Below are 230686 nucleotides of genomic sequence, written 5' to 3'. Positions count from 1 at the left end.
TCTTCCTCTTTGGTCATGTTGACACGGAAGATGTAACGGATAGCGATGATAGAGCCGATGATACCTACCACACCAAGCGGATAGGCACAAGCATATCCCAATGCAATCTGTGGACCAGTATAATTTAGCTGGTTCAAGGCTTCATTGGCAGCACCAAGTCCCGGAGTGTTTGTGACAGCTCCATAGAGGATACCTACCATCATCGGCAGTTCTACCCGGCCGTTCCAGAGGTAATAGAGTCCCAGTGCAACAGCAATATTTAACACTACGATGCCTACAGCCAACAGGTTCAATGTCATTCCTCCTTTTTTGAAAGAGGAAAAGAAAGATGGCCCCACCTGAAGACCGATACAGAATACGAACAAGATCAATCCGAACTCACGGATGAAATGTAGGATGTGTGTATCGGCCGTGAAGCCGAAATGTCCCATTAGGATGCCGGCAAACAAAACAAATGTGACGCCCAAAGATACTCCGAATATCTTTATTTTACCAAGATACACGCCGGCAGCCACTACAAATGCGTAGAGGAGCACGATGTGAGCTACGGAGCTGGGGTCCCACAATAAACTTTGTAACCAATCCATAATATAGCAGTTTTTATAATGTTTTTCTAAAAACGGGTGCAAAATTACTCATAACATCGGAGCAAATCAAATAAATGAAGAACTAAAAATGAAGAATTTCTATGCAGATTGTATACATTCGACGAATCGGGACGCCCTGTGCGAATTTTCCCTAAAAAAGAGATTCGTTTTAACTTATTGGTTATATTTGCAAGTCGAACGACGGATGTTTAGAAAGAGATAGATAAAAATAAAGACAATATTAATCTTGTTTTAATTTTAAATAAACTATGGCAGACAAAAAAGAAAAACTCTTCTCAGACTTTTCTCCTGTCTCTACCGAACAATGGATGGAGAAGGTTACAGCCGATTTGAAAGGTGCTGATTTTGAGAAGAAGCTCGTTTGGAAAACAAACGAAGGGTTTAAGGTGAAACCTTTTTACCGGATGGAAGATCTGGAGGATTTAAAAACTACTGATGCGCTTCCTGGGGAGTTCCCTTATTTAAGAGGAACTAAAAAAGATAACAATGCGTGGTTGGTTCGCCAGGAAATTAGAGTGGAATGTCCGAAAGACGCCAATGCGAAAGCACTGGATATCTTAAATAAGGGTGTTGACTCACTTTCTTTTCATGTGAAAGCAAAAGAACTCAATGCGGAATATATTGAAACACTGTTAAGTGATATTCAGGCAGAGTGTGTTGAACTGAATTTCTCAACCTGTCAGGGGCATGTGGTTGAGTTGGCTAATCTGCTGGTAGCTTATTTCCGGAAGAAAGATTATGATGTGAAGAAACTGAAAGGTTCTATCAACTATGATTTCTTCAACAAGATGCTGACTCGTGGCAAGGAGAAAGGTGATATGGTGCAAACAGCCAAATCCTTGATTGAAGCTATTCAGCCTCTTCCTTTCTATCGTGTGCTGAATGTAAATGCTTTATCATTGAATAATGCAGGTGCTTATATTTCTCAGGAATTGGGTTATGCTCTGGCTTGGGGAAATGAATATATGAGTCAATTGACTGATGCCGGTATTCCTGCTGCTATAGTAGCCAAGAAAATCAAGTTTAATTTTGGTATCAGTTCCAATTACTTCCTTGAAATAGCAAAATTCCGTGCGGCACGTTTACTTTGGGCAAATATTGTAGCTTCTTACAATCCCGAATGTGTGCGTGATTGCGAGAATAAAGGTCCTAACGGAGAATGTCGTTGCGCAGCAAAAATGGCGGTTCATGCCGAAACCTCTACTTTCAATCTTACTTTGTTTGATGCACATGTGAATCTGCTTCGTACACAAACAGAAGCAATGAGTGCTGCATTAGGAGGCGTAGACTCAATGACGGTAACTCCGTTTGATAAGACTTATGAGACTCCGGACGAGTTCTCGGAACGTTTGGCTCGTAACCAACAACTGTTGTTGAAAGAAGAATCTCATTTTGATAAAGTGATCGACCCTGCTGCCGGTTCTTATTATATCGAGAATCTGACTGTGTCTATTGCAAAACAGGCTTGGGAACTCTTCCTTACTGTAGAAGAAGCAGGTGGCTTCTATGCGGCATTGAAAGCAGGAACTGTTCAGGCTGCTGTGAATGAAAGCAACAAGGCTCGCCACAAGGCAGTTGCACAGCGTCGTGAAGTGTTGTTGGGTACAAATCAATTCCCGAATTTCAATGAAAAGGCTGGTGATAAGCAACCTGTTGAAGGTAAGTGCTGCTGCGGAGGTGACTCTCATACTTGTGAGAAAGATGTATCCACATTAGTGTTCGATCGTGCTGCTAGTGAGTTTGAAGCGTTGCGTCTTGAAACAGAAGCGTCGGGTAAACGTCCGAAAGCGTTTATGTTGACTATTGGTAATCTGGCAATGCGTCAGGCACGTGCTCAATATTCTTGTAACTTCTTGGCTTGTGCCGGTTATGAAGTAGTCGATAATCTGGGATTTGAAACTGTAGAAGCAGGAGTAGAGGCGGCCATGGCTGCAAAAGCTGATATTGTTGTTATCTGTTCCAGTGATGATGAATATGCTGAATATGCAATTCCAGCTTTCAAAGCACTGAATGGTCGTGCTATGTTTATCGTTGCCGGTGCTCCGGCTTGTATGGACGACTTGAAAGCCGCAGGTATCGAAAATTTCATCCATGTCCGTGTCAATGTATTGGATACCTTGAAAGAGTTTAACGCTAAACTATTGAAGTAAGATGAGAAAAGATTTTAAAAACATCGATATATATGCCGCATTTCAGCCGACGAATGGTGCTGAATGGCAAAAGGCTAACGGTATCTCCGCTGACTGGAAAACACCGGAACACATTGAAGTGAAGCCTGTTTATACAAAAGAAGACCTTGAAGGAATGGAACATCTTGGCTATGCTGCCGGACTCCCTCCTTATTTGCGCGGTCCGTATTCAGTAATGTACACTCTTCGCCCTTGGACTATCCGCCAGTATGCCGGATTCTCCACTGCCGAAGAATCAAATGCATTCTATCGCCGTAATTTGGCTTCCGGTCAGAAAGGTTTGTCAGTAGCATTCGACTTGGCTACTCACCGTGGATATGACCCCGATCACGAACGTGTAGTAGGCGACGTAGGTAAAGCCGGTGTATCTATCTGTTCATTGGAAAATATGAAAGTGCTGTTCGATGGTATCCCATTGAACAAAATGTCTGTGTCTATGACAATGAATGGAGCTGTGCTTCCGATTATGGCATTCTATATCAATGCCGGTTTGGAGCAAGGTGCTAAACTTGAAGAAATGGCCGGTACTATCCAAAATGATATTCTGAAAGAATTCATGGTGCGTAATACTTATATTTATCCGCCTGCATTCTCTATGAAGATTATTTCTGATATTTTCGAATACACTTCGCAGAAGATGCCTAAGTTCAACTCTATCTCTATCTCCGGTTATCACATGCAGGAAGCAGGTGCAACTGCGGATATCGAGTTAGCTTATACATTGGCCGATGGTTTGGAATATCTTCGTGCCGGAACGGCAGCAGGCATTGACATTGATGCATTTGCACCGCGTCTGTCTTTCTTCTGGGCGATCGGAACCAATCACTTTATGGAAATAGCCAAGATGCGTGCTGCACGTATGTTGTGGGCGAAGATTGTGAAGCAATTTAATCCGAAGAACCCGAAATCACTGGCATTGCGTACTCACTCACAGACATCCGGTTGGTCGTTGACAGAACAGGATCCGTTCAATAACGTAGGGCGTACTTGTATTGAGGCTATGGCTGCAGCTCTGGGGCATACTCAATCTCTGCATACCAATGCATTGGATGAGGCTATCGCTCTTCCGACAGATTTCTCTGCACGTATTGCCCGTAATACTCAAATTTATATCCAGGAAGAAACTTATGTTTGCAAGAACGTTGACCCATGGGGTGGATCTTATTATGTAGAGTCTCTGACTAATGAGCTGGCACACAAGGCTTGGGAACACATTCAGGAAATTGAAAAATTGGGTGGTATGGCGAAAGCTATCGAAACAGGTATTCCTAAGATGCGTATCGAAGAAGCTGCTGCACGTACACAAGCCCGTATTGACAGTGGTCAGCAGACAATTGTCGGTGTGAACAAGTATCGTTTGGAAAAAGAAGCTCCGATTGATATTCTTGAAATTGATAATACGGCTGTTCGTCTTGAACAGATTGAAAACCTGAAACGTTTGAAAGAAGGACGTAACCAAGCTGAAGTGGACAAAGCATTGGCAGCAATTACCGAATGTGTAAAGACTGGCAAGGGTAACTTGTTGGAATTGGCTGTGGAAGCAGCTCGTGTTCGCGCAACATTGGGTGAGATTTCTTATGCTTGCGAACAGATAGTAGGACGTTATAAAGCAATAATTAGAACGATATCAGGCGTGTATTCATCAGAAAGTAAAAACGATAGCGACTTCAAACGTGCTTGTGAACTGGCCGAGAAGTTTGCGAAGAAAGAGGGACGTCAACCTCGTATCATGATTGCGAAAATGGGACAGGACGGTCACGACCGTGGTGCTAAAGTCGTAGCAACCGGTTATGCTGACTGTGGTTTCGACGTGGATATGGGACCCTTGTTCCAGACTCCGGCGGAAGCTGCTCGCGAGGCTGTTGAAAACGACGTTCATGTAGTAGGTGTTTCTTCACTGGCTGCCGGACATAAGACATTGGTTCCGCAAATTATTGAAGAACTGAAGAAACTGGGTCGTGAGGACATTGTAGTGATTGCCGGTGGTGTTATTCCTGCACAAGATTACGATTTCTTGTATAAGGCAGGTGTAGCTGCTATCTTCGGTCCGGGTACTCCGGTAGCGAGAGCTGCTTGTCAGATTTTGGAAATTCTAATGGATGAAGAATAATCTCTGAAATTCTTTTGAATCATATTGTATTCCCACCTTTTAGACCGGTTTAGGTTTAAAAGGTGGGATGTTTTTTTTGTTTATATTCCTTTTCTTCTCCTAATTTTGTCATTTGTCCAGCTTTCAATAGAAGATTTCATAGTAGATGAATATATGAATAGATGCGGTTTATTTCATTCAGTGGAACTTATCCGATCTATGACTTTATGGACTTTTTTCTCTCTTCATGCGGTCAATGAGAAATAATCGTGTAACTTTGTAAACTGTTAGTGTAAAAACAAGAAGAGAAAAAAATGATAGTTTGCATAGCCGAAAAGCCATCAGTAGCACGCGATATAGCCGAAGTACTCGGCGCTCATACCAGAAAAGAAGGATATATAGAAGGAAACGGATACCAGGTGACCTGGACATTCGGGCATCTTTGTACCCTGAAAGAGCCGCATGAATACACGCCTAACTGGAAATCGTGGAATTTAGGTAGTCTGCCAATGATTCCTCCACGTTTCGGCATCAAGCTGATAGAGAATCCTACATACGAAAAACAATTCCACATTATCGAGGGACTGATGCAGAACGCAGATGAAATTATCAACTGCGGTGATGCCGGGCAAGAAGGAGAATTGATTCAGCGTTGGGTGATGCAGAAAGCAGGTGCACGCTGTCCGGTGAAACGGCTGTGGATTTCTTCATTAACAGAAGAAGCTATCCGGGAAGGGTTTGCGAAGCTGAAAGATCAGACTGATTTTCAATCACTCTATGAAGCCGGACTTTCCCGTGCGATGGGTGACTGGCTATTGGGAATGAACGCCACCCGTCTTTATACCATTAAATACGGTCAAAATAAACAGGTGCTTTCCATTGGTCGTGTGCAGACACCGACCTTGGCACTGATTGTCAACCGCCAGTTGGAAATAGCCAATTTCGAACCCAAGCAATACTGGGAACTGAAAACCAACTATCGGGATACTACTTTTTCCGCACTTATCCGCAAAAGTGATGAAGAAATAGCTGCGGAAGAAGAAAAGAACGGTGGAAAAAAGAAAATAGATAATCCGGGTATCGACCCTATTGCTAACCGGGAAGAAGGTGAGGCATTGGTAGAACGTATAAAGGATCTTCCGTTTGTAGTCACTAGTGTTGGCAAGAAAGACGGGAGAGAGTTCGCCCCACGTTTGTTCGACTTGACTTCTCTTCAGGTAGAGTGCAACAAGAAATTCGCTTATTCAGCTGATGAAACGCTGAAACTGATCCAGTCTCTTTATGAGAAGAAGGTAGCTACCTATCCGCGTGTCGATACTACTTTTTTGAGTGATGATATTTATCCGAAATGTCCCGCTATCCTGAAAGGACTTCGTGATTACGAAGTCTTGACAGCTCCGTTAGCCGGCACTACACTTCCTAAATCAAAAAAGGTATTTGACAACTCGAAAGTAACGGATCACCACGCCATTATCCCGACCGGAGTCTATGCTCAAAACCTGACGGATATGGAACGTCGTGTCTATGACTTGATAGCCCGTCGTTTTATAGCCGTATTCTATCCGGACTGTAAGATTTCTACTACTACAGTCATGGGCGAAGTGGATAAGATAGAATTCCGGGTAACCGGAAAACAAATCCTGGAACCGGGATGGCGTGTTGTATTTGCCAAAGATGTAAAAGAACCTACCGAAGAAAAAGAGGAAGAGGATGAAAATGTACTTCCTGCTTTTGTAAAAGGAGAAAGTGGTCCTCACATTCCCGACCTGAATGAAAAATGGACGCAGCCGCCCAGACCTTATACCGAAGCAACTTTGCTTCGTGCAATGGAGACAGCCGGAAAACTGGTGGACAATGATGAACTTCGTGATGCCTTGAAAGAGAATGGTATCGGTCGGCCGTCTACCCGTGCTGCCATTATTGAGACATTATTCAAACGGAACTATATTCGTAAAGAAAGAAAGAACCTGATTGCCACCCCGACAGGAGTGGAGTTGGTGCAGCTCATTCACGAAGAATTATTGAAATCGGCAGAACTGACTGGTATTTGGGAAAAGAAGTTGCGCGAAATTGAAAAGAAGACATACGATGCCCGCCAGTTTCTCGAAGAACTGAAACAGATGGTTTCGGAAATAGTGATGAGTGTACTTTCTGATAACACAAACCGACGCATTACTATTCAGGATGCAGTAGCTGCAAAAGCCGAAGAGAAAGAAAAGAAAGAAACTAAAAAGCGCGAACGTAAATCGAGTGCACCGAAAGAAAAGAAACCAAAAACAGGAAAAGCGGCAAACGAAGTGAGTTCTAATTCGGCACCTTCTCCGGCTCCGGTTACTACTCCTGCTTCAACTCCTTCTGCTGCAGGTGATGTAGATACGTTTGTAGGTCAGCCATGTCCGCTTTGTGGTAAGGGAACTATTATTAAAGGAAAAACTGCTTACGGATGTTCGGAATGGAGAAATGGATGTACTTTCCGGAAAAATTTCTAATATAAAAGGGGTAAGATAATTGGGAGTAAAAAGACCGTCATATCACGAAGAGAGTGAGAGATGGAGGTTCTGCAATTAACAGGTTGGATTTAATCTGCATTATATGAATGCGGCCTCTTTATTATGCTGCATTGAAACAAATTAAGTGTGTTTGCAGTCCAGACAAATTTCCTACCTTACTATTGCTTTTTACTGATTTATTTTGTATCTTTAGTGGTTTCATCCTTTCAGAGATAGATGGTCACCTTATAGAATGACTAATATCACCTTATAAAGTGACATTAGTCATTCTATAAAGTGACCATTGTCCCGTTGTAACGTGACAACTACTCGAGTGCATAAAAGATTCTAGTTTTCTGCATAGAAAATCTTAAATCTATGCATTGAATAATCTTAAATACAATAAAGGTTATGGAGATATTACTTTATGGAAGTAGAATATCTTACTCGATCTTTATACGAATTTTATTTCGTTCCATAGCTGTTATCTTGTGATTAATGTCTTCTTGCACTGGTGAATTTCATTTTATATGCTGCCATACGATGACAAGGTAAAGTACACTGCTGAAAATAGTTAAGTGAAAAGCTACCTGGTTTGTTGAAAAATACTATATTTGTACACAACTCTAAATGTTCTATTTATGAAACACGACTGTCAACCAAAACCCATTGATACGGATTATATGGTATTGGTGCATGATATGATACGATTATCAGGACAAATAGCTCGAAATGTACACAATATGGGTAGAACCTGTATGTTTTGCCATCAATAAGTTATAAGCATGAACCGTTTTATAAACTACTACAAGAAGATATTCTCACAAGAGTATATGGATCGCACCATTTCGGGGGGTATCAAGTCGCAGCTCACCCTGTTACTCGTTACTATTGCTACGGTGCTGGCTATCTTCTTTATCATCGTGATGTTCTTCTCTATCCAATTTTATGGACATGAGGAATGGGGCGAAAGGCTCTGGGTGGTGTACAACAACTTTGTGGATCCTGGTAACCAAATGAACGAGACAGCTTGGTCCAGCAGGCTATTGCTGGGAATTGTTAGCTTTTCGGGATCCATTTTATTGGGCGGTGTGCTCATCTCTACCATTTCCAACATTATAGAGCGGCGTGTGGATGTGGTAAACACGGGGCGAATGACTTACCGCAACATAACTCAACACTATGTATTGATAGGCTTCAATGAACTATCTATCAATATGATACGCGAACTATATAACGAATGTCCTTCGGCACGTATCTTGCTGATGAGCGGTATAGAGGCAGCAACGGTGCGCCATCGCATACAGTCTGCCTTGCCCATCGAAATAGAGCGGCAGGTGCTTGTTTACTTTGGCAACATTGAGTCGGCCGAAGAACTTCAGCGGTTGAACATAGTGAGCGCGAGTGAAGTGTATGTATTGGGTGATGAAGAACGTTGCGGACGCGATGCTAAGAATATAGCGATTGTGCATTTGGTGAGTGCTTTGCGTGGCAAATGCCCCGATGGCAAGGTGATGCCTGTGTATGTACAGTTCGACAGCATCCCTTCGTACTCTAACATACAGAAAATGAATCTGCCGCCGGAGGTGTTTTGCATTGAGGGGAAACCTAATATCTTTTTCCGTCCCTTTAACCTCCACGAGAATCTGGCCCGGCAACTATGGAGTCTCTATGCTGCCGATAGTGAAAGATATTATGATCCGCTAGACTATCGCCCCATAAGCATAACGCAACAACCTGATGGAAGCTGGAGTGCTACTAGTCAAGACTATGTGCATCTGGTTATTGTGGGATTCAACCGGATGGGACGCTCGCTGTTGCTTGAAGCACTACGTATCTGCCATTATGCCAATTACGATGACCGTCTGCCGGCAGATGAACGCATACGTACCCGCATCACTTTAGTAGATCGAGAGATGGAGTCACAGAAAGACTACTTCAAAGCTCAATTTCCTTATATAGAGAGTCAGATAGACGATATTGAGGTAGAATATTGCCATGACGACATTTGTAGTACTGCTATGCGCACCCGTCTACAACAATGGGCACAAAATAAACACTGTATGCTTACAGTGGCTATTTGTGTGCATGATCCCGATTTGAGTCTCTCATTAGGACTCAATTTACCGCATGAGGTTTATCAGCATCAATGTCGTGTACTTATCCGTCAGGATTTCAATAACGATTTGTCGTCGATAGTGGATGATGAGCAAGGGCGTTATCGTTATGTCAAGGTGTTCGGCATGGTAGATAGGGGGATGAAGAAAAACATCTTGCAGGATAAACTCGCTTTGTATGTGAATTACCTCTACGATTGTTGCTATACGGATGAAAGCCTCAAGCAGAAAGAGGTGTTGAAGAAGATGTATGAATCTTATAGCAGCCACTCTGCCGACTTCATCTTGATGAATCACCAGGCACACTATCTGTGGAATAAATTGAGCGAGCCGTTACGTTGGGCTAACCGCTATCAACTGGATGCCTATAGTGTGTTTTGTCGCACGTTAGGCTACGGTATTAAGCGGAGCGACCGTTCGCCGGCGTGTATATCCGTATCTATGTTCAATGAGAATCTACCGTCTCAAGTTTTGTATCTGTTGGTGCGCATGGAGAAATACCGATGGAATGCCGAGCGTACGGTGGCTGGCTGGAGACGTGCCGAGGTGAAAGATAAAGTTTTCTTGCAACACCCTCTCATTATGCCTTTTAACGAATTGTTGCAAAAGTACCCCGAAGAGGTGGAGAAGGATGCCGACGTTATTCTTAATCTGCCCTATGTACTGGCATTGGGAGGATATGAACTTTATAAACTGGCGTAACCCTTATACGTTGAAAACCTAAAATTTCTTCCTGCATTGAATAAATGCCTTTTTTTCATTAAAATCATCTTTCTTTTGAGGAATAATTGTGGTGCATTTGTTCTTATTATAAATAAGAAGATCAATTATTTAAATAGAATGAATATGAAGAAAAAAATTAGCAGGAGTTGCATTGGTGTTGGCTACCGTCTCTTTGATGAGTATACAGCCTGTAGAAGCATGTACGCGTGCAGTGTATATAGGCCCTGACCAGATGGTGGTAACGGGACGTACAATGGACTGGAAAGAAGATATCATGACGAATATCTATGTATTTCCGCGTGGCATCCAACGTATGGGACATAATAAGGAAAAAACAGTGAACTGGACTTCCAAATATGGAAGTGTGATTGCTACAGGATATGATATAGGTACTTGTGACGGAATGAACGAGAAAGGATTAGTAGCTAGCCTGCTTTTCTTGCCGGAATCCATTTACTCTCTCCCCGGTGATACCCGTCCGGCAATGGGCATCAGCATTTGGACACAGTATGTGCTTGATAACTTTGCCACGGTACGCGAAGCGGTGGATGAATTGAAAAAGGAGACTTTCCGCATTGATGCTCCCCGTATGCCGAATGGAGGACCGGAGTCTACCTTGCATCTGGCTATCACTGATGAAACAGGCAATACGGCCGTATTGGAATATCTGGATGGGAAATTGAGCATTCACGAAGGAAAAGAATACCGGGTAATGACAAATTCTCCTCGATATGAATATCAGTTGGCCATTAATGATTACTGGAAAGAAATCGGTGGCTTGCAGATGTTGCCGGGAACCAACCGGGCAAGCGACCGTTTTGTACGGGCTTCATTTTACATTCATGCCATTCCGCAGATTGCGGATGCAAAGATTGCAGTTCCCAGCGTATTGAGTGTGATGCGTAATGTTTCCGTGCCATTTGGTATTAATACACCGGAGAAGCCTTATATATCTTCTACCCGTTGGCGTTCCGTATCCGATCAGAAGAATAAGGTATATTATTTCGAATCTACCCTGACTCCGAATTTGTTTTGGCTGGATTTGAAGAAAATTGATTTTAGTCCGAAAGCCGGTATTAAGAAACTGTCTCTGACAAAGGGCGAAATTTATGCAGGTGATGCAGTGAAGGATTTGAAAGACAGCCAATCATTTACCTTCCTTTTCGAGACTCCGGTCATGTAATTTGTCAGTGTGATAGATATATAAAAGAGTGGTGGACAAATGCTTGTAATCAAGCTTGTCCACCACTCTTTTATATGTATCGTTTATAACTTGATTGTTATTTATCCGCTTTATCGTCTGGCATATTCCTGATGAAACTCTATGACTGCCTCTATCCCTTTCCGGAAGATATCCAATGAGCAATTCTCATTTGGAGAATGAATCGCATTCGATTCGAGTCCAAATCCCATCAATACGGTTTTGATTCCCAATACCTGTTCGAAAGTAGAGATGATGGGGATACTTCCGCCACGGCGTACCGCCAACGGCTTTTTCCCGAAAGCGATTTCGAAACCTTTCTCTGCTGCCTGATAGGCAGGAAGTGAAATCGGGCACACATATCCTTGTCCTCCGTGCATGGGAGTCACTTTCACCTGTACTGTATTAGGAGCGATACTAAGAATATAATCTGCGAACATTTGCGAAATCTTATGGTGATCCTGATGCGGCACTAACCGGCAAGAGACTTTAGCATAAGCCTTTGAAGGCAGTACGGTTTTAGAACCTTCTCCTGTATATCCGCCCCAAATGCCACATACGTCAAAAGACGGACGGCAACTGTTACGTTCCAATGTGCTATATCCTTTTTCTCCGAAAAGCTCTTTTACACCGATTGCTTCTTTGTATTTCTTTTCGTCAAAGGGAATATGGGCTATCATTTCCCGTTCGGCTTGCGGCACTTCTTCCACATCATCGTAGAATCCGGGAACAGTGATACGTCCGTCGGCATCCGTTACTTTGCTGATAATCTGGCAAAGCACGTTGATCGGATTGGCTACCGCACCCCCGAAATGTCCGGAATGCAAGTCACGATTCGGTCCCGTCACTTCTATTTCCCAATAAGCCAGCCCGCGCAGACCAGTAGTCAATGAGGGCAGTTCGGCTCCCAGCATACTCGTATCTGACACTAGAATAACGTCTGCTTTCAGCAATTCTTTATGTTCTTCGCAGAAGGCTTCCAAGCTGGGCGAACCTATTTCTTCTTCACCCTCGAAGATGAACTTCACATTATTCTTCAGTAATCCGTTTTTGACGAGATATTCGAAAGCTTTCACCTGAATGAACGATTGTCCTTTGTCATCATCCGCTCCACGTGCCCAGATATGTCCGTCACGTATTTCCGGTTCAAACGGTTCGCTTTTCCAGAGTTCCAATGGTTCGGCCGGCATCACATCGTAATGAGCGTAGATTAATACAGTCTTTGCATCCGGGTCTACGATCTTTTGAGCGAAAACAACCGGATTGCCCTGTGAGGGCATTACCAATGCTTCGTCCACACCTGCTTCCAATAACAGCTGTGCCCAGCGTTCCGCACAAGCCAGCATATCGTCGTGGTGCTCCGGCAAAGCACTGATACTGGGGATGCGGATGAGGCTGAACAAGTCATCCATCATCTTTGGTTCGTGTGCCGCTATGTATTTCTGAATCTCGTTCATTAGAGTTGCGTCGTTTTATCCAGTAAGTAATAATCGAGTATAGTCATGGCGGCCATTGCTTCTACGATAGGTACGGCACGAGGTAATACGCAAGCGTCATGACGTCCGCGTGCTTTCAGAGTGGTGTCGACGCCATCAATGTTGACAGTTTCCTGTTCCATCAGCAGCGTGGCAATCGGTTTGAACACTACACGGAAATAAATATCCTGACCATTACTCAATCCTCCCTGAATACCTCCGGAGTGATTGGTGTGCGTCTCGATCCGTCCGTTATTGTTATAGAAAACATCGTTCTGTTCGGAACCTTTCATTTTCAATCCCTTGAATCCTTCGCCGTATTCGAATGCTTTGGCAGCGTTGATGCTTAACATGGCGTTACCCAAGGCAGCATGAAGTTTACCGAAAACAGGTTGTCCCAATCCGATGGGGCATCCCTTAATGACACAGGTCAGTGTACCTCCGATGGTATCGCCTTCACCTTTTACCTTATAGATAAGGTCTGCCATTTCTTTTGCTTTTTCAGGGTCCGGACAACGTACATCGTTGGTTTCTATCAGGTCGAAATTATAGTCCGAGTAAGTACCCTCAAGCTTGATAGGACCTACCTGCGAGGTATAGGCAGTGATGTTGACTCCCAGTTGGCGGAGTGCCAGCTTAGCCAATGCACCGGCTACAACGCGCGAAATCGTTTCGCGTGCAGAGGAACGTCCGCCGCCGCGATGGTCACGGATTCCATACTTCACCGTGTATGTGTAATCAGCGTGTGAAGGACGATATACATTTTTCAGATTGTTGTAGTCATTGGGGTGTTGGTTTTCATTCCAAACTATAAAACCGATAGGACACCCGGTTGATTTCCCCTCAAAAATACCTGAAAGAAACTCTACTTTATCAGCTTCTTTGCGTGGGGTGGTAAGGATTGATTGTCCCGGACGACGGCGATTTAGTTCTTGTTGTACAAATTCTTCGTCGATGGTAATTCCTGATGGGAATCCGTCAATCACTCCTCCAATTCCTTTTCCATGAGACTCACCGAAACTTGTGAGTCGAAAGATATTGCCAAATGAATTAAACATAGTTGTGGCTTTTTTAAAATTACTATATGCAAATATAACAAAGTTTTCGGTAAGAAAGTTGCGAACTCGAAATAACTTCGAAAAAGGAAGCATATTGAACCTTTTTTCTTCTTTTTAGTTTATAAAGGACGAATTTATTGTAATAACTAAACCAAAGACGTATGAAAAAGAATCTATTGTATTTATTGGCATTGGTATGTGCTCTAACTTTCTTTGCTGCTTGTAGCAGTGACGATGACAACAGTGATAACAAGAATAACGAGAATCCTCCCGAAGAGGAAGCTGTGATAACGGCTCCGGATGTAATCGGAACGTATTGGGGAAATCTGGATATATCCATGATACCGGATGGTTCTGACCAGGAAATTGTCATCGGCGACGGAATAGAGAAGTTTATCACGCTCTCGCAGGTCAGCAATACGGAAGTGAAGATTGAACTGAAGGATTTTGAATTGTTCATCAATCAGCAGATACTAAAATTTGGAGATATTGTCATTGATAAATGTGAAGTGAAGAAGGGGGAAGGTGTGTCTACATTCACCGGACAGCAAGACCTTACGTTTGAAGGAGATGCCGCCTCTTTGGGTACTTGCCCTGTGACAGTTACGGGAACTGTAGAAGATGGAAATGCAGACATGACTATTAATGTGAAAGTGCCTGCATTGCAACAGACGGTGAAAGTAACCTACTCCGGAGTGAAGCAGGTGGCAGAGCCTAGTGGGACTTAAAAAGCATACCCGAAACCTATATTCAAGTAGATGGGGTACATGGCAAAAGTGATCGTATTAAAATCGTTTTTAAATATATCATTCAATCCCCAGGTAAGATCGGCGTACACATTGAGGTGTTTGAAGGCTCGCCATCCGGCTCCTACTTGTAGTCCCCATTGGAAATGTCTCAAATCGTCCGAGAAATCGTATGTTGCAATTTTGCCGTCGGTAAACTCTACTTTCGGACCGGTGGGATTATCTTCCCGCAAATATCCTTCGTATACATGACCTGAAAATTCTCTTGAAAGCAGATAGGAGAAATAAGGCCCGGCTTTGATGTTCCACCGGTTGGTTAGTTTGTAGGTAGCCATTAGAGGTATTGTCAGTCCGGCGGTATGTACTTTGGTTTTTACTCCGCCTGTCCATACTCCGCTGATTCTTTCACCTCCTTGCCCGAGAATCTCCATATTATAATTCTTCACAGTGGCTTCGGTAGTCATTGCTTTGTTTTCAAGCCGCAATCCGACTATAATTCCGAGCTTATTCTGAACGGCAATCCATTTGGTCACTTCACCTCCTATACTGATAGCCAATGTCGGGTTATATCCGTCAATGGAACGGATTTCCACCGGAAGAGGAAGCGGGGCTGTGCCGCCAATGCTGAAACCTGCTTTTATCTCATATTCCAGTCCGTGAAGGGCGGAACGGATCAGTGTTTCATTTCGATCAACCTGTGCATAGCCGGGGAGGGCTATTCCTATACAGGTTAGTAAGCTGAATATATACGGATAGATTTTCATCGTTCTTGTTGTTATAAAGTTATTTAGTTCTACTAATTTTCCGAGTGATAGATTAACTCGGCCTCGTCAATGAGCAACGTACTTCCGATTGCTCCGTTAAAATGATCTCCTTCCAGACTTGAGGTGAACACTATGGCTATATTATATTTTCCATCCCTTAGCTTTTCCTTATCTATGAATTTGCCGGGGAGAGTGGTGAAAGGCAGCTTAAAGTAAGTCCATTCATTTGTTTCTTTGGCATTATCAATCCGTGCTGTTGAAATTAGATTTGGGCTGGTAAACGCGTTCGTCCCATCAAGAGTTGGAACAGATTCACTGGTTTCGTACATGATGGCATATATGTCACAGATATCCCGTTTCCCATTTACAGGTTTGCCTCCTTCTGTAAACTGATCTCCTGCTTTATATTTATAATAACCTGCCAGATAAGTAGGTACATGCCGGAAAGGAAGACCGAATTTAGTTGCTTTAAGCGGATTACTCATCGCATTGTTTACATCGAAGGAACCGATAAACAGATTTCCTGCCGCAATGGGCATTCCTGCTAACTGTCCGAAGAATCCGGTACTGCGTGTCACTAAAGAAAGGCATTTGCCGGCTTTTCCGTCCGTTGTTTGGAAAGTAGGATAATCATCAGCTGTTTTAGCTACGCCGGTCATGGCATAGCCCGCATTTCCGCTGGCCCATTCCATAACGACTTTATCTCCTTCGCGTTCTACAAATATGTAGTACTTCTTTCCGCCAAGCGTATCTTCGAAATTATAGTTCGTGGCAAGTTCGGTGTCGATAACCGATACGATATACGTTTTCTTCCAAACACCATCGGCGGCTGTAACAGTATATTCTTGTGGAGTATTGAAATTTCGTTCCGTACCGCTAAGGGGATTAATTGTAGCTCCCGGAGTCAATGTAAATTCAGGTGTAAGTTCTGAAATATCAGTTCCCGGACCGACGAAGATAGTGATGGAATTATTGTTAATAATAGGACTGGTTGTCATGGCTACTCCCGGTAGTATGCAACTTAATATGTCTGCTTCTGCATTGAGAGCTTCTTCGCGGATACAAGAAGAGGAAACAATAGCCAGCAGCAAATAGAGAATCACGTGTTTTGCTTTCATTTTTCTATCAATTCTTTCTGTTAAAGTTTGGTATATGGAAGGTTTTATAACAATATGAGATTTTATTTGTTCATTATAGAATGCTGGAAAAGAAAGAATTTCCTATTTTTGTGGAACTAAAACTTATAAGTCCATGACTGAATCAGAAAGAAGGCAAATTATAGAATTGATTAAGAAAGAAGTCATTCCGGCTATTGGATGTACGGAACCTATCGCAGTAGCGCTTTGTGTAGCTAAGGCTGCTGAAACGCTGGGAGTGAAACCGGAGAAGATAGACGTCTTGTTAAGTGCTAATATATTAAAGAATGCCATGGGAGTCGGAATCCCGGGGACGGGTATGGTAGGGCTTCCCATAGCTGTAGCTTTAGGTGCGTTGATTGGCAAATCAGACTACCAGTTGGAAGTGTTGAGGGACTGTACGCCGGAAGCGGTGGAGCAGGGAAAACTGTTTATTGCAGAAAAACGGATTTGTATTTCTCTGAAAGAAGATATTACGGAAAAGCTTTATATCGAGGTGAACTGTAAAGCGGGAGATAAAACAGCTAAAGCTATCATTGCCGGTGGACATACCACCTTTATATATATAGCCAAGGGTGAACAGATATTGCTCGACAAGCAACATACTGTCAGCGAGGAAGAGGAAGATGCTTCGCTCGAATTAAACTTGCGTAAAGTCTATGACTTTGCACTGACTGCTCCGCTGGATGAGATCCGTTTTATCCTTGATACAGCCCGTTTGAATAAAGCTGCTGCCGAGCAAGCCTTTAAAGGTAACTACGGACATTCTCTAGGTAAAATGCTTCGAGGAACTTACGAACATAAAGTGATGGGTGACAGCGTATTTTCTCATATTCTCTCTTATACATCAGCTGCTTGCGACGCCCGGATGGCGGGTGCAATGATTCCTGTCATGAGTAATTCCGGCAGTGGTAATCAGGGGATATCCGCTACACTCCCTGTCGTTGTCTTTGCCGAAGAGAACGGAAAGAGCGAAGAAGAACTTATCCGTGCTTTAATGCTAAGCCATCTTACTGTTATATACATCAAACAAAGTTTAGGACGTCTGTCCGCTTTGTGTGGCTGTGTGGTAGCTGCCACCGGATCCAGTTGTGGAATCACTTGGTTGATGGGGGAAACTACAATCAGGTTGCCTTCGCCGTTCAAAACATGATTGCTAATCTGACAGGAATGATTTGTGACGGTGCAAAACCGAGTTGTGCTTTGAAAGTAACTACCGGAGTTTCGACAGCCGTATTATCTGCAATGATGGCAATGGAAGACCGTTGTGTGACTTCCGTAGAGGGAATTATCGACGAAGATGTAGATCAAAGTATCCGCAACCTGACAAGAATCGGCTCGCAAGCCATGAACGAAACGGATAAAATGGTGCTTGACATCATGACGCATAAAGGATGCTGATTTCAAGTATTAAGTATTAGCTCAAATAACGGCATAAAAAAAGTATTAAGTATTAAAGCCCGGCTGTGTCCGCACGGAATTAATACTTAATACTTTATATTTAATACTTTATTTAGTGACAGTGCCCGCCTTCGCAACCGCAGTCATCGCCACAGCCATCACCGCAGCTGTCGCATCCGCAACCGCAGCCATCACCACCACTCATCATTTTCACAAGTTCCTGAATTTCTTCGTTCGTAGCAGGACGGCTTTCCAGTATTTCACCTTCAAAGATCAGGTCGGCACCAGCCAACGGGTGGTTGAGGTCGACTACTACAATATCCGGTTTGATTTCTACTACGCTGGCATTTACGCGTTGACCGTCACCAGTCATCAAAGGCACGATGTTACCCTCTTTAATACGTTCGCTGTCAAATTTGCCATCTATTTCAAAGATATTTTTGGGGAGGTCAATAACGTGTTGTTCGTCATATTGTCCGTAAGCCTTATCTGCCGGAATGGTAAAGTCAAATTTATCACCTTTAGAAAGAGCAGTTATCTGATTTTCGAAATCTTCGAGTGTTGTTCCTAATCCTGAAATGAATTGAAAGGGATGTTCTGCTTTTGCTTCTTCGAACAACTCTTTTTCACCATCTTCCATTGTATATAGTTTGTATGCAACGGTAATGTACTTGTTTTCTACTGTTTCCATCTGATATTTTTTGTTTCTGATTAATAATTCCCGGTAATCCGGGTCGACAAAGATACGAATTATTTGCTTTTACTCCGGTATAGGGAGGGTAAATTTCAGATTATTAAGTGCTTTTGTCAGAAAAGAAAAGTAGGACACATCCTTTGATAATAGTTGTAAATTCAACCTTTAAGTGATAAAATAGAGAAATAATACCACTCTTCTCTTACAATTATTAGCTTTTAAGTGATTTTTTTCTTCGATTTGTTTGGAGTTAATAAAAAAGCCCTTACCTTTGCAGCACGAAAATAAAGAAAAGAAGATATGAATATGTTACATACATCTATTAACCTAGCAGTCCTGCATATTATTCGCGTCGTGGTGGTCCCATCAAGAGCGTGAGAAAGGTTTTTGTGTTGTATGTGTTCGTACCATAAAAGATAGAATTTAGAGCCTTTCTCACTTGTGTGAGGAAGGCTCTTTAATTAAAAGATAGATTGAAATGAAAAAGCAATTACGCAGTTCGTTTAGTACACAAGGCCGTCGGATGGCGGGAGCCCGTGCATTATGGGCAGCCAACGGCATGAAGAAGAATCAGATGGGTAAACCCATTATCGCTATCGTCAATTCGTTCACACAGTTTGTTCCGGGACATGTGCATCTGCATGAAATCGGTCAACTGGTGAAGGCAGAGATTGAGAAGCTGGGATGCTTCGCTGCGGAATTCAATACAATAGCTATCGACGACGGTATAGCAATGGGACATGACGGTATGCTTTACTCGCTTCCTTCACGTGACATCATTGCAGACAGTGTAGAGTATATGGTTAATGCGCACAAGGCAGATGCAATGGTATGTATCAGCAATTGCGATAAGATCACTCCCGGAATGTTGATGGCAGCTATGCGTCTGAATATTCCTGCCGTATTTGTATCGGGCGGTCCGATGGAAGCCGGAGAATGGAATGGTCAGCACTTGGATTTGATCGATGCAATGATTAAATCGGCCGATGAAAGTGTCAGCGATCAGGAAGTAGCGAATATCGAGCAAAATGCTTGTCCTACTTGCGGATGTTGTTCCGGTATGTTTACCGCTAACTCAATGAACTGCCTGAATGAAGCAATCGGACTGGCTCTTCCCGGAAACGGAACCATCGTGGCTACACACGAGAACCGTACGCAGCTTTTCAAAGATGCAGCAGAACTGATCGTGAAAAATGCAAAGTTATATTATGAAGAAGGAGACGAAAGCGTACTTCCCCGTAGTATTGCTACCCGTCAGGCTTTTTTGAATGCCATGACGCTGGATATAGCGATGGGGGGATCGACCAATACAGTTCTTCACCTGTTGGCTATTGCTCATGAAGCAGAGGTAGACTTCAAGATGGACGATATCGACATGCTTTCCCGCAAGGCTCCTTGTCTCTGCAAGGTGGCTCCCAATACACAGAAATATCATATTCAGGATGTAAACCGTGCCGGTGGTATCATTGCTATCATGGATGAACTGGCAAAAGGAGGTCTGATAGATACATCCGTTCGACGGGTAGACGGAATGTCATTGGCGGAAGCTATTAATGAATATTCAATCACCAGCCCGAATGTAAGTGAAAAAGCAATTAAGAAATATTCGAGCGCAGCCGGAAATAGATTCAATCTCGTACTTGGCTCACAGGGTATGTACTATAAGGATTTGGATAAAGACCGTGCAACCGGATGTATCCGCGATTTGGAGCATGCTTATAGCAAAGACGGTGGATTGGCCGTGTTGAAAGGTAACATTGCGCAAGACGGTTGTGTAGTAAAAACAGCAGGTGTAGACGAAAGTATCTGGAAGTTTACCGGACCTGCCAAAGTATTTGATTCGCAAGAAGCAGCCTGTGAAGGCATTCTCGGAGGCCGAGTCGTCAGTGGCGATGTCGTCGTCATTACGCACGAAGGTCCGAAGGGTGGTCCCGGTATGCAGGAAATGCTTTATCCTACCTCTTATATTAAATCTCGTCATCTCGGAAAAGAATGTGCTTTGATTACCGACGGACGTTTCAGTGGCGGAACTTCCGGATTGAGTATCGGACATATTTCTCCTGAAGCGGCAGCTGGAGGCAATATCGGAAAAATTGTAGACGGAGACATCATAGAAATCGATATTCCGGCCCGGAAGATTAACGTGCGACTGACGGATGAAGAATTGGCAGCCCGTCCGATGACTCCTGTCACTCGTGACCGTTATGTGCCGAAGAGTCTGAAGGCTTATGCCAGCATGGTAAGTTCTGCCGATAAGGGAGCAGTGAGATTAATCTGATATAGTTCATTTATCAACTATCAACTAATATGAAAGATTTAATAACAGGTGCAGAGGCTATGATGCGCTCTTTGGAACATCAGGGAGTGACTACCATCTTCGGTTACCCCGGTGGTTCCATAATGCCGGTGTTTGATGCCTTGTACGATCATCGAAATATATTGAACCATATTTTGGTTCGTCACGAGCAGGGAGCTGCCCATGCGGCACAAGGTTATGCCCGTGTATCAGGAGAAGTGGGCGTTTGCCTGGTGACGAGCGGTCCCGGAGCAACTAATACGGTAACAGGTATTGCAGATGCGATGATCGATAGTACACCTATCGTAGTGATTGCCGGACAGGTAGGAACAGGGTTTCTTGGAACAGATGCTTTTCAGGAAGTTGACTTGGTAGGTATTACGCAACCAATCGCCAAATGGAGCTATCAGATCCGTCGTGCGGAAGATGTGCCCTGGGCGGTCGCACGTGCGTTTTATATTGCCCGTAGTGGTCGTCCCGGTCCGGTGGTACTGGACTTTGCCAAGAATGCGCAAGTAGAAAAAACGAAATACGAACCGACGAAAGTCGATTTTATCCGCAGTTATGTTCCTGTTCCCGATACGGACGAGGAATCTGTACAGGCAGCTGCCGAACTGATTAATAACGCCGAACGTCCGCTTGTATTGGTAGGACAGGGTGTTGAATTGGGAAATGCACAGAACGAATTGCGTGAATTTATCGAAAAGGCGGATATGCCTGCAGGCTGTACGCTGCTCGGACTGTCTGCTTTGCCGACAGAACATCCGTTGAATAAAGGAATGTTGGGTATGCACGGTAATTTGGGGCCGAATATCAATACCAATAAATGCGATGTGCTGATTGCCGTTGGTATGCGCTTTGACGACCGTGTGACTGGCAATCTGGCTACTTACGCCAAACAGGCGAAGGTGATTCATTTTGATATTGATCCTGCGGAAGTGAATAAGAATGTAAAGGTAGATGTAGCTGTTTTGGGAGATTGCAAGGAGACTTTGGCTTCTGTGACTAAACTCCTGAAAAAGAGAACTCATACCGAATGGATTGATAGTTTCAAAGAATATGAGAAGGTAGAGGAAGAAAAAGTAATCCGCCCTGAACTTCACCCTGCAACAAACTCTTTGAGTATGGGAGAAGTGGTACGTGCGGTAAGCAATGCTACTCATCATGAAGCAGTTTTGGTAACAGATGTAGGTCAAAATCAAATGATGTCTGCACGTTACTTCAAATATACGAAAGAACGCAGTATCATCACTTCCGGAGGACTTGGAACTATGGGCTTCGGTCTTCCCGCAGCTATCGGGGCAACTTTTGGAGCACCGGAACGTACCGTATGCGTATTTATGGGAGATGGCGGACTGCAAATGAATATTCAGGAACTGGGTACAATTATGGAGCAGAAAGCTCCGGTGAAAATTATCTGCCTGAATAATAATTACCTCGGAAACGTACGCCAGTGGCAAGCTATGTTCTTCAATCGCCGCTATTCGTTTACTCCGATGTTGAATCCGGATTACATGAAGGTTGCTTCGGCTTATGATATTCCTTCCAAACGTGCTTTTACCCGTGAAGAACTGAAAGAAGCCATTGCAGAAATGCTGGCGACGGATGGTCCGTTCCTGCTCGAAGCGTGCGTAGTGGAAGAAGGCAATGTTCTGCCGATGACTCCTCCGGGTGGTTCGGTCAATCAGATGCTGTTGGAATGCTAGGAGAAGTTGAATATTGAGAATGGAAGATTGAAAGTTCGCAATTAAAATTTAGGATTATGAGTGACAAGACATTATATACGATAATAGTTCATTCCGAAAATATAGCCGGATTGCTGAATCAGGTAACTGCTGTATTTACTCGTCGGCAAATCAACATCGAGAGTCTGAATGTATCTGCTTCTTCTATTAAAGGTGTACACAAGTATACGATTACAGCCTTGACAGATAAGGACACCATTGAGAAGGTGGTGAAACAGATCGAGAAGAAGATCGATGTGATTCAGGCACATTATTTCACCGAGGATGAAATATACTTCCATGAGATTGCACTTTATAAGGTATCTACCCCTGCTTTTCAGGAAACTCCGGAAGCATCCAAGTTGATCCGCAGATACAATGCCCGTGTAGTGGAAGTCAATCCGGTATTTTCTATTGTTGAGAAAAATGGCATGAGCGAAGATATAACCTCACTCTACGGTGAACTGAAGGCTTTAAATTGTGTTTTGCAGTTTGTTCGTTCGGGACGCGTAGCGATTACTACCAGTTGCTTTGAACGGGTGAACGAGTTTCTCGATGGACGGGAAGCCATGTATAACCAGAGTAAAAACCAACAAGAATAATGAGTGAAGAAAATAAAATAGGAACTTATCAGTTTGTGGCAGAACCGTTTCATGTTGACTTTAACGGACGTCTGACTATGGGCGTACTGGGAAATCATCTGTTGAATTGTGCAGGTTTTCACGCAAGTGACCGTGGCTTTGGTATTGCAACACTGAACGAGGATAATTACACTTGGGTACTTTCGCGTCTAGCTGTTGAGTTGGATGAAATGCCTTATCAATATGAGAACTTTTCAGTTCAAACATGGGTGGAAAATGTCTACCGCTTGTTTACTGACCGTAACTTTGCTATTATTGATAAGGATGGGAAAAAGATTGGTTATGCGCGTTCCGTATGGGCAATGATTAATCTCAATACCCGCAAACCGGCCGATCTATTGACCTTGCACGGAGGAAGTATCGTAGATTATGTCTGTGACGAACCTTGTCCTATTGAAAAACCTTCACGTATCAAAGTGACAAGCGATCAGTCAATGGCTACCCTGACGGCAAAATACAGTGATATTGATATTAACGGTCATGTGAACAGCATCCGTTACATTGAGCATATCCTTGATTTGTTCCCGATAGAGTTGTACAAGACCAAACGTATCCGCCGTTTCGAGATGGCGTACGTGGCCGAAAGTTATTTTGGTGATGAGCTCTCTTTCTTCTGCGACGAAGTGAATGCAAACGAGTTTCACGTAGAAGTAAAGAAGAATGGCAGCGAAGTTGTTTGCCGTTCGAAAGTGATATTTGAATAAATGTGAGAATACAAAATTAATTAATAACGGATGACGTAAGTCATCAAAAACTAAAAACAAAAAGAAAATGGCACAGTTGAATTTTGGAGGTACTACTGAAACTGTAGTAATCCGTGACGAATTTCCATTGGAAAAAGCTCGTGAAGTATTGAAAAATGAAACAATTGCTGTAATCGGTTATGGCGTACAGGGACCTGGACAGGCACTGAACTTGCGTGATAACGGTTTCAATGTAATCGTTGGTCAACGTGAAGGAAAAACATACGATAAAGCAGTAGCAGACGGATGGGTTCCGGGCGAAACTTTGTTCGGCATTGAAGAAGCTTGCGAGAAAGGTACTATTGTAATGTGCCTGTTGTCTGACGCAGCAGTAATGTCTGTATGGCCTACTATCAAACCTTACTTGACTGCCGGAAAAGCTCTTTATTTCTCACACGGTTTTGCTATCACTTGGAATGACCGTACAGGTGTAGTTCCTCCTACTGATATCGACGTTATCATGGTTGCTCCTAAAGGTTCGGGTACCTCTTTGCGTACTATGTTCCTCGAAGGACGTGGCTTGAACTCTTCTTATGCTATCTATCAGGATGCTACAGGCAAAGCAATGGATAGAACCATCGCACTGGGTATTGGTATTGGCTCCGGTTATCTGTTTGAAACAACTTTCCAACGTGAAGCTACTTCTGATTTGACAGGTGAACGCGGTTCATTGATGGGTGCTATCCAAGGTTTGTTGCTGGCACAGTACGAAGTATTGCGTGAAAACGGTCATACTCCTTCTGAAGCATTCAATGAAACAGTGGAAGAACTGACACAGTCATTGATGCCGTTGTTTGCAAAGAACGGTATGGACTGGATGTACGCTAACTGTTCTACTACTGCTCAACGCGGTGCTCTTGATTGGATGGGCCCATTCCACGACGCTATCAAGCCGGTAGTTGAAAAGTTGTATAATAGCGTGAAGACTGGTAACGAAGCACAGATTTCTATCGACAGTAATTCACAACCTGATTATCGTGAAAAATTGAATGAAGAGCTCCGTCAACTGCGTGAAAGCGAAATGTGGCAGACTGCTGTTACTGTTCGTAAACTTCGTCCGGAAAACAATTAAACTGGATAAATTATACAAGTTTGTAAAAGGGAGAGGGCTGTTTGCTTTCTCCCTTTTTGGGTTAAAAAGAGATTTAGAAATGAATAAATGAAGCTTTCCGAAATTATTTTTCAAAAATATATTGATTATATGGACAAAAAATGCAAGTTTATGTTTATCTTTGCGTCATCAGATAAAATAAACGAGAAGTATGAATTAACTTAACCAGCCCTGAAGAATGATTAACATCACTAAATAAATAAACGAATGACGCTGCTTTTGATTTCTCAGAAGTGGTGATTTAGTGTGTTTTATCTTTATGGGAGTTGATATTTCTTTTTGAAATCTGCATTTGTATATTGAAAGTAAAAGTCATTTTAATGGCTTCTTAAATAAAGAATAGTACTGACGTAAAATAAAATATTGTTTGTTTTGTTTGTGTTAAAACGAAGTGTGGTTTCGTGAGAAAGTGCACTTTGTTAAAAGGAGGATTAAGTATTTAATCCTCCTTTTTAATGAATAACATCAGCCTTTTGTAAAAAGGATGTTTGGTAAGGGTAGAGGTGTCTCCTAATATAACAAGCTTCATTCGTGCCCTTGTAATCGCTACATTCATTCTTCGCAAATCATTCAGGAACCCAATCTGCCCATCCTCGTTGGCACGTACAAGACTGATGAAAATAACGTCCCGCTCCTGTCCCTGAAAACCGTCTACCGTGTTTACGGTGATGAGGCTGCGGAAGGGGCGTAAAAAGCTGCTCCCTTTGATCTTTCCCCTCAAATATTGCACTTGCGCCTTGTAGGGTGAAATCAGACCGAAATCAATTCTTTCATCCAATATCCGTTCTTTGCCGATCCGTTCGATATATGCTTCCAGTTCCTGTAGTAATAGATTGGCTTCCTGCTTGTTGATGCGTCCGAAACTCTCACCTACAAAATCTTCGTGAAAGTCCATTTCCGAAGTATCAATCCAATTCATAGGAGTGTCAAAATCAAGAATACCCCGGTAGCGCACTTCCGGGGCAGCTTCCAGTTCTCCGTGGTAGAACCAGTTGGAGGGAAACTGCATGATGGCTTCGTGCATTCTGTACTGTACCTTTAGTAAAGAGACAGCAGAAGGCTTTTGCTGAACCACTTTTTCCATTAACGTGTGATCCAGTCCTCCACGAGCGGCTTCTATACATTTGATAGTCGGCGGGAGCTGGCAATGATCTCCTGCAAGGATGACGCGGTCTGCTTTGCAGATGGCAATCCAGCAGGCAGCTTCGAGCGCTTGAGCAGCTTCGTCAATGAACAAAGTAGGGAAGCGACGCCCGTTGAGCAGACGATGGTTGCTGCTGACCAGTGTAGAAGCAATCACACGGGCACTATCAAATAGATCGGCATTGATTTGTATTTCCAACTCCGTAGCACGATCGCGGAGATGGCTCATGCGATTACGCATACCTTCCCGTTCAGAATAACTTCCCTGGCGCATCCGGCTACCCATTTCACGGATAGATTTGCGAATTCCCCAAAGTTCCGGATAGGCAGGATGGCTTTCAAACCGGCGTTCGTAGGTGGATGAAAGCATTCTGTCGTTGACCCGGGTAGGATTCCCGATGCGGAGTACGGGTACTCCCCGGTCTACCAGTTTCTCACAAATCCAGTCGACAGCAGTGTTGCTTTGTGCACAGACAAGCACTTGCGGTTCCCGGTGCAATGTTTCGTAAATTGCTTCGACAAGAGTCGTTGTTTTTCCGGTTCCCGGAGGACCGTGAACGATGGATACATCACGTGTGCAGAGTACCTTGTTGACAGCTGTTTCCTGGGTGCTGTTCAGCCAGGGGAAGCGGACAGGATATAACTCCCGGAATCCCGGTTTTTGTGTGCCAAGCAAAATATCACGCAGTTCTGCCAGACGATTATCTTTAGCGCGTATGGTGTCTTCCAGTGCCTCGAACATGGCCCGGTAGGATGTTTCGTCAAAATAAAGTTGCACCCCCAGTATGCCGTCAGTTTGCAGTTCCGCTAAAGCTCCCGCTCCGGGAAGTACAACTACCATTCGCTCCTCATCTGCAAAGCTGACAGTAGCGATGAAATTCATGTACTTCACTTTTCCTTCGAATGACTGGTGGAAAAAGCAGACGGGGCGGCCGAACTCGAAGGAATGCTCCATTTCTTTATTTTCGGTCCGTGTAATATCTATTACAAGCTGATTCAGAGAATTGTAGTAACTTCGGCCAAGAGAGACGGGATACCAGCAGAGACCGCGTTTCACTTTACGGGCAACGCCCATTGTTTCGGTCTGCCGTTTAAATTCTTCCTTTTCGTGTTCATACTCCATCCGTAGGAGGAGTTGCTGTTGCTGAAGGTCGATGATTGGACTTTTCGGATTATTACTCATAATAGGCGCAAAGGTAACAAATCTTCGTTCCGGGTAGAAAAAATATTTCATTTTGTTAAACATTACTCGAACGCCGTTCGTTATTTTTATAGATAGACTCATAAAAGATAAAACAATATGGTATATGATGTGACTATGTTAGAAGCTTTCTACGCTGCTTATAAAGGAAAGGTAGAACACGTGCGGGCTATATTGAAACGCCCCTTGACGTTGGCCGAGAAGATTTTGTATGCTCATCTGTATGATGTAGCCGATTTAAAAGATTACAAACGGGGAGAAGATTATGTGAACTTCCGTCCCGACCGTGTAGCTATGCAGGATGCGACTGCGCAGATGGCATTGCTTCAATTTATGAATGCAGGTAAGGATCAGGTGGCTGTGCCCTCAACAGTACATTGCGATCACTTGATACAGGCGTATAAAGGTGCAAAGGCGGATATTGCTACGGCAAGATTGACCAATGAAGAAGTATACGACTTCCTTCGCGATGTATCTTCCCGTTACGGCATCGGTTTCTGGAAACCGGGAGCAGGTATTATCCATCAGGTAGTACTCGAAAACTATGCTTTCCCCGGCGGTATGATGGTAGGAACGGATTCCCACACTCCTAATGCAGGCGGACTGGGCATGGTAGCTATCGGTGTTGGTGGCGCGGATGCTGTGGATGTGATGACAGGAATGGAATGGGAACTGAAAATGCCGAAGATTATCGGTGTTCGTCTGACCGGAAAACTAAGTGGCTGGACATCTCCGAAAGATGTAATCCTGAAACTGGCCGGCATCCTTACCGTAAAAGGAGGAACAAATGCTATTATCGAATATTTTGGTCCTGGAACCGAATCCCTTTCTGCTACCGGGAAAGCTACCATTTGTAATATGGGTGCCGAAGTAGGGGCTACTACCTCTCTGTTCCCGTTTGACGGGCGCATGGCTGCCTATTTGAGGGCTACCGGAAGAGATTGTGTGGTCGATTGGGCGGAGGCTGTCGATGCCGATCTTCGTGCGGATGATGTAGTGACCGACGAACCATCCAACTATTACGACCGTGTGATTGAAATAGACTTGTCGGAACTCGAACCTTATATAAACGGACCGTTTACACCGGATGCCGCTACTCCTATTTCCGAATTTGCAGAAAAAGTGTTATTGAACGGCTACCCCCGCAAAATGGAGGTGGGCTTGATCGGTTCATGTACCAATTCTTCTTATCAGGATTTGAGTCGTGCAGCTTCTTTGGCGAAACAGGTCACTGAAAAGAACTTGAGTGTCGCTGCTCCGTTAATCATCAATCCGGGTTCGGAACAAATTCGGGCTACTGCCGAAAGAGATGGGATGATTGAAGCTTTTGAACAGTTGGGTGCCACGATTATGGCAAATGCCTGTGGCCCTTGTATCGGTCAATGGAAACGCGAGACGGACGATCCGACACGGAAAAATTCAATCGTTACTTCTTTCAACCGTAACTTTGCCAAACGTGCTGACGGTAATCCGAATACCTATGCGTTTGTAGCTTCTCCGGAACTGACAATGGCATTAACGATTGCCGGCGATCTCTGCTTCAATCCGTTGAAAGACAGACTGGTGAATCATGACGGAGAAAAGGTGAAACTATCCGAACCAGTAGGAGATGAACTTCCTTTGAAAGGTTTTACATCCGGAAACGAGGGGTATATTGCCCCGCACGGAGCAAAAACGGAAATCAAGGTGAAGCCTGATTCTCAACGTCTCCAGCTCTTGACGCCTTTCCCGGCATGGGACGGACAGGATTTACTGAATATGCCTTTACTGATTAAAGCACAAGGAAAATGTACTACCGACCATATCTCTATGGCAGGTCCGTGGCTCCGCTTCCGGGGACATTTGGAGAATATTTCCGACAATATGCTGATGGGAGCTGTCAATGCTTTCAACGGTGAAACGAACAGCGTTTGGAATCGTTCAACAAATACTTATGGAACAGTTTCCGGTACGGCAAAAATGTATAAGTCTGAAGGTATTCCGTCTATAGTTGTTGCCGAAGAGAATTATGGAGAAGGTTCCAGCCGTGAACATGCAGCCATGGAACCGCGCTTTCTCAATGTGCGTGTCATTCTGGCTAAGAGTTTTGCCCGTATCCACGAAACGAATCTGAAAAAGCAGGGAATGCTTGCTCTTACTTTTGTAGACAAGGCAGACTATGACAAGGTTCAGGAACACGATCTTTTGTCAGTAGTAGGTTTAGTCCATTTCGCACCGGGTCGCAATTTGACGATTGTTCTTCATCACGAAGACGGAACGAAAGAAAGTTTTGAAGTACAGCATACCTATAATGAACAGCAGATAGCCTGGTTCCGTGCCGGCTCTGCTTTAAATGCAAGATAAAATATGAGCAAGATAACCATGCAAGCAGATGGTACGTTGCTGGTGCCCGATGTGCCTACCGTACCTTATATTACCGGCGATGGAGTAGGAGCGGAAGTGACTCCTGCCATGCAAGCCGTAGTGGACGCAGCTATCCGGAAAGCTTATGGCGGCAAACGTCGGATCGAATGGAAAGAAGTGTTGGCTGGAGAACGTGCCTTCCATGCAACAGGTTCCTGGTTGCCGGATGAAACAATGGAAACCTTTCAGGAATACCTGATAGGAATCAAAGGCCCGTTGACAACTCCTGTCGGAGGTGGAATCCGGTCGTTGAATGTAGCGCTGCGTCAGACACTTGATTTATATGTCTGTCTTCGTCCGGTTCGTTGGTATCAGGGAGTACAGTCGCCTGTCAAATCACCTGAAAAAGTGAACATGTGCGTGTTCCGTGAAAATACGGAAGATATCTACGCAGGTATCGAGTGGGAAGCCGGTACTCCGGAAGCTGAAAAGTTCTATAAATTCCTGAAAGACGAAATGGGAGTAACAAAAGTCCGTTTCCCGGAAACCTCTTCTTTCGGTGTGAAACCTGTATCACGTGAGGGTACTGAACGTCTGGTACGTGCTGCCTGCCAGTATGCGCTCGACCATCATTTACCTTCTGTAACGCTGGTGCATAAAGGAAATATCATGAAGTTCACGGAAGGTGGCTTCAAGAAATGGGGTTACGAGCTGGCACAGCGTGAATTTGCCGATGCTTTGGCAGATGGCAGACTGGTGATAAAAGATTGCATTGCCGATGCTTTCTTGCAAAATACACTCCTGATTCCCGAAGAATATTCCGTGATAGCTACCTTGAATCTGAATGGAGACTATGTTTCCGACCAACTGGCGGCCATGGTAGGCGGTATCGGTATTGCTCCGGGAGCAAATATCAACTATCAAACAGGACATGCCATTTTTGAAGCGACTCATGGAACAGCTCCCAATATTGCGGGAAAAGATGTGGTGAACCCTTGTTCTATTATACTTTCGGCCGTAATGATGCTCGAATATTTTGATTGGAAAGAAGCGGCTGCTCTGATAGAGAAAGCCTTGGAACAAAGCTTCCTGGACGCTCGCGCTACACACGATTTGGCTCGTTTTATGCCGAATGGAACCTCCCTCTCTACTTCCGCTTTCACTCGTGAGATCGTGGAAAGAATTGAAAAATAAAAGTAACGAATAAAAAACGAAGAAAGATGAAAAAAGAGTACCTGATTTACAAACTTTCCGAGGAGATGAAGGAAGCTACCCGGATTGATAATGAATTGTTCCCAAAGTTTGATGTGAAACGCGGATTGCGTAATGAAGACGGCACAGGTGTATTGGTAGGTTTAACCAAAATCGGTAATGTAGTAGGCTATGAACGTATTCCGGGTGGTGGATTGAAACCGATACCGGGAAAATTATTCTATCGTGGTTATGATGTGGAAGATATTTCGCATGCCATTATCAAAGAGAAACGTTTCGGTTTTGAAGAAGTGGCTTACCTGTTGCTTTCCGGACGTCTGCCGGATAAAGAAGAATTGCTTTCTTTCCGTGAATTGATTAACGACAATATGCCGTTGGAGCAGAAAACAAAAATGAATATCATAGAGTTGGAAGGAAACAACATCATGAATATTCTTTCACGCAGTGTGCTTGAAATGTACCGTTTTGATGCGAATGCGGATGATACTTCCCGGGATAACCTGATGCGTCAGAGTATTGAACTGATTTCGAAATTTCCCACTATCATTGCTTATGCGTACAATATGCTTCGCCATGCTACTTTCGGACGTTCTCTGCATATCCGCCATCCGCAGGAAAAACTCTCTATTGCCGAGAACTTCCTGTACATGTTGAAAAGAAATTATACCGAACTTGATGCTCGTACCCTCGATTTGTTGCTGATTCTTCAGGCAGAACATGGGGGCGGTAACAACTCCACTTTTACCGTTCGCGTTACTTCTTCCACCGGAACGGATACTTATTCGGCCATCGCCGCAGGTATCGGTTCATTGAAAGGCCCGCTTCATGGAGGTGCAAATATTCAGGTTGCCGACATGTTCCAGCATCTGAAAGAGAATATCAAAGATTGGACAAGTGTGGATGAGATAGACACTTATTTCACCCGAATGTTGAATAAGGAAGTATATAATAAGAGCGGATTGATCTACGGTATAGGACACGCCGTTTATACAATCTCCGATCCCCGTGCTCTTCTGTTGAAAGAATTGGCTCGTGACCTTGCCCGTGAAAAAGGAAGAGAAAGTGAATTTGCTTTCCTCGAACTGTTGGAAGAACGAGCCATCGCTACTTTCGGACGTGTTAAAAACAACGGAAAGACAGTATCCAGCAATATCGACTTCTATTCAGGCTTCGTGTATGAAATGATCGGCTTGCCGCAGGAAATCTTCACTCCTCTGTTTGCTATGGCACGTATCGTAGGCTGGTGTGCACACCGTAATGAAGAATTGACCTTCGAAGGTAAACGAATTATCCGCCCGGCTTATAAGAATGTACTCGATGATTTGCCTTATATTCCAATCAAGAAACGCTGATAAAAACAAATCCTTTTATTGAATATATAAGTGATCCCGGATGTATGCCTCGTAATTTCAGGTATGCGTTCGGGAATGCTGTTTTTTTATGTTCTTAAAGGAATGTATTTCAGATTCTTTCTATTTTTTGTACCGTCATTCGTTTCATTTTTGTTATTTTTGCGTGTTACAAAAAAAGATCGACATGAATATAGCTGCTTTTAATCTGTTTCTGGGCGTGATGAGCCTGATTGCCCTGGTTGTTTTTATCGCCCTTTACTTTGTGAAAGCCGGATATGGCATTTTCCGTACGGCATCGTGGGGCGTAGCTATATCCAATAAACTAGCCTGGATATGGATGGAAGCTCCCGTTTTTCTAGTGATGTGTGTAATGTGGATATATTCCGAGCGTCGGTTTGAACCGGTAATCTTCACTTTTTTCCTGTTCTTCCAGATTCATTACTTTCAACGTGCTTTCATTTTTCCCCTGCTACTGACGGGGAAAAGTAAGATGCCGCTGTCAATCATGTCGATGGGTATTCTTTTTAATTTACTGAATGGCTATATGCAAGGTAAATGGATCTTTTATCTTGCTCCCGAAACGATGTATCAATCCGGTTGGTTCGCTTCACCGTGGTTTATTATAGGCACACTGCTTTTTTTCACAGGTATGCTGACGAACTGGCATTCGGACTATATCATCCGGCACTTGCGCAAACCGGGAGATACCCGGCACTATCTGCCTCAAAAAGGTATGTACCGTTATGTCACTTCCGCCAACTATTTCGGTGAAATAGTGGAATGGGCAGGATGGGCGATACTCACCTGTTCACTTTCCGGACTTGTTTTCCTTTGGTGGACGATTGCTAACCTTGTTCCTCGTGCCAATGCCATCTGGTGCCGTTATCGCGAAGAATTCGGCGATGCAGTGGGAGAACGGAAACGAGTGTTCCCTTTCCTTTATTAGGTATTAGGGCATTTTTCATTACGACTTAAATATGACTCAATAAATATACTACTATGGAATCTAAACTTTTTAGTCCGGTCACCTTTGGCCCTTTGACGTTGCGGAATCGAACAATCCGTTCGGCAGCTTTTGAGAGCATGTGTCCGGAGAATACTCCTACGCAGATGTTGCTGGATTACCATCGTTCGGTAGCTGCGGGAGGAGTGGGTATGACAACAGTGGCCTATGCGGCTGTGACGCAAAGCGGACTTTCTTTCGACCGTCAGTTGTGGTTGCGTCCGTCTATTATTCCCCGTTTGCATGAATTGACAAAAGCTGTGCACGATGAAGGTGCAGCAGTGGGTATACAAATCGGACATTGTGGGAATATGTCCCATCGAAATATTTGTGGTGTCACTCCTATATCCGCATCTTCGGGTTTTAATCTTTACTCTCCTACGTTTGTGCGTGGAATGAAAAAGGAGGAGTTGCCGGAAATGGCACAAGCGTATGGAAATGCTGTCAATCTGGCGAGAGAAGCAGGATTTGACGCTGTTGAAGTGCATGCAGGACATGGTTATTTGATTAGCCAGTTCCTTTCTCCATATACCAATCATCGGAAAGATGAATATGGTGGTTCGCTCGAAAACCGGATGCGTTTTATGGACCTGGTGATGGAAGAAGTGATGAAAGCGGCAGGCAATGATATGGCCGTTTTGGTAAAAATGAATATGCGTGACGGTTTCAAAGGAGGCATGGAGATTGACGAATCGATACAAGTGGCTAAACGTCTATTGGAACATGGAGTTCATGGATTGGTGTTGAGTGGAGGCTTTGTGAGCCGTGCACCGATGTATGTGATGCGGGGTGCCATGCCAATCCGTTCGATGTCTTACTATATGAATTGCTGGTGGCTGAAATACGGAGTCCGTATGTTTGGTAAATGGATGATCCCCTCTGTACCTTTCAAAGAAGCATATTTCCTTGAAGATGCACTGAAATTCCGGGCAGCTCTTCCGAATGCGCCGCTGATTTATGTCGGCGGTCTTGTTTCTCGTCAGAAAATAGATGAAGTGCTCGATTCCGGTTTTGATGCCGTACAGATGGCGAGAGCTTTGCTCAACGAACCGGGATTTGTGAATCGGATGAAAAAGGAGGAACAAGCACGCTGTAGCTGTGGACACAGTAATTATTGCATCGGTCGTATGTATACGATAGAAATGGCTTGTCATCAACATTTGAAAGAACAAATCCCTTTGTCTTTACAAAAGGAGATTGATAAATTGGAGAAAAAATGAGTGAAATGAAATGGGCGATTATCACCGGTGCGGACGGAGGAATGGGGACAGAAATAACACGTGCCGTAGCCAAAGCCGGTTATCGAATCATAATGGCATGTTATAATCCGAAGAAAGCGGAGATTGTCCGCGAACATTTGAGCAAGGAAACCGGAAACCCGTATTTGGAAGTAATAGCTATTGATTTGTCTTCCATGCAATCGGTAGTTTCTTTTGCCAACCAGATTTTGGAAAGAAACCTCTCCATTGCTTTGCTGATGAATAATGCCGGAACGATGGAGACAGGTTTTCATACTACTTCTGATGGGTTTGAGCGAACGGTAAGTGTGAATTATATGGGACCTTATCTGCTTACTCGGAAATTGGTTCCGCTGATGGTGCGTGGAGCGCGTATCGTCAATATGGTTTCTTGTACATACGCAATTGGTAAACTCGATTTTCCCGATTTCTTTCACAGAGGAAAAACGGGGAGTTTTTGGAGAATTCCTGTTTACAGTAACACCAAACTGGCTTTGTTACTATTTACTTTCGAACTCTCCGGGCAACTTCGTGAGAAAGGAATTACCGTCAATGCTGCCGATCCGGGAATTGTTTCTACCAATATCATTACGATGCATAAGTGGTTTGATCCGTTGACGGATATTTTTTTCGTCCTTTTATCCGCAAACCGAAGAAAGGGGCTTCTACGGCAGTCGGTTTATTGTTGGATGAAAAGGAAGCAGGCGTGACAGGACAACTGTATGTCAATAACCACCGGAAAAACTTGTCTGATAAATACACGAATCATGTGCAGAAAGAGCAGTTGTGGGAGGTGACGGAACGGTCGTTAGCGCAGTGGCTGACATGATTCATTATGACATTTTTCGAATTCAGTTGTCATTATTTCTTTGATCTGTTGGATCTCATCGCTTAATATTGAGTTTTTCCGATGTCCGATGTAGAGTGTATTTTTCATCTCTACATATCCTTTCCACAGGCATATAATATCTCCTCGTTCTATAGAATCCCGGCAGATAGAATGAGGCATAAGTGCCAGGCCGACACCTTTTTCCAGACAGCGGAGAATGGTGTTCTTGTCAGGCATCACATAATTGGGTGCGAAATCGCTCTCTTTTTTGAAATTGAGTTTCCAAAAACGCGCCCATATATTTTTTTCGTTGCTGTACCAAAGTTGAGATTGTAACCACTTTCTTACCTGACCCTTATTCTCAATATCCAGTTGCTGGAATTGAGAGATATCGGTTTCTTTTCCTGCAGCGACGATAAATTCGGAGGTTCCGAGAACTTGATATGAAATATTGTGAATGGGCGTTTCGATTGAAGTGATGATAATGTCTACCGAACCGCTTTCCAGAAGCTCACTCAATTTGTCGTTGTCTCCGAATTGTACGATGAGATTAAAATCTAAATCGGCGATATGAGGAGCTATTAGTTGAGAAAATAGTCCCGAATATACTCCAAGGCAAAGAGTCATTCTCTCTTTTCCACTTCTCTTGCGGACACTGTTTTCTACTTCTTCCAATTTGGTGAGTGAGTAACATATTTGCCGGTATAGCTTTCTTGCTCGTTCATTGGGAATCATTTTCCGGGTGTTACGTTCAAATAACGGATGTCCGATATAATTTTCCAGTGAACTTAAATGCAGACTGACGCCAGGTTGAGAAATATTCAACTCTTTGGCGGCGTCGCTCATAGTTCCCGTATCAAATATAGCTTTAAAGGTTCTAAACCACTCCAGATCTGCTCTCATCTTGTCTTATTTATTAGAAAAGTTTGGGTGATACCAAATTTTTATGATTTTTATAATTAATGCTTGTTATATACTTTTGCACCCGCAAATGTAATTCTTATTTAGAATAAATAAAAATATGAGTCGGGTGAAAAAGATTGTTTGTTGTGAAATAAAGAGGATGACAGGTCTACTGTTGTTGATGTTAATTTTCTCTCTATCAGCTTATTCGCAGCATGGGAAGGGAGTCATGATATCGGGTCGAATAATATCTACGGAAAAAGAAATAGTTGATTTTGCTACTGTTCACCTGAAAGGGACTGGTTTCGGTTCTGCCACTAACCGTGAGGGGCTTTATCATATTAAAGCTCCCGGTGGCGAATATACATTAGTTGTTTCCGCTATGGGATATAAAACGATAGAAAAAAAAGTGGTTTTAAGAAGGGGAGAACGGATAAAGATGAACTTTACCATCACTCCTGATGTGAAAGAACTTAGTGAAGTGGTGATTTCTACTTCTGGAGTGAATCGAGTGAATAAATCAGCTTTTAATGCTGTAGCGATTGATGCAACCAAACTTCATAATAGTACGCAGGATTTAGCCAGTGCTTTAACGAAGGTGCCTGGTGTGAAGTTGCGTGAGTCAGGCGGGGTGGGTTCGGATATGAATCTTTCTTTAGATGGAATGAGTGGAAAAAACATCAAGTTATTCATTGATGGAGTGCCGCAGGATGGAGTAGGAGGCTCGTTCAGCCTGAATAATATTCCGATTAATTTTGCAGAGCGTATCGAAGTATATCGTGGTGTGGTACCCGTTGGCTTTGGTACGGATGCTTTGGGCGGTGTGATAAATATTGTCACTGGAAATAAGCGGCGTACATTTGTCGATGCTTCATATTCTTATGGATCTTTCAACACCCATAAATCGTATGTGAATGTGGGACATACGGCTGATAATGGGTTTACATTCGAAATCAATGCTTTTCAGAATTATTCGGATAATAATTATTGGATTGATACTCCGGTGGAACATTATGATGAAGTGGTCGATGAAGATGGCTGGGTATCCGGCTGGGATTCGGAAAAAATAGAACGGGTGAAACGCTTTCACGACACTTATCATAATGAGGCTGTTGTGGGTAAAGTGGGGCTTGTGAATAAACCGTTTGCCGACCGTTTGATGCTTACCTTTACCTATTCGCAAAATGATAAGGAAATCCAGAACGGTGTTGTACAGGAAATTGTATACGGACAAAAACGGCGGAAAGGCCATTCATTTATGCCTTCGGTGGAATACCGGAAAAGAAACTTATTGCTCAAAGGTCTGGATGTGAACCTGACTGCAAACTATAACCGTAATATTACTCAAAACATTGATACGGCAACTTATGAATATAACTGGCTGGGACAAATGCGGTATAAAAAAGGTAAGTTGGGCGAGCAGAGTTATCAAGACTATAAATCAAGTACCGATAACTGGAACGGTACCTTTACTGCCAATTATCATTTGGGTGAAAGCCATGCTTTCGTGCTTAATCATGTGTTGATGGGGTATGAGCGTAAACCTACTTCTTCTGCTAATATAACAGATGCTACGGGTGCCGCCCAGTATAGCAAAATTGAAAAGAAATCAAGGAAGAATATCACAGGACTTTCTTATCGTTATAGTCATAAGGATTTGTGGAATGTTTCTGTGTTTGGTAAATACTATAACCAGTACAGTAGTGGGCCGAGAAATACCAACAATGATGATAGTTCTTCCAATAATAGAGTCAGTTATGAAGAGTCTGCCGGTAGTACCGGAGCCTTTGGCTATGGGATAGCTGCTACGTATTTGTTTTTGGATGGATTTCAGGCAAAGTTTTCGTATGAAAAGGCGTTACGCCTTCCTACAGCCGATGAATTGTTTGGTGATGATGATATGGAACTGGGAGATGCAGGATTGAAACCGGAACACAGTCATAACGTAAATGCGAGCTTGTCTTACTCACACGAATTTGGAAAACATTCTATATATGTCGAAGGAGGATTGGTGTATAGAGATACGAAGGACTTTATCCGGCGTTTGACCGGAACGTTTTTGGCAGGTTCATCACAATATGCAGCATACATGAACCATGGACGTGTAAGGACAATGGGCTGGAATGCGGAAGTACGCTATAATTATTCTAAATGGTTTTCTATCGGTGGAAATTTTACCGATTTGAACACGCGTGATTACGAGAGGTACGGATTGAATGGGAGTGAATCGACTACCTATAAAGTAAGGATGCCGAATATTCCTTATTTGTTTGCTAACGTAGATGCTTCCTTTTATGCGCATCATCTTTTTGGAAAGGGCAATTTGCTGACAGTAACGTATGATAATTATTATGTGCATGAATTTCCTCTCCATTGGGAAAATCATGGGGCTTCCAATAAAAAGGGAGTACCAAGTCAGTTTTCTCATAATCTTAGTTTGGTTTATAGTCTGAAGAACTCCCGCTACAACTTTTCTCTGGAATGTAAGAACTTTACAGATGAGAAGCTTTATGACAACTTTAGTCTACAGAAAGCCGGTCGTGCTTTTTATGGGAAAATCAGATATTATTTCAACAGATAAAAAATGAACAGGCTCTTTGAGCTTAATCTTTAAATATTAGTCAATTTTTAATAGGAACAAAAAATGGTAAGAAAGAATTTTTTATGGATGCTTGCAGTGTCTATGGTTATGGGATTGACAGTTTTGTCTTGTAGTGATGATGAGCCGGGAAATCAGGGAGACGATGGTGAAGGAACAGGTAGTGACTCTCCCAAATATGGGGTCAATTTTACCCTCATTGATTCGGATCAGCAGAAGTATAAAACTTCCACTCTGGTAACCGAAGATTTGGTTGGAAACGGAGAATATTTTACCGTATCCGGCTTTGAATCCATAGGTGATAAAGTGTATACAGCCTTGTGTCCGTTGGGTTTCAGTGATTATGGAATTGAGTCGGGAGCAGCAGAGGGATATGAAGACCTGATTGCGGAAGATGAAGAAACCGGAGAGAAGTCAATAAGTGCAACTGTACACCCTAATCAAGTTTGGATTGGAATTTATGACGGAATTAATAATTTTGATAAGAAGCCGACTATCATCACTGATAATCGTATCAGCTATGCAACTTCACGTTATCGTTCTCAATTCTACCCAACTATTTGTGCGGCAGATGACGGTTATTTGTATGTCTTCTCAAACAGTGTAGCAAAGAGTCAAAGTAATGAAAAAAATAAAACGACTCTTGATGCAGGAGTGCTTCGTGTCAACACAACAACTAACGAGTTTGACAAGTCTTATTATTTTAATATAGAAGATGCGGCAAATGCTACATTTGGAAAGAAACTCTCTTTCTTCCAGGTATGGCATATCACAGGTACTAAATTTTTGTTGAGAATGTACGCTACAGAAGGAAAATATGACTCTACGAGTGATGCAAAAATGATGGCAATTTTTGATTCTCAAAGCGGAACTTTAACTAAGGTGACCGATTTCCCGGTTGCTGAAGAATTGGCGGATATGGGAAGATTTGTTTATGTTGAAAATGGTAAAGCCTATATTCCGGTCGTATTCCAGAAATCTGCTTCGGGTTCATCTACAGTTCAACAACCCGCCATTTATATTATTGATGCTGCGGCTGCTAAGGCTACTAAGGGAGCGACTGTTCAGGCTGACGGAGGTATTACCGCTATTTGTAAAATGAATAATGGGACGTTGGAGAAATATGTAATTGCTGCTGCAAGTTCGGAAGCCTCTTATTTGGTTCCGGCAACAGAAGCGGAAATAAATGATCCGGATGCTGTATTAACTATTAAAGTGGAAGGTGGTAGTACGGAAACGGATGCTGCAACTCATTGGCTCTTCCCTAATCAAAAATATGCATACGGTTTGGGATACCGTCAAGGTGATGCCGGAGTTTCATATTCTTTCGAACTGAAAAGTGACGGTACATTGGGCAAGCGTTCGGCAGAATTTACTATGCCGCGTTTTACGGCATTCGGAACTAGAGATCAATATTTGATTCTGGGTGCTGCTGCTGAAACAAGTTTATAAAACAGTATAAAAATAGATAAAGGCCGGTTCTCTCTCTTCTTTTTTAGAGGGACTGGCTTTTTACCACTCCAAATACAATGAAGAAAATTTTCAGACAAATACATTTGTGGCTTTCCGTCCCTTTCGGACTGATAATTACTCTTATCTGTTTCTCCGGTGCTATGCTGGTATTCGAGAATGAGGTAAATGAGTTGTCCCGTCCTGCACTTTACTATGTAGAAACAGTAAAAGAGGAACCTATTCCTATCGATAAGTTACTTGAAAAAGTGGCAGCGACATTGCCGGACAGTGTATCTGTGACCGGTGTTAGCATTTCTTCTGATCCCGGGCGTACTTATCAGGTCAATCTTTCCAAACCACGCCGCGCATCTTTGTATGTAGACCAGTACACGGGTGAAGTAAAAGGAAAAAGTGAGCGCAGTAGTTTTTTTACGTTTATGTTCCGGATGCACCGCTGGCTGTTGGATAGTATGAAACCGGGAAATGATGGAATATTTTGGGGTAAGATGATTGTAGGTGTCAGTACACTGTCATTGGTTTTTGTATTGATCTCGGGAATCGTTATTTGGTGGCCTCGTACACGTAAGTCTTTGAAAAACAGTCTGAAAATAACAGCAACAAAAGGTTGGAAAAGATTTTGGTATGACTTGCATGTGGCGGGAGGAATGTACGCCCTGATTTTTCTGTTAGCTATGGCATTGACGGGATTGACATGGTCCTTTCCGTGGTATCGGACAGCTTTTTATAAAGTCTTCGGGGTAGAAATGCAAGTGCATACCCTCCAAGGACATGAACAGAAGGGTAATCCCCAAAAGGGAGATGTCAGACTGGCACATCAAGAAAAGAAGAGAGAAGGCAATGATGCACAAAATGGTGAAAGAGGTGGGCGTCCGAAAGGTCGGAAGGACAATAGAGAACATGGAGAGAGGCCACATAATGGTAAAGAACAATCAGGAAATCATAAAAAAGATAGAGAGCATGCCGGAAATCAGGGGACTGGAGAATATCCACGGAGGCAGTTGGACAGTAAGGAATATCCGGAAAACGATCACAGTAATCGGTATTCTGCGGCTTTGCCATTCGCTTATTGGCAGGAAGTGTATGATAAACTAAGGTATCAAAATCCGGAATATAAGCAAATCAGTGTTTCTTCCGGTACGGCAAGTGTATCTTTCAACCGCTTTGGAAATCAGCGTGCGTCTGATCGTTATTCTTTTAATACGGATACTGGTGAATTTACAGAAACAAGTCTTTATCAACATCAAGACAAGTCAGGGAAGATTCGCGGCTGGATTTATTCGGTACATGTCGGTAATTGGGGAGGGATGTTTACCCGCATACTTGCCTTTATTGCCGCTTTGATTGGGGCTGCATTACCACTGACCGGCTATTATTTATGGATAAGGAAATTCATCAGGCAATTAATAGGTACGAAGAAATAAAGGCTGTATAATGGTAGGCCATTGTCAGTAATGGCATCTTTACTTTATTTCTATTCCGATTTGAGCAAAATCATACGATTTTGTTTAGAATACATTGTGATTTGTACTCTTTTTATTGTCAATCTGTCAGAATAACACTCAAGTGGTTGAATATCAATTCTATATATCCTGACAATAGATGCTGATAATAGGCTGACAATAAAACATATATACTTTTATTGTCAGTGCTGACTCCTTATCAGGTAGCTTGTTTGCAGGCTGATAAAGTGGGGGGAATAGGAAAAGAAACTGGTATAGTTACGTTGGGATACCGGTATTGTTCTATTAAAGTATCGGTATCATTAATTTCCCACGGCCGTGACAAGGTCTTCTCACGGCCGTGGTAGGAACTCTTCACGGCTGTGGGAAGAAGCTACCACGGCTGTGGTGAATTAGCTATATCGGCATCCTAATCGAACAATAGTTACTGTATGATGGAAGTATTGCAGTTGTATAACGGTAATTTAATGGATATTTGTCGCGAAAGGTAAGTAGCACTGGAGGATGGAATTCATATATGTGAACGCACTTGGTGTTGTAGTTGCGTTCATCTCTATCATATTAGTATAAATAAAAGAGCCATGAATAAATGGGTTACTCCATCATTCATAGCTCTTTATCGTCATATATCAGTATAAATAAACTCTTTAGAATAAAAAATTAGATCGAAAGCTCTTTCAATACAGTGACGAGGTCTCTCTTGATCGGTTTGTCATTCTTAATAGCCTTGCTGAACGGCACGTAAACGATTTCATCATGTTCGATTCCGATCATAACATTGCGTTGATCTTCCATAATGGCATCGATAGCAGCAGCACCGAGGCGGCTTGCCAGAATACGGTCGTGAGCGGTAGGACTACCACCACGTTGCAGATGACCTAAAATCGTCACACGTACATCATATTGCGGATATTCGTTTTTCACACGTTCGGCATAATGCATGGCTCCTCCTGTCAGTTCGCTTTCGGCTACTAATACAATGCTACTGTTTTTGGACTTGCGGAATCCGTTTTTGATAAACTCTTCCAGTTGGTCGACTTCCGTACTGAATTCCGGAATAATGGCAGCTTCCGCACCCGAAGCGATAGCTCCGTTCAACGCAAGGAAACCGGCATCACGTCCCATAACTTCAACGAAGAACAAGCGTTCATGTGAAGTGGCTGTGTCGCGAATCTTATCTACGGCATCCAATATGGTATTCAATGCAGTATCATATCCGATGGTCGTATCTGTACCGTAAAGGTCATTGTCAATAGTTCCCGGCAGTCCGATACATGGAACATCAAATTCCTGTGCAAAGATACGCGCACCTGTCAGTGAGCCGTCTCCACCGATGATAACCAAAGCATCAATGCCTTCTTTTTTCATGTTGTCATAAGCCAACTGACGACCTTCCGGAGTCGTGAACTCTTTACAACGGGCTGTTTTCAGGATAGTACCACCCAACTGGATGATATTACTCACATTCTGACTCTTGAATTCTTTGATTTCACCTGTAACCAGACCTTTATATCCTCTGTATATACCTTTAACTTGCAATCCATTGTAGATGGCTGCACGTGTCACTGCACGTATAGCAGCGTTCATTCCTGGAGCATCACCTCCGGAGGTCAAAATTCCGATACACTTAACTGTTCCCATATAACAATCTCTCATTAATTAGTTTGACGCGGCAAATGTACAACAAAAAGTTGAAAGCAGTGGTTATGAAGTTTTTTTTCGTAAGAAGAAAACATTAAAAATGTTCAAATGACCTTTTTTTGCTTTCCTTTTATTCATTCGTGTTACTTTGCCGTTTCCTTATGTTACTTTGCTATTATTCTTTGTCAGAATAAAGCTGTTATTCTTTGATAAGCGTCCGAATGTGATTGTAAATCTTCTCCATCAGCCATTTAGGAGTAGAAGTCGCACCACATACGCCAATTGAATTTACGTTTTGAAGGAGAGAAGGATCTATTTCTTTCTCATTATCTATCAAATGTGAATTGGTATTTACCTTCAAACATTCTTCAAACAGCATTTTTCCGTTTGAACTCTTTTTGCCACTGACGAAGAATATCAAATCGTGTGTAGCTGCAAACTCCCGGAGCTTAGGCATCCGGTTGGCAACCTGACGACAGATAGTATCATAATATTCGAAAGTCGCTTCCGGTGAAATATGTTGCTTGAAGTATTCCACGATTTCCTGAAACTCGTCCAGTGACTTGGTGGTCTGTGAGAAAAGACGGATGCTTTTGTTTAAATCCAACTGTTTGGCTTCTTCTGCCTTTTCAATGACAATTGCTTTTCCATCTGTTTGTCCCACCAATCCCAATACTTCAGCATGGCCGTTTTTGCCGTATATGACAATTTGTTTTTCTTTGTCACTGTCTGTCAGATACCCTTGTCTGATGCGTTTTTGCAAACGTAATACTACCGGACAGGTCGCATCGATAATCTCTATATTATTTTCACGGGCAATCATGTAAGTTTCCGGTGGCTCTCCATGTGCACGAAGCAATACTTTGGCATTCTTCAGCTGCTTGAATTCTTCCCGGTTGATCGTGATTAATCCCATCGTTTTAAGCCTTTCCACTTCCCGGCTATTGTGTACAATATCTCCGAGACAATAGAGAGTCTCTCCCTTTGCCAACTCTTCTTCTGCCTTATGAATGGCTGTCACCACACCAAAGCAGAAGCCGGACCCCTCGTCTATCTCCACCTTGATCATAAAGCAAACTATTTACTTACCTTATTAAATTGTCTGAAAAGCCATTCCTTTTGCTCTTCAATCGATAAGTGGGTGTTATCCAGAAGCAGGGCATCTTCAGCTTTGCGAAGCGGACTTACTTCCCGGTTCTGGTCGATATAATCCCGTTGTTTCACGTTTTCCAGAATTTCGTCGAAGCTGGCTTCCTGTCCTTTTGCTTTCAGTTCGTCATAACGGCGTTGAGCACGGATTTCGGGAGTAGCGGTTACAAATATTTTCAGTTCCGCATCAGGGAAAACGGTGGTTCCTATATCCCGGCCATCCATCACAATTCCCTTTTCCTTTCCCATAGTCTGTTGCTGCGCCACCATTTCTTCACGTACGAAGTCAAGCGTACTGATAGGACTCACTTTGGAAGAAACCTCCATCGAACGGATTTTATTCTCCACATTCACGCCGTTGAGATACGTGTCGGGACGTCCGGTTTCCTTATTCAGCTGGAAAGATATACGAATGTTCTTGATTTCATTTTTCAGTTTCTCCGTATCGATCACGTCTCCGTTGAAAATCCCGTTTTCTATACTATATAAAGTGACCGCACGATACATGGCTCCGCTGTCAATGTAAATATAACCCACTTCGCGGGCAAGATCTTTGGCCATTGTACTTTTTCCACAAGAGGAAAAGCCATCGATTGCAATTGTTATCTTTTTCATATTCAGTTTATCTGATTTGTCCGCCAAAGATACGGTAAATTTGAAAATCAACCATAGGTTTGCTGTTAAAAGGGGCAAGACAAGTACGAAAGAATTAAAAAAGTTAAAAAGCTGGATAAAAAAGAGATAAAGAGGAGAATGGATCTATGAAAATGTACTATATTTGCCCAGAGACACACGGAAGACACTTTTTTTTTAATCATTATATTAATAAATTTATGGAAGTTAAAAAATCACCCAAGGCAGACTTGGAAGGCAAGAAGTCTACATGGCTGCTCGTTGGTTACGTGGTAGTTCTAGCTTTCATGTTCGTGGCGTTCGAATGGACCCAGCGTGACGTGAAAATAGATACAAGCCAGGCAGTAGCTGATGTTGTGTTTGAAGAGGAAATCATTCCTATTACTGAAACCCCGGAACAGGCAGCACCACCACCACCTGAAGCTCCAAAAGTAGCAGAATTGCTGGAGATTGTGGATGATAAGGCTGAAATTGAAGAAACAACAACTATTATTAATGAAGATAATCAAGCTCGTGTAGAGGTTAAATACGTGCCTGTACAGGTTGTTGAAGAAGAGCCGGAAGAACAGACAATTTTCGAGGTTGTAGAAAATATGCCGGACTTCCCGGGCGGACAAGCAGCTTTGATGCAGTATCTGGCAAAAAATATTAAATATCCGACTATCGCACAGGAAAACGGAACTCAAGGACGTGTTATCGTACAGTTCGTTGTTAATAAGGACGGTAGTATCGTGGATGCGAAGGTTGTACGTAGCGTTGACCCGTATCTGGATAAAGAAGCCCTCCGTGTGATTAACACCATGCCGAAGTGGAAACCAGGTATGCAGCGCGGAAAACCGGTACGTGTAAAATTTACGGTTCCTGTGATGTTTAGATTGCAGTAATTTGTAACACTATAAATTGGGAGGCTGCTTTCGGCAGCCTCTTTTTATTCATTCATTTTTTTATTCATCATGTTTACAGCTTCTCAATTACTCGATAAGATAAATAATCATATCTCTGAAATCCAGTTTACCCGGACGCCGAAAGGGCTTTATGAACCGATTGAATATATCCTTTCTCTGGGTGGGAAGCGCATACGTCCTGTATTAATGTTGATGGGATATAACCTGTATCGGGAGGATGTTGCATCTATATACGATCCTGCCACTGCAATCGAAGTTTATCACAATCACACCTTGTTACATGATGATTTGATGGATCGTTCGGATGTGCGCAGAGGGAAACCTACCGTACACAAGGTCTGGAACGATAATACTGCTGTACTTTCGGGAGATGCTATGCTGATTCTGGCATTCCGGTATATGACGGGTTGTCCGCCGGAACACCTGAAAGAAGTGATGGATTTATTCAGTCTGACTACACTCGAAATCTGTGAAGGACAGCAACTGGATATGGAATTTGAATCTCGCTGTGACGTCACAGAAGACGAATATATTGAAATGATTCGTTTGAAAACAGCTGTGTTGCTTGCGGGTAGCCTTAAAATTGGTGCAATTCTCGCAGGAGCGACTGCTGAAGATGCAGAGAATCTATATAATTTTGGAATGCATATCGGAGTAGCATTCCAGTTGCAGGATGACTTGTTGGATGTATACGGTGATCCGGAAGTGTTCGGGAAGAAGATAGGTGGAGACATCCTCTGCAATAAAAAAACATATATGCTTATCAAAGCACTGAACCGTGCGGATGAAAAGCAGCATACTGAATTGAATCGTTGGTTGAATGCGGAAGCTTTTCAGCCTTCTGAAAAAATCGAAGCGGTAACTGAAATCTATAATCAGTTGAACATCCGCAATATCTGTGAAAGCAAAATGCGTGAATATTATACGCTCGCTATGGAAAGCCTGGCGGCGGTAGCTGTTGCAGAAGACAGAAAAAAGGAACTGAAGAATCTGGTGAAATTGTTAATGTATCGTGAAATGTAGCTATTATGCCTTATAGACGATTACCAAATACAGATCAAGCAAGAGTTCGGGCACTGAAAGCGGCTGTCGAAAAGGGAGAGATGTATAATGTGCGTGACTTGGCTATTACATTGAAGACATTATTTGAAGCACGTAACTTCTTGCATCGGTTCGAGGCGGCGCAAATTTATTATACACAGTGCTACGATAATCAGTCACGTGCCAGCCGTAAACATCAGATGAATGTGAAGACTGCCCGGCTGTATATCTCTCATTTTATTCAGGTGCTTAATTTGGCAGTGCTTCGTGATGAAATCAAGGTGATACATAAAGAGTTATATGGCTTGCCTGCTTCTAATACCGTACCGGATTTGTTGAGTGAAGCCTCATTGGTAGAATGGGGGAAGAAAATAATCGAAGGCGAACAACTAAGAACCACTCAAGGTGGCATACCTATTTATAATCCGACTATTGCACGCGTGAAAGTGCATTATGATATTTTCCTGGATAGCTATGAACGGCAGAAGAATTATCAGGCATTAACCAATCGTAGTCTTGATGAACTGGCGTCCATGCGTGACCGTGCCGATGAATTGATTTTGGACATCTGGAACCAAGTAGAAGCCAAATATCAGGATGTCACTCCCAATGATACCCGATTAGAAAAATGTCGCGACTATGGGCTGATATATTATTATCGCTCCAGCGAAAAAATAAAAGAAGAAAAAGAAATATCATGTTGATCGATACTCATTCTCATCTTTTTGTTGAAGAATTTACCGAAGACCTGCCGCAGGTGATGGAACGTGCACGGAAAGCGGGAGTTTCCTATATTTTTATGCCCAATATAGACAGTACGACCATTGATGCTATGTTGTCAGTTTGTAGGGATTATCCGGGATTTTGCTATCCGATGATCGGATTGCACCCCACTTCTGTCAATGAATCATATGAACAGGAATTAGCGATTGTCCACAAATACCTGTCGACTTCCCATGAATTTGTGGCTATCGGAGAAATAGGTCTTGATCTTTATTGGGATAAGACTTTTCTGAAAGAGCAGATCTTGGTTTTTGAAAAACAAATAGAGTGGGCGCTAGAATATGATCTTCCCATTGTAATCCATTCAAGAGAAGCGTTTGAATATATATATAAGGTAATGGAATCCTATAAAAATACCCCATTGACCGGCATTTTTCATAGTTTTACCGGGACATCGGAAGAAGCGGAGAAAATGTTGGAATTCGAAGGATTTATGTTAGGTATCAATGGAGTTGTAACTTTCAAGAAGTCGACCTTACCGGAGACACTGGCGACTGTTCCTTTGGAACGTATTGTGCTCGAAACCGATTCTCCCTATTTGGCTCCCGTGCCGAATCGGGGAAAGAGGAATGAAAGTGCCAATGTGAGAGACACCCTTATGAAGGTGGCGGATATCTATCAGATGGACCCGGAGTACGTTGCACAGGTCACTTCTGTGAATGCGCTAAAAGTGTTCGGAATCCGCAAATAAGGTTCGAAAGGTTTTAAATTATATTAATTTGCAGTATTTATTCGAGATAAAAGAGTAAGAATGCTTCTTGAAAAGAAAAAAAAGAATACATTTGTAGCTGAAAATGCTGAAAACGCAGAGGGAGAGGTGCTCGAGTGGTTGAAGAGGCACGCCTGGAAAGCGTGTATACGCCAAAAGTGTATCCGGGGTTCGAATCCCCGTCTCTCCGCAGAAATGAAAGAGAGATGAGAAGTAAATACAATAATAATCAATTAATTAATCTTAAAAATTAGACACACAATGAAAAAGTTATTTGCAATTGTTGCTGTGATTGGGGCCTTCACTTTTGGCTCAATTCAATTTGCTCAGGCTCAAGACGCTCCTGCAGCAGAACAAACTGAACAACAAGCTGCTCCTGCCGCTGAAGCTACTACAGCTGCTGCTCCTGCTGCAGAAGAGGGTGGTATTCACAAGGAAATCAAAGTTAAATTCATCGAAGGTACTGCATCTTTCATGAGTTTGGTAGCTATCGCTTTGGTGATCGGTTTGGCTTTCTGTATTGAACGTATCATTTATTTGAGCTTGGCTGAAATCAACACAAAAAAATTCATGGCATCTATCGAAGCTGCTTTGGAAAAAGGAGATGTTGAAGCTGCTAAAGACATTGCTCGTAACACCAGAGGTCCGGTTGCTTCTATCTACTATCAAGGTCTGATGAGAATTGATCAGGGTATTGATGTAGTTGAGAAGTCAGTTGTATCTTACGGTGGTGTACAGGCTGGTTACCTTGAAAAAGGATGTTCTTGGATCACACTGTTTATCGCAATGGCTCCGTCACTCGGATTCTTGGGTACTGTAATCGGTATGGTGCAGGCATTTGATAAAATCCAGCAGGTAGGTGATATCTCTCCGACGGTTGTTGCAGGTGGTATGAAAGTTGCCTTGATTACAACTATCTTCGGTTTGATCGTAGCATTGATCCTTCAAGTATTCTACAACTACGTACTTTCTAAAATTGAGGCTCTTACAAGTGAAATGGAAGATTCTTCCATCTCTTTGCTTGACATGGTAATCAAATATAACTTGAAATACAAAAAATAATCTAAAATGAGTAAGTTAACATATAAAGCATCGTATTACGCACTTTATGCGATGTTTGCCATTATTCTGATCGTAATAGGGCTTTTCTTTTTCGGAGGAAATGCTACAGGCGATGCAGTGATTGTGGGGGTAGATCCCGAAATGTGGCAGCCGGCTCAAACAGATGCCTTACTCTATTTGATGTACGTCTTGTTTGGTGTGGCTATTGCTGCTACAGTTCTTGGTGCTATATTCCAATTTGGTGCAGCTCTCAAAGATAATCCGGCAAACGCTATCAAGTCTTTGCTCGGTTTGGTTCTTTTAGTTGTTGTTTTAGTTGTAGCTTGGTCTATGGGTGATGGTACACCGATGCAGATCCCTGGCTATAGTGGTACTGACAACGTTCCTTTTTGGCTGAAACTAACAGATATGTTCCTTTATTCTATTTACATACTGTTGTTTGTGACTATTGTTGCAATCATTGCAAGTGGTATAAAGAAAAAATTATCGTAATCAATTGAGGACACTCAATCAAATAAGTGATTAAAAATGGCAAAAGGAAAAAGAAAAGTTCCTGATATTAACTCAAGTTCTACGGCGGATATCGCTTTCTTGTTGCTGATCTTCTTCTTGATTACGACATCAATGGATACGGACCGTGGTTTGGCAAGACTTTTGCCTCCACCACCTGAAGATCAAGATCAACAGAATACAGATAAGATCAAAGAACGTAACGTCTTACAGGTATACCTGAATAAGGATGATGCCTTGATGTGCGGAAATGATTATATCAGTGTTGATGAGCTAAGAGAAAGAGCTAAAGAATTTATTGCTAATGTTGCTAATGCAGAACACATGCCTGAAAAAACACAGAAGAATGTAGGAATTCTTCGGCACATATCTGGTTAATGACAAGCACGTAATTTCTTTGCAGAATGACCGTGGATCTTCTTATCAGGCATATATCAGTGTGCAGAACGAATTGGTGGCTGCATATAATGAATTGAGAGACGAGTTGGCTCAGGAAAAATGGCAAAAGACATATGCGGAATTGAATGACGATCAACAAAAGGCGATTCGTGAAATTTATCCGCAGAGAATTTCTGAGGCAGAACCTAAAAAGTACGGAGATAAAAAGAAGTAAGTAATGGGAAAATTTAATAAGACTGGTAAACGTGAAATGCCGGCATTGAATACTTCTTCGTTGCCTGACCTTATCTTTACTTTGTTGTTCTTCTTTATGATTGTAACAACAATGCGTGAGGTAACATTAAAGGTGCAGTTTACACTTCCGCAAGGTACTGAACTCGAAAAACTGGAGAAGAAATCGCTGGTAACATTCATTTATGTAGGGGAACCTACACAAGAATATCGCGCGAAAATGGGTACTGAAAGTCGTATTCAGCTGAACGACAGCTATGCTGAAGTTGGTGAGGTACAAGACTTCATTTTCCAGGAACGTGCAAGTATGAATGAAGGTGATGCAGCTAAAATGACTGTGTCTCTGAAAGTAGATCAAAAGACAAAGATGGGTATTATTACTGACGTAAAAAATGCTCTTAGAAAATCTTATGCTTTGAAGATTAACTATTCAGCCACTAAACGAGGTGAGAAGTAATTAGTTAATTTAATATATAAAAGTGAAGGGTGTCCAAATCGATTTGGACACCCTTCACTTTTATATGCAAATGTTGCACCATATTAGAATATAGTCACTTTATATGCTTTTAAATAGATAAGTCTTTAAGATAAAAAAGAATAAAATAACGGCAATTTGGTATGATAAAATTCACTTTCAATAGGAATTATATATAATTTTGTACCTGTTTTTATTATTTATAATATAATTAAATAATTTTGATTGTGAATAAGTTAGTTGCAAAGAAGGCGTTTCTTTTGCTGGTACTAGCGTGCGCAATGTTAGTGACGGTAGAACCGATTTACGCAAAGAAGAAAAAAAACACGAAAACTGCGAAAAAAGAGTCTCCCTATGAGAAGATTTTTAAAGGGAAGAAAGATGAGGTGAAAAAAGGAGTGATAACTCTTCATAAGATTGAAGGAAAAATCTTATTTGAGTTCCCTCTTACCCTTCAGAATCGCGAGATGCTTTTAGGATCGACAGTTTCAGAGATTAGTGACAATGGAAATGCATTGGTTGGGCAAAAAATTAAGAAGCCCCTGCACATTAAGTTCGCATTACGTGATAGCGTGATGGAGATGCGCGAAGTAAGTAACTTTGCACGTCGTCCAATCTTTTCTACGAGTAAGGATGAGTCCATAAAACAGGCAATGAAGAAAGGAATCGGAGAGCCTGTAATGGAGGGATTCAAAGTGATGGCGTATAATGCAGATAGTACAGCTGTAGTATTCGACATGACGGATTTTTTGGTGAGCGATAATAAGCGCATGGCTATTTTTGACCCTTATGGTAAGAAGACCATGTTTGGTGCTTGTGTGCGCCGGGCAACTTTCAAAAAAGAGCTCTCTTATGTCGATCAGATAAAATCATTTGATGATAATATATCGGTAACATCCAGTTTAAGCTATTTGCAGGATTTACTTTATATGGGTATTGTTGCGATAGCCTATCAGGAACCTGTTACGGTAAAAGTAAACCGGTCATTTGTTTTGTTGCCGGAGACTCCCGAAATGATGCCGCGTATGGCGGATCCACGAATTGGTTATTTTACTTCAAACAAGGAGGAGATTGCCGATGATTATGACGGAGTGAAAATGAATACTTATGCTAATAAGTGGAATGTATATCCTAAAGATGTAGAAGCTTACAAGCGAGGAGAACTGGTTGAACCTACGCAACCCATTCTTTTTTATGTAGACGATGCTTTTCCTGAAGAATGGAAAAAGGGGATTCATGAAGGTGTGTTGGTATGGAATAAAGCATTTGAACGTATTGGCTTTAAGAATGTGATGCAAGTGAAGGATTTCCCGAAGGATGATCCGGAATTTGATCCGGCTAATATTAAGTATAACTGCATTAATTATGCTCCGATCGGAATTGCGAATGCGATGGGACCATCGTGGATTGATCCTAGAAACAGCCAGATTATTAATGCTTCTGTATTTGTATATCACGATGTTATTCAGTTGGTGAATGATATGCGGTTTGTACAAACGGCACAAGTTGATCCAAGAGTGCGGACTCCCAAACTTCCGCAGGATGTATTGGACGAAAGTTTGCGTTATATCATTTCTCACGAGGTTGGTCACTGTCTGGGATTGATGCACAATATGGGATCTTCTTTTGCTTATGCAACAGAATCGTATCGTGATCCAGTGTTTATGAAAGAACATGGTACTACTCCATCTATAATGGACTATGCCCGTTTTAATTATATTGCACAACCCGAAGATAAAGATGTATGCCTTACTCCTCCGGTGTTAGGTACTTATGATTATTATGCCATTAAGTGGGGATATACGGTATTTCCGGAAGCAAAAACTACTGAAGAAGAGATTCCTTATTTAGAAAGTATTATTAAGAGTAAAATGGGGGACTTGGAATATAGATATGGGAAACAACAGTTAGGTTATGGTGTTTTTGACCCGACTTCTTTATCGGAAGATATAAGCAATGATGCTATGAAGGCAGGTGCTTATGGTATCAAGAACCTGAAGTATATATTAGACAATTTCAATACATGGCTGGATGATAAAGATCCCGATTTTACATATCGTGATCATCTTTATGACGCATTGGTTTCACAGTATGTACGTTATCTGAATAATGCATGGGCAAATGTAGGTGGTTTCTTTATCAATGAGCATTACGTCGGTGATCCGTATAATACATCAGAAGTGATTCCTCATGATATGCAGAAGCGTGCTGTTCGGTTTGTTTTGAATGAATTAAAGAACATTGACTGGATAGATAATCCTGATGTAGTAAAGAATCTGACTTTTGACGGTTCAATGTCTCGTTCCATCTTGAAATCGATGAGCAAAAAGATTCTGAATACAAAACGTGTTTCATTAGCTGCTTACCGTGATTCTTCCGCATATTCTCCACAAGAATATTTGGATGATATTTATACTATTTTGTGGGAGTCGACTATTAAAAATGTGGAACCGACTGAATCCGAACGTATTTTGCAGACAGAAGTATTGATGGGCATTATCCGCAATGCTGATCCGTTGACAAAGAAGGACGAGATTGATGAAGTATTGTTTGCGGATCTGAAACAAGCTGCCCAGACAGGTACATTACAATTGCCTGCTAATACGGATCTGCCTCTGTTTCAGTTGTTTGATGTATATAAGCACTTGACAGAGCAGGGAGATGCAGATTGTTGTGTGGATGCAGGGCATTATTACCAGACTGCTAACGCTATGAAAAAGATAAATGAATATGCAGGCTTTGATTATATTTATTATATTCTTAATACCTCAAATAATAATCAGAACCATCTGTATTTTGATTTATTGACGCGTATAAAGAATATAGTGGAAAAGCGTAAGAATTCAGGTTCATATGCAACCCGCTCTCACTATGAATATTTATTGTCTATCATTAATGACTTTGAAAAGGCAAAATAAAAATTGTTGAGTGATGAAGTTATTTATAGTGTTATTGACCGGAGCTTTTATGTTAGCTACCGGAACTTCTGATGTTTTTGCCAAGAAAAAGGAGAAAGTGCAAATAGAAGCAAAATCGGATACGGTTCAGACTGCTCCTAAAAAAAGGAATACTCAATACCCACGTTTGTTCAGAAACAAAAGAGTGGTGACAAAGAAAGGGCTTATAACGATCCATAAGATTGATGATAAACTTTATTTTGAGTTTCCTAAAAGCTTGCTTGGACGTGATTTTCTGATGGGGTCTTCAATTTCGGCAACTAGTGATAATACAAGTGGTCTTGTCGGACAAACTATGACTACTCCGCTGCATATTCGTTTTGCCATACAAGAAGATCAGGTGTATATGCAGAATGTGACTCCCATTTCCCGGATGGATGTATATAGTACTCAGTCTGATATCAGTAAGGCAGTAGCGAAAAGTAATATAACGCCGGACATGGAGTCATTCAAGATTGCGGCTTATAATATGGATAGCACGGCAGTGGTGTTCGAGGTTACCAAGCTCTTTCTAGCTGATAATAAACGTCTTCCCCTGTTTGACAAGAACAGTGCCTCTTTGAAGGATGAGAAATATGGTCAATTGGAGTTGAAAGCTGTATTGAAAAAGAATCTCTCTTCCATCAGAAACTTTCATGTCTTTGATGATAATCTGGAGATCAATCTGGATATGAGTTTTTACCAATCTCTTCTTGCTAATAAGAAGGAAGTCAGAGGAGGAAGTGTACGGGTGAAGGCGGTTTATTCAATGCTTTTATTGCCGGAAGAGACAATGGCCTGGCGATTGGGCGATCCCCGGTTAGGGTATACATTTACCAAAAAGCAAAAGATATCAACGGAAAAAGACGGTACGGCCTTTTCATATTTGCAACATAAATGGAATCTGTTGCCAGCCGATGAGGAAGCATATCGTCGGGGGGATTTGGTTGCTCCGCGGAAACCTGTGATATTTTATATCGACAGTGATTTTCCGGAAGCCTGGAAAAGAGCAATAAAAGAAAGCGTCAACTGGTGGAATGAAGCGTTCAAGATGGCTGGATTTAAAGATGCTGTACAAACTGCGGATTTTCCTGTAAACGATACGACATTCTATGCTGGAAATTTGAAGTATTCTTGCATCCGTTATGTGCCTGTAAATCTCTCAAAAACTCAGAGTAAAGTTTGGGTGGACCCTCGTAGTGGAGAAATTATTAATGGAACCATTTTTGTCGGGCATGATATAGCAAAGACGATAGCCAATCAACGTTTTATTCAAACAGCTCAGGCTGATAAACGTATGCGTGATCTGCACTTGTCGGAAGAGGTCTTATTAGAGAGCATTCGGCTTTATATAGCTCGTGAAGTAGGTCATTGCTTAGGTTTGGCTGATAATGCTTCCGCTTCGGCTGCATTTTCTGTAGAATCATTGCGAGCATCTGCATTTACCCGACAAAACGGTATTGCTTCTTCAGTAATGGATGAGCTTCCTTACAATTATATTGCCCAGCCACAGGATGATAAGGTCAATTTCGTTCAGAATAAATTGGGAGCTTATGATTTATATGCAATCCAGATGGGATATATGCTTATTCCTGATGCGAAGACACCGGAAGAAGTTCGTGAAAAGATAATGAGATGGGTATCCATGAAGTCGGGAGATCCGGTTTACCGCTATGGCAAAGCACAATATCAGGATGCAGAATATGATCCGAGTGCGTTGGGAGGTGATTTAGGTAACGATGCTGTTAAAGCGGGAAAATATGGAATCAGTAATCTGAAATATATCTTGGGAAATATGGATAAATGGGTGGAACAACAAGATTCGGACTATCATTTCCGCATTCATATTTATCCGGAGATAGTTAATCAATATAACCAATATTTGATGTATGCCTTTCAAAATGTAGGAGGTTTCTATCTGTCCGAGCATATTGTAGGCGATCGTAATCAGGCTCTATCTGTTGTACCTAAAGTACAACAGCGTGAAGCAGCTCGTTTTGTAATGAATGAGTTGTGCAATATGACTTGGTTGGATGATTCTTCCATACTTCGTAACATGCCAGTGCAAACTCCGGTTTATCAAAAGATGATTAAGAATTTTGCAAGTGTTCTGGTGGCTACTAAGCGAGTGTCATTAGCTTATTACAAAGATAACAGCAGTTATTCTCCTGAAGAATACCTGAATGATATTTATAACGGTGTATGGGCATCGACTTTGAAGGGAAAATCATTGAACCGTGCAGAAATATTGCTTCAATATGAAGTGGTTGCCGCTATTTTGAGAAAGTTGCAATTGCCTAATCACATGGAAACTACAGGTCGTGAGAAGAAAAAAAGAGAAGGTTGAAACGCTGTTACAGTCTACTCTGCCCAAAGTAAATACAGTTGGAGGATTCGGACCTTTGGGATATATCACCAATTTATCGAATGATAATCAGCTGCATTTGTATCATGGGTTGTTGATTCGTATTCAGAAGTTAATGGAATCGCGTTTGAATTCAGGTTCTTATGAAACAAGGATGCACTATGGGCAGTTGCTGGAGAAGATAGAAGATATACGTAATTGGTAAAATAATAAGAAAACACGATATGAGACGATTTTTGATAATTTGTCTGGCTGCGGTATTTACGTTGCCTGCTGCAGACGCAAATACGATTTTCTGGAAAAAGAAAAAAGACAAAACGGAAAAGAAAGAGAAAAAACTCAGTAAGTACGAAAAGCTGTTTAAAGACAAGAAGGTAGAAACTTCTAAAGGTCTGCTCACGTTACACTTTGTAGACAAGAAAAAGCTGCTCGTAGAGTTCCCCGTTTCACTCATGGGACGAGAATTTCTTTTAGGTTCTAAAGTAGTAGAAACCTCCGATATGGGAAATGGACCGGCGGGAACGATGTCGTATACTCCCCGTCATATTAAATTTGCGGTAATAGATAGTACTTTGTATATGAAGGAAGTCAGCAGAACAGGACAGAATATGATATTCTCCAGTTCGGCAAATCAGAATATGCAGGAAGGATTGAAGAAGAATTCATTATCAACCATTGTAGATGCTTTCACTATTGCTGCTTTTAATAAAGACTCTTCGGCTGTAGTGGTAGATATGACTTCCTATTTTGTATCTCATACAGAAGACATGAATCCTTTTTCAAGCGGTAAACGTACAATGGAATATGGATCGGGTAGACAGGCTGTGAAATTCAAAGATGATTTATCATATCTGATGGGAGTGAAAGCTTTTGGAGATAATGTGTCTATTATTTCTAAACTGACTTACTTAATGAACTTAAGCGTAGGTGGACAACTTGTGAGTGTGGATGAACCTGTAAGTATGACAGTAAATCGTACTTTATTGTTGCTCCCTGAAAAGCCGCAGATGCGTCCGCGTTTAGCTGATCCCCGGATAGGAATAGGTACTGTGGCTATGGAAAATATGGGTACGGAGGTTGATGGCTCCAGAATGGAACACCGGATGAAACGTTGGAATCTAGAGGTATCGGACGTTGATAAGTACAAACGTGGTGAACTGACAGAGCCGAAAAAGCCGATTGTTTTTTATATGGATCCCAATTTTCCGGTAAGTTGGAGAGCGGCTGTAAGAGCAGGAGTAAATGATTGGAATAAAGCTTTTGAGGCTATTGGTTTCAAAGATGCTATCCAAGTGAAGGACTTTCCGAAAGATGATCCTGATTTTGATCCTGATAATTTGAAGTACAGTACGATTCGTTATGTTCCTACCGGAGTGGTAACGACCATGAAAGATGCATCATTTGCTGATCCTCGTACTGGGGAAATTATGAATGCCTCTCTATACCTTTATCATGATTTGCTGAAGTGGAATAATATCCAGCGTTTTGTACAGACTTCTCAAGTTGATCCAGATGCACGTCATCTTCGTTTGCCGGATGATTTGATGAGTGAAACGCTTCGTTGTGCTGTTCGCCGGGAAGTAGGCTTTGCTTTAGGATTGATAGAGAATATGGTGGGCTCTTCTGCTATACCGACAGATTCATTACGGTCGGCTTCTTATACACAGAAATATGGAATAACTGCCTCTGTGATGGATGAAGTAGGTTTCAACTATGTAGCTCAACCGGGTGATAAGGGAGTGATGCTTTCTCCTAAATTGGGAGTGTATGACTACTATGCTATTAAAGTAGCCTACAAACCGATTTTAGAAGCACAAACAGTACAGGAAGAGAATAAGGTAGTACGCCAGTGGATTAGTGAAAAAAGCGGTGATCCGATGTATCGTTTCGGAACCAAACAGTATTTGCTTACTACGTTCGATCCGTCAGCTCTTTCTTTTGATTTAGGAAATGATGCGATTAAAGCCAGTACATATGGTATTAATAATTTGCGTTACATAGTATCTCATATGCATGAATGGATGGATGCGGAAGATAAGAATTATGATTATCGTAATATGGTATTTCCGTTTATCGTACAGCAATTGAGAGGATACTTGTTTAATGTATATCGCAATATCGGTTCATTCTATCTGAATGAGCACTTTGTTGGTGACGCTAACGCAACTCTTACTGCGGTACCCAAGGATTTGCAGAGAGCCTCTTTAGATTTCCTGTTTACTCAACTGAAGGATTTGGAATGGATTGATGATGAAGACGTCATAAAGAAACTTTCATTTTCCGGTTCACAAGCCCGTAAGATTCTGAAGAATTATGTAGTGAAGGAAAAGAATGTGATTACAGACTTATATCAGACTAAGCGTGTTTCGTTGACGTACTATCGTGATCCGTCTTCTTATAGCCCTAAAGAATATATCGATGATTTATATGAATTAGTATGGCGTCCGACAATGGAGGGACGTTCGTTGACGGAGCCTGAACGTATCATGCAGGCTGAGTTCTTGTCGAATGTGCGCAACAGTGTGGATATAAATGGTCAGAAGAGATGGTTCGGGCAATATTATTTGTCAGATGACAACGCGGATAAAGTAGGAGCTCTGGACGAAGAGGAAAATGAAGATGCTGAAAGCGCAATAGAGGAGCAGGGTTACGGTTCTCGTGCTGTCATGAACAATATAGCAACGGATAATCAGAACCATTTATGGTACGGCACCTATCAGAAATTGGCGGAGCTAATCAAGAAACAACAAATGACTGGGGATGAACAGACGCGTGCCCATTATAAATATCTGCTGTTCTTGATGACGCGTTCCTGGAAAGATACTCCTAAAATTTAGATAAACATACATATATTATTTTGCATAAATAGAATATACAACACGAATTATGAAAAAAGTATTTCTTTTTTCCTTGGTATATCTTTTGTCGGTAGTTACGGTGGTAGCTCAACAGAAAGATAACAAGCAGCAAGTACAAAAAACAAAAGTTGAAAACAGTGAAGTACCATCAGGGTACCGGGCAGTTTTTGGAAAAGTTGTTGATCAGGAAGGGCTCCACTTGGTTGGAGTGACTATCCGCTTGAAAGGTACGGATTTTGGTACTACTACGGATATTAACGGAGACTTTAAACTTTTTTATCCTATTCGTAAACATCCGGTGATTATTGTTTCCTATATAGGAATGGTTACAGAGGAAATCAGTTTGGGAGATGATGCATCTAAAGATAAGGCGCGTGTTATTAGGCTGAAAGAAGATGCTGTGATGACTGATGAAGTGGTAATTACCGGTTACTCTAATATTAACAAAAAGAGTTTTACGGGTAACAGTGTGCAGATTAAGAAAGAAGATCTGTTGAAGGTTTCAAAGACAAATGTGTTTTCTGCTTTGCAAGCATTCGACCCATCTTTTCGTATTCAGGAAAATAGTCAATGGGGATCGGACCCGAACGCTATTCCGGAACTGTATATTCGAGGTCGTTCTGGTATAGGTATCAAAGAGTTGGATTCAGAAACGTTGTCTAAATCCAACTTACAGAATAATCCGAATCTCCCATTGTTCATCATGGATGGTTTTGAAGTCTCGGCTACTAAATTGTATGACCTTGACCCGAACCGCATCGAAAGTATTACTATTTTGAAAGATGCGGCTGCAACAGCTATGTATGGTTCACGTGCAGCAAACGGTATCGTCGTTATCACTACTGTTCCTCCCAAACCGGGTAAGTTACAGATTGATTATAGCATGACCGGAACCTTGCAAATGCCGGACCTGTCTGATTATAACCTGATGAATGCCGCTGAAAAACTGGAAACTGAACGGTTGTCCGGTTTCTATATCGGTAAAGATGCCGGCGAACAATATACTCTCGACAGAGAATACTATGGTAAATTGCAAAATGTAAAACGGGGTGTCGATACTGATTGGATTTCTCAACCGGTACATTCTGTATTCAATCATAAGCATAGTTTGTCTTTAACTGGAGGTACGGAAAATCTGCGTTTCTCTGTGGATTTGAGTTATAATAAATCCGATGGTGTGATGAGAGGCTCTTATCGTGACCGTACTGGCGGAGGTTTGGCTTTAGATTACCGTATCGGTCGTTTGCAGGTACGCAACTATGTTTCTTATTCGTCAACACGTTCTAAAGAATCACCTTATGGAAATTTCTCGGATTATACAACTAAACTGCCGTATGATACTTTCCGTGATGACGATGGCACCTATTTGACAAAAACAACCCAATGGCACAATTTGGGTATGGATAATCTGGCCAATCCTTTATACGAGGCTACATTGAAAAGTTATGATCGTTCTAATGCGGACGAATTCATAGATAACTTATCTGCCAACTGGTATATTAATGATCACTGGCAAATTAAAGGGCAGTTTGCTTTAACAAAAAGTTATTCCGAATCTCGTCGTTTCCTTGATCCGTTGTCTGCAAAGAATACAGATGTATTGAGCGGCACGAATAAAATATCCGGTGAATTGACTACTGGCAGTGGCAATTCTTTTTCTTGGGATATGAATGCTTTCCTTGCATACAACCGGACTATTAAGGAACATAATATCAATCTGTCAGTAGGTATTAATGCGACTTCTTCCAGTGGTACAAGTTCTTCGGCTCGCTATTTGGGTTTCCCATCCGGTGACTTCGATTCTCCAAACTATGCACAAAAGATTTATGAAAAACCGGATTGGAGCGACACCAAATCGCGTCTGTTCGGTGCGTTGGCTACTTTAAACTATAGTTACCAGAACATTTATTTGCTTGATGCTTCTGTCCGTAGCGATGGTTCTTCTGAATTTGGTTCAGATAATAAGACAGCCCTGTTCTGGTCGTTTGGTTTGGGACTTGCTTTGCATAACTATGAGTTTATAAAGAAGTTGAACTTTATTGATGAATTTAAAATTCGTGGAACTTATGGTTCTTCCGGTAAAGTAAACTTTGAGCCTTTTGCAGCGAAAACCGTTTATGAGATTAATGGTGATGAATGGTATGAAACCGGAATGGGGGCCAATATGATAGCGATGGGTAACGTGAATCTGGGTTGGGAAACTACTTACCAGACAGATTTAGGATTTGAGTTAGGACTGTTGAAACGCCTGTTCTATGTTTCGTTTGCTTATTATAATAAACGTACTGTAGACTTGGTGAATGATGTAACTATTCCTAGTTCTACCGGTTTTACTTCCTATAAAGACAATGTTGGAGAGATGCAGAACCGTGGATATGAAATTAATGTACGTAGCAATATCATTCGTAAACGTGATATGCAGCTTTCATTATTTGCCAACTTAGGTCATAATGAAAATAAATTAGTGAAGATTTCTAATAGTCTGAAAGCTTATAATGACTTGGTTGATCAGAAATATGCAGAATTGGGTAACTACGATGCCAATGCGGCGAAGCCTTTCCGTAAGTACGAAGAAGGCGTTTCTACTACGGCTATCTCCGCTGTGAAGTCTCATGGCATTGATCCGGCAACAGGAAAAGAAATCTTTGAAAAACGCGACGGAACGTTGACCACTAAGTGGGATTCGGCTGATATGATTAGTTGCGGTGATACTGAACCGGATATTCAGGGAACATTCGGTTTCAACTTCTCTTGGAAGAAATTCAGTCTGTACACTACATTCATGTACGAATATGGTGGTCAACGATATAATTCAACGTTGGTATCCAAGGTTGAAAATGCTGATATCTACAACTCTAACGTAGATAAACGTGTTCTTTCCGACCGTTGGAAAGAGCCGGGAGATAATGCTTGTTTTAAAGCATTATATAATGGCAAGAACAGCATTGAAATAACTAAATCAACGACTCGTTTTATTGAAGACTACAACTTGTTGTCATTGAATTCAATAACACTAGGCTATACTTTCGGTGCAGAACAAATCAAAAAATTGGGATTGAGTATGCTTCGTTTGGAAATAGGTGCTAATGACCTTGCCCGTTTCTGTACAGTGAAACAAGAACGTGGTTTGAGTTATCCTTACTCTAGAAGCGTCAATTTTACTGTGAATGCAAGTTTCTAAGTTGATCGTGACAAATATTAAATAAAAGGAAGTATATGAAAATTAAGAATATTATATTAGTTTTATGTACGTCATTGACGTTTTGTTCCTGTTCCGATTGGTTGGATGTAAGTCCTAGTAATCAGGTTGATGGAGAAGATCTTTTTAACTCTGGAAGTGGTTACCGCATTGCTTTAAATGGTATTTACAAACAGATGTCCAGCCAGTATCTTTGGGGAGAAGAGCTGACATGGGGAATGGCTGATGTATTGGGACAGAATTATACCAAATCTAATTTGGGAAGTACGGACTCGAAGTATTGGCAGGCCTGCCAGTATAAGTATACAGATAAAACACTGGAACCGGTTATTCAAAGTATTTGGTCTACGGCATACAATGCAATAGCTAACTGTAATGAGTTGATTAAAAACATCGAAAATGCCGATCCATCCATTTTTCAGGGTAAAACACTCGAGCAGGATTTGATTTATGGGGAAACATTAGCATTAAGGGCGATGTTACACTTTGAGGTTCTTCGTTTGTTTGCTCCCAGCGTCACAGCAGATGATGGAAAGAAATATATTCCTTATTATGCGACTTTCCCTTCTATATCAGAACCCTACCTGACAGTGAAAGAAATATTGGCTAAAATAGAAAAAGATTTGGAAGAGGCACGTAATTTAGTGCAGACCTATGACAATCAGGAAGGTTATAAGTTATTAATGACCAAAAGTTATCGCTTTGAAGGCGGTGATTTAGTAACTGACATGTTCTATGCCAGCCGCGGTTTTCGTATGAGTTATATTGCTATTACTGCTTTGCAGGCCCGCGTATTCTCTTATGCAGGAGAGTCGAAGAAAGCTTATGATGCAGCATCGGAAGTGATTAACTATACGGATGATAATGGAGATAAGATGTTCACCTTTACCGCTAATGCCAGCTTTAATACAAATCCTAAAATGAAGGACGATTTAATTTTTGCTCTTTCAAATTCTAAGGAAGTAGAGCTTTTCAAAGCGTGGGATAATAGAGATGAGGATGGTGGAATGGTTTCTATTGACTATGATGATTATATGGAGATTCTGGATGAAAATGCCAACGACAGGCGCTGGAATGCGATTGGTGGTATGATGGATATTCACAGTGATTATGACTGGTATTGTGTGATCTCTAAGAAATATATGGATGACGCCTCTTACACGGATCTCGATAAACGTATTATTCCTGTCATCCGTTTGAGTGAAATGTATTATATACGTGGTGAATATTTGGCGGAAACTGATCCGGTGGCTGGAACGTCAGAACTGGAAACAGTAGCACAGGCACGCGGATGTACAGCCGGAATTTTCTCTTATATTTCTACTTTAGAGGAGTATAAGAAAGCGGTTTTGAAAGATGCCCGTAAAGAATTTCTTGGTGAGGGCCAGTTGTACTATTTTTATAAGAAATACAATATACTTCCTAACTCAAAGGTCAATTTTATATTCCCATTGCCGGATAATGAGATGGTTTACTAATTTTATAGATAAATAGAAGATGAAAAAGATATATTTATTTTTGACTGCAATGGTCTTGACACTGACTGCGTGTGAGAAAGACCAGATAGGCAGATACGATTTGGGATCATATGTCTATTTTACACAGAAAGAAACCGCATTACAGAGCTTTTCTTTTTCTTACTATCCCGGACTTACCACTCATTCATTGGAATTTGAAGTGAATCTGATGGGAGACTTGTTGAAAGAGGACAAAACTTTTGAATTATATATTGATACGGAAAAGACAACTGCTACTCCGGATATGTATGAATTGAATCTTCATCCGGTTTTTCATCAGGGAACTCCTACCGACCAGATAACAGTGACTTTAAAGAATCCGAATGATATTTTGAAGGATAAAGAAGTGACATTAGTGTTTGGCATTAAGGAAAATGAGAATTTTCAGCCGGGTTTTGTTGGACAGCGAAGCATTACGATAAACTTTAATGATATAGCTAGCCGACCGTTATGGTGGGATAGTACGGTTGAAAGTTACTTGGGTGCATATGATGCTTATAAACTTGATGAGTTTATCAAATGTACGGGAATCAATGACTTGACAGGTATGGATGAGACTTTGATTAGAAAATATGCATTAGACTTCAAGAAATATATTGAAGAAAACGGATTGGATATTAATATTCCGGTTTATTAATGAATAAAATGAATTTGAATATGAGAAAGAATATTTATGTTCTGCTGTTATTGTCTTTAGTAGTGTTTTTGGGAAGCTGTTATAGCGATAAAGGAAACTACGATTATGAGGATGTAAATGAGATAACAGTTGATTTAGGAGGGGCTAAATATACCTATGTTGTAGGAAATGTAGCCAGATTGGAACCGAACATCACTTTTGCTACACAAGAAATTGCAGAATCAGAATTAGAATATAACTGGACATTGAACGGTGAGTTTATATCTGACAAACGGGTGTTGGAGTTTACCGTAGAGAAAATAGCAAGTCAGGTAGAATGTCAGTTGCGTGTAACTAACCCGAAAACCGGTCTTACATATATCGGTCGTACAGCGATGGACTTTACGCAGAAATACAACTTATATGGTTGGCTGGTGTTATCGAAAGATGAACAAGCCTCTTATCTGAACTTTATGACTGCGACGGGTACTGACGCACAGATTTATGAGGAACATTTAAACGTTTATCAAGAACAAAATCGAGAAGTTCTTCCTAAGGAGACATTGGGACTGCTGGAGCATTTCCGTTCGGGAGGTTCAAGTAGCAATCCTTCTTCTGTATGGATTGTGAATCCGAAAGCTGACAAGTGCGTGGATTTGGAAGGTGCTGCTTTTACTAAAGATCTTGTTTTGCCGGATGCTTTCCTGGAACCGGGTTTTACAGATAATCTGAAAGTAAAACAGATTGCGGAACTAAAATGGTTGACTGTTGTGGTGGATCAGGATGGAAAAGCATACACGCGTAAAAAGTTATCGGAGAAAGCTTTTCATACAGGCAAATTTCTGTCAACACCATTGACTTTCGAAAATAAAGAGGTCAAAGTGGATAGATTTCTGATTATACCGGAAATGCGTGCTTTGAATATGGCGTTTGTGGAAGGTGAAAAGGGACAGCACCAACGTATTTTGGCTCTAATGGATTATGACAAGCAGTCTGCAGGTAAAGTGCTTCAATTTACAGTAAAGCAAGAAGACTATGATAAGAATGGTTTTTATGATGCACCGAAGTTGGACGATTTGTTAGATTATGAGGTTGTGTATCTAGGTTATGCCCGGCCGAGGACTACAGGGCTTACAGATGGTACCTATGTTATGACTTTGATTTTGAAGAGAGGAAGTGAGTATTTATATCAGGAATATTCTGTGAATAAGGCTTCAACAAGTAATCAAGTAACAGCTATCCCATCAGTGAACAAGTCAATTCATTTCGGTAATTTATTAGAGGGAGCTGTAATTTATACAGCACCTTATATTAATAATAGAACTTATTTATTGATAGCTAAAGGGAATGACCTTTATTATATCGACCGTATGACGATCGACAAGGATCCAATCAAAATGAAGACGTTTGATGCGGAAATAACAGCTTTGAATGCGGAAACCTCACAAGGTAACCAATTAGGAGTCGGATTGGCTAATGGAAAATTCTTTGTTCTCTCTTTGAAAACAGAGGGACTAGGCACGATTTTGGGAGATCCTGATAAAGAAGAGGCGGAGAGATATTACCAGGTGAGTGGTCGGATATTTGACATTCGTTATCGTTTCAAATACAGTAATGGCTGGACTTAATACAGTACTATACTATATATAGTGAGATAAAAAATAATCCCGGTAGTTCGTCCAACGACTACCGGGATTATTTTTTATCTATTTTTTACTCCGTATACTTCCGTATGAATTTTACTCTTGATTGTTTCAAAGTCCTTTTCACAATCCAATTCTCCGTGTACCATTAAATACATGGGGAGAAAATCATCTCCGGGTTTGTAAGGAGGTTGGCAATAGTCTTTTTCCCACAGCGTAAAGCCTTGACGTTGATAAAAGCTGATGCGTCGTTTTGCCATTTCCTCTATCGGACGTTCTACTTCCAATACGATCGGGCGTTTCAAATAATTGCACAAGTATTCCAGCGTGCGTTTTCCATAGCCTCCATTTCGCAGGGCAGGATTGGTTGCAAAGTGTTCTACATAGTAGAAACTGTCAAAATCCCAATAGGTAATGAAGCCGACTGGCAGGTCATCATCAAAGATAATGTTATTATAGAAGTTGCCCGTACGATCAGTGTACTCGCGTAGTTGTTCCAACTGACGGTACTCTTCTGGTGGAAACGAGTCAATTAGAAGCTCTTCCATGAATTTGTAATGTTGCAGATCCGACGTACTAATTGGCTGAAGTCTAATCATGAGGTTTGGGTTTTAAGTTTGACAATAATATAATTGTATTCCATTAAGGAACATAAAATTCAATCATTCGACGGATGGCACGTTGACAAACCGGACAAAACTCCGGATATTCGTTTGTTTTCATGCGGCAGTCGTAAGCCGGACGATAAATACCTTTGGCAGAGTAGCCTCCTCCTTCATATACTCCTACCGGATATTTCTTTTTTTCAGCAACAGGGGTAGGGATCGGAGTACCTGACGGAAGCATATCTTTCCATTTGGAAGCGAAGTTTACCCGTGTTGAAATATTCTGTTCCCACGGTTCGACATCCAGCGGATAAGTATCTGTCATCACATCATCATCATAGAAATATTCGTCGGCCAGTCCACCGAAACTGTGTCCGAATTCGTGCACTACTACCGGCTTGAACATCGGGTGATGGGCTGTGGTCAGCGTATACGAATTGTATATTCCTCCTCCACCATATACATCCGTGTTAGCCAGGATTATGATATGTTCGTAGGGGATGCCTGCCAATGCATTGTGGATAGATTTTACCCGGCTGGTAGTCAGATAGCGGTCCGAATAAAATGTATCGAAATGAGAATGAACTGCCGTTTGTTTCCATTGGTTTTCGCGGGGAACACTGACACCGCTGTCCATAGAAGGGCTGGCTACGGCAACAATATTAAATTTGCCCTTCATGGAGCGGAACGGCTCATACGAAAACAAACTTTCGCAGGTGCGTTGTGCATCCTGATAGAAAATATCCATTTCTTTTTCTGTGTATCCTTCTGCAAGGATGGCAACGTCTATGCAGTCTTTTTCATTACCGCTTTGAAGCATATACCGATGCGGAGTGACATGTGATACCCCCCGTTTATGAATCAATATATCATCCGGACGGATGATATGTTTGTAGGTAGCCAATCTTTTTTTTCGCGGAGAATATAAAGTGACTTCTACCTCCACGGGCTGTTTAGGATAAGGAAGAAGGAAAGTATTCTCAAATCCTTTGGCTGTTTCTTTGGCTTCGTCTGTAGACAGCCACTCTTGAAACAAAGAAGAGAATGACGTTTGGTAGATACACTGTTTGCTGGCAAGGTCTTTCACTATAATTTGTCCGTTGCCTTCCAAAGGAAGTTCCGAAAGATGATGTTGACGGCCTGCCCAAGTAGGAAGTTGTGATAGCTCATCCAGATAAATAGCCTGTTGTGTAGCATCCCCGGTAAAGATATAATCCACTCGCAATGTTTTGTTCTGAAAATAATCAGCAAAATTCTGTGCATAACTTCCTATAGAAGTACAGAAACACAGAATGATACAGCAAATATGTTTCATATAAACGGTATATTTATGTTTTTCGCAAAGGTACGAACTATTGTTGACTTATCCGCTTTCTGCAAATAAAAGTAATAGATTATAGTATTTGTTGTCGAAAAATCGCTAACTTTGCATAAAAGATTCATTGATAAAAACAATTTGATTCAAAAATGGGACATCATCAATTAGATGCTTTAGATGAGCAAATTCTGAAACTGATTGCAGGGAATGCGCGTATTCCTTTTTTGGAAGTAGCACGAGCTTGTAATGTTTCCGGTGCTGCAATCCATCAGCGTATTCAGAAGCTAACTAATTTAGGTATATTAAAAGGTTCGGAGTACGTCATCGACCCCGAGAAAATCGGATATGAGACTTGCGCTTATATTGGTATATATCTGAAAGATCCCGAATCCTTTGATTCGGTAACGAAAGCTTTAGAAGCTATCCCCGAAGTGGTGGAATGTCATTTCACTACCGGAAAATATGATATGTTTATCAAAATTTACGCAAAGAATAACCATCATTTATTGAGTATTATTCACGATAAGCTGCAACCATTGGGGTTGGCACGTACCGAAACATTAATCTCCTTCCATGGAAGCCATTAAGCGGCAGATGCCAATCATGGTCGACATAGAAGATGAAGATTAATCGTTATTTTCTCACGTAATCAACAAAAGCATAGGAGCAGAGATGTTTCTCATCCGCAGGATGAGCTTCTCTGCTTTTTTCTTGCCACATCTCCGGTGATACTTCAGGAAAATAAGCGTCGGCTTCGGGAGCCGTGTTGTCTATCTCTGTCAGGCAAAGTTCGTCAGCAAAGGAAAGAGCCTGTTGATAAATACTTGCTCCTCCTATAATATAAATGTGTTCCTCCTCTTTACAACTTTCCAAAGCCGCTTCGAGTGAAAGGAAAACTTCCGCACCGGGACATTCTGTAGCCGGGTTGGAAGATAAAACGATGTTTCTGCGATTGGGTAATGCGCCTTTCGGTAGTGACTCGAAAGTTTTGCGTCCCATCAGTATCGTGTTTCCGGTAGTTAATGCTTTGAAACGTTTCAAATCATTGGGTAACCAGAAAAGAAGTTTGTTCTCGAAGCCGATAGCCATACGGCGGTCTACGGCAGCAATGATAGATATTTTACTCATAAAGTTACACGGCTACTATTCCTGCAATATGCGGATGCGGATCATAGTTCACTAATTCAAAGTCCTCAAATTTGAAGTCGAAGATACTTTTCACATCCGGATTGATCTTCATTTGTGGCAATGGACGAGGTTCCCGTGATAATTGGAGCTTCACTTGTTCCAAGTGGTTCAGGTAGATATGCGCATCACCAAAGGTATGGACGAAATCTCCGGCTTTCAATCCCGTCACTTGTGCCATCATTTGCAGCAATAATGCGTATGAAGCAATATTAAAAGGAACGCCAAGGAAAATATCAGCGCTGCGTTGATATAGTTGCAGGCTTAACCGTCCGTCTGCTACATAAAACTGAAAGAAAGCATGGCAGGGAGGTAAATTCATATGATTCAGGTCCGCTACGTTCCAAGCGCTTACAATGATACGGCGCGAATCCGGATTATGTTTGATTGTTTCCACCACTTCACTGATCTGGTCGATAAATCCACCGTTATAGTCAGGCCATGAACGCCATTGATAACCATAAATATGTCCTAAGTCGCCGTTTTCATCCGCCCATTCGTTCCAGATACGCACTCCATGTTCCTGAAGATATTTCACATTAGTATCACCTTGCAGAAACCAAAGCAATTCGTATATGATTGATTTCAGATGTAGTTTCTTGGTTGTCAGGCACGGGAAACCGTCATCAAGATTAAAACGCATTTGATGACCGAAAACGCTGATGGTTCCGGTTCCGGTACGGTCACTTTTTTCTGTACCTTCGGTTAGTACACGATTGAGTAAATCCAGATATTGTTTCATAATGAATAAGTTGTGGTGAAAATGATTCTCCGCACAAAATTACAAAAATGGAGTGAATAAATTAGCAAACCAGCCGACGAACTTCTTCCACGGGGAGCGCTTTTTCCAGAATTCAGGCGTCAATTGAGTGCAATGCTCAATATCATCCCGGAACATTGTATTTAATTCACCCGTTATTTGGGTATCAAAGATAAAGGCATTAGTTTCGTAATCATAGCGCAAGCTGCGGCTGTTCAGGTTGGCAGTGCCGACTGTACAGAACAAATCATCCACCATCATTATTTTAGAGTGATGAAATCCACCGTTGTACATATAGACAGTAGCTCCTCTTTTCATCAGTTTGTGTAACTTATAAAGTGCGGCATCCGGAGTAAACGGGATATCGGAGGCGGAAGAAACCATGATTGTAACATTTACGCCTCGGTCGATTGTCCGGTTCAACGCCTTTTTAATTGAAGAAGTCGGTACAAAATAAGGATTGACAATATGAACATTCTTTTGGGCCGAATAGATGCTCATAGCATAAGCGTGGCTCAACATACGGCTATTCTTTTTCGGGGTACGGTCTACGATTGCTACCACAATATCCGTACTGTCCGTTTGTTCCTCATGTTGGGGGAAATAAGCGGCTCCACCTACATTCTGTTTGGTTTCCTTATTCCAGATCGTTAGGAATATCTCCTGCAAATCATTGACGGCATCTCCCTCAATACGTGTGTGCATATCACGCCAGGTTCCGATTTTGGGTAGTCCGTTAATGTAGTAGTCAGCGATATTCATACCACCGGTATAAGCCACTTTTCCATCTATGACAGCTATTTTCCGGTGATCGCGATGGGCGGCGTGATTGATATAAGGGAAAGTGAACGGATCGAACTTGACAATCTCGATTCCTTGTTCACGTATTTTTTTGAGATGTTTCTTTTTAAGTGGTTTGTTGTTCGACCAGTTTCCGAATGCATCGAACATGGCTCGTACTTCGACCCCTTCCTTCACTTTTTCGGCCAGCAGAGCAAATAAAGCATTGGCGATGGAGTCATTTCGGAAGTTGAAATATTCCAGATGGACGTGGTGTTTGGCTTCCCGGATGGCTTCGAACAAATCGATAAATTTCTCCCGTCCGCTTTTTAGCAGTTTTACTTTATTATTATCAGATATGGGAATTCCCGATTCTTGTAAATAACGTAGCAAAAGGGAATCGCTGGTTAATCCGATTGAGTCCCTGGGATGCATCAGACTGTCGATGATACCTGCCTGAACACTCAATATAGGCAGGAACAGAAATAAAATAAATATACGTAATTTCAAAACTCTTCTCACTCTTTTAGTTTACAGAAGAACAAAGATACGATATCTAAGTTTGGGCTCCTTTGCTAGTTAGGGTAGATTTATCATTCTTTAACAAAATAAATCCTTTTTCAAGAGCTAATTATGCCATTGAAGCAACCTTTCGTGTAGCCATGAATAATAGTACAACAGCTGCGATAATAATTGATTTCGGATCAAGGCTGGCAGTGCCATGATTAATCATACCGATAAATACTTCTCTTATGGTTCCCCAAGCTGCTTCCAAACCGCCTAACCATACAAAAAGTGCGACCGCCACAGTCATCACGAAAGCGCTCCAGATACGAGCCAGGCGATTGCTACGACCGGGTAAGTGATGCATGACACGGCGACTGAATCCGTTATCTGCTATTTCCTGCTTGTTTTCTGCGAAGAAATCGCGCAAGAGCTTATCATTGTCTATTTCTGTCATAACCGTTTTGTTTTAAATACGTTGCTAACTTTTCTTTCCCGCGTGACAGATGGCTTTTCACTGTCCCTGACGGTACTCCTATAATCCCTGCAATTTTGTCGATACTAATGTCCTCCATATAGAACAACGTGATGCAGGTTCTTTCCACTTCTTTAAGCATTTTGAGTGACTGGTAGACATCCATTTTCTGCCCGATATTCTCCTGTTCGGTGCTGTTGATGGCGTCTATTTCTCTTGTATCCAAGTCAGCTGTCTCTTTCCGGCTGCGAATATAATCATAAAAAACATTATAAGCAATACGGTACAGCCACGTAGAGAAACTTGACAAGTTCCGGAAAGAGGCAATGTTCGTATATGCTTTGATAAATGTATCTTGCGCAAGGTCGTCACTCAATTCGCTGTCGCCGCAAGTCAGGTTCAGGAAGAATCGCCGGATGGGCGACTGGTACTCCTTCACCAACTGGTCGAAGGCCTTGGTGTTCTTGAACACCACGACCTGTGCGACTAACGATATATCATTGAGTTGGCTCATTTATTCTCGTCGTTCTTTTCTTCGTTTACTCCTTTGTCTTTCTCTTCGGATTCGGAAGGGATGATTTCGAAACTATCGGTTCTAACGTTATTCGGGTTCTTTTTTTCATCCTTATTACCCGTATACATCCGGGTAGCATTTGCGTCTTGAGTCTGTTGTTTACTACCGATAATCCATTGTCCGATACCCATGAATGTAACGAGTAAGCCGATAGCTCCCATTCCGAATTCACCGGTGATTGCCCAGAGGAAGATGAAAAGACCGATACCTGTGAAAGTGTTCTTGATGCCTTGTGAACGCGAATCTACAGTTTTGGTTTCGCGGATAAACTCTGCCGGAAGCGGTTGGCCGGCAGCAAGTGCCTGTTCGGCAAGGTGATAACGTGCTTTCCGGTTCTTATAACGGAAGAAGAAGATTACAAATAGAATGAATACCGGAAATCCGAATACAGCAACGATTGCTATGATTGTTACCAGAATACTACCAGCACCGACATTATTGAATGGGAAATCACTGTCATCCGATTCGAATGTGAAGCTGGCTTTACCATGAGTGCTGCTTACATTACTTGAGTTTGCATCAACGTCTGTAGAGTCGGCATCCGCTGTATCTACACCAATCACCGTGACAGCAGTATTATTCGTATTTGCTTTATTGTCTTTGGTCACAGTAACTTTTACTTTCCCGATGGAATCACGAACAACGGTAGTCTGGGCAACAGCCAGTGTGCAAGTGGTCAGTACAACCATCAATGCTAATAGAAAATTTTTCATATCTATAGTTTTTTAATTTATTTCTTTGTCTGTTAGACGTAGTTAATATCATAGAAAGTTGCAAAGAGACGAAATATTTTTGATATTTGCGGAAATTAATAAACGAAAGATGGAATTACCTGCTTCTTTTATAGACTACACCCGCGCTCTATTGGGCGATGAAGAATACGACAAACTGGCTGTTGCCCTCCAACAGGAACCACCGGTTAGCATCCGGTTGAATCAATTGAAAATCAATCATTCTTTATCGGATAAGGTACCTTGGTCTTCCGAAGGATTCTATTTGAATGAACGTCTTACTTTCACGTTCGATCCCTTATTTCATGCAGGCTGTTATTATGTTCAGGAAGCTTCTTCCATGTTTGTGGAGCAGGTACTCCGGCAATATATCACCGGACCGGTGAAGATGTTGGATCTTTGTGCGGCTCCCGGTGGAAAATCGACTCATGCCCGTAGTGCACTTCCCGAAGGGAGCCTGTTGGTAGCTAATGAGGTGATCCGGAATCGTTCGCAGATCCTTGCTGAAAACCTGACGAAGTGGGGACATCCGGATGTGGTAGTGACCAATAATGATCCGGCAGATTTTTCGGCTTTGCCCTCTTTTTTGATGTGATTCTTACAGATGTTCCCTGTTCCGGTGAAGGTATGTTCCGTAAAGATCCGGTAGCTGTGGACGAGTGGAGTCCCGAGAATGTGGAAATCTGTTGGCAACGCCAGCGACGGATTATTGCGGATATTTGGGATACGTTGAAGCCCGGAGGTATTCTTATATATAGTACGTGTACATTTAATACGAAAGAGGATGAGGAGAATGCACGTTGGATTCAACAAGAGTATGGAGGCGAACCATTAACTGTTCAGGTGCAGGAGGATTGGAATATAACAGGAAATCTTTTGTCGGATAAAAGGGAGCATTCCAAGTCTTCTATTCCCGTCTATCATTTTTTCCCTCATAAGACGAAAGGTGAAGGCTTTTTTCTGGTGGCTTTTCGTAAGCCGGAGACAGAAGAAGAGATTCCGGTATCTTCTTCTGCGAAAGAGAAAGCCTTCAAGAAGAAGGATAAGAAAGGGGCAGCAACATCTTCTCCTGTATCGAAAGAGCATCTGAATATGGCCAGAAGCTGGTTGAATGATGAAAATTCGGACAAGTATATTTTATTGGCGGAAGGAACAAATATCCGGGCTTTTTCACATTACTATATTAATGAGTTGACGACGATGAAACAAAGCCTGAAAATCGTGTCGGCAGGGATTGAGATAGGCGAAGTGAAAGGAAAGGATTTAATCCCTGACCATGCGTTGGCGATGTGTACCTCGCTTTTGTGCCGGGAAGCATTTGCCACGGAAGAAATAAATTATGAACAGGCTATCACTTATTTACGAAAAGAGGCCATTGCCTTACCGGCAACAGCCCCTCGTGGGTATGTTTTGCTTACTTATCGGCATATCCCTCTCGGATTTGTGAAGAATATCGGCAATCGTGCCAATAATCTTTATCCGCAAGAATGGCGCATCCGTAGCGGATACTTGCCGGAAAATATACGCATCTTATCAGAAGACGTTACTGATTAAGGCAGTATTCCTGCAGGTATTTCCTGTTGGGAAAGGGTAAAAGCGAGTTGTCTGCCTGTGCCTGCTTCGCCTCCTGTAAATTCTTCCAGCGTGTAGGAAGGAGGAGGTGCAGGTGATGTCCGCGTTTCTCCAATGGGCGGAGTGTTCCAGTTCAGATTTAGGCTTTTATCCAACCGGTGAAATAAGTACGAATTTCCCCATATAATGAATTTATGATCGGAAACAGGTGTTGCCATATCTTCCGAAAAAGTGAGGGTTAGTGTCACTTTCTCATCGTCTCCCTCTTCTTTTTCCAGTTTGTAACTTCCTTGGGTTATTAATTCAAGTCCGGATGAAAAGGCGGTCTGTTCTCCCTGTTTGAAAAAATAAGCATCCCGTGCGTGGTTGTTAATCAGAAAAATGTCGGAAATGCCAGGTAGAAGATTCGCGTCTCCGTTGGGTAAGTTAGACAAGTAGCTGCGGAGCAACTCTATATTTTCGTAATTATCGACCACCTTGATTGGTAAAGTGCAACTCTCTTGTGTGGCGTTGTCCGTTACTGTCAGATAAGTCGTTCCGGTGAGGATACCGGTTACATAAATCATACGTCCGGCAGGTACTCCGCTCCAGCCAGTTTCAGTTCCGGCACTTGCGATGCGTGTGTCTTTCATTGCAAGTGAGTAGTCACCATTTCCGCTTTCCAGGCCGAGGTAACGTCTGCCACCCATAGGCACTTCGTATTCACTGTTGTAAAAACGTAGTGGATTGTCGTCATCATCTTTACAGCCACTTAGTAGCGTAAGGATGCAGCATAACATGAATAAATTGAAATGTTTAGGTCTCATAATTTAAATTTTATGTTCGTTGCAAATGTAATGTATTCTTTTGAAATATCCAGTCGGAAATTGAAGAAAGAGAGATGGAAAGAGAGATGGAAAGAGAGGAGATCTATTTAGGCACGAATTACACGGATCAACACTGTTGCTTTATAGTAATGACAACACTAAAGACCGTGAAATCCGTGTAATCCGTGCCTAATTTATTATATAAACATACTTATATCACTTAAAAATAGAAATTAGTATGTTCAGCATAGCCCATGCTTAAAGGGTTTTATGTACTATTTATAGCTTGCTTTTGTAAATCCGTGCCATTGCCTTTTGGTACTGATTTTCCAATTGCAGATAATTTTGATGACTTTGATAGATCACCGACACTTCAACGAAGTACTCGATCATACTAATTTGTCCACCTGTCAAAGCTTGTTTCAGCAATGCCAAATCTTGTTGCGACTGGAAAGTCTTGTTATATTCTTCCATTGAAGCATGCAGCGTTTTCGCTTCCCGGTAAAGCTGTGCCAATTCAGATTCCACTTGCAGGGTAGCATTATCCTTTTGCAAGTCGATGTTGAGTGCCTGCGCTTTAGCGATTTTCACCTTATTCCGATTTTCGAAAAGAGGGAAAGAGAAGCCTACCACTACACCGTTGAAAGGCACACCTGTTTCCGTATTCCGACGGTAGCCGAGTTCTAGTTTCGGCAACCACTGGGATTTATTGACAGCGATTTGTTTACGGGCAACGAGACTCTCGTTGCCTAGTGCCATTAGAGTGCGGTCCGTTGCCATGACTTCCGATTTCAACATTTGGTAATCGCTTGGGAACGATATAGCCGGATATTGGTTCTCTTCGAAAACCACCGGAATATTACCATTCAGTGTATTCAACTCCTGCTGCTTATTGCGGAGTGCTGTCTCGTTCAGAGACGCTTCCGTTTTGACATTCAGCAGCTCCAAGTTGATTTTATTGGTTTCGAGCGCATTTGCATCTCCCGTTTGGAGACGCTTGGCATACATTTTAGCCAGCTCTTCCGCATTGCGGAGACGTTCTTCCAAAATATGCTTTTGCTGACGGAGCATAATAATATCCAGGCAGAGTTCTTTTGCCTGTAACAGCTTCTCCTGACGAAAAACATCCGCCTGACTGTCAAAAGCTCCTGCCTTCAGTCGGTTCAACTTGTTACGTGTAGCATATAAACTGGGGAAATCGAAGCTTTGTGAAACAACCAGCTCACCGATTGTTTCGTTTTTATCTTTCGCTCCCCATAGATGCGCGTAAGAAAGAGTAGGATCAGGTAAGTTATTATCCGTTTTGGCTTCCAGCTTCTGCGAAGTAATCTGTTGCTCGTTTGCCTGCAGCTCCCTATTGTTCGTTTCGATATTTTTCAATACCTGGTCAATTCCGTTTTGAGCTTGCACTCCGCCTATGGCTAAGAATAGAAGTGCAGTGCTTATGATCATGATTTGTTTCATTCTTATTTTCTTTATTTGTTACAATCTATTGTTGATAGATACTTTATGATAAGGCATCTGTTTGTTCGGCACCGGGGAACACCCCTTTTCTCACCGAGGAACACTTGTTTCCTCACCGAGGAACGATGCTTTCCTCACCGAGGAAAAAGACCACCCTCTACAGGCTTTCCTGAGCCTTTTTCCGATGCATCATCAGATAAACGATCGGGACTATGAAACCGTTCAAAAAAGTTGACGTTAATAATCCTCCTAAAATCACTTTAGCCATCGGACTCTGGATTTCGTTACCGGGCAAATCGCCGGCAAGTGCCAATGGAATCAGTGCCAGTGCAGAAGACAATGCCGTCATCAAAATCGGATTCAGACGGTCAAGAGAGCCCTGAATCACACTGTCATACACATTCAAACCCTCTACCTGTTGCAAATGGTTGTAGTGACTGATTAACAGCATACCGTTACGGGTAGCAATACCGAATAAAGAGATGAAACCGATGATAGCCGGAATGCTGACTTCCCCTGTTGTAATCACCAAGGCAAAGACACCACCGATCAGTGCCAGCGGAAGATTCAGCAAGATAACCCCGGATTCTTTCACGCTGCGGAACTCATTGTACAGCAACAGGAAAATGACTACAATACTGATAAACGAAGTCAACGCCAACGTCCGGCTGGCAGCCTGCTCACTTTCAAACTGTCCGCCATACTCGATATGATAACCTTCGGGTAATTGTACCGATGTATCGATGCGTTTCTGAATATCATTCACGACACTGCGCAAATCACGGTCAGCCACATTCGCGGAAATGACAATTTTACGTTTCACATTCTCGCGGTTGATCGTATTCGGACCCATGGCCGATACCACTTCCGCTACATAGCTCAAAGGAACCTTGCGGCCGTCGTTCGTGTCTACCATCAGGTTACGGATTTTCTCCATCTCATCCCGGGCATCCTCCTTCACTTTTACGATCAGGTCAAAACTCTTGCCCTGTTCATAAACTTGTGAGATCACTTTTCCGGCCAAAGCCACATTCACATATTCCGAAAATTCCGGCAGGGTAATACCGAACTTAGCCAGCATTTCCCGTTTAGGCTGTATTTTCAGCTGCGGACGTTCGATCTGTTGTTCCACGTTCAGGTCGGCAACACCGGGAATGTCACTGATCGCTCCTTTGATTTGATTACCGAGTGAAAACATCTTATTCAGGTCATCACCGAATAACTTGATAGCGATATTCGCTTTCGTACCCGACAGCATTGCGTCGATACGGTGGCTGATCGGTTGTCCGATTTCTATGTTTGCTCCGGTGATTGTACCTAGTTTTTCACGTACATCCGCTACCAGTTCACTGCGCGAGCGGTCTTTCAATTCGAACGGAGCCTCTATTTCAGAAACATTGACTCCTAACGCATGTTCATCCAATTCGGCACGTCCCGTTTTCCGGGCTACCGTTTGTATTTCGGGAATCGTCATCAATAACTCTTCGGCGCGATGTCCCATTTTGTTGCTTTCTTCCAGCGAAATACCCGGCAGAGAACTGATATTGATGGTGAACGATCCTTCATTGAACGAAGGTAGGAAACTGCGTCCGAGTGTGAAAAACACTCCGAGCGCAATTACAAAAAGTCCGATTGTACTTCCGAGAGTCACACGCTTATGTGCCAGTACCCAAGTCAATGCTTTTTCATAAATCCCTTTCATCCAGCGGGCAACGGGAGCTTCTTTCAGTTCCTTGTTCGTCTTGTTGCTTCCTAATAGATAAGAGCAGAGCACCGGAGTCAGTGTCAGGGCGACTATGGTAGATGCAAACAATGCCACGATAAAAGCAACACCTAGTGGAACCAACATTCTGCCTTCCATGCCGCTCAAGAAAAATAATGGAACAAAGCTGACCACGATAATCAACGTTGAATTAAGGATAGGCATGCGCACCTCTTTCGACGCATTGAATACCACTTCGAGCGTATTTAGTCTTTCTGCTTCCGCTTTCAGGCGGTTCTCCCGCAGTCGTTTATATACGTTTTCCACATCGACAATGGCGTCGTCTACTAATGAGCCGATAGCTATCGCCATACCTCCAAGACTCATGGTGTTGATTGTCAGCCCCATGTAGTGTAAGGTCAGGATTGAAACGAGCAGGGAAAGAGGCAGTGTCACCAATGAGATCAGCGTAGTACGTACATTTGCCAGGAACAGGAAAAGCACGATGACAACGAAAATACCTCCTTCAAAGAGTGATTTCTTCACATTGCCGATGGAGCTTTCAATGAAGCGGCTTTGACGGAATATGTCCGTTGAAACTTTTACGTCCGGCGGCAGATTTTTCTGGAGATCTTTCAGAGATGCTTCCAGTTTGTCTGTCAGTTCCAGTGTACTGGTAGCCGGTTGCTTGGTAACAGTCATCAGGACGGCAGATTTGCCACGTTCTGAAGCAGTACCCAGTTTCGGAGCTTTCGGTCCGATGGTAACGTCTGCAATATCTTCCAGCGTGACAGGGAAGTTGTTCACCGTTTTCACTACCGCTTTGCCAAGTTGCTCTGTTTTAGAAGTGGAGAGTACACCACGTACAATATATTCATTTCCAAATTCATAGAGCACGCCTCCGTTTGCGTTCAGGTTCATATCCTGTGTCACCGCCATCACTTCTCCCATCGAGATGCCGTAATGACGCATCCGTTCGGGATCTAGCTGAATCTGATATTCTTTGATATCTCCTCCGAGCACAGCCACTTGTGCCACTCCTCCGGTAGACAGCAGGCGTGGACGGATAGTCCAGTCCGCAATCGTGCGAAGATCGAGCATGGAAGTGGAGTCGGCAGTCAGACCGACGATGAGCATTTCGCCCAAGATAGAAGATTGCGGTCCAAGAGTCGGTTTGCCGACATTGACCGGCAGTGATTCGCTCACCACCGCTAATTTCTCACTAACAATCTGACGGGCGAGATAAATATCCGTTCCCCAATCAAATTCTACCCAGACAACGGAAAATCCGTTGGTAGAAGAAGAGCGGACACGACGCACACCCGTAGCTCCGTTAACGGCAGTTTCAACAGGAAAAGTAACGAGCTGTTCAACTTCTTCCGCAGCCATACCATTCGCCTCGGTCATGATTACTACCGTAGGTGCATTTAGGTCGGGGAATACGTCTACTTCCGTATGCATGGCGGTATACGTTCCTGCAATAAGCAGGAGGATGGCCGCACAAACTACAACCAGCCGGTTGTGTAGGGAGTAATGTATAATTTTATTAAGCATGATGTTTCATTAATTGAGAGTTATAAATAACTTGATAGATGCGCCGCACCAAAAGACGGCTGCGACGCTTGGTCTCTTTAGTGTTCGTGGCTGTGTGCCGGGATTGCATTGCTTGCGCTTGCCAGTCGAACCTGATAAGCACCCTCGGTCACTACACGGTCACCGGCCTTTACACCAGTCAGAATTTGAACACTTTTGCCGTTGTCGGCTCCTATCGTTACTTCCTGTTTTTTATAACCCTCTTCGTCTAGTTGCAGATAGATGAAGAAGATGCCTTGTTCCTCTGTCAGCGCAGTGCGCGGAAGAGAAATCACGTTTTCCATCGCTGACGAAAGCAGGAATACCTCCACGAATGAGCCGGGAATCATTTCCCCTTTGTTGTCGAACTCAAAAGTGACAGGCACATAAAAAGAATTGTCTCCGGCAGCTTTTCCGAAAGAGAGAAGTTTACCGTTCAATGCTTTCAACTCGTACACCTGATTATTATAAGGAGTCTGGAAATTGGCGGAACTGATGGTGCGGAGATATGGGTAATACTTTTCCGACACTTCGGCACGGAGGAAAAGACGACGGTTCTGCGTCACGCTTACCAGCGGTTGTCCGATTGTCACATAGTCGCCTTCTTTCACGAGAATACTTTTCACATATCCGGCAATGGGAGCCGTAATACTTTGGCCGATAGCCGAATGATTCTTGGAAAGAGCTTCGTAACTAAGACGGGCGTTTTCGTAACTTTGCTCCGCTTGTGCAAAATCCTTGTCGGATACGATCTTGTTTTTAACAAGCTCCTTCATACGTTCGTATTCCTTCTTGGATACCTCGTAGGCAATGCGGGCACGTTGCACCGGATCACCGTCAGCGATATTCTTTGAAGAAATGGTGACTAGAGGAGTGCCGCTGCCGACGCTCATTCCTTCCGTTACTTTTCCACGGAAAGATACCACGCCGGCTACTGTGGCTACGGCAACCGATTCATCCCCTTGAGCAGCCAGCACCTGTCCGCTGGTTTTAATTACTTGCTGGAAAGGTGCAGGTTCAATAACGCTCACCTTTACACCGGCTGCTTCGGCTTTCGCTTTCGGAAGAATGATTTCATCACTGTGGGCTTCGGCAGCTTCGTTGTGTTCATCGGCTGCTTCCATGATTGTGTTCTCCGCTACATTCGCCTTCATGGGAATGATCGGGTCCCTCTGCCTCGTGATTATGTCCTTCCGCGGCATGATCGTGTTCATTGTGTGTGTGTGTGACGGTACTATTATTACAGGATCCCAGAACGAATAAGCCCAGGATTCCCACGAAAATAAGTTTTTTCATAATGATATTTTCCTACTAAATTTTACTGTTTTCTTTTTACGCTACAAAGATAAGGTAGCGCAGATGCAACTGATTTGCATTCACGCTTTTACGCAAAAACAGAGTAGGGAGGGGCACGAAGAGAAGTGGTACGATGGGTATCCGTACCATGCAAAGAGTCTCGGTAGACGTAATAGTTCTTAACCCGTTTCTCTTGCGGTCGTAATAGATGTTCGATGATTACATCCGTGAATAAGGTAGCAATGAATACGTAATCCGGTCCGCTATCCGTATGGATGGATGGAGTGGGGGAGTAGAAACGAGTCAAACATTCGCTGCTGCAACATGAGTCGTTTCCCGGGTGATGATGATGCGTGGGACATTGCTGTTCTACAGGCAAGTCCTGCTTCATGCAAATCATCCCGTTGGGATGATGATGATGGGGAATAACCGCTGCCACCAACATAATAATGTTGATAAAAAACAGCAGAGTTACTATTATTCGTTTCTTCCCTTTCATCCTTTCTTTTAGAGGTTATCCGCTTTTCAGAGTTTCAAAGTGCAAATATACAAATACTTTTATTTCGCCTGTAGCCGATCCCCTCTTTTTATTATTTATTATTTCTTTTCCAGTTCTTGCAGTGAATCCATTTTCTTCTTTTCGAGGAACTCATAGATACCGCAAAGATGTTCCGTCACCTTTTGATTACCGAACTCATACACCTTGGTAACCAGCCCGTCGAGGAAGTCACGGTCGTGTGAAACGACGATCAGCGTACCGTCAAAATCCAGCAATGCCTGTTTCAGAATATCTTTCGTCTTCATGTCCAGATGATTCGTCGGTTCATCCAAAATAAGGAGGTTGACAGGTTCCAGCAACAATTTAATCATGGCCAGACGGGTACGCTCTCCGCCCGAAAGCACTTTGACCTTTTTCATCGATTCCTCGGGACCGCCAAACATAAACGCCCCCAGCAAATCACGAATCTTGTTCCGGATATCCCCTTTGGCTACATCGTCAATCGTTTGGAAAACCGTCAGGTTTTCATCCATCAGCGAAGCCTGATTTTGAGCGAAATATCCGATTTGCACATTATGTCCCAGAGTCAATGTACCGTCATGCTCAATTTCCTTCATAATACACTTCACGAGCGTAGACTTACCCTCACCGTTCTTACCGACGAAAGCCACCTTATCACCGCGCTCAATCGTCAGGTTAGCATTGCGGAATACCACTTTGTTTCCGTATGTCTTTCCAACTCCCTCCATAATGACCGGGTAACTGCCCGAACGGGGTGAAGGCGGGAATTTCAGTCGCAATGCAGAAGTATCCTCTTCATCCACCTCCAGCAATTCCAGCTTCTCCAGCATTTTGACGCGGCTCTGCACCTGCAACGTCTTTGAATAAGTCCCCTTGAACCGTTCGATAAACTCCTTCGTTTCAGCAATAAACTTCTGCTGCTCGTCATAAGCCTTCTGTTGCTGTTCGCGGCGATCCTTGCGCAATTGCAAATATTGCGAGTAATTCACCTTGTAGTCATAGATACGTCCCATCGTCACTTCGATGGTGCGTGTTGTAATATTATCCACGAATTTGCGGTCGTGACTAATTACGATGACCGCTTTCCCATTATTAATAAGGAAATCCTCCAGCCATTGAATAGATTCGATATCCAGATGATTCGTCGGCTCATCGAGCAAGAGCACGTCCGGTTTCTGCAACAGCAATTTGGCGAGTTCGATACGCATTCGCCATCCACCGCTGAAATCACTCGTCTGACGCTGAAAATCCTCTCGGGTGAACCCTAATCCGAGCAATGCCTTTTCCACATCCTCTTCATAATTAGTCGCGTCAATCGAATAAAACTTCTCGCTCAAGCTGGACACTTCCTCAATCAGCGCCATGTAACTGTCGCTCTCGTAGTCCGTCCGTGTCTCAAGCTCCTTATTCAGCTTTTCGATCTGCGCTTCCATCTCATGAAGATGTGAAAAAGCCTGTGCCGTTTCGTCAAACACTGTTCTTCCGTCTTCCGTCATCAGATGTTGAGGCAGGTATGCCACTACACAATCTTTGGGTGTGGAAACTTTTCCACGTGTCGGTTGCCGTGCGCCTGCCAGAATTTTCAGCAGCGTACTTTTTCCCGCCCCGTTTTTACCCATCAGAGCGATGCGGTCTTTTTCATTAATTACGAAAGAAATATCACTAAATAAAGCAGTGCCGCCAAACTCTACGGCCAGTCCGTCAACAGAAATCATACTATTCTTTTAAATTGAGGCACAAAGATAGCGAAATATATGAATCTTTTTTATACCTTGCGGGCTGAAAAGGAAAATTGCTTAAAAAAAACAGATAAAAAAACAATATATAAGCGATATGGAAAGCGAACAAATGAATGAATTCAGACCTTTAATTTTGGTAGCTGAAGACGATGACAGCAACTTTAAATTAATCAAAGCTATCATAGGCAAAAAGTGTGATATCGAGTGGGCTAAAAATGGACAGGAAATGGTGGAGTTGTTTCAGCAGCACCAGCAAAGAGCCAAAGCAATGCTGATGGATATTAAGATGCCGGTGATGAACGGATTGGAGGCAACGAAGATAATTCGTGAATCTAACACAGAAATTCCTATTATTATGCAGACTGCCTATGCTTTTAGCTCGGATAAGGAAAATGCAATGAATGCAGGAGCAACTGAAGTATTGGTGAAACCTATCACCTTGGGTATTCTCCGCACTACGTTGAGTAAATATTTACCCGATTTGCAGTGGTAAGATTTATTCTTACGGGATTTTTTTAATTTATCAAAAAGAGCTTAAGCGCTAAAAACGTAAAAGCATAGAAAAGAAGTATGATTGGGTAGAAAAATGGTATTACTCTAACTTCATCTCATGCATTTGGATAAAATAAAATAGGCGAACCTCACGGTTGGCCTATTTTTGTTCGTCTCTGTTAATTTGTTAGAGTACAGAAACGACTCTATGTAAAGTCTCTCCTTTGAGAGATTTTAAGTTCATTATTTGTTTCCGCCAGCCCACCATACGGCCTCGCTATATACGTACTGACCGTCACCGAAAGCAGCTTTCACTTCAGGATTTGCCAATACATCGTCTGCTCCATAGCCGAAGCGCAATGGGAATTTACTGCTGTTCTGCGGGTTTTTCAGTACAATGAAGTTTTCTCCTGCACCTTTCAGACGGCGGTAGTCATTATAGGCTTCCAGTGATTCGCCGGATGCGCCGAAGAAAGCAAGATACTTTTGTATCATTGTCTCTTGCAGAGGATTGGCATCGAACAAAGGTTCCACTTCATCCGTGAAATATGTTTCTGCCACATCTGCACCCAAATCGCTGTCACCATCATATATCCAAGTATCAGCAGCATCTATAATTGAATTTCCCAGATTCTCGAATCCGGCAGTGATAGCAGCTTTCAAAGCACTCTTAGCTTCACCCAGTCTGCCTCCTAAGCGGCATAATGCTTCTGCTTCAAGGAATTTCACTTCGTGATAGCTGATTAAAAGAGTAGGAGCCGACATAGCCCATGATATCATCGACATACCATAATTATTCTGCAACTCTTGCGGAGTTCCGTTAGGAGCCGCTTTGATGCCTGCGATGTCCGTAGCTTGCGTAGCTCCGTATCCATAAGTGATATATCCGGTAGGATCAGGCTCCAGAAACGCTTGCGGTGCTCTGGGGTCATTGCGCTCAACGAACTTTTCAATCAGACTTTCACTGGCTGCCAAACTGTTACGGCTGTAGCTGAATGCCCAAAGCGGATTTACTTGTGCATCAGCATCGTAAACTGCCAACTTACATTCTTCACTTGCGTTGGCGAATGATTTGCTCACATAAGTAAGAATATTCTGAAGATCTGTTGTCTTATTGGCACTTTTGTTGAGCAGACGCATTGTATAACGTGCTTTTAACGCATAGGCCGTTTTGAGCCACATACTTGCCTGTGTACTGGTGCTTGAACCATAGATCAAGTCTTTAGAACCGACAGCACCGGATAAACCCGTATCTTTGGCAGTACCGTTATTCAGTAGGGTGATAGCATCATCCAAGTTCTGCATCACTTCCTGATAGATACTTTCCTGTGTATCTATTTTAGGTTGCATATACATCGGTGTGCCGTCCGGATTGAGGATACCAGTCTGGCTGTACGGTGTGTTTCCGAACACATCGGCTGCCACTGCTCCGTTGTAGGCGAGCAGGATTTTAGCAATCGCTTCTGTCACTACGTTTCCTTTTTCCGAAGGATCTTCTTCGCACTTCTTGATAACGATTTTAGCGTTCTTGATATTTGCGTACACATTGATCCATGCGTTGTTGTAGGTTGTAGCCGTTGAAGGCTCTCCGCTGCGTACTTCCGCGCGGTAAAGCTGGTTGGATATACCCGTTTCATGTTCTATGTAAACAGAAGAGTAGAGCGAGAAATCCCCTCCTACAGTGCTGAATGCAGTACTTACGCCTAAGTCTGTAATCAAAAACTTAGCGGGCGCATCCAACGGATTGTTAGGGTTTTCATTGATTTTATCCATTGCGTCTTCCGTACAAGCAGAAGCAATGGCAGCAGTCAAGAAAGAAACTGCCAGCAATTTTCCTATTGATTTATATTTTTTCATTGTCTTGCAGATTAAAATTTAATGTTGAAACCAAAGCCGAAACTAGCTGTTTGCGGCATTGAATAATCTTCAAATGCTCCTGCCATGTTGTTGTTACCCTGACTGGCTTCCGGATCGAGGTCAGGCAATTGTGCCCAGATCAGAATGTTTCTGGCAAATGCGTTTACAGAAAGTTCAATCGAACGTTTTTGAAGAATTTTGTAGTTGACAGCCACTTCACGCAGTTTGATGAAAGAGTTGTCATATACAGAAGATTCGTCGATGTCGTTCAGACGGCTGTAATATACTTGTTGTGCGTTTGCACCTGTGATGGCGATATCGTTTTTAGTTCCGTCAGTTTTGTATCCGTCGAAGATGATGGTACCTTCACGGTTTTCCGTTCTCTTGCTGACACCGTAGTAATCTGCCAGTCCGGTTGTTCTACTATACATCTGACCACCCTGTTTCCAATCAAGCACTGCGCTGATAGTACACTTCCATAAGCGTAATGTGGTGTTGAAGCCCATCAGGAAGTCCGGAGAAACCTTACCGATAACCTGTGCTTCACCAGCGATAGGTAAACCGTTTTCGTCTACCAGACGATTACCGTTTGCATCTCTCTTGAAACCTACACCATAGATGACAGGGAATTTCTCACCTGCTGAAGCGCGTACCTGCGGAGTAACGTAACCACCCAGAGAGATATTCTCTACACCCGGTGCCAGTTCATCTACGTAGTTGTCGATCTTTGTCCAGTTGAATGCAAAATCCCAGTTGATATTCTTCGTCCGGATTGGGGTGAAGCCAAGAGTGAATTCGTGCGTGTTGGTATGAATCTTACCACCGTTGGTAAGCAGTTTGCTGGCACCGGTAGAAGAAGCCAAAGGCACTTCAAAAATCTGGTCTTTAACGTTCTGGCGTGAGTATGTATAACTGAATGTGATTAAGTTATCGAGGAAGTTCACGTCAGCACCCACTTCATACGAACGTGTGTTCTGTGGTTTCAGTTTCGGGTCGAAAATCGTTGAGTACGGAGTATAGGCGGTAGTGCCTTTCATCGGGTACATGATCGGAGTCAACATATAGAATCCACCTCCATAAACCGGAGTCGAGTAATAGTTTTCGAGGAAATCCCCTGCTTGTCCTACTTCCGCGTAAGATACTCTTAATTTGGCGTGATTAACCACATTGTTTTTCAATGCATCCAGTTCCGTCAGGATAAAACCGGCCGAAATAGAAGGATAGAAGAACGAGCGGTTGTTGCGTGGCATATTAGATACGTAGTCCTGACGTCCGGTGAGGGTCAGATAAAGCATATTTCTGTAAGAAGCCGATATGTTACCGAAGAATCCTACTGTACGGTTTTTCCATGTCTCTTCCTCCGTCTGTTGAGTAGTGGCGTTGTTGATGTGGTTCCATCCCGGGAAGTTGTAGTTCGTACCATATTCATAATACTTCTTTCTGTTGCTTTGGATAATTTCGTTACCCACTACCGCATTCAGTCCCCAGTCTTCATTGATGTGCCAGTCGTAGTTGATGGTCAGTAAAGAGTTGTATGTAGCGTTCGTCCAGCCGTAGTTCTCGATCTGTCCGCGACCGCCACCGGTGTTACTACCGTATCCGTAGCTATCTACGTAATGAGTGGTGTAAGCATCCACACCAACCATGTATTTAGCGTTCAACTTGTGGTTCGTTGTGCCGAAATCAGTCTGATAGCTTGCATATACATTTCCGAAGAAACGGTTGGTATCTTCCGTAAATTTGTTGTTCTCCATCGCCCAGTAGGCGTTGTCAAAACTGCCACGGAAAGAATTTTGTGCGTACAGGTTGCCGTCTACATGGCTTGGAATCCCGGCCAGATCATAACTGGGAGGGGCTGCGTAAACCGTTCTCAACAGACCATTACCGGAAGTCACCGCTTTATCGATGGAAGTGGTGATGTAGTTAGCTGTAAATCCGGAGCTCCAGTTATTAGTCAGTTTGGTGTCCGCACTTACCTTTACATTATATCTATCCATGCCAGTGCTTGAGATAATACCATCTTGATGTGTATTTCCCAATGAGATAGAGTAGGAGCTTTTATCGAGCATCTGTGCTACATTCAGTGAGTTACTCCAGGTAATTCCTGTGTCGAAGAAATCCTTGGCATTGTCGTATGCCTGTGGAGTGACCCATGGATCAAGACCAGCTGCTGCACGTTGGGGAACATAATATTTTCCTTGATGTACACCATACTCTTTGGCATAGTCACTATTTGCATTACTACCACCATACGTTGCGTCGTTGGGAAGTTCGGAAATCTTAGGTCCCCAAGATGTTCCCGAAGTGGCACTGAATACTCCCCCCGAACCTTGTGCATATGTTTTCTGGAACTCCGGCAGACGACCGACTACATCGAAGCTGACATTGGAAGAGAAGCTAACCTGCGGTTTGCCTTTTTCCAGTCCTTTACCGCTTTTGGTCGTGATGATAATCACGCCATTGGAAGCGCGGATACCATAAAGCGCAGAAGCAGCCTGACCTTTCAAAATGTTGATACTTTCAATATCATTAGGGTCGATATCCACTGCACGGTTGGCGAAGTCCGCTCCGCTCACACTACCATTGTTCTGAATGTCTGTGCTAACGTCAGGAGTACTGGTCACCGGCATTCCGTCAATAACGTAAAGCGGAGTATTGTCACCCGAGAAAGAACGTGCACCACGGATGGTGATCTGTGAAGAAGCTCCCGGCATACCACTTGAAGGTTTAACGTCCAGACCTGACACTTTACCTTGCAATGCTCCCGCCAGATTAGAGTTGGCAGCTTGCGTCAGTTGATCTGATTTTACGTCCTGAACGGCGTAACCCAGTGCTTTTTCTCGCGCGAGATACCCATGGCTGTCACTACAACCTCATCCAGTGCTTTCGCGTCGCTTTTTAATACAACATTTATCACTCCCGGTTTGATGGAAACGTCCTGCGAAATCATTCCTACATAAGAAACGCGCAAAGTTTTAGCAGAACTTGGTATGTAGAAGTTTCTGCCTTTATCATTGTTAATAGTTCTTTAACCTTTTTGAAGGTGTAAAATGATAAAAAGATACCGTTTAGGAGGTAATAATGTTCACTTTTCCTTGAAAAGCCTGATTTTGATGCTTTCTTTCTGATAGAAATCATCTTTTAAAAGATGCTAAATTGGAAACGTTTTGTTTTAACCTATCAGTTTTTAGAAAGTTCTTGCTTTCAAAACGATATTTTTTAGTTAAATACGTAACACTTTTTTCGATTTGTCATAATTCGTGTTATCTTTGCAACCTGTTAGAGACAAAAAATCTGTTTATAGGTTAAATTTAAGAGAGAATTTATGAAAAGAAAATTGATGTTCTTAATGACCTTCCTTTTTATAGGTATAGGTCTGGTGACAGCGCAAACATCCAGAGTTACCGGTTTGGTTACCTCTGAAGAAGATGGGCAACCTGTCGTAGGTGCTTCAATATTGGTGAATGGCACTACCCTTGGTACTATCACTGATATTGACGGTAAGTTTACAATCACGAATGTACCAAGTTCTGCTAAGACTTATTGATCTTTTTTTCTCCCTTTCCTCGTGCTTTTTTTCTCCTATCTTATTGTTTTTCAATGTTTTTGTTTCGGATTTTAAAAAATAACCTATTCTTCCGTTTCTTTTATTGAAACTTCCTTTATCAATTTTCATTTATTTAGTAATCTTTGCTTCTCATTGATTTTTGAGATGGGATTAATATTCTACCCAAATTTTGAATGAATTTCCCGGTGTTTTTCTTCATCTAAGCATTTTTAATGTTCGTGTTTTGAAGGCATGAGTTAAACGTTATAATCTGATAGTGATTGAAATTATAAGTGATAGTAAAGGAGAATATGAAGCACTGCAAGTATAAGTTGTCTGACACCCGGGTGTCAGACAACCTAGTTCTACTAACTAAAATAAGTGTAAAGCCATACTATTTAATTTGCATTAGAACAAACAAATTTACGTTTCTACAAAAACGGGATTTTCAATTGCTGTTATTTTATTCCGCCACAATTACTTCGATGTCATAACCTATGAAAAGTCCACTCTCTATAACACCGGTGATTGCCTTCAGTTGTTCTTCGAGCGAAGAGTCGATGTAGTTGAAACGGGTGTCGAGGATAAAGTTGCCGTTTTCGGTAAAGATAGGTCCGTCTTTGCCATGAGCAGGACGGAGAACAATTTCGGATGCACCCAGTCGCTGCAACTCATGCTCTACATAAGTCAGTGAGTCCGGAAAGACCTCTACCGGGATGGGAAATTTGCTTCCCAACTGATTCACACGCTTACTGGGGTCGATGATGATGAACGTTTTGCGGCTGCTTCTAATCAGTAGTTTCTCTTTGAACATCGCTCCACCACGTCCCTTAATCAAGTTCTGTTGCGGATCTACTTCGTCCGCTCCGTCGAATGTCCAGTTGGGGCGTTTGTTCCAGAGGGTAGTTTGGGGGATGCCTAGCTGTATGCAGCTCATCGAGATTTCTTGTGAGGCGGGAATCACTTCGATATGCAAGTGCTCTTCACGAATTCGTCGTGAGAGTTCGAACAGAGTCAGGTAGACTGTAGAGCCGGAGCCGGCTCCTATCACATCCCCGTCTTTTGCCGTGGCGGCAATTTCACGGGCTACGTGTTCTTTTGCCTCCCGGTTGATGATGGAGTCCGACCATTGCAGGTGTTTTATCAGGTGATTTTCCCAATCCATAAATTTGCGTTCTAAATCGTTTTCGTTTTAAGTTCCTCTTTTCTATATAACGAATTTGTGAATCTGTTTGTTTGTTCGTTTTAAATTCAGGTGATCTGATTGTTTAAATAGTTAATAAACGATTCGTTAATTTTTAACTTTGTTGCGTTAAACGTTAACGAACCTCTGCTTTTTATTAAACCGTGTTATAAGTTGGGCTGCTTTGGCCTGAAAATTTGGAGATGACCGAAAAGTCCGTATCTTTGTACTGTGTTTTTCATAGTATTAGATTTAAGGTTAACAAAGATTGGCTGTCTGGGATAGATAGCCTTTTTTTTGTCCCTACCATTCCTTACAGAATCAGCCAGATTGCAATGATATGTCCGATGCTGCCTCCCAGGCAAAACAAATGGAAAGTGGCATGCATATACGGTTTGCGCAATGAATAAAAGACAGCTCCCACGATGTACGAAACTCCTCCGCCGATCAGCCACCAGAAAGCGGTAGTGGCTCCCATTTCTCCCAGATGATCCAGCAAAGGCTTCATGGCCACTAATATGCACGCACCCATACCCACATAACAGGCCGTTTCGAGGTTGCTGTGTTCTTTCAGCTTTTTGAAGCTAAGAACGAAACCGGCGATAGCCGACAGCCAGACGAAAGCGAAAATTCCCCATCCCCATCCTCCGGCATGCCGCAGGACAAGTAGCGTGAAAGGAGTGTAGGTGCCCGCGATGTGCAGGTAGATAGCTCCGTGATCGAATTTGCGGAGCAACTCTTTCAGTTTGCCCGGACGGCTGCCGTGATACCACGTAGAACTGATATAAGAGGAAAGCATTCCCGCCAGATAGACGGATACACAAGCAACTGCCCACTGCGGTTCCATATTCTCGGAAGCCTTTTCCAATAGGAAATATCCGGCCACGATTCCAAGCAGGATACCTGCTCCGTGACTAAGGGTATTTGCCCATTCTTCTATATTATTGTATCGTTGGTTCTTCAATGTTCCTTTTATTGAATGGTTAAGTCGCAAAAAATATTGAGTCGCAAAGATACTTTATTTTCCGAAAAGCGTTTCCCTCCTTATTCTTTTTTTAAAATGATTTTTCCTCCATATTGTCCTGCCACTTGCTTGCGGAAATCAATGAATGCCGCATATTCATCCGGACTGTAAACCCCTTTGCACATAAACAATCGGTGAGTGATGTAGATTTCCTTATCTTTCACCTGAATATCGGAATGGAAACTGCCGAACTTGCTTTTCACGTCAAGCGGTTTCGGAAGTCCTTCGATTACATATCCTTCCGGCAGTTGGATGCGGATGCTGTCGGCATCTGTGTATCCGTAGTTGATGTAAATGGGATAGGTGCGCTTCGTCACAGGAGGAACACTGAATTCTTTTCGGAACACATTGGCGGGGATAAACAGACGGTTGCCCGTTTTATGCCCGTATTGATTGCTGGTGGCAGTGTAGTCGAAGGTGATAGACGGATTGGCCTCCTTGCACTCGCTGATTTGCAGGTTCTGAATATCGGCTTGGGATAAGTTGATGCTTGAACGGATGCGGTCTTTCTGTTTGTTGGGCTCCAGATAGACGATGCCTGCTTCATTCTCATATTGGAAAATCCGGGAGATTTCGTTCACCTCTATCCGTGCCCCGGCTGTGGGGGAGAGGGTGATGTTGGCAACGATGTGCTGCGTGTTCAGCGAGTCGGGATAGGTGGGCAGGCGATACATCTGGCCGCCGGTCGGTTCGATGAGTAAGGCGTCGTGTCCCGCAATGTCTTGGTGCACATAGCCGAAGGGAAGCGATGGGTTTGTACATTCCAGCCAAAGCGTATCTTGGGGAAGCGGAACTTGCAGGATGACGTGATTCATCTGGTTGGCACTGGAGAAGTCCGGTAGCAAACGCTGGTTGGTGGTGCTGATGACTGTATAAGTGGAAGCAATTCCCAACTCTTTCAGCATGGCGCGGGTGTAATTGGACAATCCTTTACAGTCGCCGAACCCCGTGCGACAAACATCGGCGGCGGCAATGGGTTGTAAACCTCCGATGCCTAGTTGGATGCTCACGTAACGGGTGGTTTTGGCCAGATAGTCGTAGATTGCTTTCACCTTGTCCCGGTCGGTAGTGCAGTTGGCTGTCAGTTCGTGCAGCTTGGTGCGGAAAGGTTCGGTGAGCAGGTCGCGTCCGTCGAGCAGTTGGTATTGCCATTCTCCGTACTTTTGCCAGCTGCTCATATCGCCTTCCGACTTGTCGTACTTGAAAGCGGAGGGAGCAAAGTAGACACGTGGAAATAGCTCGGCGAAATCCGGACCGAAAGGTTCTTTGATGATGGGAGAGAGCTTGGAAGCGGTGGCTTCGATCACTTGCTGCCCGTCGGCTCCGGTGGACTCCTTCACTTCGATTCCTTTTCCCTGCGTGTTCAGTTCGCGGTATCTGCATCCTTGTCCTGCGGGCAGCTCGATCCGGTAAGTCGCTTTCTCCACTCCCTGGTTAAATTCTGCCTGCGGGACAAAAGGGAGATAACCGATCAGTCCGTTGTTGCATTTCATTTCCCATTCGTATTTCACTGTGAAAGGGAAAGAAGGATAATTACATTCGTAATAATAAAAATAATCGTCCGTGGTAAGCGAAGAGCTGTATTCACTTTTTTGTAGTTCGGATTTCTTTATCTTACGTACACTTTGTCCGGTGGCATTGAGGATTTCTCCGGAGAATTTCTGCAAAGAACGGAACATGTCACATCCGCAGAAGAAATATGCTGCCTCCAATCCTTTGCGATTGAGGATGGTGATTGTCAGGCTTTCTTTTTCTATGGATTGAGTCATGGATTTGCAGAGAACCTCTGTGTGTGCTTCCACGATGATGGAATTGGCATCCTTGAGAATATCCTGTGCACATGTCGGCTGCGTGTGCAGACTTAGGTAAAGAATGGCACAGGACAGACCGAATGCCCGGCATATCCTTTGTTTCAGGATGGGGTGGCTGGAACGAATCATTTTATAAATAGGTAAAGTTTATATTTTCTTGAGTACTAAAATCTCGTTGTTTTTCTCGGCAATCATTTCCCAGAACGCTTTCACTCCTTTGTATTCGTCGATGAGATGAAGTAGTTTGTTGAAAGCGAATGAGTAAGTGACGGTGATTGTGTTATTTTTTTGCTGGATGTTGTATCGGCAGAATCCTTGCCTGTCTTCCGTTTGCAGATTCATCGACTGTGGCAGTTCGTCTACGGCATATCCTTCGGGAAGTGTCAGGTTGACCACCAGCATGAGCTGTTCGGTGTAAGGCATTTCCAGTGGCAGTCGTCGTTCTACCTGGATAAACGGACACTTGCTGACATGCATGAAAATCAATGGGTTGACGTAAATCAGATGATCGTTTACGGTTGCCTGCTTCTCAAACTCGAAACTTTCCGTCACTTTGGGTGAGAAGATGTTCACTCCTTCCGTAGTGAACTTGGTTATCTTGATGTTTTCTTCCGTTTCCAGTTTGTTGATAAACTCCGTGCTGTCTTTGGCTGCATGGTAACGGCTGCGGAAACCGGAGGCGTATTGTCCGACGTAGCCCGATTGGCGGTTGCCGGTGATCTTTCCGTCAGGATGAATTTGAGCTTTGACGGATGAACGTATCTGGTTTTTCCCGAGCTTGCTCAAGTCTATCCAGTTGTCTTGGCCTATGCCATTGATGAGGCGTGCGCGGTTTACCATCAATACCGGTGGCAGGATATTCATGAATCCGTTGGTCACGGAACCGTCGAGGAACACAAAAGTGCTGTCGGTGTCGGCTATGCCGACAATAAAGGTATTGAGCTTCTGGATAGAAGGATGGCTAAGAGGAAGGATTCCCAGGTTTTTACGACTCATGACTACCGGATAACAGGGAATTTGAGCGTCACGCAACATACTCATTAACGCAAAGTTGATATCCGCATTGCTTCCTGTGCCGTTTTTGACAGCCTTCTTCACTTCGCTGCCGTAGAGGGCGTATTGCCCGTTCCACGAAATTTTGCTTTTGAGGAACGTGTAGATGGCCGCAATCTTGTCCTGTCGGTCGGAGAGCTTGTCGAGAGCCAGTGTCGCCATTTCGTCCCGGTACGGGTTGCGCATTTTGAGTGGCGAACCGAAATCTTCGTCCTCCATCAGCATTTTGTCAATTTCCGTCCAGGTGTGCGTAAATGATTTGTAGAGTGCTCCGGGGAAGCTGATCCCCCGCAGTTCGAAGTTGACGCCGCTCCTGTAATCGTCTGCACACCATACGTAGCTGTCCGGGCGGAGAGCGGGTAATTGTTTGCCGGTGAAACTTAGATGGCGTCCCGTACAATCGATTTTTTCGATCTGCCCATTCTGATATTGCAGGTGGAAAGATATGCTTTCCGACTGATCTTTCGGATTTAAGGTATGTGATCCTCTCATGTCGAGGTTGAATTCGAAATATTCCGGAATCGTGATGTCGTATTGTGCCAGGAGTACGGGGATATCTCTTTGAGCTTCCCAATGGTTGATGCTGTAATAAAAGTCGGAATTGATCTGATATTTGTATTCGAATACGGTTCCTTCGCGGACGGCAGGTATCGAAAATTTGACCTGTTCATAAGTTTTGTTGAGTCGCTCATTGAAAATCAGGTCACGTTTCATTTTGGTACGCACTATTTTCCCATTTTCCATATTGTAGGCCGAGGCGTCAATCTGACCGACATTCTCCTTCATGATTCCACTGTTCGCGTTGGAGTAAAATGGAATGTTGATGTCGGCATAAGACGTACCTTCGGATTTGAGTATCTTGATTTTTGTTTCGTATGTGTACACAAGCCGGAATTCGTTGTTAATCAGGTCGTAGCGGGCGGTATTCTTTGAATAGAGCACTACGGCTGTGGCGGCTGTGTCCGGGGCATACGCAGTCATGTTCAGCTCTTCCTCCGATGGTTTGCCGTATTTTAGGCTGGGGGTGATGGTGTTTGTGTCTGTTTGCTGGGCAGAGCTTTGCCACCCCAGTAGTAAGAAAACGAAGGTTAACAGTGTTTTCATCATGATTTTGGAGTTTTTAAGTTGTGATGATTCTATAGTTTCTTGAGCACGATGAGTGCGTTGTTTTTCTCGATCACTTTGGTCCATAGTTCCTGCAGTTGTTTGTATTGTTCGGTGAGGAATATAGGTTCTTTCAAGTAGAAAATATAATTAAGTGAGATTGTATTTCTCTGTCTCTGAATCATATATTTGCACTGCAAGCCGTCTCCTTGTGTCCGGATGACTTGTGGCTGGGGCGTTTCTTCCACTTCGTATCCTTCGGGGAGAGTCAGTGTAGTCAGCATTGTAAACTTGTACGGATAAGGAAATTCAATGGGAAGCACTCGTTCCGTCTGGATAAAAGGATTGCTTTTTAGTTGCGGAAAGAGCATCGGGTTAATATAGAGGTGGCTGTCCGTCTGGTCGGTTTGCAGGACGAAGTCGAATTCTTCTTCTATCAGTGCCCAGTCATTTTCCTGCTTTTTCACTTTCAGGTTGGTGACGGTGAGTTTGTTTTTCTGGCTGGCATTGCTTTCGGGGGTCGAAACGATACTGTCTTGTTTGTGCTTCTCGTTTGCCTGATATTCTACGGCTTCCTGTCCGTAGAGAATGGTGCTGCGATGTCCTTTCACTTGGTTTCCTTCCATGCGGGCCTCAATCTTCATAAAACTTTTGTTGTCGGCAAGAGCCATTACGTTCACCCATTTCTTTTCTTCTTTCACTTTCGGGGAGAGGATACGCGCTTTGTTTACAGACAGTTCGAGTGGAAGTATATTGAGAGCGGGCACGTCCATGGAGCCGTCTAAAAAGACGTATTTCTGTTTGTTTATGTCGTAGATGGCGACAATGAACGTATTCAGTTTTTGCAGGGAAGGGAAGTTGTAAGGCAGCATGCCCGACGAACGTCGGCTCAAAACTACCGGATAGGCTTCCAGCCCGAAGTCTTTCAGAATGCTGATAAGGATGAAATTCAGGTCGGCGTTGCTGCCGTTTCCTTTGGGAATCACCTTTTCGAGTTCCTTGCTGTAGAGCTGATAGCGTCCGTTCCATGCCATTTTCTTTTTGAGTATCTGAAAGGCGCAGATAATTTTCTCTTCGAAACTCATTTCGCTGTTGTATGCCTGTTTCGTTTCCGGGCGGAATGGGTTGGTGAAGGAAAGGTATTTGCCGAACTGTGTATTTTCCGGTTTCAACAGTTGATTGTCTACATCTTCCCATTTCTGGCTGTATGGCTTGTATTCGTTGGGGGTAAATTGCGTGCCTTGCAGGTCGAAACTTACTTGCACCTTGTAGTCTTCCGGGCACCAGCAGTAGGGTTCGTCCTGACGGATAGCCGGAAGGTTGCGTGAGGTAAAGGTGGTTTCCTGTGCCGAAACGGTGAAGTCTTTGCTGACTCCGCCTACACTGCCTCCCTCACGTTCCGTGGCATGGATGGAGGAGTCTCTTTGTTTCACTTGTATGTAGTCCTTTCCCCGCAATTCGATGTTATAGATAAACACATGCGGGATGGTGATCTTATACTGGTTGTAGAGCATCGGGAGTTCTTCCTGCATCATCCAGTTGTCGATGTGTGAAAAATAGTCGGAGTAGAGTTTGTAGTGATATTCGATGACAGTGCCTTCTTTGACAGCAGGCAGAGAGAATTTTAGCATTTTATACAGGTTGTTGATCCGCTCGAAAGAGATGGATTCCCGCTTCATGGACGTTTTTATACATTTCCCGTTTTCCATATTGTAGGAGCAGCCTTCTATGTCGCTGGCTCTTTCCTGTCCTTCGTCCCTATCGGTGGGAGAGTAGTAGGGAACGGATACGTCGGCGTATGACACTCCTTGCGGTTTCAGGATTTTGATGCGTACCCAATGCTCGGTAGTCAGTTGAAAACCGTCGTGGTAGACGAAGTCACTTTGTCCCTGATGGAAAAGATAAATAGCCGTGGCGGTGGTGTCGGGGGCATAGGAGGTGAGAGATAGTTCTTCTTTGGAAGGTTTTCCGTACTTTAGATTGGGCTCTATGGTGGCTGTTGTGGCTTGTTGCGAGTGGACAGGCGACAGAAATTGTAAAAGAAATGCGCAGAGAATAAATAGTTTTTTCATAATTGTGTTTTTGTAGTATGCTCACAAAGATAAAAAAATAGAGAAAGGCGATACACCTTTCTCTATTTTAATTTTGTTTTATGTATAAAATATATTATACCAAATGTCCGATCCATTCTTCGCGGTCGCCGGGGAGAAGGTCGATAACGGGAACTTCTACCATCGTGTAGCATCCCGGTTGTTGCTTCATGGAAGCGCGTGCCACGCATACCAGTACTTGTGCGGTCAATGCGGGGTTGTTGATACGCATATTAAATTCGAACAACTGGTTCTGTGTTTTGCCTGATACACCTTTGCGAGTCAGATTTACACCATGACCCATGTCCAGCAGGGCGTCTACACTCGGAACGAGTTTTACGTGTGTTTCATCGTTCACGAAGTAAGGATCTGCTTTGATGGCAGCGGCTACTTCTTCGAATTTATATCCGTCTTTCAGTTCGATGTATACCATGCGGCGGTGGATTCCCGTGCCGGTCGGAATGGTCATGGAAAGGGCAGCTTTCACTCCGTCAACCGCTTTTACGGCTACTGTGTGTCCCATACTCATACCGGGACCGAAGTTGGTGTAGGTGATGCCTTTCGGAGCAATTGCTTCCAGCATGGTGCGTACGATGGAATCGCTTCCCGGATCCCATCCGGCAGAGATGATCGATACGGCTTTATGTTCTTTGGCGGTAGCATTCAGGGTACGGCGCAGGTCTACGATACCGGTGTGGATATCGAAACTGTCTACCGTGTTAATTCCCATCGCCAGATATTCTTTTGCATATTTCTCTACGCTGCGGGTCGGCGTACAAAGAATAGCTACGTCTACTTCTCCCAGCTCTTTTATGTCCTTCACTACTGCGTAGTTTGCCAACTCTTCCGGTTTGTTCTCTGCTCCTGCACGACGAACGACTCCGGCTATTTCGAAATCAGGTGCCGCCTGAAGCGCTTCAAGTACATAATGTCCAATGTTGCCATAACCAACGATGGCAGCTCTTACTTTTTTCATTCTTTTCTTGGTTTTAATGAACAAATTTCTTTCTTTTGCTTGCAAAAGTAAACAAATTACTACTAACTTTGGTTCATCTGCTTTAATATTTTATTTTTTTTCACTAGCAGGTGATATCGGTCCGCATGAAAGCAAATCAGGGTGTGATGTGCTACATTGAAAAAACTCTGTGGCCTCTGTGTCCTCTGTGGTGAAATTGTTTTATCTTTGTCCCTGTTATGATAGAATATAATTAGATATGATAGAATATATTAGGGGCGAACTTGTCGAACTAAGTCCGGCAACCGCGGTGATTGACTGTAACGGGGTGGGATATGCCGCCAATATATCTTTGAATACCTATTCGGCTATTCAAGGAAAGAAAAGCTGTAAGCTATATATTTACGAGGCGATTCGTGAAGATGCGTATGTGCTCTACGGATTTGCCGAGAAACAGGAGCGGGAGATTTTCCTATTATTGATTTCCGTCTCCGGAATCGGGGGGAACACGGCACGTATGATTCTTTCGGCTCTCTCGCCTGCTGAATTGGTGAACGTTATCAGCACCGAAAATGCGAACATGCTGAAAACGGTGAAAGGCATCGGGCTGAAGACTGCGCAACGCGTGATTGTCGACCTGAAAGATAAGATAAAAACAATGGGAGGGGGTGCTGCCGGAGGGGCTTCCGCAGGTCTGTTGTTGCAACCTGCCAATGCGGAAGTGCAGGAAGAGGCGGTGTCTGCATTGACGATGTTGGGGTTTGCTGCTGCACCTTCACAGAAGGTGGTATTGGCTATCTTGAAGGAGGAGCCGGATGCTCCGGTAGAAAAGGTTATCAAACTGGCTTTGAAACGTTTGTAGTATGGAAGCAACAGAAGATATATATGAAAGCATGGCTGGACGCTCATGGTCGTGCAAAGGTGGTAGGCACGGATGAATGGTATCTGGATTTCGCTAATCATTTATTGCCGTTGGTGGCAGAATCGTATTTATTTAAATGGGAAACAGCGGAAAGTCAGCAACAAGTAGCTTTGATGGTGGCTTTGTACCTGGAAGATTGTGTAGCGGATGGCGGAAACTGGCGTCAGTTTATTCATTGGCACCGGAAAAGCTACGGACGTTATTTGCCTTTCTACGCACTGACGGAGGAATATTTGCCGGACGAAATTAACCGTGAAGATGTTGTTTTCCTTTTGTGGGCCATCAATTCTCCGGTTGGCGATGATTTTGATGGAGTAGAGAACCCGATGGATGCGGATTTGCTGGAGTTTGCGGATACACTTTACAACCGTTTGGATGCTGCGTTCGAATTGGCTCCTATCAGCGATCACCTGGCAACGGACTGGCTGATGGAAACGGAGCTGATGCAAAAGAAGCGGATGCCTCTGCCGGTAGTTTTGCCGGGAGAAAAGATGCCTACAAACGTAGAACGTTTCCTTGAAGCGAGCAAAGGTGAACCACTTTTATACTTTGATTCTTACGAAGCGCTGAAATTTTTCTTTGTGCAGTCGTTGAAGTGGGAAGATGAAGAGGATTCTTTGTTGCCTGACTTAAAGGAGTTCGGTAACTTCGTGGTTTTTGCCAATCCGAAAGGGTTGTTGATCGGTCCTGATGTAGCCGAATATTTTGCAGACAAACGTAATCCGCTCTACAATGCCGAACTGGCTGAAGAGGAAGCATACGAATTGTTTTGTGAAGAAGGCTTGTGTCCGTTTGATCTGCTGAAATATGGAATGGAACATGATTTGTTGCCGGAAGCACAGTTCCCGTTTGAGAACGGAAAGGAGTTGTTGCGGGAAAACTGGGATTTTGTGGCTCGCTGGTTTTTGGGTGAGTATTACGAAGGAGAATAGGAGTTATAAGAAATAAGTACTGTTTATATAGTTGCTGTCTATGCCAATCAAAAAAAGTAACAATCCTTTTGCCGGAAAGACAAAGTCTGCAGTCGGTAAAAAGAAGACGACCGGAAAACGGGTCGGAAAATCGAAACAGGAAAAGGCTAATAATCAGTTGAATAGAAGGGTGAAATAAAGGTGTGTAGACCACGCCGTTTTTGGTTGTCAGGCTACGCCGTTTGATGATGGCAGACTACGCCTTTTCTCCCTACCAGGAAACGCCTTTTCTCTCACGCAGAGGATTAAGAGTCTCATTATACATTTGACGGGAATAGTTGTCGTTTATGAAAAATAACAACTATTCCCGTCTATTTTATTATTAACCAATGTTTTTTTCTGCTGGATAGCTTCTCTTTTGACGGTTATGAGTGATATTATAAGTAAGAAAGTAGGCACGGATTACGCGGATTACACGGTTTTAAAAAGATTGCGCAGCCAAGACCGTGTAATCCGCGTAATCCGTGCCTAAATATATTTCTTTCTAACCGGATAGCTTTCTTTTTGCTGAATGGCTTTCCTTTTACTAATCGGTAATTTCTTCCTGTGCTTTCCGTTCTTTCTTCTTATTGATGAATCCGATTTTCAGGTTGGCTTCCTCTTGTTCTTTTTTAATCTGCTCCATGGCAGAGAGGATTTGTGCTAATTCGTAAACACCTGCTGCGGCCTGGCGGTCGGTGGGACTCATTGTCGTTTTATAGGTGCGGTCGCCTATATATTCCACACGGATATTTTTGTCTTTATTGAGATTCAGGAATTCGATCACATTTCCGTCTTCCCCTAGTTTGTAGTCAGCTTTTTCTATTTTCTCGTTCATATCCGTTGACTCGTAGCTGTCTTTGGAGCTTGGAGTTTCTGCAAAACTGCCGTCAGGGGCAATCACTTTCACTTTTGTATGGTGGATATTGCCGGCACCACAGTAGATGGAAGTCATACTCATTATACCTTGCTCGTTCACTTGGAAGCGGAGGTATGAACGGTGCATATTCTTTTCAATGGTCTGTGTAGGCCAGAGGTAGTTGCCGACTTGTTGATATTCGGCATCTTTTTCTAGTTTGAATTTGTCCTTGATGGCATTGAATTCTTCCGTCTTTGCCTGAAAGGCGCTATCCAGGTAAGCAAGCGTTTTTTGCTGTGCCTTTGTTTCAACATCGAGCATCAGTGCCTGTCCCGCCTTACGTGCTTCGAACGCTTTGGGATAGAGAATCTTGATACTGTCAATTTGTAACTTAGCTTCTTCATAGTCGCCACGTTCGTAGGCAGCCTTGGCAACCATCAGTTTTTCATTGGCTTTTTTCTCAAGGCCATTTCCGCAGGCAGCTAATGCCAGCGTACCACAAAAGAGGATAGTCAGTTTTTTCATCACAAATTCTATTTACTGGTTTTATTAGCGGCAAAAGTACAAATATATCCCTTATTTTTGTAATTTTGTCCCCTCAAAACTTATAACTAAAAAGAATGATAGAGTTGACTCAAGAGGAATTGAAGCAGCATTTTAGCGAACCCATCTTCGGACAGATAGCCGAAACGGCTGATACACTTGGTATGGAGTGTTATGTGGTAGGTGGTTACGTTCGTGATATTTTTCTGCAGCGTCCCTCTAAAGATATAGATGTAGTAGTTGTAGGAAGTGGAATTGCAATGGCGGAAGCCCTTGGAAAACAGTTGGGACGTGGTGCTCATGTTTCTGTTTTCAAGAATTTCGGAACAGCACAAGTAAAATATAGAGGCACGGAAGTAGAGTTTGTTGGTGCACGTAAAGAGTCTTATCAACGGGATTCGCGTAAACCTATCGTTGAAGACGGCACGCTGGAAGACGATCAGAATCGTCGCGATTTCACGATCAATGCTTTGGCCGTATGTCTCAATAAAGCACGTTTTGGCGAATTGGTAGATCCGTTCGGAGGTTTGGAGGATATGAAGGAAAAGACAATCCGCACTCCCCTCGACCCGGATATCACTTTCAGCGATGATCCCTTGCGCATGATGCGTTGCATCCGTTTTGCTACGCAATTGGGTTTTTACATTGATGATGATACTTTCGAATCGCTTTGCCGGAATAAGGAACGGATTGAAATTATATCCCGTGAACGTATTGCGGACGAACTGAATAAGATTATTCTTTCTCCAATCCCCTCAAAAGGATTTATTGATTTGGAACGTAGCGGTTTGCTGCCGTTGATTTTTCCGGAATTTGCTGCCTTGCAGGGGGTGGAAACACGGAACGGGCGTTCCCATAAGGATAATTTTTATCATACGTTGGAAGTGCTGGATAATATCAGCAAGAAGACTGATAACCTTTGGCTTCGTTGGGCTGCTTTGTTGCACGACATTGCCAAACCTGTCACGAAACGTTGGGAACCTAAAGCGGGATGGACGTTCCATAATCATAACTTTATCGGTGAAAAGATGATTCCGCATATCTTCCGCAAGATGAAGTTGCCGATGAATGAGAAGATGAAGTATGTACAAAAGCTGGTCAGCCTGCACATGCGCCCGATCGTTATCGCGGATGACGTGGTGACAGACTCGGCTGTACGCCGTCTGCTCTTCGAAGCGGGTGATGACATTGACGACTTGATGATGCTTTGCGAAGCGGACATTACTTCCAAGAATATGGAACGTAAACAGCGTTTCCTGAATAACTTCCAGTTGGTTCGACAGAAACTGAAGGATTTGGAAGAGAAAGACCGTGTCCGTAATTTCCAGCCACCTGTGAGCGGTGAAGAAATTATGGAGATTTTCGGCTTGGAACCTTGTCGTGAGGTCGGAGTCTTGAAGAGTGCTATTAAAGATGCAATCTTGGATGGAGTGATTCCGAACGAATATGAGGCGGCTCATGCTTTCATGCTGGAACGGGCAAAGAAGATGGGAATGACGCCTATCCGCTGATAGAAGGATGGAACAGATATATTATAGTATTCAGATACAGATTTATACGAGTCAGTAGTTGAATTGGAGTAAAAACAGTATATAAATGAACTATTTCACCACAGAGGACACGGAGGACACAGAGGTTATAATAATCTCTGAATTAGAACTCTGAAAACTCAGTGTCCTCCGTGTCCTCTGTGGTGAAAACCGTACGGAAATGAATGATAACTTGCTTTCCAACTGCTGATTATTCATTATTTTTTTATCCGTACGTTTACCGTTTGGGCAACGTCACCGAAAAATGAGGATTCGGAGTATGTTGTTCAAAGATGATAGCCTTCATCTTTTCCACGATATCCGGATGTTGGAGTGCTATGTCATGATCCTCATGAATATCTGTTTTTAGATTATAGAGGAACGGTGTTCCTTTTTTCACTACCATTTTCCAATCATCCATGCGTACGGCAATTTGGTCTGTTTCATCAAACTCCCAATACAGAAAGTCATGTTTCTTTTGCTTATTTTTACCCAGCAGTGTGGGAGCGAAAGAAATCCCATCGAAATAATCGACTTCTTTTTCCTTATTGCGATATTTCTTTTCGTAGTCTTTGATACCAATGACTTCGCAGAATGTCGGCATTAAATCATAAAATGCACAGATGTGATCATTTACTTCGCCTGCAGGTATGTGTCCCGGCCAACGGACGATAAATGGAATACGTATTCCTCCTTCGTGACATTGACGTTTCAGTCCGCGTAGTTTTCCGTCTCTGCCGAAGAAAGTAGGATCGGCTCCGCCTTCCTCGTGAGGGCCGTTGTCACTGGAGAAAATAACCAATGTGTTTTCGTCCAGTCCTTTTTCTTTCAGTTTTTTCAAAACTTCGCCCACGTAATAGTCCAGGCGGGTAATCATTCCGGCAAATTGGGCGTGTGTATGCGTGATGGCGTTGTATCGTGAGCCTTCGCTTCCCTTAAATTCTTTATCCGGGTTGAATTTAGCTTTGTATTCATTCAGGATAGAATCTTCCGGCTGAACGAGTTCCGCATGAGGCAAGGTGTAAGTCAATACGCCGAAAAACGGCTGTTTACCGTCTTGCTGATCCAGCCACTCCAATGCTTTCTGGTGAATCATGTCGGCCGAATATTGCGGACGTTTCAGGTAATCGGGACCATACATCGGATATTGGATGTTTTCATCCATCACTACACGTACCACTCCGGTGTCACCCAATGCTTTACTATAACGGTTCAGGAAATTAGGGTAATAAAGATGGGCCTGAAACTGACAGATATAACCGTAGTATTCGTCTATCCCCCGTTTGTCGGGAGTGGAACAGGAGCCTTCGTAACCTCCGGCCCATTTGCCGAACATACCTGTGGTGTAGCCGTTATCTTTCATGATCTCCGGCAGGATTACGTGGTCGGGATCATAAGGGTGTTGCCCCACTATTGAGTATTCTTTATTCTGTCCATATTCCACGAACGGTGCATTTTTCCAGTACTCCTTGTTACCTCGTACTTCACAATGGCCTGAATGTTGTCCTGTCATGAATGAAGCTCTGGAAGGGGCGCTGACGGGACTTCCTGCGTATGCTTGCGTAAAACGCATTCCTTCACTGGCCATGGCGTCTATATGAGGGGTGCGGATAAATGGTTGACCGTAGCATCCCAAGTCTCCATATCCCATATCGTCACAAAGGATGAAGAGGATATTGGGCTGGGTATTTTTTTCTGTCCGTTGGCAGATAGAGTAGATAGAAGCAGGATGCTGCCTATCAATGGGATTGATTGATGATTCATGATGTTGTTGTCATTAAAATGAAACATTTCCTTCACGTACGCTTTGAAGGATACCCTGCAGTTCTGCCACTTTCTCCGGCATATTCTTTGCATAGTTGGTTACCTCTTTCACTTCTTTCATCTTATAAAGCTGGGGTTCTTTAGAGTTTCCGGTTTCTATCTTCGGTCCCCATTGAATCATTTTCGGTCCGTCATTCGGTTCGATGTATTTCCAGTCTTTGGTGCAGACGGACAGTGTGTGATTGGAAGCCTGCTCTATCACCCACGGGCGGTCTGTCTTTTCTTTACCCAGCCAACTTCCCAGATAGTTGTAACTATCCGGTGCGGCATTCTTAGGCATCGTAGCTCCGGTCAGGGAAGCGAGAGAGGCGAGCCAGTCCACTTGTGAAACCAATAAGTCTGAAGTCATTCCTTTTTCTACTCCTGCAGGCCAGCTGACGATGGCAGGAATACGGGTTCCTCCTTCGAAGGCACTATATTTGTTGCCCCGTAGCGGTCCCGCAGGACTATGACCGTTGAGCAGTTCCTCTGCTTTGTCATCGTATCCGTCGTCTACTACCGGGCCGTTGTCACTTGAAAGAATAATGAGTGTATTTTCTCTTAATCCCAGTTTTTCGAGTGCATTCAGGATTTCACCGACACAATAATCGAACTGTACGATAGCGTCGCCTCTTAATCCCATCGGATTTTTTCCTCTGAAACGGTCGTGAGGAAAGCGGGGCACATGTACGTCATTGGTGGCAAAGTAGAGAAAGAAAGGTTTGTTTTGGTTGTCCTCGATGAATCGAATGGCGTGTGTGGTAAGTGAATCTGCAATGTTTTCGTCTTTCCAGAGTGCTTTTCCACCGCCTTTCATAAAACCGATGCGTGAAATTCCATTAACGATCGACATATCGTGACCGTGACTTGGCTTGAGGTTATAAAGTAATTCAGGATTACTTTTTCCGGTTGGTTCACCCTCGAAGTTCTTTTGATAGCTGACTTCGATGGGAGCACTCGGATCATAGTTGGCTACTTTTCCATTTTCGATGTACACACAAGGTACACGGTCGGCTGTAGCTGCCATAATGTAATGATAGTCGAAACCTAAATCGCCCAGTGCACAAGGTAACGGAGCATTCCAGTCTTGAGTGGCGGTTTGATCTCCGAGTCCCAGATGCCATTTGCCTACTGCGGCAGTGGCGTAACCGACACTTTTGAACATATCTGCCATGGTGTATTGTTCGGGACGGATAATCATTCCGGCATTTCCTGCCGCTACATCCGTTCCTTCTTTGCGCCATGCGTATTCTCCGGTCAACATGGAGTAGCGGGAAGGGGTGCTGGTGGCGGCTGTTGCATGAGCATTGGTGAAAAGGATTCCCGATTTTGCCAGTCGGTTGACGTTGGGTGTCTGTACGTTTTTAGCTCCGTAACATTCCAGATCGCCGTAGCCGAGATCGTCGGCATAGATAAATACAACGTTGGGTGTTTTTGACTTTGTCGGTGTGGTGTTTTCCGGTGCTTTGTTGGCGGCTGTTGCAGCGCAGGCAACAGAGGAAACAAGGGTTAGAATGAAAGGTTGTTTCATTGTTTTTGGGGGTTAAGTGTGTTATTATTAGTAGAAAAAGATGTGCCTGTTCTTTGCCGGACACATCTTTTTCATTGTCTGTTTAACTTAATTCAATGATTTCTTCATTGCAGTTTGTCAGTTTTTCGATTCCTTCGTTGGTCACTACCCAGGAGTTCTCAATACCTACGGGACCTACACCCGGAATAACGATTTTCGGTTCGAGGGCAAAGACCATACCCGGTTCTAATGGTTGCTTTATGCGGGGAGCCAGTACCGGAGCTTCATTAATCTCAAGTCCGATGCCGTGACCGATAAACTTGGCTTGTTGTCCTGTTCCCATAAATTTGTCGGCAAATCCGGCTGCTTTGACTACTTCGATTGCTGTGTCGTAAAGCACTTCACAGGCAATGCCCGGTCTGGCAATGGAAGCAATCTTTTCCTGGATATCCAGACAAACTTGATGGGCGGTGTAAGCTTCTTCGGGCAGTTTGCCGATGGAGAATACACGGCTCATATCGTTCATGTAGCCGTTGAAGTTGCCACCTAAGTCCACCATAACGCTTTGTCCCTCTTTTAACGGAGTTTTATTTGCTCCTCCCGGCAAGGCAGGATCAAGTCCCTGACCGCCTAAGGCAAAATCGTAAGGAGAGGGGTAACCGGCATTGTCTCCGGTCAGTACACTACCCATGAATATTTCCATACTGCGTCCGAAAACCCGGAAAATTCCAAGACAACCTTGCAGGCGCATCAGACGTTCTATTTCGATGGAAAATTCAATGTCCGTCATACCGGGACGGTATACACTTGGAATCTGCTCATAAGCCTTTGCATGAGCAATGCTGGAGCGGCGGAACATTTCAATTTCTACAGGTGTTTTCACACTGCGCGCCTGGCGAATCAACGGGGTACCATTTACCACTTCCGCTTCCGGGAAGAGACTGGCCAGACGACAATATTCCGTATAAGGAAGTTCGTCACCTTCTAACATCAGTTTGGTTGGCATCGGCAATCCTTGTTCTTTCAGCAGATCAACGATTTGTTCCGGTTTGCGGATAGAGAATGAGTGCTCTCCTGTGATGTTATTAGGACGTTTAAAAAATAATAGTGCAGGCGAATGAAGGGGGAGGTAAAGATAGCCACTGATTACACAGCCATACGTGTAAATTAAATTTGCATTACAAGTGATAAGTGCGGCGTCGATGCCCTGTGACACCATCAGGCTGCGAATTTTGTCACGGCGAAATTTCAATTCGGGTTGTAGCATTTTTTATTTATTACTTGATTATTAATTACAAAACCAATAATAGTAAATTATTAGTTGTGAGTTATTTATCGCATATAACAAATTCACAAACTATTATTTAACCTATTATGCCACAAAGATAATTAATTCCAGCGAAAATAACGTTAATCTCAAAAAAATAGCGCTACCCGCGTCCTGTCACAGGAGGCGAGCAGCGCAAACCACAAATACAAATACAACTAAACAAAGTCCTTGAATAAATTGAGAATTAAAAATTGAGAATTGAAAAATAAATGTCTTGTTGACTAACATAGTCCACTACCAAACTCTTTTATTTTTTAATTTTTAATTCTCAATTTTCAATTATTAAATAACGCCTTGTCCCATCATTGCGTGAGCTACTTTCATAAACCCGGCAATGTTGGCACCCTTCACATAATTAATATATCCGTCGGGTTCCGTGCCGTATTTCACGCATTGTGCATGGATGCCGTGCATGATTGCATGGAGCTTTTCGTCCACCTCGGCAGCACTCCAGCTAAGGTGCATTGCGTTTTGAGACATTTCCAGACCGGAAGTGGCTACACCACCTGCGTTGACCGCTTTACCCGGAGCGTACATCGTCTTATGTTCAATGAAAAGATCGATAGCTTCAGGGGTACATCCCATGTTGGAAATTTCTCCGACGCAAAGTACGTCATTTTTTATGAGATTTTGAGCATCTTCTCCATTTAATTCGTTCTGGGTGGCGCAAGGAAGTGCGATGTCTGCTTTCACTTCCCACGGGCGTTTTCCTTCTACGAAGGTTGCGTTCGGATACTGTTCGGCATAAGGAGCCACAATATCGTTACCCGAAGAACGAAGTTCGAGCATATAGTCTATTTTTTCACCGCTGATACCATCCGGATCGTAGATATATCCGTCCGGACCGGAAATCGTGATTACTTTTGCACCTAGTTCGGTAGCTTTAGTAGCTGCTCCCCAGGCAACGTTGCCGAAACCGGAAATTGCCACTGTCTTACCTTTTATATCAATCCCTTTTGCCTGAAGCATCTGATTGACAAAATACAGTCCTCCGAAACCGGTAGCTTCCGGACGAATCAATGAACCGCCGAATTCCAATCCTTTGCCGGTGAATGTACCGGTAAATTCACGAGTTAGTTTTTTGTACATGCCGAACATATAGCCCACTTCACGTCCTCCTACGCCGATGTCACCGGCAGGCACATCCATGTCCGGCCCGAGATGGCGCCACAACTCCAGCATAAATGCCTGGCAGAAACGCATGATTTCGGCATTACTCTTACCGCGTGGAGAGAAATCGGAACCGCCTTTACCGCCACCCATAGGCAGGGTAGTCAGTGCATTCTTGAATGTTTGTTCGAAACCGAGGAACTTCAGAATGGAAAGATTAACGGATGCATGGAAACGGATACCACCTTTATAAGGACCTATCGCATTGTTGAATTGTACACGATAGCCGAGATTGGTCTGTACCTCGCCTCTATCGTCCACCCATGTCACACGGAAAGTGAAGATACGGTCAGGTTCTACCAATCTTTCTATGATTTTAGCTTTTTCAAATTCAGGATGTTGATTGTATATATCTTCGATAGAAAGAAGAACTTCCTTCACTGCCTGAAGATATTCAGATTCACCGGGATGCTTAGCCTCCAAAGAGGACATGATTTTCTGGATGTTCATGATACTATATTTTAAAAGGTTAATTCTGATAAAATGTCAACTAACTCACTGCAAATATAGGAAAAATTTTCAGATATGATTGATTTTGTGCCATTATTTTGATTAAATAATGATAAAATGATAGTAGAAACAAGTGCTAGGTATAAAGTATAAGGTATTAAGTATTAGGCTGCGCTGCAAACCGCATAGACTTATACTTAATACCTTATACCTAATATTTAATGTAAGTATTCAGCGCTAATACCTAATACTTAATATTCATCCCTAGGTTGTACATGATGAAACCGTAGATGTCTGCTTGTTCTTCAAGTACTTTTGCCATCGGTTTACCTGCACCGTGACCTGCTTTGCTGTCAATGCGGATCAGTGTCGGGTTTGTACCGTCGTTGTCTGCTTGCAGCGTAGCGGCAAATTTGAATGAATGGGCGGGAACCACGCGGTCGTCATGGTCGGCAGTGGTCACCAGTGTTGCCGGATATTTCGTGCCCGGTTTCAGGTTGTGCAATGGAGAATAGCCTTTGAGGTATTCAAACATTTCTTTGCTGTCTTCGCTTGTTCCGTAATCGCTTGCCCAGTTCCAACCGATAGTAAATTTATGATAGCGTAGCATATCCATCACGCCTACCTGCGGAATTGCTACACGGAACAGGTCCGGACGCTGTGTCATGCAGGCACCTACCAGCAGACCACCGTTGGAGCCACCTACAATGGCGATTTTATCTTTGTTCGTATATTTTTCGTTGATAAGATATTCGGCAGCAGAGATGAAGTCGTCGAATACATTCTGCTTCTGCATCTTAGTTCCGGCTACGTGCCAGTCTTCACCGTATTCGCTGCCACCACGCAGGTTGACTTGTGCGTAGATACCGCCATTTTCGAGGAATGGGATGCGCATTGCACTGAAACCAGGGTTGAGGCTGATGCCGAAACCACCGTATCCGTAAAGGAATACAGGATTTTTTCCGTCTTTCTTCAGATCTTTCTTATAGGTAAGGAACATCGGGACTTTTACACCGTCTTTGCTGGCAAAGAATACTTGTTCCGTCACAAAATCATCCGAGTTGAACTGTACTTTCGGTGCACGGTATAGTTCATAGGTGTTCTGGTCCATGTCATATTTATAAGTGGCACCCGGAATGGTGAATGAAGTGAATCCGAAGAAACATTCTTTATCGTCTTTGTTGCCGCTGAAGCCTACCGAACCGAGTGATGGCAGTTGGATTTCCTGAATCTGCTTGCCGTCGAGCCCGTAAACGTATGCATGGTTCGAAGCATCTTTGTCGTAAGTAAGGAACAGTTTGCCACCGATCACTTCTGCGTTTGAAAGAACGGCTTCCGATTCGGGAACGAGTTCTTTCCAGTCCTCCAGTTTCGGACGGTTGATGTCGGCTACCATGATCCGGTTTTTCGGTGCGCCATAGTTAGTATAAATATAAATCTGGTCGCCTATCACTTCAATCGGGTAGTATTGGTAATCGAGGTCGGTAGTCAGTTGGATGAAAGGAGAATTCGGCTTTTTCAGGTCTCGTATAAATAAGTTGTTCCCTCTTCCGGCACCGGATTCTGTGAGGAAGAGAATACGTTCGTCTTCGCTGGTGCTGGCTGTATAGAAACGTTTCGGATAAGCCGGATTCTGATAAATCAGTTTATCTTTCGATTGCGGTTCACCTATTTTGTGATAATAGATTTTGTGCTTTTCGTTTACGTTGGAGAATTCTTTTCCTTTGGCGGGAGCATCGTAGGCGCTGTAATAGAATCCGTCTCCCTGCCAGGCGGCACCGGTAAATTTGGCCCATTCGATGTGGTCTTCCAATAACTTGCCACTTTCAGTGTCCATGACAAATATTTCAGACCAATCCGATCCGCTGCGTGAGATACTGTAAGCGGTATATTTGCCGTCGTTTGAGAAATAAAGACCGGTCAGTGCCACTGTGCCATCGTCCGAGAGCTTGTTCGGGTCGAGGAAAACGCGAGGCTTACCGTCCAGTGAATCCTGTACGTAGAATACACTCTGGTTCTGCAGGCCGTCATTTTTACTGAAGTAATATTTACCATGTTTCTTGATTGGCGCACTGATCTTCTCGTAATCGGCCAGTGTGGTCAATCGTTTCAACAAGTTTTCCCGGAACGGAATCTGGCTTAGATACTCATTCGTTACTTTGTTTTGTGCTTCTACCCAGGCAGTAGTAGCTGCACTGGTGTCATTTTCCAACCATCTGTAAGGGTCGGGAACTTGTGTACCGAAGTACACGTCTACGGTGTCTACCTTCGCTGTCTCGGGGTAGACTAGCTTTTTCTGTTGGGGAGCGCATGACATCACCATGATTCCACTCATTAATAAAGTTACTTTTTTCATGTGAATAAAAAGTCTTTTTGAATAAACTTAAAGTTACAAATCTACAAAATAATAAGAGATAAACAAGTAAACTTTATAAAGAAGATGATGGAAAATGAGATTTAAAAAATTAACTTTGCAAAAGTAATCATCAAGTATAAAGGACTATGGGTAATTTTATTACGAATATCAAGGTTAATCACATTTTTCATTTGGAGAACTTTTGTATTCCAATTTCTGAAAATGAGAAAAAACATCTGATTATTACGGGAAAGAACGGAAGTGGTAAGACTATTTTGTTGAATGCAATTGTGGAGCATTTGAGCAAGGTTTGCAATGATAAGACGTTGAGCTTTTTGAATAATGCGAGACATTTGATATCCCATCGAACATGGTTGCAAACGGCTAAGGCTGCCAATGATTCACAGAATATTGTTTCCCATCAGGATAGCGTTGAATATTATAAAACTAGAATTGAAGAAATGTATGGAAAAGTGGAACTTTCATTCCATGATATATATTCCATCTCTAAGGATTTTCTAAGTCAAGACTTTATCATAGCCTATTATGCAGATGAACGTAGATCTCTTTTTGTAGAACCTAAGAATCCGATTAAACCGGATTTGGAAATGAAAACTGATCTGACACACAATAAAGTAGATCAGTTCTTGAATTTTATGGTTGACTGTAAAGTGCAAGAAGCCTTAGCCCGTAATGAAGGAAAAATGGAGGATGCTGATTATATTCGTCAATGGTTTGTCGGTTTTCGTAATATCCTCCGTCAGATATTTAATGATACAACCCTGGAACTTGATTTCAATTATAAAGATTACTCTTTCCTCATTCAAACACGTGGAAAATCGTTTAAATTCACGGAGTTGTCAGCAGGATATTCAGCTGCATTGGACATCGTAGCCGATTTAATCTTAAAAATGCAATCGCAGGATAATGTGGTACGTGCATACGAGAAAGAGGGAATTGTGTTGATTGATGAAATAGAAACACATCTTCATTTGGAACTACAGCGAATGATCTTGCCGATGTTGACTGCTATTTTCCCTAATATACAGTTTATTGTTACTACTCATTCTCCTTTTATTCTTAATTCTTTAGAGAATGCTGTTGCTTTTGATTTGGAACATCGTGAACCGATTGAAGATTTAACGGATTATTCTTATGAAGCATTAGCGGAAGGTTATTTTGGTGTTCGCACAGATTCCAGTGAAATTCAAATGCGTTTACAACGGCTGGAAGAGTTGATTCGTGCAGAGCAGCTTTCTGTTTCGGATAAAAGTGAATTGGATATGTATCTGAAAGATTTTGATAAGATTCCGGAGGCAGTAGCTCCTGCAGTTAAAGCTAAATATTATGATCTGAAAAGAGAGTGGCAAAATAAGAATTAATTAAGATGATTAGAATTTGTAAGAATGCGGATAAGCCACAAACTTTAGATAAAAGTTATAATACGGACGAAGTCTGCAAACAATTACTGATGGATCAGAATGATAAATGTTATTTGTGCGAACGGCATTTGACAACAGATTACCAAGTAGAACATTTCAAGTCGCAAGCTAATAATGGAGACTTGAAACAAACATGGGAAAACTTATTTGTAGCTTGTGGATACTGCAATAATAAAAAATCGAATAAGTATGATGATATCTTAGATCCGATCCATTATGACATAGAGACTATAATAAGGCATTCGAATGACTTTGTCAATCAGAAAGTAATATTTAATAGTGACCATGCGACTTCCGAAGTGCTTTCAACGATTCAGTTGTTGAATTTATTATTTAATGGGAAACTACCTTATAGGAACTGTCGTGAACAACGATTTTATGATGAGTTTATTCAAAAAATGAACTTTTTCTCTTATGCTGTTAATGAATATATGTCAGGTAAGAAAGAAGATTATTATCCGGTTATAAAGGAGTTGTTGGATATTCGTAGTGAATATTTGGGATTTAAATATGCCATTATTCATAGTAACGATCTGCTGAAACATGATTTTGGAGATATGACGATTTGGAATAAGAAAGGAGAATGACTTTATGCTTAGTAAATATAAATTAAACCAGCTTTACTTCAAAGATACACAATTCGCTAACTTGATGACAAGGCGGATTTTTAACGTGTTATTAATCGCTAATCCTTACGATGCTTTCATGTTGGAGGATGACGGGCGCATTGATGAGAAGATTTTCAATGAATACACTTCTTTGTCTCTGCGCTATCCACCTCGTTTCTCGCAGGTGTCTACGGAGGAGGAAGCACTGTCACAGTTGGAAAACATGTCGTTCGATCTGGTGATTTGTATGCCGAGCACGGGGGATAATGACAGTTTCGACATCGGCCGTCACATCAAAGAGAAATACGAGCATATTCCTATTGTCATCCTGACTCCTTTCAGTCATGGTATTACTAAACGGATTATCAATGAAGATTTAAGTGCGTTTGAATATGTATTTTGCTGGTTGGGTAATACTGACTTGTTGGTGTCTATCATCAAGTTGATAGAGGACAAGATGAATCTGGAACACGATGTGCAGGAGGTCGGTGTGCAGTTGATTCTTTTGGTGGAGGATGGTATTCGTTTCTATTCTTCTATTTTGCCGAATCTGTATAAATTCGTGTTGAAGCAGAGTCAGGAATTCTCTACTGAAGCCTTGAATGCTCACCAGCGTACGCTCCGTATGCGTGGACGTCCTAAAATAGTGTTGGCACGTACGTATCAGGAGGCGATGGAAATCTATCATAAGTATCAGAATAATATATTGGGGGTAATCACTGACGTCCGTTTCCCGAAAGTGGAACGGGGGGAGAAAGACGGTCTGGCAGGTATCAAGCTGTGTGCGGAGATACGTAAGAATGATCCGTTCGTTCCTTTGATTATACAGTCTTCCGAATCTGAAAATTCGTCTTATGCAGCCAAGTATGGTGCCAGCTTTATTGACAAGAACTCCAAGAAGATGGACGTTGATTTGCGCCGTATTGTCTCCGATAATTTTGGTTTTGGTGATTTTATTTTCCGGAATCCGGATACAGGGGAGGAGATTGCCCGCGTCCGGAATTTGAAGGAGCTGCAAAATATTCTTTTTGCCGTACCTGCGGAGTCCTTCTTATATCATATCAGTCGGAATCACGTGTCGCGTTGGTTTTATTCGCGTGCCATGTTCCCGGTAGCTGAATTTTTGAAACCGATAACCTGGAATAGTCTTCAGGATGTGGATGCTCACCGTAAAATCATCTTTGAGGCGATTGTGAAGTATCGTAAGATGAAGAACCAGGGAGTCGTGGCGGTCTTTAAGCGCGACCGCTTCGACCGTTATTCTAACTTTGCCCGTATCGGGGATGGATCTCTCGGAGGAAAAGGACGTGGACTGGCATTTATTGATAATATGGTGAAGCGTCATCCGGAGTTCGACGAGTTTGAAAATGCGCGTATCGCTATTCCGAAAACAGTGGTGCTTTGTACGGATGTGTTTGATGAATTTATGGATACTAATAATCTGTATCAGATTGCACTGTCAGATGCGGATGATGCTACGATTCTGAAATACTTTCTGAAGGCAAAGTTGCCTGACCGATTGGTAGAGGACTTTTTCACTTTCTTCGATGTAGTGAAGTCTCCGATTGCCATTCGTTCTTCTTCCTTGTTGGAAGACTCTCATTATCAGCCGTTTGCCGGAATTTACAACACTTACATGATTCCTTATCTGGACGACCGCTATGAAATGTTGCGGATGCTCTCTGATGCTATCAAAGGGGTGTATGCTTCGGTTTATTTCCGTGACAGCAAAGCGTATATGCAAGCCACTTCGAATGTAATCGATCAGGAGAAAATGGCTGTTATCTTACAGGAAGTAGTTGGAAACCAGTACGGCGATCGTTATTATCCGTCTATGTCCGGTGTGGCCCGTTCACTGAATTATTATCCTTTAGGAGATGAAAAAGCCGAAGAAGGAACGGTTAATCTGGCTTTGGGATTAGGAAAATATATTGTTGACGGTGGCATGACCCTTCGTTTTTCTCCCTATCATCCCAATCAGGTGTTGCAAACCAGTGAAATGGAAATAGCCCTCAAGGAGACTCAAACTCGTTTTTATGCATTGGATTTGAAAAATGCCGGACATGATTTTTCTATCGACGATGGTTTTAATTTGCTGAAACTTCATGTCAAAGAGGCGGAAAGTGACGGTGCTCTGCGTTATATTGCTTCTACCTACGATCCGTACGATCAGATTATTCGTGATGGTTTATATCCGGGAGGACGTAAGGTGATTACTTTTGCTAATATCCTGCAACATGATGTTTTCCCGTTGGCTCGTATTCTGCAGTTGGTATTGAAATATGGTGAACAGGAGATGCGTCGTCCGGTTGAAATTGAATTTGCAGCAACGTTAAGTCGCGAACATGATAAATCCGGAACTTTCTATCTGTTGCAGATCCGTCCTATCGTAGACAGTAAAGAAATGCTGGACGAGGATTTGAACGAGATTCCTGATGAAGATGTGATTCTCCGTTCGTATAATTCATTGGGACACGGCATTATGAATGAGGTATATGATGTGGTTTATGTAAAAACCGACAATTATAGTGCTTCCAATAATCAGACGATTGCCTGGGAGATAGAAAAGATCAATCAACAGTTCCTGAACGAAGGAAAGAATTATGTGCTCGTTGGTCCGGGTCGTTGGGGAAGCAGTGATACATGGCTGGGTATTCCGGTGAAGTGGCCTCATATTTCGGCTGCCCGTGTGATTGTGGAAGCCGGTCTGACTAATTACCGGGTAGATCCCAGTCAGGGGACACACTTTTTTCAGAACCTGACTTCTTTCGGGGTGGGATATTTCACGATCAACGCCTTTATGAATGATGGAGTTTATAATCAGGATTTCCTCAATGCACAACCAGCAGTGCAGGAAACGAACTATCTCCGTCACGTTCGCTTTGAAAAACCTGTGGTAGTCAAGATGGACGGCAAGAAGAAGTTGGGAGTAGTCTTGATGCTAGGCGTCGATAAATAAGCTTTATTAACGTTCAATCTATTATATAATGAAGTTCTGTTTTTCATCTGAAAGACAGAACTTTTATGTTATATCTCTTAAAAATGTTTCATTTTTCATATTCTAGGCCTTAATTGTGGTCTTCTTTTCATATTCGAAAATAAAACTTTCTTTAGATACTTTATTATAAAGAAATAAAACTGTATTTTTGCGGCTAGTTTACAAGATAGCACCTGTATATTAGGTATTTAAGCTTATCTTTGATTTCAGAGAGAGGGACTCCGTATTATTTAAAGGCGTATTTAATTCGGTATGAAGGGTATTTTGAAGTTTATTTTATTTTTAGAGATTGTATTGTTGTGCAGTTGTGTAAACGATGAAAATCGTTCGGGTGCCTTTGGTGGAATGAGCTTGCATCTATCCGCAAATTCTTCGGTGACAGATGTTACGACACGCTCGAGTGAGGAAGTACTGCCTTCCATACAAGATTTCTCTATTTCCATGTTGCAAGGTGACAAAGTGCAGGCTTCCTGGGATAAATTGAGTGACTATGATGAAGACACTACTTTCCCGGTAGGAAGTTATACCTTGAAAGCTTTCTATGGTGATATTGAGAAGGAAGGCTTTGATTCTCCTTATTATGAGGGGACTACCGATTTTAACATCCGTGGTGGCGAGACTACTCCCGTGGAAACTACTTGTAAATTGGCCAATACTAAAATAAGTATTGAATACACGGATGATTTCAAACAGTATTTTAAGACTTATTCTTCTACTGTACAGGCAGAGTTGGGAAGTGAAGTTTCTTTTTCGTCCGGAGAAACGCGTGCTGCTTATGTGAAGCCGGGTAGAATTTCAGTAAAACTGACTTTCACGAAAGTGAATGGCGGACTAAGTCCGACTACCGTTGAAGTGGCTACCATTGAGGAGGCGTTAGCTCAACATCATTATCATTTGCAAATGAATGTGGATGCTGGTAAAGCCATGTTGAGCATTGTCTTTGACCGTGTAACGGAAGTCAGACCCATTACTTTGGATATTTCGGATAAAGCATTGAATATTAAACCTCCTTATTTCACATTGACCGGATTTGAGAAAACAAGTAATGATGGTAATCAGTGGGACGGTAATCCGATTGAATCGAATCAGTTATCGGCTTTGTTGACTTCTTTGGGCGGTTTTACGAAATGTATTCTTAGAACTACTTCTCCTAATTTACCCGATTGGCCGGAGGAAGGATTTAATCTGGCGGCACTTACTCCTGAAGATCAAGCATTGCTGGACAAATCAGGTGTGAAGTTGATTGGCTTTGGTATTAATCAGGATCAGATGGGTATTATTAATTTTACTGGTTTGATTCCTAATCTGAATATTACGGATAATAATGATACTCATTTATTCTATTTGAGTGCCACCAGTACTTATGGTAAGCAAAGTGAAGATTATGTGTTGAATATAACAACGCCTAAGAACTTTATGTTGCTACCTACGGATCCTGTGAAGATGAAGAGTAAAGAAGTGACAATTCCGGTGAAACTGAAAGAAGGCAATCCGCAGAATATTAAGCTCTATTATCGTTATTATGGTGTGATGACTTTGATTAACAATACGGTTATCACTCCGATAGAAGGAAAAGAAGGATATTACAATATAAAAGCAAGTGGTATTGATATGGGAGTTGTAGCCAAAGACTTCCAAGCTGAATATAACGGTTTGAAATCGGCCATCGTTTCCGTAGCTGTTATTATACCTTCTTATAGTGTTATTCTCGAACCGTTTCATGTGTGGTCGTATACGGCCGAAATGACGATTGTACCTGAATATGCCGAAGATATGTCTAATGTGATGAGTGCTATTGAAGCATATATTTCTTTGAATGGAAGTACGTGGACGAAAGTGGATGCCAAAGATTTGAAACTTGATGCAACCACTGGAAAGGCTGTCATTTCAGGACTTACTCCGGGAACTACTTATTATTTCAGAACGACTTGTGATGATGGTACGACTTATTCAATTCCTGTAATGCAGGCAACAGAGAGTGTAGTACAGCTTCCGGATTTCACGCAAGGATGGGGTAAGACAATCTTTAGTGGAACTATTAATAAAGGAGGAAAGTATAATCATAGTTCTTTTTGGGGAGATAATAGATTTGATACAACAAATTTAACAGCACTTGATTTTGATGAAAATGAATCTTGGGCTACAGTAAATGAAAAGACAGTACCTATTAGTGGTGTTAAGAACACTTGGTATATGATTCCTTCAAGTATGAAACAAAGTAATGGCATTCTGATGCGTAATGTGGCTTGGACTGTGGCAACAAGTGACCCTCCATCAAGAAATGCGATTGGTGCAAGTACTCTTAATGATTTGACGCCTCCTACTCATGGTCATCATTCTGCCGGTAAGCTTTTCCTGGGAAGTTATAGTTATAACCATTCTACTAATGTAGAAATCTATAATGAAGGCATATCCTTCACTTCCCGTCCGATAAAGCTGAAAGGTACTTATACTTATGTAGCTAATAACGATCAGGGCGGAATTGTAACTGTAATAGTAGAAAACCGCGAAGGAGGACAAACATTAAAGTTAGCTGAAGGTAGTGAAGTCTTAACAGCGACGAGTTCTCAAAAGGATTTCACGGTGGACTTAACTTATAATACGATGTTTGAGAAAAAAGCGACTCATTTAAGAGTGATGTTTGCCTCTTCTTCCAATGCTTCAAACACTCAAAGTGTTGAAGACAGTAAGATTAAAACAACGGATAATAAGGGTGAAGCTATTTCTACTGGTAGTGAATTGTATATAGATAAAAATATAATATTAGAATATAAGTAATGAGTAATATGAAAGCAATAAAAAAACTCGTTTTTATATGTTTGGCAAGCATTTTAGGATTATGCAGTGCTTGTATGAATGATAACCCTGATTTTGGAAGGGACGACGAAGGAACCGGGAATACAAATCAAGGTGAAGGACAGGTAAGACTTGCGGGAACAAGTGTTTCTGTTTCTGTGGATGTGCTGTCACGTGCAGACGGTAAAGCAATCAATACAGATGATTATATCATTCGGATTTATTCGACTGATAATAATTTATTGGTAAAGGAATATACAAGATATAGGGACATGCCCGAAATCTTAACCTTGAATGTGGGTAACTATAAGATTGAAGCATTATCACATGACGTAAAACCTGCTGAATGGGAAAAACCTTTCTATAAAGGAACCCAAACTTTTACAATAAAAAAAGATGAGGTTACATCGGTTGATGTAATCAAATGTTTCTTGCAGAATATAATGGTGACAGTCGACCTCAATGATGATTTGAAACAGAAAGTAGGTGGTGACCAGTCCATTACAATAAAAGTCGGTACAGGTGAACTGACTTTTAATAATACCGATATTGGAAGTGGACGTGCCGGATTCTTTGAAGCTGCCGAAGTAAGCAATATCATTATTGTTCATTTCCAGGGAACGGTAGATGGGGAATGGACAGAAGAGCAAACCAGTTTCAGCAATGTGAAAGGTGGAGAGCACCGGAACATTGTGTTTAATCTGGAGATACCTTCAGTGGGTGACATGGGATTAAGCGTAAAGCTGGATGCAGTATGTAAGAAAGTGGATTTACTTGCTTGGGCTAATCCGGGAGCAGAAGATATATTGCCGGAAGATCCATCCGTAAATCCTGGAACAAGTGCACCGACAATCGTAGGACAAGGTTTCAATATAATGGATGAGATAGAAGTAGAGAAAGACGAAACCAAAACCATTATTGTTAATATCACAGCAGATAATGGTATTCAAAATTTGAAAGTGAAGATTGATTCGGAGACTTTGACACCTGAAATACTGAAGTCAGTAGGTTTGTCTTCTGAATTTGATTTGGCACACCCTGCAGATGTAGATTTGGAAAAAGCGTTGAAGAGCTTAGGTTTCCCAGTGGGCAGTGAAGTGATCGGAGTGAAATATTTGGTGTTTGATATTACACAGTTTACGCCGCTACTCGGATTGTATGGACTTGCTTCTCATAATTTTATTATTACCGTTGTCGATCAGGCAAATAATACCAGAACAGCTACTTTAGCATTGAAATCAATAGCAAAGAAAACAGAATGAAAAAACTGATACATATATTAGTTATAGCTTTCATTGTTGGACTTGTTTGTGTCTCCTGCCGTGAAAGTGACCTGACAAATAATGGAGAGGGCGCATTATCTTTGAAGATAGGTGTTCAACGTGAATTACCTACTGTTTCTGCCGGAAAGACGAGAGCTACGCTTACTGATGAAGAATTGCTCCAGAAGTGTAAAGTGTATATCCGTAACGCGGAGGGCTTGGTGCGTAAATTCGCCACTTTGGATGAAATGCCGGAACAAATACTGTTAGTTCCCGACAATTATAAAGCGGAAGTTACTGCGGGTGATTCCGTAGCTGCATCTTTTACCGATTCTTATTTCAAGGGGACGAAAGAGTTTACAATTTCAAAAGGGACGGCTATTTCGGAATCAGTAGTGTGTGGCATTCGCAATACAGTAGTCAGTCTGGCTCTGTCTGACGAATTACAGGAGGCATTTCCTACTTATAAAATTACAGTGAGTAACCGATTGGGAACTTTGGAATATACACAGGATAACATATCCCAACTAGGATATTTTATGCTGTTGGATGATGAAAACCAATTAAGATGGAACCTTGTAGGGCAACTTAACGGCAGTGGAACAGAAATAACCAAAAGTGGAGTTATTAATCTGGTACGGAAAGCAACCAGATATGATTTGACTTTTAGTAATTCTTCCTCTGAAGTGGGTGGTGGCATGATCTCCGTAAATGTGGTTGAGACAGCTTTGACGACGGATGAGAAAGTAGATATACTGGCACGTCCTGTTATTAAGATAATCGAGAATGATCAGATTTACGAGTTGGATAATGCAGTTTATCGTGCGCAATTCGACAAGGAAACACCTATTGTTGTGCGGATGGCTGCTAGTGTGCCTTTTACTGAATTGAAAGTGACGAGTGCGGATTTTGCACGGTTGGGAATTACCCATTTTTCTTCTTTCGACTTGATGGAATTGACTGAAGTTCAGATAAGAGAACTGGATAATCTTGGATTTAGTATCCAATTTAATGCGGATATGACAAAGGTTCAGTTTGCATTTAAGGAAAACTTGAGAGAGATAATGACTAATTCGATCGATGACGGTAATAACACCTATCGATTTGACATTGAAGTAAGGGACCGGAATGGAAAAGATAGAGCGAAAACGTTGACGGTTATTGCTACAGATGCTTTGGTTGCTACCGAGGATATTGCTACACAGAACGATGTTTGGTCAACAAAAGCCACTCTGTATGGTAGTCTGGTTGCTTCAGTTACAGAGATGAATTTCCGTTACCGGGCGATTGGTTCCAATGATTGGATGTATTCGAATCAGGCTGTGTTGAATAATAAAATATTTACGAGTCAAATAACCGGACTTGAACCTGGTATAACCTATGAATATCAGGCAATGGCTGGTACTGTTGCAGCGAAAGAAACAAAACAATTCACTACAGAAGCTCCTGCACAATTGCCGAATGCTGGATTTGAAGACTGGCATGGAGATTCGCCTCTTTATATCTATAAGAGTGGTGGAGAAATGTTTTGGGATAGTGGTAATACGGGGTCTGCTACATTGAATAAGAATGTGACAACGTATGATGCAGCCATTAAGCACAGTGGGAATTATTCTGCAAAATTACAGTCTCAATATGTGGCTCTTTTTGGAATTGGTGCTTTTGCTGCCGGAAATATATTTGTCGGGAAGTTCCTGAAAATAGATGGTACAGACGGTATTTTACGGTTTGGACGTCCTTTCACTTCACGTCCATCGAAATTGGTGCTTTATTATAGATATGTAGCTGGTACAGTGGACTATTCAACATTGGGTGAGTTGCCGAAAAACAGTAAAGATATGGGCTCTATTTATATAGCATTGGGCGACTGGCCACATCAGACTTTTGACGGAGAAACGGATATACCGGTACTTGTTAAGACAAAGCCTGCTGACAGGCAGCTTTTTGATTCAAATTCTTCAAATGTGATAGGCTATGGAGAGTGTATTCTTAAAGAGTCGACGGAGGGTGAAGGATTGATAAAACTGGAGATCCCGATTAACTATCGCTCTAACCGTAAACCGACTGATATTATTTTAGTGGGTAGTGCAAGTAGATATGGAGATTATTTTACCGGAAGTACGGGCAGTACTTTGTGGCTTGATGATTTGGAATTAATTTATGAATAAGCAAAGTATGAATTACTTTATCAAAACTTCATTCCTGATAATCTTGGGAATAATTGTTGGAACGACGCAAACATGCGCGCAACAGGAGTTCAAACGGAATATAGAAATGAGAACTTTCATTCCTAAGGGACAATGGATTGTGGGTAGTTCAGTTTCTTATTCTCAATACTCAAATGATAACTATCAGTTTCTGGTGATAGAGAATTTGAGTGGGGAAGGGTATGCTTTTAAAGTGAGTCCGGTATTGTGTTATGCTTTTAAGGATAATGTAGCTGCAGGTGGACGTTTTATGTATAGCCGGACGTATACCAAGCTAAATAATATCAGTGTAAATATTGATGAAGATACCAACTTTGATATTAGTAACCTGTATGAATTGAAGAACTCTTATTCGGGAATTGCTGTCTTGAGAAATTACATCAATTTAGGTACTAGCAAGCGTTTTGCATTATTCAATGAAGTGCAGTTAGAATTGGGAGGTTCTGTTTCAAAAGTGGTGAACGGTAAAGGGGATGACCTGACAGGAGTATATCAGACTTCTTTGGATGCAAGTGTTGGTTTGAGTCCGGGTTTGGTTGCCTTTATCAATAATTATACGGCAGTGGAAGTAAGCATTGGGGTGTTGGGACTGAATGTCAGCCGAACCCATCAGGTGACGGACCGGATTTACGAAAGCAACCGTTCGTCGATGAGTGCCAATTTTAAAATTAATCTTTTCAGTATAGGACTGGGAATAGCTTTTTACCTTTAAAAAACAGGACGAATGTATAAACGGTTATTGGTAACAGTACTGGTGTCTGTATTCTTTTTCTCTTTGTGGGGAAAGACAGAAACGGTTTGTCAATCGTTGGAGGTAGAAGATTCTGTCCCCGTTTTTCAGAAGGATACGCTACCAGTAAAAGGGAGCTTGGACTTCCTGCGAATCAAACGTATCGGACGTTATGATCGTGGAATCATGAACTATCGTTTCATTCCTAAAGGGAAGTGGATCTCTGGTTTCACAATGTCATACTGGGATTATAATAGTGCGGATAATAAACTGCTGTTTGCCTATTTTGATAATTTTGATTGTGATGGGCGTAATCTGAATTTTTCTGTATATGGAGGCTATGCTGTCCGTGATAATATGGTGTTGGGATTGAAGTTCGGATACCGGAATATGCGAGGAGCCTTGAATAATATCACGTTGAAAATCGATGATGATGTCGATTTCTCTTTGAAAGATTTAAAGTTGGAACAAAATTTGTATAACGTGTCGTTCTTCCATCGCTCTTATGTAGGTTTGGATGCCGGTAAACGATTTGGATTGTTCAATGAGACTGCCTTGACATTCAATTTTGGAAAGTCTAAATTCGACCGTGGTGTAGACGAAAATTTGGTTAATACTCAAACAGATATATTTGAGGTGCAATTGGGAATAAATCCGGGATTGGCTGTTTTTATTATGCAAAATGTAAGTATTGAATGTTCGCTCGGAATAGCCGGCATTCGTTACAGGCAGGAAAAACAGAAAAATAATCTGGGAGAGACGGGAAAACGGATGACGGGTGGATCTAACTTTAGGGTGAATCCTTTCAATATTAGTTTGGGATTGACGATTTGCTTATGATTTTATGAGACATAGAAAAAAATACATATTACTGTTCCTGCTTCTGGTTGTATGTGCCGGCTTGGTATTCTTTTATGGAATAAAAAGTGAGGGACAGGAAGACAAACAGGAGGTATTGTCATCAGTAGAGGATACTTATCAGGTACCTGAAGCTGCTGTGGACTCTGCCCGCCAGATAATTGGAGAAGTGGAGGAAAACGTGTCTCCAGCAGAGAATTCTGTGGAAAAGGTTGTGAAGAAGCCTGAAGAAAGACCAGTGGGGAAGTTTGTAGATAAAAAGCAGGCAGATAAAAGGCAGAAGGTTGCGTCTAAGAGAGAAGCAGTAGCTGTTCCGCCAGTTTCTTCAACGGATATAAAATTGGCTTCTGATGTTGTCAATACTCCTTTGAAGTTAGAAGGAACGATTTGTGACCTTGTATTGTCGGAGCGTAAACAGGATAGTAAAATAACAGCTGCACTTCCGGTTCACACGGTTGAAACAGTTAAAAGAGAGTTCGATTGGAAAAGTGATACGTTAGAGACCAAGCGAGGCATTGATTTATTGAGAATCAAAAGGGTAGGGCGGTTTGATCGTGGCATTGTGAATTATCGCTTTATGCCTAAAGGAAAATGGATATTTGGTACGGATTTTTCGTTTTGGGATTATAACAGTGAGGACTCCAAATTATTGTTTACTTATCTCGATGATTTTGATTTTGAAGCACGTACCATTAATGTGGCTCCTTTTATCGGTTATTTTTTCAAAGATAATCAGGTAGTGGGTGTAAAGCTCGGTTATAAGCATACGGACGGTCATTTAGGCAATGTTAGTTTTAAGATTGATGATGACGTGAATTTCACTCTCAAGGAATTGAAGTTGAAAGAAGAGTTGTATAATTGCACCTTTTTCCATAGCTCCTATATCGGGTTGGATCCGGGAAAACGTTTCGGATTGTTCAATGAAACCAATCTGCGTTTGGGATTCGGACATTCGGAGTTTACAAGAGGTTCGGGCGAGAGTTTGAAGAATACCAAAACGAATATATTTGAGGCACAGTTGGGGATTAATCCCGGAGTGGCTGTCTTTATTATGCAAAATGTGAGTGTGGAATGTAGTGTGGGAGTGATAGGCTTGAAATACCGTAAGGAAAGTCAGGTGAATAATCTTGGTGAGAAAGGTTCCCGTACGAACGGTGGAGCCAACTTTAAAATAAATTTGTTTGATATTAATTTAGGATTAACTATAAGTATGTAATCATGAAAAGTAAAGGCAGAAATAGACTTTTATCCTTAATTATATGCATTTGCATTGCATTTGCTTTTTCATCATGCGTCAAGAATGATTTGCCGTATCCTGTTGTCAGATTGTCTATTACCGGCTTTGAGGTGAATGGACAGATTGGTAGTGCAGTCATTAATAATGAAGAACGTACGGTGACAGTAGACTTGCTCGATTCTGTAGATTTGAAGAAAGTGATTGTCACCCGTTTCGATTATTCAGAAGAGGCTAATACGGATTTGAAGGTGAATACAACGATTGATTTGTCTTCTCCTAAAGAAGTGGTATTGTCTTTGTATCAGGATTATCGCTGGAAGATTATAGCCAACCAGACCGTCGAACGAGTATTTAGCGTCAAGAATCAGGTCGGAGGAGCCGTGATTGACGAAAAAGCTCGACAAGCTATCGTTTATGTCAATAAAAATACGATGCTCAACAAAATAACCGTGAAAGATTTGAAGCTGGGGCCGATCAGTTCTACCGTTTCGCCTGACTTTACCACTTTGAAGGACTTTACACAAGAGCAGAAAGTAAATGTGACATTTAAAGGAAAAACCGAAGAGTGGAGTTTGTACGCATTCATCACGGATAAGGTTGTCTTTACTAATTCGGCGGATGGCTGGACTAATGTAGCATGGCTTTATGGAGAAGGACAGGAGGATGTAGTGAACGGCTTTGAAATACGTGAAGCTTCATCAGAAGAATGGACAAGGGTAGATCAGGATATCGTTGTACAGAATGGAGTAAACTTCTATGTTTGTGTTCCGCATTTGAAAGCGGACACGGAATATGTATGTCGTGCTTTGGTGGATGGAACAGAAGATCGTGGTGAAGAGATTACTTTTAGAACGACTGCTGAGATTCCTTTAACAGGTGGTACATTTGATAATTGGAATCAGAGTGGTAAAGTCTGGAACCCGTGGGGAAGTAATGAAGCTCCTTTCTGGGATACCGGAAATCAAGGAGCTACAACCTTAGGTGACAGCAACTCTGTTCCTACCGAAGATATATGGTCGGGTAAAACAACCGGTAGGGCTGCGAAACTTGAGTCTAAGTTTGTGGGAGTGGGTTCTGCCGGGAAATTAGCTGCCGGTAACCTCTTTGTCGGTAAATATGTGGCAACCGACGGAACAAATGGTATCTTGAACTTTGGGCAATCGTTTTCTGCTTATCCTACTCATTTGAAAGGATATTATAAGTACCAGCCCGGAGTCATTGATAACTCTTCCATTGAATATAATTATTTAAAAGGAAAGACAGATACCTGCTCGATCTATATTGCCATTGGTGATTGGGATAGTCCGATTGAAATACGCACCAAACCTTCTAACCGGAAATTGTTTGATAAAAATGATAAGCATGTGATTGCTTATGCTGAATTTACATCGGGAACTCCGGTTGCTGTGTATAAGGAATTTGACTTGAAACTGGAATATAGGGCTACGAACAGAAAACCAACCTATATCGTCCTGGTATGTTCTGCAAGCAAATACGGTGATTTCTTTACCGGAGCGTCCGGTAGTGTGCTTTATGTGGATGAGTTTAGTCTGGAATACGATTATGATAACTGATTGGCTTTATAGCATATAACGAAGATAAATGGGTTCAGAGATATAAACTCTCTTTCCTTTTTCAAATCATCATTTTAATTTGTAAAATGGTATGTTATAAGTCCTTTTGGGTATATTTCTTTAAAAATAGAACAGAAACAAGAAAAATAGACCTTGCAAATATCTGAAAATAATAGTTACTTTGCACCTATGTTTTGAGAAAAAACATGGAAGATATTGTTTTATCTTCTTTAGAAGTGAGAAGTTTTTTTAAATTAAAAGAGAATGTTATGAAAAGAATTTCATTTTATTTGTTTGCAATGTTAATTGGCTCAATGAGTTTTTTAATGTCTTGTAGTGACGATGATGACGATGATACTACTGTTGCCTCTGAAAAGGTAGCTGGTACGTATAATGGTAATTTAGTTGTTAAGTTGGAAGGGCAGGAAGTAGCCAATGAGCCCAAATCTTTATCTCTGGTAAAGAATGGAGATGACGCAGTGGATGTAGTTATCAAAGATTTTGTTTTGAATGTATCTATAGGTGGGACTTCTATACCTGTAAGCTTGGGTGATTTAAAAGTGACGAAATGTGCGTTGACCCAGAAAGACGGTAAATCTACTTTCAGTGGTGCGACGGAATTGAAGGGAATAGAAGTTCCAATAGGTGCTGCGTCGATGTCTGTCGATTGTGCAATTGACATAACTGCTGCAACGGTGGATGGTAAGAATTTGAATTTGCCGATTGTTGTAGAGGTAAGTATGGCTGGAACAAAGTTAATGGATGTAAATGTTCAATATACTGGTGTGAAACAATAAAACAACAGGACTTTGAGTGTCATTAATGAACAGCCTGTAAGTAGGTTGTATTGATATATCAATGTGTGAGATTTGAACTGTAGATTCCCGCTGATTATTAAGAACAGAATATTTCTTTTTAATAATCAGCGGGAATTTATCTATTTTAGATGTATTTCTTTAAAAATGGAACAGAAACAAGAAATATAGACCTTGTGGGTATCTGAAAATAATAGTTACTTTGCGCCTGTAAAATTCAGGCATCTGTGTGATGGGAATATCACGTATTTGCTTTTATTAATTAAAAGTAGAATTTAGAAAATGAGAAAGAATTTATTTTATTACTTGTTTGCTGTATTGTGTACAGCGACATTGTTTACATCTTGTAGTGATGATGATAAAAATGGTAACAATGGAGGAGAAGGGCTCGGACTTAATAGTTTCGTGGTAGGAACTTATAATAGTCAGTTGAAAGTCTTCTTAGAAGGAGTGGATTTGACAGAAAGTGCCCCAATTTCTCAAAGAATATATGTTAAATCGGAAGACGAGAACAAAGTAATGGTGTCTTTGCGTAATTTTGCGATAGATATAGCTGGTACTCCTTTTACTGTAGGGGATATTGTAGTTGGTGGCGTTGTTTTGGAAGGTGATGCTTCTCAAGTAGTATTGCAGGAAACTAAGGCCACAATACAACATGCAGATTTGGGTACATTGGACATTACCGTATCGGGAAATGTGGTTGCAGAGAAAGTCAATATGACAATAAATGTAGTTCAACATATGCCGGAAGATCCGTCTACTACAATGAATATTGAAGTGAAAGTTACGGGTACCCGTATTAGTACGGAAGCGGATGATGCTGATTATTCAACAGTATTTGCAGGTTGGTATCCACGTACGGAGAATGGTTTTACTTGTGATTACACAGGTGAAGGATTTGAATTGACTGAACCTTCTAAAGGGATCACTATGGTGGCCAAAGGTTATAATAAAATTAGTATTTCATCATTTAATGTGTCTTTCCCTGTAAAACCTGAATTTGGGTCGGTTATTTCTTCTTATAAATATCGCTCATTGAAAACAGAAGAAGTGACCATCGAAAAACAAGCAGACGGTTCTTTCAGTATCGGAGAGTATAAAGGATCCATAGCTGCAGTTGCTAATAAAAGGGAGGCGGTAGAATATACAATTTCAGGTTCTATCAGCAGCGACAAAGAAATGACCTTGAAAATTAATATAAAGTCAGAAACATATAATGTAAATTATACATTTGTTTCTGGTGTATTAAAGACTGGGAAGGAATTATTGGACGTAACTATTAATGAAGATATACTTGCTTATAAACCTTCTATTGTTACTTCTTCAATGGGAGGCAACTGGATTATTCTTTATGCAAAACCGGATGCACAGGCAGAACAATTGAAAATTGTGCCGAAGTTAGTTGTTTCAGATGGTGCAAAGGTGTTTTATAATGGTGAACTTTATAACGGAGGTGTTATTGATTGTTCTAAGACGCAAAGAATAAATATTGTTTCAGAGAAAGATTACAGCGAAGGCAAGACAACTGGAGAAGAATATATTATATCTTGTGGTATTTTGAATTTTGCAACTGATTTGGAACAATGGGAATTGAAAAATAATACTGATGATGAAGATATGAAGTATTATGAACCGATTGGCGGATGGACAACTTCAAATCCGGGAGTTGAATATTTAAAATCAATGAGTTTTTTTACTAAATATGATAAAACAAAACCTTATGCTGTACACGAAGCAGCAGTAGGTTATTCAGGTAAAGCAGCTAAGTTGACAACACTTAATTCAAGTGGTTCAACCTTGGGTATGGTTCCATATGTTACTTCCGGTTCTTTGTTTAATGGGGTATTTATTACGGAAATTTCTAACACCTTAAAGAGTACACGTTTCGGACAGCCTTGTGATAGGGAACCGAAAACATTCTCTGGAGTTTATAAATATACAGCTGGAGAAAAATATTATGTATGTCCAGATCCGAAAAAAGCTAATGTAGCGAACTTGGATGAGTCAAAAACAGATGCGCCGGCTATGAATGCGGTATTGTATGAAGTTTCGGATTATATGACTGATTATTTAGATGGAACAAATTTGTTGGATCCTGATAATGATAAAATTGTAGCGATTGCTTCTGTAAAGGATGCTGGCGAGAAAGCAGAGTGGACTTCATTTAATGTATCGTTTGAATGGAAAAAAGGCATATCTTGGAATGCTTCAAAAAAATATAAACTAGCTATTGTGTGCTCTTCAAGTAAAGACGGAGATAAGTTCTCTGGTGCACCGGGTAGTACATTGTATATTGATGATTTGAAAGTGTCTTTTTAGAATTTCTTTCGTCAGTGATAAATAAAAATAAGCAGGAACTATTCCTGCTTATTTTTTTATCTACTATTCATTATCAATTAAATTATATGTTTAGTTGAATATATCTTTTTGATGCAGAAATGGACTAATCGCGCTAAAAATGACTAAAGACACAATAAAATTGAGTTCTTCTCTTTCACTTTCTTCACTAGGAGATAATTATCTGTCTAATAGGTGTTCTCGGTGAAGATACAAAGAGGAAATCTCTTCTTCACGCCTTCACAATCTTCACACTTTCACTGTTTGTACCTTCGCAGTTCATAATCTTCGCTTCAGCTATAATCTTATTAAATTAAATGGTTGACATATAAGAAACCGACTATTGTTGTCTATCTAGCTGACTGTAGTTGTCTAATCAGTCGACTATAGTTGACTAGGTAGACAACAGCAGTCGGCGATTAGCAAATAGAAACAAAATGTGCAGTAAATCAGTGACTTATCAGTAGTAAGGAAGGTTGGTTCTCATATTGAAAGAAAACAAATCTTTTTGCTAAACGTTTGACCAAAAAGCGGAAATTGATGAAAGAATCAAGCATCCGGTTAGTGAAGAGGGTGAAAGGGTGTGAAGAGTGAAAATAACACTGTTAATTCACAGGAAACATATGTGAATTAACAACTTTGTATTATGTGAAAGATGTGAATAACAAAATACATCATCTATTTAGGCTCTTAGTTTATTTTATATTGAGATCCATAAGATAAGAGTCTGTAGAATGAATTAGTTCATTTCGGCACCGGAATTAAATTAAAGTAGAAAGGCAGTCTTTCCTAAGACTGCCTTTGGGTATATTTATGATATATATTTTTTAATCCTACACAGACTCTTTAGTGTATTTATCTTTAGAATGCATATCCAAATCCTATATTTAAATAGATGGGATACATAGCAAATGAAATAGTTGTGAAATCCTTTTTGAAAATATCATTCAATCCCCATGTTAAATCAGCATGCAGATTTAAGTGTTTGTATGCTTTCCATTCTCCTCCTACTTGTAAACCCCATTGGAATTTGCGCAGATCATTGGAGAAGTCATAAGTTGCAATATTGTCACCTGTGAAATTAACTCTGTCACCAGTAGCGTCTGGAGATCGAAGATGTCCCTCATAAACATGGCCGGAGAAGTCCCCCTCCATCATATATGACATATAAGGTCCAGCAACGAGTTTCCATCGATCGTTGATTTTGTAGTTAGCTAGGATTGGTATTGTCAAAAGAGACATTTTAACTTTGGTTTTAACTCCTCCTGTCCAAAGTCCTTCAACTTTTCCACCAGTTTCGTTAAAAATTTCCATGCCATAGTTTTTTACTGAAGCTTCAGTAGTCATACTTTTGTTGTCGAGGCGGAGTCCTAAACTAAGTCCCCATTTTTTTTGAGCATCTAGCCATTTAGTTATATTTCCTTCCAAAGTAATCGAAAGTCCGGGTGAGTAGCTTTCAATTTTTCTGATTTCTTTGGGAAGAGGAAGTGGAGATGTTCCACCTATATTCACACCAGCTTTGAACTCATAATCTAATCCATGTAGGGAGGACCAAATAAGTCCTTTATGCTCATTAGATGATTGTGCACTAACTTGGCTAATACCGAAGAAAAGTGTAACTATACTAGCCAATATGTATTTTTTCATATGTTATTTTTTTAATTATTATTCGTTATTTTGTTCGTCTTCTTCACAGTGAATGGTTACTTCATCTATCCACAGAGTACTTCCTATTGAACCTTTGAAATTAGCTCCCTCTATACTTGAGGAGAAAACGACAGCAAGTTTATATTTACCTTCATCGAGAGCTGATTGTTCTATCTCTTTTCTATGTTCAAAAGGTATACTGAAGTGTGTCCATGTATCAGTCTCTTTCATCTCTGTATCGGAGATTCGGGCAATATATACTATTTTTTCCTCGGAATCAAAGTTGAGGTTGCCATCCAAAAAGTCATTAACATTGTCTGCTCTGTATAAAATAGCGTATATATCACCTTTGTCTTTGCCTTCCATTGAAGGATCTATCACAATCTTCGGAGGGCTCTGACTTTTATCAATGCCTGATATATATTCAGTTCCTGGCTTGAACTTATAATATCCTTCCAGTTTTGTAGGGTGCTTAAAAAATGGAAATCCAAATTTGGTCGCAGCTTTTGCATCTTTTAATGCGTTTCCAACTTCAAATGAACCAATGAAGAGGTTACCTGCTGCGATTGGCATACCAACCGTTAATCCAAGGCTTCCTGTGCCTTTAGTTTCCAGTTTCACACCTTTACCTATATATCCTTGGGTTTGAAGAGTTGGATAATCCATCGTGTTTTTCCCCATGCCGGTAAGCTGGAACCCTGGATTACCACTTGCCCATTGGAGCATTTCTGCTTTTTGTTGATTGAATTCATAAAAGATATGATAATTGTTGTTTCCGTCTTCTATGTTCTCAAAATGGTATTCAGTAGGAAGCTCTGATTTGATAACAGTGATGGTGTAGACCGCTTCTGTGGTACCACTTTCAGATGTAACTTTGAACATACGTTGATATTGTTCCAATGTTTGTTCAGATGTAATGGGAACTTTCGAAGTTGAAAAATCATATTTGGGAGCATCGTCATTCGCTAATGCATTGACAGGATTGATGCTAGCTCCATCAGGTAGTTCGAATTTGATTTCTAATGCAGACAAGTCGGTAGATTTAGATACATAAATAGATACTGTTTTGCTGTAAGTATTAATGTTAGCTAATTGGATATTGCTGCCGCTGCATCCGTCTATAGCTGCTTCAACATTTAGAGCTTCATCTTGAATACAGGAAGCAACTGCCAGACATAGTATCATTCCGGCGAATAATTTTTTTAGTTTCATCAGTCTGTTATAAATATTAAGGGGTTATACAGGGGGCAAAGATAGTTAAAAGAGTTGAATGGCTATTTCAGAAGAATGTTAAAAGAAAATTCGAGATTGACGGCAATACTATACAAAAGAGACTGTCTTAAAAATATAAGACAGTCTCTTTATCAGTAAAATATCTTTTTCTTTATTCTTTCAAAGCCTCTTGCAAATCAATACCCAGTGCTTTGGCAACACCTGTTCCGTATGCAGGATCAGCCTTATAACAGTTGCGCACATGACGTTGTTTGATAAACAATTCGGAGTCTCCCATGGCACGAGCTGTGTTTTCGAACAATAATTGTTGTTCTTCAGCCGGCATCAATCGGAATAAGTCACCCGGTTGGCTATAATAATCATCGTCATATTCCCGTTCGTTGTAGTTGTAAACTTCACCGGTAACTTTGAGTGGCGGTTCTTTCATGTCAGGAGAATCCTGCCATTCGCCGTAACTGTTCGGTTCATATCCTTTGGTAGCACCGTAATTACCATCTACGCGCATAGCACCGTCACGATGATAGGCGTGGAAAGGACAACGAGGTTTGTTGACCGGAATTTGTTCTGCATTCACTCCTAGCCGATAACGCTGTGCGTCGCCATAAGAGAATAAACGACCTTGTAACATTTTGTCGGGAGACAGACCAATACCGTTTACAATATTCATCGGGTTGAAGGCAGCTTGTTCCACTTCAGCAAAATAATTTTCAGGGTTACGGTTCAGTTCAAGGATGCCGACATCTTGTAGGGGGAAATCTTTGTGAGGCCACACTTTAGTCAGGTCAAACGGGTTGATGCGGTAGTTGTCCGCTTCTTCCTCCGTCATTAACTGAATTTGGAATAGCCATTTTGGATAATCCCCTTTCTCGATACTCTCGAAAAGGTCGCGTTGATGAGATTCACGGTCTTTGGCAACAATTGCTTCTGCTTCCTGATCTGTTAGGTTCTTGATGCCTTGCAAAGTACGAAGATGGAATTTAACCCAGATACGTTGATTTTCTGCATTGATAAAACTATAGGTGTGACTGCCGAAACCGTGCATGTGGCGATATGAATAAGGAATACCGCGAGGACTCATAGTAATGGTAACCTGATGCAGAGCTTCAGGCAAAAGTGTCCAGAAATCCCAGTTGCTGTTCGGGCTACGCATATTCGTTTTCGGATCCCGTTTGATGGCATGGTTCAGATCCGGAAACTTAAGCGGATCACGTAAGAAGAATACAGGAGTGTTGTTGCCCACCAAATCCCAGTTACCTTCTTCCGTATAAAATTTCATGGCGAAACCTCGGATGTCACGTTCTGCATCAGCAGCTCCACGCTCTCCGGCTACAGTAGAGAAGCGGACAAAACATTCTGTTTGCTTTCCGACTTTACTGAAAATTGCTGCACGGGTATATTGGGTAATGTCATGAGTAACGGTAAAAGTACCGTAAGCTCCCGAACCTTTAGCGTGCATACGTCTTTCCGGAATAACTTCACGATCAAAATGGGCAAGCTTTTCAATAAGCCAGGGGTCTTGTAACATTACAGGTCCGCGTTGACCTGCAGTTTGCGAATTCTGATTGTCGGCGATGGGACGCCCGTTCGCTGCAGTAAGTTTTTTCTTTTCCATAAAATAGATTCTTTTTAGTCGGAAGTAAAGTATAAACAAACCGTAGTTTTTCATTCTTTTATTCCGGAGTTTATAATATATAACAAAGATAGGCTTCTTTTGCTCGCTTGTCAAACAGATAATTTCTATCTAAAGATAGAGAATAACTATGAATTGTGTACGTATTGCCTGTTATTTATTTTTCTACATAAAAAAACTCCCGCACTTCCTTTCGGAAGACGGGAGTTTTTAAATAAACTATAGCTTATATCTCTTTTGCTGATTATACGATACCTTGTGCCATCATTGCTTTAGCAACCTTCATGAATCCGGCTACGTTAGCACCCTTCACATAGTTTACGTATCCGTCAGCTTCTGTACCGTACTGAACGCAAGCTTCGTGGATATTCTTCATGATACTCTTCAGTTTTTCGTCTACTTCTTCAGCACTCCAACTTAATTTGATAGAGTTTTGAGTCATCTCAAGACCTGATACTGATACACCACCGGCGTTAGCAGCTTTACCCGGAGCATAAAGGATTTTTGCATCCTGGAATACTTTGATAGCTTCCGGAGTAGAAGGCATGTTAGCACCTTCAGATACTGCGATACAGCCGTTTGCTACCAACTGACGGGCGTGGTCACCGTTCAATTCATTTTGAGTAGCAGAAGGAAGAGCAATATCACATTTCTCACCCCAAGGTTTAGCTCCTTCTACATATTTACAACCATATTTTTCTGCATATTCACGGATACGGCCACGGTACAGATTCTTCAGTTCCATGATGTAATCCAGTTTTTCACGGTCGATACCGTCCGGGTCGTAGATATAACCGTCAGAGTCAGAGCAAGTAACTACTTTGCCACCTAGTTCGATTACTTTTTCGATTGTATATTGAGCAACGTTACCAGAACCAGAAACCAGACAAACTTTACCTTTCAAGTCAGTGCCTTTTCTCTTTAGCATTTCCATCAGGAAGTAGATATTACCATAACCGGTAGCTTCCGGACGAATCAGTGAACCGCCGAATTCGCGGCCTTTACCTGTGAATGTTCCGGTAAATTCATGAGCCAGTTTCTTATACATACCGAACATGAAACCTACTTCGCGGCCACCAACACCGATATCACCGGCAGGAACGTCAGTTTCAGGACCGATGTGACGCCACAGTTCCAGCATGAATGCCTGTACGAAACGCATTACTTCGGCATTTGACTTTCCACGAGGAGAGAAGTCGGAACCACCTTTACCACCACCCATTGGCAGAGTAGTCAGCGAGTTTTTGAATGTTTGTTCAAAGGCAAGGAATTTCAAGATAGAAAGGTTCACAGATGCGTGGAAACGGATACCGCCTTTGTAAGGGCCGATTGCGTTGTTATGCTGAACACGGTAACCCATATTGGTTTGAATATTACCTTTATCGTCCATCCAAGTCACGCGGAACTGGAATACTCTATCAGGAATACACAAACGTTCGATCAAGTTTACTTTATCAAACTCCGGATGTTTGTTGTATTCTTCTTCAATCGTAGAAAGTACTTCTTCTACTGCTTGATGATATTCCGGTTCATTGGGAAATCTTCTTTTCAGATCGTCTAATACCTTTGCTGCATTCATAATCTTTTTTTTCTTTAATTGGTTGATATAAATAAAGTGCTAATTTGACAATTTGCTAATATACCGTTTGACTATGTGCTTTTGTGCTATATAGCAGATTTGCACATCTGCATATGGGTACATCGGATATTTATTTTCGGTTGCAAAAGTAAAGATAAAAATTGAACTGGCAAACATTTTATAAAGAAAAATGCGATAAAACATCAAATTTGATATTTTATCGCATTAAAAGTAGGAAAAAAGATATTTATTTGTTCTTTTTGATCGACTTATAGACAGGAATAAATACTAATGCTGCCGAAATGCCAAGCATTACTACTGTCATCCCGTCAATTCGTTCGGCTTTTGTCAGAACTAGATAGCAAAGCGCCAACCAAAGCAGGCTGATGCAAACTATTTGTGATTTGGATAACGGACGTTTCATTTACCTGCTCTTTTCTTTTTGTCAACGATGGCGTCGATCACGGCTACAGCTGTGATATTGACAATGTCGCGGACAGAGCTTTCGAAATCGGTGAAATGAATAGGTTTGTTCAATCCCATCTGGATAGGGCCGATGAATTCCGTATCCGGATCCATTGCTTGCAATAGCTTGTAACCGGCGTTTGCTGAACTCAAATTCGGGAAAATCAATGTATTTACATCTTTGCCTTTCAGGCGGGTAAACGGATATTTGGTATCACGCAATTCGCGGTTCATGGCAAAGTTAACCTGCATTTCACCGTCGATAGCCAGTTCCGGATATTCTTCCTGCATATGGGCAACAGCTTCGTGCACTTTTACAGGGCTACCTGCGGTATCAGCACCGAAGTTGGAGTATGACAACATGGAAATAACCGGCGTGTGATTGAAGAAACGAACTGTTTTATCAGACAGTTTAGCGATGTCAATCAATGTTTCCGTATCCGGGTGGCGGTTAATCAGTGTGTCTGCCAGGAAGTAAGTACCTTTCTTGGAGTTCAGGATATGCATTGTTCCGAAGTGTTTGAAGCCCGGTTGGATGCCGATTACTTCTTTGGCCACTTTGATCGTATTGCTATATCTTGTATAAAGTCCGGTGATGAAAGCATCCGCATCTCCGGTTTCCACCATCATCATACCGAAGTAGTTGCGTTCGAACATCTTATCGTTGGCTTCTTCATAGGTAAAGCCTTCGCGTGCACGTTTTTCTGCAAGAATACGTGAGTAACGTTCGCGGCGTTCCGATTCGTCCGGGTGACGGAGATTGACGATTTCAATACCTTCCAGACTAAGATCCATTTCTTCTGCCAGTTTTCCGATAGCTTCGTCGTTTCCTAATAAGATAGGATGGCAGATACCTTCGGCTTTCGCTTCAACGGCAGCTTTCAGCATATTCGGATGGATACCTTCGGCAAATACGACACGTTGCGGTGAACGGCGGGCTGTATCATATAGTTGGCGAGTCAGTTTGGACTCATAACCCATCAATTCGCGCAGATGAACACAATAAGCATCCCAGTCTTTGATTTCAGTGCGAGCCACTCCGCTTTCCATAGCAGCTTTTGCCACTGCACAGGAAACTTCAGTGATGAGGCGTGGATCTACCGGTTTCGGGATAAAGTATTCCGCACCGAAAGAGAGGTTGTTCACGTGGTATGCCGCATTGACTACATCGGGTACCGGCTGTTTTGCCAGGTTAGCGATAGCGTGTACGGCTGCAATCTTCATTTCTTCGTTGATAGCTTTAGCGTGAGTATCCAAAGCGCCGCGGAAGATATACGGGAAACCGATTACATTATTAATCTGGTTCGGATAGTCGGAACGTCCGGTAGCCATCAGTACGTCAGGACGTGCTGCCATGGCGTCTTCGTAAGAGATTTCCGGTGTCGGGTTAGCCAATGCGAACACGATCGGCATCGGAGCCATGCTGCGCACCATATCCTGGCTTAACACGTTTCCTTTCGACAGGCCGAGGAATACATCTGCACCTTTGATGGCTTCTTCCAGCGTGTGAATATCCGTGCGGTCGGTTGCAAAAAATCTTTTCTGTTCGTTCAGATCCGTGCGCGCTTTGCTGATAACACCTTTACTATCCAGCATGACGATGTTTTCGAGACGTGCTCCCAGTGACACATACAATTTAGTACAAGATACGGCAGATGCACCTGCACCGTTCACAACGATTTTTACATCTTCGATTTTCTTTCCGGCCACTTGCAGGGCATTCACCAAACCGGCACTGGAGATAATAGCAGTACCGTGCTGGTCGTCGTGCATGACAGGAATATCCAGTTCTTCTTTCAGGCGACGTTCGATTTCAAAACATTCAGGAGCTTTGATGTCTTCCAGGTTGATACCTCCGAAAGTAGGAGCAATAGCTTTTACTGCAGCAATGAATTTCTCCGGATCTTTTTCATCCACTTCGATGTCGAAAACGTCGATACCCGCGTAAATTTTGAAAAGCAGACCTTTACCTTCCATTACAGGTTTACCGCTCAATGCACCTATATCACCCAGTCCGAGTACGGCTGTACCGTTGGAAATAACAGCCACCAGATTACCTTTAGCTGTATATTTATACGCATCCTGCGGATTCTTCTCTATTTCGAGACAAGGTTCTGCTACACCGGGAGAATATGCGAGTGATAAGTCGGTTTGTGTACTGTAAGGTTTGGTAGGCACTACCTCAATCTTACCGGGTTTGCCCTGTGAATGATAGAGCAAAGCGGCTTCTTTCGTTATTTTAGCCATGGTATTTATGAAATTTGTTAATAAGTTATCATTTGACCGCAAATGTAGGAATAAAAGTTCGAAATTGTAGCTGTTGATTAATAATTTCTATTAATTTTATAGCAAAATGGCTGAATTTATGATATGATATGTCAAGGATGTGTTTTTGTATTCTATTCCCTTTTAAATGCTATGATATTGATTTATTGAAATTTTAACAAGTGCTTTGGTTGTCGGTTTTAGTTATTTCGCTATTTTTGAATCGATATATGATTTAACCTTATTTTATAATGATTACCACCCAGCAACTCCAATTGTTGAAAGAAGGAAATAAAAATGCTTTTGAAGCATTGTATCGTGGATACAGTGCTCGCATTTACAATTTTGTCCTTTCTATGGTGAGCAATGCCGGGGTGGCGAAAGATATCACACAAGATATTTTTCTCCATATCTGGGAGAAGCGGCTTAATATCAATCTGGAAGGTAACTTTGACGGCTATCTTTTTAAAATATCCCAAAATATGGTATATCATTATGTGAGACGCGAACTTCTGCTTCAAAATTATGTAGACAAGCTTTCGGATGAGTCATCTGACGAATCCGTAGAGATAGACGAAGAACTGGATTATTTGTTTTTGGAAGAATATATCCTGAAACTTTTAGAAGAATTGCCTCCAGCACGCCGGGAAGTTTTTATGCTTTACTGGAAATCAGGGTTGAACTATCGTGAGATAGCCGACCAGTTGAATATCTCGGAAAAGACTGTTGCCACACAGGTGCACCGTTCTTTGGATTTCTTGCGTGACAAATTGGGAATAATTGCTTTTTCAGTCTCTCTCTTCTTACACGATATCTAATGTGAAAGCTTTAATAAAAGTTAATATCTGAATTATTTCGATTTCTCTGTAGTCCTTTTCTGTCTCTCAAGACTAGTATAAATAGAACAGGAAAATTATGGAGCAACACGATTACATAGTACTATTGGAAAAATTCTTCAAGAAGGAGGCCTCTTCTGAAGAAAGAAGGATACTTATTGAATGGATTCGTAAACCGGGAATTCGTGATGAGTTTAATCTGCTTTGCGAGCAAATGTGGAAAGAAGCAGCCGTCGAAATCGATAGGACAGTGGAAGAAGAAATGTGGAACCATCTGCAGAGGAATTTGGATGAGTCCAAGATACTGTCTCCGAAGAAACGGCGCTGGCAACCTATTATATATAAGGTGGCAGCCACCATCTTATTACCGGTTTGTTTAGGACTGGCCGCTTACTTTGGGGTAGAACATATGAATAAGGTGTCACAGGACCCTTTCATGGTGGTAGTCGATTATGGACAGAAAGCGAATCTGACTTTGCCTGATGGAACGAAAGTCTGGTTAAATTCGGCCACTCATCTTTCTTATGATGCGGAGTACAACAAATCCGACCGGAAAATCTATTTGGATGGAGAAGCCTATTTCGAAGTGGCGAAAAACAAAGAAAAACGTTTTATCGTCTGCTGCAATGATCTGGAGATAGAAGCGTTGGGAACTACCTTTGATGTGAAAGGTTATCGTGACGATCATTCTGTCACGACACTGCTGGCAGAAGGAAGCGTCAAGGTTTCTAATAAAACGGATGCTACCTTGTTGAAACCCGGAGAAAAGGTAGAATACCATAAGAACAAGCAGACATTTACTAAATCGGCAATCTCGGATATGCGTGAAATCGACTTTTGGCGGAACAATATGTTGATTTTTAATTCATCATCTTTAGCGGAGATCGCGACTACGCTGGAGCGGATGTACGGAGTGAAAGTCGTGTTTGACTCCGAAAAACTGAAGAACGTGCTATTTTCCGGAACCATCCGGAATAGCAGCTTGCATAATGTATTTTATATTATAAGCCTTACTTATCCTTTAACCTATGAGTTAGAAGGAGATACGGTGAGAATAGGAAGTAGTATTAACTAAAAAAGACGATTTATGGAAGACACCTCATAAAAAACAAAGAGGGTAGAATTATGTAGCAGCATAATTCCACCCCGAAATCAAATACGGTTTATACATGATAGTAAAAAGAGTTTTTCCTTATACGGATAAGGGAAAGGGAATCCTTTTTGCTTCACGATTTTACAAAGATAATAAAAAGTCTAATTTTCAGACTTATATTTTAAAGAATTTAAAGCTAATTACTAATGAGAAAACAATTACATATCATATTCAGGCTTGTTATGTTTAGTTGTATCTTGCTGTTTGTGTCTCAAGAGGTAAGTGCGCAGATCACTTTCTCTGTGAAGAATCAGACGATACGTCAGACGATACGAGTGATTGAAAAGAAGGCCGATTACAGCTTCTTTTATACAGATAAGCTTCCCGGATTGGACCGAAAAATTTCATTGACAGTGAGCAATGAAAGTATTGATACGGTTTTAGAAAAAGTTTTCAAAGGATCATCTATTAGTTATAAAATAGAATCGGGTAAGCAAGTGGTGCTTACTCTGAAGAGTGAACAGAACGCCCCTCAGAAAGGCGATAAGAAAACAATCACAGGTGTTGTTGCCGACCGGAGGGGAGAACCTTTGATTGGTGTCACGGTGAGAGTGGAAGGAGAGAATATTGGAACTGCTACCGATATAGACGGTCGTTTTTCTTTGGAAGCTCCTGTGGGGGCAAAGGTCAATTTCTCCTATATCGGTTATGTTTCCCAGTCTCATACGGTCAATAAGCAGAATGTATATAATGTGTCATTGAGTGAAGATTCGCAGGTACTGGAAGAGGTAGTCGTGGTGGGATATGGTTCTATGAGACGGAAAGATATCACTACTGCGGTATCTGTCGTTTCCACGGCAGACATTGAAGAACGTCCGATCATGACAGCTGCACAGGCTATTCAGGGAAAAGCGGCCGGCATTCAAGTCGTGCAGCCGTCGGGTATGCCGGGTTCCGGAGTAACGATCCGGGTGAGAGGAGCCACTTCGGTACAGGCGTCTAATGAACCGCTGTATGTGGTGGACGGTTTGCCGTCAGATGATATATCGAATATCAGTCCGAATGATATTGAAAGTATGCAAATTCTGAAAGATGCCTCATCGGCTGCTATTTACGGAGCACGTGCGGCAAACGGAGTAGTGTTGATTACGACTAAAAGAGGAAAGATCGGTGCACCACAAGTGAAAATGAGTGCTTATGTAGGTTTCTCTAAATTAGGAAAAAAAATAGATGCGTTGAATACGGAGCAATATAAAGACTTGATGAAAGACTTGAAAGCTGTTTCGGATGTTGCCCCCAACATCCCCGAAAGTGAAACGCGCTATGTGGACTGGACTGATTTATTCTTCGGTACGGGTGTCAATCAAAACTACCAGTTGTCTGTGGCAAATGGAACCGAGAAACTGCAATATTTTGTTTCCGGAGGTTATTCCGATGAACAGGGTATCGTGGAGAAAGCACACTTCAACCGGTATAATTTCCGTGCAAACTTGGATAGCGAGCAGACCAAATGGTTAAAAATGGCACTCAATTTTGCATATTCGCATACAGGCGGACAATGGGTGAACGAAAGCCGCAGTTCTTTGCGTGCCGGTTCCATCTTGTCCGTTGTGAATACTCCTCCGTTTATGCAGAAGTGGAACCCGTATGATCCGAACGAATATGACGAACAGGCTTACGGTGCACGCATCTTGAATCCGCTGGCTGCCAATGCGGCAGACAGTAACACGAATACAGATCATATAAATGGCTCACTCGGCTTCACGGTTGACATACTCAAAGGACTGAAGTTTAAAACGACTTTCGGCATTGAACTGACCAATGAACATTGGGACTACTATCTGGACCCGATTTCAACTTCGGACGGACGGGGTACAAAAGGACGTGTGGAAGAGAGTTTCTCACGAAACTTCGAATGGCTTTTTGAAAACTTACTGACTTATGATTGTTCATTCAACAAACATAACTTTTCCATTTTGGGAGGAGCTACTCAGCAGCGTGCACAATATAACGGTTCGTGGATGGCAGGTTTCGACCTGGCAGAGTCTTATCCCGATATTCATTCCATCAGTGCCGCCAACCAGTTGGATAAGGATGCTTGCGGTTCTTCTGCTTCCGCATGGACGCTGGCCTCTTTTCTGGGTCGTGTAGCCTACAATTACGACAGCCGTTATTTGCTGACGGTTAACTTCCGTGCAGACGGTTCTTCCCGTTTTGCTCCGGGACATCGTTGGGGTACTTTCCCTTCTGTTTCCGCAGGCTGGAGAATTTCAGGTGAAAAGTTCATGCAACCTTTGCAGGACATTGTTACCGACCTGAAACTACGTGCCGGATGGGGTATGAACGGTAACCAGGGCGGTTTTGGAAACTACGCTTACATGGCTTCTATGAGCGTCAGTAAACTGCCCGTTTCGGAGGGAAACTTATATCCGGGGCTTGCCATTAAACCCGGTTCGGCAGCCAATAAAGAACTGACCTGGGAAAAAACAAGCCAATGGAATCTGGGACTTGACCTGACCATGTTTGATTCCCGCTTATCCTTCTCGGTAGATGCTTACTACAAGAAGACCACCGATTTGCTATTGACAGTCAGCCTGCCGGAGAATGTAGTGCCGAGCAGTGTGACAAGAAATGACGGTGAGATGGTGAATAAAGGTATGGAGTTCACTCTCTCTTCCCAGAATTTTAAAGGTAACTTCCAGTGGAATACCGATTTCAATATATCTTTCAACCGGAATAAGTTGACGAAGCTCGGCTTGAATAAAGTCTATTATTATGCTGAAATGTACGAATCCAAGGAGAAAGCCGTCATCCTGAAAGAAGGGCTTCCGTTGGGAACATTCTTTGGTTACATATCAGAAGGTGTTGATCCGGAAATCGGAGATATTATCTATCGTGACTTGAATGGTAACGGTTTTATCGATCCGGAAGATCGTACCACTTTGGGAAATGCCCAGCCTAAGTTTATTTACGGTATGACGAATACATTCTCGTATGCCGGTTTCGACCTGTCTATATTTTTGCAGGGAAGTCAGGGCAATAAGATTTTTAACGCGTCGCGTATTGATATGGAAGGCATGACAGACTTTAGAAACCAGTCGGTTCGTGTGTTGGATCGTTGGAAACGACCGGGTATGATTACCAATGTCCCCCGCGTTGGTAATACAGAGAATAATCATAACTCCTCCCGTTTTGTAGAAGATGGATCTTATCTGCGCCTGAAAACAGTCACTTTATCCTATAGTTTTCCTAAGAGATGGTTGAATAAGATACATCTGTCCAGATTGCAGGCTTACGTCACCGGACAGAATCTCTTCACACTGACAAAATACAAAGGATACGATCCTGAAGTAAATGCTTTTGGCGGAGACTCCGTTGCTCAAGGAGTGGACTATGGTACTTATCCTCAATCGAGGGCGGTAATTTTTGGTTTGAATGTTGAATTTTAATAGCTGCGAAAATGAAAAACATAATAAAGTTAGCGTATGTCGTACTCTGTACATTAGTCGTTTCATGCAGTAGTTTCCTGGATGAGAAACCGCAATCGGATTTTATGCAGGAAGGTACCGGAACGGAAGATCAGGAGTCTAAATATGGAAGTCTGGCAGATGCACAGGCCGAGTTGCAGGGTGCGTATGAGAGTTTTAAAGCAGATATATTCCAGTCGGAAAATTATACCATTGGAGATGTGCAGTCCGATAATTGTTATATCGGCGGAGACGGTGTGGCCGAACAGGAGTTTGATTTGTTGAAACTGACCTCTACCAATTATAAAGTAGAACTGGTCTGGTCGCAGTATTATTCGATGGCCGGTACCGCCACCAGTGTGATTGAAAATACGAAGATGATGGACCCTGCCTCTACCGTAGCAGAAGAACGTAATCGTGTCATTGCAGAAGCCAAGTTCTTGCGAGCATGGGCGTATTTTGATATTGTCCGTTTATGGGGTGATGCTCCGATGGTGCTGGATTTGATTCCAACCATTACAGCCGAAAATCTCGATAAATGGTATCCGGTGATGTATCCGGAACGTTCTGCGGCAGATAAGATATATGACCAGATTCTGGACGACCTGAATGAAGAAAATACCATTCGTTACCTGGTAAGCAAGAATAAAGGTATTTTCCAGGCAACCAAGGGAGCAGCCTATGCTTTACGTGCCAAAGTGCTCGCAACGAGAGGGGAGAAATCAACACGCGACTATACCAAAGTGGTTGAGGCTTGCGACAAAGTAATAGCAGAAGGCTATACGCTGGTCGGCAATTTTGACGAGTTGTGGCAACCCGACAAGAAATTTTCTTCAGAAAGCATCTTCGAAGTCTATTACACCTCCGATGCTCCGAATTGGGCTTACTGGGTATTGCTGAAAGAAGATGACGGATCAGTAACCTGGCGACGTTATTGTACGCCTACTCATGATCTGGTTGCTAAATTCGATAAAGAGAAAGATACCCGTTATGCATCCAGTATTCTTTGGAAATCGGTGCCTTATGATACCTATTGGCCAGCAGACAGTTACCCGTTGTCTTATAAAATTCGCGAGAAGACTTCCAATATCATTTTGATGCGGTTGGCAGATATACTGCTGTTGAAAGCCGAAGCATTGGTAGAGTTGGACCGCACCCCGGAAGCCATCCGGATTGTGAACAGCATTAGAGAACGTGCCGGTTTTGCCCCTTCTTCTTTAGATGAAAATATGGGGCAGGCCAGAGGACGCCTGGCGGTAGAGAACGAACGCCAATTAGAACTGTATATGGAAGGTCAGCGCTGGTTCGACTTGGTGCGTAATAATCGTTTGTTGGAAGTGATGCAGAAACATAAAGACAAAGACGGCAGATTGCTGTTTGCAGGTTTGCAGGCTTTCCGGCAGTTGTGGCCGATTCCTCAAGGAGAGAAAGATAAGAACACCAATCTGACTCAAAATGAAGGCTATTAATGAAAAGAGGAACGTAAAACTTTAAAAGAAAAAATGATGAAACACAATAATCTGTTTTTATGGCTGCTGGGGCTGACTGTTTGTTGGCTGGCTTCATGCAGCGAAGAAGAGGGCCGGGTGACGTATCCATATTCGTGTCCCGAAATATCGGAATTGCAATTCTCGACTACCGATCAGACACCTGCTGCCGATTCCCTTTACTTTTCTGTGAAGATTCACGACCCGCAGACTCCTTTGTCTACGCTGGAAGTGAAATTGATGACAGGTGAGATTTTGGTCAGTTCGCAGTCGATCCGTACGAAAGGCACTGATGTCTCGATTGTTGAAAAAGGGATTTATATCCCGTTTGAAGCCGGGCTTGAAGAGAATCAGGAAGCGAAGGTGATCTTGACAGCCATCAATGTGGAAGGTAGTGAAGTCACTCAAACATTTGATTTCCATATAACCCGTCCGCAGATTCCCGAAGTGCTTTATCTTCACTATAACGGCGAGGTGGTAGAAATGAACCGGAGTGAGGACAATCCTTACCTGTACCTCACGGAAGTTTCCGATTCGGAAGAGGGTTATCCGATGGAACTATCCGGAAAGATCTCTACCGCAGCGTCATTGGATGATGCAAAACTGATTTGGGGAGCTGCCGAAGCAAGCAATACGGCAGTCCTTATTGAAGCGTCGGGACCTAGCTTTGCTTTTGATTACCGGGATTGGTTTGTCGAACAGATCACTTTCAATGTGCTGACTTTTGAACTGGGAGTAGTCGGCTACCAAAAGAACCTGAAAATTAAAGAAACCGAGTTGATAGCCAGTGAGGGATTTTTCCGTGCACAGATTAGCTTTACGCAGGGTGAAGAGTTCGAAATGAGTGGATTTGAAGATGTGGAACACGCTTACAACCGCGACTTCTTTAGTTATAATCCGGATAATGGCAAGTTTACCTTCCTGCGCAAATCGGGAATTTGGGAGATCTATTATTCTTCTAAATACAATTATATCTGGGTGGCACGGATGGGTGATACGGCTCCCACTTGCTTCTGGCTGGTAGGACACGGATTTACTTGTGCACCTGTCTGGAATGAGGCATATAATAGTGGCGGCTGGAATTTGGAAGATATATCACAGTTAGGATATATTGTGCCAATCGGTGAACAGAAGTACCAGACCACCGTGTATTTGAGTAACACTCATGAATGGGAATCCTTCGAAATCGAAATTTACAGCGATTTGCAATGGAATAAAAATCAAGGTATGCTGCTGCAAGAAGGTTCATTGTCCGGCGACACGGATGGAATCGAACTGTCTGCTTCCAATGGAATAACAAGTGGAAACGGTTTCGTTCCCGGTTATTATCGCCTGACTTTCGATGCTTCGCAAGGAGTGGGCAAAGAAACTTTGCACATCGAACGATTGAGTGATTAATGCCTAAAAGAATGATATATAGAAAACAGGAAAGCCTATGAGAAATATGCTATATGCAATATGGGGAAGTCTGTACCTTCTGCTGGTCATTTCCGGTTGTAAATCGACTGACGGGGCGAAAGCCCCCGTGTCATTGACCTGGGAGATGGGAGCTGTGGAAGTACAACCCGGCTACTATGAGAATTCATTTGTCCTGAAGAACATATCGGATGCTCCTTTAGGAAAGGATTGGATCATCTATTATTCGCAGCTACCTCGTGAGATTCTGCAGGAAGAGTCTGCTTTGGTCAAAGTGGAAGTGGTGAATGCGAACTTCTTCCGGATGTATCCGGCAGAAAATTTCCAACCATTGGCTCCGGGAGATTCGCTGACCGTGACATTCTGTTGTACCAACGGATTGAAAAAGCTGTCACATGCTCCTGAAGGCACTTACTGGGTGAGCCAGTCAGGCGGCAAGCAAGGTACTCCCTTGCCTGTCGGACTGACCATCCGGCCGCTGCAAGGAATGGAGACAGAAGACTGGTATCCCGCGCCGGATAAGGTATACGCTTCGAATTTGGCGTTGGAGACTACAGCCCAGTTGCAGCAAACTGATATTTTCCCGTCAGTGAAAGAAGCGTTTCCGGCTACCGGCAAAGAGGGTTTTATTATAGAAAATAAAGTAAAACTGACTTTCCATCCCGATTTTGCCAACGAAGCAGGATTATTGAAAGAAAAGCTGGCAACCATCCACGGTCTGGAAGTCGTTTCCGAAGCACCGGTAACGGTTCATCTGGATTATTTGCCGGAACGGGGAACAGCAGTGAACGATGAATATTATCGGATTGATACGGGAAACGGGCTGATAAATATTTCAGCTTCCACTTCACATGGCATTTTCAATGGGACGCAAACCTTGCTCTCCCTGTTGAAAGGTCAGGAAAAGCCGTTTCGCTTGGAAGCCCTCTCCATCCGTGATTATCCCGACTTGCCGTATCGCGGGCAAATGCTGGATATTGCCAGGAACTTTACGACTGTTGAACATCTGAAAAAGCTGGTAGATGTAATATCTTCTTATAAACTGAACGTACTGCATTTCCATTTTTCGGATGACGAAGGCTGGCGTCTGGAGATTCCCGGCCTGGAAGAATTGACCTCGGTCGGCGCACGCCGGGGACATACCACGGATGAACTGGAATGTTTATATCCGGGCTACGATGGCAACTATGATCCGTCTGCAGCTACCTCCGGCAACGGATATTACACCCGTGAAGAATTTATCGATTTACTGCGTTATGCAGCTCAAAGGCATGTACGTGTGATTCCGGAGATTGAGTCTCCGGGTCATGCCCGTGCAGCAATCGTGTCCATGAAAGCGCGCTATCATAAATTTATGAATACTGCCCCCGAAAAGGCCGACGAATATTTATTAAGTGACGTACAAGACACTTCCCGCTATGTTTCCGCGCAGTCTTATACGGATAATGTCATGAATGTAGCATTGCCTTCTACATACCGGTTTATGGAAAAAGTGGTTCGTGAGTTGATAGCCATGTATGAGGAAGCGGAGGTACCTTTGACTACGATTCATTTAGGTGGTGATGAAGTACCCGAAGGAGCCTGGATGGGTTCTCCTGTCTGCCGGGCGTTTATGGATGAACACGGGATGACAAGTGCCCACGAACTGTCTGAATACTATATTACGAAGATGGCAGACTATCTGCAACAACATCATTTGCAATTTAGCGGCTGGCAGGAAGTAGCGTTGGGACATCCGGAAACAACCGATCGGCATTTGAATCAACTTGCAGCAGGAGTGTATTGTTGGAATACGGTTCCTGAATGGGAAGCGGATGAAATACCTTACCAGATAGCCAACAAAGGATATCCGGTGATTCTCTGCAACGTGAACAATTTCTATCTGGATTTGGCCTATGACGCTCATCCTGACGAAAGAGGTCTCTCGTGGGCGGGATATGTCGACGAGTCCAAAGGTTTTTCCATGCTTCCATATAGCATTTATCGTTCTTCACGTACCGATATGGCAGGCAATCCGGTCGATCCGGACATCGCAGGAAAGGGAAAAACGACTTTGACCGCTTTCGGAAAGGAACATATCCAGGGAGTGCAGGCACAATTATTTGCTGAAACCATCCGTGATTTTGAAGGGGTGGAATATTACACCTTCCCTAAAATCCTCGGATTGGTGGAACGCGGTTGGAACGCTTTTCCCGCCTGGAGCACTTTGGCAGGAGAGAAAGAACGTCAGGCTTACAATAAAGAACTGGGCCTGTTCTACTCCAAAGTGAGTGAGAAAGAAATGCCTCACTGGGCGTCCCGAAGTATCAATTTCCGTTTACCTCATCCCGGACTTTGCATCAAAGAAGGGCAACTCCACGCCAGTACCCCTATCCGGGGAGGCGAAATACGCTATACGACCGATGGCACGGAACCGACCCTTCATTCGGAACTTTGGAAAGCTCCCGTAGCCTGTGATGCTTCCGTTGTGAAAGCGAAACTGTTTTATTTAAATAAAGAGAGTGTGACAAGCACTCTCAAAGTAGATTAATCCACAAAAGTAGATAAGTTATGAACTATGATAAAATAAAAAGAACCGGAATATTATTCTTGTTGGGAATAGGTGCGATCACATCGTTGTCGTGCAATGATAATGATAACGGCGGCTATCCGGAGCGAGTGCCCACCCGCCTGTCAGTGATGCCTTTGCCGGAAAGAGTCGATTATAAAGAATCGGTTGTCTCTCTTCCGCAGAATGTGACTGTCAGCCAGAACATTCCGGCTTCTACGTCTCAACTGCTGAAATCCACCCTGGAAGAGAAACTTTCTCTTTCCGTCAGTGATGCCTCCAACGATCGTGCCTTTATCCGTGTGAAACAGGAATCGGATCTGGCAAAAGAGGCTTACCGGCTCACTGTTACCAAAGAGGGAGCCTGCATTTATTATTCAACGGAAACCGGACTTCTCTGGGGAATCCAGACATTGAGACAGGCGCTCGAACAAGCAAACTTCTTCACTTCCGGAAGTGCTAAATATCTTCCGATGGTCGATATAAAAGATGCTCCCAAATATGATTGGCGCGGATTTCATATCGATGTAGTCCGCCACATGTTTACGGTTGATTATCTGAAAAAGGTGATAGACTGTTTGTCGTTCTACAAGATAAACAAGCTCCACTTGCATCTGACAGACGATCAGGGCTGGCGCATTGAAGTGAAAAAATACCCGTTGCTGACGCAGGAAGGCAGCTGGCGCGACTTCGACGAATACGACAAGAGATGCGTAGAACTTTCCCAACAGGATTATAACTATGAGATAGATCCCCGTTTCGTGAGAAATGGTTCTCAATATGGTGGTCATTATACGCAGGAAGAGATGAAAGGTTTGGTAAGTTATGCGTTGGAAAGAGGTATCGATATTGTCCCTGAAATTGACATGCCAGGTCATTTCTCGGCGGCTATCAAAGTCTATCCCGAGTTGTCGTGCACGGGAGAAGCCGGATGGGGAGAAGAATTCTCTTATCCTATCTGTCCCTCTCGTCCGGAGAACTATCAGTTTGTGCAGTCCATCATTGATGAGATGGTCGAGATTTTCCCTTCGGAATATTTCCATATCGGAGCAGATGAAGTGGAGAAAGATAACTGGGAACAGTGTGAAGTCTGTCAGCGATTGATGCAGCAGGAAGGTTATCAGAAAGTGGATGAACTGCAAAACCGTTTTGTGAAGATCATGACGAGCTATGTGAAGGGTAAAGGCAAGAAAGTGATGGGATGGGACGATGCTTTTCTTGAAAAAGAACCGCAGGATTTGATTTATACGTATTGGCGTGACTGGCTGCCCGATCAGCCGGGAAAGATTACCCAGAAAGGTTATCCGATTATATTCATGGAATGGTCCCGTTTCTATTTGAGCGCAACGCCTTCGGACGAAGGATTAAGCTCTTTGTATAACTTCGAGTTCGAACCCCAGTTTCCCGGCATCGTGAAGCAAAATGTATTAGGCTTCCAAGCTTGTGTATGGACGGAGATGATTCCTAATGAGCGGAAGTTTGGTCAGCACGTGTTTCCCTCTCTTCAAGCATTTTCGGAGTTGGCGTGGGGAAGTAGCCGTAATTGGATTGACTTTACCAATCGCCTGAAATGGCATGTTAAATGGTTGAATGCAAATGGATTCTATTTCACCAAACCGGGATTTCTTTAATCCCGGTACATTAAGAACAATATGAAATCAGAACGTTTACTTTCATTAGATGTACTTCGGGGAATCACCATTGTCGGAATGATTTTGGTAAACAACCCCGGAACATGGGAATCCATTTACGTACCCTTGCGACATGCCGAATGGAACGGACTGACTCCGACAGATTTGGTTTTCCCGTTCTTCATGTTTATAATGGGCGTTTCCATGAGCTTTGCCTTATCCCGATTCGATCATCATTTCAGCCGTAGTTTCATCACCAAACTGGTACGGCGCACGGTGATCTTGTTTTTGTTGGGGCTTTTTCTGTCCTGGTTCTCGTTGGTGTGCGCAGGGGTAGAACAACCTTTTTCGCACATACGCATTCTGGGAGTGTTGCAGCGGTTGGCATTGGCTTATTTCTTTGGTTCCTTGCTGATTGTGGGTGTTCGGCGTCCGGCAAATCTGGCATGGATCTCCGGGATCATTCTGGCAGGCTATTCCATCTTGCTGGCTTTGGGACACGGATTTGAACTTTCCGAACAGAATATTATTGCCGTTACAGACCGCACCTTATTCGGAGAAGCCCATTTGTATCGGGAGTGGTTGCCGAACGGCGGGCGTATCTTTTTTGATCCGGAAGGCCTGTTGAGTACCTTGCCGTGCATTGCGCAAGTGATTATCGGTTATTTCTGCGGAAATATTTTGCGGGACAAGACTGAAATCCATCACCGGCTGTTGCAGATCTCCATACTGGGTATTGCTCTTTTGTTTGCAGGATGGTTGTTGAGTTACGGCTGCCCGTTGAATAAGAAAGTATGGAGTCCGACTTTTGTTCTGGTGACTTGTGGCTTTGCCTCTTTGTTTCTTGTGTTTCTCACTTGGCTGATTGATATTCGTAAAAAGCAGAAATGGGGATATCCTTTCCATGTTTTTGGTACGAATCCATTGTTTATTTATATAGTGGCCGGTGTGTTAGCTACTTTGTTGGAGGTAATTACGGTTGGGGAGAGTAGCTTGCAGGAGAAGATTTACACTTTCATTTGGAGCGTTCTTCCCGATGCTCATCTGGCCTCTCTGATTTACGGCCTTCTGTTTATCGGATTCAATTATCTAATTGTATGGGTGCTGTACAAAAAGCAAATTTTTATAAAGATATAAGAGGTCGGTGACAGGTTTGAAAAAGTAGAGTTTATGCCGGATAGCTACGACAGTTTGTTTTCTTAGCCGGATGGCATAAACTCTATTGATATCTTTTTGCTCATAAAGTGAAAAGAAATTTAATTAATAGTAGAAGTTAGAATTTTCTGTAGTGAAAATAGGATTATCAACTTTGCACTGCTACACTCCAACTATGGAAATCATCCATTTTGTTCTTGTAACAAATGTCCTTTTGATAATATCTTGGTTTCATCTTGATACCTGTTTTCTATTCGAATAAGGGCAATGATGTACTCGGATTGTCGGAAATATTTACAACATTCAGGTCGGAGATGTACTTGTTCTGATGAATTCAACCGAAGCTTTTAATGGATAAAATGGAAGTACATAATAGTCTCTTTTTAGCTAGGTATTTCTTTCTTTTTTAAAATTTAACTTTTTATTATTTATTTGTATTTCAGTGTTTTAACGCTTGTGTGTGCACTTGCTTATAACCAATATCCCCCTTGCCTGAATCATCGTTTTTTTGTATATTTATTGCCGGATTAATACGTAAACAATAAATGTATTGTATATGGAGAATATAAAAAAAATGGTACATGCACTGCTGGAAACAACCGGTAGTCATGCTCCCTTGTTGCAGCAGATTAATGAGGCGTTATTAAAGGATTATCAACTCAACATCAGTAGTGGGTTGCAGATTCTGCCCAAAGAAGTTGAAATCTACTATGTGAACCGGAAAGCAAAGCATCCTTATGTTGATTCGAATATGCACTGCATGCTTGATCCGAAAACAGATGCGGAAATATGGCAGATGCAATCCGGACGTTTCGGACAACTTTATTTTCATCGGAAAGGGTTGGGAGGAGTAGATGTGTGCTTGTCGGATAGCGATCATTTTGCTTTGTGTTGTACCATTAAAGCCGCTGAAATCAATGGCGAAGAGTGTTGGAGTCCGTTGAAAGTGCGTAATGTCATTCTTGAAAAAATCTGTGCGGAAGAAGGAATGTTGCCGGATGTACAGAACAAACAGAAGATAATGGACCGGATGAATGAGAAGAGGTCACTTTCCGTCCTTGCACCCCGCGAATATCCGATTACGGGGTATGTATATCATTTGCACCGCAGAGGACTGCGCCGGAGAGACCGGAATGTGTTGTTGCCTTTGCGCTCATTTGTCGATCTGTGGAATAAAAAACTGCTTATGGGTAATGTACAGAAACTAAATCTCTATATGAACGCTCATCCGCAGGCGAATATTCTGGAAGTGTTGCGTGAACACAACTTCCGTTATATTCCATTTGAAGTAAAGATACGGTATAACATGGATCGTAAGGTGAAGCTATACGACTAAATAAGAAAAATTGTTCTGAAAAGCTCCTTTTTTGTTCTGATTAAGCCTATAAGTAAATAAAAGAAAACCGATACCTTTGCAGTCGAATTTTAATCAATAGTGTATGACTGCAATAATAAATAAGGAGAACTCAAAGGTGTTTTTGCTGATTTTACTCGGTATGTTGTCAGCGTTCGGACCTTTTGTAACGGATATGTATTTGCCTAGTCTGCCAGCAATGGCAGACTATTTTTCTACCCACTCGTCGATGGTGCAACTGGGGCTTACCACCAGCATGATAGGGCTGGCATTGGGACAAATCTTTTTCGGACCATTGAGTGATAAATATGGCAGGCGTCCGTTGTTGCTCGTCTCGATGATACTGTTCATCGTGTCTACGGTATTCTGTCTTTTTGCGCCGGACATTTATTCGTTTATCACATTGAGGTTGATACAGGGAATCGGAGGGGCAGGAGGTATTGTCATATCCCGTTCGGTGGCTACGGATAAGTTTTCGGGGAAGGAACTGGCCAAGATGCTGGCCGTGATCGGTGCGATTAATGGAGTGGCTCCTGTGGCAGCTCCGGTAGTCGGAGGGTTGGTGACCGGGACGATCGGATGGAAAGGGATTTTTGTGATATTGCTGTTTATTGGCGTACTGCTGTGGATAGGCTGCATCCGTTTTAAAGAATCACTTCCCGTAGAGAAACGCTCGAAGACGGGAATCGTTTCTACTTTCCGTAACTTCGGTGCAATCGTTCATAACCCCCGTTACATGCTCTATGTTCTGCAACTGGCGTTTGCACAAGGCATCCTCTTTGCTTACATAGCTTCCTCACCTTTTATTGTGCAACAACATTACGGATTTTCCCCCTTTGCATTTAGTATCTGCTTCGCGGTGAATGCGGTAGCTATCGGGGTGGCAGCAGCTATCTCCGTGAAATTCCGCCAACCTGAAACTGGGACGCTGACCGGATGCATCGGTATGTTGTGCCTGTCCGTCTGTGTGATGATTGCCTTGTATAACGGATGCGGCTTCTGGACCTATGAACTGCTGATGTTTGCATTACTTTTCACAATGGGACTGACCTTTACTTCCTCCACTACCTTGGCGATGGATAGCGAACGCCGTTACGCCGGAGCAGCTTCCGCCCTGTTGGGAGCACTCTGTTTTGCTTCCGGAGGTATTGTTTCTCCGTTGGTCGGCTTGGGAAATATCCTTGTATCTACCGGAGTTACATTTGTGGTCTGCGCCATCTGTTCCCTGCTTTGTGCACTATGGGCGATGAGGAAAGTACCGATGAAAGTAGCAATGTACCGGATTTTCCGTTAAAGTGAGATTGTTTCAAAAATAAAAGTCATGAGGAAGTTAAAGCTTAAACTCCCTCATGACTTTTATAATTTACTACCAGTATAATTATAATTACTACCAGTATAAACAGACCGTAATAAAACTAGAGTTTTATCTCTTCTGTAAATATTTCCCCGAAACGGTTCTTAACTACCACCTTGACAGATTTTGCATCTTTGGAAGGCTGTGCACGGAAAAGATGGCGTGTGTGATAACCCGTTTTCTTTCCCTTTACCATATTGATATAATCCTGATCCTCATCGTCAAAAGCTTGCATTGCACCTTTCAACACTCCATCCTCGTACCAGTTTACCGTATACGTCCAGTCCCAATCCCAGATATTGGCTACCACGTAGTCTTTTTGGCTTTCAAACTCTCCCGGTTGGTAAAGCCGGAACTGATAGTCGGGAGAACACCCCGTTGCTTTGTAACGCCATTTCACATCATCACCTTTCACTTGTACCACCAGATAACCGTTCGGTGCTCCGCAACGATTCACGTGTCCTGCCCACCATGCGCCGCAGGCGGCTCCGATATTATGTTCGTAAATGGTAGGGGCGGGCAACTGATTTTCATAAAAGTGCGTGTGTCCGGAGAAAATATGTACTTGGTAAGGCCTCAACAGTTGGAAAAGCGCATTGGCGTTGCGCGCATTTCCCCCGCAGATACCGTGTTATTAGCTACCGGAGCGTGAACGTTCAGGAACACGATATTTCCTTTGGGCACATAACTTAAATCCTTTCTCAACCAGTCCAAATCTTCCGGCGTGAAGCGTTCCGTGTATTTCTTGTTGCCGTCGTAGTCAATATCTTTCATTGCTATCACATGAACTTTACCGATATTGAATGAATAGTTGGCCGGGCCGAATGACTGATAATAATTCTGTTCCCCATAACCATCTGCCGGATGATCCGTCTGCGTCATGGATTTGTAGAGCAGGTTGAAGTCGTGGTTTCCCATCAGTTGGAACATCGTCATTCCCAAATTGGATACCGCTTGACGGTAAGGAGTGTACAGGTTCATGGCATCCCACACCAGATCCCCCAGTCCCATGCCGATGATTTCGAAGTTCTTTAGTGAGTCGGCAGTCTGTTTCAGGTCGGGCACTGTTTCCGTGCGGAAGCGGTCCAGTTGCTTTTCGTTTCTCACTTGCGGGTCGGAAATGGCGATGTAGACAAATTCATCCACCGGCTTCTGTCGTTTAGTTAGTACGAAGTCACATTGGTTCTCGCTTTTCCCGGCATCCAGATATTGATAGAAACCATCGGCTACCCCCCTCTTTGGAAGGAAGCTCATACGCTGCCGGAGTGGAGATATAAACCATCGGATAACGTGCCGGGTCAGTGTTCAGAACATAATTTCCTTGCGCATCAGTCGTTTTGAAATGTGCTCCGTCCGTCACCACTACACCGCTGACGGGTTTACCTGTATTATCTTTCACACTACCTTTCACCACCGTCTGACCAAAGGCGGCAACAGCGTTCAGCTGGAAAAGCAAGACCGCTGCAAACAGCGTATTTCTAAAATTGATCTTTTTCATTGCTTATAACTTTCTTAAAGTAACCTGATTGAATAATGCGATAATTTCTTCCGGTTCATTTGCCGACTTGAGAGCCTCTTCAAAAGACTTGCTGTTATCATCGAAACACATCACATTGGCGCAATCCAGGATATGACCCATATTGAATGTAGCAACTTCCCGGCTCACCTCTTCTTTCTTCAATGCCTTCTTATAATATTTATTCACCTTATTGACTGCCTTGTAAATAGAAGGCTTCAAAATTTCGACTGAAGAATCTGTAAATCCGATTGTTACATCATACTCGTGCGTATAATTTTGGATGAAAGTATTCCATTTTCCGGTAATGTCACTCCCCAAATAATGTTCCGCTTCAAACACCGGTTTGGTAGCCGGGATTTCTCCATACACGTCGAATATAAACGCTGCTTTCGGCTTTTTGCCTACGGGAGTAGCTTCTTTTTCATTGCTTGAAACATTGTCTTTTCCGGAGATATTCTCGTTCATGGCGAGCTCTCCTTTCTGCGCCATTGCTGCCATCGTTATAACTAACACAACAGCCATACTGATTATTCTTTTCATATTCATTGAATTTTAAAGATTGATTGAAATGATGATTATTGCCGCAATCTTGGTGACCGACACATTCATTTATTGCTGCCACATCAGCCGAATATGGAAGTCATCGCCTCCCATGTTCGCTTTAGCCGCCTGATAATTCTTCAGGTTAGTACGCTGCAGAGCAGACGGATATTTAAAGCGTTTCGGCATTTTGTTATTAGCATTTGCGATGCCGGGTCCCACAGGTAACACAGGAAAACCGGTACGGTTATATTCAAACCACTGCTGATAATCGCAAAAGAACAGTGCGACAAACTTCTGGTTCATGATTCGTTCCAGCGTATCATCATAAGCAGCTTCCGGATTTTCAAAATAATGGTCAGGCATTTTCTGTCCCCACTGTTCGATAGCCGCCTGCACTCCCTTCTGATAAGCCTCTTTGGCAGCGTTGCTTCCTCCGTCGATCACTCCTTTTTTCAGTAATTCCGCTTTGATGAATTCCACTTCGGCATAAGGCATCATGGCAAGTTTCATAGGCGCCTTCGCCATTTCCTGATTCAGCCCCGAAGCTGTGGTTGAAGGCAACGTCTGATAACCGCTGGGCAAACCCACATAATCTTTAGTCTGGTCGGGGAGAGTGACCTGTGTTGCATACACCTGCAGACGAGGATCGTTCCAACCTTTCAGCAGATTGACAAAGAACTCGGAAATCTGAACATAAGAAGTGAAATCCTGCGGACGGGTGAGCGGAGCTTCCTCCGGATAAGTTCCGCTGATGGCAAGCAGGGCGGCATCATCGTTCGATTCGAATACCGGATAAGTGGCGGGATCGGTCAGCATGGTACGCAGTTCCTGTTTCGCGTTGAATTCCGGCACGTCGATCACCCGCAGCAGTGCACGCAGACGGAGTGAGTTGCAGAACTTCTTCCATTTCAGAATACCGGTTGCATCTCCTTTGGACGTCTTGTACAACATTTCGCCCGATTGGTTGTAGATCAACCCGTTAGCTTTGTCGAATAATTCGTTGGCAGTCTTCAGATTATCGATAATCTGTTGGTACACCTGCTGCTGGGTGTCGAACTTCGGTGCGAGTATTCCCTTGTCGGCGGAGCAGGCTTCGCTCATCGGAATATCACCGAAGGCATCCGTTAGAATCTGGTATAGCCAACATTGTAAAGTCAGCGATATAGCATCGTAGTTGGGTTGTTTGGAGGCTTCCGGCAATTTTCCGGTGAGGCGCATCATCTCTTTGGCGTTGTTGATCCATTTATAATAAGTAGTCCATGTGCCGTCTCCTTCGCTGTCCGTCATATACCACCATCCCACACCGTTGGTGCTGCTGGTAGATACGGCACATTGCATCAGGTCGTAGGTATAGCTGTTGTAGCGTTTCCAGTTGTAGACCGATGTTTCGTATAAAATCGGGTTGAGCAGAGTGCCGGGATTCACCTCATCCATGCGGGTGGGGTCTGTATTGAGTTCGTCGAAGCTGGTGCAGGAAGTCGTGCAGAGAGCTCCGCACAAAGTCATTCCCCATACTATATTTTTGAAAAGTTTACAGGTTTTCATAAGTCAGTGTTTAAAAAGATACGTTAATATTCAGTCCGAAAGTGCGTGCCGTAGGCAGTGAGCCCGTCTCCACACCGGTCACCATCGAACTTCCGTTGAGGGCGGCAGATTCGGGGTCGAACAGAGGATAGTCGGTGATACAGAATAGGTTGCGTGCGTAGAGTGCCACCGATGCTTTGCTGAACGGTGTTTTCTTCAGTGTACTGTTCGGCAACTTGTACTCCAGTCTCATTTCGCGCAGCTTGAGGAATGAAGTGTCGAACGTGTTAGTTTCCACATTTGCCATCCGGTAGTATTCCTTATAATAACTTTCCACGGTCACCACTTTGGTGTTTGGCGAGTAAGTTCCGTCATCGTTCTTCACCGTTCCCGGGGCAATCATGTACATCCCGTCTTGTGGTGAAAGTCCGGCGGCAGCGATGCGCGGGTCGTCTTTCGACATATAAAATTCCGTTCCCGGCAGACGTCCGTTCAGGGTATGTTGCAGTTTTCCCTGTTCCGTCATTTTGTGGTGCGAGTGCGAGTACATTTTACCTCCCACCTGTCCGTCGAGCAGGACGCTAAGCGTGAAGTTCTTGTAAGAAAATTCGTTGTACAGTCCGGCTTTCCATTTCGGATAGGCCGTGCCGACGTATTCGATCTCTCCCGAACGTTCGGGCAATCCGTTGTCGTTGATGACCACATTTCCTTCCGGGTCGCGTACCAGTTTATATCCCCAGAGGTCGCCCGTGGTTCCACCCACACGTCCGATGATAGATACACTACCGATACTGCTGATTAACTGGTTCTCATCCGCCTCTTCCGCCAGTGAGAGAATCCGGTTCTCGTTCTTAGACCAAGTGAAAGTAGCGTTCCAGCGGAAATCCCTGCTGACTACCGGAGTAACGTCCAACTGGATTTCGTAACCGCGGTTGCGGACGCATCCCGAATTGATGGTAGCTTTGCTGTAACCTGTGGTCGGGTCCATCGGAGCATCCAGAATCTGGTTTTTGGTGCGGTTATAGTAGAACGTGAAATCGAGTCCGATGCGGTTGTGAAACATACGGAAGTCGAATCCCGTTTCGTAATTAGTCGAAATCTCCGGTTTGAAATCCTGATTATAGAGCGTAGAAGATACGATGGCCGATCCGGGAAAATCGCTTGTGCCATAATAGGGCGATGTCTTGTAAGGGTCTGTGTCGTTGCCGACCTGTGCCAGCGAACCTCTCACTTTCAACAGACTGATCTGTTCCGGCAACGTGAACCACTCGTTCATCACTGCACTGACGCTGACCGACGGATAGAAGAAAGAACGGTTGCTTTTCGGCAGGGTAGACGACCAGTCATTGCGCCCGGTGACATCGAGAAACAGTTTATCCTTATACGAGAAATTGGCCGTGAAATAAAGACTGTTCAACGCTTTCTTTTTGATAACCGTCTGCACGTTCGGGTTGGAAACGCCGTTTGCCAGTTTGTATACTCCCGGCGTAATCAATCCTACCACCGAGGCAGCCAACATATCGTAGCTTTGTTGCATCATGTTTCCACCTGCCGAAGCGTTGACACGCAATCCGTTGGCGAATGAATCATGGTAAGTAAATAAAGCATCGCTGTTTAATTCATAATCGAACACATTCTGCTTCTTGAAAAATCCGTTTCCGAAAACCACATCACTGATAGGACGATGCTGTTCGCGTTGGTCTGCTGACAACTGGATACCGGACCGGATCATGAAATCGAATTTACTGTTGATGCGCAGATTGGCAGAAACGGATGATACATTACTGTGTTTCTCCGAAGGATTTTCAGATTCGTACAGAATGACATACGGGTTTCCGATAAATGAGCTGTACGGTTGGAGCTGTTTCACATTTTCCTGTCCGGTACGCCACATCGGACGCAACCAGTCGAGGTTGACATTCGGATTCTGGAAGATAAGGAAGTAGGAGATAGAATTACTGTTATATCCCAGTGCAGGCGTGTTGTTGAGCTTGCGGTACGTATAACTCGACTTGAAATTAATGCGCAGTGCCCTCGAAATCTGCTGTTGGGCGGAAATCATGGCGGTGATACGCTGGAAACCTGTATTGGGGAGAATCCATTCGTTCTTGGTGTGGGTGATGGACGCCCGCACGCTGCCCCGGTCGGATTTTCCGGTCAAGGCTACCGAGTTGGTCAGGGTATATCCCGTTTGGAACAAATCTTTGCGGTTGTTTTTGTACGCTACCCAGGGAGTGGCTACAGAAGCACGATCCTGTGTCACAGGGTCATATTGGTAGAACAACCTGTTGGCGTCGAAGCGTGCTCCGTAGGCGCTACTGGTTCCGCTGGTGCTTGCGTAACTGCCGTCTTCCGCTTTCCCGTAAGAGTAATAGGGCTGGCCTTCGTAGATAGAACCTGCCGGACCGATATTACTCGGCAATCCCTGTCCGAATTCATACTGGTAATCGGGCCATCTCATCACATCGTCAATACTGAAATTACCGCTGTAAGACACACCGATACCTTTGGGTGCACCCGCTCCCGATTTGGTAGTCACCATAATCACACCATTGGCTGCACGCGTACCGTACAAGGCTGTCGCACTGGCTCCTTTTAATACTTGGATGCTTTCGATATCATCCGGATTGATGTCGGAGAATCCGTTACCATAGTCCACGGAAAGTTCGCTGTTTGAACCTGCACCGTAGGCAACACCCGGATTGGTCATCGGACTACTCATCGGTACACCGTCCACTACCACCAATGCGTCGTTTCCGTTCTGGTTCAGCGAGACGTCCCCCCGCAGCGAGATACGGCTCGAATTGAGCGGGCCACCGGAAGAGATAACACTCAATCCGGCTACCTTACCGTTCAGTGCCGTCGACCAGTTGGTGGGCAGGGCGCTCGTAATCATATCCCCTTTCACGGTTTCCGTGGCATATCCCAATCCTTTTTCTTCACGTTTAATCCCCAAGGCAGTCACCACCACATCATTCAGTTGTTGCGACTCTTCTGCCAGTTTAACATTCATCGTGTTGCCTGCATAGTTCTTCTGTAGCGTTTTATATCCTACATAACTGAATACAAGCAAATCCTTTTGAGTCAATGTTTTTTTAGTCTTCAGGGAGTAGTTTCCATCGATGTCGGTCACCGTGCCGTCTGTCGAATTTTTCACAGCTACGGTAGCCCCGATTAACGGTTCTCCATCTTCACTCGTTATTTTTCCTTTCACTGTTGTCTGTGCGTATACAGAGCCACAGCACAAGAGCCCAATCGACAGAGAAAGCAGCCATTTGTTTCTTTTCATAATCTTTTACCTTGCTTCTTTTAATTTATTAAATGCAATAAAGTTATTCACACCAGTGTTTTGTTTCACGGTGCAAAGGAATACAAGGCAGATTAAGATAGTATTACAGATCTGTTAACAATCTGTGTTGTGTCGTAAACACTAATTAAAGAATCCGAGTTTGATGATATAAGAGGATGTTGCGGGAGATTATTACATGGAATACTTACTCTGATATTCCTTCGGCGACATCCCCTCGTGCCGCTTGAAGTACCTCCCCAAATACGACTGGTCGGGAAAACCAAGTTGGTCGGCTATCTCCTGAATGGTCAGTTCGGTGGATTGGAGCAATACTTTGATTTCGAGGATGGCAAAGTCGTCAATAATCTTTTTGGCGGAGTCGCGCGTCACGCTTTTGCAGATACCTGTCAGGTATTTGGTGGAGATGCACAGTTTGTTGGCATAGAAAGTCACTTCTCGTTGAGAAATGCAGTTTTCGTGTACCAGTGCGATGAAATTCTTGAAGATTTCATCCTGCCGGCTTCCTCCTTCAATTTCCTGACGGTCGAAGTGGCGGTAGCACTTATCATAGATATTCAGCATAAACGATTGGAGGTGATTTTTGGCAATCTGGTTACGGAAGCGGTTTTCACGGTCGTTGTATATGACCATTGCGGCATGTATCAAGCTGTTGATGGCTCCGGTATTTTCTTCCGGTAGTTTATAGCATGGTTTTTCTTTCATGAACCGGAAGAAAATCGGTTCGAACCGCAGGCAGGCTTCGCGAAACATTTCTTTGGGAAATCCGAAGAAAGAAGCAGTGAAATCGCTGCTGCTGCCGTTGATACGGATAATCGTTCCCGGCAAAAGCACGATTTGAGTATTTTCTACTATTTCATAGTCCTTCAAGTCGATCGTGACATGGGCCCACCCGCTTCTGCAAAAATAGATGGCACCCCCTTCCAGTTTCCACAGGCGATGCATAATTGGCGACAGGTTTTCGTCCATTCCGGCAACGAACGGTTCACGGAGGATGGCTAGGTTAGAGTTTTTTTGTTCCATTGTTCTTCCTATTTTGGGTACAAAAATAGGACTTTTTCACTAAATATCGGTTTTAATGTTCCAAAAATGAACAAAACTGAATACACTATGTCCAGTTTTCAATGAAGAAAACAGTCTACCTTTGCCGCGTTCAAAAATATTTAATAGGTAACAGAAAATGAGTAAAAAGGTATGTAAAGTGAAGCAAGGGCTATTGTTGCTCTGCTGTGTGGTAGTTGCTACGGGCTGTAAACAAGCTCCTCCGGCACAAATGGAAACAGAATACGAAGTGATGACCGTTTCTCCGGTCGACCGGATGATTTCGAGCACCTACTCGGCGACCATCCGCGGACGTCAGGATATTGATATTTATCCCCAGGTAAGTGGTACGCTGACTAAAGTCTGCGTGACGGAAGGCCAGCGCGTAAAGAACGGACAGACATTGTTCATCATCGACCAAGTGCCGTATGAAGCTGCTTTGCAGACGGCAGTGGCAAACGTTGAATCAGCCAAAGCCTCTCTGGCTACGGCGCAACTGACGTATGACAGTAAAGAGGAACTGTATAAAGAGAATGTAGTTTCCTCTTTCGATTTGAGTACGGCAAAAAACTCCCTGTTGGCTGCCAAAGCACAGTTGGCACAGGCCAAGGCGCAGGAAGTGAGCGCCCGCAATAATCTTTCTTATACGGTTGTGAAAAGTCCGGCCGACGGAGTGGTAGGCACGTTGCCTTACCGTGTAGGAGCTTTGGTAAGTTCCGCTCTTGCCCAGCCGTTGACTACCGTTTCCGACAATTCGGATATGTACGTCTGCTTCTCCATGACGGAAAACCAATTACTGGGACTGATCCGTCAATATGGTTCTAAAGAGGAAGCACTGAAAAATATGCCTGCTATCGACCTGCAACTGAATGATAAATCAGCCTATTCCGAACGGGGACAGATTGAATCTATCAGTGGAGTGATCGACCGTTCGACGGGTACGGTCAGCCTACGTGCAGTTTTCCCGAACAAGGAAGGGTTATTGCATAGCGGTGGTGCGGGGAACGTGATTGTTCCTGTTCAAAAAACAGGTGCACTGACCATTCCACAGGCTGCCACTTTCGAAATACAAGATAAGAGATATGTGTATAAAGTAGTGGACGGCAAGGCGCAATCGAGTCAGGTACAAGTGACCCGCATCAATGGCGGCCGTGAATTTATTGTAGATGAAGGGTTGGCGCCGGGAGATGTGATTGTAGCAGAAGGAGTAGGTTTACTTCGTGAAGGCACTCCTATCAAGGCAAAGACGGCATCATCAGCTTCGGCAGCACAAACTTCGGTAGCACAGGCAGATGCAGCACAAGCAGACCAGGCTTCATCATCTCCGGTAACTACTACTGAAAATTAAACCAAGGAGGAATCATTCATGAATTTAAGAACCTTTATTGAACGCCCCGTATTATCGGCAGTCATCTCTATCACGATTGTCGTAGTGGGTATCATCGGGCTGTTCACTCTGCCCGTTGAGCAGTATCCTGATATTGCTCCGCCTACCATTATGGTGAGTACCACCTATTATGGCGCCAGTGCGGAAACATTGCAGAAGAGTGTTATTGCGCCTTTGGAAGAGGCGATCAACGGAGTGGAAGACATGACCTACATGACTTCTTCCGCCACCAATGCCGGTTCGGTGAGCATCACCGTCTATTTTAAGCAGGGCACAGACCCCGATATGGCGGCTGTCAATGTGCAGAACCGTGTATCGCGCGCTACGGGGCAGCTTCCGGCGGAGGTAACCCAAGTCGGTGTGACCACTTCCAAGCGTCAGACGAGTATTTTGCAGATGTTCTCCCTGTCCAGTCCGGACGAGAGTTACGACGAGAACTTCCTGTCCAACTATATCAGCATCAACCTGAAACCTCAAATCCTTCGTATCTCCGGTGTGGGCGATATGATGATTATGGGCGGTGAATATAGTATGCGTGTTTGGATGAAGCCGGATGTGATGGCACAGTATAAACTGATTCCGTCTGATATTACCGGTGTGCTTGCCGAGCAGAATATCGAATCGGCTACCGGTTCGTTCGGTGAGAACTCCAATGAAACGTATCAGTATACGATGAAATACAAGGGACGTTTGATTACTCCTGAAGAATTCGGGGATATCGTTATCCGTTCTACCGATAATGGTGAGGTTTTGAAACTGAAGGATATTGCCGATATACAACTGGGACAGGACAGCTATGCTTACCATGGTGGTATGGATGGTCATCCGGGTATATCCTGCATGGTGTTCCAGACTGCGGGTTCCAATGCGACCGAAGTAAACCGGAACATTGACAAATTTCTCGACGAGGCGCGCAAGGAGCTTCCGAAAGGAGTGGAACTGACGCAGATGATGAGCTCCAACGACTTCCTGTTCGCTTCCATTCATGAGGTAGTGAAGACATTGATTGAGGCTATCATATTGGTTATCCTTGTGGTGTACGTCTTTTTGCAGGACTTCCGTTCTACGTTGATTCCGCTGGTTGGAATTGTAGTTTCGCTGGTGGGCACGTTTGCTTTCATGGCGATAGCCGGATTCAGTATCAACCTATTGACTTTGTTTGCGTTGGTGCTCGTTATCGGTACGGTGGTGGATGATGCCATTATTGTCGTCGAGGCGGTGCAGGCGCGGTTCGATGTGGGCTATAGGTCATCGTATATGGCAAGTATCGACGCTATGAAAGGAATCAGTAATGCCGTTGTCACCTCTTCGCTGGTGTTTATGGCGGTGTTTATTCCGGTGTCCTTCATGGGCGGCACTTCCGGTACGTTCTATACGCAGTTCGGTCTGACGATGGCGGTTGCGGTGGGTATTTCCGCAGTCAATGCGTTGACTTTGAGTCCGGCTTTGTGTGCACTGCTGCTGAAACCTTATATTAATGAAGACGGAACGCAGAAGAACAACTTTGCGGCACGTTTCCGTAAGGCTTTCAATTCGGCTTTCGATGTGATGGTGGATAAATATAAGACGATTGTATTGTTCTTTATCAAGCGCAGATGGCTGACATGGTCTTTGCTGGCTTGTTCCGTAGTGTTGCTTGTGTTCCTGATGAATACCACAAAGACCAGTCTGGTACCCGACGAGGATCAAGGGGTTGTTTTTGTTAATGTGAGTACGGCGGCAGGCAGTTCGCTGGCAACAACGAATGAAGTGATGGGGCGTATTGAAAAACGCTTGATGGAAATACCTCAACTGAAACACGTGCAGAAAGTGGCGGGTTACGGATTGCTGGCAGGACAGGGTAGTTCGTTCGGTATGTTGATTCTCAAATTGAAACCGTGGGACGAACGTCCGGAGGATGAGGACAATGTGCAGTCGGTGATCGGTCAGGTATATGCGCGTACGGCTGATATAAAGGATGCCAGTGTGTTCGCCATCTCTCCGGGTATGATTCCGGGATACGGTATGGGTAATGCACTCGAACTTCATATGCAGGATAAGATGGGCGGTGATGTGAAAGAGTTCTTCACCACTACCCAACAATATTTGGGAGCCTTGAATCAGCGGCCTGAAATCTCGATGGCTTATTCGACATTCGACGTGCGCTATCCGCAGTGGACGGTAGAGGTGGATGCAGCTAAATGTAAGCGTGCAGGCATCACGCCCGATGCTGTGTTGAGTACGCTGTCCGGTTATTACGGTGGGCAGTATGTGTCCAATTTCAACCGCTTCTCTAAAGTGTACCGTGTCATGATTCAGGCCGATCCGGTGTTCCGCTTGGACGAAACTTCGCTCGATAATGCTTTTGTGCGTATGTCGAATGGAGAGATGGCGCCGTTGAGCCAGTTCGTTACGCTGACCCGTAGCTACGGTGCGGAATCATTGAGCCGTTTCAATATGTACAACTCCATTGCGGTAAATGCGATGCCGGCCGACGGATATAGTACGGGAGACGCCATCAAGGCTGTGCAGGAAACTGCCGAACAGTCTCTTCCGAAAGGTTACGGCTATGATTACGGAGGTATCACCCGTGAGGAAAACCAGCAAAGCGGTACGACAGTGATTATCTTCGGTATCTGCTTCCTGATGATTTACCTTATTTTGAGTGCGCTCTACGAGAGCTTCATTATTCCGTTCGCTGTTCTTTTGAGTGTGCCTTGCGGATTGATGGGTAGCTTCCTTTTCGCCCGGATGTTCGGACTGGAGAATAATATTTATCTGCAGACAGGTTTGATTATGTTGATCGGTCTGCTGGCGAAGACGGCTATTTTGCTGACGGAATATGCTGCTGAACGTCGTAAAGCAGGCATGGGGCTGATTGCTTCTGCGGTCAGTGCGGCTAAAGCCCGTCTGCGTCCGATTTTGATGACGGCGTTGACGATGATTTTCGGTCTGTTCCCGCTGATGATGTCAAGTGGAGTAGGAGCCAACGGTAACCGTTCATTGGGTACGGGTGTAGTAGGCGGTATGACCATCGGTACACTGGCGTTGCTCTTCATCGTGCCTACTTTGTTTATCGCTTTCCAGTGGTTGCAGGAACGTTTGCGTCCCGTGCAGAGCAGGCCGACGCATGACTGGCAGATTGAAGAAGAAATCAAAGTGAGCGAGGAAGAAAAATCTAAAGCTGGAAAAGGATAACTAATAATTAAAGGCTTTAGGCACGGATTACACGGATTACACAGTTTTGGCTGCGCAATCTTTTAAAACCGTGTAATCCGCGTAATCCGTGCCTAATTAAAATAAGAACGCATTATCCGTGCCTAATTAAAATAAAACCGAAATAATCCGTTCCTGAATTAAAATAAGAACCAATGAGAAAAATAATCATTCTGTCCGCAGCAACGCTTATATTGAGCAGTTGCGGTATCTACAATAAATACAAACCGGTATCGGAAGTTCCCGAAGGACTTTACGGCAGCGGGTCCGTTGCTGCCGCCGATACGGCAAACTTCGGCAACCTCTCGTGGCGGGAGGTCTTTACCGACCCTTATCTGCAGAATTTGGTGGACTCGGCACTCTTGCGCAACACCGATATGCAGACTGCCCATTTGCGTGTGAAAGAAGCGGAAGCCACGCTGCTGACGTCCAAACTGTCTTATCTGCCTTCTTTGTTTCTTTCGCCGGAAGGAGCTGCCAGCAGCTTCGACCGTGGAAAGGCTACACAAACTTATTCGCTGCCCGTGACTGCTTCGTGGGAACTGGATATTTTTGGAAAGGTGACAACAGCGAAGCGTCGCGCGAAAGCTGCCTACGAACAGAGCAAGGAATATGAACAGGCTGTCAAGACGCAGTTGGTAGCATCTGTTGCCAACACGTATTACACGTTGTTGATGCTCGATTCGCAGTATGAGATAGCTGTGGCTACCGAAGCTGCCTGGAAAGAAAGTGTGAATGCCACCCGTGCCATGAAAAAGGCCGGGATGGTGAATGAAGCGGGACTGGCGCAGACGGAGGCTACCTACTTCAATATATGTACCACCGTGCTCGACCTGAAAGAGCAAATCAATCAGGCGGAAAACTCACTGGCACTTTTACTGGCAGAAACTCCCCACAAAATACAGCGCGGCAAACTGGGAAATCAGCAGTTGCCGGAAAACTTCTCCGTGGGTGTTCCCTTGCAGATGCTTGCCAACCGTCCTGATGTGCGTAGCGCAGAATTTTCGTTGGCACAGGCTTTCTATACAACGAATGCCGCCCGTGCCGCTTTCTATCCTTCCATCACGTTGAGCGGCAGTGCAGGATGGACCAACAGTGGCGGGAGCATGATTGTCAACCCGGGTAAGTTTCTGGCCTCTGCCGTGGCTTCCCTGACGCAGCCTTTGTTTAATAAAGGAGTGAATATCGCCCAACTGAAAATAGCGAAAGCCCAACAGGAGGAAGCCCGCCTTAGTTTCGAACAGGCCTTGCTGAATGCCGGCGTGGAAGTGAACGAGGCACTGGTGCAGTACCAGACTGCCCGCGAGAAAGCCGACTACTACAACAAACAGGTGGCTTCCCTGCAAACGGCAGCCAAGAGCACAAGCCTCTTGATGAAACATGGCAACACCACTTATCTGGAAGTACTGACCGCCCAACAGACATTGCTCAATGCGCAACTGTCGCAAGTGGCGAACCGCTTTACCGAAATCCAGGGCGTGATCACTTTGTATCAGGCATTGGGTGGCGGCCGTATGTAGGGAGGTATGTATGAATCCAGAAACACTGCGTTGCCGGATACTCGACTACACCAAACGGGAAATGTACCTGCATGGTGCCGACGGGTTGACGATGGATGATATAGCCAGGGGAATGAAGATGTCGAAGCGGACGCTTTACAAGCTCTTTCCCAGCAAAACGAGTCTGTTCCGTATCTGTCTTTCTGATTTTGCCAAAGGAATCAGAAGCCGGATCGAGCAACAACAGATACGGATGGACAGCTCGTGTATGGAGGCGCTTTTCATCACAGTGGACGGCTATCTCACCCTGCTTCATTCGTTGGGAAAAAAGTTGTTGCTCGATATTGCCGCCGACAGGGAATACCGTGCTGCTTTCGAGCGGGAGGAGGCTTTCTGGTTGCAGCAGTTGATTGATGTCTTGACGCATTGCAGGATTTGCGGTTATCTGCTTCCCGGAGTCGATCCCGACCGCTTTGCACCGGATTTGCAGGAGGTCATCTACCAGAGCAGTTTGCAAGGTACTCCGTACCTGGTGCAGCGTATGTTGAACTATACGCTTCTGCGGGGGCTTTTTAAGATGGACGGCATCCGTTATATTGACGAACACCTGAAACCTGATAATTTGAATGTTTGTGTATGAAGAGAAAGAGGTGGGCTACCCTGTAAAGGGAGCTCACCTCTTTTATTTTCTTCGTTCGTAAACGGTTGGTTGGTAAATAGTGCCTTTATGAATCCGATTACTTTATAATCCTTCGATTATGCTTAAAGGTAAATCGGTACATTCGGCGATAGACTCATTGTCTATCCCTTTGGCTTTCATGTTCCGGGCTATTTTCAGCTGGGCTCTTTGTGTACCTTCTTTCATTCCTTTCTCTATACCTTTTTCCAACCCTTCTTTTATTCCTTTTTGTTCAGCTGCATCCATTGTCACCAAATAATCTCGGTACACTTTGACGCTATTGTCGTATCGCTCCCTGTCTTCCGGAGACATAGAAGCCACATCAGCGATATCTTCCAATTTCTCGAAGACAGCTTTTCGTGCCTTGAACGGCAAGGTAGGTCGATATAAAATCTTATTTCCACTCATCCGGGCGTTCTATTATATATCCGTTTGGTAGTTGTACTTTTTGGGGCAATATGTGTTTTTTGAATATATTAAAAGCGCCATCAAGTTTACGTGTGCCATCGCTTAGATTCGATAAGTTAGATGAATACCTGTTAGGAGGAAAATATACATAGACCTTTTGTAATGGGTTAAATTCTCTTATTAGCTCTACAGGTGGTATTAAATCGCTGTCAGCTGATACAATGATGGCAATGTCACAACGCTTTTTATAGGCGTCCGACAGAATTTTTGTAGCTATACGTACATCTGTCTCTTTTTCCTCAAAAGAATGAATGATACCACCACAATAACGGCATTTAATCTCTTTTTTGAGGTATTTACCCAATATCAAGTTAAATTTAGGGTTGCATTTGTTAGCTTGAAATAGTTTATCTTGTCTATCGTGCTTGCCTGCATCTGTTGGACGAGCTGAAAAATAGTTGACTTCTACCAGTTCCTGATATGGCTTTAGAAAGTTATTAAAGAAGCCGACTAAATCCAGCCAATAACACATTTTCCATTTTTTCGATTTCAGCCCGTAATAGAAGTTAAAACCGTCTACATAGACTATTACTTTCTTTTTGTCTTCCATAGTGTTATATATAAAAAAACCCATCTTTAATTGATGGGTCAGCCTTAGTGTTTCTCAACTAAGGGGGGTAATTTGTACTACAAAGGTACAATCATTTTTTAGAATAACAAATTGATAGGTCTTTTTTCTTTCTTTTTTTATGATTTGCTCTATTTTTTTGTTTTCTCGAATTGTAAGCATTCACTTTACAAGTCGAGGTCTTTTCTTTGTATTATAAAAATGTAACAGTTCTTGGTTTTCCATCCCTTTTGCAGTAAAAATAAAAAGGTTCCTTGTTTATAGGCAGACTTTTCCGCTTTATCTTCCCCTGATTAGCTTTTTCAGTGTCCCGTTGTAGGTGTTCTCAAATTCCGTCGGATGATTGAGTGCCCAAAGAATGTAATCACCCGGTTCATTCTTTTTGAGTAGGGTAGGGCGGTATTGGGAACTGAGAATTTTCCATAAAATACCGCCGGGACCTCCCAACTCTTTACGTCGGGCAAGGGCGACAATCGCTTTTACGGTCTGTTCGTTCCGGATGCCGATAGTTTGCATATTAAGTAGAAGTATAGCTTCCGAGCCTCCTCCCGCTTGCATCCCTTCCGAAACCGTTTCTTTTCCAATCGATTTATCCAAAGACAAACCCTCTACAACGACAGGCGAAGCCTGAAAAACGCTGTTTGACGGAACGGGTGGCATGATCCTCTCATTCTCCTTTCCGTCTTTTCCTTCCCTCTCTGTCTCTATGTCTTTTTTAATTTCAGATTTGATTTCATTTTCCATATCCCTTTCCTGTTTACCTTTGCTATCTGTATCCGTTTCTTCTTTTGTTTGTGGCATTGTTGTAGCAAATTCATGGGGTTTTGTAACATTTTTGCCGGAGTCATCCGTATTTTCCGGTTCTATTTCACTACTCTCCTCCTTGATAATCCAGAAATGTTCCAGGGGCAATTTATATTTTCTCCGGCTGTCGGTGATGATTTTATGATATTGTTCCTGAATCGCTTGTGAAGTCAGTACGCCATACTCCTTATATATAAGATCATCGCACAGCCCCACTGCCAGGCAATCATCAATGATGGCCTGCATTTCCTCCTCCCCGCAACACGCTTCCTGGGCGATGTCGAAAAGAGTGTCTTTGTTCCACAAAATATAATAACCTTTTTCTTTATAGATGAGGCAGAGCAGCGAAGTGAGTGCGGCAATCCCTGCCGCGTGGTGGCGACAGGAGATGCGGCGTACTTTTCTGTCCTGCAGAAAATTGACATCGAGGGGGAAATAATCTAATCCGGGTTTGGAAATACGGGCCATGATGATAAAATGCTGGTTGTAAATGGTTGATTATTACTGAATAAATTCTGCTTTTACATCGAAGCAGGGGCAGGATTTTATATACTCGTCAGGTGAGATAATGCCGTCTCCGTTGAGGTCAGGACTGGTGTCCCGATGCCCTATCACCTGCTTCAGAGAAGGGAAGACAAGGCGCAAATCTTCTACCAGCCGGACGAGCGCTTCACGTTGCGCTTCCGTTCGTGTGTCGGCAGGCCGGCCGTTCCTGTCCAATCCGCCAATGTAGCAGATACCGATAGACCGATGGTTCCAACCCGTGCAATGCGCTCCATCGAGAGCAACATCTCTTCCCGGTTCAATCGTACCGTCGAGACGGATGACGAAATGATAACCGATAGAACGGAAACCACGTTGACGATGCCAGCGGTCGATGTCGATAGCGGCAAAATCCTGTCCCGCACGAGTGGCGGAACAGTGGATGATGATCGTGTCTTTCATGGCAGAATCCTCCTTTCCTGTTTGCAGACGGCAGGTGAGATAACTCCGAACGCAATAGCCTCCTCTTTGGACAGTTGGCGGTAATATTGCTTTGTTACTGAATGGAGCACCGGAGAGAAGGGAGCATCCATCGGCGGCGTTGTCGTTTGATTAGGTATGGTGGGCCGATTAAGCACTGTAATCAGATCAGGCCTTGTCTGAACCATGATAAAAGCATCTCCCCGATGATGTTGCACACGCAAGGCGTGTTGTTTCACGCGGTCCGGATGCTTTAGTTGGAGGATAAGCCAGTTTCGGTGCGCAGGCTTCAGACGTTCCTCTCTGACCATTTCTTTCATAGACGGGTAGGCACGCAATACTTTCCCCGTTGCATCCGTAACGGCGAAAGGTGTTTGATGAGATCCCACTCCCGTACGTCGTAATCCCGTTCGGATGGCGTGCATCATATTGGTGTATGCATCGCACCATTCGAGGTTTGACACATGGTTGTTCATCGTATTGCCGTCGAGGTGGTTAATCTGTGGCAGATGCTCCGGGTTGAGGATGAATGCTTTGGCAACCAAACGATGAATTTTGTATTCGATACAAACACCTTTATTCGGCAGTATGACAGTTTCGTAACCGGTCCCCATGATTTTGGCACAAAGGATCAACTTTGATCTGCCCTTGAAACTCAATACCCGTCCGTGATCTGAAATCATATAGTCGGGGTTTTCTTCAATAAATCTCCAATTTTCCATACTTGATATTGATAATGTTAATAAAATTATACTCTGTTAAAAAATAATCGTTTTTCTGAATCATGCGGGGAGAAACGGCGTTTCCTCCATCTGTTAAACGGCGTTTTCTGGTACGGAGAAACGCTGTGGTCTGTATGTGTTAAACGGCGTTTCTTCCTCCTCCGTATGAGGTTCGAGCCGTTCGGCACAATGAATCAGAAACTCCAGTTCTTCCCGGCAGCCTTGAATAGCCTCATATAGCGAATCTACGTTATACTGCCTGCAAAGCGCCTCCCATTCTTTTCGTTCCTGTCCGTTCATTCCATTCTTTTGCAGATTCATTTTTACTTGTTGCTGTCTTGCCCGTCCGTTTCGATATCCAGAAAATTTTCAGCGTGAAAGGTGCGCCAGCCTTTGGCTTCGATGTCATAGTAGACAACGAACGTATTTTCCGGTTTGGGTAGATACGGACGGTGGAAACTATGTTCATATCCGGTGAGGGTGCCGGTGGCATGTCGGATGGTTCCATCCTGTTTGGTGTAGCGGAAACAGACATTTCCGTGATGCATCTGCCGGATGAGAGCTCCTATCCGGTGAGCCGTGACGAGTGCATCGTGCCGGTTCATACCGTTGTTTTGCCGGATGACGGCAGCTTGCTTCATTAGCTGTACTCGTTGGAAGGAATGATTTTTTTCAGTTTCAGTCATTTTGATTCGTTTTAATGATTTGATTATGGGGCAAAGATAGAGAGCAGGTAATGTAAAAGCTGTCCAAGCGTGAACCATAAAAAGACGTTGAAACGATTGAGTCATGATTGAGTGCTATGTGAGAAAAAGTAAATGGCGGAAGATTAAACTTATCTGTGGCAAAACTTGTTTATTATTTATTTTAGAATTACTTTTGCCACAGAATAAAGGAGGTGACTAATGAAAACCATGAATCAGATTGTCGGAGAGAACTTGAAGAAAACCAGAGAATTATCCGGTTTTACGCAGGAGCAGGTAGCGAAATCTATCGGTGTGGAGCGGTCGGCTTATAGTAACTATGAAAGCGGTGTTCGTGAAGTGCCTTTTCATTTGTTAGAGAAGATTGCTGATTTGTTTGGCTGTGAAGCGTTTCTTCTGTTTGAAGATAATGTAGAAGCCGACAATGAGATTCTGGCTACTGCTTTTCGTATCTCCGATGTTGAAGAAGGGGATTTGAAAGAAATAGCCCATTTTAAAGATCTCGTGAAGTCTTACCTTAAAATGGAACGGATTGGAAATGGCTCCAAATAAATTCATCATAGAAAGACAAGTGGCGGAATTTCGCGCGGATAACGGATTGAGTGCTTCGGAAGCCATTAATCTGAAAAGTCTGTTGCTGAAATTGAATGTATTGACCATTTTCCGCCCTCTTTCCGATAACTTTTCGGGAATGTGCCTCAAAGACGGTTCCGGACATCGGTTCATGCTCGTGAATTCTTCCCATTCAAGAGGCAGGCAACATTTCACGATTGCCCACGAACTCTATCACTTGTATATTGAAAGTAAACCAACTCCGCACAAATGCAACCCTTGTAGTGGAAGTAAAGACCCCGTAGAACAGAGCGCCGATATGTTTGCTTCTTCTTTGCTGATGCCGGAGACAGGACTTTGTCAACTTATCCCGGAAAATGAATTGAAAACAAAAAAGATCTCATTGGCAACAGTGTTGAAATTGGAACATTACTTTTCTGTTTCCCGCTCTGCACTGCTTTACAGATTGCTGAATGTTGGTTTACTGACCAATGCTGCACGTCTTGCGCTGGCAGATGAACCGGTGAAACACTCGGCTTTGTGTTTCGGTTATGACACTGCATTATATGATCCGGCAAACGAAGGACTGGTAATCGGAGACTTTGGCGAAAAAGCCCGTTCACTTTTTGAACAGGAAAAAATATCAGAGGGGCATTATTGGGAGTTACTCCGCAAAATAAACACACATGCAACAGAAGAAGACGAAAATAATACTGGATGCTGACGTTATCATCCATTTTGTGAAAGCGGAAGCATTTTCTTTGTTGCCGGACATCTTTCCCGAATACGAATATGTTATTTTGGATGTGGTTTATAATGAAGTATCCAAAGATCACCGGACTAAAGCCCTGATTGATAATTATACTTCTTATTTTTCAAAGATAACGCAAGAACGTTTCTCCCCTACGGGAGCATCGCTGAAAGATTATTTCCAATTACTTAAAACGTTTGGACACGGTGAGAGTGCCTGCATGATTTATTGCAGAGACCACCGTGATGTGCTGGGTAGCAGTAATTTGAAGGATATAAAGGACTATTGTTTGCAGAACGGTATAACTTTTCTGACTACTCTTGATTTTCTATATTACGCTTTTTGCCGGAAGAAGCTTTCGGCAGAGGAATGTAACGAGTTTATTGCTAAGGTAATTGCTTCAGGGAGCAAGTTGCCGGAAGTTGATATTACCCGCTATAAATGTACAGTCGCTATTTGACATCGCTTTTCTATTCTCTTGATTTATTTTTAGTAATAGTTCAGGTATCTTTTCTTAGCGCAAATCACAGCTCTTGGAACGAGTGATTTCTTTCCTCTTTGGCAGATTTTATTTCATCTATTTTCTTGATAATAGTGGTAAGGTAGAAAATGGGTACCCCAAAACCTCTTTTTTGTGAAAATATGGATGAAAAAATATAGAATGTGTCATGCTTGAACATAGATGTTAAAATAAGCATCTTACTTTTGTCGTGAAGTTTAAAGATGAATATTAAATAAAATGTAAAAAATGACTAAGGTAGAAAGAAAAGTGATTTTTAACAGTGAAAATGGTCAGAAAGAAATGGCCGGTGTACGTCACAGCGACGATGATGTTAAAAAGAAAGTGATTGATTGTGTTTTTAAGTTGGGGCAACTGAATAATATTTCAGAAAAATATGTTGAAAAGAATTCGGATTGTCCGCGTTCGTCCGTGGGGCGTGTGTACAGGTGTAATTTCGACGGTCGGAGCCCTATACCCAATTGGACAACTATCTTTAATTTTTTCTCCTGTGTGATTGGAAGGGCAACGATTATTCCCAATATTCCGGAGGTGTTGTGCTGGATTCTGAAGCTTTTTCTAGGAGATTCTGCGGATGTAGGCTATACAGTTGATGATAATCATCATATTCGTATTGATATTCAGTTTAATGACGATAAAACATTGCTTCCGGAGACTGGTGAAAAGGAAGGAAAGGTGAAGAAAAAAGATGGAGAATAGAGGAAAACGGGGGGGCAGTCGATTTGATGAAGCCGTCGGGAGGAAGTACTCCGGAATGATATAATCCTTTTCTCATCTAATGGGCGGACATTTCACTACAGATTATCTTGGATTCTTTATAACAGCAATCAGCAAGTTATAATTTGATTCGCGTGATCTGTGATGAAATGTCCGCTTTGTTTGGTCTTGCCTTATTTATCTTTGCCTTGTTTTTGCCTTGTTTTGTCTTTGTCCGAATGATATTTCCTTATAAAAGAGTCGTTTCAAGGTTCTCCTAAAAACTTGAAGAATAGTCCTACTTGTGCCGGAGTGAGCAGGATGGCTTTTTCGCTATATCCGGTTTGGGCGAGTGCGGCTTGCAGTGCGGTATTCTTGGCAATCCAACTACGGAGGGTGCGTCGTGCCGAGGCGGACTGTATGTGAGGCAGGTAAAGTCCGGCCAGCTGGCTTTTGCTATAGGATTGTATGCGGGTACGGCTTTCTGTTTCTGCTTTTGGAGTTGTTTCTGTTTTCATATTGACTGTTTTTTAGAGGTTTATTTTGTATGAACTCATACAAAGGTACGCCTTTTTATGCCGGTTGGTTCTGTTTTGTACAGAAGCCTTTGCAGGCATGAATCGTGTCAATTTGTGCTTGTCTGTTCTCTCTTGCGACGGGTTGTAACATCGTGTTTCCCTGCTTTCTTCTCTTCGTGTACTTTTGTCTTCGTAATCGGTTACAGACAGTAGTTATTTATTTATCAATCAAAAAAGAAAGGAAAATAGTATGCCATTAATTTACAAACCTTATCAGGCAACACTTGCCAACAAGGAAGGACAGAAACTTTATTATCCCCGTCTGGTGAAATTCGGGAAAATGGTCAATACGCAGAAAATGGCGGAATTGATTGCAGAAAAAGCCTCGCTGACGGCGGGTGATGTTCATAACGTGATTCGTAACCTGATGTCGGTGATGCGTGAACAGTTGCTCAACAGTCGCACGGTGCGCCTCGAAGGCTTGGGGACATTTACTATGATTGCCAAAGCAGGAGGAAAAGGAGTGGAGTTGGAGAGTAAGGTCAGCAGTTCGCAGATCACTTCATTGCGTTGTCAGTTTACCCCTGAATACACCCGTGCCGCTAACGGAAGTGCTACCCGCGCATTGACCACTGGAGTGGAATTTGTGCACATCAAGGATGTAGCGGGTTCGTTTGTTGCCGACGACGTCATTGACAAAGACCCGGATGACGGCAACGAACCTGGTGGCGGAGGAGGCGAAGCTCCGGATCCGGCCGCTTAACCGAATTTGTTTATACAATAATTTAGGCACGGATTACACGGATTTCACGGTCTTTAGTGTTGTCATTGCTGCAAAGTAGCCGTGTTAATCTGTGTAATCCGTGCCTGGAAAAAGATAGTAATTAATTAGTGACAGGTATTTAAAACGGATTATTAACCTTTAAAAGAAAACGGATGAGATTATTATTGGAAAAGTTGCTGGATATTCTTGAAGCAGTTTTGCGTTTCCGCCACCGGAGAAACGGTAAGGTAGAAAAGGACTAGCCAGATAGAAAAGGACTAGCCAGATAGAAAAGAGTTGGCGTATCTGAAAAAGGTATGAAACCGAATAGCGTAAATATGTAAGACGTGTCGCCCGCACGTAGCTCGCGTAACAGGTAAAAACGTGTAGCCATTCATAGAGTAAACGTAAGGTTAAGGAATAAGTGAAAAGCTGTCTCGAATGAACGAGGCAGCTTTTCTTTTTTCGTATTCCGAAAATCCTTTTTCGGAAACATAGTGAAAAAGAAAAAATCAGTAGTAATTTTTAAAAGGCAGAAATATTTCTTTGATTTTGTATAGAACAAAAGAAAATAATTTCCCACTTTTGTAGCTGCAATAGGGGATAGGTGTCCTGTGAGATGTCTGTTTTCCGGAAAAAAGATGAATGAAAACAGAATACTTCTTGCGTTAAAATCAGAAAAAAGTTTTCCGTTTTGGAAAACTTTCTATATCAGCGAGAAAGAAAAGTTTCCCAAAATTTAATGTTAAAAGCTAACCAAGCTATTAGATAATCTTCTATCTTTGTATCCGGTTTCGGAGCTAAAAGAGGTTTAGTCAATGAGGGAACGCTGTGTAAATCGGCGACAGTACCCGCTGCTGTAATTCTCTAAGAATCCGCACAATATGCCACTGCATCGACATCGGTGTGGGAAGGTGTTGCGAGGGAGAGATAAGTCAGAAGACCTGCCGGAATTTTTTAATTTTCAATTTTCAATTTTTAATTTAATAAGCTTTCGGGAGTTAAAGTTATGAACTACGCGGAAATTTGTATCATCAAACGTGATGGTAAAAGAGAAGATTTCTCTATCAGTAAGATTAAGAATGCAATCAGTAAGGCATTCAGTGCAACCGGTTTTCAGGATGAGCAGCAGTTGGTGGCTGACATCACTATGAACGTAATCAGTCAGTTTACAACTCCTACTATTACCGTAGAAGAGATTCAGGATTTAGTAGAAAAGTCGTTGATGAAAGTACGCCCGGAAGTAGCGAAGAAATATATTATTTATCGCGAATGGCGGAATACGGAGCGCGATAAGAAAACCCAGATGAAGCAAGTGATGGACGGCATCGTTGCTATCGACAAGAACGATGTCAACTTGAGCAATGCCAACATGAGCAGTCACACGCCTGCCGGCCAGATGATGACGTTCGCTTCCGAAGTAACCAAAGATTATACGTATAAATACTTGTTGCCGAAACGTTTTGCCGAAGCACACCAGTTGGGAGATATTCACATCCACGACTTGGACTATTATCCGACAAAGACGACAACCTGTATCCAATATGATATGGACGACCTCTTTGAACGCGGTTTCCGCACAAAGAACGGCAGTATCCGTACCCCGCAAAGCATCCAGAGTTATGCTACGCTGGCTACCATTATCTTCCAGACGAACCAGAATGAGCAACACGGCGGACAGGCAATTCCTGCTTTCGATTTCTTCATGGCAAAAGGTGTGGCCAAATCTTTCCGCAAGCATCTGGCATCGTTCATCAATTTCTATGTCGCCATGGAAAACGGACATCAGGCCGATGAGAAATCCATTCGCACATTGATTAAAGAATATCTTCCGTCTATCAAGTCCACCGAAGCCGAACGCGAAACATTGCGCATCGCTTTAGTGGCTTTACAAATCATTATAGACAAGGAACACCTTGCCCGTATCGTTGAGAAAGCTTATCAGCAGACCCGCAAAGATACCCATCAGGCAATGGAAGGATTTATCCACAACCTCAACACGATGCATTCACGTGGCGGTAATCAGGTGGTATTCAGCTCCATCAACTACGGTACCGACACTTCTGCAGAAGGTCGCATGGTGATCGAAGAATTGCTGAAAGCTACCATTGAAGGATTGGGCACAAGAGGCGAAGTGCCTGTATTCCCGATCCAGATTTTCAAGGTGAAAGACGGAGTTTCTTACTCGGAGAAAGACTTTGAGAAAGCAATGAAAGCGGAAAACATCGAAGAGGCAATGACTGACCGTTACGAAGCTCCCAACTTCGACTTGCTGTTGAAGGCTTGCCAGACTACGGCGAAAGCGCTGTTCCCGAACTTCATGTTCCTCGACGCACCTTTCAACCAAAACGAGAAATGGAAAGCGGACGATCCGAAACGTTACATCTACGAATTGGCGACGATGGGTTGCCGTACCCGTGTTTTTGAAAACGTGGCAGGAGAAAAATCTTCTTTAGGCCGTGGCAATCTTTCATTCACTACGCTGAATATGCCGAGACTGGCTATCGAAGCCCGCATCAAGGCGGAAAACCTGATAGAGGATGAACGCAACAAGGATGCCATTGAACAGAAGGCAAAAGAAATTTTCATCGAATCCGTACATACTATGTCGGTTCTTGTAGCCGATCAGCTTTACGAGCGTTATCAGTATCAGCGTACGGCCTTGGCACGTCAGTTCCCGTTCATGATGGGAAATAATGTGTGGAAAGGCGGCGGGGATTTGAACCCGAACGAACAGGTGGGTGACGCATTGCGCAGCGGTACGCTGGGAATCGGATTTATCGGCGGACACAATGCGATGGTGGCTCTCTACGGCCAAGGGCACGGACACAACCAGAAAGCATGGGACACGTTGTATGAAGCTGTGATGGAAATGAATAAAGTGGTAAACGAATATAAAGAGAAATATAACCTGAACTACTCCGTTCTGGCTACTCCTGCCGAAGGACTTTCGGGACGCTTCACTAAAATGGATCGTCGGAAATATGGAAAAATCCCCGGAGTGACAGACCGCGACTATTATGTCAACTCTTTCCACGTAGACGTGAAAGAACCGATCAGCATCGTTGAGAAAATCAAGTGTGAAGCTCCGTTCCACGCCATTACGCGCGGCGGACATATCACGTATGTAGAGCTGGACGGTGAAGCACAGAAGAATGTACGTGCCATCGCCAAGATTGTGAAAGTGATGCACGACGAGGGGATCGGCTACGGCTCTATCAACCACCCGGTAGATACTTGCCATAACTGTGGTTACAAGGGGGTTATCTTCGATAAATGTCCGGTGTGCCAGAGTGAAAGCATCCTTCGTATGCGCCGTATAACCGGTTACCTGACAGGCGATTTAAGTTCTTGGAACTCTGCCAAGCGGGCAGAAGAACAAGACCGCGTAAAACACCTGTAAGGAGTTGAAAATGGCCTCACTAATAGGCTTCTATCTTTAATTTTTTAATTTTCAACTTTCAATTTTCAATTTAAGAAGTGAATTTATTAGGAACTTATCCTGAAACGATTGTTGATGGTGAAGGCATCCGGTACTCTATTTATCTTGCCGGATGTTCCCATCACTGTCCCGGTTGCCACAACCCGGAGAGCTGGAATCCGGGGGCGGGGGAAGAACTGACGGAAGAAAAAATACAGTCCATCATCCGTGAAATCAAGGCAAATCCTTTGCTGGACGGTGTTACTTTTTCCGGTGGTGATCCGTTCTTCCGTCCGGAGGAGTTTCTGCCTTTACTGAAACGGGTGAAAGAGGAGACGGGGATGAATGTGTGGTGCTATACAGGATATAGCTACGAAGAAATCAAGGCACACCCCCGCTTGAGCGCTGCCCTTGATTATATAGACGTATTGGTGGACGGACGCTTCGAGCAGGCTCTTTTCTCTCCGTATCTGGAATTCAGGGGAAGCAGCAATCAACGGATCTTGAAACTGAAATAAACTGCACTAAAAAAACTTATTTTTCAAAGGAAACAAAAACACCTCTGTCATTGTTTTGTTTACCTTTACAAATCCCTCCGGGAGGAACGACTACACTTACAAGAATAAGTTTTTATGGTACAATCAATAAATCCAACTCAAAAAATAGAGGAAACTGACGGATTGCCGATGCCTAAACGGATTTGGGCAGTGGTGTCCGTCGGATTCGCTCTTTGTATGTCGGTATTGGATATTAACATCGTCAATATCGTACTACCCACGCTTTCGCATGATTTTGGGACTTCTCCCGCAGTAACAACCTGGATTATCAACGGCTATCAGTTGGCCATCGTCATATCGCTATTGTCTTTTTCCGCTTTAGGTGAAATCATCGGTTACCGGAAAGTCTTTCTTTCGGGTATCGGGCTGTTTTGCATCACTTCATTGATCTGTGCCTTGTCCGATTCGTTTTGGACGCTAACCGTCGCCCGTATTTTTCAGGGGTTCAGTGCTTCTGCCATCACCAGCGTGAATACGGCACAGCTACGTTATATCTATCCGAAGAGCCAGATTGGGCGGGGAATGGGGATTAATGCGATGGTTGTTGCCATATCGGCTGCCGCCGGACCTTCTGTGGCGAGCGGTATTCTTTCTATTGCCAGCTGGCACTGGTTATTTGCTATTAATGTTCCGTTGGGACTTACCGCATTGTTTCTCGGCATCAAACATCTGCCAAGGCAGGAGGAACGTTCGAAACGCAAGTTTGATTATATCAGCGCCATAGCGAATGCGGTAACCTTCGGTCTGCTTATATATACGCTGGACGGATTCGCCCATCACGAGGAAATGGATTTTCTTTTCATCCAACTGGTTGTATTGGCTGTAGTCGGCACGTACTATGTGCGCCGACAACTGGCGCAGACTACCCCGTTACTACCACTCGACCTGTTACGGATTCCGATTTTCCGGTTGTCCATCCTGACTTCCATTTGTTCCTTTATCGCTCAAATGTCGGCAATGGTTTCCCTGCCCTTTTTCCTGCAGAACACTTTAGGACACAGTGAGGTGATGACCGGACTTTTGCTTACTCCGTGGCCGTTGGCTACGCTGGTCACGGCTCCATTGGCAGGGTATCTCGTGGAGCGTATTCACCCCGGTATCTTGGGAAGTATCGGGATGGCTCTGTTTGCCATCGGACTTTTCTCGCTTTCCAGCCTGACTGCCGAATCATCTGATATAAGTATTATCCTGCGTTTGATGTTATGCGGTGCGGGCTTCGGATTGTTTCAGACGCCGAACAATAGCACGATTATCTCTTCCGCTCCTACGCAGCGTTCGGGAGGGGCCAGTGGGATGCTGGGAATGGCCCGCCTGTTGGGGCAGACCACCGGAACAACATTGGTTGCATTGCTTTTCAGCTTTGTCACTCATAGCCGGAGCACGGCTGTTTGCCTGATGGTGGGGAGTGGGTTTGCCGTTGTGGCAGCCATCGTCAGTAGCTTGAGGCTATCGCAGCCTTCCACCCTGAAAAGAAAATAATGAAGTCCTGAAAGAGGATTAAGTCTTTCAGAACTTCGCAGGAACATCATACAACATATTAGTAAGTAATCATTCAAGATGAACTTGAAAGATTTGACTTTCTAGTATTTCGTTTCCCGTATGACTTCTACCAGACGGCGGAAGTCTTCCGGATGCACATCACCGATGTTGCCGATACGGAAGGTATCTGCTTTTGAAATCTTTCCCGGGTAAATCACGAATCCTTTATTTTTCAGTGCATAATAGAATGTTTTGAAGTCGAATCCTTCATGCGGATAAAGGAAAGAAGTGATGATAGGCGACTGGATGTCATCTTCGAGTAATGTTGTGAATCCGAGTGCACGCATACCTTCCACCAAAATACGGTGATTTTCGCAGTAACGTTGGTAACGTGCTTCTACGTCTCCTTCTTCAATCAATTCCGTCAGGGCTTGTTTGAAAGCACGAACAACATGTGTCGGTGAAGTGAAGCGCCATTTTCCGTGTCCCTTTTCCATTGTTTCCCATTGGTCGTAGATGTCCAGAGAAAGAGAGCGTGCCACTCCTTTGCAATGGTTTAATTCCGAACGGCGGGCGATGATGAATCCGAATCCCGGTACACCCTGAATACACTTGTTGGAACTGCTGATCAGGAAGTCGATACCGAGTTCGTTTACATCTAAGGGGATACCTCCGAAGCTGCTCATACAGTCTACAATCAGCTTTTTACCGTGCATCTTGACGATGTGGGATAGTTCTTTGATCGGATTCAGGATACCGGTCGTTGTTTCGCAATGAACGAAAGCGACATGTGTGATATCGGAATTATTGCTAAGATAATCGTCTACATATTCAACTGATACCTGCTCTGTTTCTTCAAAAGCCAGCATGTCGTAGTCGAGGTGGTAATATTCTGCAATGTTGCCCATACGGTCGCCATAGGCTCCGTTGCTACAAATCAGGAGTTTGTCTTTCGGGGTGATGGTGGCGCCCAAAACGGCTTCCACGCAATAGGTTCCGCTTCCCTGTAAAAGGATGGAGGTGTATTCTTCCGGTTTTTTAGTGGCGATGTTAACCAGGTCTTTGCGGAGTTCCTGAACGATGCCGAGGTTGTAGTCTTCGTCCCACGTACACCAGTCGGTCATCATGGCTTCTTTTACTGTTTCAGAGGTGGTTAGAGGTCCGGGAGTTAATAACAAATATGGTTTCATAATGATGTTTTCTTTAGAAATGAATAAATAAATGATTTTGTTTTTTTCTGATTGTTGGGTGCGGGCGTGAATGTTAGTTGCCGGCGTTGATCGTTTCAATCAGTGCGGGAAGTTCTTCGATAGTGCGTATCACGTAAGAAGCTCCTGCGGCAAGCATGCGCTCTTTGACGTCTGCGATGCGGGCTTCGAGTTCGGAGGCAGGCATTGATTTTGTCTCTGCTTCGGTAAGTGCCATCTCATTGCTGCCGAGAATCACGCCTACACTATACACTTTCGCGTTCACTCCTTCGCGGATATCGGCAATCGTGTCGCCTACTTTTATAACGGTGTCGAGGCTGGGAACTGCTAATTTCGTCAGGTTCTCAAAAATCATGTAAGGAGCGGGACGTCCGGCGGGAAGCAGGTTGGGAGTGGCGCAATAATCCACGTGATATCCTTTTGCCTGTGCGGCGGGGAGGACTACATCCATCATTTCGCGGGTATAGCCGGTGGTCGATCCTATTTTAATACCTGCGGCACGTAACTTCTCCAAAGTCGGGATTACTCCCGGAATAGGGTCTGTGTAGTTTTCGAGAGAGGCGAAGAGATGCTTCTCGAAAAGGCGGTTCAGTTCTACCACGTCTTCTTCCGTCCAGGCGCGTTGGTAACGGGCGGTAAACTGTTCGTTCACGTCAGACATGGAAAGTAGTTCGCGGATGTGTTGAATCTTGGGTAGTCCCATTGGTTTGCGGGTCTGTACAACATCGATCACCAGTCCTTTTTCGGCGAATGCTTCGATAAAAGCAGCTACGGGGGCAAAACATCCATAGTCAACGGCTGTACCAGCCCAGTCCATAATAATACATTCAATCTTTTTCATTCTTGTTTCTATATAATATTGGTTTATTCGTCGGAAATTAATAAGAAGCGAGGGAGGGGACGGGGCAGGATTCGTTCCCGCGTATTTCACCCTGTTTCCCTTTTCTGTATTTTTGTGTCAGATAAATCATTGCTAAGGTAAATGCGAAGGTGCAGACGATTCCTACTGTCCCTGCCATTGTATTGTAGAACTCCAGCCAGTTCAAATCTGGGTTGAAACATTCTTTCACTACCAATACCACCACTGTGCCTGTGTAGCCGATAGAGTCGACCATCGCTATGAAGAAACCTACATTTCCCTTGATGCGGAAACAGGCGATGAAGCGGTCGAAGAAAATGGTTTGAAAGCTCAAGTAGGAAAAATAGAGGCAGAGGCTCTGGATAAATAACCAAACGAGCGGAGAAAGTTGCAGGGTGTGATAGTTGAATGCTACAGTACTAAGTGTGATTGCTCCGGCAATGACAAGGGTTAATAGGACGGAAAGTACTTTGATATGGCTTTTTATTACTGCCAGAGTGGCGAAAATGGCCAGGATAATCAGTGTGACCACGCCGTCCACTTTGGCGAATACCCACGGGGAAAGTCCGGCGGCATTGACGTCTATGATTTTCACCAGAAAGTCTTCCTTGACATCTTGCAAAACGGTGAGAAAGAGGTTGGCGAAGAAAAGCAGTGTCAATACGGGAGCAAAGCTGCGGAACAGGTTCCAACGTTGTTGCTTGTCGAGGGTGACACGTTCCACACGCAGCGCTTTGTCTTCGGCAGTCGGTTTGGGCAGGTGATCGAGGATATAGCCCAGTCCTGCCAGCAGGGGCAATGCTACCGCACCGATCAGTGCAGGCATCCAGAACTCACTGACGTGCAGGGTGTCGACAACGAAAAGTCCGATGGATTTGGCTGTGCCGCTACTGACTGCGATACTGAGTCCGAAGAGGGAAGCGAGCAGATCCGTCACCCGGCGTCCTTCGAGGAAACTGAAGATGACTCCCCACATACAGCCAAGTGACAGTCCGTTGAAGAACAACGCCAACACATTGAACGGGCGGGGCAGGCATCCGAAAAGAACCAAAGAGAGTTCGGCCACTAAAATAGAAACAAGAATGAATTTCAGGCGGCCTTCTCTCTTCAGTTCGGAAATAAGTTTGATCCCGATAAACTTGGATACCATATATCCGAATATCTGGATGATGCTGGTGGCTATCTTATAGTCCATACCAAATAGTTCCATGCCGTCGAATGTGGCGGCGGTGAACGGTTTGCGTAGTGCGTAGACTAATGAATAGGACAGCAGTGCCGCTCCTCCCGCATAAAGGATAAAGAGTAAATCGGAAAGTTTCTTTTGGGCCGAAGGCGACAGTTTTTCTTTGAAATTCATAATGCTATTTTTTTTGTTTCCGGTGCAAAAGTAGGGTGCCGGAACGAGTGAAAAAATGAATTTCAATGAATCATATTGTATATATGTGCCTTTCTGTGTACTGAAATATTAATGTAATATTCATGCAATACAAACATAATACTTTAGTCATTCCTTTGCAACGGAATCAATTAATAGACCGAAAAATCATGGACGAACTTACGGATATTTATAAAAGAATAGAGTACCTGCGCAACAACGGGGTGAAGATGAAAGAAATTGCCGACCGGGTGGATATGGCTCCGAGTGTGTTGTCTGCTTTGTATTCGAGTGTGCTTCCCGCTTATATCGACTTATTGAAAACACGTACACCGGACGAGGCGCTGGATGAGGCTTTGGCGCTGGTGAATAATGTTTCTAAGAAACGCTTATTAAATAATGTGGGATCGGTGAGGCTGTTGCTTCAGGAGATGGAACCGGACGTGCAGAGCGAGGCGGAGAGTGGCAACTCTTTTATCAAGTTGCTGGGGAAGGAGGCGAAGGAGTCTGTGCAGGAGGTGTATAATTATAGCGGTATGTATCTTAGTTACAGTTTGTCGTCTTCTACGGATAGCCTGAAGATCGAGCCGTACATGATTGGTGCTTCCGAGAATAATGAGTATGTGAAAGTGGGGATGATTAATGCGTATAAGTCGGTGCATTGGGGGAGCGGGATTATCAGTAATCATCAGAACTCTTACCTGATGTTCAACGAAAGGGATTTGCCACAGTTTGCGCTGGTGACTATTTACCTGCAACTTCCGCATTATGAGTTTCCGAATATGCTGAAAGGGCTTTATCTCTGTCTGGACTACAATCATAATCCGATTGCGCGTCGTATTGTGTTGGTGAAACAGTCGGATAGTACGGATGTTAATCAGTTTCTGGAGATGGAAGGGTGTCTGGTTCCGCGGGCGGAATTGACTCCGGAATTGGAGGTGTACTATAATTATACGTGTCAGGAGGGGGATTATATCAAAACGTGCACGGTACCTTCACCTAAGTTGGATGAGACGGATTTGGAGAGAGAGAAGAAGATGTTGAAGATTTAAAGACAAACAACAATAAAAAAAGAGCTGTCAAAACATCTGCATTGATATAATTTAGGCACGGATTACACAGATTTCGCGGTCTTTTTTAAACTAAAACCGTGTAATCTGTGTAATCCGTGCCTAAATTATATTCCTCTTATTCTTTGTGTATACTTTCTATTGTTGCGCTCACTAGAAGAAGAATCGCAAAATATCATTGAAGTTAGCCCATATCAACAGACCGAAGAGTAGAATCATACCGGTCATCTGGGCGTATTCCATAAACTTGTCGCTCGGTTTGCGGCGTGCTATCATCTCGTAGAAGAGGAAGAGCACGTGTCCACCGTCTAATGCGGGGATAGGGAGGATGTTCATGAAAGCCAGAATGATGGAAAGGAAGGCTGTCATATACCAGAACTGATGCCAGTCCCAGGTAGCGGGGAAGATGCTGCCGATCGTTCCGAAGCCGCCTAGCTGTTTGGCTCCTTCTTTCGAGAAGAGGTATTTCATGTTTCCTACATAGCCTTTCAGGGTTTTCACACCGAGGGAGACACCTGCGGGGAAGGATTCAAAAAAGGCATATTCTTTTTTTACCATAGGGAGCAGACGGTCTGTGACGAGACAGGCGGTTACACCCATCAGGTAGGCGGAGTCTACACGCATACTTAGTGTGTCTGTTGCACCGTTACGCACATAAGTCAGCGTGATTAGGCGCGGATCTATGCTGTCTTTGAGCAGGGTTGCTTCGTTTTTCTTACGTTCTGCCATCGCTTCTTTAAAGTCGGAGAAAGAGATGGGGGTTCCGTTCAGGGCGATGATGCTGTCACCTGCCTGGATTCCTGCTTGTGCGGCAGGAGAGTTCACCATTACGCTGTCTATAACGTACGGGAAACGGTAAGAGGCGAAACGGACGCTGTCTGCCAAGAGGCGTTGCATCAGGTCTTCCGGAATATAGACGGAGGCTTTTGCTCCGTTACGGATGACGCTTACTTCGCGTGCATCGGCAATCTGGCTCAACATGTCGCCGTCATAACGTTCGAAAGGAACACCGTCGGCAGAAAGGAGGATATCACCGTCCTGGAAACCTACCGCTTTGGCGGTCTCGTTGAATTCCATACCCAGAGGAGCTTCCTGTACCTTTATATACTGGTCGCCCCATGCAAAAAGAATCATGGAGTAGATGAACAGTGCCAACAGGAAGTTGAACAGTACGCCACCCACCATGATTAGCAGACGTTGCCACGCCGGCTTGGAGCGGAACTCCCACGGTTGTTCGGGTTGTTTCATCTGCTCGGTATCCATTGACTCATCAATCATACCGGCTATCTTGACGTAACCGCCCAATGGCAACCAACCTACTGCATACTCTGTGTCACTTTTCTTGGGTTTGAACTTAAAAAGGGTGAACCAAGGGTCAAAAAATAGGCAGAATTTTTCTACACGCACCTTAAACAAACGGGCAAAAAGAAAATGCCCGCCTTCATGAATGATAACGAGCAAGGATAAGCTCATAATCAATTGCAGGGCACGAATCAAAAATGTTTCCATATAGTCTATTTACAGTTTAAAGCCTTCAACGAATTCTCTACCGAAGAGAGGATATAAAGGCTATTTTCAATTTATATTAATACTAATCAATTTCTTTATTTTCTTTGTTCATCAATGGGATGAAGCGGATTATATCAGACTGGCTGCTATTTTCCTTGCTTCCGCATCCGTAGCTACATAATCATCGTATGTCGGATTGGCGATGAAGGTAGCCCGTTCCATTGTTTTCTCTATCACGTCGCTCATGCCGAGGAAGCTGATGCCGTCTTTCAGGAAAGAGGCTACCACTACTTCATTGGCAGCATTGACGATACAGGGCATATTCCCTCCGCGATACATCGCTTCGTAGGCGAGTGCCAGGTTGCGGAACCGTTTCGTATCGGGTTGCTCAAACGTCAGGTTCGTGCATTGGGAGAAATCGAGCCTGTCGAAAGAAGAACTGATACGGTCGGGATAAGAGAATGCGTACTGGATGGGCAGGCGCATATCTGGCATCCCAAGTTGTGCCTTGACAGCTCCGTCTTCAAACTGCACCATCGAGTGGATGACTGATTGCGGATGTACCACCACTTCGATCTGGCTGGGCTGCACACCGAACAACCATTTAGCTTCGATCACTTCAAAACCTTTATTCATCATGGAAGCGGAGTCGATTGTTATTTTTGCTCCCATTTCCCAGTTGGGGTGTTTCAAGGCTTGCGTCTTTGTGACGGATTTCAGCTGTTCCAAGGTGCAAGTGCGGAACGGACCTCCGGAGGCTGTCAATATCACTTTCTCAATCGGGTTGCCCACTTCTCCTGCTAAACACTGAAAAACAGCAGAGTGTTCAGAGTCTACCGGCAGAATCGGAGTGCGATATTGTTGTGCCAACTGATTAATCAGTTCACCCGCTACTACCAATGTTTCTTTATTGGCCAACGCAATCGCTTTCTTGGCGCGGATGGCGTTGATGGTTGGTTTTAGTCCGGCATAACCGACCATGGCTGTCAACACCATGTCGATGGAACCTGCTTCTACAATCTGACAGATAGCGTCTGTGCCTGCGTACACTTTGATGGGCAGGTCGCTCAATGCTTCTTTCAGTTCGGAATACTTTTCTTCGTTGGCTATCACTACCACTTCCGGCTGGAACTTCCGTGCCTGGGCAATCAGTAGTTCCACGCGGTTGTTGGCTGTCAGCGCATAGGCTTCGTACAGGTCGGGATGTTCCTCGATGACTTGCAGAGCCTGTGTCCCGATGGAGCCTGTTGAACCTAGGATAGCTATTTGTTTTTTCTTTTTGTTAGTCTCTATATTCATTTTTCTATTATCACTTAAAATACGATGTATTTTTCGGGATTTACCGGATGACCTTTATACCAAAGTTCGAAATGGAGGTGCGGCCCTGTACTAAGTGTGCCGCTGTTTCCTACCAGAGCGATGGCTTCGCCTCCTTTTACGCGTTCACCTTCCTTTTTCAGGAGGGAGCCGCAGTGTTTATAGATTGAAATTAAATCCTGGTTATGTTGTACGCCAATCAGGTAACCCGTTTCGGCGGTGTATGTGCTTAGGATGACGGTTCCGTCCATGGTTGCCAGTATGCTTTCGTTGGGATTGGCGGCGATGTCGGTGCCGTAATGTTTCTTTTCGGCATTGAAGTGGTCGGACACCATGCCTCGTGTCGGACGGTATAAAATAAGTCCGGTCACATCCGGTTGGGAAGTGATGGAGGTCAGGTTATATTTTTCATTCTCTTCATACTGACGGCGGAATTCTTCTTCACGTTTGGTACGTTCCATCAGTGTGTCTTCGCGGGCAGCGGTCAGCGAATCGAGAGTCTGCACGCTGTCGATGGGTACTTTTCCACTGAAGATATCCTGAATGTTCATAATGTAAAGATTCTGCTTGTTGAGCACTTGTTGCAAAGAGTCTACACGCAGGGCATTGTCCACGATTTGTGTACGGACTTCACTGTTCATGTATCCGGGGAGGTAGTTGCGCAGCGGGGTGAAGGTGATGATGCAGGAAGCAATCAGGAAAAGCACTGCCAGCACGCAAAGTAATACGGAAAGTCCATTGAGCTTGGATACACGAAGTCCGACAATTTCTTCAAGTGTATTTTCATTAACGATCGTTAGTTTATACTTGAACTTGAAATTTTTCCAGAAAGCTTTACTTCGTCTTCTCTTTGGCATCTCGGGTATTTACTGTTTTTACGATTTACTATTTACTATTTTCAGTGGATGAGCGGCTCATCGTTTGATTCGTTCTCACCGGTCATCTTCCAATTCCTCCAGATTGAGCAACCCTTCGGGAAGTTCCACCGTGATGAGTTTCTGTTTCTGGTCTATTCCTACGATAAATTCCTCCTGGGCGGGAACGAGCAGTTCCTCTTCTTCCGCTCCTTCAACCACGAAAAGGGTGTTTACCGTAGTGGTATCTACGTCTATTACTTCTCCCAGAAGTCCGTGATGGATGTCTTCCATCCGGAAACCGATGAATAAGTTCCAGGACAGTTCGCCGTCTTCCGCTTCTTCTGCGTGTTTCACAGGGAAGTAGACTTCAATGTTGGTGAACATTCGGGCACGTTCGGCACTGTCGACTCCTTCCAGTTTTACCAAGGCGGTGGAGTCTGAACGGAAACGGTATTCTTCGATGAAGAAAGGCACGAAGATGCCATCGAGCAGGCATATCAGGTAATCACAGTCGACACGGTCGAAAATGTCGTCCGTGAAGGTAAACTGCAATTCGCCGTGAATGCCGTGCGGTTTATTGAACAATCCTATCTTGTATACTTCTTCTTTCTTTATCATATCCGGGTGATTCTGGCTCCGATAGCGTTCAGACGTCCTTCGATGTTCTGATAACCACGGTCTATCTGTTCGATGTTACTAATGGTACTGGTTCCTTCGGCGCTCATGGCAGCAATCAGAAGGGCGATACCGGCACGTATATCCGGTGAGGTCAGGCGGGTACCGCGCAGCTTGAAGCCGTGGTTGTGTCCGATGACTACGGCGCGGTGAGGGTCGCAGAGAATGATCTGTGCACCCATGTCGATCAGCTTGTCCACAAAGAACAGGCGGCTTTCGAACATTTTCTGATGAATCAGTACGCTGCCTTTGGCTTGTGTGGCTACAACGAGCATTACACTTAGCAAGTCGGGAGTCAGTCCCGGCCAGGTAGCGTCGGCTATCGTCATGATGGAGCCGTCGATAAATGATTCTATCTGGTATGTTTCCTGTGCGGGAACGTAAATATCGTCTCCTCTCTGTTCGAGCTTGATGCCCAGGCGGCGGAAGCTCTCGGGGATGATTCCAAGATTCTCGTAAGAAACATTCTTGATGGTAATTTCGCTTTTCGTCATTGCCGCCATGCCGATGAAACTGCCGACTTCAATCATGTCAGGCAGTACGGTGTGTTGCGTGCCGTGCAGCTCTTCCACACCTTCGATGGTGAGCAGGTTGGATGCGATACCGCTGATTTTGGCTCCCATCCGGTTGAGTAACCGGCAGAGTTGTTGCACGTAAGGTTCGCAAGCGGCATTATAAATAGTGGTAGTACCTTTAGCAAGCACGGCAGCCATGACGATGTTGGCTGTTCCGGTGACAGATGCTTCGTCCAGTAACATATAGCTTCCCTGAAGTCTGTCGGCCGTTATTTCGTAGATACCCCGCCCTTCGTCGTAGCGGAAGTCCGCCCCTAAATTCTGAATACCTACAAAGTGAGTGTCCAAACGGCGGCGACCGATTTTATCTCCTCCCGGCTTGGAAATCAATGCCTTGCCGAAACGTGCCACCATGGGACCTATAAGCATCACAGAGCCTCGCAGACTGGAACATTTCTTCAGGAATTCATCGCTTTCCAGATAAGCCAGGTCTACATTTTCTGCTTTAAAACTATAAGAATCAATGCCTTTCTTTGCAACCGTTACTCCCATCTCCCGCAAGAGCTGAATCAGGTTGTTGACATCAAGAATGTCAGGTATATTGTTCACCGTTACTTCCTCTGCAGTCAGCAACGTGGCACAGATTATCTGCAAAACTTCGTTTTTAGCTCCTTGCGGATGAATTTCTCCGCAAAGCCGATGTCCTCCCTCAATCACAAATGAAGCCATTAATTTTAAGTATTAAGTATCAAGTATTAAACACCAATTATCAATTTTAAGTATCAAGTATTAAGTATCAAGTCTCAAACGCCAATAAGCAACCTCGATTAATACTTAATACCTAATACTTATTTTAATATCTTCTCTTATTGTTCTGACGATTGTTGGTATAGTTCGTCTTCGGACGGTAGTTCTGGTTCAGGCGTTCTGCCATCAGCCGGACGATATCGTCGGTCATTTGGAGTTCCCCGTTGGACAGTTCGTACAGGTCTTCGGCAATTTTTTTGTCGTCCACTGTATCTTTGTTCCATGCCAGGTAATCCTTCTTCATGTGGTTGCAGATAAGGGCGATCAGGTTTCTCTTTTCGTTTCCTTCGGGGAATTCGATCGCTTTCTTTATCAGTATTTCCAGCGTATGTCCGTAGTGACGGTAACGCATACGGGCAGTGGAGTAGGGGATATGGTCCGGGCGGGTCACCAGATTGTCCTTGCGGATGATTTCATACGGATAGTCAATATCCAGCTCAAAACCGGACATGATAGCCAGGTGGTCCCAAAGCTTGTGCTTGAAATCGGGTACATCACGCAAATGGGGGAACATATTTCCCATAATGTTGATGATGGTGTTGGCACAACGCTGACGTTCTGCACGATCCTGAATGGTCAACGCATAATCTACCATGTTCTGGATGCTACGTCCGTATTCGGGAAGCGGCATTCTTTTCTGTTGAGTATTGTATTGCATTTATTAAATAAAAATTGAGAATTAAAAATTAAAAAATTAAAGAAGTTTTTTCGGCATGGAGGCAACGAATTCTTTCAGGTAGAAAGGTTCGAAGTAAGCCACGTCTTTATAGTCTTCATCGGCCACTGCTTTTTCTGCCAGTGGGAACATCATTTTAGCCAACGGATGGATATTGTCGATAAAATGTGCGTTCGGATGCGTAATCTGTCCGCGGCATTTGTCGGCTCCGTTTCCAAAGAAATAAACCGGTTGTTCGTTCAAGTACTCCAGATAAGAGTTCTCATCTACGATGTCGGCGGCAACTGCACGTTTCACTTGTAGACGACGGTCATAAACGGCTGCATATACTTCCATGCGGCGGGCGTCGATCATCGGACAAAGCAAAGCATTTTCGGGCAAGTCGTGATACAACAGCACCGGAACACTCAATACTTCCAGCGTCGGGATACCGATTAAGGGGATATTGCGCCCGTAACAAACTCCTTTCGCCATAGAAACCCCGATTCGGAGCCCGGTGTACGAACCCGGTCCGCAGCTCACTGCAACGGCATCCAAAGGGATGGCATGACTGTCTATGAACGACAATGCTTCATCTACAAAAACTCCTAAAGACACGGCGTGTGAAGGGCCTTTCAAGTCTTCTTTCACAAAAATCGTCTGTCCGTCTTGACTGGCCGCTACCGAGCAAACAGAGGTAGAGGTTTCAATATTCAGTATACACGACATAAAAATCAGCTTATTAAATTGTCGCAAATTTACATGATTATTTCCAATTCTTAAAATATTCGTGTACTTTTGCACAAAACTTTAAGGTTATGATACAGTCTATGACAGGATACGGTAAAGCTACGGCCGAACTTCCTGATAAAAAAATAAATGTAGAAATCAAGTCGCTCAACAGCAAGGCAATGGATTTGTCCACTCGCATCGCTCCGGCGTATCGTGAAAAAGAGATTGAAATCCGTAATGAGATTTCTAAAGTTCTGGAACGTGGAAAAGCTGACTTCAGCCTGTGGATAGAGAAGAAGGAGGGCGCGGATGCTGCTCCCATCAATAAGGAGCTGCTGAAAAGTTATTATAGCCAGTTGGATTCGATAAGTCGCGAACTGGGGATTCCTTGTCCCGCACCGGAAGACTGGCTCCAACTATTACTCCGCATGCCGGACGTGATGACGAAAACGGAAATTCAGGAACTGACGGAAGAGGAATGGAGCGTGGTGCACGCTACCATACTTGAAGCCATCAGTCATTTGGTTGATTTCCGCAAACAGGAGGGGGCTGCATTGGAGAAGAAGTTCCGTGAGAAGATTGCCAACATCAACAGCTTGCTCGAACAGATTGCTCCTTACGAGAAAGAACGTGTAGAGAAAGTGAAGGAACGCATCACTGATGCTCTCGAAAAGACGTTAAGCGTAGACTATGACAAGAATCGTCTGGAACAGGAGTTGATTTACTACATCGAAAAGCTGGATGTCAACGAAGAAAAACAACGCCTTAGCAACCATCTGAAATATTTCATCAGTACGATGGAAGGGGTAGCGGACAAGGTAAAAAGCTTGGTTTTATCGCCCAGGAAATGGGTCGGGAGATCAATACGTTAGGCAGCAAGTCCAATCATGCTGAAATGCAGAAGATCGTAGTTCAGATGAAGGATGAACTGGAACAGATTAAGGAACAGGTGCTGAACGTGATGTAAAACAGTATCTATCATTTTTAATTCTTAATTCTTCATTAAACTTATGACCGGTAAGCTAATTATTTTCTCTGCTCCGTCGGGTTCGGGCAAATCTACTATTATCAATTATCTGCTGACGCGGAACTTGAATTTAGCGTTTTCAATTTCTGCTACCAGCCGTCCTCCGCGTGGAACGGAGCAGCATGGGGTTGAATATTTCTTCCTTACACCGGAAGAATTTCGCCAACGCATTGAGAACAACGAATTTCTGGAGTATGAGGAGGTGTATAAGGACCGTTATTACGGAACGCTGAAAGCGCAGGTAGAAAGGCAATTGGAAGCGGGTCAGAATGTGGTGTTTGACGTAGATGTGGTTGGCGGATGCAATATCAAGAAGTTTTATGGTGATCGTGCGTTGTCGGTGTTTATCCAGCCGCCTTCGGTGGAAGAATTACGCTGTCGGTTGGAAGGACGCGGAACGGATGCGCCGGAAGTGATTGAAAGTCGCATCGCTAAAGCGGAATATGAATTGGGTTTTGCTCCGCAATTCGATTGTGTGATTGTCAATGACGATTTGGAGGCTGCTAAAGCGGAAGCTTTGAAAGTAATCAAAGAGTTTCTGAATTTGTAGGAGAACTACTAGGGCGGGATGATACAAATGAAAAAACAGAAAACCGGAATCTTCAGCGGATCATTCAATCCGATTCACATCGGGCATCTTGCTTTAGCCAATTATCTTTGCGAGTGTGAAGGGTTGGATGAGATCTGGTTTATGGTGAGTCCGCAGAACCCTTTGAAAGCACAGGAGAAGTTATGGAATGATGAATTACGTCTCGAACTGGTAAAGTTGAGTATCAGTGGCTATCCTCGTTTTCAGGCTTCAGATTTTGAGTTTCATTTGCCTCGTCCCTCATATAGCGTATATACGTTGGAGAAACTGCGCGAGGCATTTCCCGACCGCGAGTTTTATTTCATTATCGGTTCCGATAATTGGGAACGTTTTGGATATTGGTATCAGTCCGAACGTATCATAAAAGAGAATCAGATTCTTATTTACCCCCGTCCCGGTTTTCCCGTCAAAGAAGAGGAATTGCCGGAAACGGTGCGTCTCGTTCATTCCCCTGTATTTGAAATCAGTTCTACTTTTATTCGAGAAGCACTGGATGCAGGGAAAGATGTTCGATACTTTGTGCATCCAAAGGTCTGGGAGACTATCAGTTTACTCTGTCAATCGATGAAGAGTAATAACGATGATTTCTGCCGGAGCGCCGACGCGAATCGGTAATTTGGAGGTTCCTATTCCGTTTGTTATAATCAAAGGTATTTTTGCAGAATTATATGCCAGTCCCGTGATGAAACGATTGCCATAGTGTGAGTTAAGTGCCGGGGCAACTCCGAATACACGGACTTGTCCGCCGTGGGTGTGTCCTGCCAGGGCAAGGTCGGTGTTAGCTACTGAAACGTCTTCGATATAATCCGGGGTGTGAACCAGTAAGATGACAAAATCTTTGGGAGAGAGTGCCAGAGTAGGCGATACTCCGTTGCGCCCCAGATCAAAAGGATTGCGCACTCCGGCGATAATGATTTGCTGCCCGTCTTTACGAAGCGTATCTACTTCATGTTCTAACGGACGCATTCCGTAGTGTTTCATTGTATTCACAATATCATCGTGGCAACGTTCGTAGTCGTTATTGCCCATTACTCCATAAGTTCCCATCGGTGTTTTTACGCGTGCCAGCGCAGAAAACAAAGGTTCCACATATTCACAACCTTCCTGATAGTCACCACCCATCAGAAGCACATCAGCCTTTTGAGCAATCAACAGGTGGACAAGGTCGTTCAGCCCTTTCTCTTTCAGCAGACTTTTGTAGTGTAAGTCGGAAATGAAAGCGATACGGAAACCTTCAAAGGCTTCGGGAACATCGCGGTGGGTAAAGTCATATTTTACTACACGATCCACTCCTGTATAGACAGAAGATACATTTACGTTGGAAGAAGTAATTTTTGTTCCCCGCAGTACCAGGTCTGACGATTCGTGTGTATCGGTAGAAGTCTTTTTCTTTGTATTCTGCTTTTTGTTTTTAGAAATATTCAGTTCTTTGAGTTGTGAGTGGTCGGGGGAGAATACCCCGGCTATGGCATTAGCCGTATCCGGATAAATAGAATCTGAATTTAAAACAGGGCGTGGCAAGGTAGCCACCATATTCTTTTTCGACTTACAGGAAACCAACAAAAGTAATGTCAACAGGATAACAGGGTAGATTATTTTTATTTTCTTCATCTTCTCTTAGTTTGAAGTTTTTCGGGGTGCAAAGATACGAAAAATCATGTATCTTTGTCCGTCAAAACTATTTATAATATATTAAAGTATGGAAGAAGTAAAGCGTAACTCGCTACAAGCATGGATATTAGCTGCACGTCCCAAAACGATGACAGGGGCCATAACCCCGGTTATGATCGGTACTGCTCTTGCTGCAATGGACGGACGTTTTCACTGGTTGCCTGCACTGATCTGCTGTCTGTTTGCAAGTCTGATGCAGATTGCCGCTAATTTCATCAATGACCTTTTCGACTTCCTCAAAGGAACAGACCGGGAAGACCGGTTAGGTCCCGAACGTGCTTGTGCGCAAGGATGGATTTCTCCGCAAGCGATGAAAACCGGGATTATTATTACGGTTGCTCTTGCCTGCCTTATCGGCTGTACGTTACTCTTTTTTGCCGGGTGGGAATTGATGATCGTAGGAGTGCTTTGTGTGTTATTTGCCTTTCTTTATACCACCGGTCCTTATCCTCTTTCTTACAACGGTTGGGGCGATGTATTGGTGATTGTCTTCTTCGGCTTTGTACCCGTAGGCGGAACATATTACGTACAGGCGCTAACTTGGACACCGGATGTCACTATTGCCTCTTTAATCTGCGGACTGCTTATCGATACCTTGTTGGTAGTCAATAATTATCGTGACCGCGAAGCGGATGCACGCAGTGGAAAAAGGACAGTGATCGTTCGTTTCGGCGAGAAATTCGGTCGCTATTTTTATTTGATGTTGGGGATTACTGCTTCTCTTCTCTGCCTGTGTTTCCTCCGTGAAGGTCATTTCTACGCCGCTTTTCTTCCACAACTTTATCTGATCCCTCATTTCCTTACCTGGAAACGGATGGTGAAAATATACAGCGGTAAAAAATTAAACAGCATATTAGGCGAGACTTCGCGTAATATGCTGCTTATGGGTATTCTTATTGCAATAGGAATGTTGATAAATTGAGAATTGAGAATTAAAAATTGAGAAATGGCTGCGCTTATAATGCTGTGCAATAGTATTATTTTTCAATTCTCAATTTTTAATTCTTAATTTTTCCCGTACATCTTTTCGTAGTAACCTTGATAATCTCCACTGGTAACTTCTTCCACCCAAGCTTGGTTGGCTAAATACCATTCGATTGTCTTTACGATGCCGACTTCGAATTTAGTTTCGGGATACCATCCTAAGGCATTTGTTATCTTGGTAGGGTCGATAGCATAACGTTGGTCGTGTCCCAGACGATCTTTGACGAAAGTAATCAGATCTTCGTTGATCCAGTCGATTGAAATATCGCCGTTTTCGTCTTTCACTTTCTTTTTGAGAACCTGACGATATTCGGGATTTTCTGCCATCAGACGGTGGATAGTCGAAATTGTCAGTTTCACGATTTCGAGGTTTGTCTTCTCGTTGTGTCCGCCAACGTTGTACACTTCTCCGTCTTGACCTTCACGCACAACGAGGTCGATTGCTTTGCAGTGGTCTTCCACATAAAGCCAGTCGCGCACATTGCTACCGTCACCGTAAACGGGAAGATGCTTTCCTTCGAGGATATTCTTGATAATCAACGGAATCAATTTTTCCGGGAAGTGGTACGGACCATAGTTGTTGGAGCAACGGGTAATCGTCACCGGCATTTTATAAGTGTCGTGGTAAGCCATTACCACCATGTCTGCACTTGTCTTAGAAGCACTGTACGGGCTGTGAGGGCAAAGCGGAGTTGTTTCTGTGAAATATCCTTCGGCTCCCAATGAACCATACACCTCATCGGTAGATACTTGATGATAGCGTACACCTTTTCTCCAAGTCGGATATCCTTGTTCGTCTTTCCCCATTACCCATGCACGGCGTGCACAATCCAGTAAGTTCTGTGTTCCGAGAATGTTGGTAATCAGAAACAGCTGCGGATTTTCAATGCTGCGGTCCACGTGGCTCTCGGCAGCGAAATTCACTACATAATCAAAACGATACTCAGCAAAAAGACCGTCTACCACATCGCGGTTGCAAATGTCTCCTTTGATAAAGACACAGCGTTCGTTGTCGATGTCTTTGGCAATCGTTCCTAAGTTACCTGCATACGTCAAAGCGTCCAATATCACGACTTTGATGTCGTTATGTTTGGCTAAGATGTACTTGATGTAATTTGCCCCGATAAATCCTGCGGCACCGGTCACTAGATAAGTTTTCATATTTTATTCTTTATGTTGATTTTAGGATTGTTTAGCCAATTCGATAAGGTACTTCCCATACTCGGTTTTTTCGAGTTTTTGACCCAGTAGAAGCAACTGTTCCGTCGGAATCCATCCCTGACGCCAGGCTATTTCTTCAATGCAGCTGACGTAGAAACCTTGCCGGTTCTGAATAGTGGCCACGAAGTTGGAAGCTTCCAGCAGACTGTCACAGTTACCCGTGTCGAGCCATGCAAATCCGCGTCCGAAAAGTTCCACTTTCAATGTACCTTCTTCCAGATACAGACGGTTCAGGTCTGTTATCTCATATTCTCCACGTGCTGAAGGACGAAGAGCCGCTGCTTTTTCTGTCACACTGGCATCGTAGAAATAAAGTCCCGGAACGGCATAATTGCTTTTCGGCACTTCCGGCTTTTCTTCCAGTGAAATCACTTTTCCCTGTTCGTCAAATTCCACTACACCATAAGCGCGTGGGTCTTTCACGTAGTAACCGAAGATACAGGCGCCCTTTTCTATATTGGCAGCCCGGCGGAGCATGGCGGAGAAGCCCTGTCCGTAAAACATATTATCCCCAAGAATCAGACAGCCCGGTTCGCCGTTCAGGAAATCGGCTCCCAATACGAAAGCCTGTGCCAGTCCGTTAGGTTGTTCCTGAATTTTATAGGAGAAAGACATACCCAGTTCCTCACCCGTTCCCAACAAGTCGCGGAACATCGGCAAATCGCGTGGAGTCGAAATAATCAACACTTCGCGTATTCCTGCCAACATAAGTGTTGACAACGGATAATAAATCATCGGCTTGTCATACACAGGCATGATTTGTTTGGAAATCGCTTTGGAGAGCGGATAAAGTCGGGTGGCACTACCACCGGCTAGAATAATTCCTTTCATGTTCGTCTGAGTTATTCATTAACAGTGTGCAAAGGTCGGAAAGAAATCTGAAAGGACAAAAATAATTTGCTAATATTTCAATATGGTAATGTGTCAATTAAGTGATAACTCAGCAAATTGGCACATTATCACATTATCATATTGGCACAGTATTACAACTTGTCCGCCAACTCGATGACTTCCAAGTCCTGAAAGGCCCCCTGATTGATAACAAAACGTACCAAAGTTCGCACCTTGTGGAAACCGGACATGCCGGCAGCTCCGGGATTAATATGTAGCATATCCAGCGTTTTATCATATTTCACCTTTAATATATGAGAATGTCCGCTGATAAAAAGTTTGGGCGGACGTGTCATCAGACTGCCGATGATGGAAGGGTCGTATTTCCCCGGATAACCGCCGATATGTTTAATCAGTACTTCTGCACCATCCACCGTGAAACGGTTTATTTGCGGATACAGCTTTCTGATTTCCTGCCCGTCAATGTTTCCATATACCGCCCGGAATGGACGGAAGGCGGCTAGCCTTTCCGCTACCTCCGGCGAACCGATGTCTCCGGCATGCCAAATTTCGTCACATGGTTCAAAATATTCCAGATATTTCTCGTCCCAGTAAGCGTGAGTATCAGATAATAATCCAATTCTTGTCATAAATTTCTTTGTTTAATCCCACAAAGATACTATATTTGGAAAAATCTTAAAGCACATGGAAAGCAAATATAATTATTTCAAGCGAGATATCAGTTGGCTCTCATTCAATTATCGCGTATTGTTGGAGGCTCTGGACGAGCGTCTGCCGCTCTACGAACGTATCAACTTCATCTCTATCTACTCTTCCAACCTCGAAGAATTCTACAAAATCCGGGTAGCCGATCATAAAGCAGTTGCCTCCGGTGCTACGGAAAGCGATGAAGAAACCGTACAATCCGCCCGTGAACTGGTAGAAGAAATCAATAAAGAAGTCACTCGCCAGTTGGATGACCGTGTACGCATTTATGAAGAGAAACTATTACCTGCCCTGCGCAAAAACCACATTATTTTTTATCAGGACAGCCATGTCGAACCGTTCCACCAGCAGTTTATTAAAGACTTTTTCCGGGAAGAAATCTTTCCCTACCTGCAACCTGTGCCTGTATCCAAAGATAAAATAGTCTCCTTCCTACGAGATAACCGACTTTATCTGGCGATACGAGTCTATCCGAAGAAAGAAGCAAAAGACGAAAGGAAAGAAGATAAAGAAAAAACAGAAGAATCTATTAACAAAGAAAAATATACAGAAGAACGCATAACTCGAAGAAAAAGTGATGGAGCAGATACAAATGTAACAGAATATCGGCAGCCCCTTTACTTCGTAATGAAGCAGCCCTACGCCAAAGTACCCCGTTTCATCGAACTTCCATCCCGCGAGAAAAATCATTACCTGATGTTTACCGAAGATATAATCAAGGCAAACCTCAACCTGATTTTCCCCGGTTACGACGTTGATTCCAGCTACTGCATCAAAATCTCCCGTGACGCTGACATATTGATTGACGACACCGCCAGCAGTGCCGACCTCGTTGCCCAACTCAAGAAGAAAGTGAAGAAACGCAAGATCGGTGACGTCTGCCGTTTCGTCTACGACCGTGGTATGCCTCATGACTTTCTGGACTTTCTGGTAGACGCCTTCCATATTCAGCGCGATGAACTTGTCCCCGGCGACAAGCACCTGAATCTTGAAGACCTGCGTCATCTTCCCAACCCGAACAAATCTCTTCACAGCCTCGAAAAACCGAAGCCAATGAAGCTGACTATCCTTGACGAAAAAGAATCCATCTTCAACCACGTCGCCAAGAAGGACCTGTTATTATATTACCCTTATCACTCTTTCGAGCACTTCATCCATTTCTTATATGAAGCCGTGCACAACCCGGAAACCCGTGAAATCATGGTAACCCAATACCGCGTAGCCGAAAACTCCGCCGTCATCAACACCCTGATAGCCGCCGCCCAAAACGGCAAGAAAGTCACTGTATTTGTGGAACTGAAAGCCCGTTTCGACGAAGAAAACAACCTTGCCACGGCCGAAATGATGCAAGCCGCCGGCATTAAAATAATATACAGCATACCCGGTCTGAAAGTACACGCCAAAGTAGCTCTTATCCGCCGCCGCGGACCGAATGGTGAAAAAATACCCAGCTACGCCTATATCAGCACCGGTAACTTTAATGAAAAGACCGCCACTCTCTACGCCGACTGTGGCCTTTTCACCTGCCGTCCGAAGATAGTGGCCGACCTCTATAACCTCTTCCGCACCCTGCAAGGCAAAGAAGACCCGAAGTTCACCACCCTTCTCGTCGCCCGCTTCAACCTCATCCCGGAGCTGAACCGCCTCATCGACCGTGAAATAGCCCTCGCCGATCAAGGCAAGCAAGGACGCATCATCCTCAAAATGAACGCCCTTCAAGACCCCACCATGATCGACCGCCTCTACGAAGCATCCGAACACGGCGTGCAAATCGACCTCATCGTTCGTGGAATCTGTTGCCTCATCCCCGGACAGTCATACAGTCGTAACATCCGTGTCACCCGTATTGTAGACAGTTTCCTCGAACACGCCCGTATCTGGTATTTCGGTAACGACGGCAAACCCAAAGTATTCATGGGCTCCCCCGACTGGATGCGTCGTAACCTCTACCGTCGCATCGAAGCCGTCACCCCCATTCTTTCCCCCGACCTGCGTGACGGCCTCATCGAAATGCTCAACATCCAGCTCTCCGACAACCAAAAAGCCTGTTGGGTAGACAACAACCTGCGAAACATCTTCAAAAAAGAACGCCCGGCACTCCCGCTGTACGAGCCCAATACACCTTCTATGACTGGCTAAACAAAACAAATAACTAACACCCCAACCAACTAACTGACTAACTAACTAACATAAGAATCCCATACCCGTGCCCCAAGCCCGGCAACCTGCAGCCCCCCGCACGCCTCTCCGGCCTACTTTTTTCTCCGTCAAGCGAGCTCCCGTAGCGGAGCGTCAAAAAGGGCAGACTGTTTGAGCGTAGCGAGTTTCTGCCCTTTAGCGCAGTGCAGGGAGCGAGTAGGAGAAAAAAGTCAGCCTTGAATTTTTCTTTGCTTCTTTCTTTTGTTTCAAGACAAAAGAAAGACGATTGTAATATAAATGTAACATATATGACACCTCCCTGCAACGTCAAATCCCGTCCTTTGCAGCCGGAAACAACATACACATATATTTATTATGGAGACTATTTATTTATGCATTATCATCTTCCTCTTTGTACTAGCTGTTTTCGATCTGATAGTCGGAGTCAGTAACGATGCAGTCAACTTTTTGAACTCGGCGGTAGGCGCCAAGGCCGCTTCGTTCAAAACCATCCTGTTCATAGCCGGCATCGGCATTTTCATCGGCGCCTCCCTGTCCAACGGAATGATGGACATCGCTCGTCACGGCATCTACCAACCAGAGCACTTCTACTTTGCCGAAATCATGTGCATTCTGCTAGCCGTCATGCTGACCGACGTAGTACTGTTGGACGTCTTTAACTCTATGGGGATGCCCACCTCCACCACCGTATCATTAGTCTTTGAGCTACTTGGAGGAACGTTCGCCCTTTCCCTCATCAAAGTACACAATAGCGACACCCTTGCTTTGGGAGACCTCATCAACACCGACAAAGCCCTCTCCGTCATTATGGCGATCTTCGTCTCCGTCGCTATCGCCTTCTTCTTCGGAATGCTTGTACAGTGGCTTGCCCGTGTGATCTTCACCTTCAACTATACGAAAAAGATGAAATACAGCATCGCCCTCTTTGGAGGAGTAGCCACTACTGCCATCATCTACTTCATGCTCATCAAAGGACTGAAAGACAGCTCCTTCCATGACTCCCGAAAACAAACACTGGATACAAGACAACACCCTGATGCTAATCACCGTTTTCTTTGTATTCTCCACCGTACTGATGCAAATCCTTCACTGGATGAAAATCAATGTTTTCAAAGTCGTCGTACTGATGGGAACCTTCGCCCTTGCCCTTGCTTTTGCCGGTAACGACCTTGTCAACTTTATCGGTGTTCCCCTCGCAGGTTTCTCCTCTTTTATGGACTATACCGCCAATGGAGCAGGAAATCCGAACGGCTTCCTGATGACCTCTTTGCTGGGCCCCGCTAAAACCCCGTGGTATTTTCTTATCGGAGCCGGAGCCGTCATGGTCTACGCCCTCTGCACCTCTAAAAAAGCACACGCCGTAATAAAAACATCTGTCGACCTTTCCCGTCAAGATGAAGGAGAAGAAGCATTCGGAAGCACCCCGATCGCCCGCACAGTAGTCCGCATCAGTATGACACTTGCCAACGGAATCTCCCGAATAATGCCGGACGGCAGCAAAAAATGGTTTGATTCCCGCTTCCGCAAAGACGAAGCAATCATAGCCGACGGAGCCGCTTTCGACCTTGTCCGCGCTTCTGTCAACCTGGTATTGGCCGGCCTGCTCATCGCCTTGGGAACCTCCCTGAAACTTCCCCTTTCCACCACTTACGTAACCTTTATGGTAGCTATGGGTACTTCCCTGGCCGACCGCGCCTGGGGGCGTGATTCAGCCGTTTACCGTATCACCGGCGTATTAAGCGTCATCGGAGGCTGGTTCATCACTGCCGGAGCCGCCTTCACCATCTGTTTCTTCGTAGCTCTCGTACTCCATTATGGAGGCAACATCTCAATCATCGCCCTCATCGGTATAGCTGTATTCATCTTGATCCGTAGTCAGGTGATGTACAAGAAACGCAAAGCGAAAGAACAAGGTAACGAAACGCTGAAACAACTGATGCAAGCCACAGACAGTACAGAAGCCCTGCAACTGATGCGTAAGCACACCCGCGAAGAACTTTCCAAAGTATTGGAATACGCAGAAACAAATTTCGAACTGACTGTCACTTCATTCCTTCATGAAAATCTGCGAGGATTACGTCGCGCCATGGGGTCCACTAAATTTGAGAAACAGCTCATCAAACAGATGAAACGTTCGGGCACCGTCGCTATGTGCCGTCTCGATAATAACACCGTACTCGAAAAAGGACTTTATTACTATCAAGGCAACGACTTCGCCAGCGAATTGGTCTACAGTATTTCCCGCCTCTGTGAACCTTGCCTCGAACATACCGACAACAATTTCAACCCATTGGATGCCATTCAGAAAGGCGAATTCAGCGATGTGACCGAAGATATCACCTATCTGATTCAGCAGTGTCGTAAGAAAATGGAAAACAACGAGTACAATGACCTCGAAGAAGAAATCCGTCGTGCCAACGACCTCAACGGACAACTTTCAGTATTGAAACGTAAGGAACTGCAACGTATTCAAAGCCAATCAGGAAGTATCCGGGTGAGCATGGTGTATCTCACGATGGTTCAGGAAGCACAGAACGTAGTCACTTACACCATCAATTTGATGAAAGTAAGCCGTAAATTCCAGATGGAAACAGAAATGCCGTAAGGACAAAAAAACAAGGATTGTCCACTGAAAAATGGACGAATCATAATCTGCAAGGAAAGGACTGTTTGATAGACCCTGTTTACATAAGTAAGGGGTGTCAAACAGTCCTTTCTTTTTCAGAAATAGGTTTAAAAAAAGCTCTACTCTTTAGTATTTGATCTGGTAAAATTGTATATTTATAGTCGATAAGATAATTGAGACGATTTTAGATGCAATGATATAAAAACGAAATGAATGAAATATCAGTTAGAAATAACCACTTTACTGGTTCCTGTCAATGTGCATCAACTGTTTGAGAAATGTGAATGGCCTGAACTAAACTGTTTTGACAGAGAAATGGTTGAAGGCTATTTCTCTGATTTGGTGAATGGCATTCAAACCGATGAGGCTTTGGACGATTGGACGCTGACCGTTGTCCTTTATATCGGCACTTATTTGGGAGCCAGCCATATCAGTATCTGGAAACATGGAATCACCGATACGGCAACTAAAGAAAAAGTGTTAACGATAGGTATACCTCTTCCTTGTAGTAAAACCGTCCGTTGGGGGGTGAAGAAGAAAGAACGTTTTACCGGTAAAACACCGGATGAAAGTTATAGGAGGAATAACAGGCTGCTTCCCGTCTACTTTGCAAAATATGATAATATGGAAACCTATATAGAAGATAATATTCGGATAGCCCTTTTGAACCTGTTTGAAGTCGGTTTTACCCTGAAAGGATATAAAGTAAAGAAGCGGTAATAGTAGCCAAATCGTAAAATAGAATCAATTTTAGTGGCATAGACAAGGGACTAACATAGCTATGTGCTACCGTAAAGAGTCGTCGATTATTGAATTTAGACTCTTTGCGGCAGCTCTGTTTTTCTACTTTTCTATGAAAGTGTTCAAAGAATGAGGTTGCAAGGTTACATTCAAATAGCGAGTACCTGATTTCACAGTAAGCTCTTTGGCTTCTTCGTTGAAATTACCGGCTATCACCACCTGTTTCTTTTGTGGAGTCATGACGATCATTACCGGCATCTTATCTCCTCTATCTTTATATGCCAGCACTTTCGAGCCGGGTGTTACATAATGGCTGTAATGTTTTACCGCATAATATTCGGGAGTGTAGGTCGCAGTCCCTGTCTTTGAATCCACATGAATCAAAGCATTCTGTTTCCATCCCCATTCGCTGAAACCTCCGTCGTACAAAATAGCATTCCAGAAAGTATATTCTTCACAACCATTACCCAGATAATGATTCACTAGTCCGAAAGTGTGTTCGGCTGCTTTCCAGTCGAAAGAGCCCCAACCACATTCGCTTTCCGTTTGCACGTACTTGTATTGCGGATATTTGGCGCGGAGTTTGGGTAAAATCTGTCCGCCTTCCCATTGGAAGCCGACCCCTTCTATTGTTTCCGGCATTCGTGGGTCGGAAAGCACCTGATCGATCACCTCATAACGGTTGGTGTTGATTGTTCCTAAATATAACTTTACTTCCGGATGCTGCTTTTTCAGAGTAGGAGCGAGGTACTCTGTATTGAAGCGGATAATACCTTCTGCCGTCCAGGCACAACCCGGATAGTTGGTGTAGCTCCATGACTCATTTTGGAACATAATCATGGAGATGGGGATGCCTTGTTCCTTGTAAGCATCGATGAATTTACAGAAATAGTTTGCATAGGTTTGCAGATAACGTGGATCCTGAATAAAGTAATCATTTACAGCCAACTGCTGTGGAAATACCTGTGTGTTCTTTTCTTTACTATCCTCATAAAGTGCTACATCAGACAGAGGCGACATCTGATTTTGATTACGGTCACTGCGAACTGAATAGTAGTGATTGATTTTCATCCAGGAAGGAGGCGACCATGGCGACATCCAGAAAGTCATATCCGGATTATACTGTTGTGCAGCTTTGATAAAAGGTATCAACGTTGTTTTATCCCGATTGATATTGAAATGCTTCAATTGGAAGTCACCGGATACTTCATCGCAACTGTACCAGTCGCGGGCGTAGTCGTTGGCATTCATGGAGAAGCGTCCCATGGTAAACTTCAGATCTCCTCCGGGAGCAAACAACTGTTGAAGAACAATCTCCTGTTGCTTCCGTGGAAGCATGTTGAGTGCATCCCATCCGAGTTCATTAAAGCATGTTCCCCAAGCTTTGAAGACAGTTCCATTCTCCGAACCGTTGACCTCGAGTAGGGGAGTGCGCCCGGTATTTGTCTGCAACTTGACTTTAGACTGTTGCCATGTGTTATTTTCCGTACTGCTAATCCATTCATAGGATTGCGCACTCATAGTCCCCATTGACAGCACAATGGATAAACTACTTAATAAGGTGGTTTTCTTAATCATGTTTCTCCTGTTCTTATATTTTTATATTACTGTTTAAACAATCTCATGCAGTACATTCAACTGTGTATCCTTAATCAAGATTGATTTATTAATAAGTCTCTATGACAATAGCCGCTTCCGGTAATCCTTCTGCTGAAACAGTAAGAGTGATCGTCCCTTTTTCTGCATTTGGCTGAACGATAGCAATTGCTTTTCCCCGAAACGTTTTCGGCTTTAAGGAACGAAAGCTTTTCATATCATCCGCACTTCCATTACCTGCGGCAATGACGGACCCTTTTCCGGTAGATTTAATTTCCAAAGGAATGGAACAGTCAGGTATTAACTTTCCATCTTTATCCAATATTTCAACCTTTATATATGAAAGGTCATTTTTATCTGCCTTTATTTTCATACGATCGGCTGTCAAATGTATCATTGCCGGAATTCCGGTTGTGTAAAGTTCAGTCGATGTCGTTTCTTTCTTTCCCTTCAAGTTGACAGCCTTCAGTTGTCCCGGTTCATAGGGAACCTCGAAAGAAGCCGTATAGGTATCGGGATTGACTTCTTTTTCTCCCAATAACCTGTCATTCAAATAAAGTCTTACTTTAGGGGAACGACTATACACATGTACTGCCATCGTTTTGCCTTCGTATCCTTTCCAGTTCCAACTAAGGAATTCGTTTTTCCATCCCCAGTAGTTGATATCTTCTCTTTTCCCTTTGGCTACGGGAGGTTGTACTGCTAATGAAATATCACGTCTTTTCCAAAGAATGTCGCGATAATAAGATTGCGGTTTCTTGTCTCCGCAGAAGTCAATGTCACCACACCATGCATTATACCACGGCCATCCCATAAACTGCGGACTGTGTTCTCCCGGAGCAAGTTCGAGAGTATGTGCCAGACCGGCTTCACCCAAATAGTCGAGGGCAGTCCAGACAAAATCTCCAATCAGATAGGAATTCTTGTCGATCAGGTTCCAGTTCTGTGCTGCTTCTTTGGGCACCGATTCACTGCCGTACATAATCCGTTGCGGGAATCGTGCGTGATCTTTTTCATATTCCTTCCATTGATAATTGTAACCGGAGATATCCAGGTTCCGGAAAGCCCTTTCCGAATCCTTCTCCCAACTGAAATCTCTTCTGTCCCAAAACGAGTTAACAGCGGCGGTAGTGGCGCGGCTTGTATCATATCGGTGAATGGTTGCAATTAGTTTCCGGGCTATGATCTCTCCAGTGGGTTCGTCGGCGCGTTCAGCTATTTCATTGCCAATACTCCACATGATAATAGAAGGATGGTTTCTGTCTCTGCGCACCATGGTAGCTATATCGTGTTCACTCCATTCATCGAAGAATTGGTGATAATCTTGCGGGCGTTTTGCTTGTTGCCATTGATCGAATACTTCATCAATCACTAGCAATCCCAGTCGGTCACATGCCTGTAGAAAATATTCCGACGGTAAGTTGTGCGAGCATCTGACTGCATTGAAACCATTTGCTTTCATTAGCTCTACTTTGCGTTCTTCTGCCCTGTTGATAGCTACGGCACCTAATAAACCATTGTCATGATGCAAACAACCACCTTTTAATTTCAGCGGTTTCCCATTTAATAGAAATCCTTTTTCTGCGGAGAATTCGACGGTTCGTATTCCGAAAGGAACGGTTATTTCATCAGATAGCTTCTTAGATTTCAAGGATAGATGTGCGGTATATAAACTAGGAGTATCTACCGACCATAATTCCGGCTTTTTTATATCAAAAGTGAGGGAAATGGGGATATTGGTTTCACCGGATATATTGACTGGTTGAGTAGTGGAATAAACCTCTTCCCCTTGTGGAGAAAATATCTGAATCTTCAGATGGGCGGTCACTTTTTCTTTGCCGGAGTTATGTAGAATGGAGTGAAGATCAACCGTCGCTTTTTTACCTTCTACTTTGGAAGCATCTATAAAAGTGTCCCATTCGTCCAAATGTACTTTGTCCGTTTTCATTAGCCATACGTGCCGGTAAATGCCGGAACCGGCATACCACCGACTGTTCAGACCTTCATTCACCACTTTGACGGCTATTATATTCCGAATGCCGGGAGCGTTGCAGTATGGATGGATGTCGATTTTGAAAGGGATATATCCATAAGGATTAAAACAGGCTTTCTGCCCGTTTATCCAGACTTCTGTTTGGTTATAAGCTCCTTCAAAATAAAGGGAAATAATCTTATTGGCATCTTCCAACTGTATGGTGAATTCTTTTCTATACCATCCTTCACCTCCTACGGTTTGTCCGGTATCTGCCCCGCCTACGCTCATGCGTGAAAAAGGACCGATTGTTATACCTTCTCTTTGTACGGGCACAGGATCCATGCTCCAGTCATGAGGTAAATCGAGTATCCTCCATTGAGCGTCCTTGAAAGATGTCTGTTCGGCATTGGCAATGCAACCCCGGTAAAACTTCCAGTTCTCATTTATGCTGACTTTACGTTCCGATGCGGAACTTTCAGCAATAAAGCAGGGTATTAACACTAAAAGAGCGAGTAGCCTTACAGAAGATTCGAAGTAGTTATTCATCATTTCCTATTCTTTGTTTAATAATGGGCAAAGATAGGAGCGTGACAGGTGATGTGAGGAATAGAAATGTAACAAGATGCTGCAACAAATGTATCAAACTTCCTTTTCATAGGGATTAAACTTGCTTGTTCCGGCAGGAAAACGTATCTTTGTTAGTAAGAAAACTATAACCGCAAGTTCTGATTATAAAACCGGAACTTTTGATTATGTAATCAGAAGTTTCAGTTATAAAACCGGAACTTGCGGTTTTAGTTTGCCCTAAGGGAAAAATAACTTTTCCTTTAGGGGAGAACAAGTTTTCTACCTATAGCGAGTAAGTTTTCTATTAGTAATCAATATTTCAAATAAACTTTAGTATTATGGCAATGTATATAATGGAAGAAATGCCCGATATTCATGGAACGGGCGAACAGGTACTTTATCCGCGGTTTGCAATGATGGAACAGGTATCTACCGAGGATTTGATACGTCAGATAGCATCCAGCAGTGGTTTTAACGTCGGAGATGTGGAAGGCGTAATTACACAGATAGGTATTGAGATGGCACATCAGATGGCAGAAGGCAAGTCTGTGAAGCTGGATGGCATCGGAACATTCTCTCCTTCGTTGGCGTTATGCAAAGATAAAGAACGCGAAAAGGCCGGAGAGGGTGAAACCCATCGTAACGCACGAAGCATTGTGGTGGGAAACGTGAACTTTCGTGTAGACAGGAAGATGATGAGGCGTATCAATGGAAGATGTCTGCTGGAAAGGGCTCCGTGGAAGTCGCAACGTTCTTCACAGAAGTATACACCGGAGCAACGACTTGCATTGGCTGTTAGATATCTGGAGGAACATCCTTTTCTGACGGTCTACGAATACCGGAAACTGACAGGTTTGCTGCGTACAGCGGCTACCAATGAATTACGCCAGTGGGCGTATACACCCGGTTCCGGCATCGGGATTGATGGCAGAGGAACACATCGGGTGTATATAAAGAAAACATAATTCATTATATTTGTATGATGATATGTTGAGATTTGGAATAAAGAGCATTGGGGGGAATTGCGGTGAGGGCGCTTTTCTTCAGGGACATGCTTGAGTGATAACTAAAATTAATAAAAATGGGGAATTTGATTTCATTTATGAAGGAAGTAGCTGAAGGGCTTCGAAAAAGTGGGAACTATGGAACTGCTCATGTTTACAGGAGTAGCATGAATGCTATCATTGCATTTAACGGGAGCAGGAATCTGCCATTCAAGAAAGTGAATCAGGAGTTTCTTAAAAGTTTTGAAACGTATTTGCGGGAAAAGGAGTGTAGCTGGAACACGGTTTCAACCTATATGCGTACGTTGAGAGCGGTATACAACCGTGCGGTCGACCGTCGGATGGCGTCTTATATACCGCATCATTTCCGGTATGTCTATACAGGGACGCGTGCCGATAGGAAGCGTGCACTGGAAAAGGAGGATATGGAACGGCTGATGAAAGAGCTTCCCAAACAAATTCATCAGGGAAGAGGAGAATTGCAACGTACGCGCGCGTACTTTTTCTTAATGTTCATGCTTCGTGGTATGCCGTTCGTAGATCTTGCGTATCTTAAAAAGCAGGATATAGTGGGGAATGTACTCACTTATCGTCGTAGAAAAACCGGAAGGCTTCTGACCGTGACGCTTCTGCCGGAAACTATGAAACTGATGAAAAAGTATATGAACACCGATTCTGCTTCTCCTTATCTTTTTCCCATACTGACTGGCAGAGAGAGTACGGAAGCTACCTACAGAGAATATCAGATAGCTTTGCGTAATTTTAACTATCAACTTCTGTTGCTGAAACAAGTACTTGCATTGACTTCTGATTTAAGCTCGTATACGGCTCGGCATACCTGGGCTACAATGGCATATTATTGCGAGATACATCCAGGCATTATTTCAGAGGCGATGGGGCATTCATCCATTATTGTCACAGAGACTTATCTAAAACCTTTTAAGAATAAGAAAATAGATGGAAGCGAATGTGACGATTCTGTCTTCGCTGAAAAGGATCTATGCTTGTGGCAAGTAGCTGATTTTTAGTGCTGTTACTTTGTAGGTAACGGGAAGAAAAGACGCTGCAAATATGAGCATATTTCTTAAAACATCCAAACAAAATCGTACATTTTTTCTAATAAACTACTCAAAATAGGAATAAACACAGAAGAACACGTGGATTCTTTGTCTTAGAACTTTGTTAACGTCTAAATTTTGCAATAGATTTCCCGCCCCTCTACTTTTTCTCATAAGCAGGGGTAAGAAGATTCGTCATATATCGTATTATTTTCTAGTATAGACTACTCCAAAAGAGCAGGCACAAGGGTTTTCCCGTTACCTACAAAGTAACGGGAAGAGGGGGAGTGAAGCGAAATAAATCATGAATTAGTACAAACAAATTTTTTATTTATTAATTGTATAACATTTAATTTACTTTTATGAGAAAATGGACGTATTTAGTCGCAACCTTGCTCATGGCAGGTACGACGGCGACATTCACGGGATGTATTGATACCGATGAACCGGAAGGCATTGCAGAACTTAGGGGAGCAAAGTCTGAATTTATCAAAGCTCAAGCTGCAGTTGAGCTTGTAGAGGCTGAATTGAGAAAAGCACAGGTTGCAGAGCAAGAATTAGTTAATGCAGGTTTGGCACTTCAGAATAAGTCTGCAGAAATTGATTTGCAGTTGCATGAACTGGACATTCAAGTAAAGAAACTTTTGATTGAAAAGGAAGAAGCTGCTACTGCACAAGCAAAAGCTGAAGCGGAAGCTGCCATTGCAAAAGCTGAAGCTGACAAAACTAAGTGGGAAAATGAAAAGGCATTGATTGTTGAGCAGTATAAGGAAAAAATGCTTCTTGCCGAAACAGCCACTGCTAAAGCACAGGAAGCTTACAAACAAGCTATGGAACAGATTGAAGCTTCCAAGATTTTGCTGACAGATGAAGAACAAATTCGTTTAAATGTTGTAGAGGCAAAAGTTGCTTATGCTAAGATAGCTATGGATAAGGCTATGTATGGATATTCAACGACAGAAGTTAAGACTGAACAAAGGCTTGTATCTAAATCAACAAGTTCACAGACAAGTGTTGGCGAAGGAGCTGGGACAACAACTACTACTGGTACTGATGAAAAGTATATTACATATTATGTAATTACACAAAAACCGGATAATGCAAATAACGGATATGCAGAAGGTAGCTTGAAGAAACTTCAGGAACAGTTGGCGGACTATCCTAATTGGGTGGCTGATGGAAACATCGAGGCTAAATTGAAGAATGCTGTGGAAATCGCTGAATCCAATTTGAATATAGCACAAAAAACAGCTGATGGATATAAGGCTATTCTGGATAATGAATATACTACATTAGCCGATTGGGAAGCAGAAGTTAAAAAGCTGAAGGATGAAATGGCAACATTAGATGTCCAGAAACGACAGTATGAACTTAAAAAAGAAGAATTAAAAGTTGCTAATCCTAACTTGGAAAAGAACAAAACTGCTGCTAAGAAAAAATTAGACGATGCTAAGGAGGCTCTCAATAAAGTTAATGCTACTACTAATGTAGCTTCTGCTTACTCTAAAAAAGCAGATCAGAGCATTCTTAAAGGCCTGAATGATGCTTTTGATGGTATTTCTGATGGAGTAGATGGCTATAATAAATCAACAGGTGAATTCAGCTATGCAAAAACTGTACTGGTTACTAAGGCGCAAGAACAGATTGATGGCTGGAATAAACTTATTGATGCAGCTACTCAAGGAATTGATTTGGAAGATCTTGCATGGTCTAAACTTGAAGTCGTGAAAGCAGAGGCTGAAGCAACAAAAGCTAATGAAACTTACGATGCTGATTATAAGACTTGGGAGAAAGCTCGCGATAAATATATTGAAGTTGAAGCTATTGATATAGATGCTTCAAAAAAAGCTGCCGAAGCTGCAATAGCTGCTTATAATAAATTGGGTGATGCTGCTAGAACACAGGATGCTAATATCAGTAAATTAGCTACTGCTTTGGCTGAATACTATCAGGATGCTTTGGATAAGGAACTTAAAAGTACAAAAGCAGAAGCAACAGAGACTTCTACCAATACTAAAAAAGCAATTTCAGCTTGGATAATAGCTAATCCTTTGACAAACTTCAAGTCAATTGTAGGGCTAGAATTAAATTTAATTGAATGGACAGCTGGTGCTGTGACAAAAGCTAATAAGATAGAACAAGCTGATGCAAATAAGCTTCTTGAACTTGGAGCATCTGCTGGTGATATTCCATATGAGTCATGGAAAAAAGCTTCAACAAAAGTATTTGGTGATAAATTTAATCGTGATAATGAACCTAGAAGAGTTGCTGTGTCAGCTGATATGGTTCTTAAGGAAGTTAATGGCAATAGACTGGCAACAGAATTGCAAGATGGTGACTATGGAACTCTTGGTATCTCTATTTATGCAACGGCAGAAGCTGCACGTCTGACTGCTGTGATAAACCAGGCTGATACCTATAAAGCTTTGAAAGCAGAGTTTACAGCTCAAAAAGCTAAAGAACAAGCTACGCTGGATAAGAAAAAAACAGAATTGGCTGCAAATGTAACAAAAGCACAGACTGCTTTGACTGACGCTGAAGCAGCTTATGATAAAGTCTTTAAGGAAGTAGAGGCAAATATTAAGAAAGTTAGTGAGGACTATGACTATAAAGACGCTATAAAAGATAAGATTGAGTCTACAATTTCTGACTATATTGCTAGCCTTGACGAGTTAGGTGATGATTATAAAAATATGACTTTGGAGGAAATCAAAGAAGCTATTAATGCTGAATATTTAAAAGCTGTTACTAGCCTTCTTGATAAAAAAGCAGCTTTGGCTACTGCTGAAAGAAATTTAGAGAAGTTGGCCGAAGGTACGTATACTGATAATAATTATATCGAGGATACATTTGCAAATATTCAGGAAAATATCAAAGTAAAACAGGCTGAATATGATGCTGCCAAGGCAGATTATGATACTGCAAGCGCTCAGTTGAAAGCACTTCTTGCTATCTTCTTGAAATAATTCCCTAACTACGTAAAAGTAACAAGATGATAAAAAAACTATGCACATTACTTTTGCTGACCTGTATGACAGCTGCGCCTTCAATGGCGCAGCGTTACAGCAGCAGTGATGATGCGTCGTTTGCCCCGAAGAAAGGACAGTGGCAGGTTTCAGTCCTGCTTGGTAGCGGAAAGTTCTTTAACGAGAACACTTCTTATCTGCTTCCCAAGTTCTCCAATGACGGAGGAGTAGTCGGACTTCCCAATGGAGGAACGGATAACTCCGGCGATCTGAACCGCTATCTGAACATCGGGAGTCTGAATAATAATAGTCTGGTCAATATAGCTGGAATTGAAGGTAAGTATTTCGTGTCTGACAATTGGGATGTAAATTTCCAGTTCAGCATGAACGTCAGCCTCACTCCAAAGAAAGACTATGTAGAAGGAGACAACAGTGTACCCGACATGATTATCCCTGCGCAAAGTTATATCAATGCGCAGATGACCAACAACTGGTATGTATCTGTCGGTTCCAACTACTATTTCAAGACTCGCAACGAACGTATTCATCCGTATCTCGGAGGCGCACTCGGCTTCCAGATGGCACGCATTGAAACGACCGAACCATACACTGGAGACACCTATAAGGATAGTGACGACTCGGAAGAACTTCCGTCACAGGTCTATGTTTCCGGAAGTAAAGCCGGTCAGATGTACGGTTTCAAAGTAGCTGCCGTAGCAGGTATCGAGTATAGCATTGCTAAAGGTTTCGTTTTCGGTTTCGAAATGCACCCTCTGGCTTACCGCTATGACCTGATACAGATTTGCCCGAAAGGATTTGATAAATATAATGTCAGTCACCACAACATCAAGATATTTGAAATGCCTATGGTGAAACTGGGATTCAGATTCTAAGGATGAATGATTATACAAATGTATGAATGAAAAGAGAAAGCCGTTCAGCTGATAGTGCGGGCGGCTTTTCTTTTTTAAAGAAGAATGAAGAGCTTAATGAACAGATATGTGAAACTTTTATCTTTTCTTTCGGGAGTATGCTTGATAGCGGCTTGCACCGGGCATCAGATAAAAGGTTACGAGATTAACGGCAGTGCACCTTTGCCCGAATTCGAAGGAAAAATGGTTTATATGAAAGATGCTTCGAGCGGGCAGCCGGTAGATAGTGCAGAAATAATCCACGGAAAGTTTGCTTTTGCCGATACGGTGACTATTGTGTCGCCCGTAGTAAAAGTGCTTTCTATTCGTGCCAGCAAATCGGGACTGGAATACCGCCTCCCTGTCGTCATAGAAAATGGCAGTATCCAAGCCGATATTTCCGATGTGGTTTGTACGGGAGGAACAATGCTGAATGAACGGATGCAGGATTTTCTCATGGCTGTTGATGAATATTCCACAGCCTGCGAGAACAAACAAACGGAACAGATAAAATCCGGTTTTGCGGATTTATTGAAAAAATACATAGAAATCAATGATGACAATGCGGTAGGAGAATATATCCGGACTGCCTATCGTTCATCACTTTGATGCAATCAGATTGCTTTTAAGACTATAAACTAAATTTCCCACATAATAATATCCTCTCCAGATATTTCCTCCATATTTTTATAGAAGGGAGTGTTGCATAAGAGAGACAGAAATGTGCCCTTGTGAAAGTCCGTATTTCTGTATTGTTATGTTTTGAGGACGTTCCCGTATTTCCCATTCCCTTTTTCCCCCGGGGACGTCCTTTTTTCCTTTAATCCTGCGAGTGATATTGGGTAGGCAATACTCCGAACATCTCTTTAAAACATTTACTGAAATAACTCGGTGTAGCGAATCCCACTTTTTCCGATATTTCAATAACGGTCAGTTCCGTATGAGTCAGTAATCCGGCAGCTTTCTTCAAACGGATGCTTCGGATAAATTCTGTGGGTTTCTGTCCGGTGATAATTTGCAGTTTACGGTAAAGATTCATTCGGCTCATACACATGTCGTCACTGAAAGCTTCCACGCTATAATCACTGTTATCCAGATTCTTTTCGACCAGTTCGATTGCTTTTTCCAGAAATCGTTCGTCTACTTTGGAGGAAGTGAGATCTTCCGCATTAACCTCAATGCTTGACAAGAATATCTGTTTCCGTTTTTGCTGCAATGCCAGCAGATGCTGGATCCGGTTCTTTAAAATATCCATGTTGAAGGGTTTTGTCAGGTAGCAGTCTGCTCCCGACTGATATCCTGCCAGTTCGTTTTCGTCACCTGTGCGGGCAGTAAGCAGGATAATGAAGATGTGTGAAGTCTTCATATTCTCTTTCAGCCGGAGACATAATTCAAACCCGTCCATTCCCGGCATCATGACATCACTCACAATGATATCCACTTCTTTCTCATTGGCGATGGCTTCCGCTTCTTCTCCGTTGGAGGCTTCCCATACCTGATATTCTTGTGATAACTGCTGATACATGAATTGGCGGAATTCTTCATTGTCTTCTACAATCAAAATGGTCTTCCGGGCATCTGATGAGTTCGTTTCAGTTGCTCCGGATTCATCCGGTATATTCTCCTCTCTCGGTAGCAAACGTTTATCAACCAGATTGGTCGGAAGATAGACACAAAATTCAGTTCCTTCTTCTTTATTGCTTTCCACTTCTATAAAACCTTGATGCATGGCGACATATTCTTTCACAATATGCAGTCCGATGCCGCTTCCTGCTGTTGCCTGTCTGTGGGTGTTTGCCCCGATCTGATAATAGCGGTCGAATATATGGGGAAGTTCATCTGCTGCTATTTCCTGTCCGGTGTTCTGCACGATGATGCAGACGTATTGTATCCCTCCTCTGTTCTCCATTTTGAAAAACACATCGATTCTTCCTTCCGGAGGTGTAAATTTGAAAGCATTATTGAGTAAGTTGTAGAGAATCCTGTGTACTTTATCCCGGTCAAGATACATATAAAGCGTTTGTTTCAGTGGTATGACTGAAAAGCGAATCTGCTTGTTGTTCGCATACGACTTGAATGCTTCGCAAGTAGTTGTGACAAATTCACTGATATCTGCATTCGTCAGATTCAGTTTTTCTTCGCTCACTTCCAGTTTGCGGAAATCCAGTAATTGATTGACTAATTGCAGCAACTCTTCAGCATTGCGATAGATGGAAGATAACTGTTGCTTTAACTTGCCGTCCTGCATCTCCGAAAGCAGACTGCTCAGAGGAGTGATAATCAGCGTCAGTGGAGTGCGTAAGTCGTGGCTGACATTCGTAAAGAAACGGAATTTCATCTGTGTCAGTTGTTCTTCCAACTGTTCCTGTTGCTTCCGGTGCAGACGGTTGAAGTAGAACTTTATGACTCCTGCCGCTATCAGAATAAAAGAAAGCATATAAAGGGCGTATGCCCACCATGTCTCGTACCATGCCGGTAGACGATTGATTTGCAGGCAGGATATGGGCTGTGCCCAACAACCGTGAATGTCCGTCGCTTTAATTTCCAGTGTGTAGTTGCCTTTGGGAAGTTTGGTGAAATACGCAGTGTTTACTCCCGGAGGAAGTGACTTCCAGCTTGCATCCCATCCTTTCAGACGGTAGGCATAACTGATTTGTCCGGCGTGTAAGTGTTCTAGCGTAGAAAAGGATATTTCTACATTGATATTATCAGGATTCAATTCTATTTGCCGGGTATTTATACCTGTTATTTGTGTTTTTCCGTCTATTTTGATGGAGGATATAACGGGCTTTATATCGTTGGGAGATTGATCCAGCTCTGCAGATGGGGTAATCAGACAAAAAGCACCGATCCCTCCGAGGCAAATCGTTCCGTCTTTCATTTTGCGGATGGAAAGGAAATAATCCACTTGAATGAAGCGGTCGGAATTATACAGTATTCTAAATGAATGATTCGTAGGGTTGTACTCTTTTACGTATGGGTCTGCCAATATCCACAAATGTCCCAAGTTGTCTATCTCCATTCCTTTGATAGCATCTCCGTTTGTGTTGCAGGCATTCTCTTCCCGGGAGATAACTTTAGTTTGCGGATGATAGCTGTACACATTTCCTTCCAAAGTAGCTACCCACACTTTACCATCAGGAGCGATGAAGACAGATGAATAGTTTTCTCCTTTCCGAATCGTATGTCCTTCTCCTTCCGGGGAAAAATATTGGAACTCCAATGCTTCTGTAATGCAGAATATCGTTCCGTCCGGGGCAACTGCCAGGTCGTTTATCATATTCGCACTCCCCTGAAACTTTTTGAGTTCCCCTTTGGAAAGAGAATATTGATAGATGGCATTTTCTGTGCCTATCCATAAGTTTCCCTGATTGTCCTCGCTTAATACACGAATCTGTCGGACATCCGGCAGTTGGATCTCTTTTGTCAGTTTCATCTTCATGCCTTCATGTTGCAGATGCAATAGACACGCATTATCGGATGCAGCCCAGATTCCGGGTTGAGTATGACATTTCTCGATACATTTTATGATATTATACTTTCCTGTTTCTTCGGAAAAATCCGATGCAAAAGAAATCTGTTCGGAAGCAGGATGGTAGATGGATAATCCGGTTCTTCCCTGCCATATCCAATAATAGTCCCCTTCTTGAATCGTTCTGTCTGCCATCACCGGATAACCGGTAATAGCGGACATGGCAGAAGTAGGGTAACGTTTGATTTTGTTGGCGTCGAACGAGAGGATAAACGTATGGGGAGAATATCCTGGAACCCATACATTGCCGGCACGGTCTTCAATGATTCTATCCAATATCTTTTTGCCTTTAGGAAGAAAACTTTCCGTATCGACGGGGTGAAGTGCATTATCTACAATTCGGTAAGCATATAAATCGTCCATCGCTGAAACCCACAACACTTCCTGCCGGCTGTCTTTAAGTAATCCCAGTATTTGAGTTTTATGCGGTGTCTGTTCGTACCCTTCTAAGGTGACGGGTTGTAACTTACAGATTACTTCCTCCGATTGTGGATTGGAAGAAGGGATTAATTGTACAACTCCTTTTCCCCAAGTAGCCACCCAATAGCAATCATTTTGTACATCTTCAATCATTTGTATGGGCGATGCATCACATGTCCATTGATAAGGCGAGAAGCTGTCTGTTGACGGATGATATTGTAAAAGACCTCCCGATCCTTGCAGTACCCAAAGTTGATGTTTTCCATCTTCGTAAAAGTCAGTAACGTTTCGTCTCGTGCCCTTCCATTCTGAAGGATAACTCCCAAGACATTTGCTTTCACTGGAAAAGTGGTAAATCATACCTTCGGCCGAAGTCCAGATAGTGCCGTCATGAATAGCCCGGACAGCATCGACTCTTTGCTTCTTGAGTTCCCCGTCTGTTATTTCGTTGATTTGATAATTAGCTTTATCCAATCTGTATAAACCACGTTTGGTGCCGAACCAGATATGATGTCCGTTGTCTTCTGTTATACAGGTAATGTCGTTGCTGGATAGCAGGTGAGGCGTATTTAAATCCGAACGAAAGACGTTAATCTGATAACCGTTGTCACGGCACAGGCCTCCGCCTTCTGTTGCATACCACATATAACCTTCGCTATCCTGAAGAATCCGGTGGATATGTGCTACCGGTAACAATCTTTGAGTAGGAAGCTCCGTGACAACGACTTGTTGAGACGAAATGGAAAGAGTAGTCATTAGACTGAGAATGAGACTATAATAGTGTTTTAAAGTCATGCTTTTTATTTGAATACAGATAGCTGTGTTTTTTCCATACAAAGATAGTCTTTTTTTTACAAATACTTTATATCTTTGCAAAACAATGGCATATGCCGCGATTTAACCATACCACTGAAAATATGAAAACAAAAACTTTATTAGGCTTCTTTCTTCTTTCTCTCATGGCTTTTTGTATATCAGCCTGTCAAGATGATGCAGAGATTATTTTATTTAGCGGTTCCGAATTAATCGACGAAACGGGAACCTGTACGAACACGATTTCTTCTACAGTCCTGTATCTTAATGGATGGGAAGCGGAGAATATCGGGATAGCTAATGGAAAAGGTGGTTACTCGGCACAAAGCTCCGATGAGACAATTGTGACGGCAACGGTCAACGATAACAGGTTATGGCTTAGCTCACACGGCAAAAAGGGGAAAGTGACGGTTACCGTTAGTGATAAAGACGGCAATTATGTCACGCTGCCTGTTACTGTTTCTTATGGTGTACTGACTTTTACATGTCTCGACCAACCTGAATTCCAAGTCTCCAGACCCAATGAAGGTATGTTGTTATTTGACGCAGAAGACGATTTGCAGGAGAAGGTGAATGCGGCAATGGTCTTTTATTCTTTTATTAATAAAGGAGATATCTGTGTGTTACGACCGGATGATGTGTATCGTTTGTCTGAAGAAGGAGAAGGAGGGAAATTCACCTATAAAACAAAGGATGAACAGGTGCTTGTTGAAGGGACATATCGGATAGAATGGGCTTCGCTGGCCGGAAAAAAGAAAAAAGCTTTTGTCTTTACATATACAGGTGAAAATGATGTAGAGAAACAACACACCTTCTTTAATTTTAGTCCGTATTTAGGAACTCAAAGTCTTACAAGAGAAAGAGGTCCGATTACTACGGCATGGTTGGAAGATGTATCTGATTCGCCTTATCTCGAAGGTATTTTACCTGCGGATAGAACAGTTGTATACTGGGTGGATACAATGATCTCCAGTTTATCTGCGGAGGAAGTGTAATCCGTATCTCCTAATGATGAGGGTACAAGATTTTCTTTGTGTAAAATAAAAAGGCACAGGAACTTTTCATTCCCGTGCCTTCTTTTATGGGCTATACCTTTACAGCATCCTTATGCGTTCAATGCTTGTTCGATATCAGCAATAATATCATCTGCATTTTCGATACCTACCGATAGACGGATCAGGTCTGGGCGTACACCTGCTTCCATCAGTTGTTCATCCGTCAACTGACGGTGAGTATGGCTTGCCGGATGGAGCACGCAACTACGTGCATCCGCCACATGAGTAACGATCGCAATGAATTCCAGTGAATCCATAAACTTGATAGATACGTCACGTCCGCCTTTCAGTCCGAAGGAGATGACTCCGCAGGAACCGTTCGGCATATATTTCTGTGCAAGGCTGTAATATTTATTGTCCGGCAGTCCGCAATAGTTTACCCAGGCAACTTTCTCATTTTTAGAAAGATATTCAGCTACTTTCTGCGCATTACGGCAGTGTTGAGGCATACGCAGGTGCAACGTTTCAAGTCCCAGATTCAATAAGAAAGAATTTTGCGGGCTTTGGATGCTGCCGAGGTCACGCATCAGTTGGGCAGTTGCTTTGGTGATATAAGCACCTTTGCCGAATGCTTTAGTATAAGTCAGTCCGTGGTATGACTCGTCCGGAGTACAAAGTCCCGGGAATTTTTCAGCATGAGCATCCCAGTCAAAATTACCGCTGTCTACGATACAGCCACCTACGCTTGTAGCGTGTCCGTCCATGTATTTGGTAGTAGAATGAACCACGATGTCAGCTCCCCATTCAAATGGGCGGCAGTTGATCGGAGTCGGGAAAGTATTGTCAACAATCAATGGAACCCCGTGACTGTGTGCGATACGTGCGAACTTTTCAATATCCAGTACTTCAAGAGAAGGGTTGGAAATCGTTTCACCGAATAAAGCTTTTGTATTCGGTTTGAAAGCTGCAGAAATTTCTTCTTCGCTGGCATCCGGATTAACGAAAGTCACATCGATGCCTAGCTTCTTCATGGTCACGCCAAACAGGTTGAACGTACCTCCGTAAATAGCGGAGGAGCAAACAAAGTGATCTCCTGCCTGACAGATATTAAAAATGGCATAGAAGTTGGCGGCCTGACCGCTGGAAGTCAGCATAGCGGCTACACCACCTTCAAGAGCGGCTATTTTGGCGGCAACAGCATCATTCGTTGGATTTTGCAGACGGGTATAAAAGTAGCCACTGTCTTCCAGGTCGAACAGGCGGGCCATCTGCTCGCTGGTATCGTATTTGAAAGTTGTACTTTGATAGATGGGCAATACGCGTGGTTCGCCTTTTTTAGGCGTCCATCCTGCCTGTACACACAGGGTTTCCGGTTTGAATTGTTTTGCCATAATGTTATCGGGTTTTAATGTTTTATTTCAAAAAATGTTTTAATGCTGCAAAAGTAGGGAAAATAATTGTATTTTTGCCCTGTTTATGAGTGAAATGATACTCTTGCGAAGGAGATAGTTAATGTAGTTATGAAAAATAAACTCTATATTCTTTTATTCTTAGCTTTTCTTTTTTCGGGCACAACTCTTTGGGCACAGCAGAAGGCAACTCCGAAAGCGGGTGAAGGCATCTCTTCTTTTCTGTTGAGGCACAACCGCTCTCCGAAGAAGTATTACGACGACTTTATTGAGCTCAATAAACAGAAACTGGGAAAGAACAATGTGCTTAAAGTGGGCGTAACGTATGTTATTCCTCCCATCAAGAAATCAGCTTCCGAAAGTTCCGGAACAAAGCAACAATCTCCGAAAGCTAAATCAACAAAAATAGGAACCACCCTCAATGAGCCTCTGTTTGGAAAGCAACTGGCTGATGTGAAAGTCACTTCCAACCGTCTTGCCGGTGCTTGCTTCTATGTGGTCAGCGGACATGGAGGTCCTGATCCGGGTGCTATCGGGAAAGTTGGTAAATACGAATTGCACGAAGATGAATACGCTTATGATATTGCCCTCCGTCTGGCACGTAACCTGATGCAGGAAGGAGCCGAAGTCCGTATCATCATTCAAGATGCTAAAGATGGTATCCGTGATGATTCGTACCTGTCAAACAGTAAACGGGAGACTTGTATGGGCGATCCAATTCCTTTGAATCAGGTGCAACGCTTACAGCAACGCTGCGATAAAATAAACGCCCTTTACCGGAAAGACCGTAAGAACTATTCTTATTGCAGGGCAATTTTTATTCATATCGATAGCCGTAGTAAGGGAAAACAAACGGATGTCTTTTTCTATTATTCGAATAAAAAGGGAGAAAGCAAACGATTGGCGAATAATATGAAAAATACGTTTGAGTCAAAGTACGATAAGCATCAACCCAACCGGGGCTTTTCCGGCACAGTGAGCGGGCGTAACTTATACGTGCTTTCCCATACCACTCCCGCTTCCGTTTTTGTGGAGTTGGGTAATATCCAGAATACGTTCGATCAGCGTCGGCTGGTGATGAATTCCAATCGTCAGGCACTCGCCAAATGGCTGATGGAAGGCTTCCTGAAAGACTACAAGGAGAAAAAATAATATTTTTACTTCTCCTTTCGTGAACAAAATAAAAATCAGAATGTTTTATATATGCAAATCGCCTGATGGCTACTTGTAGGTATGCGAATATATATAGGCTAGTGAATATGCCTCCCCGGCATAACAGGAAGATTGCATAGTAGTTTTGTCGTGTTTTATTTTGTGTTTGTGTTGTGACGGTGCTGCGATGTGAATCGGGGTGCCGTTTTTTTCGTTTCTCTTGAATTCGTTAAAGAGCGCGTTATTTCATTTTCTTATCATATTATTGAATAAAATCTTATCAATCCTGTGAACAAAATCCGGAAATGTATGTTATTTATTGTGCAAATCGCCTGATAAAGCTTCTTATGCGTATGCGAATATAGATAAGTCAAGCAAGATATGCCTCCCCGGCATGACAGGAAGATTGCATAGTAGTTTTGTCGTGTTTTATTTTGTGTTTGTGTTGTGACGGTGCTGCGATGTGAATCGAGGTGCCGTTTTTTTTGTTACATATAAAAGAAACGGCAGGCTTACAAATAAGAAACGAGCTTACAAATCTTCTAAAGCATATCATAGAATCTCTGCAAGCTCGTTTTATGAGTGGTGCTTTTGCGCACCTTATCTAGTTGTTATAAAGGCATATTACCATGCTTCTTGGGCGGGTTTGTCTGCATCTTGTTTTCCGTCATTTCCAGTGCCTGAATCAGACGTTTGCGAGTCTGTCTCGGATAAATGATTTCGTCAATATATCCCAGTTCGGCAGCCTGATACGGAGTAGCAAACTTTTCTTTGTAAGCTTCCAGTTCCTTGGTCTTTGTTGCTTCGTCAGCTTTGCGGAACAGGATATTGATGGCGCCGTCCGCACCCATTACTGCAATTTCTGCACTTGGGTAAGCGAAGTTCACGTCAGCTCCGGTCTGCTTGGAGTTCATTACGATATAAGCACCACCGTAAGCTTTGCGGGTAATCACAGTCAGTTTGGGAACAGTAGCTTCTGCAAACGCATAAACTATTTTTGCACCGTGACGGATGATACCATTGTTTTCCTGTGTATATCCCGGAAGGAATCCCGGAACATCTTCAAAGGTAATCAATGGGATATTGAAACAATCGCAGAAACGGATAAAACGGCTTGCTTTGTCACTGGCATCAATATCGAGAACACCGGCAAGATAAGCCGGCTGGTTCGCTACGATACCTACCGAACGACCTGCCATACGGGCAAAGCCGATAATGATATTCTTTGCAAAGTTCGGCATCACTTCGAAGAAATAACCATTGTCTATAACGCGTTCGATAATGTCTTTCATGTCATACGGTACGTTCGGATCTACCGGAACGATCGTATCCAGAGAAGCATCTTCGCGGTTTGTTTCGTCGGTGCAAGGCTGTTTCTTGGCTTCATCCATATTATTCTGCGGTAAGAAAGAAAGCAGTTCACGGATGCTCATCAGCAATTCTTCTTCGGAATTGCACATAAAATGAGTCACACCACTCTTGCTGCTATGTGTCATTGCGCCACCCAGCTCTTCTTTACTTACTTCCTCATGAATCACTGCTTTTACTACATCCGGACCAGTCACAAACATATGACTCTTATCTTTCACCATGAAGATGAAATCGGTCAGGGCAGGAGAGTAGCAGGCACCTCCGGCGCAAGGACCGAGGATGGCTGAAATCTGTGGAATCACACCGCTGGCCATTGTATTCTGATAAAAAATATCAGCATAACCGGAAAGGCTCTCGATTCCCTCCTGAATACGTGCACCGCCCGAATCATTCAAAGCGATAATCGGGGCACCGTTCTTCAATGCAAGTTGTTGTACTTTCACAATCTTTTTAGCATTGGAAGCTGACAGTGAGCCGCCATATACCGTAAAGTCATAAGCGTAAACAAACACCTGGCGACCGTCTACCTTTCCGTAACCGGACACGATACCATCTCCCGGAATTTTGTTCTTATCCATACCGTAGTTCGTACAGCGGTGAACCATCAACTTATCCAGTTCAACGAAAGTACCCTTGTCGAGCAACATCTCGATACGTTCGCGGGCAGTCATTTTACCGCTTTCGTGTTGCTTCTCTATTTTATCAACGCCTCCGCCAAGAGAAGCGATGCGGTCACGTTCCTCGAACGTGGCGTATGCTTTATTTATTTCTTCCATAATGCAATCCGTTCTTATATTATGCAATCGGTTCTAATGTTATTAATGTCTGTTCGCCGGTTATGCTATCACCTTCTTGAACCAGAATTTCTTTAATGCGGCAATCCGAAGTCACTTTGTAGTTGCTCTGCATCTTCATTGCTTCGATAACGATGGCAGTATCTCCCGCTTTCATTTCCTGACCGGCTACAACAGGTATTTTCACTACCTTGCCCGGCATCGGAGAAATGATGCAGTCGTTCTGTTCCTCTTCCCCTTTCTTGCGCATCCGCAGATATTTCGCCTGGCTGTCCACAATTTCTACATTGAAACTGCTATAATGCGTATTCACTTTATAGCTTTTCCCGTTATCACGGCGAATCAGTTGTGCGTTCGAACTGCGTCCGTCCATCAAGATGTTGCAAGTGCCGTTTTCCGCCATCACTACATCTGCTTCAAACGGTTTTCCGTCAATGGTGAGTACTACCTTGTTGTCTTCCTTGCTGACCAACTCTACTTCGGCCACACGGTTTCCTATATGAATTTCCATAATTGAATTCTCTTTGTTAAAATTAGATTCTCAACACTCCCTTGTGCAGTCCGAACTCTTTCCATTTGCTGATAGGACGATTGTCGGTAGCCATGCCGCTGTTGTTCTCTTCGAGGTTCATCAGGTAGTCCATATAAGCGGCAATCAGGGCAATATTTTCGGAATGTTCACTGGTGTGCGTGATGCGTTGTTGCAGATATTCACCGTTCTTGGCGATGAATCCTGTGTCATAGTGACCTTCCACGAAATCGGGAGTGTCCATGATGGCACGCAGATAGCTGATGTTGTTTTTCACACCGGTCAACTTATATTCGTGGAGCACACGGCGCATCCGCTCGATAGCGTATTCGCGGTTGGTAGCCCACACAATCAGTTTACCGATCATCGGGTCGTAGTAGATCGGAATTTCATATCCCTCGTACACATAACTGTCGATACGTACCCCGATACTGTTCGGCTCTGTAATCTGTTTGATGATA

159 protein-coding genes, 1 tRNA gene, 14 pseudogenes and 1 riboswitch (2 of these 175 cut by a window edge) are annotated in these 230686 nt (G+C 43.3%); of the genes and pseudogenes, 95 read left to right on the top strand and 79 right to left on the bottom strand.

Translation table 11 applies throughout. The features are described 5' to 3' along the window. On the bottom strand, window positions 1-587 hold the 5' portion of the coding sequence (locus NXX38_RS26195) for a putative transporter (protein WP_148365151.1). The gene continues 1078 nt to the left of window position 1, outside the view; 587 of the gene's 1665 nt are visible here — the first part of the coding sequence; it begins with the start codon at window positions 585-587; the stop codon falls past the left edge of the window. A gap of 269 nt (window positions 588-856) precedes the next feature. Between NXX38_RS26195 and mutA the strand changes: the two genes are divergently transcribed. The 5 genes from mutA (at window position 857) to NXX38_RS26170 (ending at window position 11398) form a co-directional block, all read left to right on the top strand. Next, window positions 857-2758 (top strand): methylmalonyl-CoA mutase small subunit, encoded by a 1902-nt coding sequence (mutA, locus tag NXX38_RS26190; protein ID WP_195649102.1) that lies wholly within the window; start codon window positions 857-859, stop codon window positions 2756-2758. 1 nt (window position 2759) lies between these two features. Further along, the gene (scpA, locus tag NXX38_RS26185; RefSeq protein ID WP_148365149.1) at window positions 2760-4907 is read left to right on the top strand and encodes a methylmalonyl-CoA mutase; all 2148 of its coding nucleotides are present in this window, start codon (window positions 2760-2762) and stop codon (window positions 4905-4907) included. A gap of 293 nt (window positions 4908-5200) precedes the next feature. Continuing rightward, window positions 5201-7375 (top strand): DNA topoisomerase 3, encoded by a 2175-nt coding sequence (locus NXX38_RS26180; protein WP_148365148.1) that lies wholly within the window; start codon window positions 5201-5203, stop codon window positions 7373-7375. Window positions 7376-8160: 785 nt separating this feature from the next. Beyond that, complete coding sequence (locus NXX38_RS26175; protein ID WP_258981731.1) at window positions 8161-10194, top strand: hypothetical protein; 2034 nt, start codon at window positions 8161-8163, stop codon at window positions 10192-10194. A 196-nt stretch (window positions 10195-10390) separates the two neighbouring features. Beyond that, complete coding sequence (locus tag NXX38_RS26170; RefSeq protein WP_258981729.1) at window positions 10391-11398, top strand: linear amide C-N hydrolase; 1008 nt, start codon at window positions 10391-10393, stop codon at window positions 11396-11398. Between the two features lie 110 nt (window positions 11399-11508). Here NXX38_RS26170 and NXX38_RS26165 read toward each other — a convergent pair whose 3' ends face one another. Then, window positions 11509-12873: a dipeptidase gene (locus NXX38_RS26165; RefSeq protein WP_258981727.1), complete on the bottom strand. Its 1365-nt coding sequence runs from the start codon at window positions 12871-12873 to the stop codon at window positions 11509-11511. Continuing rightward, complete coding sequence (gene aroC, locus NXX38_RS26160) at window positions 12873-13949, bottom strand: chorismate synthase (RefSeq protein ID WP_004306728.1); 1077 nt, start codon at window positions 13947-13949, stop codon at window positions 12873-12875. The genes NXX38_RS26165 and aroC overlap by 1 nt, the downstream gene beginning before the upstream one ends. A 161-nt stretch (window positions 13950-14110) precedes the next feature. Between aroC and NXX38_RS26155 the strand changes: the two genes are divergently transcribed. Further along, complete coding sequence (locus tag NXX38_RS26155; protein WP_195650553.1) at window positions 14111-14677, top strand: calycin-like domain-containing protein; 567 nt, start codon at window positions 14111-14113, stop codon at window positions 14675-14677. Here NXX38_RS26155 and NXX38_RS26150 read toward each other — a convergent pair. Next, a complete protein-coding gene (locus NXX38_RS26150; RefSeq protein ID WP_074637572.1) occupies window positions 14674-15459 on the bottom strand; it encodes a porin family protein in 786 nt (261 codons plus the stop codon). The two genes, NXX38_RS26155 and NXX38_RS26150, sit on opposite strands and share 4 nt — an antisense overlap. A 32-nt stretch (window positions 15460-15491) precedes the next feature. Beyond that, window positions 15492-16577, bottom strand: coding sequence for a PCMD domain-containing protein (locus NXX38_RS26145; protein ID WP_234132952.1), 1086 nt, complete (start codon window positions 16575-16577; stop codon window positions 15492-15494). 133 nt (window positions 16578-16710) lie between these two features. Between NXX38_RS26145 and NXX38_RS26140 the strand changes: the two are divergent. Continuing rightward, window positions 16711-17996: pseudogene (locus NXX38_RS26140) on the top strand (serine dehydratase subunit alpha family protein). Between the two features lie 112 nt (window positions 17997-18108). Here NXX38_RS26140 and NXX38_RS26135 read toward each other — a convergent pair. Next, window positions 18109-18687 carry a peptidylprolyl isomerase gene (locus NXX38_RS26135; RefSeq protein ID WP_004306740.1) on the bottom strand — a complete coding sequence of 193 codons (579 nt, stop codon included), beginning with the start codon at window positions 18685-18687 and terminating at the stop codon, window positions 18109-18111. A 481-nt stretch (window positions 18688-19168) separates the two neighbouring features. Between NXX38_RS26135 and ilvD the strand changes: the two genes are divergently transcribed. From ilvD to ilvC, 5 genes are all read left to right on the top strand, one after another. Beyond that, a complete protein-coding gene (gene ilvD / locus NXX38_RS26130; RefSeq protein WP_195357651.1) occupies window positions 19169-20968 on the top strand; it encodes a dihydroxy-acid dehydratase in 1800 nt (599 codons plus the stop codon). Window positions 20969-20997: 29 nt separating this feature from the next. Then, window positions 20998-22692: a biosynthetic-type acetolactate synthase large subunit gene (ilvB, locus tag NXX38_RS26125; RefSeq protein ID WP_148365141.1), complete on the top strand. Its 1695-nt coding sequence runs from the start codon at window positions 20998-21000 to the stop codon at window positions 22690-22692. Between the two features lie 56 nt (window positions 22693-22748). Further along, a complete protein-coding gene (gene ilvN / locus NXX38_RS26120) occupies window positions 22749-23312 on the top strand; it encodes an acetolactate synthase small subunit (protein WP_008650275.1) in 564 nt (187 codons plus the stop codon). Next, window positions 23312-24055 (top strand): acyl-[acyl-carrier-protein] thioesterase, encoded by a 744-nt coding sequence (locus tag NXX38_RS26115; protein WP_195357647.1) that lies wholly within the window; start codon window positions 23312-23314, stop codon window positions 24053-24055. The genes ilvN and NXX38_RS26115 overlap by 1 nt, the downstream gene beginning before the upstream one ends. Window positions 24056-24122: 67 nt before the next feature. After that, window positions 24123-25166, top strand: a complete 1044-nt coding sequence (ilvC, locus tag NXX38_RS26110) for a ketol-acid reductoisomerase (protein ID WP_122136875.1) — start codon at window positions 24123-24125, stop codon at window positions 25164-25166. A gap of 478 nt (window positions 25167-25644) precedes the next feature. Here the strand turns inward: ilvC and NXX38_RS26105 are convergent, their stop codons facing one another. Next, window positions 25645-27582 (bottom strand): AAA domain-containing protein, encoded by a 1938-nt coding sequence (locus tag NXX38_RS26105; RefSeq protein ID WP_258981719.1) that lies wholly within the window; start codon window positions 27580-27582, stop codon window positions 25645-25647. Between the two features lie 66 nt (window positions 27583-27648). Here NXX38_RS26105 and NXX38_RS26100 point away from each other — a divergent pair, with 66 nt between their 5' ends. The 6 genes and pseudogenes from NXX38_RS26100 to NXX38_RS26075 all read left to right on the top strand — a co-directional run bounded on the left by NXX38_RS26100 (window position 27649) and on the right by NXX38_RS26075 (window position 35526). Then, window positions 27649-29892, top strand: coding sequence for an aconitate hydratase (locus NXX38_RS26100; protein ID WP_217721694.1), 2244 nt, complete (start codon window positions 27649-27651; stop codon window positions 29890-29892). A 3-nt stretch (window positions 29893-29895) separates the two neighbouring features. After that, the gene (gene icd, locus NXX38_RS26095) at window positions 29896-31086 is read left to right on the top strand and encodes an NADP-dependent isocitrate dehydrogenase (protein WP_217721693.1); all 1191 of its coding nucleotides are present in this window, start codon (window positions 29896-29898) and stop codon (window positions 31084-31086) included. Window positions 31087-31112: 26 nt separating this feature from the next. Beyond that, window positions 31113-32456: a citrate/2-methylcitrate synthase gene (locus NXX38_RS26090; protein WP_148365136.1), complete on the top strand. Its 1344-nt coding sequence runs from the start codon at window positions 31113-31115 to the stop codon at window positions 32454-32456. A 184-nt stretch (window positions 32457-32640) separates the two neighbouring features. Continuing rightward, window positions 32641-33402, top strand: a complete 762-nt coding sequence (locus NXX38_RS26085; protein WP_074557642.1) for a DUF1295 domain-containing protein — start codon at window positions 32641-32643, stop codon at window positions 33400-33402. Window positions 33403-33455: 53 nt separating this feature from the next. Then, a complete protein-coding gene (locus NXX38_RS26080; protein WP_195650559.1) occupies window positions 33456-34679 on the top strand; it encodes an NADH:flavin oxidoreductase in 1224 nt (407 codons plus the stop codon). Continuing rightward, a pseudogene (locus NXX38_RS26075) lies at window positions 34676-35526 on the top strand (SDR family oxidoreductase). The gene NXX38_RS26080 and the pseudogene NXX38_RS26075 overlap by 4 nt, the downstream one beginning before the upstream one ends. Here the strand turns inward: NXX38_RS26075 and NXX38_RS26070 are convergent. Then, window positions 35506-36429, bottom strand: a complete 924-nt coding sequence (locus tag NXX38_RS26070) for a LysR family transcriptional regulator (RefSeq protein ID WP_148365133.1) — start codon at window positions 36427-36429, stop codon at window positions 35506-35508. The pseudogene NXX38_RS26075 and the gene NXX38_RS26070 overlap by 21 nt on opposite strands. 118 nt (window positions 36430-36547) lie before the next feature. Between NXX38_RS26070 and NXX38_RS26065 the strand changes: the two genes are divergently transcribed. The 3 genes from NXX38_RS26065 (at window position 36548) to NXX38_RS26055 (ending at window position 41922) form a co-directional block, all read left to right on the top strand. Continuing rightward, window positions 36548-39010, top strand: a complete 2463-nt coding sequence (locus tag NXX38_RS26065) for a TonB-dependent receptor (RefSeq protein ID WP_258981702.1) — start codon at window positions 36548-36550, stop codon at window positions 39008-39010. Window positions 39011-39073: 63 nt separating this feature from the next. Further along, window positions 39074-40480, top strand: a complete 1407-nt coding sequence (locus NXX38_RS26060; RefSeq protein WP_258981700.1) for a DUF4374 domain-containing protein — start codon at window positions 39074-39076, stop codon at window positions 40478-40480. Window positions 40481-40557: 77 nt separating this feature from the next. After that, window positions 40558-41922, top strand: coding sequence for a PepSY domain-containing protein (locus tag NXX38_RS26055; RefSeq protein ID WP_258981699.1), 1365 nt, complete (start codon window positions 40558-40560; stop codon window positions 41920-41922). A gap of 699 nt (window positions 41923-42621) precedes the next feature. On the opposite strand, the gene pfkA is transcribed toward NXX38_RS26055, so the two are convergent. From pfkA to cmk, 3 genes are all read right to left on the bottom strand, one after another. Then, window positions 42622-43602 (bottom strand): 6-phosphofructokinase, encoded by a 981-nt coding sequence (pfkA, locus tag NXX38_RS26050; RefSeq protein ID WP_004297914.1) that lies wholly within the window; start codon window positions 43600-43602, stop codon window positions 42622-42624. Window positions 43603-43801: 199 nt separating this feature from the next. Next, the gene (locus NXX38_RS26045) at window positions 43802-44671 is read right to left on the bottom strand and encodes a 4-hydroxy-3-methylbut-2-enyl diphosphate reductase (RefSeq protein WP_195650563.1); all 870 of its coding nucleotides are present in this window, start codon (window positions 44669-44671) and stop codon (window positions 43802-43804) included. A gap of 8 nt (window positions 44672-44679) precedes the next feature. Next, window positions 44680-45366 carry a (d)CMP kinase gene (gene cmk / locus NXX38_RS26040; protein ID WP_148365128.1) on the bottom strand — a complete coding sequence of 229 codons (687 nt, stop codon included), beginning with the start codon at window positions 45364-45366 and terminating at the stop codon, window positions 44680-44682. Between the two features lie 218 nt (window positions 45367-45584). Here cmk and NXX38_RS26035 point away from each other — a divergent pair, with 218 nt between their 5' ends. The 17 genes and pseudogenes from NXX38_RS26035 (at window position 45585) to NXX38_RS25955 (ending at window position 66618) form a co-directional block, all read left to right on the top strand. Further along, on the top strand, window positions 45585-46268 hold the full coding sequence (locus NXX38_RS26035; protein ID WP_148365127.1) for an energy transducer TonB: 684 nt from the start codon (window positions 45585-45587) through the stop codon (window positions 46266-46268). Between the two features lie 69 nt (window positions 46269-46337). Then, window positions 46338-47312 (top strand): polyprenyl synthetase family protein, encoded by a 975-nt coding sequence (locus tag NXX38_RS26030; protein WP_122136863.1) that lies wholly within the window; start codon window positions 46338-46340, stop codon window positions 47310-47312. A gap of 5 nt (window positions 47313-47317) precedes the next feature. Further along, on the top strand, window positions 47318-48034 hold the full coding sequence (locus NXX38_RS26025; RefSeq protein WP_148365126.1) for a hypothetical protein: 717 nt from the start codon (window positions 47318-47320) through the stop codon (window positions 48032-48034). Further along, the gene (locus tag NXX38_RS26020) at window positions 48028-48804 is read left to right on the top strand and encodes a TatD family hydrolase (protein WP_258981696.1); all 777 of its coding nucleotides are present in this window, start codon (window positions 48028-48030) and stop codon (window positions 48802-48804) included. Before NXX38_RS26025 ends, NXX38_RS26020 begins: the two co-directional genes overlap by 7 nt. A 120-nt stretch (window positions 48805-48924) precedes the next feature. Continuing rightward, window positions 48925-49012: transfer RNA gene (locus NXX38_RS26015), tRNA-Ser, on the top strand. 71 nt (window positions 49013-49083) lie between these two features. Next, on the top strand, window positions 49084-49884 hold the full coding sequence (locus tag NXX38_RS26010; RefSeq protein ID WP_195650564.1) for a MotA/TolQ/ExbB proton channel family protein: 801 nt from the start codon (window positions 49084-49086) through the stop codon (window positions 49882-49884). 6 nt (window positions 49885-49890) lie between these two features. Further along, the gene (locus tag NXX38_RS26005) at window positions 49891-50376 is read left to right on the top strand and encodes a hypothetical protein (protein ID WP_148365123.1); all 486 of its coding nucleotides are present in this window, start codon (window positions 49891-49893) and stop codon (window positions 50374-50376) included. A 36-nt stretch (window positions 50377-50412) separates the two neighbouring features. After that, window positions 50413-51007: pseudogene (locus tag NXX38_RS26000) on the top strand (ExbD/TolR family protein). 3 nt (window positions 51008-51010) lie between these two features. Beyond that, complete coding sequence (locus NXX38_RS25995; RefSeq protein WP_004315772.1) at window positions 51011-51481, top strand: biopolymer transporter ExbD; 471 nt, start codon at window positions 51011-51013, stop codon at window positions 51479-51481. A gap of 245 nt (window positions 51482-51726) precedes the next feature. Then, on the top strand, window positions 51727-54417 hold the full coding sequence (locus NXX38_RS25990; protein WP_258981694.1) for a zinc-dependent metalloprotease: 2691 nt from the start codon (window positions 51727-51729) through the stop codon (window positions 54415-54417). A 13-nt stretch (window positions 54418-54430) separates the two neighbouring features. Then, window positions 54431-56782: a zinc-dependent metalloprotease gene (locus tag NXX38_RS25985; RefSeq protein WP_258981692.1), complete on the top strand. Its 2352-nt coding sequence runs from the start codon at window positions 54431-54433 to the stop codon at window positions 56780-56782. Continuing rightward, window positions 56757-57005 (top strand): hypothetical protein, encoded by a 249-nt coding sequence (locus NXX38_RS25980; protein WP_258981690.1) that lies wholly within the window; start codon window positions 56757-56759, stop codon window positions 57003-57005. The genes NXX38_RS25985 and NXX38_RS25980 overlap by 26 nt, the downstream gene beginning before the upstream one ends. Before the next feature lie 19 nt (window positions 57006-57024). Then, window positions 57025-59637: a zinc-dependent metalloprotease gene (locus NXX38_RS25975; protein ID WP_258981688.1), complete on the top strand. Its 2613-nt coding sequence runs from the start codon at window positions 57025-57027 to the stop codon at window positions 59635-59637. A gap of 49 nt (window positions 59638-59686) precedes the next feature. Then, entirely contained in the window at window positions 59687-62839 is a 3153-nt protein-coding gene (locus NXX38_RS25970; RefSeq protein WP_258981686.1) for a SusC/RagA family TonB-linked outer membrane protein, read from the top strand. Window positions 62840-62874: 35 nt separating this feature from the next. Continuing rightward, a complete protein-coding gene (locus tag NXX38_RS25965; protein WP_195650501.1) occupies window positions 62875-64335 on the top strand; it encodes a RagB/SusD family nutrient uptake outer membrane protein in 1461 nt (486 codons plus the stop codon). A gap of 19 nt (window positions 64336-64354) precedes the next feature. Further along, on the top strand, window positions 64355-65011 hold the full coding sequence (locus tag NXX38_RS25960; protein WP_195650502.1) for a DUF4843 domain-containing protein: 657 nt from the start codon (window positions 64355-64357) through the stop codon (window positions 65009-65011). Window positions 65012-65031: 20 nt separating this feature from the next. Continuing rightward, window positions 65032-66618: a PKD-like family lipoprotein gene (locus tag NXX38_RS25955; RefSeq protein WP_258981683.1), complete on the top strand. Its 1587-nt coding sequence runs from the start codon at window positions 65032-65034 to the stop codon at window positions 66616-66618. Window positions 66619-66692: 74 nt separating this feature from the next. Here NXX38_RS25955 and NXX38_RS25950 read toward each other — a convergent pair whose 3' ends face one another. Continuing rightward, on the bottom strand, window positions 66693-67232 hold the full coding sequence (locus NXX38_RS25950; RefSeq protein WP_258981681.1) for a GNAT family N-acetyltransferase: 540 nt from the start codon (window positions 67230-67232) through the stop codon (window positions 66693-66695). 43 nt (window positions 67233-67275) lie between these two features. Continuing rightward, window positions 67276-68553: an IgA Peptidase M64 gene (locus tag NXX38_RS25945; RefSeq protein WP_258981679.1), complete on the bottom strand. Its 1278-nt coding sequence runs from the start codon at window positions 68551-68553 to the stop codon at window positions 67276-67278. Between the two features lie 152 nt (window positions 68554-68705). Here NXX38_RS25945 and NXX38_RS25940 point away from each other — a divergent pair. After that, window positions 68706-69186: pseudogene (locus tag NXX38_RS25940) on the top strand (Lrp/AsnC family transcriptional regulator). 3 nt (window positions 69187-69189) lie between these two features. Here the strand turns inward: NXX38_RS25940 and NXX38_RS25935 are convergent. From NXX38_RS25935 to NXX38_RS25910, 6 genes are all read right to left on the bottom strand, one after another. Next, window positions 69190-69684 carry a dihydrofolate reductase gene (locus tag NXX38_RS25935; RefSeq protein ID WP_258981677.1) on the bottom strand — a complete coding sequence of 165 codons (495 nt, stop codon included), beginning with the start codon at window positions 69682-69684 and terminating at the stop codon, window positions 69190-69192. A gap of 4 nt (window positions 69685-69688) precedes the next feature. After that, window positions 69689-70483: a thymidylate synthase gene (locus tag NXX38_RS25930; RefSeq protein ID WP_074557665.1), complete on the bottom strand. Its 795-nt coding sequence runs from the start codon at window positions 70481-70483 to the stop codon at window positions 69689-69691. A gap of 39 nt (window positions 70484-70522) precedes the next feature. After that, the gene (cls, locus tag NXX38_RS25925; protein WP_258982034.1) at window positions 70523-71791 is read right to left on the bottom strand and encodes a cardiolipin synthase; all 1269 of its coding nucleotides are present in this window, start codon (window positions 71789-71791) and stop codon (window positions 70523-70525) included. A 121-nt stretch (window positions 71792-71912) separates the two neighbouring features. Beyond that, on the bottom strand, window positions 71913-72242 hold the full coding sequence (locus NXX38_RS25920; protein ID WP_074560204.1) for a DUF5056 domain-containing protein: 330 nt from the start codon (window positions 72240-72242) through the stop codon (window positions 71913-71915). Continuing rightward, window positions 72223-72774, bottom strand: coding sequence for an RNA polymerase sigma factor (locus NXX38_RS25915; protein WP_148365118.1), 552 nt, complete (start codon window positions 72772-72774; stop codon window positions 72223-72225). Before NXX38_RS25915 ends, NXX38_RS25920 begins: the two co-directional genes overlap by 20 nt. Further along, the gene (locus NXX38_RS25910; protein WP_148365117.1) at window positions 72771-73547 is read right to left on the bottom strand and encodes a DUF6249 domain-containing protein; all 777 of its coding nucleotides are present in this window, start codon (window positions 73545-73547) and stop codon (window positions 72771-72773) included. Before NXX38_RS25910 ends, NXX38_RS25915 begins: the two co-directional genes overlap by 4 nt. 109 nt (window positions 73548-73656) lie before the next feature. Between NXX38_RS25910 and NXX38_RS25905 the strand changes: the two are divergent. Beyond that, a pseudogene (locus NXX38_RS25905) lies at window positions 73657-75119 on the top strand (methyltransferase RsmF C-terminal domain-like protein). Here the strand turns inward: NXX38_RS25905 and NXX38_RS25900 are convergent. The 6 genes and pseudogenes from NXX38_RS25900 to NXX38_RS25875 form a co-directional block, all read right to left on the bottom strand. Continuing rightward, window positions 75116-75943: a hypothetical protein gene (locus NXX38_RS25900; protein WP_148365115.1), complete on the bottom strand. Its 828-nt coding sequence runs from the start codon at window positions 75941-75943 to the stop codon at window positions 75116-75118. The pseudogene NXX38_RS25905 and the gene NXX38_RS25900 sit on opposite strands and share 4 nt — an antisense overlap. A gap of 279 nt (window positions 75944-76222) precedes the next feature. After that, a complete protein-coding gene (locus NXX38_RS25895; protein ID WP_258981673.1) occupies window positions 76223-77407 on the bottom strand; it encodes a TolC family protein in 1185 nt (394 codons plus the stop codon). 157 nt (window positions 77408-77564) lie between these two features. Then, window positions 77565-80663 carry an efflux RND transporter permease subunit gene (locus NXX38_RS25890; protein ID WP_258981670.1) on the bottom strand — a complete coding sequence of 1033 codons (3099 nt, stop codon included), beginning with the start codon at window positions 80661-80663 and terminating at the stop codon, window positions 77565-77567. 77 nt (window positions 80664-80740) lie between these two features. Continuing rightward, window positions 80741-81977: pseudogene (locus tag NXX38_RS25885) on the bottom strand (efflux RND transporter periplasmic adaptor subunit). 88 nt (window positions 81978-82065) lie between these two features. Further along, a complete protein-coding gene (locus NXX38_RS25880; RefSeq protein ID WP_148365111.1) occupies window positions 82066-82476 on the bottom strand; it encodes a DUF6769 family protein in 411 nt (136 codons plus the stop codon). Between the two features lie 98 nt (window positions 82477-82574). Further along, the gene (locus tag NXX38_RS25875; protein ID WP_258981668.1) at window positions 82575-84212 is read right to left on the bottom strand and encodes an ABC-F family ATP-binding cassette domain-containing protein; all 1638 of its coding nucleotides are present in this window, start codon (window positions 84210-84212) and stop codon (window positions 82575-82577) included. 118 nt (window positions 84213-84330) lie between these two features. Between NXX38_RS25875 and NXX38_RS25870 the strand changes: the two genes are divergently transcribed. Continuing rightward, window positions 84331-84729 (top strand): response regulator, encoded by a 399-nt coding sequence (locus NXX38_RS25870; RefSeq protein WP_004297972.1) that lies wholly within the window; start codon window positions 84331-84333, stop codon window positions 84727-84729. A gap of 242 nt (window positions 84730-84971) precedes the next feature. On the opposite strand, the gene NXX38_RS25865 is transcribed toward NXX38_RS25870, so the two are convergent. Next, on the bottom strand, window positions 84972-86585 hold the full coding sequence (locus NXX38_RS25865) for a SusD/RagB family nutrient-binding outer membrane lipoprotein (RefSeq protein ID WP_148365109.1): 1614 nt from the start codon (window positions 86583-86585) through the stop codon (window positions 84972-84974). Between the two features lie 11 nt (window positions 86586-86596). Continuing rightward, window positions 86597-89556: pseudogene (locus NXX38_RS25860) on the bottom strand (SusC/RagA family TonB-linked outer membrane protein). A gap of 354 nt (window positions 89557-89910) precedes the next feature. On the opposite strand from NXX38_RS25860, the gene NXX38_RS25855 reads away from it, so the two are divergent. Then, complete coding sequence (locus tag NXX38_RS25855; protein ID WP_004297975.1) at window positions 89911-90132, top strand: carboxypeptidase-like regulatory domain-containing protein; 222 nt, start codon at window positions 89911-89913, stop codon at window positions 90130-90132. 463 nt (window positions 90133-90595) lie between these two features. Here the strand turns inward: NXX38_RS25855 and rpiA are convergent, their stop codons facing one another. The 6 genes from rpiA to NXX38_RS25825 all read right to left on the bottom strand — a co-directional run bounded on the left by rpiA (window position 90596) and on the right by NXX38_RS25825 (window position 99373). Then, window positions 90596-91297, bottom strand: coding sequence for a ribose 5-phosphate isomerase A (rpiA, locus tag NXX38_RS25850; RefSeq protein WP_195650514.1), 702 nt, complete (start codon window positions 91295-91297; stop codon window positions 90596-90598). A gap of 331 nt (window positions 91298-91628) precedes the next feature. Then, on the bottom strand, window positions 91629-92279 hold the full coding sequence (trhA, locus tag NXX38_RS25845) for a PAQR family membrane homeostasis protein TrhA (protein ID WP_258981666.1): 651 nt from the start codon (window positions 92277-92279) through the stop codon (window positions 91629-91631). Window positions 92280-92359: 80 nt separating this feature from the next. Further along, window positions 92360-94279: a transglutaminase domain-containing protein gene (locus NXX38_RS25840; protein WP_258981664.1), complete on the bottom strand. Its 1920-nt coding sequence runs from the start codon at window positions 94277-94279 to the stop codon at window positions 92360-92362. A gap of 18 nt (window positions 94280-94297) precedes the next feature. Then, complete coding sequence (locus NXX38_RS25835; RefSeq protein ID WP_008998785.1) at window positions 94298-96310, bottom strand: DUF3857 domain-containing protein; 2013 nt, start codon at window positions 96308-96310, stop codon at window positions 94298-94300. Window positions 96311-96339: 29 nt separating this feature from the next. Further along, window positions 96340-98379 carry a DUF3857 domain-containing protein gene (locus tag NXX38_RS25830; protein ID WP_258981662.1) on the bottom strand — a complete coding sequence of 680 codons (2040 nt, stop codon included), beginning with the start codon at window positions 98377-98379 and terminating at the stop codon, window positions 96340-96342. A gap of 94 nt (window positions 98380-98473) precedes the next feature. Beyond that, a complete protein-coding gene (locus NXX38_RS25825; protein ID WP_074558786.1) occupies window positions 98474-99373 on the bottom strand; it encodes a diaminopimelate dehydrogenase in 900 nt (299 codons plus the stop codon). A gap of 238 nt (window positions 99374-99611) precedes the next feature. Between NXX38_RS25825 and ruvA the strand changes: the two genes are divergently transcribed. Genes ruvA through NXX38_RS25810 form a run of 3 tightly spaced genes read left to right on the top strand, consistent with a single transcriptional unit; the run spans window position 99612 to window position 101384 of the window. After that, entirely contained in the window at window positions 99612-100214 is a 603-nt protein-coding gene (gene ruvA, locus NXX38_RS25820; protein ID WP_258981660.1) for a Holliday junction branch migration protein RuvA, read from the top strand. A gap of 23 nt (window positions 100215-100237) precedes the next feature. After that, window positions 100238-101206, top strand: coding sequence for a DUF3843 family protein (locus tag NXX38_RS25815; protein WP_258981657.1), 969 nt, complete (start codon window positions 100238-100240; stop codon window positions 101204-101206). Window positions 101207-101246: 40 nt separating this feature from the next. After that, window positions 101247-101384 (top strand): hypothetical protein, encoded by a 138-nt coding sequence (locus NXX38_RS25810; RefSeq protein WP_162864708.1) that lies wholly within the window; start codon window positions 101247-101249, stop codon window positions 101382-101384. Between the two features lie 387 nt (window positions 101385-101771). On the opposite strand, the gene NXX38_RS25805 is transcribed toward NXX38_RS25810, so the two are convergent. Next, a complete protein-coding gene (locus NXX38_RS25805) occupies window positions 101772-102608 on the bottom strand; it encodes a hypothetical protein (RefSeq protein ID WP_074707794.1) in 837 nt (278 codons plus the stop codon). Window positions 102609-102703: 95 nt separating this feature from the next. Between NXX38_RS25805 and NXX38_RS25800 the strand changes: the two genes are divergently transcribed. Beyond that, a complete protein-coding gene (locus NXX38_RS25800; RefSeq protein ID WP_074707796.1) occupies window positions 102704-104137 on the top strand; it encodes a CCA tRNA nucleotidyltransferase in 1434 nt (477 codons plus the stop codon). Window positions 104138-104393: 256 nt separating this feature from the next. Here the strand turns inward: NXX38_RS25800 and NXX38_RS25795 are convergent. The 5 genes and pseudogenes from NXX38_RS25795 to NXX38_RS25775 all read right to left on the bottom strand — a co-directional run bounded on the left by NXX38_RS25795 (window position 104394) and on the right by NXX38_RS25775 (window position 112774). Then, window positions 104394-105919 (bottom strand): annotated as a pseudogene (locus tag NXX38_RS25795) (arylsulfatase). 13 nt (window positions 105920-105932) lie between these two features. After that, on the bottom strand, window positions 105933-107489 hold the full coding sequence (locus tag NXX38_RS25790; RefSeq protein ID WP_258981652.1) for an arylsulfatase: 1557 nt from the start codon (window positions 107487-107489) through the stop codon (window positions 105933-105935). Window positions 107490-107571: 82 nt separating this feature from the next. After that, complete coding sequence (locus NXX38_RS25785; RefSeq protein ID WP_258981650.1) at window positions 107572-108735, bottom strand: Xaa-Pro peptidase family protein; 1164 nt, start codon at window positions 108733-108735, stop codon at window positions 107572-107574. Window positions 108736-109080: 345 nt separating this feature from the next. Then, the gene (gene gdhA / locus NXX38_RS25780; protein ID WP_074707804.1) at window positions 109081-110418 is read right to left on the bottom strand and encodes an NADP-specific glutamate dehydrogenase; all 1338 of its coding nucleotides are present in this window, start codon (window positions 110416-110418) and stop codon (window positions 109081-109083) included. 244 nt (window positions 110419-110662) lie between these two features. Further along, window positions 110663-112774, bottom strand: coding sequence for a prolyl oligopeptidase family protein (locus tag NXX38_RS25775; RefSeq protein WP_217721673.1), 2112 nt, complete (start codon window positions 112772-112774; stop codon window positions 110663-110665). Window positions 112775-112920: 146 nt separating this feature from the next. Here NXX38_RS25775 and NXX38_RS25770 point away from each other — a divergent pair, with 146 nt between their 5' ends. The 12 genes from NXX38_RS25770 (at window position 112921) to NXX38_RS25715 (ending at window position 131620) form a co-directional block, all read left to right on the top strand. Beyond that, window positions 112921-114156: an AAA family ATPase gene (locus NXX38_RS25770; protein ID WP_258981647.1), complete on the top strand. Its 1236-nt coding sequence runs from the start codon at window positions 112921-112923 to the stop codon at window positions 114154-114156. A 5-nt stretch (window positions 114157-114161) separates the two neighbouring features. Next, the gene (locus tag NXX38_RS25765; protein ID WP_117935352.1) at window positions 114162-114803 is read left to right on the top strand and encodes an HNH endonuclease; all 642 of its coding nucleotides are present in this window, start codon (window positions 114162-114164) and stop codon (window positions 114801-114803) included. 4 nt (window positions 114804-114807) lie between these two features. Beyond that, window positions 114808-117783: a PEP/pyruvate-binding domain-containing protein gene (locus NXX38_RS25760; protein WP_258981646.1), complete on the top strand. Its 2976-nt coding sequence runs from the start codon at window positions 114808-114810 to the stop codon at window positions 117781-117783. Between the two features lie 291 nt (window positions 117784-118074). Continuing rightward, window positions 118075-120600, top strand: a complete 2526-nt coding sequence (locus NXX38_RS25755) for a DUF4493 domain-containing protein (RefSeq protein WP_258981645.1) — start codon at window positions 118075-118077, stop codon at window positions 120598-120600. Window positions 120601-120608: 8 nt separating this feature from the next. Further along, entirely contained in the window at window positions 120609-121880 is a 1272-nt protein-coding gene (locus NXX38_RS25750; protein ID WP_258981643.1) for a DUF4493 domain-containing protein, read from the top strand. Continuing rightward, window positions 121877-124048, top strand: a complete 2172-nt coding sequence (locus NXX38_RS25745) for a DUF4493 domain-containing protein (protein WP_074707820.1) — start codon at window positions 121877-121879, stop codon at window positions 124046-124048. Before NXX38_RS25750 ends, NXX38_RS25745 begins: the two co-directional genes overlap by 4 nt. 7 nt (window positions 124049-124055) lie before the next feature. After that, window positions 124056-124799, top strand: a complete 744-nt coding sequence (locus NXX38_RS25740) for a hypothetical protein (protein WP_004306842.1) — start codon at window positions 124056-124058, stop codon at window positions 124797-124799. A gap of 12 nt (window positions 124800-124811) precedes the next feature. After that, window positions 124812-125657, top strand: a complete 846-nt coding sequence (locus NXX38_RS25735; RefSeq protein ID WP_074707822.1) for a hypothetical protein — start codon at window positions 124812-124814, stop codon at window positions 125655-125657. 4 nt (window positions 125658-125661) lie between these two features. Further along, entirely contained in the window at window positions 125662-126891 is a 1230-nt protein-coding gene (locus NXX38_RS25730; protein ID WP_258981639.1) for a hypothetical protein, read from the top strand. 2 nt (window positions 126892-126893) lie between these two features. Then, on the top strand, window positions 126894-128486 hold the full coding sequence (locus NXX38_RS25725) for a PCMD domain-containing protein (RefSeq protein WP_195650701.1): 1593 nt from the start codon (window positions 126894-126896) through the stop codon (window positions 128484-128486). A gap of 206 nt (window positions 128487-128692) precedes the next feature. Continuing rightward, window positions 128693-129283 (top strand): calycin-like domain-containing protein, encoded by a 591-nt coding sequence (locus NXX38_RS25720; RefSeq protein WP_258981636.1) that lies wholly within the window; start codon window positions 128693-128695, stop codon window positions 129281-129283. Between the two features lie 300 nt (window positions 129284-129583). Continuing rightward, window positions 129584-131620 (top strand): PCMD domain-containing protein, encoded by a 2037-nt coding sequence (locus tag NXX38_RS25715; protein WP_258981634.1) that lies wholly within the window; start codon window positions 129584-129586, stop codon window positions 131618-131620. An 879-nt stretch (window positions 131621-132499) separates the two neighbouring features. Here the strand turns inward: NXX38_RS25715 and NXX38_RS25710 are convergent. The 6 genes from NXX38_RS25710 to NXX38_RS25685 form a co-directional block, all read right to left on the bottom strand. Further along, entirely contained in the window at window positions 132500-133285 is a 786-nt protein-coding gene (locus NXX38_RS25710; RefSeq protein WP_217721668.1) for a porin family protein, read from the bottom strand. 18 nt (window positions 133286-133303) lie between these two features. Then, entirely contained in the window at window positions 133304-134497 is a 1194-nt protein-coding gene (locus tag NXX38_RS25705; RefSeq protein ID WP_217721667.1) for a PCMD domain-containing protein, read from the bottom strand. A 172-nt stretch (window positions 134498-134669) separates the two neighbouring features. After that, window positions 134670-136130: a catalase gene (locus tag NXX38_RS25700; protein ID WP_258981631.1), complete on the bottom strand. Its 1461-nt coding sequence runs from the start codon at window positions 136128-136130 to the stop codon at window positions 134670-134672. Window positions 136131-136392: 262 nt separating this feature from the next. Continuing rightward, on the bottom strand, window positions 136393-137727 hold the full coding sequence (locus NXX38_RS25695; RefSeq protein ID WP_074707838.1) for an NADP-specific glutamate dehydrogenase: 1335 nt from the start codon (window positions 137725-137727) through the stop codon (window positions 136393-136395). A gap of 247 nt (window positions 137728-137974) precedes the next feature. Continuing rightward, on the bottom strand, window positions 137975-138151 hold the full coding sequence (locus tag NXX38_RS25690; RefSeq protein WP_004297674.1) for a hypothetical protein: 177 nt from the start codon (window positions 138149-138151) through the stop codon (window positions 137975-137977). Continuing rightward, window positions 138148-140439, bottom strand: coding sequence for an NADP-dependent malic enzyme (locus NXX38_RS25685; protein WP_074707841.1), 2292 nt, complete (start codon window positions 140437-140439; stop codon window positions 138148-138150). Before NXX38_RS25685 ends, NXX38_RS25690 begins: the two co-directional genes overlap by 4 nt. A gap of 269 nt (window positions 140440-140708) precedes the next feature. Here NXX38_RS25685 and NXX38_RS25680 point away from each other — a divergent pair, with 269 nt between their 5' ends. The 10 genes from NXX38_RS25680 (at window position 140709) to NXX38_RS25635 (ending at window position 156738) form a co-directional block, all read left to right on the top strand. Further along, the gene (locus NXX38_RS25680) at window positions 140709-141275 is read left to right on the top strand and encodes an RNA polymerase sigma factor (protein WP_074707844.1); all 567 of its coding nucleotides are present in this window, start codon (window positions 140709-140711) and stop codon (window positions 141273-141275) included. Between the two features lie 97 nt (window positions 141276-141372). Beyond that, the gene (locus tag NXX38_RS25675) at window positions 141373-142368 is read left to right on the top strand and encodes a FecR family protein (protein WP_258981629.1); all 996 of its coding nucleotides are present in this window, start codon (window positions 141373-141375) and stop codon (window positions 142366-142368) included. Window positions 142369-142592: 224 nt separating this feature from the next. After that, a complete protein-coding gene (locus NXX38_RS25670; RefSeq protein ID WP_258981627.1) occupies window positions 142593-145835 on the top strand; it encodes a TonB-dependent receptor in 3243 nt (1080 codons plus the stop codon). Between the two features lie 11 nt (window positions 145836-145846). Continuing rightward, window positions 145847-147322: a RagB/SusD family nutrient uptake outer membrane protein gene (locus tag NXX38_RS25665; RefSeq protein WP_074707851.1), complete on the top strand. Its 1476-nt coding sequence runs from the start codon at window positions 145847-145849 to the stop codon at window positions 147320-147322. Between the two features lie 33 nt (window positions 147323-147355). Continuing rightward, the gene (locus tag NXX38_RS25660; RefSeq protein ID WP_258981625.1) at window positions 147356-148738 is read left to right on the top strand and encodes a DUF5016 domain-containing protein; all 1383 of its coding nucleotides are present in this window, start codon (window positions 147356-147358) and stop codon (window positions 148736-148738) included. 37 nt (window positions 148739-148775) lie between these two features. Then, window positions 148776-151286, top strand: a complete 2511-nt coding sequence (locus NXX38_RS25655; protein ID WP_258981623.1) for a family 20 glycosylhydrolase — start codon at window positions 148776-148778, stop codon at window positions 151284-151286. A gap of 20 nt (window positions 151287-151306) precedes the next feature. After that, entirely contained in the window at window positions 151307-152935 is a 1629-nt protein-coding gene (locus tag NXX38_RS25650) for a beta-N-acetylhexosaminidase (RefSeq protein ID WP_074707859.1), read from the top strand. Between the two features lie 21 nt (window positions 152936-152956). Then, a complete protein-coding gene (locus NXX38_RS25645; protein ID WP_148365086.1) occupies window positions 152957-154072 on the top strand; it encodes an acyltransferase family protein in 1116 nt (371 codons plus the stop codon). Window positions 154073-154646: 574 nt separating this feature from the next. Beyond that, window positions 154647-155426, top strand: coding sequence for a hypothetical protein (locus NXX38_RS25640; protein WP_195650033.1), 780 nt, complete (start codon window positions 154647-154649; stop codon window positions 155424-155426). 103 nt (window positions 155427-155529) lie between these two features. Beyond that, window positions 155530-156738, top strand: coding sequence for a multidrug effflux MFS transporter (locus NXX38_RS25635; protein ID WP_195650034.1), 1209 nt, complete (start codon window positions 155530-155532; stop codon window positions 156736-156738). A 121-nt stretch (window positions 156739-156859) separates the two neighbouring features. Here the strand turns inward: NXX38_RS25635 and NXX38_RS25630 are convergent. The 5 genes and pseudogenes from NXX38_RS25630 to NXX38_RS25610 form a co-directional block, all read right to left on the bottom strand. Further along, window positions 156860-158296, bottom strand: a pseudogene (locus NXX38_RS25630) (calcineurin-like phosphoesterase C-terminal domain-containing protein). A gap of 3 nt (window positions 158297-158299) precedes the next feature. After that, window positions 158300-158857, bottom strand: a complete 558-nt coding sequence (locus tag NXX38_RS25625) for a hypothetical protein (RefSeq protein ID WP_217721659.1) — start codon at window positions 158855-158857, stop codon at window positions 158300-158302. A 69-nt stretch (window positions 158858-158926) separates the two neighbouring features. After that, window positions 158927-160405 (bottom strand): SusD/RagB family nutrient-binding outer membrane lipoprotein, encoded by a 1479-nt coding sequence (locus tag NXX38_RS25620; RefSeq protein WP_217721658.1) that lies wholly within the window; start codon window positions 160403-160405, stop codon window positions 158927-158929. A gap of 10 nt (window positions 160406-160415) precedes the next feature. Beyond that, the gene (locus tag NXX38_RS25615; RefSeq protein ID WP_258981619.1) at window positions 160416-163673 is read right to left on the bottom strand and encodes a SusC/RagA family TonB-linked outer membrane protein; all 3258 of its coding nucleotides are present in this window, start codon (window positions 163671-163673) and stop codon (window positions 160416-160418) included. Window positions 163674-163865: 192 nt separating this feature from the next. Next, window positions 163866-164714, bottom strand: coding sequence for an AraC family transcriptional regulator (locus tag NXX38_RS25610; protein ID WP_148365078.1), 849 nt, complete (start codon window positions 164712-164714; stop codon window positions 163866-163868). Between the two features lie 157 nt (window positions 164715-164871). Between NXX38_RS25610 and NXX38_RS25605 the strand changes: the two genes are divergently transcribed. From NXX38_RS25605 to NXX38_RS25590, 4 genes are all read left to right on the top strand, one after another. After that, on the top strand, window positions 164872-166080 hold the full coding sequence (locus NXX38_RS25605; protein ID WP_258981616.1) for an efflux RND transporter periplasmic adaptor subunit: 1209 nt from the start codon (window positions 164872-164874) through the stop codon (window positions 166078-166080). 18 nt (window positions 166081-166098) lie between these two features. Next, window positions 166099-169296, top strand: coding sequence for an efflux RND transporter permease subunit (locus NXX38_RS25600; protein WP_258981615.1), 3198 nt, complete (start codon window positions 166099-166101; stop codon window positions 169294-169296). Window positions 169297-169469: 173 nt separating this feature from the next. Further along, complete coding sequence (locus NXX38_RS25595) at window positions 169470-170834, top strand: TolC family protein (RefSeq protein WP_148365075.1); 1365 nt, start codon at window positions 169470-169472, stop codon at window positions 170832-170834. A gap of 10 nt (window positions 170835-170844) precedes the next feature. Next, window positions 170845-171453, top strand: a complete 609-nt coding sequence (locus NXX38_RS25590) for a TetR/AcrR family transcriptional regulator (RefSeq protein WP_148365074.1) — start codon at window positions 170845-170847, stop codon at window positions 171451-171453. A 102-nt stretch (window positions 171454-171555) separates the two neighbouring features. Here the strand turns inward: NXX38_RS25590 and NXX38_RS25585 are convergent. The 7 genes and pseudogenes from NXX38_RS25585 to NXX38_RS25555 form a co-directional block, all read right to left on the bottom strand. Beyond that, window positions 171556-171867: pseudogene (locus NXX38_RS25585) on the bottom strand (hypothetical protein); the annotation flags it as partial. 19 nt (window positions 171868-171886) lie between these two features. Continuing rightward, the gene (locus tag NXX38_RS25580; RefSeq protein ID WP_217721654.1) at window positions 171887-172510 is read right to left on the bottom strand and encodes an NYN domain-containing protein; all 624 of its coding nucleotides are present in this window, start codon (window positions 172508-172510) and stop codon (window positions 171887-171889) included. A gap of 297 nt (window positions 172511-172807) precedes the next feature. Then, window positions 172808-173800 (bottom strand): DUF4373 domain-containing protein, encoded by a 993-nt coding sequence (locus NXX38_RS25575; protein ID WP_258981611.1) that lies wholly within the window; start codon window positions 173798-173800, stop codon window positions 172808-172810. A 33-nt stretch (window positions 173801-173833) separates the two neighbouring features. Next, on the bottom strand, window positions 173834-174277 hold the full coding sequence (locus NXX38_RS25570) for an N-acetylmuramoyl-L-alanine amidase (protein ID WP_258981609.1): 444 nt from the start codon (window positions 174275-174277) through the stop codon (window positions 173834-173836). Then, a complete protein-coding gene (locus tag NXX38_RS25565; protein ID WP_258981607.1) occupies window positions 174274-175017 on the bottom strand; it encodes an NUMOD4 motif-containing HNH endonuclease in 744 nt (247 codons plus the stop codon). Before NXX38_RS25565 ends, NXX38_RS25570 begins: the two co-directional genes overlap by 4 nt. Window positions 175018-175110: 93 nt before the next feature. Continuing rightward, the gene (locus NXX38_RS25560) at window positions 175111-175338 is read right to left on the bottom strand and encodes a hypothetical protein (protein ID WP_258981605.1); all 228 of its coding nucleotides are present in this window, start codon (window positions 175336-175338) and stop codon (window positions 175111-175113) included. Between the two features lie 2 nt (window positions 175339-175340). Then, a complete protein-coding gene (locus tag NXX38_RS25555; protein WP_004296751.1) occupies window positions 175341-175703 on the bottom strand; it encodes an SH3 beta-barrel fold-containing protein in 363 nt (120 codons plus the stop codon). Window positions 175704-175922: 219 nt separating this feature from the next. Between NXX38_RS25555 and NXX38_RS25550 the strand changes: the two genes are divergently transcribed. From NXX38_RS25550 to NXX38_RS25535, 4 genes are all read left to right on the top strand, one after another. Next, on the top strand, window positions 175923-176273 hold the full coding sequence (locus tag NXX38_RS25550; RefSeq protein WP_004321740.1) for a helix-turn-helix domain-containing protein: 351 nt from the start codon (window positions 175923-175925) through the stop codon (window positions 176271-176273). Beyond that, window positions 176260-176997, top strand: coding sequence for an ImmA/IrrE family metallo-endopeptidase (locus NXX38_RS25545; RefSeq protein ID WP_004321738.1), 738 nt, complete (start codon window positions 176260-176262; stop codon window positions 176995-176997). The genes NXX38_RS25550 and NXX38_RS25545 overlap by 14 nt, the downstream gene beginning before the upstream one ends. Next, window positions 176960-177484, top strand: a complete 525-nt coding sequence (locus tag NXX38_RS25540; RefSeq protein WP_234133010.1) for a hypothetical protein — start codon at window positions 176960-176962, stop codon at window positions 177482-177484. The genes NXX38_RS25545 and NXX38_RS25540 overlap by 38 nt, the downstream gene beginning before the upstream one ends. Before the next feature lie 288 nt (window positions 177485-177772). Beyond that, window positions 177773-178243: a hypothetical protein gene (locus NXX38_RS25535; protein ID WP_258981603.1), complete on the top strand. Its 471-nt coding sequence runs from the start codon at window positions 177773-177775 to the stop codon at window positions 178241-178243. A gap of 263 nt (window positions 178244-178506) precedes the next feature. On the opposite strand, the gene NXX38_RS25530 is transcribed toward NXX38_RS25535, so the two are convergent. Then, a complete protein-coding gene (locus tag NXX38_RS25530; protein ID WP_148365065.1) occupies window positions 178507-178758 on the bottom strand; it encodes a DUF4248 domain-containing protein in 252 nt (83 codons plus the stop codon). 250 nt (window positions 178759-179008) lie between these two features. Here NXX38_RS25530 and NXX38_RS25525 point away from each other — a divergent pair, with 250 nt between their 5' ends. From NXX38_RS25525 to NXX38_RS25510, 4 genes are all read left to right on the top strand, one after another. Then, complete coding sequence (locus tag NXX38_RS25525) at window positions 179009-179521, top strand: HU family DNA-binding protein (protein WP_122136990.1); 513 nt, start codon at window positions 179009-179011, stop codon at window positions 179519-179521. A 772-nt stretch (window positions 179522-180293) separates the two neighbouring features. After that, a riboswitch (cobalamin riboswitch) is annotated at window positions 180294-180488 on the top strand. A 42-nt stretch (window positions 180489-180530) separates the two neighbouring features. Further along, complete coding sequence (locus tag NXX38_RS25520; protein WP_148365064.1) at window positions 180531-182924, top strand: anaerobic ribonucleoside triphosphate reductase; 2394 nt, start codon at window positions 180531-180533, stop codon at window positions 182922-182924. A 77-nt stretch (window positions 182925-183001) separates the two neighbouring features. Continuing rightward, the gene (gene nrdG / locus NXX38_RS25515; protein WP_148365063.1) at window positions 183002-183460 is read left to right on the top strand and encodes an anaerobic ribonucleoside-triphosphate reductase activating protein; all 459 of its coding nucleotides are present in this window, start codon (window positions 183002-183004) and stop codon (window positions 183458-183460) included. Between the two features lie 114 nt (window positions 183461-183574). Further along, window positions 183575-184978, top strand: coding sequence for an MFS transporter (locus NXX38_RS25510; RefSeq protein ID WP_148365062.1), 1404 nt, complete (start codon window positions 183575-183577; stop codon window positions 184976-184978). A 101-nt stretch (window positions 184979-185079) separates the two neighbouring features. Here NXX38_RS25510 and NXX38_RS25505 read toward each other — a convergent pair whose 3' ends face one another. From NXX38_RS25505 to NXX38_RS25495, 3 genes are all read right to left on the bottom strand, one after another. Further along, entirely contained in the window at window positions 185080-186168 is a 1089-nt protein-coding gene (locus NXX38_RS25505; protein ID WP_258981599.1) for a 2-aminoethylphosphonate--pyruvate transaminase, read from the bottom strand. Window positions 186169-186241: 73 nt separating this feature from the next. Beyond that, a complete protein-coding gene (gene phnX, locus NXX38_RS25500; protein ID WP_148365060.1) occupies window positions 186242-187027 on the bottom strand; it encodes a phosphonoacetaldehyde hydrolase in 786 nt (261 codons plus the stop codon). A gap of 37 nt (window positions 187028-187064) precedes the next feature. Next, a complete protein-coding gene (locus NXX38_RS25495; protein ID WP_195650045.1) occupies window positions 187065-188402 on the bottom strand; it encodes a DUF5690 family protein in 1338 nt (445 codons plus the stop codon). 188 nt (window positions 188403-188590) lie between these two features. Here NXX38_RS25495 and NXX38_RS25490 point away from each other — a divergent pair, with 188 nt between their 5' ends. Continuing rightward, window positions 188591-189472, top strand: coding sequence for a hypothetical protein (locus tag NXX38_RS25490; protein WP_148365058.1), 882 nt, complete (start codon window positions 188591-188593; stop codon window positions 189470-189472). Window positions 189473-189643: 171 nt separating this feature from the next. Here the strand turns inward: NXX38_RS25490 and rseP are convergent, their stop codons facing one another. From rseP to tsaB, 7 genes are all read right to left on the bottom strand, one after another. Beyond that, window positions 189644-190999: an RIP metalloprotease RseP gene (gene rseP / locus NXX38_RS25485; RefSeq protein WP_148365057.1), complete on the bottom strand. Its 1356-nt coding sequence runs from the start codon at window positions 190997-190999 to the stop codon at window positions 189644-189646. 129 nt (window positions 191000-191128) lie between these two features. After that, a complete protein-coding gene (locus tag NXX38_RS25480) occupies window positions 191129-192298 on the bottom strand; it encodes a 1-deoxy-D-xylulose-5-phosphate reductoisomerase (RefSeq protein ID WP_258981594.1) in 1170 nt (389 codons plus the stop codon). Window positions 192299-192312: 14 nt separating this feature from the next. Further along, complete coding sequence (locus NXX38_RS25475; protein ID WP_258981593.1) at window positions 192313-193173, bottom strand: M23 family metallopeptidase; 861 nt, start codon at window positions 193171-193173, stop codon at window positions 192313-192315. Between the two features lie 75 nt (window positions 193174-193248). Next, window positions 193249-193791, bottom strand: coding sequence for a ribosome maturation factor RimM (gene rimM, locus NXX38_RS25470; RefSeq protein ID WP_258981592.1), 543 nt, complete (start codon window positions 193789-193791; stop codon window positions 193249-193251). Further along, the gene (gene murA, locus NXX38_RS25465) at window positions 193788-195092 is read right to left on the bottom strand and encodes a UDP-N-acetylglucosamine 1-carboxyvinyltransferase (protein WP_004306881.1); all 1305 of its coding nucleotides are present in this window, start codon (window positions 195090-195092) and stop codon (window positions 193788-193790) included. The genes rimM and murA overlap by 4 nt, the downstream gene beginning before the upstream one ends. 124 nt (window positions 195093-195216) lie before the next feature. Beyond that, entirely contained in the window at window positions 195217-195828 is a 612-nt protein-coding gene (locus NXX38_RS25460; protein ID WP_148365055.1) for a DUF4290 domain-containing protein, read from the bottom strand. Between the two features lie 36 nt (window positions 195829-195864). Further along, window positions 195865-196554, bottom strand: a complete 690-nt coding sequence (gene tsaB / locus NXX38_RS25455) for a tRNA (adenosine(37)-N6)-threonylcarbamoyltransferase complex dimerization subunit type 1 TsaB (protein WP_148365054.1) — start codon at window positions 196552-196554, stop codon at window positions 195865-195867. Between the two features lie 89 nt (window positions 196555-196643). Between tsaB and NXX38_RS25450 the strand changes: the two are divergent. The 3 genes and pseudogenes from NXX38_RS25450 (at window position 196644) to nadD (ending at window position 198788) form a co-directional block, all read left to right on the top strand. Next, window positions 196644-197524, top strand: a pseudogene (locus NXX38_RS25450) (YicC/YloC family endoribonuclease). A 43-nt stretch (window positions 197525-197567) separates the two neighbouring features. Next, a complete protein-coding gene (gmk, locus tag NXX38_RS25445) occupies window positions 197568-198134 on the top strand; it encodes a guanylate kinase (RefSeq protein ID WP_234133018.1) in 567 nt (188 codons plus the stop codon). 18 nt (window positions 198135-198152) lie between these two features. After that, complete coding sequence (nadD, locus tag NXX38_RS25440; RefSeq protein ID WP_258981587.1) at window positions 198153-198788, top strand: nicotinate (nicotinamide) nucleotide adenylyltransferase; 636 nt, start codon at window positions 198153-198155, stop codon at window positions 198786-198788. On the opposite strand, the gene NXX38_RS25435 is transcribed toward nadD, so the two are convergent. Then, the gene (locus tag NXX38_RS25435; RefSeq protein ID WP_258981585.1) at window positions 198723-199784 is read right to left on the bottom strand and encodes a metallophosphoesterase; all 1062 of its coding nucleotides are present in this window, start codon (window positions 199782-199784) and stop codon (window positions 198723-198725) included. The genes nadD and NXX38_RS25435 overlap by 66 nt on opposite strands. A gap of 88 nt (window positions 199785-199872) precedes the next feature. Here NXX38_RS25435 and NXX38_RS25430 point away from each other — a divergent pair, with 88 nt between their 5' ends. After that, window positions 199873-200766, top strand: a complete 894-nt coding sequence (locus NXX38_RS25430; protein ID WP_258981583.1) for a 1,4-dihydroxy-2-naphthoate polyprenyltransferase — start codon at window positions 199873-199875, stop codon at window positions 200764-200766. Window positions 200767-200849: 83 nt separating this feature from the next. Here NXX38_RS25430 and rfbB read toward each other — a convergent pair whose 3' ends face one another. The 3 genes from rfbB to NXX38_RS25415 form a co-directional block, all read right to left on the bottom strand. After that, entirely contained in the window at window positions 200850-201989 is a 1140-nt protein-coding gene (rfbB, locus tag NXX38_RS25425; protein ID WP_148365049.1) for a dTDP-glucose 4,6-dehydratase, read from the bottom strand. Window positions 201990-202010: 21 nt separating this feature from the next. Further along, window positions 202011-202880 (bottom strand): glucose-1-phosphate thymidylyltransferase RfbA, encoded by an 870-nt coding sequence (rfbA, locus tag NXX38_RS25420; RefSeq protein ID WP_074559082.1) that lies wholly within the window; start codon window positions 202878-202880, stop codon window positions 202011-202013. 152 nt (window positions 202881-203032) lie between these two features. Further along, entirely contained in the window at window positions 203033-203530 is a 498-nt protein-coding gene (locus tag NXX38_RS25415; RefSeq protein ID WP_148365048.1) for a metallophosphoesterase, read from the bottom strand. Between the two features lie 55 nt (window positions 203531-203585). Between NXX38_RS25415 and ppk1 the strand changes: the two are divergent. The 3 genes and pseudogenes from ppk1 to imm9 all read left to right on the top strand — a co-directional run bounded on the left by ppk1 (window position 203586) and on the right by imm9 (window position 209112). After that, window positions 203586-205762 (top strand): annotated as a pseudogene (gene ppk1 / locus NXX38_RS25410) (polyphosphate kinase 1). Between the two features lie 358 nt (window positions 205763-206120). Then, window positions 206121-208371: pseudogene (locus NXX38_RS25405) on the top strand (anion permease). A 234-nt stretch (window positions 208372-208605) separates the two neighbouring features. After that, window positions 208606-209112, top strand: a complete 507-nt coding sequence (gene imm9 / locus NXX38_RS25400) for an Imm9 family immunity protein (protein WP_148365045.1) — start codon at window positions 208606-208608, stop codon at window positions 209110-209112. A gap of 123 nt (window positions 209113-209235) precedes the next feature. Here imm9 and NXX38_RS25395 read toward each other — a convergent pair whose 3' ends face one another. Both NXX38_RS25395 and NXX38_RS25390 read right to left on the bottom strand, forming a co-directional pair. Continuing rightward, window positions 209236-210711 carry a beta-glycosidase gene (locus NXX38_RS25395; protein WP_258981577.1) on the bottom strand — a complete coding sequence of 492 codons (1476 nt, stop codon included), beginning with the start codon at window positions 210709-210711 and terminating at the stop codon, window positions 209236-209238. An 88-nt stretch (window positions 210712-210799) separates the two neighbouring features. Then, window positions 210800-213253, bottom strand: a complete 2454-nt coding sequence (locus tag NXX38_RS25390; protein ID WP_258981576.1) for a glycoside hydrolase family 2 TIM barrel-domain containing protein — start codon at window positions 213251-213253, stop codon at window positions 210800-210802. A gap of 356 nt (window positions 213254-213609) precedes the next feature. On the opposite strand from NXX38_RS25390, the gene NXX38_RS25385 reads away from it, so the two are divergent. The 5 genes and pseudogenes from NXX38_RS25385 to NXX38_RS25365 all read left to right on the top strand — a co-directional run bounded on the left by NXX38_RS25385 (window position 213610) and on the right by NXX38_RS25365 (window position 219819). Next, window positions 213610-214236, top strand: coding sequence for an HU family DNA-binding protein (locus NXX38_RS25385; protein WP_148365042.1), 627 nt, complete (start codon window positions 213610-213612; stop codon window positions 214234-214236). Window positions 214237-214352: 116 nt separating this feature from the next. After that, window positions 214353-215292, top strand: a pseudogene (locus tag NXX38_RS25380) (tyrosine-type recombinase/integrase). 403 nt (window positions 215293-215695) lie between these two features. Then, window positions 215696-218299: a hypothetical protein gene (locus NXX38_RS25375; protein WP_217721641.1), complete on the top strand. Its 2604-nt coding sequence runs from the start codon at window positions 215696-215698 to the stop codon at window positions 218297-218299. 26 nt (window positions 218300-218325) lie between these two features. Continuing rightward, window positions 218326-219192, top strand: coding sequence for a BT1926 family outer membrane beta-barrel protein (locus NXX38_RS25370; RefSeq protein ID WP_148365039.1), 867 nt, complete (start codon window positions 218326-218328; stop codon window positions 219190-219192). Window positions 219193-219276: 84 nt separating this feature from the next. Beyond that, window positions 219277-219819, top strand: coding sequence for a DUF4369 domain-containing protein (locus NXX38_RS25365; RefSeq protein ID WP_148365038.1), 543 nt, complete (start codon window positions 219277-219279; stop codon window positions 219817-219819). Between the two features lie 211 nt (window positions 219820-220030). On the opposite strand, the gene NXX38_RS25360 is transcribed toward NXX38_RS25365, so the two are convergent. Then, window positions 220031-223957 carry a response regulator gene (locus tag NXX38_RS25360; protein WP_258981572.1) on the bottom strand — a complete coding sequence of 1309 codons (3927 nt, stop codon included), beginning with the start codon at window positions 223955-223957 and terminating at the stop codon, window positions 220031-220033. A 92-nt stretch (window positions 223958-224049) separates the two neighbouring features. On the opposite strand from NXX38_RS25360, the gene NXX38_RS25355 reads away from it, so the two are divergent. Continuing rightward, window positions 224050-224970, top strand: coding sequence for a hypothetical protein (locus NXX38_RS25355; protein ID WP_148365036.1), 921 nt, complete (start codon window positions 224050-224052; stop codon window positions 224968-224970). A 110-nt stretch (window positions 224971-225080) separates the two neighbouring features. On the opposite strand, the gene NXX38_RS25350 is transcribed toward NXX38_RS25355, so the two are convergent. Continuing rightward, entirely contained in the window at window positions 225081-226361 is a 1281-nt protein-coding gene (locus tag NXX38_RS25350) for an O-acetylhomoserine aminocarboxypropyltransferase/cysteine synthase family protein (protein ID WP_004306892.1), read from the bottom strand. Between the two features lie 129 nt (window positions 226362-226490). Between NXX38_RS25350 and NXX38_RS25345 the strand changes: the two genes are divergently transcribed. Beyond that, a complete protein-coding gene (locus tag NXX38_RS25345; protein WP_195650054.1) occupies window positions 226491-227531 on the top strand; it encodes an N-acetylmuramoyl-L-alanine amidase in 1041 nt (346 codons plus the stop codon). 611 nt (window positions 227532-228142) lie between these two features. Here the strand turns inward: NXX38_RS25345 and NXX38_RS25340 are convergent. The 3 genes in view from NXX38_RS25340 to accC are tightly spaced (at most 22 nt apart) and all read right to left on the bottom strand, a layout consistent with a single transcriptional unit that may run on beyond the window. Continuing rightward, entirely contained in the window at window positions 228143-229678 is a 1536-nt protein-coding gene (locus NXX38_RS25340) for an acyl-CoA carboxylase subunit beta (RefSeq protein WP_195650055.1), read from the bottom strand. Window positions 229679-229697: 19 nt separating this feature from the next. Continuing rightward, the gene (locus tag NXX38_RS25335; protein WP_008650400.1) at window positions 229698-230207 is read right to left on the bottom strand and encodes an acetyl-CoA carboxylase biotin carboxyl carrier protein subunit; all 510 of its coding nucleotides are present in this window, start codon (window positions 230205-230207) and stop codon (window positions 229698-229700) included. Window positions 230208-230229: 22 nt separating this feature from the next. Continuing rightward, window positions 230230-230686, bottom strand: partial view of an acetyl-CoA carboxylase biotin carboxylase subunit gene (accC, locus tag NXX38_RS25330; RefSeq protein ID WP_148365031.1) — the final stretch only. Its footprint extends 1058 nt past the window's final position; the window shows 457 of its 1515 coding nt (coding positions 1059-1515); its start codon lies off the right edge, out of view; its stop codon occupies window positions 230230-230232.

It is taken from the genome of Bacteroides sp. BFG-637, assembly GCF_024793605.1.
Taxonomy (GTDB): Bacteria; Bacteroidota; Bacteroidia; order Bacteroidales; family Bacteroidaceae; genus Bacteroides; species Bacteroides vicugnae.
This window is presented reverse-complemented; position numbering and strand designations above follow the sequence as displayed.

What these genes read in the sequence shown, in the direction of transcription:
- mutA (WP_195649102.1), top strand. Translation starts at nt 857, where the DNA reads ATGGCAGACAAAAAAGAAAAACTCTTCTCAGACTTTTCTCCTGTCTCT.
- scpA (WP_148365149.1), top strand. Translation starts at nt 2,760, where the DNA reads ATGAGAAAAGATTTTAAAAACATCGATATATATGCCGCATTTCAGCCG.
- NXX38_RS26180 (WP_148365148.1), top strand. Translation starts at nt 5,201, where the DNA reads ATGATAGTTTGCATAGCCGAAAAGCCATCAGTAGCACGCGATATAGCC.
- NXX38_RS26175 (WP_258981731.1), top strand. Translation starts at nt 8,161, where the DNA reads ATGAACCGTTTTATAAACTACTACAAGAAGATATTCTCACAAGAGTAT.
- NXX38_RS26170 (WP_258981729.1), top strand. Translation starts at nt 10,391, where the DNA reads ATGAGTATACAGCCTGTAGAAGCATGTACGCGTGCAGTGTATATAGGC.
- NXX38_RS26165 (WP_258981727.1), bottom strand. Translation starts at nt 12,873, where the DNA reads ATGAACGAGATTCAGAAATACATAGCGGCACACGAACCAAAGATGATG.
- aroC (WP_004306728.1), bottom strand. Translation starts at nt 13,949, where the DNA reads ATGTTTAATTCATTTGGCAATATCTTTCGACTCACAAGTTTCGGTGAG.
- NXX38_RS26155 (WP_195650553.1), top strand. Translation starts at nt 14,111, where the DNA reads ATGAAAAAGAATCTATTGTATTTATTGGCATTGGTATGTGCTCTAACT.
- NXX38_RS26150 (WP_074637572.1), bottom strand. Translation starts at nt 15,459, where the DNA reads ATGAAAATCTATCCGTATATATTCAGCTTACTAACCTGTATAGGAATA.
- NXX38_RS26145 (WP_234132952.1), bottom strand. Translation starts at nt 16,577, where the DNA reads ATGAAAGCAAAACACGTGATTCTCTATTTGCTGCTGGCTATTGTTTCC.
- NXX38_RS26135 (WP_004306740.1), bottom strand. Translation starts at nt 18,687, where the DNA reads ATGGAAACAGTAGAAAACAAGTACATTACCGTTGCATACAAACTATAT.
- ilvD (WP_195357651.1), top strand. Translation starts at nt 19,169, where the DNA reads ATGAAAAAGCAATTACGCAGTTCGTTTAGTACACAAGGCCGTCGGATG.
- ilvB (WP_148365141.1), top strand. Translation starts at nt 20,998, where the DNA reads ATGAAAGATTTAATAACAGGTGCAGAGGCTATGATGCGCTCTTTGGAA.
- ilvN (WP_008650275.1), top strand. Translation starts at nt 22,749, where the DNA reads ATGAGTGACAAGACATTATATACGATAATAGTTCATTCCGAAAATATA.
- NXX38_RS26115 (WP_195357647.1), top strand. Translation starts at nt 23,312, where the DNA reads ATGAGTGAAGAAAATAAAATAGGAACTTATCAGTTTGTGGCAGAACCG.
- ilvC (WP_122136875.1), top strand. Translation starts at nt 24,123, where the DNA reads ATGGCACAGTTGAATTTTGGAGGTACTACTGAAACTGTAGTAATCCGT.
- NXX38_RS26105 (WP_258981719.1), bottom strand. Translation starts at nt 27,582, where the DNA reads ATGAAATATTTTTTCTACCCGGAACGAAGATTTGTTACCTTTGCGCCT.
- NXX38_RS26100 (WP_217721694.1), top strand. Translation starts at nt 27,649, where the DNA reads ATGGTATATGATGTGACTATGTTAGAAGCTTTCTACGCTGCTTATAAA.
- icd (WP_217721693.1), top strand. Translation starts at nt 29,896, where the DNA reads ATGAGCAAGATAACCATGCAAGCAGATGGTACGTTGCTGGTGCCCGAT.
- NXX38_RS26090 (WP_148365136.1), top strand. Translation starts at nt 31,113, where the DNA reads ATGAAAAAAGAGTACCTGATTTACAAACTTTCCGAGGAGATGAAGGAA.
- NXX38_RS26085 (WP_074557642.1), top strand. Translation starts at nt 32,641, where the DNA reads ATGAATATAGCTGCTTTTAATCTGTTTCTGGGCGTGATGAGCCTGATT.
- NXX38_RS26080 (WP_195650559.1), top strand. Translation starts at nt 33,456, where the DNA reads ATGGAATCTAAACTTTTTAGTCCGGTCACCTTTGGCCCTTTGACGTTG.
- NXX38_RS26070 (WP_148365133.1), bottom strand. Translation starts at nt 36,429, where the DNA reads ATGAGAGCAGATCTGGAGTGGTTTAGAACCTTTAAAGCTATATTTGAT.
- NXX38_RS26065 (WP_258981702.1), top strand. Translation starts at nt 36,548, where the DNA reads ATGAGTCGGGTGAAAAAGATTGTTTGTTGTGAAATAAAGAGGATGACA.
- NXX38_RS26060 (WP_258981700.1), top strand. Translation starts at nt 39,074, where the DNA reads ATGGTAAGAAAGAATTTTTTATGGATGCTTGCAGTGTCTATGGTTATG.
- NXX38_RS26055 (WP_258981699.1), top strand. Translation starts at nt 40,558, where the DNA reads ATGAAGAAAATTTTCAGACAAATACATTTGTGGCTTTCCGTCCCTTTC.
- pfkA (WP_004297914.1), bottom strand. Translation starts at nt 43,602, where the DNA reads ATGGGAACAGTTAAGTGTATCGGAATTTTGACCTCCGGAGGTGATGCT.
- NXX38_RS26045 (WP_195650563.1), bottom strand. Translation starts at nt 44,671, where the DNA reads ATGATCAAGGTGGAGATAGACGAGGGGTCCGGCTTCTGCTTTGGTGTG.
- cmk (WP_148365128.1), bottom strand. Translation starts at nt 45,366, where the DNA reads ATGAAAAAGATAACAATTGCAATCGATGGCTTTTCCTCTTGTGGAAAA.
- NXX38_RS26035 (WP_148365127.1), top strand. Translation starts at nt 45,585, where the DNA reads ATGGAAGTTAAAAAATCACCCAAGGCAGACTTGGAAGGCAAGAAGTCT.
- NXX38_RS26030 (WP_122136863.1), top strand. Translation starts at nt 46,338, where the DNA reads ATGTTTACAGCTTCTCAATTACTCGATAAGATAAATAATCATATCTCT.
- NXX38_RS26025 (WP_148365126.1), top strand. Translation starts at nt 47,318, where the DNA reads ATGCCTTATAGACGATTACCAAATACAGATCAAGCAAGAGTTCGGGCA.
- NXX38_RS26020 (WP_258981696.1), top strand. Translation starts at nt 48,028, where the DNA reads ATGTTGATCGATACTCATTCTCATCTTTTTGTTGAAGAATTTACCGAA.
- NXX38_RS26010 (WP_195650564.1), top strand. Translation starts at nt 49,084, where the DNA reads ATGAAAAAGTTATTTGCAATTGTTGCTGTGATTGGGGCCTTCACTTTT.
- NXX38_RS26005 (WP_148365123.1), top strand. Translation starts at nt 49,891, where the DNA reads ATGAGTAAGTTAACATATAAAGCATCGTATTACGCACTTTATGCGATG.
- NXX38_RS25995 (WP_004315772.1), top strand. Translation starts at nt 51,011, where the DNA reads ATGGGAAAATTTAATAAGACTGGTAAACGTGAAATGCCGGCATTGAAT.
- NXX38_RS25985 (WP_258981692.1), top strand. Translation starts at nt 54,431, where the DNA reads ATGAAGTTATTTATAGTGTTATTGACCGGAGCTTTTATGTTAGCTACC.
- NXX38_RS25975 (WP_258981688.1), top strand. Translation starts at nt 57,025, where the DNA reads ATGAGACGATTTTTGATAATTTGTCTGGCTGCGGTATTTACGTTGCCT.
- NXX38_RS25970 (WP_258981686.1), top strand. Translation starts at nt 59,687, where the DNA reads ATGAAAAAAGTATTTCTTTTTTCCTTGGTATATCTTTTGTCGGTAGTT.
- NXX38_RS25965 (WP_195650501.1), top strand. Translation starts at nt 62,875, where the DNA reads ATGAAAATTAAGAATATTATATTAGTTTTATGTACGTCATTGACGTTT.
- NXX38_RS25960 (WP_195650502.1), top strand. Translation starts at nt 64,355, where the DNA reads ATGAAAAAGATATATTTATTTTTGACTGCAATGGTCTTGACACTGACT.
- NXX38_RS25955 (WP_258981683.1), top strand. Translation starts at nt 65,032, where the DNA reads ATGAGAAAGAATATTTATGTTCTGCTGTTATTGTCTTTAGTAGTGTTT.
- NXX38_RS25950 (WP_258981681.1), bottom strand. Translation starts at nt 67,232, where the DNA reads ATGATTAGACTTCAGCCAATTAGTACGTCGGATCTGCAACATTACAAA.
- NXX38_RS25945 (WP_258981679.1), bottom strand. Translation starts at nt 68,553, where the DNA reads ATGAAACATATTTGCTGTATCATTCTGTGTTTCTGTACTTCTATAGGA.
- NXX38_RS25935 (WP_258981677.1), bottom strand. Translation starts at nt 69,684, where the DNA reads ATGAGTAAAATATCTATCATTGCTGCCGTAGACCGCCGTATGGCTATC.
- NXX38_RS25930 (WP_074557665.1), bottom strand. Translation starts at nt 70,483, where the DNA reads ATGAAACAATATCTGGATTTACTCAATCGTGTACTAACCGAAGGTACA.
- NXX38_RS25920 (WP_074560204.1), bottom strand. Translation starts at nt 72,242, where the DNA reads ATGACAGAAATAGACAATGATAAGCTCTTGCGCGATTTCTTCGCAGAA.
- NXX38_RS25915 (WP_148365118.1), bottom strand. Translation starts at nt 72,774, where the DNA reads ATGAGCCAACTCAATGATATATCGTTAGTCGCACAGGTCGTGGTGTTC.
- NXX38_RS25910 (WP_148365117.1), bottom strand. Translation starts at nt 73,547, where the DNA reads ATGAAAAATTTTCTATTAGCATTGATGGTTGTACTGACCACTTGCACA.
- NXX38_RS25900 (WP_148365115.1), bottom strand. Translation starts at nt 75,943, where the DNA reads ATGAGACCTAAACATTTCAATTTATTCATGTTATGCTGCATCCTTACG.
- NXX38_RS25895 (WP_258981673.1), bottom strand. Translation starts at nt 77,407, where the DNA reads ATGAAACAAATCATGATCATAAGCACTGCACTTCTATTCTTAGCCATA.
- NXX38_RS25890 (WP_258981670.1), bottom strand. Translation starts at nt 80,663, where the DNA reads ATGCTTAATAAAATTATACATTACTCCCTACACAACCGGCTGGTTGTA.
- NXX38_RS25880 (WP_148365111.1), bottom strand. Translation starts at nt 82,476, where the DNA reads ATGAAAGGGAAGAAACGAATAATAGTAACTCTGCTGTTTTTTATCAAC.
- NXX38_RS25875 (WP_258981668.1), bottom strand. Translation starts at nt 84,212, where the DNA reads ATGATTTCTGTTGACGGACTGGCCGTAGAGTTTGGCGGCACTGCTTTA.
- NXX38_RS25870 (WP_004297972.1), top strand. Translation starts at nt 84,331, where the DNA reads ATGGAAAGCGAACAAATGAATGAATTCAGACCTTTAATTTTGGTAGCT.
- NXX38_RS25865 (WP_148365109.1), bottom strand. Translation starts at nt 86,585, where the DNA reads ATGAAAAAATATAAATCAATAGGAAAATTGCTGGCAGTTTCTTTCTTG.
- NXX38_RS25855 (WP_004297975.1), top strand. Translation starts at nt 89,911, where the DNA reads ATGAAAAGAAAATTGATGTTCTTAATGACCTTCCTTTTTATAGGTATA.
- rpiA (WP_195650514.1), bottom strand. Translation starts at nt 91,297, where the DNA reads ATGGATTGGGAAAATCACCTGATAAAACACCTGCAATGGTCGGACTCC.
- NXX38_RS25840 (WP_258981664.1), bottom strand. Translation starts at nt 94,279, where the DNA reads ATGATTCGTTCCAGCCACCCCATCCTGAAACAAAGGATATGCCGGGCA.
- NXX38_RS25835 (WP_008998785.1), bottom strand. Translation starts at nt 96,310, where the DNA reads ATGATGAAAACACTGTTAACCTTCGTTTTCTTACTACTGGGGTGGCAA.
- NXX38_RS25830 (WP_258981662.1), bottom strand. Translation starts at nt 98,379, where the DNA reads ATGAAAAAACTATTTATTCTCTGCGCATTTCTTTTACAATTTCTGTCG.
- NXX38_RS25825 (WP_074558786.1), bottom strand. Translation starts at nt 99,373, where the DNA reads ATGAAAAAAGTAAGAGCTGCCATCGTTGGTTATGGCAACATTGGACAT.
- ruvA (WP_258981660.1), top strand. Translation starts at nt 99,612, where the DNA reads ATGATAGAATATATTAGGGGCGAACTTGTCGAACTAAGTCCGGCAACC.
- NXX38_RS25815 (WP_258981657.1), top strand. Translation starts at nt 100,238, where the DNA reads ATGAAAGCATGGCTGGACGCTCATGGTCGTGCAAAGGTGGTAGGCACG.
- NXX38_RS25810 (WP_162864708.1), top strand. Translation starts at nt 101,247, where the DNA reads ATGCCAATCAAAAAAAGTAACAATCCTTTTGCCGGAAAGACAAAGTCT.
- NXX38_RS25805 (WP_074707794.1), bottom strand. Translation starts at nt 102,608, where the DNA reads ATGAAAAAACTGACTATCCTCTTTTGTGGTACGCTGGCATTAGCTGCC.
- NXX38_RS25800 (WP_074707796.1), top strand. Translation starts at nt 102,704, where the DNA reads ATGATAGAGTTGACTCAAGAGGAATTGAAGCAGCATTTTAGCGAACCC.
- NXX38_RS25790 (WP_258981652.1), bottom strand. Translation starts at nt 107,489, where the DNA reads ATGAAACAACCTTTCATTCTAACCCTTGTTTCCTCTGTTGCCTGCGCT.
- NXX38_RS25785 (WP_258981650.1), bottom strand. Translation starts at nt 108,735, where the DNA reads ATGCTACAACCCGAATTGAAATTTCGCCGTGACAAAATTCGCAGCCTG.
- gdhA (WP_074707804.1), bottom strand. Translation starts at nt 110,418, where the DNA reads ATGAACATCCAGAAAATCATGTCCTCTTTGGAGGCTAAGCATCCCGGT.
- NXX38_RS25775 (WP_217721673.1), bottom strand. Translation starts at nt 112,774, where the DNA reads ATGAAAAAAGTAACTTTATTAATGAGTGGAATCATGGTGATGTCATGC.
- NXX38_RS25770 (WP_258981647.1), top strand. Translation starts at nt 112,921, where the DNA reads ATGGGTAATTTTATTACGAATATCAAGGTTAATCACATTTTTCATTTG.
- NXX38_RS25765 (WP_117935352.1), top strand. Translation starts at nt 114,162, where the DNA reads ATGATTAGAATTTGTAAGAATGCGGATAAGCCACAAACTTTAGATAAA.
- NXX38_RS25760 (WP_258981646.1), top strand. Translation starts at nt 114,808, where the DNA reads ATGCTTAGTAAATATAAATTAAACCAGCTTTACTTCAAAGATACACAA.
- NXX38_RS25755 (WP_258981645.1), top strand. Translation starts at nt 118,075, where the DNA reads ATGAAGGGTATTTTGAAGTTTATTTTATTTTTAGAGATTGTATTGTTG.
- NXX38_RS25750 (WP_258981643.1), top strand. Translation starts at nt 120,609, where the DNA reads ATGAAAGCAATAAAAAAACTCGTTTTTATATGTTTGGCAAGCATTTTA.
- NXX38_RS25745 (WP_074707820.1), top strand. Translation starts at nt 121,877, where the DNA reads ATGAAAAAACTGATACATATATTAGTTATAGCTTTCATTGTTGGACTT.
- NXX38_RS25740 (WP_004306842.1), top strand. Translation starts at nt 124,056, where the DNA reads ATGAATTACTTTATCAAAACTTCATTCCTGATAATCTTGGGAATAATT.
- NXX38_RS25735 (WP_074707822.1), top strand. Translation starts at nt 124,812, where the DNA reads ATGTATAAACGGTTATTGGTAACAGTACTGGTGTCTGTATTCTTTTTC.
- NXX38_RS25730 (WP_258981639.1), top strand. Translation starts at nt 125,662, where the DNA reads ATGAGACATAGAAAAAAATACATATTACTGTTCCTGCTTCTGGTTGTA.
- NXX38_RS25725 (WP_195650701.1), top strand. Translation starts at nt 126,894, where the DNA reads ATGAAAAGTAAAGGCAGAAATAGACTTTTATCCTTAATTATATGCATT.
- NXX38_RS25720 (WP_258981636.1), top strand. Translation starts at nt 128,693, where the DNA reads ATGGAAGATATTGTTTTATCTTCTTTAGAAGTGAGAAGTTTTTTTAAA.
- NXX38_RS25715 (WP_258981634.1), top strand. Translation starts at nt 129,584, where the DNA reads ATGAGAAAGAATTTATTTTATTACTTGTTTGCTGTATTGTGTACAGCG.
- NXX38_RS25710 (WP_217721668.1), bottom strand. Translation starts at nt 133,285, where the DNA reads ATGAAAAAATACATATTGGCTAGTATAGTTACACTTTTCTTCGGTATT.
- NXX38_RS25705 (WP_217721667.1), bottom strand. Translation starts at nt 134,497, where the DNA reads ATGAAACTAAAAAAATTATTCGCCGGAATGATACTATGTCTGGCAGTT.
- NXX38_RS25700 (WP_258981631.1), bottom strand. Translation starts at nt 136,130, where the DNA reads ATGGAAAAGAAAAAACTTACTGCAGCGAACGGGCGTCCCATCGCCGAC.
- NXX38_RS25695 (WP_074707838.1), bottom strand. Translation starts at nt 137,727, where the DNA reads ATGAATGCAGCAAAGGTATTAGACGATCTGAAAAGAAGATTTCCCAAT.
- NXX38_RS25690 (WP_004297674.1), bottom strand. Translation starts at nt 138,151, where the DNA reads ATGAAACGTCCGTTATCCAAATCACAAATAGTTTGCATCAGCCTGCTT.
- NXX38_RS25685 (WP_074707841.1), bottom strand. Translation starts at nt 140,439, where the DNA reads ATGGCTAAAATAACGAAAGAAGCCGCTTTGCTCTATCATTCACAGGGC.
- NXX38_RS25680 (WP_074707844.1), top strand. Translation starts at nt 140,709, where the DNA reads ATGATTACCACCCAGCAACTCCAATTGTTGAAAGAAGGAAATAAAAAT.
- NXX38_RS25675 (WP_258981629.1), top strand. Translation starts at nt 141,373, where the DNA reads ATGGAGCAACACGATTACATAGTACTATTGGAAAAATTCTTCAAGAAG.
- NXX38_RS25670 (WP_258981627.1), top strand. Translation starts at nt 142,593, where the DNA reads ATGAGAAAACAATTACATATCATATTCAGGCTTGTTATGTTTAGTTGT.
- NXX38_RS25665 (WP_074707851.1), top strand. Translation starts at nt 145,847, where the DNA reads ATGAAAAACATAATAAAGTTAGCGTATGTCGTACTCTGTACATTAGTC.
- NXX38_RS25660 (WP_258981625.1), top strand. Translation starts at nt 147,356, where the DNA reads ATGATGAAACACAATAATCTGTTTTTATGGCTGCTGGGGCTGACTGTT.
- NXX38_RS25655 (WP_258981623.1), top strand. Translation starts at nt 148,776, where the DNA reads ATGAGAAATATGCTATATGCAATATGGGGAAGTCTGTACCTTCTGCTG.
- NXX38_RS25650 (WP_074707859.1), top strand. Translation starts at nt 151,307, where the DNA reads ATGAACTATGATAAAATAAAAAGAACCGGAATATTATTCTTGTTGGGA.
- NXX38_RS25645 (WP_148365086.1), top strand. Translation starts at nt 152,957, where the DNA reads ATGAAATCAGAACGTTTACTTTCATTAGATGTACTTCGGGGAATCACC.
- NXX38_RS25640 (WP_195650033.1), top strand. Translation starts at nt 154,647, where the DNA reads ATGGAGAATATAAAAAAAATGGTACATGCACTGCTGGAAACAACCGGT.
- NXX38_RS25635 (WP_195650034.1), top strand. Translation starts at nt 155,530, where the DNA reads ATGACTGCAATAATAAATAAGGAGAACTCAAAGGTGTTTTTGCTGATT.
- NXX38_RS25625 (WP_217721659.1), bottom strand. Translation starts at nt 158,857, where the DNA reads ATGAAAAGAATAATCAGTATGGCTGTTGTGTTAGTTATAACGATGGCA.
- NXX38_RS25620 (WP_217721658.1), bottom strand. Translation starts at nt 160,405, where the DNA reads ATGAAAACCTGTAAACTTTTCAAAAATATAGTATGGGGAATGACTTTG.
- NXX38_RS25615 (WP_258981619.1), bottom strand. Translation starts at nt 163,673, where the DNA reads ATGAAAAGAAACAAATGGCTGCTTTCTCTGTCGATTGGGCTCTTGTGC.
- NXX38_RS25610 (WP_148365078.1), bottom strand. Translation starts at nt 164,714, where the DNA reads ATGGAACAAAAAAACTCTAACCTAGCCATCCTCCGTGAACCGTTCGTT.
- NXX38_RS25605 (WP_258981616.1), top strand. Translation starts at nt 164,872, where the DNA reads ATGAGTAAAAAGGTATGTAAAGTGAAGCAAGGGCTATTGTTGCTCTGC.
- NXX38_RS25600 (WP_258981615.1), top strand. Translation starts at nt 166,099, where the DNA reads ATGAATTTAAGAACCTTTATTGAACGCCCCGTATTATCGGCAGTCATC.
- NXX38_RS25595 (WP_148365075.1), top strand. Translation starts at nt 169,470, where the DNA reads ATGAGAAAAATAATCATTCTGTCCGCAGCAACGCTTATATTGAGCAGT.
- NXX38_RS25590 (WP_148365074.1), top strand. Translation starts at nt 170,845, where the DNA reads ATGAATCCAGAAACACTGCGTTGCCGGATACTCGACTACACCAAACGG.
- NXX38_RS25580 (WP_217721654.1), bottom strand. Translation starts at nt 172,510, where the DNA reads ATGGAAGACAAAAAGAAAGTAATAGTCTATGTAGACGGTTTTAACTTC.
- NXX38_RS25575 (WP_258981611.1), bottom strand. Translation starts at nt 173,800, where the DNA reads ATGGCCCGTATTTCCAAACCCGGATTAGATTATTTCCCCCTCGATGTC.
- NXX38_RS25570 (WP_258981609.1), bottom strand. Translation starts at nt 174,277, where the DNA reads ATGAAAGACACGATCATCATCCACTGTTCCGCCACTCGTGCGGGACAG.
- NXX38_RS25565 (WP_258981607.1), bottom strand. Translation starts at nt 175,017, where the DNA reads ATGGAAAATTGGAGATTTATTGAAGAAAACCCCGACTATATGATTTCA.
- NXX38_RS25560 (WP_258981605.1), bottom strand. Translation starts at nt 175,338, where the DNA reads ATGAATCTGCAAAAGAATGGAATGAACGGACAGGAACGAAAAGAATGG.
- NXX38_RS25555 (WP_004296751.1), bottom strand. Translation starts at nt 175,703, where the DNA reads ATGACTGAAACTGAAAAAAATCATTCCTTCCAACGAGTACAGCTAATG.
- NXX38_RS25550 (WP_004321740.1), top strand. Translation starts at nt 175,923, where the DNA reads ATGAAAACCATGAATCAGATTGTCGGAGAGAACTTGAAGAAAACCAGA.
- NXX38_RS25545 (WP_004321738.1), top strand. Translation starts at nt 176,260, where the DNA reads ATGGCTCCAAATAAATTCATCATAGAAAGACAAGTGGCGGAATTTCGC.
- NXX38_RS25540 (WP_234133010.1), top strand. Translation starts at nt 176,960, where the DNA reads ATGCAACAGAAGAAGACGAAAATAATACTGGATGCTGACGTTATCATC.
- NXX38_RS25535 (WP_258981603.1), top strand. Translation starts at nt 177,773, where the DNA reads ATGACTAAGGTAGAAAGAAAAGTGATTTTTAACAGTGAAAATGGTCAG.
- NXX38_RS25530 (WP_148365065.1), bottom strand. Translation starts at nt 178,758, where the DNA reads ATGAAAACAGAAACAACTCCAAAAGCAGAAACAGAAAGCCGTACCCGC.
- NXX38_RS25525 (WP_122136990.1), top strand. Translation starts at nt 179,009, where the DNA reads ATGCCATTAATTTACAAACCTTATCAGGCAACACTTGCCAACAAGGAA.
- NXX38_RS25520 (WP_148365064.1), top strand. Translation starts at nt 180,531, where the DNA reads ATGAACTACGCGGAAATTTGTATCATCAAACGTGATGGTAAAAGAGAA.
- NXX38_RS25510 (WP_148365062.1), top strand. Translation starts at nt 183,575, where the DNA reads ATGGTACAATCAATAAATCCAACTCAAAAAATAGAGGAAACTGACGGA.
- NXX38_RS25505 (WP_258981599.1), bottom strand. Translation starts at nt 186,168, where the DNA reads ATGAAACCATATTTGTTATTAACTCCCGGACCTCTAACCACCTCTGAA.
- phnX (WP_148365060.1), bottom strand. Translation starts at nt 187,027, where the DNA reads ATGAAAAAGATTGAATGTATTATTATGGACTGGGCTGGTACAGCCGTT.
- NXX38_RS25495 (WP_195650045.1), bottom strand. Translation starts at nt 188,402, where the DNA reads ATGAATTTCAAAGAAAAACTGTCGCCTTCGGCCCAAAAGAAACTTTCC.
- NXX38_RS25490 (WP_148365058.1), top strand. Translation starts at nt 188,591, where the DNA reads ATGGACGAACTTACGGATATTTATAAAAGAATAGAGTACCTGCGCAAC.
- rseP (WP_148365057.1), bottom strand. Translation starts at nt 190,999, where the DNA reads ATGGAAACATTTTTGATTCGTGCCCTGCAATTGATTATGAGCTTATCC.
- NXX38_RS25480 (WP_258981594.1), bottom strand. Translation starts at nt 192,298, where the DNA reads ATGAATATAGAGACTAACAAAAAGAAAAAACAAATAGCTATCCTAGGT.
- NXX38_RS25475 (WP_258981593.1), bottom strand. Translation starts at nt 193,173, where the DNA reads ATGCCAAAGAGAAGACGAAGTAAAGCTTTCTGGAAAAATTTCAAGTTC.
- rimM (WP_258981592.1), bottom strand. Translation starts at nt 193,791, where the DNA reads ATGATAAAGAAAGAAGAAGTATACAAGATAGGATTGTTCAATAAACCG.
- murA (WP_004306881.1), bottom strand. Translation starts at nt 195,092, where the DNA reads ATGGCTTCATTTGTGATTGAGGGAGGACATCGGCTTTGCGGAGAAATT.
- NXX38_RS25460 (WP_148365055.1), bottom strand. Translation starts at nt 195,828, where the DNA reads ATGCAATACAATACTCAACAGAAAAGAATGCCGCTTCCCGAATACGGA.
- tsaB (WP_148365054.1), bottom strand. Translation starts at nt 196,554, where the DNA reads ATGTCGTGTATACTGAATATTGAAACCTCTACCTCTGTTTGCTCGGTA.
- gmk (WP_234133018.1), top strand. Translation starts at nt 197,568, where the DNA reads ATGACCGGTAAGCTAATTATTTTCTCTGCTCCGTCGGGTTCGGGCAAA.
- nadD (WP_258981587.1), top strand. Translation starts at nt 198,153, where the DNA reads ATGATACAAATGAAAAAACAGAAAACCGGAATCTTCAGCGGATCATTC.
- NXX38_RS25435 (WP_258981585.1), bottom strand. Translation starts at nt 199,784, where the DNA reads ATGAAGAAAATAAAAATAATCTACCCTGTTATCCTGTTGACATTACTT.
- NXX38_RS25430 (WP_258981583.1), top strand. Translation starts at nt 199,873, where the DNA reads ATGGAAGAAGTAAAGCGTAACTCGCTACAAGCATGGATATTAGCTGCA.
- rfbB (WP_148365049.1), bottom strand. Translation starts at nt 201,989, where the DNA reads ATGAAAACTTATCTAGTGACCGGTGCCGCAGGATTTATCGGGGCAAAT.
- rfbA (WP_074559082.1), bottom strand. Translation starts at nt 202,880, where the DNA reads ATGAAAGGAATTATTCTAGCCGGTGGTAGTGCCACCCGACTTTATCCG.
- NXX38_RS25415 (WP_148365048.1), bottom strand. Translation starts at nt 203,530, where the DNA reads ATGACAAGAATTGGATTATTATCTGATACTCACGCTTACTGGGACGAG.
- imm9 (WP_148365045.1), top strand. Translation starts at nt 208,606, where the DNA reads ATGAAATATCAGTTAGAAATAACCACTTTACTGGTTCCTGTCAATGTG.
- NXX38_RS25395 (WP_258981577.1), bottom strand. Translation starts at nt 210,711, where the DNA reads ATGATTAAGAAAACCACCTTATTAAGTAGTTTATCCATTGTGCTGTCA.
- NXX38_RS25390 (WP_258981576.1), bottom strand. Translation starts at nt 213,253, where the DNA reads ATGATGAATAACTACTTCGAATCTTCTGTAAGGCTACTCGCTCTTTTA.
- NXX38_RS25385 (WP_148365042.1), top strand. Translation starts at nt 213,610, where the DNA reads ATGGCAATGTATATAATGGAAGAAATGCCCGATATTCATGGAACGGGC.
- NXX38_RS25375 (WP_217721641.1), top strand. Translation starts at nt 215,696, where the DNA reads ATGAGAAAATGGACGTATTTAGTCGCAACCTTGCTCATGGCAGGTACG.
- NXX38_RS25370 (WP_148365039.1), top strand. Translation starts at nt 218,326, where the DNA reads ATGATAAAAAAACTATGCACATTACTTTTGCTGACCTGTATGACAGCT.
- NXX38_RS25365 (WP_148365038.1), top strand. Translation starts at nt 219,277, where the DNA reads ATGAAGAGCTTAATGAACAGATATGTGAAACTTTTATCTTTTCTTTCG.
- NXX38_RS25360 (WP_258981572.1), bottom strand. Translation starts at nt 223,957, where the DNA reads ATGACTTTAAAACACTATTATAGTCTCATTCTCAGTCTAATGACTACT.
- NXX38_RS25355 (WP_148365036.1), top strand. Translation starts at nt 224,050, where the DNA reads ATGCCGCGATTTAACCATACCACTGAAAATATGAAAACAAAAACTTTA.
- NXX38_RS25350 (WP_004306892.1), bottom strand. Translation starts at nt 226,361, where the DNA reads ATGGCAAAACAATTCAAACCGGAAACCCTGTGTGTACAGGCAGGATGG.
- NXX38_RS25345 (WP_195650054.1), top strand. Translation starts at nt 226,491, where the DNA reads ATGAAAAATAAACTCTATATTCTTTTATTCTTAGCTTTTCTTTTTTCG.
- NXX38_RS25340 (WP_195650055.1), bottom strand. Translation starts at nt 229,678, where the DNA reads ATGGAAGAAATAAATAAAGCATACGCCACGTTCGAGGAACGTGACCGC.
- NXX38_RS25335 (WP_008650400.1), bottom strand. Translation starts at nt 230,207, where the DNA reads ATGGAAATTCATATAGGAAACCGTGTGGCCGAAGTAGAGTTGGTCAGC.